This window comes from Enterobacter cloacae complex sp. SYL003, assembly GCF_049236925.1.
Lineage (GTDB): Bacteria > Pseudomonadota > Gammaproteobacteria > Enterobacterales > Enterobacteriaceae > Enterobacter > Enterobacter intestinihominis.
This window is the reverse complement of the sequence record NZ_JBMKJK010000009.1, coordinates 1-199,780: the sequence shown is the minus strand read 5'-3', so window position 1 is coordinate 199,780 and position 199,780 is coordinate 1. Positions and strand designations below refer to the sequence as shown.

181 protein-coding genes, 1 tRNA gene, 1 other RNA gene, 3 pseudogenes and 1 other annotated feature are annotated in these 199,780 nt (G+C 55.7%); of the genes and pseudogenes, 78 read left to right on the top strand and 108 right to left on the bottom strand.

What is annotated here, in order from left to right; all coding sequences use genetic code 11:
- Nucleotides 1-110 precede the first annotated feature (110 nt).
- The 5 genes from ACOT1A_RS13925 to budA all read right to left on the bottom strand — a co-directional run bounded on the left by ACOT1A_RS13925 (nucleotide 111) and on the right by budA (nucleotide 4,784).
- Entirely contained in the window at nucleotides 111-809 is a 699-nt protein-coding gene (locus ACOT1A_RS13925; protein WP_105323037.1) for a GNAT family N-acetyltransferase, read from the bottom strand.
- A gap of 107 nt (nucleotides 810-916) precedes the next feature.
- Nucleotides 917-1,390 (bottom strand): cold-shock protein, encoded by a 474-nt coding sequence (locus ACOT1A_RS13920; protein ID WP_022647360.1) that lies wholly within the window; start codon nucleotides 1,388-1,390, stop codon nucleotides 917-919.
- A 130-nt stretch (nucleotides 1,391-1,520) separates the two neighbouring features.
- Nucleotides 1,521-2,291, bottom strand: coding sequence for a (S)-acetoin forming diacetyl reductase (locus ACOT1A_RS13915; RefSeq protein ID WP_022647359.1), 771 nt, complete (start codon nucleotides 2,289-2,291; stop codon nucleotides 1,521-1,523).
- A gap of 20 nt (nucleotides 2,292-2,311) precedes the next feature.
- Nucleotides 2,312-4,033 carry an acetolactate synthase AlsS gene (alsS, locus tag ACOT1A_RS13910; protein WP_152811382.1) on the bottom strand — a complete coding sequence of 574 codons (1,722 nt, stop codon included), beginning with the start codon at nucleotides 4,031-4,033 and terminating at the stop codon, nucleotides 2,312-2,314.
- Nucleotides 4,005-4,784, bottom strand: a complete 780-nt coding sequence (gene budA / locus ACOT1A_RS13905; protein WP_088581799.1) for an acetolactate decarboxylase — start codon at nucleotides 4,782-4,784, stop codon at nucleotides 4,005-4,007. The genes alsS and budA overlap by 29 nt, the downstream gene beginning before the upstream one ends.
- A 105-nt stretch (nucleotides 4,785-4,889) precedes the next feature.
- On the opposite strand from budA, the gene ACOT1A_RS13900 reads away from it, so the two are divergent.
- Nucleotides 4,890-5,786 carry a LysR family transcriptional regulator gene (locus tag ACOT1A_RS13900; RefSeq protein WP_063163431.1) on the top strand — a complete coding sequence of 299 codons (897 nt, stop codon included), beginning with the start codon at nucleotides 4,890-4,892 and terminating at the stop codon, nucleotides 5,784-5,786.
- Nucleotides 5,787-6,012: 226 nt separating this feature from the next.
- Here ACOT1A_RS13900 and cspE read toward each other — a convergent pair whose 3' ends face one another.
- Nucleotides 6,013-6,225 (bottom strand): transcription antiterminator/RNA stability regulator CspE, encoded by a 213-nt coding sequence (cspE, locus tag ACOT1A_RS13895; RefSeq protein WP_022647355.1) that lies wholly within the window; start codon nucleotides 6,223-6,225, stop codon nucleotides 6,013-6,015.
- Between the two features lie 703 nt (nucleotides 6,226-6,928).
- Between cspE and ACOT1A_RS13890 the strand changes: the two genes are divergently transcribed.
- The 3 genes from ACOT1A_RS13890 (at nucleotide 6,929) to ACOT1A_RS13880 (ending at nucleotide 8,525) form a co-directional block, all read left to right on the top strand.
- Nucleotides 6,929-7,384 carry a hypothetical protein gene (locus tag ACOT1A_RS13890; protein ID WP_023299535.1) on the top strand — a complete coding sequence of 152 codons (456 nt, stop codon included), beginning with the start codon at nucleotides 6,929-6,931 and terminating at the stop codon, nucleotides 7,382-7,384.
- Between the two features lie 200 nt (nucleotides 7,385-7,584).
- The gene (locus ACOT1A_RS13885; protein WP_023299534.1) at nucleotides 7,585-7,995 is read left to right on the top strand and encodes an ASCH domain-containing protein; all 411 of its coding nucleotides are present in this window, start codon (nucleotides 7,585-7,587) and stop codon (nucleotides 7,993-7,995) included.
- A 200-nt stretch (nucleotides 7,996-8,195) separates the two neighbouring features.
- Complete coding sequence (locus ACOT1A_RS13880) at nucleotides 8,196-8,525, top strand: type II toxin-antitoxin system HigB family toxin (protein WP_032671566.1); 330 nt, start codon at nucleotides 8,196-8,198, stop codon at nucleotides 8,523-8,525.
- Nucleotides 8,526-8,608: 83 nt separating this feature from the next.
- Here the strand turns inward: ACOT1A_RS13880 and ACOT1A_RS13875 are convergent, their stop codons facing one another.
- The 14 genes and pseudogenes from ACOT1A_RS13875 to ACOT1A_RS13810 all read right to left on the bottom strand — a co-directional run bounded on the left by ACOT1A_RS13875 (nucleotide 8,609) and on the right by ACOT1A_RS13810 (nucleotide 22,356).
- Complete coding sequence (locus ACOT1A_RS13875; protein ID WP_023299532.1) at nucleotides 8,609-9,172, bottom strand: hypothetical protein; 564 nt, start codon at nucleotides 9,170-9,172, stop codon at nucleotides 8,609-8,611.
- 132 nt (nucleotides 9,173-9,304) lie between these two features.
- Nucleotides 9,305-9,643: a barstar family protein gene (locus tag ACOT1A_RS13870; RefSeq protein ID WP_105322529.1), complete on the bottom strand. Its 339-nt coding sequence runs from the start codon at nucleotides 9,641-9,643 to the stop codon at nucleotides 9,305-9,307.
- Between the two features lie 198 nt (nucleotides 9,644-9,841).
- Nucleotides 9,842-10,168, bottom strand: coding sequence for a hypothetical protein (locus ACOT1A_RS13865; RefSeq protein ID WP_105322528.1), 327 nt, complete (start codon nucleotides 10,166-10,168; stop codon nucleotides 9,842-9,844).
- Between the two features lie 223 nt (nucleotides 10,169-10,391).
- The gene (locus tag ACOT1A_RS13860) at nucleotides 10,392-10,859 is read right to left on the bottom strand and encodes a hypothetical protein (RefSeq protein WP_123906466.1); all 468 of its coding nucleotides are present in this window, start codon (nucleotides 10,857-10,859) and stop codon (nucleotides 10,392-10,394) included.
- Nucleotides 10,852-12,549: pseudogene (locus tag ACOT1A_RS13855) on the bottom strand (RHS repeat-associated core domain-containing protein); the annotation flags it as partial. The pseudogene ACOT1A_RS13855 and the gene ACOT1A_RS13860, both read right to left, overlap by 8 nt.
- A 498-nt stretch (nucleotides 12,550-13,047) precedes the next feature.
- Nucleotides 13,048-13,569: an SMI1/KNR4 family protein gene (locus ACOT1A_RS13850; RefSeq protein ID WP_105322526.1), complete on the bottom strand. Its 522-nt coding sequence runs from the start codon at nucleotides 13,567-13,569 to the stop codon at nucleotides 13,048-13,050.
- Between the two features lie 128 nt (nucleotides 13,570-13,697).
- Nucleotides 13,698-14,162 carry an SMI1/KNR4 family protein gene (locus ACOT1A_RS13845; protein WP_256145864.1) on the bottom strand — a complete coding sequence of 155 codons (465 nt, stop codon included), beginning with the start codon at nucleotides 14,160-14,162 and terminating at the stop codon, nucleotides 13,698-13,700.
- A 232-nt stretch (nucleotides 14,163-14,394) separates the two neighbouring features.
- Entirely contained in the window at nucleotides 14,395-14,955 is a 561-nt protein-coding gene (locus ACOT1A_RS13840) for an SMI1/KNR4 family protein (RefSeq protein WP_232934582.1), read from the bottom strand.
- A gap of 514 nt (nucleotides 14,956-15,469) precedes the next feature.
- Nucleotides 15,470-15,772: a hypothetical protein gene (locus ACOT1A_RS13835; RefSeq protein ID WP_063147972.1), complete on the bottom strand. Its 303-nt coding sequence runs from the start codon at nucleotides 15,770-15,772 to the stop codon at nucleotides 15,470-15,472.
- A gap of 7 nt (nucleotides 15,773-15,779) precedes the next feature.
- Nucleotides 15,780-16,146: pseudogene (locus tag ACOT1A_RS13830) on the bottom strand (hypothetical protein); the annotation flags it as partial.
- Between the two features lie 107 nt (nucleotides 16,147-16,253).
- On the bottom strand, nucleotides 16,254-16,685 hold the full coding sequence (locus tag ACOT1A_RS13825) for an SMI1/KNR4 family protein (RefSeq protein ID WP_023299524.1): 432 nt from the start codon (nucleotides 16,683-16,685) through the stop codon (nucleotides 16,254-16,256).
- Entirely contained in the window at nucleotides 16,682-20,893 is a 4,212-nt protein-coding gene (locus ACOT1A_RS13820; protein WP_105322524.1) for an RHS repeat-associated core domain-containing protein, read from the bottom strand. Before ACOT1A_RS13820 ends, ACOT1A_RS13825 begins: the two co-directional genes overlap by 4 nt.
- A 17-nt stretch (nucleotides 20,894-20,910) precedes the next feature.
- Nucleotides 20,911-21,348 (bottom strand): DcrB-related protein, encoded by a 438-nt coding sequence (locus ACOT1A_RS13815; RefSeq protein WP_038415594.1) that lies wholly within the window; start codon nucleotides 21,346-21,348, stop codon nucleotides 20,911-20,913.
- Nucleotides 21,349-21,465: 117 nt separating this feature from the next.
- Nucleotides 21,466-22,356 (bottom strand): oxidoreductase, encoded by an 891-nt coding sequence (locus ACOT1A_RS13810; protein WP_250116671.1) that lies wholly within the window; start codon nucleotides 22,354-22,356, stop codon nucleotides 21,466-21,468.
- 105 nt (nucleotides 22,357-22,461) lie between these two features.
- On the opposite strand from ACOT1A_RS13810, the gene ACOT1A_RS13805 reads away from it, so the two are divergent.
- Nucleotides 22,462-23,583, top strand: coding sequence for a YbdK family carboxylate-amine ligase (locus tag ACOT1A_RS13805; protein ID WP_022647338.1), 1,122 nt, complete (start codon nucleotides 22,462-22,464; stop codon nucleotides 23,581-23,583).
- On the opposite strand, the gene ACOT1A_RS13800 is transcribed toward ACOT1A_RS13805, so the two are convergent.
- From ACOT1A_RS13800 to ACOT1A_RS13790, 3 genes are all read right to left on the bottom strand, one after another.
- Nucleotides 23,513-26,668 (bottom strand): efflux RND transporter permease subunit, encoded by a 3,156-nt coding sequence (locus ACOT1A_RS13800; RefSeq protein ID WP_105322523.1) that lies wholly within the window; start codon nucleotides 26,666-26,668, stop codon nucleotides 23,513-23,515. The two genes, ACOT1A_RS13805 and ACOT1A_RS13800, sit on opposite strands and share 71 nt — an antisense overlap.
- A gap of 9 nt (nucleotides 26,669-26,677) precedes the next feature.
- A complete protein-coding gene (locus ACOT1A_RS13795) occupies nucleotides 26,678-27,742 on the bottom strand; it encodes an efflux RND transporter periplasmic adaptor subunit (protein ID WP_276170065.1) in 1,065 nt (354 codons plus the stop codon).
- 111 nt (nucleotides 27,743-27,853) lie between these two features.
- Nucleotides 27,854-30,562, bottom strand: a complete 2,709-nt coding sequence (locus tag ACOT1A_RS13790; protein WP_276170064.1) for a cation-transporting P-type ATPase — start codon at nucleotides 30,560-30,562, stop codon at nucleotides 27,854-27,856.
- A gap of 488 nt (nucleotides 30,563-31,050) precedes the next feature.
- On the opposite strand from ACOT1A_RS13790, the gene ACOT1A_RS13785 reads away from it, so the two are divergent.
- The gene (locus tag ACOT1A_RS13785) at nucleotides 31,051-31,299 is read left to right on the top strand and encodes a DUF1158 domain-containing protein (protein WP_003858875.1); all 249 of its coding nucleotides are present in this window, start codon (nucleotides 31,051-31,053) and stop codon (nucleotides 31,297-31,299) included.
- On the opposite strand, the gene ACOT1A_RS13780 is transcribed toward ACOT1A_RS13785, so the two are convergent.
- Nucleotides 31,285-32,853, bottom strand: a complete 1,569-nt coding sequence (locus tag ACOT1A_RS13780) for an alpha/beta hydrolase-fold protein (RefSeq protein WP_180243504.1) — start codon at nucleotides 32,851-32,853, stop codon at nucleotides 31,285-31,287. The genes ACOT1A_RS13785 and ACOT1A_RS13780 overlap by 15 nt on opposite strands.
- Before the next feature lie 123 nt (nucleotides 32,854-32,976).
- On the opposite strand from ACOT1A_RS13780, the gene ACOT1A_RS13775 reads away from it, so the two are divergent.
- The gene (locus ACOT1A_RS13775; protein WP_276170063.1) at nucleotides 32,977-35,121 is read left to right on the top strand and encodes a TonB-dependent siderophore receptor; all 2,145 of its coding nucleotides are present in this window, start codon (nucleotides 32,977-32,979) and stop codon (nucleotides 35,119-35,121) included.
- A gap of 106 nt (nucleotides 35,122-35,227) precedes the next feature.
- On the opposite strand, the gene ACOT1A_RS13770 is transcribed toward ACOT1A_RS13775, so the two are convergent.
- Both ACOT1A_RS13770 and ACOT1A_RS13765 read right to left on the bottom strand, forming a co-directional pair.
- Nucleotides 35,228-35,569, bottom strand: a complete 342-nt coding sequence (locus tag ACOT1A_RS13770) for a RamA family antibiotic efflux transcriptional regulator (RefSeq protein ID WP_017694370.1) — start codon at nucleotides 35,567-35,569, stop codon at nucleotides 35,228-35,230.
- 32 nt (nucleotides 35,570-35,601) lie between these two features.
- Nucleotides 35,602-36,705 (bottom strand): RomA family MBL fold metallo-hydrolase, encoded by a 1,104-nt coding sequence (locus ACOT1A_RS13765; protein WP_022647332.1) that lies wholly within the window; start codon nucleotides 36,703-36,705, stop codon nucleotides 35,602-35,604.
- A 192-nt stretch (nucleotides 36,706-36,897) separates the two neighbouring features.
- On the opposite strand from ACOT1A_RS13765, the gene ACOT1A_RS13760 reads away from it, so the two are divergent.
- The 3 genes from ACOT1A_RS13760 to nfsB all read left to right on the top strand — a co-directional run bounded on the left by ACOT1A_RS13760 (nucleotide 36,898) and on the right by nfsB (nucleotide 38,620).
- Nucleotides 36,898-37,488: a TetR/AcrR family transcriptional regulator gene (locus tag ACOT1A_RS13760; RefSeq protein WP_023299509.1), complete on the top strand. Its 591-nt coding sequence runs from the start codon at nucleotides 36,898-36,900 to the stop codon at nucleotides 37,486-37,488.
- On the top strand, nucleotides 37,478-37,846 hold the full coding sequence (locus ACOT1A_RS13755; RefSeq protein ID WP_022647330.1) for an MmcQ/YjbR family DNA-binding protein: 369 nt from the start codon (nucleotides 37,478-37,480) through the stop codon (nucleotides 37,844-37,846). The genes ACOT1A_RS13760 and ACOT1A_RS13755 overlap by 11 nt, the downstream gene beginning before the upstream one ends.
- Nucleotides 37,847-37,966: 120 nt before the next feature.
- Nucleotides 37,967-38,620 (top strand): oxygen-insensitive NAD(P)H nitroreductase, encoded by a 654-nt coding sequence (nfsB, locus tag ACOT1A_RS13750; RefSeq protein ID WP_003858884.1) that lies wholly within the window; start codon nucleotides 37,967-37,969, stop codon nucleotides 38,618-38,620.
- A 27-nt stretch (nucleotides 38,621-38,647) separates the two neighbouring features.
- On the opposite strand, the gene ACOT1A_RS13745 is transcribed toward nfsB, so the two are convergent.
- Both ACOT1A_RS13745 and ACOT1A_RS13740 read right to left on the bottom strand, forming a co-directional pair.
- Nucleotides 38,648-39,250, bottom strand: a complete 603-nt coding sequence (locus tag ACOT1A_RS13745; RefSeq protein ID WP_276170062.1) for a hypothetical protein — start codon at nucleotides 39,248-39,250, stop codon at nucleotides 38,648-38,650.
- Nucleotides 39,251-39,403: 153 nt separating this feature from the next.
- Nucleotides 39,404-40,273 (bottom strand): helix-turn-helix transcriptional regulator, encoded by an 870-nt coding sequence (locus tag ACOT1A_RS13740; protein WP_022647328.1) that lies wholly within the window; start codon nucleotides 40,271-40,273, stop codon nucleotides 39,404-39,406.
- Nucleotides 40,274-40,380: 107 nt separating this feature from the next.
- Between ACOT1A_RS13740 and ACOT1A_RS13735 the strand changes: the two genes are divergently transcribed.
- Nucleotides 40,381-41,817: an MFS transporter gene (locus ACOT1A_RS13735; RefSeq protein WP_276170061.1), complete on the top strand. Its 1,437-nt coding sequence runs from the start codon at nucleotides 40,381-40,383 to the stop codon at nucleotides 41,815-41,817.
- Nucleotides 41,818-41,884: 67 nt separating this feature from the next.
- Nucleotides 41,885-43,129 (top strand): mechanosensitive ion channel family protein, encoded by a 1,245-nt coding sequence (locus ACOT1A_RS13730; RefSeq protein ID WP_022647326.1) that lies wholly within the window; start codon nucleotides 41,885-41,887, stop codon nucleotides 43,127-43,129.
- Here ACOT1A_RS13730 and ACOT1A_RS13725 read toward each other — a convergent pair whose 3' ends face one another.
- The 10 genes from ACOT1A_RS13725 to ACOT1A_RS13680 form a co-directional block, all read right to left on the bottom strand.
- On the bottom strand, nucleotides 43,130-44,101 hold the full coding sequence (locus ACOT1A_RS13725) for a LacI family DNA-binding transcriptional regulator (RefSeq protein ID WP_023299504.1): 972 nt from the start codon (nucleotides 44,099-44,101) through the stop codon (nucleotides 43,130-43,132).
- Nucleotides 44,102-44,176: 75 nt separating this feature from the next.
- Nucleotides 44,177-45,319, bottom strand: a complete 1,143-nt coding sequence (locus ACOT1A_RS13720; RefSeq protein ID WP_276170060.1) for a Gfo/Idh/MocA family protein — start codon at nucleotides 45,317-45,319, stop codon at nucleotides 44,177-44,179.
- Nucleotides 45,312-46,337 (bottom strand): sugar phosphate isomerase/epimerase family protein, encoded by a 1,026-nt coding sequence (locus tag ACOT1A_RS13715; protein WP_126490113.1) that lies wholly within the window; start codon nucleotides 46,335-46,337, stop codon nucleotides 45,312-45,314. The genes ACOT1A_RS13720 and ACOT1A_RS13715 overlap by 8 nt, the downstream gene beginning before the upstream one ends.
- Before the next feature lie 15 nt (nucleotides 46,338-46,352).
- Nucleotides 46,353-47,588 (bottom strand): MFS transporter, encoded by a 1,236-nt coding sequence (locus ACOT1A_RS13710; RefSeq protein ID WP_023299501.1) that lies wholly within the window; start codon nucleotides 47,586-47,588, stop codon nucleotides 46,353-46,355.
- A gap of 302 nt (nucleotides 47,589-47,890) precedes the next feature.
- On the bottom strand, nucleotides 47,891-49,279 hold the full coding sequence (gene pheP, locus ACOT1A_RS13705) for a phenylalanine transporter (protein WP_276170059.1): 1,389 nt from the start codon (nucleotides 49,277-49,279) through the stop codon (nucleotides 47,891-47,893).
- 102 nt (nucleotides 49,280-49,381) lie between these two features.
- Nucleotides 49,382-51,355, bottom strand: coding sequence for a PhoX family protein (locus ACOT1A_RS13700; protein WP_276170058.1), 1,974 nt, complete (start codon nucleotides 51,353-51,355; stop codon nucleotides 49,382-49,384).
- A gap of 127 nt (nucleotides 51,356-51,482) precedes the next feature.
- Entirely contained in the window at nucleotides 51,483-53,666 is a 2,184-nt protein-coding gene (locus tag ACOT1A_RS13695) for a TonB-dependent receptor (protein ID WP_193543271.1), read from the bottom strand.
- 199 nt (nucleotides 53,667-53,865) lie between these two features.
- Nucleotides 53,866-54,141 (bottom strand): DUF1471 family periplasmic protein YahO, encoded by a 276-nt coding sequence (gene yahO, locus ACOT1A_RS13690; protein ID WP_022647318.1) that lies wholly within the window; start codon nucleotides 54,139-54,141, stop codon nucleotides 53,866-53,868.
- Nucleotides 54,142-54,290: 149 nt separating this feature from the next.
- Nucleotides 54,291-55,010 (bottom strand): lipopolysaccharide core heptose(II) kinase RfaY, encoded by a 720-nt coding sequence (locus ACOT1A_RS13685; RefSeq protein WP_368958442.1) that lies wholly within the window; start codon nucleotides 55,008-55,010, stop codon nucleotides 54,291-54,293.
- 10 nt (nucleotides 55,011-55,020) lie between these two features.
- Nucleotides 55,021-55,449, bottom strand: a complete 429-nt coding sequence (locus tag ACOT1A_RS13680) for a glycine zipper 2TM domain-containing protein (protein ID WP_045621279.1) — start codon at nucleotides 55,447-55,449, stop codon at nucleotides 55,021-55,023.
- A gap of 308 nt (nucleotides 55,450-55,757) precedes the next feature.
- Between ACOT1A_RS13680 and ACOT1A_RS13675 the strand changes: the two genes are divergently transcribed.
- Complete coding sequence (locus ACOT1A_RS13675; RefSeq protein ID WP_022647314.1) at nucleotides 55,758-56,048, top strand: hypothetical protein; 291 nt, start codon at nucleotides 55,758-55,760, stop codon at nucleotides 56,046-56,048.
- Nucleotides 56,049-56,177: 129 nt separating this feature from the next.
- Here ACOT1A_RS13675 and ACOT1A_RS13670 read toward each other — a convergent pair.
- Nucleotides 56,178-56,254, bottom strand: a tRNA-Arg gene (locus tag ACOT1A_RS13670).
- Nucleotides 56,255-56,557: 303 nt separating this feature from the next.
- On the opposite strand from ACOT1A_RS13670, the gene ACOT1A_RS13665 reads away from it, so the two are divergent.
- From ACOT1A_RS13665 to fimZ, 3 genes are all read left to right on the top strand, one after another.
- Nucleotides 56,558-57,220, top strand: coding sequence for an EAL domain-containing protein (locus ACOT1A_RS13665; protein ID WP_045621278.1), 663 nt, complete (start codon nucleotides 56,558-56,560; stop codon nucleotides 57,218-57,220).
- 24 nt (nucleotides 57,221-57,244) lie between these two features.
- Nucleotides 57,245-57,961, top strand: coding sequence for a response regulator transcription factor (locus tag ACOT1A_RS13660; protein ID WP_023299489.1), 717 nt, complete (start codon nucleotides 57,245-57,247; stop codon nucleotides 57,959-57,961).
- 806 nt (nucleotides 57,962-58,767) lie between these two features.
- Nucleotides 58,768-59,400 carry a fimbria biosynthesis transcriptional regulator FimZ gene (gene fimZ / locus ACOT1A_RS13655; RefSeq protein WP_022647311.1) on the top strand — a complete coding sequence of 211 codons (633 nt, stop codon included), beginning with the start codon at nucleotides 58,768-58,770 and terminating at the stop codon, nucleotides 59,398-59,400.
- A gap of 50 nt (nucleotides 59,401-59,450) precedes the next feature.
- On the opposite strand, the gene sfmF is transcribed toward fimZ, so the two are convergent.
- From sfmF to fimA, 6 genes are all read right to left on the bottom strand, one after another.
- Nucleotides 59,451-59,972, bottom strand: a complete 522-nt coding sequence (gene sfmF, locus ACOT1A_RS13650; protein WP_023299488.1) for a fimbria assembly protein — start codon at nucleotides 59,970-59,972, stop codon at nucleotides 59,451-59,453.
- Between the two features lie 9 nt (nucleotides 59,973-59,981).
- Nucleotides 59,982-60,989: a type 1 fimbria D-mannose specific adhesin FimH gene (fimH, locus tag ACOT1A_RS13645; protein ID WP_022647309.1), complete on the bottom strand. Its 1,008-nt coding sequence runs from the start codon at nucleotides 60,987-60,989 to the stop codon at nucleotides 59,982-59,984.
- Nucleotides 60,982-63,540, bottom strand: coding sequence for a fimbrial biogenesis usher protein (locus ACOT1A_RS13640; RefSeq protein ID WP_276170057.1), 2,559 nt, complete (start codon nucleotides 63,538-63,540; stop codon nucleotides 60,982-60,984). The genes fimH and ACOT1A_RS13640 overlap by 8 nt, the downstream gene beginning before the upstream one ends.
- A 14-nt stretch (nucleotides 63,541-63,554) precedes the next feature.
- Complete coding sequence (fimC, locus tag ACOT1A_RS13635; protein ID WP_022647307.1) at nucleotides 63,555-64,247, bottom strand: type 1 fimbria chaperone FimC; 693 nt, start codon at nucleotides 64,245-64,247, stop codon at nucleotides 63,555-63,557.
- A 34-nt stretch (nucleotides 64,248-64,281) separates the two neighbouring features.
- The gene (gene fimI / locus ACOT1A_RS13630; protein WP_023305613.1) at nucleotides 64,282-64,824 is read right to left on the bottom strand and encodes a type 1 fimbrial protein subunit FimI; all 543 of its coding nucleotides are present in this window, start codon (nucleotides 64,822-64,824) and stop codon (nucleotides 64,282-64,284) included.
- Nucleotides 64,825-64,893: 69 nt separating this feature from the next.
- The gene (fimA, locus tag ACOT1A_RS13625; protein WP_022647305.1) at nucleotides 64,894-65,457 is read right to left on the bottom strand and encodes a type 1 fimbrial major subunit FimA; all 564 of its coding nucleotides are present in this window, start codon (nucleotides 65,455-65,457) and stop codon (nucleotides 64,894-64,896) included.
- 310 nt (nucleotides 65,458-65,767) lie between these two features.
- On the opposite strand from fimA, the gene folD reads away from it, so the two are divergent.
- The 5 genes from folD to ACOT1A_RS13600 all read left to right on the top strand — a co-directional run bounded on the left by folD (nucleotide 65,768) and on the right by ACOT1A_RS13600 (nucleotide 70,329).
- The gene (folD, locus tag ACOT1A_RS13620; RefSeq protein WP_008499332.1) at nucleotides 65,768-66,634 is read left to right on the top strand and encodes a bifunctional methylenetetrahydrofolate dehydrogenase/methenyltetrahydrofolate cyclohydrolase FolD; all 867 of its coding nucleotides are present in this window, start codon (nucleotides 65,768-65,770) and stop codon (nucleotides 66,632-66,634) included.
- A 2-nt stretch (nucleotides 66,635-66,636) separates the two neighbouring features.
- Nucleotides 66,637-66,849 (top strand): ribosome-associated protein YbcJ, encoded by a 213-nt coding sequence (ybcJ, locus tag ACOT1A_RS13615; protein WP_017694378.1) that lies wholly within the window; start codon nucleotides 66,637-66,639, stop codon nucleotides 66,847-66,849.
- Nucleotides 66,850-67,131: 282 nt separating this feature from the next.
- Nucleotides 67,132-68,631 (top strand): PTS transporter subunit EIIC, encoded by a 1,500-nt coding sequence (locus ACOT1A_RS13610; RefSeq protein WP_003858916.1) that lies wholly within the window; start codon nucleotides 67,132-67,134, stop codon nucleotides 68,629-68,631.
- A gap of 83 nt (nucleotides 68,632-68,714) precedes the next feature.
- A complete protein-coding gene (gene malI / locus ACOT1A_RS13605; protein ID WP_023299483.1) occupies nucleotides 68,715-69,731 on the top strand; it encodes a Mal regulon transcriptional regulator MalI in 1,017 nt (338 codons plus the stop codon).
- 73 nt (nucleotides 69,732-69,804) lie between these two features.
- Nucleotides 69,805-70,329 carry a metal-dependent hydrolase gene (locus tag ACOT1A_RS13600; RefSeq protein WP_045307898.1) on the top strand — a complete coding sequence of 175 codons (525 nt, stop codon included), beginning with the start codon at nucleotides 69,805-69,807 and terminating at the stop codon, nucleotides 70,327-70,329.
- A gap of 85 nt (nucleotides 70,330-70,414) precedes the next feature.
- Here the strand turns inward: ACOT1A_RS13600 and cysS are convergent, their stop codons facing one another.
- Nucleotides 70,415-71,800 (bottom strand): cysteine--tRNA ligase, encoded by a 1,386-nt coding sequence (gene cysS / locus ACOT1A_RS13595; RefSeq protein ID WP_193132192.1) that lies wholly within the window; start codon nucleotides 71,798-71,800, stop codon nucleotides 70,415-70,417.
- Between the two features lie 175 nt (nucleotides 71,801-71,975).
- On the opposite strand from cysS, the gene ppiB reads away from it, so the two are divergent.
- The 6 genes from ppiB (at nucleotide 71,976) to ACOT1A_RS13565 (ending at nucleotide 76,185) form a co-directional block, all read left to right on the top strand.
- Nucleotides 71,976-72,470 (top strand): peptidylprolyl isomerase B, encoded by a 495-nt coding sequence (gene ppiB / locus ACOT1A_RS13590; protein ID WP_000256009.1) that lies wholly within the window; start codon nucleotides 71,976-71,978, stop codon nucleotides 72,468-72,470.
- A 3-nt stretch (nucleotides 72,471-72,473) separates the two neighbouring features.
- A complete protein-coding gene (lpxH, locus tag ACOT1A_RS13585; RefSeq protein ID WP_038415557.1) occupies nucleotides 72,474-73,196 on the top strand; it encodes a UDP-2,3-diacylglucosamine diphosphatase in 723 nt (240 codons plus the stop codon).
- 118 nt (nucleotides 73,197-73,314) lie between these two features.
- Nucleotides 73,315-73,824 carry a 5-(carboxyamino)imidazole ribonucleotide mutase gene (gene purE, locus ACOT1A_RS13580; RefSeq protein ID WP_023299481.1) on the top strand — a complete coding sequence of 170 codons (510 nt, stop codon included), beginning with the start codon at nucleotides 73,315-73,317 and terminating at the stop codon, nucleotides 73,822-73,824.
- Nucleotides 73,821-74,888 carry a 5-(carboxyamino)imidazole ribonucleotide synthase gene (gene purK / locus ACOT1A_RS13575; protein ID WP_105322514.1) on the top strand — a complete coding sequence of 356 codons (1,068 nt, stop codon included), beginning with the start codon at nucleotides 73,821-73,823 and terminating at the stop codon, nucleotides 74,886-74,888. The genes purE and purK overlap by 4 nt, the downstream gene beginning before the upstream one ends.
- 84 nt (nucleotides 74,889-74,972) lie before the next feature.
- Complete coding sequence (gene mnmH / locus ACOT1A_RS13570) at nucleotides 74,973-76,043, top strand: tRNA 2-selenouridine(34) synthase MnmH (RefSeq protein ID WP_022647297.1); 1,071 nt, start codon at nucleotides 74,973-74,975, stop codon at nucleotides 76,041-76,043.
- Nucleotides 76,033-76,185, top strand: a complete 153-nt coding sequence (locus ACOT1A_RS13565; RefSeq protein ID WP_154816810.1) for a hypothetical protein — start codon at nucleotides 76,033-76,035, stop codon at nucleotides 76,183-76,185. Before mnmH ends, ACOT1A_RS13565 begins: the two co-directional genes overlap by 11 nt.
- Nucleotides 76,186-76,272: 87 nt before the next feature.
- Here ACOT1A_RS13565 and ACOT1A_RS13560 read toward each other — a convergent pair whose 3' ends face one another.
- The 3 genes from ACOT1A_RS13560 to ybbA form a co-directional block, all read right to left on the bottom strand.
- Entirely contained in the window at nucleotides 76,273-77,418 is a 1,146-nt protein-coding gene (locus ACOT1A_RS13560) for a porin (RefSeq protein ID WP_105322513.1), read from the bottom strand.
- A 182-nt stretch (nucleotides 77,419-77,600) separates the two neighbouring features.
- Complete coding sequence (gene ybbP / locus ACOT1A_RS13555) at nucleotides 77,601-80,015, bottom strand: putative ABC transporter permease subunit YbbP (RefSeq protein WP_105322512.1); 2,415 nt, start codon at nucleotides 80,013-80,015, stop codon at nucleotides 77,601-77,603.
- On the bottom strand, nucleotides 80,012-80,698 hold the full coding sequence (gene ybbA, locus ACOT1A_RS13550) for a putative ABC transporter ATP-binding protein YbbA (protein WP_006809828.1): 687 nt from the start codon (nucleotides 80,696-80,698) through the stop codon (nucleotides 80,012-80,014). The genes ybbP and ybbA overlap by 4 nt, the downstream gene beginning before the upstream one ends.
- Between ybbA and tesA the strand changes: the two genes are divergently transcribed.
- The 3 genes from tesA to ACOT1A_RS13535 are packed head-to-tail and all read left to right on the top strand — an operon-like array spanning nucleotide 80,669 to nucleotide 83,004.
- Nucleotides 80,669-81,301 (top strand): multifunctional acyl-CoA thioesterase I/protease I/lysophospholipase L1, encoded by a 633-nt coding sequence (gene tesA / locus ACOT1A_RS13545; RefSeq protein ID WP_003858933.1) that lies wholly within the window; start codon nucleotides 80,669-80,671, stop codon nucleotides 81,299-81,301. The two genes, ybbA and tesA, sit on opposite strands and share 30 nt — an antisense overlap.
- Entirely contained in the window at nucleotides 81,282-82,091 is an 810-nt protein-coding gene (locus tag ACOT1A_RS13540; protein ID WP_096216772.1) for an SDR family oxidoreductase, read from the top strand. The genes tesA and ACOT1A_RS13540 overlap by 20 nt, the downstream gene beginning before the upstream one ends.
- A 58-nt stretch (nucleotides 82,092-82,149) precedes the next feature.
- A complete protein-coding gene (locus ACOT1A_RS13535; protein WP_276170056.1) occupies nucleotides 82,150-83,004 on the top strand; it encodes a co-chaperone YbbN in 855 nt (284 codons plus the stop codon).
- A gap of 49 nt (nucleotides 83,005-83,053) precedes the next feature.
- Here ACOT1A_RS13535 and fetB read toward each other — a convergent pair whose 3' ends face one another.
- The gene (gene fetB / locus ACOT1A_RS13530) at nucleotides 83,054-83,836 is read right to left on the bottom strand and encodes an iron efflux ABC transporter permease subunit FetB (RefSeq protein ID WP_022647290.1); all 783 of its coding nucleotides are present in this window, start codon (nucleotides 83,834-83,836) and stop codon (nucleotides 83,054-83,056) included.
- Nucleotides 83,829-84,500: an iron efflux ABC transporter ATP-binding subunit FetA gene (gene fetA, locus ACOT1A_RS13525; protein ID WP_023305606.1), complete on the bottom strand. Its 672-nt coding sequence runs from the start codon at nucleotides 84,498-84,500 to the stop codon at nucleotides 83,829-83,831. Before fetA ends, fetB begins: the two co-directional genes overlap by 8 nt.
- Before the next feature lie 142 nt (nucleotides 84,501-84,642).
- Between fetA and ACOT1A_RS13520 the strand changes: the two genes are divergently transcribed.
- From ACOT1A_RS13520 to ACOT1A_RS13510, 3 genes are all read left to right on the top strand, one after another.
- Nucleotides 84,643-85,497, top strand: coding sequence for a hypothetical protein (locus tag ACOT1A_RS13520; protein ID WP_063149176.1), 855 nt, complete (start codon nucleotides 84,643-84,645; stop codon nucleotides 85,495-85,497).
- Between the two features lie 154 nt (nucleotides 85,498-85,651).
- Nucleotides 85,652-86,566, top strand: coding sequence for an SPFH domain-containing protein (locus tag ACOT1A_RS13515; RefSeq protein WP_003858941.1), 915 nt, complete (start codon nucleotides 85,652-85,654; stop codon nucleotides 86,564-86,566).
- Complete coding sequence (locus tag ACOT1A_RS13510; protein ID WP_023305604.1) at nucleotides 86,563-87,015, top strand: NfeD family protein; 453 nt, start codon at nucleotides 86,563-86,565, stop codon at nucleotides 87,013-87,015. The genes ACOT1A_RS13515 and ACOT1A_RS13510 overlap by 4 nt, the downstream gene beginning before the upstream one ends.
- Here ACOT1A_RS13510 and cueR read toward each other — a convergent pair.
- Nucleotides 87,012-87,422 (bottom strand): Cu(I)-responsive transcriptional regulator, encoded by a 411-nt coding sequence (gene cueR, locus ACOT1A_RS13505; RefSeq protein ID WP_017383222.1) that lies wholly within the window; start codon nucleotides 87,420-87,422, stop codon nucleotides 87,012-87,014. The genes ACOT1A_RS13510 and cueR overlap by 4 nt on opposite strands.
- Before the next feature lie 108 nt (nucleotides 87,423-87,530).
- Here cueR and copA point away from each other — a divergent pair, with 108 nt between their 5' ends.
- The 3 genes from copA to ybaK all read left to right on the top strand — a co-directional run bounded on the left by copA (nucleotide 87,531) and on the right by ybaK (nucleotide 91,552).
- Nucleotides 87,531-90,029: a copper-exporting P-type ATPase CopA gene (gene copA, locus ACOT1A_RS13500; protein WP_105322510.1), complete on the top strand. Its 2,499-nt coding sequence runs from the start codon at nucleotides 87,531-87,533 to the stop codon at nucleotides 90,027-90,029.
- A gap of 50 nt (nucleotides 90,030-90,079) precedes the next feature.
- Complete coding sequence (locus tag ACOT1A_RS13495) at nucleotides 90,080-90,874, top strand: TraB/GumN family protein (protein WP_105322509.1); 795 nt, start codon at nucleotides 90,080-90,082, stop codon at nucleotides 90,872-90,874.
- A 198-nt stretch (nucleotides 90,875-91,072) separates the two neighbouring features.
- Nucleotides 91,073-91,552 (top strand): Cys-tRNA(Pro)/Cys-tRNA(Cys) deacylase YbaK, encoded by a 480-nt coding sequence (gene ybaK, locus ACOT1A_RS13490; RefSeq protein WP_010428207.1) that lies wholly within the window; start codon nucleotides 91,073-91,075, stop codon nucleotides 91,550-91,552.
- Nucleotides 91,553-91,673: 121 nt separating this feature from the next.
- Here the strand turns inward: ybaK and ushA are convergent, their stop codons facing one another.
- Nucleotides 91,674-93,326: a bifunctional UDP-sugar hydrolase/5'-nucleotidase UshA gene (gene ushA, locus ACOT1A_RS13485; RefSeq protein ID WP_105322508.1), complete on the bottom strand. Its 1,653-nt coding sequence runs from the start codon at nucleotides 93,324-93,326 to the stop codon at nucleotides 91,674-91,676.
- Between the two features lie 164 nt (nucleotides 93,327-93,490).
- Here ushA and ACOT1A_RS13480 point away from each other — a divergent pair, with 164 nt between their 5' ends.
- Nucleotides 93,491-94,711 (top strand): MFS transporter, encoded by a 1,221-nt coding sequence (locus ACOT1A_RS13480; protein ID WP_022647282.1) that lies wholly within the window; start codon nucleotides 93,491-93,493, stop codon nucleotides 94,709-94,711.
- A 232-nt stretch (nucleotides 94,712-94,943) separates the two neighbouring features.
- On the top strand, nucleotides 94,944-96,620 hold the full coding sequence (gene ybaL / locus ACOT1A_RS13475; protein ID WP_022647281.1) for a YbaL family putative K(+) efflux transporter: 1,677 nt from the start codon (nucleotides 94,944-94,946) through the stop codon (nucleotides 96,618-96,620).
- 106 nt (nucleotides 96,621-96,726) lie between these two features.
- Here the strand turns inward: ybaL and ACOT1A_RS13470 are convergent, their stop codons facing one another.
- From ACOT1A_RS13470 to ACOT1A_RS13430, 9 genes are all read right to left on the bottom strand, one after another.
- Nucleotides 96,727-98,031, bottom strand: a complete 1,305-nt coding sequence (locus ACOT1A_RS13470; RefSeq protein ID WP_022647280.1) for an inosine/guanosine kinase — start codon at nucleotides 98,029-98,031, stop codon at nucleotides 96,727-96,729.
- Between the two features lie 62 nt (nucleotides 98,032-98,093).
- A complete protein-coding gene (gene hemH, locus ACOT1A_RS13465) occupies nucleotides 98,094-99,056 on the bottom strand; it encodes a ferrochelatase (protein WP_017383216.1) in 963 nt (320 codons plus the stop codon).
- Nucleotides 99,057-99,180: 124 nt separating this feature from the next.
- Nucleotides 99,181-99,825 (bottom strand): adenylate kinase, encoded by a 645-nt coding sequence (gene adk / locus ACOT1A_RS13460; RefSeq protein WP_022647279.1) that lies wholly within the window; start codon nucleotides 99,823-99,825, stop codon nucleotides 99,181-99,183.
- Between the two features lie 229 nt (nucleotides 99,826-100,054).
- Nucleotides 100,055-101,929, bottom strand: a complete 1,875-nt coding sequence (htpG, locus tag ACOT1A_RS13455; RefSeq protein ID WP_015571245.1) for a molecular chaperone HtpG — start codon at nucleotides 101,927-101,929, stop codon at nucleotides 100,055-100,057.
- A 110-nt stretch (nucleotides 101,930-102,039) separates the two neighbouring features.
- Nucleotides 102,040-102,645 carry a recombination mediator RecR gene (gene recR, locus ACOT1A_RS13450; RefSeq protein WP_006809843.1) on the bottom strand — a complete coding sequence of 202 codons (606 nt, stop codon included), beginning with the start codon at nucleotides 102,643-102,645 and terminating at the stop codon, nucleotides 102,040-102,042.
- The gene (locus tag ACOT1A_RS13445) at nucleotides 102,645-102,977 is read right to left on the bottom strand and encodes a YbaB/EbfC family nucleoid-associated protein (RefSeq protein WP_003858972.1); all 333 of its coding nucleotides are present in this window, start codon (nucleotides 102,975-102,977) and stop codon (nucleotides 102,645-102,647) included. The genes recR and ACOT1A_RS13445 overlap by 1 nt, the downstream gene beginning before the upstream one ends.
- A gap of 53 nt (nucleotides 102,978-103,030) precedes the next feature.
- Nucleotides 103,031-104,959 (bottom strand): DNA polymerase III subunit gamma/tau, encoded by a 1,929-nt coding sequence (gene dnaX / locus ACOT1A_RS13440; RefSeq protein WP_023299467.1) that lies wholly within the window; start codon nucleotides 104,957-104,959, stop codon nucleotides 103,031-103,033.
- Nucleotides 103,637-103,701 (bottom strand) — a sequence feature (DnaX frameshifting element). (Overlaps the previous gene by 65 nt.)
- Before the next feature lie 88 nt (nucleotides 104,960-105,047).
- Nucleotides 105,048-105,599 carry an adenine phosphoribosyltransferase gene (gene apt, locus ACOT1A_RS13435; protein WP_000127359.1) on the bottom strand — a complete coding sequence of 184 codons (552 nt, stop codon included), beginning with the start codon at nucleotides 105,597-105,599 and terminating at the stop codon, nucleotides 105,048-105,050.
- 151 nt (nucleotides 105,600-105,750) lie between these two features.
- The gene (locus ACOT1A_RS13430; RefSeq protein WP_001189855.1) at nucleotides 105,751-106,128 is read right to left on the bottom strand and encodes a DUF454 family protein; all 378 of its coding nucleotides are present in this window, start codon (nucleotides 106,126-106,128) and stop codon (nucleotides 105,751-105,753) included.
- A 50-nt stretch (nucleotides 106,129-106,178) separates the two neighbouring features.
- On the opposite strand from ACOT1A_RS13430, the gene priC reads away from it, so the two are divergent.
- Together priC and rsmS are read left to right on the top strand one after the other, a co-directional pair.
- Entirely contained in the window at nucleotides 106,179-106,706 is a 528-nt protein-coding gene (priC, locus tag ACOT1A_RS13425; RefSeq protein ID WP_276170055.1) for a primosomal replication protein N'', read from the top strand.
- A 12-nt stretch (nucleotides 106,707-106,718) separates the two neighbouring features.
- Nucleotides 106,719-106,913: a pleiotropic regulatory protein RsmS gene (gene rsmS, locus ACOT1A_RS13420; RefSeq protein WP_022647275.1), complete on the top strand. Its 195-nt coding sequence runs from the start codon at nucleotides 106,719-106,721 to the stop codon at nucleotides 106,911-106,913.
- 33 nt (nucleotides 106,914-106,946) lie between these two features.
- Here rsmS and mscK read toward each other — a convergent pair whose 3' ends face one another.
- Entirely contained in the window at nucleotides 106,947-110,324 is a 3,378-nt protein-coding gene (mscK, locus tag ACOT1A_RS13415) for a mechanosensitive channel MscK (RefSeq protein WP_023305598.1), read from the bottom strand.
- A gap of 113 nt (nucleotides 110,325-110,437) precedes the next feature.
- Nucleotides 110,438-111,091, bottom strand: coding sequence for a multidrug efflux transporter transcriptional repressor AcrR (gene acrR / locus ACOT1A_RS13410; RefSeq protein WP_032621623.1), 654 nt, complete (start codon nucleotides 111,089-111,091; stop codon nucleotides 110,438-110,440).
- 141 nt (nucleotides 111,092-111,232) lie between these two features.
- Between acrR and acrA the strand changes: the two genes are divergently transcribed.
- From acrA to ACOT1A_RS13380, 6 genes are all read left to right on the top strand, one after another.
- Nucleotides 111,233-112,426, top strand: coding sequence for a multidrug efflux RND transporter periplasmic adaptor subunit AcrA (acrA, locus tag ACOT1A_RS13405; protein WP_022647272.1), 1,194 nt, complete (start codon nucleotides 111,233-111,235; stop codon nucleotides 112,424-112,426).
- A 22-nt stretch (nucleotides 112,427-112,448) separates the two neighbouring features.
- Nucleotides 112,449-115,595: a multidrug efflux RND transporter permease subunit AcrB gene (gene acrB / locus ACOT1A_RS13400; protein ID WP_368958441.1), complete on the top strand. Its 3,147-nt coding sequence runs from the start codon at nucleotides 112,449-112,451 to the stop codon at nucleotides 115,593-115,595.
- Between the two features lie 509 nt (nucleotides 115,596-116,104).
- The gene (tomB, locus tag ACOT1A_RS13395) at nucleotides 116,105-116,479 is read left to right on the top strand and encodes an Hha toxicity modulator TomB (RefSeq protein ID WP_006809850.1); all 375 of its coding nucleotides are present in this window, start codon (nucleotides 116,105-116,107) and stop codon (nucleotides 116,477-116,479) included.
- Between the two features lie 28 nt (nucleotides 116,480-116,507).
- Nucleotides 116,508-116,726 carry an HHA domain-containing protein gene (locus tag ACOT1A_RS13390; RefSeq protein ID WP_015571250.1) on the top strand — a complete coding sequence of 73 codons (219 nt, stop codon included), beginning with the start codon at nucleotides 116,508-116,510 and terminating at the stop codon, nucleotides 116,724-116,726.
- 263 nt (nucleotides 116,727-116,989) lie between these two features.
- Nucleotides 116,990-117,541 carry a maltose O-acetyltransferase gene (maa, locus tag ACOT1A_RS13385; RefSeq protein ID WP_023305596.1) on the top strand — a complete coding sequence of 184 codons (552 nt, stop codon included), beginning with the start codon at nucleotides 116,990-116,992 and terminating at the stop codon, nucleotides 117,539-117,541.
- A 116-nt stretch (nucleotides 117,542-117,657) separates the two neighbouring features.
- Nucleotides 117,658-118,125 carry a YlaC family protein gene (locus ACOT1A_RS13380; RefSeq protein ID WP_022647269.1) on the top strand — a complete coding sequence of 156 codons (468 nt, stop codon included), beginning with the start codon at nucleotides 117,658-117,660 and terminating at the stop codon, nucleotides 118,123-118,125.
- Here the strand turns inward: ACOT1A_RS13380 and ACOT1A_RS13375 are convergent.
- Nucleotides 118,097-119,557, bottom strand: coding sequence for a PLP-dependent aminotransferase family protein (locus ACOT1A_RS13375; RefSeq protein WP_276170053.1), 1,461 nt, complete (start codon nucleotides 119,555-119,557; stop codon nucleotides 118,097-118,099). The two genes, ACOT1A_RS13380 and ACOT1A_RS13375, sit on opposite strands and share 29 nt — an antisense overlap.
- Before the next feature lie 102 nt (nucleotides 119,558-119,659).
- On the opposite strand from ACOT1A_RS13375, the gene ACOT1A_RS13370 reads away from it, so the two are divergent.
- Nucleotides 119,660-120,370, top strand: a complete 711-nt coding sequence (locus ACOT1A_RS13370; protein WP_126291304.1) for a GNAT family N-acetyltransferase — start codon at nucleotides 119,660-119,662, stop codon at nucleotides 120,368-120,370.
- Here the strand turns inward: ACOT1A_RS13370 and ykgO are convergent.
- Nucleotides 120,367-120,507 carry a type B 50S ribosomal protein L36 gene (gene ykgO, locus ACOT1A_RS13365; protein WP_003859006.1) on the bottom strand — a complete coding sequence of 47 codons (141 nt, stop codon included), beginning with the start codon at nucleotides 120,505-120,507 and terminating at the stop codon, nucleotides 120,367-120,369. The two genes, ACOT1A_RS13370 and ykgO, sit on opposite strands and share 4 nt — an antisense overlap.
- 2 nt (nucleotides 120,508-120,509) lie before the next feature.
- Nucleotides 120,510-120,770, bottom strand: a complete 261-nt coding sequence (locus tag ACOT1A_RS13360; RefSeq protein WP_015571255.1) for a type B 50S ribosomal protein L31 — start codon at nucleotides 120,768-120,770, stop codon at nucleotides 120,510-120,512.
- A gap of 215 nt (nucleotides 120,771-120,985) precedes the next feature.
- Here ACOT1A_RS13360 and ACOT1A_RS13355 point away from each other — a divergent pair, with 215 nt between their 5' ends.
- A complete protein-coding gene (locus tag ACOT1A_RS13355) occupies nucleotides 120,986-122,545 on the top strand; it encodes an EAL domain-containing protein (protein ID WP_058676947.1) in 1,560 nt (519 codons plus the stop codon).
- 51 nt (nucleotides 122,546-122,596) lie between these two features.
- On the opposite strand, the gene ACOT1A_RS13350 is transcribed toward ACOT1A_RS13355, so the two are convergent.
- The 3 genes from ACOT1A_RS13350 to ACOT1A_RS13340 all read right to left on the bottom strand — a co-directional run bounded on the left by ACOT1A_RS13350 (nucleotide 122,597) and on the right by ACOT1A_RS13340 (nucleotide 127,547).
- Nucleotides 122,597-125,686, bottom strand: a complete 3,090-nt coding sequence (locus ACOT1A_RS13350; RefSeq protein ID WP_105322504.1) for a beta-galactosidase — start codon at nucleotides 125,684-125,686, stop codon at nucleotides 122,597-122,599.
- A gap of 103 nt (nucleotides 125,687-125,789) precedes the next feature.
- Nucleotides 125,790-126,860 (bottom strand): LacI family DNA-binding transcriptional regulator, encoded by a 1,071-nt coding sequence (locus ACOT1A_RS13345; RefSeq protein WP_045307885.1) that lies wholly within the window; start codon nucleotides 126,858-126,860, stop codon nucleotides 125,790-125,792.
- A 75-nt stretch (nucleotides 126,861-126,935) separates the two neighbouring features.
- Entirely contained in the window at nucleotides 126,936-127,547 is a 612-nt protein-coding gene (locus ACOT1A_RS13340; protein WP_022647263.1) for a YczE/YyaS/YitT family protein, read from the bottom strand.
- An 84-nt stretch (nucleotides 127,548-127,631) separates the two neighbouring features.
- Here ACOT1A_RS13340 and ACOT1A_RS13335 point away from each other — a divergent pair, with 84 nt between their 5' ends.
- The gene (locus ACOT1A_RS13335) at nucleotides 127,632-129,053 is read left to right on the top strand and encodes a PLP-dependent aminotransferase family protein (RefSeq protein ID WP_045622302.1); all 1,422 of its coding nucleotides are present in this window, start codon (nucleotides 127,632-127,634) and stop codon (nucleotides 129,051-129,053) included.
- A gap of 70 nt (nucleotides 129,054-129,123) precedes the next feature.
- On the opposite strand, the gene ACOT1A_RS13330 is transcribed toward ACOT1A_RS13335, so the two are convergent.
- The 3 genes from ACOT1A_RS13330 to ffs form a co-directional block, all read right to left on the bottom strand.
- Complete coding sequence (locus ACOT1A_RS13330) at nucleotides 129,124-129,339, bottom strand: hypothetical protein (protein WP_006809861.1); 216 nt, start codon at nucleotides 129,337-129,339, stop codon at nucleotides 129,124-129,126.
- Entirely contained in the window at nucleotides 129,336-129,587 is a 252-nt protein-coding gene (locus ACOT1A_RS13325) for a hypothetical protein (RefSeq protein WP_022647261.1), read from the bottom strand. Before ACOT1A_RS13325 ends, ACOT1A_RS13330 begins: the two co-directional genes overlap by 4 nt.
- Before the next feature lie 247 nt (nucleotides 129,588-129,834).
- Nucleotides 129,835-129,931, bottom strand: an RNA gene (gene ffs, locus ACOT1A_RS13320) — signal recognition particle sRNA small type.
- A 170-nt stretch (nucleotides 129,932-130,101) separates the two neighbouring features.
- Here ffs and ACOT1A_RS13315 point away from each other — a divergent pair.
- Nucleotides 130,102-130,413: an MGMT family protein gene (locus ACOT1A_RS13315; RefSeq protein WP_022647260.1), complete on the top strand. Its 312-nt coding sequence runs from the start codon at nucleotides 130,102-130,104 to the stop codon at nucleotides 130,411-130,413.
- Between the two features lie 37 nt (nucleotides 130,414-130,450).
- On the opposite strand, the gene ACOT1A_RS13310 is transcribed toward ACOT1A_RS13315, so the two are convergent.
- Nucleotides 130,451-130,978 carry a YbaY family lipoprotein gene (locus tag ACOT1A_RS13310; RefSeq protein ID WP_022647259.1) on the bottom strand — a complete coding sequence of 176 codons (528 nt, stop codon included), beginning with the start codon at nucleotides 130,976-130,978 and terminating at the stop codon, nucleotides 130,451-130,453.
- Nucleotides 130,979-131,181: 203 nt separating this feature from the next.
- On the opposite strand from ACOT1A_RS13310, the gene tesB reads away from it, so the two are divergent.
- Nucleotides 131,182-132,042 (top strand): acyl-CoA thioesterase II, encoded by an 861-nt coding sequence (gene tesB, locus ACOT1A_RS13305; protein ID WP_045307883.1) that lies wholly within the window; start codon nucleotides 131,182-131,184, stop codon nucleotides 132,040-132,042.
- A gap of 93 nt (nucleotides 132,043-132,135) precedes the next feature.
- Here the strand turns inward: tesB and amtB are convergent, their stop codons facing one another.
- From amtB to ACOT1A_RS13280, 5 genes are all read right to left on the bottom strand, one after another.
- Nucleotides 132,136-133,422, bottom strand: coding sequence for an ammonium transporter AmtB (amtB, locus tag ACOT1A_RS13300; protein ID WP_022647257.1), 1,287 nt, complete (start codon nucleotides 133,420-133,422; stop codon nucleotides 132,136-132,138).
- 35 nt (nucleotides 133,423-133,457) lie between these two features.
- Entirely contained in the window at nucleotides 133,458-133,796 is a 339-nt protein-coding gene (glnK, locus tag ACOT1A_RS13295; protein ID WP_006809867.1) for a P-II family nitrogen regulator, read from the bottom strand.
- Between the two features lie 211 nt (nucleotides 133,797-134,007).
- A complete protein-coding gene (locus ACOT1A_RS13290) occupies nucleotides 134,008-135,789 on the bottom strand; it encodes a SmdB family multidrug efflux ABC transporter permease/ATP-binding protein (RefSeq protein ID WP_232934557.1) in 1,782 nt (593 codons plus the stop codon).
- A complete protein-coding gene (locus ACOT1A_RS13285) occupies nucleotides 135,782-137,536 on the bottom strand; it encodes a SmdA family multidrug ABC transporter permease/ATP-binding protein (protein WP_045307882.1) in 1,755 nt (584 codons plus the stop codon). Before ACOT1A_RS13285 ends, ACOT1A_RS13290 begins: the two co-directional genes overlap by 8 nt.
- A gap of 30 nt (nucleotides 137,537-137,566) precedes the next feature.
- Nucleotides 137,567-138,025 (bottom strand): Lrp/AsnC family transcriptional regulator, encoded by a 459-nt coding sequence (locus tag ACOT1A_RS13280; protein WP_022647254.1) that lies wholly within the window; start codon nucleotides 138,023-138,025, stop codon nucleotides 137,567-137,569.
- 115 nt (nucleotides 138,026-138,140) lie between these two features.
- On the opposite strand from ACOT1A_RS13280, the gene ACOT1A_RS13275 reads away from it, so the two are divergent.
- Nucleotides 138,141-139,187: a PLP-dependent cysteine synthase family protein gene (locus ACOT1A_RS13275; RefSeq protein WP_023299455.1), complete on the top strand. Its 1,047-nt coding sequence runs from the start codon at nucleotides 138,141-138,143 to the stop codon at nucleotides 139,185-139,187.
- 41 nt (nucleotides 139,188-139,228) lie between these two features.
- Here ACOT1A_RS13275 and cof read toward each other — a convergent pair whose 3' ends face one another.
- A complete protein-coding gene (gene cof / locus ACOT1A_RS13270; protein WP_276170052.1) occupies nucleotides 139,229-140,047 on the bottom strand; it encodes an HMP-PP phosphatase in 819 nt (272 codons plus the stop codon).
- A gap of 101 nt (nucleotides 140,048-140,148) precedes the next feature.
- Here cof and ACOT1A_RS13265 point away from each other — a divergent pair, with 101 nt between their 5' ends.
- Nucleotides 140,149-141,849 carry an SgrR family transcriptional regulator gene (locus ACOT1A_RS13265; RefSeq protein WP_276170051.1) on the top strand — a complete coding sequence of 567 codons (1,701 nt, stop codon included), beginning with the start codon at nucleotides 140,149-140,151 and terminating at the stop codon, nucleotides 141,847-141,849.
- Between the two features lie 66 nt (nucleotides 141,850-141,915).
- The gene (queC, locus tag ACOT1A_RS13260; protein ID WP_022647250.1) at nucleotides 141,916-142,611 is read left to right on the top strand and encodes a 7-cyano-7-deazaguanine synthase QueC; all 696 of its coding nucleotides are present in this window, start codon (nucleotides 141,916-141,918) and stop codon (nucleotides 142,609-142,611) included.
- A gap of 62 nt (nucleotides 142,612-142,673) precedes the next feature.
- Here the strand turns inward: queC and ACOT1A_RS13255 are convergent, their stop codons facing one another.
- From ACOT1A_RS13255 to bolA, 9 genes are all read right to left on the bottom strand, one after another.
- Nucleotides 142,674-143,072 (bottom strand): YbgC/FadM family acyl-CoA thioesterase, encoded by a 399-nt coding sequence (locus tag ACOT1A_RS13255; protein WP_017694410.1) that lies wholly within the window; start codon nucleotides 143,070-143,072, stop codon nucleotides 142,674-142,676.
- Between the two features lie 97 nt (nucleotides 143,073-143,169).
- Nucleotides 143,170-143,550 (bottom strand): helix-hairpin-helix domain-containing protein, encoded by a 381-nt coding sequence (locus ACOT1A_RS13250; protein WP_022647249.1) that lies wholly within the window; start codon nucleotides 143,548-143,550, stop codon nucleotides 143,170-143,172.
- 148 nt (nucleotides 143,551-143,698) lie between these two features.
- Complete coding sequence (gene ppiD, locus ACOT1A_RS13245; RefSeq protein ID WP_032624745.1) at nucleotides 143,699-145,570, bottom strand: peptidylprolyl isomerase; 1,872 nt, start codon at nucleotides 145,568-145,570, stop codon at nucleotides 143,699-143,701.
- A gap of 212 nt (nucleotides 145,571-145,782) precedes the next feature.
- Nucleotides 145,783-146,055, bottom strand: coding sequence for a nucleoid-associated protein HU-beta (gene hupB / locus ACOT1A_RS13240; protein ID WP_002444653.1), 273 nt, complete (start codon nucleotides 146,053-146,055; stop codon nucleotides 145,783-145,785).
- A 210-nt stretch (nucleotides 146,056-146,265) separates the two neighbouring features.
- Nucleotides 146,266-148,620 carry an endopeptidase La gene (lon, locus tag ACOT1A_RS13235; RefSeq protein ID WP_006809878.1) on the bottom strand — a complete coding sequence of 785 codons (2,355 nt, stop codon included), beginning with the start codon at nucleotides 148,618-148,620 and terminating at the stop codon, nucleotides 146,266-146,268.
- A gap of 184 nt (nucleotides 148,621-148,804) precedes the next feature.
- Nucleotides 148,805-150,079: an ATP-dependent protease ATP-binding subunit ClpX gene (gene clpX / locus ACOT1A_RS13230; RefSeq protein ID WP_006809879.1), complete on the bottom strand. Its 1,275-nt coding sequence runs from the start codon at nucleotides 150,077-150,079 to the stop codon at nucleotides 148,805-148,807.
- A gap of 127 nt (nucleotides 150,080-150,206) precedes the next feature.
- Nucleotides 150,207-150,830, bottom strand: coding sequence for an ATP-dependent Clp endopeptidase proteolytic subunit ClpP (gene clpP, locus ACOT1A_RS13225; protein WP_006809880.1), 624 nt, complete (start codon nucleotides 150,828-150,830; stop codon nucleotides 150,207-150,209).
- A 260-nt stretch (nucleotides 150,831-151,090) separates the two neighbouring features.
- Nucleotides 151,091-152,389 (bottom strand): trigger factor, encoded by a 1,299-nt coding sequence (gene tig / locus ACOT1A_RS13220; RefSeq protein ID WP_006809881.1) that lies wholly within the window; start codon nucleotides 152,387-152,389, stop codon nucleotides 151,091-151,093.
- A gap of 331 nt (nucleotides 152,390-152,720) precedes the next feature.
- The gene (gene bolA, locus ACOT1A_RS13215) at nucleotides 152,721-153,038 is read right to left on the bottom strand and encodes a transcriptional regulator BolA (protein ID WP_003859051.1); all 318 of its coding nucleotides are present in this window, start codon (nucleotides 153,036-153,038) and stop codon (nucleotides 152,721-152,723) included.
- 303 nt (nucleotides 153,039-153,341) lie between these two features.
- Here bolA and ACOT1A_RS13210 point away from each other — a divergent pair, with 303 nt between their 5' ends.
- The 7 genes from ACOT1A_RS13210 (at nucleotide 153,342) to cyoE (ending at nucleotide 160,704) form a co-directional block, all read left to right on the top strand.
- A complete protein-coding gene (locus tag ACOT1A_RS13210) occupies nucleotides 153,342-153,920 on the top strand; it encodes a lipoprotein (protein WP_022647246.1) in 579 nt (192 codons plus the stop codon).
- A gap of 45 nt (nucleotides 153,921-153,965) precedes the next feature.
- Nucleotides 153,966-155,441 (top strand): muropeptide MFS transporter AmpG, encoded by a 1,476-nt coding sequence (gene ampG, locus ACOT1A_RS13205; protein WP_063147915.1) that lies wholly within the window; start codon nucleotides 153,966-153,968, stop codon nucleotides 155,439-155,441.
- Nucleotides 155,442-155,919: 478 nt separating this feature from the next.
- On the top strand, nucleotides 155,920-156,867 hold the full coding sequence (gene cyoA, locus ACOT1A_RS13200) for a cytochrome o ubiquinol oxidase subunit II (protein WP_006809886.1): 948 nt from the start codon (nucleotides 155,920-155,922) through the stop codon (nucleotides 156,865-156,867).
- A 16-nt stretch (nucleotides 156,868-156,883) separates the two neighbouring features.
- Entirely contained in the window at nucleotides 156,884-158,875 is a 1,992-nt protein-coding gene (cyoB, locus tag ACOT1A_RS13195; RefSeq protein ID WP_006809887.1) for a cytochrome o ubiquinol oxidase subunit I, read from the top strand.
- Nucleotides 158,865-159,479: a cytochrome o ubiquinol oxidase subunit III gene (locus ACOT1A_RS13190; protein WP_022647243.1), complete on the top strand. Its 615-nt coding sequence runs from the start codon at nucleotides 158,865-158,867 to the stop codon at nucleotides 159,477-159,479. Before cyoB ends, ACOT1A_RS13190 begins: the two co-directional genes overlap by 11 nt.
- Nucleotides 159,479-159,805, top strand: coding sequence for a cytochrome o ubiquinol oxidase subunit IV (locus ACOT1A_RS13185; RefSeq protein ID WP_006809888.1), 327 nt, complete (start codon nucleotides 159,479-159,481; stop codon nucleotides 159,803-159,805). Before ACOT1A_RS13190 ends, ACOT1A_RS13185 begins: the two co-directional genes overlap by 1 nt.
- A gap of 11 nt (nucleotides 159,806-159,816) precedes the next feature.
- On the top strand, nucleotides 159,817-160,704 hold the full coding sequence (cyoE, locus tag ACOT1A_RS13180) for a heme o synthase (RefSeq protein WP_022647242.1): 888 nt from the start codon (nucleotides 159,817-159,819) through the stop codon (nucleotides 160,702-160,704).
- Nucleotides 160,705-160,744: 40 nt separating this feature from the next.
- Here the strand turns inward: cyoE and fucU are convergent, their stop codons facing one another.
- From fucU to fucI, 3 genes are read right to left on the bottom strand one after another with little or no spacing between them, the layout of a single operon-like run.
- The gene (gene fucU, locus ACOT1A_RS13175; RefSeq protein ID WP_023299449.1) at nucleotides 160,745-161,173 is read right to left on the bottom strand and encodes an L-fucose mutarotase; all 429 of its coding nucleotides are present in this window, start codon (nucleotides 161,171-161,173) and stop codon (nucleotides 160,745-160,747) included.
- Nucleotides 161,166-162,569, bottom strand: a complete 1,404-nt coding sequence (gene fucK / locus ACOT1A_RS13170; RefSeq protein WP_276170050.1) for an L-fuculokinase — start codon at nucleotides 162,567-162,569, stop codon at nucleotides 161,166-161,168. The genes fucU and fucK overlap by 8 nt, the downstream gene beginning before the upstream one ends.
- 49 nt (nucleotides 162,570-162,618) lie before the next feature.
- Nucleotides 162,619-164,397 (bottom strand): L-fucose isomerase, encoded by a 1,779-nt coding sequence (gene fucI / locus ACOT1A_RS13165; RefSeq protein ID WP_038415501.1) that lies wholly within the window; start codon nucleotides 164,395-164,397, stop codon nucleotides 162,619-162,621.
- 407 nt (nucleotides 164,398-164,804) lie between these two features.
- On the opposite strand from fucI, the gene ACOT1A_RS13160 reads away from it, so the two are divergent.
- The 7 genes from ACOT1A_RS13160 (at nucleotide 164,805) to ACOT1A_RS13130 (ending at nucleotide 173,096) form a co-directional block, all read left to right on the top strand.
- Complete coding sequence (locus ACOT1A_RS13160) at nucleotides 164,805-166,304, top strand: sugar ABC transporter ATP-binding protein (RefSeq protein ID WP_276170049.1); 1,500 nt, start codon at nucleotides 164,805-164,807, stop codon at nucleotides 166,302-166,304.
- Nucleotides 166,305-166,306: 2 nt separating this feature from the next.
- Nucleotides 166,307-167,290, top strand: a complete 984-nt coding sequence (locus tag ACOT1A_RS13155) for an ABC transporter permease (RefSeq protein ID WP_022647237.1) — start codon at nucleotides 166,307-166,309, stop codon at nucleotides 167,288-167,290.
- A 46-nt stretch (nucleotides 167,291-167,336) separates the two neighbouring features.
- Complete coding sequence (locus ACOT1A_RS13150) at nucleotides 167,337-168,287, top strand: ABC transporter substrate-binding protein (protein ID WP_000858088.1); 951 nt, start codon at nucleotides 167,337-167,339, stop codon at nucleotides 168,285-168,287.
- A gap of 11 nt (nucleotides 168,288-168,298) precedes the next feature.
- Nucleotides 168,299-169,888 (top strand): FGGY-family carbohydrate kinase, encoded by a 1,590-nt coding sequence (locus tag ACOT1A_RS13145; RefSeq protein WP_032624754.1) that lies wholly within the window; start codon nucleotides 168,299-168,301, stop codon nucleotides 169,886-169,888.
- Between the two features lie 60 nt (nucleotides 169,889-169,948).
- Nucleotides 169,949-170,944, top strand: a complete 996-nt coding sequence (locus tag ACOT1A_RS13140; RefSeq protein WP_023299444.1) for a LacI family DNA-binding transcriptional regulator — start codon at nucleotides 169,949-169,951, stop codon at nucleotides 170,942-170,944.
- Between the two features lie 28 nt (nucleotides 170,945-170,972).
- Nucleotides 170,973-171,620, top strand: a complete 648-nt coding sequence (gene fucA, locus ACOT1A_RS13135; protein ID WP_017383181.1) for an L-fuculose-phosphate aldolase — start codon at nucleotides 170,973-170,975, stop codon at nucleotides 171,618-171,620.
- A gap of 114 nt (nucleotides 171,621-171,734) precedes the next feature.
- Nucleotides 171,735-173,096: an MFS transporter gene (locus ACOT1A_RS13130; protein ID WP_022647234.1), complete on the top strand. Its 1,362-nt coding sequence runs from the start codon at nucleotides 171,735-171,737 to the stop codon at nucleotides 173,094-173,096.
- 32 nt (nucleotides 173,097-173,128) lie between these two features.
- On the opposite strand, the gene ACOT1A_RS13125 is transcribed toward ACOT1A_RS13130, so the two are convergent.
- Nucleotides 173,129-173,620 carry a YajQ family cyclic di-GMP-binding protein gene (locus ACOT1A_RS13125; RefSeq protein ID WP_022647233.1) on the bottom strand — a complete coding sequence of 164 codons (492 nt, stop codon included), beginning with the start codon at nucleotides 173,618-173,620 and terminating at the stop codon, nucleotides 173,129-173,131.
- Between the two features lie 125 nt (nucleotides 173,621-173,745).
- Here ACOT1A_RS13125 and panE point away from each other — a divergent pair, with 125 nt between their 5' ends.
- Nucleotides 173,746-174,657: a 2-dehydropantoate 2-reductase gene (gene panE / locus ACOT1A_RS13120; protein ID WP_276170048.1), complete on the top strand. Its 912-nt coding sequence runs from the start codon at nucleotides 173,746-173,748 to the stop codon at nucleotides 174,655-174,657.
- Nucleotides 174,620-175,210: a protein deglycase YajL gene (gene yajL, locus ACOT1A_RS13115; protein ID WP_063163471.1), complete on the top strand. Its 591-nt coding sequence runs from the start codon at nucleotides 174,620-174,622 to the stop codon at nucleotides 175,208-175,210. Before panE ends, yajL begins: the two co-directional genes overlap by 38 nt.
- An 87-nt stretch (nucleotides 175,211-175,297) precedes the next feature.
- Here the strand turns inward: yajL and thiI are convergent, their stop codons facing one another.
- On the bottom strand, nucleotides 175,298-176,746 hold the full coding sequence (gene thiI, locus ACOT1A_RS13110) for a tRNA uracil 4-sulfurtransferase ThiI (RefSeq protein ID WP_022647230.1): 1,449 nt from the start codon (nucleotides 176,744-176,746) through the stop codon (nucleotides 175,298-175,300).
- 178 nt (nucleotides 176,747-176,924) lie between these two features.
- Between thiI and xseB the strand changes: the two genes are divergently transcribed.
- The 4 genes from xseB (at nucleotide 176,925) to ACOT1A_RS13090 (ending at nucleotide 180,991) form a co-directional block, all read left to right on the top strand.
- Nucleotides 176,925-177,167 carry an exodeoxyribonuclease VII small subunit gene (gene xseB, locus ACOT1A_RS13105; RefSeq protein ID WP_003859094.1) on the top strand — a complete coding sequence of 81 codons (243 nt, stop codon included), beginning with the start codon at nucleotides 176,925-176,927 and terminating at the stop codon, nucleotides 177,165-177,167.
- Nucleotides 177,168-178,067, top strand: a complete 900-nt coding sequence (ispA, locus tag ACOT1A_RS13100) for a (2E,6E)-farnesyl diphosphate synthase (protein WP_038415485.1) — start codon at nucleotides 177,168-177,170, stop codon at nucleotides 178,065-178,067.
- Between the two features lie 24 nt (nucleotides 178,068-178,091).
- On the top strand, nucleotides 178,092-179,954 hold the full coding sequence (gene dxs, locus ACOT1A_RS13095; protein ID WP_022647228.1) for a 1-deoxy-D-xylulose-5-phosphate synthase: 1,863 nt from the start codon (nucleotides 178,092-178,094) through the stop codon (nucleotides 179,952-179,954).
- 62 nt (nucleotides 179,955-180,016) lie between these two features.
- Nucleotides 180,017-180,991: an aldo/keto reductase gene (locus ACOT1A_RS13090; RefSeq protein WP_063199735.1), complete on the top strand. Its 975-nt coding sequence runs from the start codon at nucleotides 180,017-180,019 to the stop codon at nucleotides 180,989-180,991.
- A gap of 69 nt (nucleotides 180,992-181,060) precedes the next feature.
- Here the strand turns inward: ACOT1A_RS13090 and thiL are convergent, their stop codons facing one another.
- The 5 genes from thiL to nrdR all read right to left on the bottom strand — a co-directional run bounded on the left by thiL (nucleotide 181,061) and on the right by nrdR (nucleotide 184,666).
- The gene (gene thiL, locus ACOT1A_RS13085; RefSeq protein WP_022647226.1) at nucleotides 181,061-182,032 is read right to left on the bottom strand and encodes a thiamine-phosphate kinase; all 972 of its coding nucleotides are present in this window, start codon (nucleotides 182,030-182,032) and stop codon (nucleotides 181,061-181,063) included.
- A gap of 77 nt (nucleotides 182,033-182,109) precedes the next feature.
- Entirely contained in the window at nucleotides 182,110-182,529 is a 420-nt protein-coding gene (gene nusB / locus ACOT1A_RS13080) for a transcription antitermination factor NusB (RefSeq protein ID WP_006809908.1), read from the bottom strand.
- A 21-nt stretch (nucleotides 182,530-182,550) separates the two neighbouring features.
- Entirely contained in the window at nucleotides 182,551-183,021 is a 471-nt protein-coding gene (ribE, locus tag ACOT1A_RS13075; RefSeq protein ID WP_003859098.1) for a 6,7-dimethyl-8-ribityllumazine synthase, read from the bottom strand.
- A gap of 87 nt (nucleotides 183,022-183,108) precedes the next feature.
- Nucleotides 183,109-184,212 carry a bifunctional diaminohydroxyphosphoribosylaminopyrimidine deaminase/5-amino-6-(5-phosphoribosylamino)uracil reductase RibD gene (gene ribD / locus ACOT1A_RS13070; protein ID WP_276170047.1) on the bottom strand — a complete coding sequence of 368 codons (1,104 nt, stop codon included), beginning with the start codon at nucleotides 184,210-184,212 and terminating at the stop codon, nucleotides 183,109-183,111.
- A gap of 4 nt (nucleotides 184,213-184,216) precedes the next feature.
- Nucleotides 184,217-184,666 (bottom strand): transcriptional regulator NrdR, encoded by a 450-nt coding sequence (gene nrdR / locus ACOT1A_RS13065; protein WP_003859099.1) that lies wholly within the window; start codon nucleotides 184,664-184,666, stop codon nucleotides 184,217-184,219.
- A 152-nt stretch (nucleotides 184,667-184,818) separates the two neighbouring features.
- On the opposite strand from nrdR, the gene ACOT1A_RS13060 reads away from it, so the two are divergent.
- Together ACOT1A_RS13060 and ACOT1A_RS13055 are read left to right on the top strand one after the other, a co-directional pair.
- Entirely contained in the window at nucleotides 184,819-185,358 is a 540-nt protein-coding gene (locus tag ACOT1A_RS13060; protein ID WP_022647224.1) for a DUF3251 domain-containing protein, read from the top strand.
- 268 nt (nucleotides 185,359-185,626) lie between these two features.
- Nucleotides 185,627-186,511, top strand: a complete 885-nt coding sequence (locus ACOT1A_RS13055) for a nucleoside-specific channel-forming protein Tsx (RefSeq protein WP_032621817.1) — start codon at nucleotides 185,627-185,629, stop codon at nucleotides 186,509-186,511.
- Between the two features lie 88 nt (nucleotides 186,512-186,599).
- Here the strand turns inward: ACOT1A_RS13055 and ACOT1A_RS13050 are convergent.
- The 6 genes and pseudogenes from ACOT1A_RS13050 to queA form a co-directional block, all read right to left on the bottom strand.
- Nucleotides 186,600-186,710 (bottom strand): annotated as a pseudogene (locus ACOT1A_RS13050) (DNA-binding transcriptional regulator); the annotation flags it as partial.
- Nucleotides 186,711-186,780: 70 nt separating this feature from the next.
- Nucleotides 186,781-187,752 (bottom strand): protein translocase subunit SecF, encoded by a 972-nt coding sequence (gene secF, locus ACOT1A_RS13045; protein ID WP_003859105.1) that lies wholly within the window; start codon nucleotides 187,750-187,752, stop codon nucleotides 186,781-186,783.
- Between the two features lie 10 nt (nucleotides 187,753-187,762).
- A complete protein-coding gene (secD, locus tag ACOT1A_RS13040; RefSeq protein WP_032621613.1) occupies nucleotides 187,763-189,610 on the bottom strand; it encodes a protein translocase subunit SecD in 1,848 nt (615 codons plus the stop codon).
- Between the two features lie 27 nt (nucleotides 189,611-189,637).
- The gene (gene yajC, locus ACOT1A_RS13035; protein WP_003859109.1) at nucleotides 189,638-189,970 is read right to left on the bottom strand and encodes a preprotein translocase subunit YajC; all 333 of its coding nucleotides are present in this window, start codon (nucleotides 189,968-189,970) and stop codon (nucleotides 189,638-189,640) included.
- Between the two features lie 22 nt (nucleotides 189,971-189,992).
- A complete protein-coding gene (gene tgt / locus ACOT1A_RS13030) occupies nucleotides 189,993-191,120 on the bottom strand; it encodes a tRNA guanosine(34) transglycosylase Tgt (RefSeq protein ID WP_003859110.1) in 1,128 nt (375 codons plus the stop codon).
- 53 nt (nucleotides 191,121-191,173) lie between these two features.
- Nucleotides 191,174-192,244, bottom strand: a complete 1,071-nt coding sequence (queA, locus tag ACOT1A_RS13025) for a tRNA preQ1(34) S-adenosylmethionine ribosyltransferase-isomerase QueA (RefSeq protein WP_022647221.1) — start codon at nucleotides 192,242-192,244, stop codon at nucleotides 191,174-191,176.
- A 92-nt stretch (nucleotides 192,245-192,336) separates the two neighbouring features.
- On the opposite strand from queA, the gene acpH reads away from it, so the two are divergent.
- Entirely contained in the window at nucleotides 192,337-192,918 is a 582-nt protein-coding gene (gene acpH, locus ACOT1A_RS13020; RefSeq protein ID WP_022647220.1) for an ACP phosphodiesterase, read from the top strand.
- Between the two features lie 127 nt (nucleotides 192,919-193,045).
- Nucleotides 193,046-193,648, top strand: coding sequence for a peroxiredoxin C (locus ACOT1A_RS13015; RefSeq protein WP_003859113.1), 603 nt, complete (start codon nucleotides 193,046-193,048; stop codon nucleotides 193,646-193,648).
- Nucleotides 193,649-193,698: 50 nt separating this feature from the next.
- On the opposite strand, the gene ACOT1A_RS13010 is transcribed toward ACOT1A_RS13015, so the two are convergent.
- From ACOT1A_RS13010 to malZ, 3 genes are all read right to left on the bottom strand, one after another.
- Nucleotides 193,699-195,078: a DUF3999 domain-containing protein gene (locus tag ACOT1A_RS13010; protein ID WP_276170046.1), complete on the bottom strand. Its 1,380-nt coding sequence runs from the start codon at nucleotides 195,076-195,078 to the stop codon at nucleotides 193,699-193,701.
- The gene (locus ACOT1A_RS13005; RefSeq protein WP_155025678.1) at nucleotides 195,075-197,684 is read right to left on the bottom strand and encodes a DUF2339 domain-containing protein; all 2,610 of its coding nucleotides are present in this window, start codon (nucleotides 197,682-197,684) and stop codon (nucleotides 195,075-195,077) included. The genes ACOT1A_RS13010 and ACOT1A_RS13005 overlap by 4 nt, the downstream gene beginning before the upstream one ends.
- Nucleotides 197,685-197,774: 90 nt before the next feature.
- Nucleotides 197,775-199,592 (bottom strand): maltodextrin glucosidase, encoded by a 1,818-nt coding sequence (malZ, locus tag ACOT1A_RS13000; protein WP_276170045.1) that lies wholly within the window; start codon nucleotides 199,590-199,592, stop codon nucleotides 197,775-197,777.
- Nucleotides 199,593-199,780 lie beyond the last annotated feature (188 nt).

The following is a 199,780-nucleotide window of genomic DNA, read 5'->3' as shown; positions in this document are numbered from 1 at the left end:
GGGCATCGCTGACAGCCCTCAGTCATTTAGAAAGCAACTTTATTGCTTCTGCATAAAAAAATTACTGGGGATCCCTCAGCCCTTTGGGAGAGGGTTAGGGTGAGGGAAAATTATTTTCGAAATTTCTCTAACCGCCTGACCTGCCGCCCTTCCGCGTCAAAATTCTCCGCCGCCAGCCAGGCGCGCAACTCCGCGTCCCTTTCCGGCCACTCGCCGTCAATAATAGAGAGCATATCGCTGTCGCGGTTGCGTCCTTTGCGCACCAGCTTCTGGCGCAGGCGCCCTTCCCAGACAAACCCCAGCCGCTCCGCCGCATTGCGCGAGGCGGTGTTCATCGAATCGCACTTCCACTCCAGCCGACGATATTTATGCTCAAAGGCGTTTTTCAGCAGTAGCCACACCGCTTCGGTGCCAATGCGGGTGCCTTTCATCTTGCGCGACCAGGTGACGTGGCCAATTTCCACCGATCCCAGAAAGCGTTCAATCGCCATATAGCTCACCAGCCCTACCGCCTTTTCGGTGCGCAGATCGATAACGGCAAAGGGCACCAGGTCGTCATCCAGCACCTTTCCAAGCACCCAGTGCGCAGTAGCCTCAACGCTCACAGGCTGGGTGCTGGCAAGCCACGTCCAGTCGCTGTCATCGCCCAGTGCGTAAGCTTCAAACAGATCCGCCGCGTGGCGTTCTGCGTCCAACGGTTCCAGACGACAATACTGGCCGGTTAGCGGCGTGCGAGTTAGCGCTCGAGCACATTTCCAGTCGGGGACGATATCGTTAACGGTTTGACCATGTTGATTGATTTCGGGCACGGCGGTGACTCCCTGCAAGGTAAGGAGTTTGTTATAGCAGGTTAAAAAGCGGTCGAAAAGGAAGAACGTGCAGGCCGGGTAACGCGTAGCCGCCACCCGGCATAAAATTACTTCAGCAGCTTAACCGTCGCGTCGATGTCGATTTCATCTTCGGTGAAGATCATCGTCGTGTTCTGGAAGGTGGTGATCGCCAGCTTCTTCACCGTGCGCATCTCGCCCGGTTTTTTCTCACTTTTCGGCTTGATGCTGTTCATCAGTAGCCCCACCGACAGCACCGCGTTCTCTTTGTCGATTTTGGTCTCAACGGGCTCTTCTTCGCTGAACACCACGAAGGATTTGATCGAGGTGAGCTTCACGCGCTCGCCCGCGATATAAAGATGCTTGCTCTCCGGGATCACCTTCACCGCATACGCGGAAAGGCCTTTGGTGTTTGTGGTGGGTTCGAAGGTCACCGCCGCATCTTTCTTAATCAGATCAGGGTTGGCGACCTTAATCACGTGAAAATAGCGGTTGTCGCCGTTTTCATCTTTGATAAATCCGAAGCCTTTATCTTTAAACCACGTTGTGATTGTACCGTTCATCGCTGTTACCGCCTGTCAGATCTTAAGACTAAAGTTTTGCAGCGCGCAGTGTAATGCACAATGGCTGAGGAGACAAAAAAAAGCCCCTGCACGGGAGCAGGGGAAAGTTCATGTCAGAGCTTATTAGAATTTAGTTGAACACCATCCCACCATCAATCAGCAGCGACTGACCGGTCATGTAGTCGGAGTCTGGTCCGGCGAGGTAAGAGACGCAGGCGGCCACATCTTCCGGTTCGGACAAACGGCCAAGCGTGATGCGTTTGGCAAAGGTTTCCGTTCCGTAGCCGAGCGGTTTACCCGCCGCCTCGGAGACCTGACGGTCGATCTCCGCCCACATCGGCGTTTTGACGATGCCCGGGCAATAGGCGTTAACGGTGATCCCCAGCGGCGCGAGATCCCGCGCGGCGGTCTGGGTTAAGCCACGCACCGCGAACTTGCTGGAGCTGTACACCGCCAGTTCCGGGTTGCCGGTATGGCCCGCCTGGGAGCAGGCGTTGATGATTTTGCCGCCGTGCCCCTCTTTGCGGAACGCGTCAATCGCGGCCTGAATGCCCCAGATCACCCCTTTCACGTTGATGTTGTAGACCTTGTCGACAATTTCCGGCGTGATGGATTCGATTGGCGTGGACGGCGCCACCCCGGCGTTATTGACGATGACGTTGAAGCCGCCCAGCGCGGTGCGGGCTTTTTCCACCGCCGCAAACACCTGGTCGCGGTCAGAGACGTCCACCTTCACGGCGACGGCTTTCCCGCCGTTGCGGGTGATCTCATCCGCGACCGCTTTCGCCGTCTCTTCGTTGTAATCCGCAATAGCGACGGCAAAGCCGTCCTTCACCAGGCGAAGCGCGATCGCTTTGCCAATCCCCTGGCCGGAGCCGGTTACGAGAGCCACTTTTTGCATTTCTCTGTCCTTATATTGATTCACAAAATCTGGCTGAGATGGAGCTGGCCCATCAGCAGCGGGTTATCGCTGTAGTCGACGGGAATGGCCACCACGGCCGGGCCATCGACATCCATTGCGGCACGCAGCGTCGGTTCGAGCGCGTCGGCGCTCTCGACGGCAAAGCCTTTCGCACCGAAGGCGTCGGCATAGGCTTTAAAATCGACCGGGCCAAACTCCACGCCGGAGAGACGCTGGTATTTTTTCTCTTCCTGGATCGCCACCATGTTGTAGGCGTTATCCACCCAGATGATGTGCAGCACGTTGGCATTGAGGCGCACAGCGGTTTCCAGCTCCATGCTCGACTGCAAAAATCCGCCGTCCCCGGAGACCGACACCACCTTGCGCCCCGGGTTGACCAGCCACGCGCCAATCGCCCACGGCAGCGCCACGCCCATGGTCTGCTGACCGTTGGAGATCATCACCTGACGCGCGCGGAAGCTGTAGAGGTAGCGGGCGATCCAGATGTGGAAGCTGCCCATATCGACGGTGAGCGTTACGTCGTTATTCACGATGTCCTGCATGGCGCGCACGATGCGCAGCGGATGCAGGGCAAACTGGTTTAGCGATGCGCCGCGACGGTCGAGGAGGTCACGCTGATGCTGGCGATCGACAAGAATTTCCGAGGCGCGCTGGCTGAGTTCAAGTTTGTGCTCGATTCGGCTGGCAAGCAGATTCAGCGTGGCGGCAATATCCCCGACCAGTTCCAGATCGGGAACATACTTGCGCTCCTCATAGGCGGGCAGCACGTCAATGTGCACCAGCGTGGCATCGCCGCTGTTCCACATGGACGGCTCGTATTCCACCGGGCTGTAGCCGATGCAGATAATCAGATCCGCCAGATGCAGCAACCGATCTCCGGCCTGGTTGTTGAACAGGCCGACGCGCCCGGCGAAGCGGGTGAAGTGTTCCTGATTCACCGCCCCGGCGGCCTGATAAGTGCTGGTGACCGGAATGCGGCTTTTCTCCAGCAGCGTGCGCAGCGCGGCGCTGTTGGCGGGCTGGCTGGCCATCAGGCCGAGTAAAATGACCGGGTTTTTGGCGTTCTCGATAAGCTTCGCCACGTCGTTAATGGCGGACTCCGGTGCCGGGCCCATCAGCGCCGGGCCGCTGGCGGGTAAAATCGCTCCCGTGGTGGGCTGGTCGACAATATCCTGCGGCAGGCTGACAAACGCCCCGCCCGGCCTGCCCTGCTCGGCAGCGCGAAACGCGTTCGATACCACCTCAGCAATCGCGTCAGGCGAATTGACTTCGACGGCGTATTTGGTCACCGGGCTGAACATGGCGACAGTGTCCATGCTCTGGTGCACCAGCTTGGCTTTATCCGCCCGCTTCACCGCCCCGCCCAGCGCGACGACCGGGTCGCCTTCGCTGTTGGCGGTGGCGATGCCGGTGATCAGATTGGAGCAGCCCGGCCCGGAGGTGACCAGCGCGACTCCGGCCTTGCCGGTTAACCGCCCTACCGCTGCCGCCATAAACGCCGCGTTCGCCTCGTGACGCACCGGGATAATCTCGATGGAGGAGTCCAGCAGAGAGTCAAAGACCTTGTCGATTTTTGCGCCCGGGATCCCGAACACCTGCTTCACACCCTGCGCTTCCAGCTGGCCGACAACCATATCGGCGCCGTGCGCCCACTGACGTGACTGTTTCTCACTGTTCACGGTAGTTCTCCTGTTAGTTTTCGACGGCGCGGATAGCCGCATCAAGGTTGCTGGGGTGCAGGTTGGCCTGTAAAAACGCGCTGTCGGCGGGCAGGTCAATCATCAGCTTGTGGATTTCGCCGAAGGTGAGCACGCCGCTCTCCAGCTGATAGTCGAGCAGATGGCCGCCGCCCTGACGGTCGTCGGTGATAAAGTGCTCGTGATAGCCCGCCACGTTGATGCCCTGCATATGCTGCGGGGTGCGGAACCCGACCAGCACGCCCTCGCGCTGGTTAAAGCGGAACACCGGCTGGTCGTCCAGCACGTCGGTCATCGCCCGGTACGGCGGCGTCTGGCGCGGAACGGTGCGGGTATGCGCATGGCGGAAGTTGCCATCGATGCGCAGCGCGCAGAACAGGTTATCGGAGGGGATCTGCTGGTCGATCACGTCGTGGATCTGCTGACGGCTGACCGGACCGTTAAAGGTTTTGCGGTACTGCGGCTGGAACCAGGTCATCACCGCGAACGGCGTTTTTTGCTCCGGCTTAGCGGCGCGGGCGCTGCCGTCGGCGCGCAGCTGGTACACCTGGCTGCTGAAGGCAATCATTTCACCGTCCAGCTCGTTAAAGGTGCCGAGACCAAAATCACCGTGTGCCAGCAGGTCGGCGATCGTCGTCTCCCCTTCGTAGACGCCGCTTAGCAGGGCGCTCATTAGCGATGTCTGATAGATCACGCTGTCAGGATGCTGAGCCGAGAACCCACGCAGGGTCTCGCATAAACTCGCCTCACAGTCGCATGCAGATGAATGCATCATCATGCCCGTCCTCTTCAACTTTATTTATAAAGGTTAAATAAATGTTGACCCGATTCAGCAGAGAGTTCCAATATAGAATCCATGCTGGTTTGAGACGTTTTTGATATGGAACTTCGTTATCTGCGCTATTTTGTCGCGGTTGCACGCGAGCGACACTTCACCAGGGCGGCCAAAGCGCTGGGTATTTCACAGCCTCCACTGAGCCAGCAGATTAAACGGCTTGAGGAGGAAGTGGGCACACCGCTGTTCAGGCGCCTGACGCGGGGCGTGGAGCTGACCGAGGCGGGAGAAGCCTTCTATGAGGACGCCTGTAAGATCCTGGCGCTGAGCGACGCCGCGCTGGAGAAAGCCCGGGGCATCGCGCGCGGCCTGAACGGCAGCCTGTCGATTGGCATCACCAGCTCCGACGCCTTTCATCCCAAAATTTTCGCGCTGATTCGTCAGTTTCAGGTGCAGAACATGGCGGTGCAGGTTCACCAGGTGGAAGCCAATATGTCTTCGCTGACGACAATGCTGGCGGAGGGTGAACTGGATATCGCCTTTGTGCGCCTGCCGTGCGAAAGCAGCAAGGTGTTCGAGCTAAAAATCCTCGACCGGGAGCCGATGGTGGTGGCGCTGCATCGCGATCATCCTCTGGCTGCGTGCGATTCGCTGGCGTTAGAGCAGCTTCGGGAGACACCGGTGGTGCTGTTCCCCCAGGAGGTCGCGCCGGGGCTGTATGACCGCGTTTACGGCAGCTGCGAGCGGGCCGGAGTCGATATGCAACACACGCTGCAATCTTCACAACTTTCCTCTTCTCTGAGCATGGTCTCCGCTGGCGGCGGGTTCGCGCTGGTGCCGAAATCGATGGCCGCTATTTCTCCGCCGAATGTCACCTACCACGCGCTGAGCTCACCGGCGCTTTATACCGATATCGCGCTCTGCTGGCGGCGCTTTGAACGCTCACGGACGGTGAAACGGTTTCTGGCGATGATGAGCGAGGGGGAACGGGAGCAGGGATGAACCTTTTCAGAAACTGCGGACTGTATTGATGCTCAATTTATTGCGAAGCAGTTTTTGAGGCTGAATTTGAAGGGAGTATGGGCAGGCTGCCATATAAAACTCAGTACCATTACCCTTTAAAAATAAAAAACCCGCACAGGTGCGGGTTAATTTTTATCAGTACAGCTTAACTGCTCGGACTATTGTCTTCATCGCTATCGTACGCCGCACTGATATTTAGCGCGGGTTACAGTGGAGAAACGTTTCCAGCTGCTGGACCTTTTGCGCCATTCTCAATGGTAAAGGAAACTTTCTGACCTTCATCAAGCGTTTTGAAGTTGTCGCTCTGAATTGCAGAGAAGTGTACGAATACATCTTTGCTGCCGTCGTCAGGGGTGATAAAGCCGAAACCTTTATCTGCGTTGAACCATTTTACTAAACCAGTCATTTTATTAGACATAGATAAATCCTTAATTTATGAGCCACATAAGCGCGGCGATGATGGCCTGTATTTCGAGAGTTACTTATTTGGCACTTAGGAGGAGGCTCACGAAGAAGGAGTATCTACTGATAACACCTGAACTGAGGACTGCTTTACTAAAACTGCTTTCATAAGGTCTGTATTCCAAACCGATGACGCTATTAAGACACAGCGAAATTTATTGCGCAATGATTATTATTATTTATTTTAACCATTTAAACGCCCGGATGGCTGGTCGCGGTGCCAGACATCGTTCTGGCTTGAGGTCTACCATGTACTACAAAATGTCTACGCTTTCACTGTGCCGGGAGTTTGGGGTGTTTTGTTCACAGGCGGGAAAATCCTCCCGCGCCACGCAGACGTTATTAGAAGGGATGCTCAAAATGAAAAGGTCTGCGTAAGACGTAATCGCAGTGCAAACTGGGCCCGGCGGCGCTGCGCTTGCGCGGGCCTACGGGTCGTATCGCGGTGGTTTTGGAGGCCGGGTCGGGCGTAGCCGCCACGCGGCAATCCCCTTCTGGAAGCCGCCTCGCAAACCTGCAAGCAACCTTATGTAATTCAGGGTTATCCCTTTTCATCCCTTCTTCACGGTCGTAAAGTGCCTGCGTTGCGGAACATCCGTAACCGGGCGTAGGAACCCGTTAGCATAACATGACACTTTTCTGCACAACGAGGATGCTAAATGGCTACTACACCTAACTTTTCTTATGCGCTCTCTGAAGAAAGCGCTGTTCATCAGCTCATCAACGCTTCAATTTCCGATTTTGCGGATCTTTTCGAGCTGGCTGATACCTGCGCCGCGTATGTTAGCGTGCTGGTGGAAACTGACGACGCAGTGATGTTTGCCACGCTCTGCAAGCGATTGCTGGCCGCGCTGAAGCGGCTGCGTGAGTGCTGTGACTCAGAGCTTCCGTCGTATCTGGTTGAGCAATTGATTGCAGGTGAAAAGATTACTTCCTGCGTGCCGGACTGCTGGCAGGAAACGGTGTTGCAGGTGGATTATGCCGTGGCATTAACGCTGGCGGTGATGGGCGGGACACTGCCTGCGAGCGTGGCGAAAGAACTCACCGGGCTACTGCATGATATGGTCTGGCTGCTGGCAGAGTTTGTGAAGGAGCCGTATATAACGACGCACTGAGGCGGGTGATGGGAGGCCGGAGTTCTGCTGGGTAAGAAGCTGATCCCCGGCCTTACGCAAAATTTAATGTTGTTTTTGAATGTCTGGTAAGAGCGAAGAGCGGACAAAGTAGCAGAGGGAAAGCATCAATGTTAATGTCCGGAAAGTTCATGTTAAAACTCTGTATGACATTTTTCATCGACGATTAAAAAGGGCTCTTAATGGCTACTGTTGAGGTATTAAAAGTAAAGTATCCAGGCGCAGATGCCTGGCAAATGGGAGACAGCCCGGAACTGGCCAGCGAGCTTGCGGACCTGATTAAAAAAGGGATTAAAACGGCCTCCTGCGGATCCTTTGCCTCTTACCAGCAAGAAAAGTCTGCCCCGAGGATTGGAAGCTATAACATTATCCTTGATGGCCTGAATGCCCCGGTCTGCGTGACCCGGCTGGTTTCAATGCGACTGGTGCGTTTTTGTGATGTGACTGAGGAGTTTGCCCGCAAAGAAGGTGAAGGCGATTTAAGCCTTCAATACTGGCGAAATGAGCATCAGCGATTTTTTACCCGCGAAGGTCATTTTTCTAAAGATATGGAGTTGATCGCAGAAGAATTTGAAGTGGTTGAAGTGCTGTAAGACGAGAGAGTCCGGCTGGCGTCTGCTGCTATTAATAACAATGTCCGCTCCTGGCACAAAGTGGACATTTCTTTCACAGTCACCTCTTACAGTGTTCACACTCATTAAATGATCGCCTTTATCACGAGCAAATGAAAACTGCAATCCATGACAATTCCCACATTCTCAACCCGCCGACCACCACCTTAAATGTTTCCAATCTGGAAACAAGGGGCAAAAATGCCCGCAGTCTCAAGAGCGCTTTCGACGCGGCCACCAGACATTTTCCTATTCAAGAACTCGCTCTGGAAGATCTTTACTGGGTACTAAAAGGAGACCACTACCCATCACCAGACGACATGCGAAAGCGCTTCCCCAGCCGGGAGAGGATGAAATACCGGGAAAAATGGTGGGTCATTGACGTAGGTGGCGGGTATTTAAGAGTAATGTTATTTACTGATTTTGAGCGCGGAAAGCTCTTCATCAAACACACCAGCACTCACGCAGAGTATGACAAGCTCACGTACCTCTACCGGAGAACGAAAGAATGAACTTTGCAGCAGCCATCAAAGCGGCGAACAATCTGACAAGCGAGGCATATCCCATTCATTTATTTAAATAAAAAACATGTACCCTAGCCATAAAAATAATCATAGAATGCATTAAAACCTTCATTACCGATAAGAGGCGCAATTCTTTTCCGCAACTCATCAATAAAGTCACCTTTCACTTCGTCATTATCATCTGCTATATCAAAGATACCGTATTGACCATATACCAAATCAATAAGCTCAGCTAATGAAAATATAAATCCAGAGAGACTGCTAGCTATTTTAAATGGTTCAATTACATCATAACTAGCATAGACAGAGGTATTCCCTTCTTCGATAACCGCAATTAAAGGTTTACCTCCACCTAAATCATCACCAATAACAAGATAATTATCCGGTAAGTATTCATAACCACTTTGAGCCTTCGAGAGCTCACTGATAGAGTGAATTTTAATTGGCGTGAAGCCTGTTTCAATGTTTAATTTTTCCGGATTGTAATTTTTATATAAGTAATCAACATCTGTGGAACGAGGTAGGTTGGTTGGAAATGCATTGTCCAAGTCATTAACGGTATTGAAATTTCCGGATACCGAGTATTCATTACAAATAGCGGCTAGTTGCTTCAACGCCTCTTTAATCCCTCTCATCAGCCCTCCCTAAAGTATCTATGATTACACTCCACATAGTGAATGAAAAATATACTTTTCGCAACATACTTCCGTTCAGAATAATATCAATTAATAAAAAACAGGCGAATTTTTCTTTTCGCCCGCCATATTTCACTTATGTTGTGCACAAAGCAATAAAAAGATAGTTGGCTCCTCACCAAATAAAATACTTCTATTATTTACCTCTTGAATTGACAAAAGAAAATCATGCTTCAATCCCTCATTCAAATTGTTGATATTACTTATCTTAAGTAATAAAAACTCGTCTTGCTTTAAGTTTAAAGATGTCATCCCCTCTTCTGGGAATCGCAAACTAGTCAGGCAATCTATGAATGCATGGAAATTATTACCATAGAAATCAGGAAAGCCAAACAAGTGCTTAACCCTATCATGAAATTCTGTAACATCATTTATTTCTTTAAAGTCAATAGATAAAGTAATTACTTTCATTACTTCCATCCTCCCAGACCGATCTCTAGGAAAGTGTTGTAATGGTCGTGACTATATAATGCTTGACCTGTATTACCTAAGCTATACCTTTTCAACTGGGAAGTGGATAAGACTTTTAGCTTCATAAATATCACTCAGCAATAGCGATAGCATATTAATTAAAAAAAATCACCACTAAAAAATAATTTATTAAAATAACTACAAAATTGCCGGGAAGAATCCCGGCATATATTTACTCTTCTTCCAACTCAAAAGTAATTGCTTTATTGTTGAGAAATTCTCTATTACCGACATAATTTTCTTATAATTGCCGGAGTGAATTTGAATAAAAAATCCATCTTTTTTCTTTGCTATTTCGAAATCAGCCCCCCAATCAGATGAAGAATCTTTTATAGAAAACCCAAATGCATTATCTGAAGAATGACTCAAAATGTATGAATCACTCTTTTCGAAAACAACTTTAATTCCAAAGAAGATATCATCTTGGTGAGAGCTGTTTACAATCAAATGATATTCAATGCTCATAATTATCTATCACTCCCAGGAGGTCGACCTCTGACAACAGGGTAATCAGCTGGATTTCGGATACCCATATGGGTTAAATTAGGGTCCGTTGAAATATTACCCAAATCGTCTAACTGGCTTCATTCGGTCCATAATCCTGCCGCTCCCGCAGCAGGTGGTAGTCCTGCCACAGGATGTGGGTTAAGCTATTAACAAAATCAATAATCTATCTTTAAATATGTAACTAACTGACAGAGGAGATGCCCCCCGACTTTAAATCATTTTTTTTGTAATATATCCTTAAAGAATGCTCGTCATCACTGATAATAAAAACCCTGTCTGGATCTTTAAAAAGGAGACATATGTCATAAGTATCATTTATTTTAAAAAGGCCTGCTAAAAATAAACGAAAATCTTTCACATGGACACATACACTGGCAACACCCTCATAGATAAAGCAACAGGAACCCTCGTTATCCACATGTAATATATCTATCGTTTTTTCGACCAATTCCTTTACATTAACCGGTTGTTCAAAATGAAATCCTTCAATCTCATCTTTTATGGAGTTAACTCTTTTTAACTCTTCACGATGCCAAGTAAAACCCTTCTCATTCACTAATGAGATAGAGTAGGAGTCAATCCCATCGATACTTTTTGCAAATCCCTTTGCTCTATGTATGATTAATTTTTCTTCAATTCTACTAGTCATAATAAATATGATGATCATTGGTTGAAGGCACATTAATCTTTTGATACCTGGACTCTTTAAAATCATAGGTTCTAGGATCTGCGCCTGGTTTAGATTTTCCAGCATGTGTATGTGGACCTGGAGCCCTTGGATCGGCGGTATGCTCAACAACTACCTTTTTATGCCCCTGAGCATCTGTATATTCATAATATCTACCATGAGAACCAAGATCTTCTGAATATTGATAGTTAGTGCTTCCCCTTCTCCTCTTATCACTTCCAACAATCCATTGTCTCTCTGGCTGTTGAGAGCGTGGGATACCTGCGGTGTCTTTCGCTTTATTTAAAGCCTGTCGTCTGTTTGTACCAGTACATGAAAGACCCAGCGGATCAATCCACCCCAACGGGTTCGGCGCATACTGATAAAGGTTCCACCCGCCATTCAGCCCAATCGGATCCTGCACAATAAACCGCCCGACCTGCGGGTCGTAGTAGCGGAACAGGTTATAGTGCAGCCCCGTTTCACCGTCAGCGTACTGCCCGGCATAGCGAAGCGGCTGGTGTGCCATCGCCGTGCGATTCACCAACCGTGAGAACCCTTCGCTCTGATGGCGCACCTCGCCAAAGCTGCCGTACTGGCCGCTCCAGCGCACCGCGCCGCGCTCGTCTGTGACCTCCAGCGGAGCACCGTTCAGATCGGTATTGAACCAGTAAATCTCACCGCTGCTCTGGTCACGAAGGTGATCCACACGCGCCAGCGGGCTCCAGGCTTCATTCGGGTCGTATACATACGTGCTGCACAGCCCGCTCTCCTGCTGCTCCTGCAGCAGACGGTAGCCCTGCCACAGGAAGCGGGTGTCGGTAGTGCCGTGCGTCGTGGTGACGATTTTGCGCGTGCGGCGGCCCAGCGCGTCGTAGTGATAGCGCGCCTCAAACCGCCCTTCCGGCCCGGTTCCGCGGGCGGATACCAGCCGGTTCTCGGCGTCATACGCGTAATGCTGTTCATACAGCCCGTTGCGGCGGCTGACCAGGTTGCCCCAGTAGTCGTATTTCATAAACAGCGCCTGCCAGTGCTGCAGGCGGTTATCCGTAACCGGTACCACAGCGTCACTGGCGGCGAGGTTATCCGCAGCGTCATAGCTGAACTGCGCGCGGCTGTGCCCCTGTCGGGCCTCGTAGTGCTTCAGCAGGCGCCCTTCGGCGTCGTAGCCGTAGTCCACCTCACCGCGCAGTGTATCGCTGACGCCGGAAAGCTCACCGCGCGCGGTGTAGCGGTACAGGCGTTCCAGTAGCGCCTGCTCCGGCAGGGTCACGTCCGTGCTCAATTCGCTGCGCTGCAGGGTGCGTCTGCCGAGACTGTCATACTGACGGAGCTGCTCGCGCGCGCCCTGGGTGCGGCGCACTTCGCGATGCAGGCGGTCGCGGGTGAACTCGGTCACCAGCTGCTGCCCGAAGCGGATGGCGCTGACGTGGCCGGAGCCGTAGTGCAGCCAGGCCAGCTTTTGCTCGCCGGGCAGCGTCAGGCCGGTCAGGTTGCTCATCGCATCCCATTCATAGCCCACCTCGCCGTTAATGCCGGACTCGCTCAGCACGCGTCCGGCGGCGTCGTGGCGGTAAGCGATCTCATCGCTTTCGATACCCAGGGCAACGCCTTCGGCCGTCGGAGTGCGGCGGATGCGGGTAATCTGGCCGCTCGGGTCGCGGAAGTGGCGGTTTGCATGAAACAATCATGCTACCGCCATACCCTGATCAATTAAGCTATCTGCACGATAACTATTTTACTTTTTAAACAGCAGGTTAAACACAGAAACTTACTTACACATAGTACTGTTTTATGGTCGACTATATAGGTATCATCTATTCCAGCCGTAAAATCGAAGCCTGAGCCGGATATGCACAGAGTCCTTTTTCACATTACAAGATCTGGTAGCCAGAAACGACGAGATCGGGATTATCATCAACATTTTATTCATATTATTAGTATCATCACTGGTAATAAATAAGTAGAATCTATCATTATAAAAAGTCAAATGGTTTATTTTATAACGTACTTATTTAATTTTCCAAACCTAACAATGCTGTCGACTTTAATATGAAGATTTGAATACAAGCATACGTTATACTCTTATTTTACTATTTATCCATTTAATAACCTCTAAATTTAAAAACAAGCCATAATCATATTGTTAATATGACTTAATTTTGAAACATCATAAATCAACAGTTACATTCATTCCTGCATCAAGGGAAGTCTTACAAATTATCTTGTGAAATTCAGTAAAGCTATTAGTAATTTTATAGATATTGCCACACTCATTTTGCTCAGCGAACTCAAAATATTGGATATCATCATCTGCATGTAGATGTGTTCTGTCCCAATAATACACACCTTGGCTTTCACTACCATTTAATATAAGGTAAAAGTTACCTCCAGGATTACCGCCGATGATTAATTTATCATCAATAAAATCAAGTTCATTTAAAAAACACTTATTTTGACGAAAAATGTCGTGATTAGGATTTTTCATATTTATTCCAAAAAGGGCATAAAAAGCTATAACCCCTTCATCGACACCTTCGTACTCAAGTTCACAAAAATCTGGAGATTTTACAACAAAACCATTTTTAAACCTGAGGAATTCTTTATAATCTTCTGGCAAACCGAAATTAAATTTCGCCTCCAAAATTCTAAGTTCATCTTTTGTTTTGGGTTTACCGCATGAAATAGGCATAAGCTATCCTTAGTATATAATTCCTTGATCTTAGATAATCCACCTCAAAAAAAACAAACTACAATTAATTTTTACATACATAATTTATTGTAGTAATAAAGTCGGGAAAAATATCCCGAATTCTTATTTCAAATGCTTTCGAACTTGATAACAGATGGGGGAAAATCATCAGGGAATGATTTACATCTAATTTTGTTTTTTAATAATCCCTCAAGAAAATCAGTTAGCCCACTATCAAAATACTCAACTTCTGGTGATCGTGCTGCAATAATAGCAACGGTCCATAACTCACTATTATCTTTAGAATTTACCACCCAGAATAGATAATCCCCATTATCGGTAACTCCTAACGGAATCAATCCATTACCCTTGGGATACAATTGATAATTATAATAACCCTTATCTGACTCAATCAGATAATTAAGCTCTTCCAAAATTAATTTATACTGTTCAAAAAAATTGATACCTTCATTTTTACTAAATGGGTTAAAAATAACAATAAAGTCCGCGATACGACCTGAACCATACTCATTTATAAACTCAATATAATCAGAGGGGAAAGGTAAACCATCCTCAATCAGTGGCCATTTCATTCCCTTCCCCGAATCTGAAGGGGCGAAAGATACTGCTAATATTGTAACCAGTTTATTTATCAACATAGCATGCGTTCCAATATTGATATGAACAGAATTTAATCCGGCCTGAACGTCTATCAAAATAACTAATTTGGGAATTAATTTTCATTCCACAGAACTTTTATTAGTAGCACGCTGTTCATAAATAAAAACCGGGAAATATCCAAGAGATACTCCCCTTAAAAAGGGATTATATACTATTCCAAAAAGAAATATCATTTGGCCCTGTTGAATTTATAATTTCCGTTAGCGGGCATGCTTTTAAAAAATGCGAACCAACACCTCTGATAAATAGCTCAAAAGTATCAGCTATCGATTCCCATCCATCCATCGTTTGTTCACTTGTAATAGCATAAACTTTGCCATCGTGAGTATTAAGCAAGATAGTATAAGGATCTGATATTGCGATACATATCACACCATCTGGTCTATGCTCGCCAATCCACCAATGGTTAAACTCATCATTGTTAATCCTGACTATTTTCTCCAAATAATCATCACCATGACCGAAAGATATATTCCCCAAAGAGAAGTTATCAATATCATAATTATTGACAAACTCAATAAAATCCTTTGGGAAATTTACACCAAGTCTGTCCTCCGAATGCTTGATATTATTTACAGGCGCCATTCTTTTTTTCAAAATCAAATCATCCATCTCTCCATTAAAAGGAGAGAACTTCTCATGTAATTTAACTTCAATTTCATTTATTGTTAATAACACAATTATTACTCTCATTTCGTATGCCAAACATCGCCATTGCCAACATGAGTACATCCAGATGCGGGTATATCATATGTTACAAAATCGACATGTTAATGTATTATTGCATCTACTTTATAATTCACTTGCTCAGGAAATACTTTAATCTGGGTTTCATCTATTCTCGGTAACTGTCCCACTTCTTTTATTCTTTATAACTTGTTTTAACTTAAGGAACCCAATGCATATAAGATTATTGACTCCAAAATTCTGGGTATTCCCTTATATCGCAGTTGAAATAAGTATTCCTGATACTAATGTTCTGGTATCTATTTAGAATGCATGATGAGGTCTTCCGGGGTGATGAGGATCAACCCGCGTCTGGTATGGATTGTTACCTCTGACTTCATATCCCCTACATAACCCAATCGGATCCTGTTCAGTAAACCGCACAATCTGCGGGTCGTAGTAGAGGATGGATTATTAATTATATGTTTGTGGTTCAAGAAAGGATTATATCATATCAAAGCCGGGCGAATTTCTCACCCGGTCTTCATTCTTTTTAGCTTAAACAGTTTATTACTAGCGAGTCTAACTCTATCCATGCATCTTCTAATTTAAAAGCCAAATCTGGTTTGTTTTCCACTTTATCAAAACTAGCATATGCATTTCTTATCATTTGAGGTATTGTATATAAATACAAAGCTAATTCTTTATCTATGGAGTTATTATTTTTCAATAGGTTAGCAAGCTCATCTAAACTAGAAACCAAGTCATTATACTGTTCATCATTGAAAACCATATTAATTCTAACATTATTAACAAAATCATTATCAATTATTTTTTTCTTTACATCATTTAACATAAATCACCTATTTAAATATGATGGCTTCGTGAGGAATCTCACCAAAAATCAATACTTCCTGATGCGCCGCATCAGCATTTCGAGTAAACGGCGTTTGTAAATACTCTGCTGATGCCTGGCTTCTGGTGGAGGAAATCTAAGAGTCACGCGAATGCGGAGCACCTACAATATATGTTAGGCCGGCGTTATTTTATGCTAAAGTGTTGTTCTTATTGTTTTATCCGCTCATATACTCTCTCGTTTTCAGGCGTCACCGCTCTTATGACACTATTACCATTACATAACCTGCACGGAGCAAACCATCCCAGCGGATTCAGCGCATACTGATAAAGATTCCACCCACCATTCAACCCAATCGGATCCTGTACGATATACAGTCTATCCGAGGAGCGTAGTAGTTATATTAAACTTAATAGGTAAAACAAGCCGGAAATTAAAAAGTACTTCCCGGCGTTTTAGTTAGAACGGAAAAATACAGTTATTAAATGTATGCAAACAATCGTTTCTTGAGATACACAATAAAATTATCAGCATAGGGTTGAACATTCTCCCCTAATGATACATATATTTTTTCCATTTCATTTGCATCAAAAAAGAACTCTTCGCCAAAATCCGTATTCGATACAACAACTCTTCCTTTTTTCAAATTATCATTTGCTATAGTATTTTGATATACTATATCTCCACCTACCGCCTCATCAAAAGGCAGGCAGTAAATACTATAAATTTCCTCACCACAGATATCTCCGCCACCATAATTGTTTAAAAACCACTTATAGCTAGCAGGAAAAGTCACTGATAATGCTTTTTCTGCAGCATCGATCCAGTCACTTCCTGGAGAATCTTCAGACGTTCCCATGTTGATTAAATCAGAATGTTTATCAAAAAGCTCTACTAATTCTTCTCTGCTCATAGGAAATCACTCGCTCTGTTTGTCCAATATTGTTTACGCCATGTATCAAATACAGATCTATCTATACCAGATGGGATTGTGTTTGGATTTATGTGTATTATTCCATGGTTAGTTTTATGGAATGTTTGACTCATCTCCGCAATTGGGCCATCTTGAGTTTGTAACATATGATGTAAATTAACCGCATTTCCATCATATCCAACAGGTGCACGGCCTGTAGCCATTCGCTCTACGTTCGTTCCCCTGAAAACTTTTCCTTTTTCACGCCAAGTTGTCATCAATTCAGGATCAAATAAATCATCCCGCTGATAAACTTTATTTCCGTTAAATTCTATTGGTTCATTTTTCCAAAACTTCCTGTTTTGCCCAGAAGAATTACAAGCAGCAAGACCCAGCGGATCAATCCACCCCAACGGGTTCGGCGCATACTGATATAGGTTCCACCCGCCATTCAGCCCAATCGGATCCTGCACAATAAACCGCCCGACCTGCGGGTCGTAGTAGCGGAACAGGTTATAGTGCAGCCCCGTTTCACCGTCAGCGTACTGCCCGGCATAGCGAAGCGGCTGGTGTGCCATCGCCGTGCGGTTCACAAGCCGTGAGAACCCTTCGCTCTGATGGCGCACTTCGCCAAAGCTGCCGTACTGGCCGCTCCAGCGCACCGCGCCGCGCTCGTCGGTCACTTCCAGCGGCGCGCCGTTCAGATCGGTACTGAACCAGTAAATCTCACCGCTGCTCTGGTCACGAAGGTGATCCACCCGTGCCAGCGGGCTCCAGGCTTCATTCGGGTCGTATACATAGGTGCTGCGCAGCCCGCTCTCCTGCTGCTCCTGCAGCAGACGGTAGCCCTGCCACAGGAAGCGGGTGTCGGTGGTGCCGTGCGTCGTGGTGACGATTTTGCGCGTGCGGCGGCCCAGCGCGTCGTAGTGGTAGCGCGCCTCAAACCGCCCTTCCGGCCCGGTTCCGCGGGCGGATACCAGACGGTTCTCGGCGTCATACGCATAATGCTGTTCATACAGCCCGTTGCGGCGGCTGACCAGGTTGCCCCAGGAGTCGTATTTCATAAACAGCGCCTGCCAGTGCTGGAGGCGGTTATCCGTGACCGGTGCCGCAGCGTCACTGGCGGCGAGGTTATCCGCGGCGTCGTAGCTGAACTGCGCGCGGCTGTGTCCCTGTCGGGCCTCGTAGTGCTTCAGCAGACGCCCTTCGGCGTCGTAGCCGTAATCCACCTCACCGCGCAGGGTGTCGCTGACGCCGGAAAGCTCGCCGCGTGCGGTGTAGCGATACAGGCGTTCCAGTAGCGCCTGCTCCGGCAGGGTCACGTCCGTGCTCAGTTCGCTGCGCTGCAGGGTGCGTCTGCCGAGGCTATCATACTGGCGGAGCTGCTCGCGCGCGCCCTGAGTGCGGCGTACCTCACGGTGCAGGCGGTCGCGGGTGAACTCGGTCACCAGCTGCTGCCCGAAGCGGATGGCGCTGACGTGGCCGGAGCCGTAGTGCAGCCAGGCCAGCTTTTGCCCGCCGGGCAGCGTCAGGCCGGTCAGGTTGCTCAGGGCATCCCATTCGTAGCCCACCGCGCCGTTAATGCCGGACTCGCTCAGCACGCGCCCGGCGGCGTCGTGGCGGTAAGCGATCTCATCGCTTTCGATACCCAGGGCAACGCCTTCGGCCGTCGGCGTGCGGCGGATGCGGGTAATCTGGCCGCTCAGGTCGCGGAAGTAGCGGTACTCCGCGTGGCGCTGAGTGCGCCCGATCAGCAGCCCGCTGTCGTCATAGCTGAACTGCTGGACGCGACGGGCGATACCGCCGTCGGCGGCAGGCCGTCCGTTTTCTTCGAGCACGCAGAGGAACCCTCGCGCGTCCCATTCCATATGGCGCACGGTCTCATCCGGGCGCGTTTCGCTGAGCGGGCGGCCCACGGCGTCGTAGGTGAAGCGGTATTCCGCCCCGTTGCCGTTATCGAGCCGCAGCAGGTTACCGCGCGGGTCGTAGCGCCACTGGCGCACGCGGCCAATACGGTCGGTAAGGCTGACCGGGAGGCCGAGCGCGTTATAGGCCCAGCTCACCTCGCTTTCCAGCGGGTCGCGCCAGCCAGTGAGCTGGCCGCGTTCGTTCCACACCAGCGACTCGCGGCTGCCATCCGGATGGATCACGACGCTCAGCAGCCCGGCACGGCTCCACTCCCGCCGCGTGATATTCCCTTCTGCATCTTCGCTGGCAATCAGTTGCCCGAAGCGGTCGTAGGTGAAGCGGGTGACGCTGCCGGAGCAGTCGGTGCGCTGCGTCAGCAGCCCCTGGTGGTTCCAGACCAGGCGCACCACGCCGCCGATGGCGTCGGTGATGCTCTCCGGGAGGAATTCTTCATCATCGGGATAGCGATACGCGGTGGTGCTACCGGCCGGATCCGTCTCCGACAGCAGGCGACCGCGAAGGTCGTACATGGCCTGCGATGAGGTACCGTCCGGGTACACCGTGCGGGTGATGCGGTCGGTCAGGCGATGCCAGTGATACTCCGTGCGGCGGCCCGCCGGGTCCGTCTCGCTGGTCATGCGGCCGTATTTGTCCCACGTGCTGCGGCGCATCGCCCCGCCCGGCAGAATGACGTGGCAGAGCTCGCCGTCGCGGTAGACAAACGTCGTCTGGCGACCGTCGTAATCCGTGAAGCGCGCGACGTTGTCGTCGTCATCCACCAGCCAGTGCGCCTGCGCGCCGTCTTCGCGGGTCGCGCGGCGGGTGCCGTTCTCAAAATCGTATTCGAACGTCAGCCGTTCGCCGCCGCTATGGCGGAAGCCGACCACGCGCGGCAGGCCGTCAATCTCCCGCCAGCGGTATTCGCTCAGCAGGCCGTTGGCGTCCTCATGGGCGCTCATCAGCCCGTCCTGCCAGCTGAAGCGTCGGCGCACGCTACCGCCCCGGCCGGTCACGGAGACCAGCTGGCGCTGTTCATCATAAGCGTAACTGACCAGGCAGATCTCGTCATCCAGCCAGGCGCCAACGAGCCTGTCGCGGTCGTAGCGGCAGACCACGCGCTGGCCCGCGCTGTCGGTCAGGGCATGCAGGGTATTATCCGCATTCCACTCAAAGAGGATATCGTTGCCGCAGGGTTCGGAGAGGCGCTGGAGCAGCGACGGGGCATCATCCCGCAGCGGCGCATAGTGCCAGCGCTCGCCGCTAACGTCATACACCGACCAGCTGTCGTCCTGGTGATGTTCAAGCCAGTTTTTTTCGCTTTCGCAGTAGGAGCGCATCCCTTTCGGGACCTTCGGGAAGGCGACGTAATCGCCGGACGGTGCGCGCCACACCAGGCCGTCCTGATAAGGCTCCAGGCGGCTTTCCCAGAACAGGCTCCATCCGCGGCCCAACACGCTGTCGCCGGGATTGCCGCTGCGCCAGTAGCGCTGCCAGCGCAACGGAAGACGGGAAGGCAGGACGAAGTCCAGCTCATCATCCCCGCTGAGAAACTTCTGTCCGCTGACGATATCCACCGGGCGGGCGATGATCCCCGCGGCCGCCACGCCGGTCATCAGCGTGCCGGCGCGACAGGCGATACGGGCCAGCTTGTTGATGCCGGGGATTTTGCCCAGCAGCTTAGAGAGCGCCCCGACTTTGCCAGCGGCGCCGCCCCAGCCGCCGAGAAGCCCGGCGAACAGCAGGGTAAGATCGGAGACCTTGTAGAGCCACTCGGGCACTTCAGACTGAATGGGCAGGGTTTGCTGCGGATCGCCGCCGATAATGACGTTGTCCGAACCGGTCATCACCTTCGCGTCGCAGGTGGTGCGATCCCCGATGCGTGACGCAGGCTGGCTGTTAATGGAGACTCGCTTAGAGCCTTCGGCCATCTGCTGCGAGCCGTCGTCAGAACAGTCGACGGTGCTATCGGTGGCAAGCGCGGCGGGTTTACCGTTGATAAACACGTTGGGCGAGCCGGAGGTGATGACGCCTTTCTTCGTCATGCTGGATGCCCCGGCGTCGGCGATGCTGTCCCTGGCGGCAGTCGCCAGCTCCCCGGTGTAATATCCCACGGCCAGGCTGGCGCCGACGAGCAGGACGCCCACGCCAAGACAGGATGCGCCGAGACCGGCAATAAACATGGCCCCCGCCAGAATGCCCCCGGCGGCGGCAATCAGGCCACCGACAATCGTTCCGGCAATCATCCCGGCCAGCGCACCGGAGTGGCCGATATCATCACCAACGCGTGCTGCTTCAAACATAACAACGGTCCCTGAAGTTAATGGTGGAAGCGGAAGCTCCTGAGAAGATCGCCAAACAGCGCGCCGTCGGCATCGCCCGGCGCGCGGGTGCAGGTCATAGTGAACACCAGGATTTTATCGCCGTCGACGTTAAACACGGCCTGCTGCTGCCAGATGCGTTTCCCGTCGCGCAGGTAGCTGGCATGGACGGTTTCACCCTGTAAAAGGCTGTCGCCCAGCGTAGCGGCGCTGCGCTCACCCTGCTTCCAGCCCTTGATGTGCTTTGCCATCAGGGCGAGCTGGCGATCGATATACGCGGCAAGCGCTTCGCCGGGGTTGAGGGCATCGCGGGAAATGTTGAACGCGGGCGCATCCGCTGCAGGCGGCGCGAAGACATTGACGGTACGGTCCTGATAGCCCTCAGGAAAAGCAATCATTCCTTCATTAAACAGGCACTGCGAAGATGGTTCTGACATTGAGCGGGTCCCACCACATTTTTTCAGAAGCGGTAAGTTTCGCATATGTGTTTAAGGCTGACTATCCCCAGATTATTGCTCCACCGTCACGCTCGCCGAACGGAAAAACAGCGGCCGTTAGCCCGGCCCCTCGCTCCCCGCCGCCAGCAGCGGCACCACCACGTCGCTGATGGGCACCGCAATACCATGCCTGCGGCCATAGCGCTGGATCACACCGTTACGAATATCCCACTCCATCGGGCGTTCGGCCTGACGGTCGGCAAGGATCGAGGTGCCTAAATCCTCGGGCGCACGCTGGAAGTTCACCAGAATCTCCTCAGCCACCGCATCGTCCAGTTTCGCCCCCTCAGCGCGGGCGACGGCAAGCCCCTCGCGCAGGTAGGCCAGGGCCAGCTCGCTGATATCCTCGCGCCTGAACATCCCGGCGCGGCGATTGGCCAGCACCATCAGCCCGGCGACCGCGTTTTGCAGCAGCTTGCGCCAGGCGACGGTGGTGAAATCTGTCGAGAGCTCAACATCACAGCGCGTACCGCGAAGCGTCTCGACCACCCGCTGCGCCTGCGGCACATCCGGTAGTGTCAGACGCGGTTTTGCCCGCAGCCAGACGGAGGCGTCCGGCTCGCGCTGCGCCGGGAACCAGACCACCGACGGCAGCACCGTTGCGCCGTTGACCAAAGGCGCAAGCTGGGCTTTCTGCTCCACACCGTTTTGCAGCGCGCAGACCACGGTGTTTTCATCGCACAGGGCGCGCAGCCACCCGGCGCTGTCGGCATTTTGCGTCGTTTTTACCGCCACAAAAACGAGGTCTACGGGGCGGGTAATGACGGTGGGATCGGTGAGTACCGGACCGGGCACCACAGTTTCATCCTCATCGTGACGCAGGCGTAATACCGGATGCGCGGTGCGACCGCACAGCAGCGGCGTACGGCCCGCGTCATGCAGCACCGCGGCAATGGTGGTGCCAATCGCACCGGGACCAATCAGCGCAATGGTTGGATAGTCAGACATGGGTCACTCCCCTTTTGCTAAGCCTGCTATCAGTTATACCACCCTGAAAAGAGCGCGCCACGCCCATTGTCTATACTCAACACATAACAGACAACGGAGTGCGCCATGCCCTTACCCGATTTCAAGTCCTCTGAACCTTATACCCTCGGCATTGAGCTCGAACTCCAGGTGGTTAACCCGCCGGGTTACGATCTGAGCCAGGACTCCTCTGCCCTCATCGCCGCCGTCAAAGACGACATCAAAGGGGGCGAAGTCAAACACGACATCACCGAAAGCATGCTCGAAATCGCCACCGGCGTATGCCAGACCATCGACCAGGCGGCGGCCCAGTTCTCCGTGATGCAGCAGAGCATCCTGCGGGCGGCGTCGGAGCAGCACATCCAGATCTGTGGCGGCGGCACGCACCCGTTCCAGAAATGGCAGCGTCAGGAGGTATGTGACGACGAGCGCTATAACGTCACGCTGGAGCGCTTTGGCTATCTGATTTTGCAGGCGACGGTGTTCGGCCAGCACGTGCACGTGGGATGCCGAAACGGGGACGACGCGATTTACCTGCTGCACGGCCTGTCGCGCTTCGTGCCGCACTTTATCGCCCTCGCCGCGTCGTCGCCTTATATGCAGGGCACGGACACCAAGTTTTCCTCGTCGCGGCTCAACATATTTTCCGGGTTCCCGGATAACGGCCAGATGCCGTGGGTCAACAGCTGGCAGGAGTTCGAGGGGCTGTTCCGCCGCCTGAGTTCCACCAGCATGATCGACAGCATTAAGGATCTGCACTGGGACATCCGCCCCAGCCCGCACTTTGGCACCGTAGAGGTGCGGGTGATGGATACGCCGCTGACGCTCGGTCACGCCATTAACATCGCCGGGCTTATTCAGGCGACGTCGCACTGGCTGCTGACTGCGCGGCCCTATAAGCATCAGGAACGGGATTTTCTGCTATACCGCTTTAACCGTTTTCAGGCCTGTCGCTACGGGCTGGAAGGCATTCTGACCGACGTGCATACCGGCGAGCACAAAACCGTGGCGGAAGATATCGCCTGGCTGCTGGAGCAGGTTGCACCGTCGGCCGAGAAACTCGGCGCGACGAGCGCCATCAAGGAAATTGCCCTGCTGTTAAAGCAGGGCAAGAGCGAGGCGCAGCGCATGCGGGACTTTATCGCCGATGGCGGCTCGCTGATTTCTCTGGTGCAGAAGCACTGTGAGCTGTGGGCGACGAGTCCGTAAGGCCATGCCCCCACTCGCGAAGGCGCTGGAACAGCACGAACAGCGCCGGGATGAACACTATCCCCACCACGGTGGCTACCAGCATGCCGCTGAACACCGTGGTCCCGATAATGCGGCGGCTCTGGGCACCCGCCCCGGTCGCCAGCATCATCGGCAATACGCCGATGATGAACGACACGGCGGTCATCATTACCGCGCGGAAGCGGCGTGATGCCCCTTCCCGCGCGGCATCGACAATCGCCATTCCGTCCATACGACGGGCGCGGGCAAACTCCACGATAAGAATTGCGTTCTTGGCGGCGAGGGCTATCAATAGCACCAGACCAATCTGCACGTACACGTCGTTGGCATAGCCTGCCAGCCACAGCCAGACCAGCGCTCCGCCGATGGCGAACAGCACCGAGAGCATCACGCTCGCCGGCAGCGTCCAGCTCTCATACTGGGCGACGAGGAACAGCCACGCCATCACCACCGCCGCCAGCACAATCCATATCGCCTGATTCCCGGTCTGCTGCTCCTGATACGACATGCCGCTCCAGGCGTAGTCGTACCCGGCTGGCAGGTTTTCCGCCAGAATCTCGCCCATCGCCGCCATTGCGGTGCTGCTGCTCACCCCTTCCGCTGCCGAGCCGCTCACCGATACCGACGGGAACTGGTTGTACTGCTGAATAAATGGCGCGCCGACGGTCGGCGTGATGGTGACGAGGTTGCTCAGACGCACCCGCTCGCCGCTGTTGCTGCGCACGAACAGCTCGCTGATTTGCTCTGCGCGCTCGCGCCACTGCATCTCGTTCTGCATCACCACGTGATAGACGCGGTTGTTGACGCTGAAATCCCCGGCGCGCGTGCCGCCAAAGGCAGTTTGCAGGCTGCTGAAGATGCGCGACACCGGCACGTCGAGGCGGGCCGCGCGCTCACGGTCAACGGTGAGCGTCATCTGCGGCACGTTGCTGCTCCAGGTGGTGAACACGCGGCTCAGCTGCGGGTGCTGGTTGGCTTTCGCCAGCACCTCGCGAGTTACGCGCTCCAGCTCCGCCGGGCTTTGCCCCGCCTGTGCCTGAATGCGCAGATCGAAGCCGGAGGCGTTGCCCAGCCCCGGCAGCGTCGGCGGTGCAAAGGTCATGATGGTGGCTTCCGGCAGGGCCAGCAGCTGGCGCTGAAGGGTGCCCATCACCTCATCCAGCGGCGGACGCTCGCTCCAGTCTTTGAGCATGATGGAGATAAACCCGCCGTTCGATGCGCTGGTGCCGTTGAGGATGTTAAACCCGGAGACCTGAATCACGTCTTCCACCGCCGGGTTTTTAGCGATCAGCTCGCGCGCGGTGGTCATCACCGCTTCGGTGCGCTCCAGCGAGGCTGCCTCTGGCAGCTGGACGCTGGCGAAGAAGTAGCCCTGATCCTCCTGGGGCAGGAAGCCCTTTGGCATCGACATAAAGCTGAATACCACCACCGCCGCCGCGCCTGCGGTGGCCAGCAGCGCCAGCCACGGACGGAGGTTGAACACGCTCACGATCCGGGTGTAAAGCGTGCGCGTGGCGTCCAGCCCGCGGTTGAACCCGCGGAAAACGGCGGCGGGCTGTGCCGGACGCGGGCGCAGCAGCATCGCGCAGAGCGCGGGCGTCAGGGTCAGCGCCACGAGGCTTGAGAGCGTGACGGCGGTCGAGAGCGTCACCGCGAACTGGCGGTACAGCTCGCCCACGATCCCCGGCAGGAGCGCCACCGGTACAAACACCGCCAGCAGCACCAGCGTGGTGGCAATCACCGGCCCGGCAATCTGACGCAGCGCCAGCGCGGTCGCCGCCGTGCGGCTCTGCCCTTCCGCCATCAGCGTTTCGACACTCTCCACTACCACGATGGCGTCATCCACCACCATGGTCAGCGCCAGAATGATGGCGAACAGACTGAGCGTGTTCGCGGAGTAGCCGAGCGCGTAGAGCACCGCAAAGGTGCCCACCAGCGACACCGGAATGGCAAGGGCGACAATCAGCGTCGCGCGCCAGCTTTGCAGGAACAGGGACACCACGACCACCACCGCCAGCATCGTCAGCGCCAGCGAGACGCCAATCTCTTTGATGGTAGCGGCCACAAACGAGGTGGTGTCGAATTTGACTTCATAGACCAGATCGTCCGGGAAGCGCGTGGATAACCGTTCCAGCTCCGCGCGCACCGCATCGGCCACGCGCAGGGCGTTAGCGGACGGCGTCGGGTAGATGCCAAGGTAGGCAGAGTCATGCCCGTTCAGCTGCGCGCCCGAGCTGTAGCTGCGCGAGCCAAGCTCAATGGTGGCGACGTCCTTCAGGCGCACCAGCTGGCCCATCTCCCCGGTGCGGATAATGATGTTGGCAAAGTCGTCGGCCTGGTTTAAGCGCCCTAGCCCGTTGATGGTTAGCGTCTGCTGCTGGCCGTTAAACACCGGCGGCGTGCCGACCTGGCCTGCCGCCCCCTGCACGTTCTGCTCGCGCAGCGCCTGCGCCACGTCATCGCTGGTCACGTTCAGGGCATTCATGCGGTCCGGACGCAGCCAGATGCGCATGCTGTAGTCGCGCGCGCCAAACATCTGTACCTGCCCGACGCCCGGCAGTCGCGACAGCGCCTCGCGCACCTGGGTGCTGGCGTAGTTGCTGACGAACAGCGGCGTGTGGGTGTTATTTGGTGAGTAAAGGCTTACCCCCATCATCAGGTTGGTGGCGCGCTTGCGCACCTGCACGCCGTTTTGCTGCGCCTCGGTCGGCAGCTGCGCCACGGCCTGCGCCACGCGGTTCTGCACGTCGATGGCGGCGAGATCCGGATCGGTGCCCGCCGCAAAGGTGATGTTCAGGCTGTAAGAGCCCTCATCCGAACTGGTGGACTCCATATAGAGCATATGATCCACCCCGTTCAGCTGCGTCTCCAGCGGCGTGGCGATGGCCTCCGCCACGTCAGCCGAGCTGGCGCCCGGCCATGACGCTGACACATTCACGACCGGCGGTGTGATCTGCGGGTACTGCTCCACCGGAATAATCCTCAGCGCGATGGCCCCCAGCAGGGTGATGACCAGCGCAATCACCATCGCAAAGCGCGGGCGTTTGATGAAAAACGTCAGCATGATGGCTCCTTAATTCAGTATCTGAACGGCAGCGCCTGGCTGCACGCGCTGCGCACCGTCAGTAATTGCTCGCTCACCGGGCTTAACGCCGGAGGCAATCTGGAACTGCTGGCCCATCTGCCCGGCGACCTTAAGCGGACGCATTTCGGCTTTATCCTCGGCGTTAACCACCCAGGCGAAGAACCCGTCGCCATTCTGCTGTACCGCAGCGGCGGGCAGGGTCAGGACAGGCTGCTCGCTTGCCGGACGCAGGTAGACGTTCACATTGCCGCCGGGCAGCAGCTGATGGCGCGGGTTGGCGAACTCGGCGCGCAGCATCACGCTGGCGGTACGCGGGTCGATGCGGTTGTCCACGGAGGTGAGTTCCCCGCTGACGCGCTGGCCGTTGCTGTCAATCAGCGCCTGCCAGGCCTGCTTCATGGCGCTGATATCCGCATGCTGTCCGGCTTTGGTGGCAAACGCGCCCTCTTCCAGCGCAAAGGCGATGCGGATCGGATCGAGCTGCACCACCTCTACCAGCACACCGCTGGCAGGATCCACCAGGCTGCCGACGTGAAAGTTGCTGTGCCCCACGCGTCCGTCAATCGGTGAGGTAATGCGCGTGTAGTTGAGGGTGACGCTGCGGGTGTCGAGACGGGCTTTCGCCTGCTCCAGCGCGGCGCTCGCTACGTCGCGCTGCATGCGGGCGTTGTCCACATCGTGGCGGCTGATGGCGTTGCTGCTGCCCAGGCTTTCGAAGCGGGACAGCTGCTGCTGCGCCTGACGCAGCGTGGCTTCGGCGCTTTTCACTTCGGCCTGCGCCAGGCGCAGGGCGGCGCGCGGCTCGGCGTCGTCCAGCTCGAACAGCACGTCACCTTTTTTCACGTACTGGCCGTCGCGAAAGTGGATTTTGGTGATGACGCCTTCCGTACGCGCGCGCAGTTCAACGGTGTGAATCGCTTCAATGCGACCCGGGATCTGACGTTCGGCGGCGTGGGCGGTTTGCTCCACGGTGGCGACACGCACGGGAATGACTGCGGCGAATGCGGGCGGCAGGGTAGCGGCGAGGAGTATGAACAGGAGCGGGAGTTTCATGGGAGTACCTCAGTATTTTCCCCTCACCCTAACCCTCTCCCCAAAGGGGAGAGGGAACTTGAACACCCTCTCCCCTTTGGGGAGAGGGCAGGGTGAGGGGTAAGGTTTTAGTTATGCAGCCTTACGGAACCTGCGGGTCAGTCGCTTCTCGATTTCGACGACGAAGAACATCACCCCCGCCACCGCCAGCGTCACGAACCAGTAGCGCAGCGGCAGCGCTTCGGTGCCGAACAGCATCTGCATAAACGGCAGGTAGATGATCGCCGCCTGGAGCAGGAACAGTACGCCCGTTACCAGCCAGATCCCTTTGTTCGCCAGCAGGCCGCGGTTCAGGGAGAACCCTTCGGTGTTGCGGCAGTTAATCATGTACACCCACTGGGCGCAGACCAGCATCTGGAGCAGCACGGTGCGGATGAACTCCGCGCTGTGCCCGCGCGGGGCCAGCCAGGCTTCCAGCGCAAAGGCGGCGATGGCAATCATGGTGCCGACGAAAGCCACGCGCCATACGGCGTAGGCGTCCATCACGTGCTGCCCGGTCTGGCGCGGTGGGCGGCGCATGATGTTGCGCTCGGCGGCCTCGAAGGCCAGGCCGAAGGAGAGCGTGGCGGAGGTCGCCATGTTCATCCACAGGATCAACACCGGCGTCAGCGGAATGATGTTCCCCGCCAGCAGCGCAATCACAATCAGTAGCCCCTGCGCCAGGTTGGTCGGCATGATGAACAGAATGGTCTTCTTCAGGTTGTCGTAAACGCGACGCCCCTCTTTCACCGCGCTGGCGATGGTGGCGAAGTTATCGTCCGTCAGGACCATGTCCGCCGCCTCTTTGGTGACTTCCGTGCCTTTGATGCCCATCGCAATACCCACATCCGCCTGACGCAGCGCTGGCGCATCGTTCACGCCGTCACCGGTCATGCCGACGATTTCGCCTTTGTCCTGTAACGCTTTCACCAGGCGCAGCTTATGCTCCGGACTGGTACGGGCGAAGATGTCATACTTCACCGCCGCTTCGGCCAGCTCGGCGTCGTCCATCTTCTCCAGCTCATAGCCGGTGACCGCCTGCTCGCTGTTAGTGATCCCCAGCATCTGGCCTATGCTCATCGCCGTCTGCGGGTGATCCCCGGTGATCATCTTCACGCGGATCCCCGCCTGCTGACAGGCGTTAATCGCCTCAATCGCTTCCGGACGCGGCGGATCCATCATCCCGGCAATGCCGAGGAAGATCAGGCCGTGGCTCAGGTCGTCGTGAGTCAGTGTCTGCTCACCGTTCGCTGGCCTGAACGCCGCGGCGACCATGCGCAGCCCCTGACGCGCATAGCGCTCCATCTCCGTTTCCCAGTACGCGCGGTCAAAGGCTTGCGCACCGTTGCGGGTCTGCTGCTGCTCACACAGGGCGAAAATCACGTCCGGCGCGCCGGTGATCAATATCTGCTCCTCACCGCCAATCTGGTAGTGGGTGCTCATGTACTTGTACTGCGAGTCGAACGGGATCTTGTTGACCAGGGTGGTCTCGACCGGTGCGAGGTGGGCTTTTGCCGCCAGCACCTTCAGCGCGCCCTCGGTCGGGCCGCCGGTGATGCCCCACAGGCCGCGCTCGTCCTGAATCAGCTGGCTGTCGTTACACAGGTCGATGGTGCGCAGGTACTGCTCCAGCACGGTGCCCGGCTGGATCTGCACCGGCTCGTCGCTGCCTTCGAGGTAGAGGTTGCCCACCGGCTCGTAGCTGTTGCCGTCCACGCGATAGCACGTATCGGCGGTAATGATGGCTTTCACCGTCATCTCGTTCATAGTCAGGGTGCCGGTTTTATCCGAGCAGACCACGGTCATCGCGCCCAGGGTTTCAACCGTCGGCAGCTTGCGGATAATCGCCCGCTTACGCGCCATCGCCTGTACGCCCAGAGAGAGGATGATGGAGATAATCGCCGGCAGACCTTCCGGTACGGAGGCTACCGCCAGGCTAATCAGGGAGAGCAGCAGCTCGCCCATCGGGATCTCGCGGAACACCAGGCTGAAGACAAACAGCGCGGCCATCATCGCCAGAATGATGGCGAAAATCGCTTTGCCCAGCTTGTCCATCTGCACCAGCAGCGGGGTGCGGTGCTTTTCAATGCCCGCCATCATCTGGTTGATGTGGCCGAGCTCCGTATCCTTACCGGTCGCGGTGACCAGGCCAACGCCACCGCCCGCGCTTACGGTCGTCCCGGAGAAGACCATATTGGTGCGGTCGCCCAGCGGCAGTTCACCGCTCAGCGGATTAATGTGTTTATCCACCACGGTGGATTCGCCGGTCAGAATTGCCTCTTCCACGCGTAAATTATGCGCTTCAATTAAGCGCATATCCGCCGGAATACGATCTCCTGCGCGCAACACAATAATATCGCCCGGGACGATTTCCGTCGTCGGGATGGTTTCATGGTTACCATTACGAATTACGCGCGCCTCGCTGGAGAGCATATTGCGAATACTCTTCAGGGATTTTTCTGCGTTACTTTCCTGAATGTGGCCAATTAAGGCATTGATTACCGCCACACCCAGGATAACCAGCGTATCAACCCAGTGTCCCATTACAGCCGTTAATACGGCGGCCGCCAGCAGGACGTAAATCAGGACATCGTTAAAATGCGCGAGAAAACGCAGCCAGCCCGGCTTGCCTTTTTTCTCCGGCAGCGCGTTCGGGCCATGCTTCTGCAAACGTGCCTGCGCCTCGGTGCGGTCCAGTCCATTCGCCTGGCTCTGCGCCTGAGCAAGCACCTGCTCTACGGTCTGCTGGTACGCCTGCCCGCCTGCGGGTGGCATATTCTGCGAGAAATTTTTTTTGGTCATGGTATTTTTCCTTCAATATCCGGTGGACGGAAGCCGGAATTCCTTTCTGGCTTTAAATAATTCATTTTTAAGTCTTGCGGGTTAAATTGATCTACCGCAATATATTGACTACCCGGTTATTCAAAACTGATTAAAATTATTTCGACGCGTTGATTTTTACAAAATATTTCTAAACCAACACTAAACGAGGAGGAAGCATGTTTGGTATTTATCGCGGGCGGCGCCTGGCGTTATACATTGTCGCAGCCATTGTTATTGCGACGTTAATTGGATATAGCACCTATAGCTTTGTAAAATTATTTTCGTGAAAAAGACGTTTATTTACATTACGCGATATTAATTTAATCGCCCCGGAAATATTATCTATTTTCCGTTATTAACTCGCAGAATAATGGTGGCCTTTCACTCAATTTTGCCAGTGGGGATGATATTGCTTTACGTTTCAGGATGCCGGACAATGACATTTTTAACTCACGATTAACATTACGATGAAACACCCGTTAGAATCGCTGCTCACCGCAGGGGGCATTTTGCTGATGGCCCTGCTCTCCTGTCTGCTGTTACCTGCGCCGTCGCTGGGTCTGGTGCTGGCGCAGAAACTGGTTCAGACCTTTCATATGGTCGATCTGAATCAGCTGTACACCATTCTGTTCTGTCTGTGGTTTTTGGTGCTCGGCGCCATCGAATTCTTTATCCTGCGTTTCATCTGGCGCCGCTGGTTTTCACTGGCGTCGTAAGCCAGTGAGATCGCGCATCCCGTGGATCAGCGCTTCACACCAGGCCGCATAGTCGTGGCCGCTGGATGAGGGGTGGAAGCTGACGCGATAGCCTTTTTCCTTCAGCACCTGTTCAAAATCCTGCGTGGTGCGATAAATGCCGCCGCCCGGCCCCGTGGTTTCAAACTTTCCGGCCTGTAACCAGAAGCGCACCGGATACGGCGGCGACTGCTGGTACTGACGCGTCAGCCAGCCGGGGGCGTCACCTTTCGGCGCCCACCAGTAGGAGCCGGAAAGGCTCAGCACGTTGCCAAACAGACGCGGATAGCGCAGCGCCACCCATGACGAGGCAATTCCCCCGTAGCTCGACCCCGCCAGCACCGTTTTCTGCCGCTGCATGCCGATGCCCTGCCCGCGCAGCCACGGCAGCAGCTCGTGCGCCATAAAGTCAGCAAATTCCGGGTTCGGCGGCAGCTCGTTGCCGCGACGGGCGTGATCGAGGCTGTCGATAAACACCACGTTAATCGGTGGCAGGTGATGCCGGGCAATCAGACCGTCCAGCACGTTGGCAAAATGGTATTCGTCCTGATAAATCTGCCCGTCGAACAGAATTAACGTCCAGCGTGCGGGCTGTGCGCCGCGCGGTTTGTAGATCATCACGTCGCGGGCGTTGCCGAGGATGTGGCTGGAAAAACTCTGACGGCTCAACGTCCCGTGCACCAGCGGCTTTGCCGTGGCCTGAACGGAGCAGTAGCGCGCCGGGCTGAGATCGAGCAGCGAGTAACGGTTCCATCGATCCGCCTTCTGCTCCCCAAAGGTGTTCGGGTTAAGCGGATCGGCCTGTGCGCTCACCAGGATGGCGCGGCGTTGATCGCGGGCAGAGCCTTCAACGATCGGCACATCGGGGGCGAGCTTATATTGCATCACCGTATCAGCGGGGACCACGTAGCTGCGGAACCAAACGTCGCTGTTGCCCAGGCGGAACAGCGGATCGTGATCCCCCGCCGGAGAGCCGAGAATGAAGACGTTATCCCGCGCGCCGCGCCACAGAAAGGTCACGCGCTTATGGCTCGCATCTACCGGTTCCACCATTGGCGTTCCCTGTCGACGCTGCGCCTGCCAGAACGCCTCGGTACTTCCACCGGCAGAAAGGACGTTTGCCAGCGCCTTTAGCGTCGGGCTTACTGGCGCCAGCATCTGCACGCGTGGTAACGGAGAGGTCTCTTTCATCCGCCACTGAAAACGCCACGGCTTACCGGCTTCGCCGTGTAGCACCAGCGAGGTGTTCTGTTTCACCGGCAGGGCAAACAGCAGCGTGTGTTCCCCGTCCGCAGGACCGTTTTCGATCAGCGTGCGGATGCGGCGGTTTTGCCCATCCAGCAGGCGCGCATCCGTCACGCCATTCAGCGTGGCGGAAACGTAATTTTCACCCAGTTCAGGCAGGGAGAAGCAGACTTCGCCGCTGGCATCAAACTTTCCCTGAACATCGCCCTGCCGGGACGACTGCTCGCACGTTGCCGCCATGGCGGGCAGCGCGCCGATCCCCAACAGCAACCCACTCCATACCCTCTTCATTACCGCTTGTTCCCCAACGAAATTTGTTAACAACGCTAATGCAAATGGTAATAATTTGCAATATCATCAACGGCGATTTACCGGTGTTTTTATGGCGATAGCAACCAAGGACGTTCAATAAAAATGTTTAAAAATAATAAGATAATGCAGCTCTGGCTGCTGAGTCTGGCGACGACCAGCGTCGCGGCTCAGGCAGAAACGAAAGAAGAAACGATTACGGTGACGCAGGGCGTGAGTGAAGAGCCCACTGCGCCCGTAAAAGGCATTGTGGCGACGAAAACGCTCTCCGCCACCAAGACCAGCGCGGAGATTGTGAAGACGCCGCAGTCGGTATCGGTGATCACCCGCGATCAAATGAACATGCAGGACGTCACATCCGTTTCGCAGGCGCTGCGCTACTCGGCGGGCGTGTTTACCGAATACCGGGGCTCGTCTAACCGTAACGACGAGGTGTTTGTGCGCGGCTTTAGCTACGTGCCAAAATTCCTCGACGGCTTAAGCTTTGGCGCAACGGCCTCATCACAGACGGGCACAGTTGACCCGTGGCTGCTGGAGCGCGTGGAGCTGGTGCGCGGCCCGGCGTCGGTCCTGTTTGGTCAGGTGAATCCTGGCGGGTTAATCAGCATGACCAGCAAGCGCCCGACGGCGGAGGCCATTCACAACGTGCAGTTCCGCACCGGCAATAACGATCTCGCCGAAGGTGCGTTTGATTTCGGCGGCAGGCTGAGCGACGACGGCCGCGTACTGTATCGCGTGAACGGTATCGCCCGTACGCAGCATAATCAGGTGGACGATTATAAAGAGACGCGGATGGCGATCGCCCCGGCGATCACCTGGTATCCGAACGATCAGACCCGCTTTACGCTGCTGACCAGCTACCAGAAAGATCCCGATGCCGGATACCGCAACTTCCTGCCCGCGTATGGCACGGTGAAAAGCGTCGACGGGAAGTACATCCCACGCGACTTTAACGTCAGCGATCCGAATTACAATCAGTCCTGGCGCGAGCAGACGATGATTGGCTACGAGCTGGAACACCAATTCGCCGACAACCTCACCTTCCGCCAGAACGCCCGTTACGCCACCATCAAGCAGAAATACCGTTATCTGGTTTACGCCAACAGCGCGGCCAACAGCACGGTGTTGACCCGTCGCGCCCAGCGTGAAGAGCGCACGACCAATGAATTTGGCCTCGATAACCAGCTGGAATATCTGCTGGAGACCGGGAGCGTCAGCCATACCCTGCTCGGCGGGTTTGATTACAAGACAAGCAAGGATAAACAGCTGCTGGCGCGCGGGAGCGGCTCACAGTATGACCTCGACTGGACAACCCCGGTTTACGGCGTGAACGTGGATGAAAGCACCTTCAAAACGGCCTCCGACGAGCAGCAAAATCTCGACCAGATGGGGCTGTATCTTCAGGATCAGATGAGCTGGAACAACTGGGAGTGGCTGGTTTCCGGGCGCTACGACTGGAGCGAAGTGCGTACCAACGACTTCACCGATAATAGCTTTACGCAGCAGAACGACAGCAAATTTACCTGGCGCACTGGCCTGCTGTACGCGTTCGATTTTGGTCTCTCGCCGTACATCAGCTACAGCACGTCGTTTGAGCCGAACCTGCAAACCAACCGTGCGCCGGGCGTCGCGCCATTCAGGCCTACTACCGGGGAGCAGACCGAGATTGGCCTGAAATATCAGCCGGTCGACACCACGCTGATGACTCTCGCGCTGTACGATTTAACTCAGGACAACGTAGCGACCTATAACAGCGCTGAAGGCTGGTTCGAAAATGCGGGCAAGGTGCGTTCGAAAGGCGCTGAAGCGGAAATCCACGCCACGCTGATGGATAACATGAACCTGATTGGCTCCTACACTTACACCGATGCAAAAACCGAAAGCACCACGGTGGCGGGCACCGAGGGCAAGACCCCGGCGCGTATCCCGACGCATATGGCGTCTGCGTTTGCCAGCTATACCGTTCCGGGCGGGGCGCTCAAGAGCCTGACCGCTGGCGTGGGGATGCGCTACATCGGCACCAGCTACGGCGATGCGAAGAACACCTTTAAGGTGCCATCGGTGGATCTGTATGACGCGATGCTGCGCTATGATCTGGGCGAGATGAACCGCAGCCTGAAAGGGGCAAGCGTGCAGTTCAACGTCAATAACGTGGCGGACACGAAGTATGTGGCGTCATGCGCAAGCGATACGGCGTGCTTCTACGGGATTGGCCGGACGGTGACGGCGACGGTGAATTATCGGTGGTAAGTGATTTGTAGGCCCGGTAAGCGCAGCGCCACCGGGCAATTACGGGCACCGAGCCCACAAAAAAGCCGGGTGGCGGCTACGCCTTACCCGGCCTACACGCGACATGTTAATGTGTCTGGCTATGGTTCTCTTTGCGGTACGCCCCGGGCGGCTGGTTGAAGGTGCGGGTAAAGATGCGGGTAAACGTCTGCTGCGAGTCAAACCCGTAGCGCAGGCAGATATCGTACACGCGCTCGTCTGACTCACGCAGATCGCGCGCCGCCATCAGCAGCTTGCGTTCGCGGATGTAGCGCCCCAGACTTTCGCCTTTGTACTGCATAAACAGCCGCTGTAAATGCCATTTTGAGTAACCCGCATGGCGGGCAATCTCTTCGATGCGTAACGGCTGGTGTAGGTTGTCATCGATCCATTCGACAATCGTATCAATGACCTGAGCGGAAATCGTCATACTGCTCTCCCCCTCTGCTTCTCGCTTAAACATTATTCCCACCACTCGCGAAATTGTTGCGTGGTATCACTCACCCGCACGGGCTCGCCCAGCTCCGGTGTCAGCAGCCGGTAGTTTTTATCCTTACTGGCTTTCGCCAGCTGGATCAGTGGATCGTTCCAGGTATGTTTCGCCAGCACAAAACGCCCGTTATGTCCCGGTACGACCGCTCTGGCATTGAGATCTGCCGAGGCCTGCGCCGTTTCCGCCGGATGCATATGGATGTACTTCCAGTCCTGGTCGTACTGGCCGTTTTCCATAATGGCTAAGTCAACTCCGCCAAACTGCTCGCCAATCGCTTTGAAGTGCGGGCCATAACCGGAGTCTCCGCTGTAGTAGACCTTCTGCTCCGGAGAGACAAACATAAAGCTGCCCCACAGGGTCTGGTTACGCTTAATGCCGCGCCCGGAAAAATGGCGCGCCGGCAGAACATGTACCGTCAGCGCATCGCTGATACGTACCGACTGGTTCCAGTCCCGCTCGTCGATAATCTCAGGGTTCATCCCCCAGTAGCGCAGATGCGAACCCACGCCCAGCGGGGTGACCACGCGCTTAACCTTCGGCAGCAGCGCCTTGATGGTGGCGTAATCCAGATGGTCATAGTGATCGTGGGAGATAATCAGCAGGTCGATCTCCGGCATGCTCTCCGCACGCCACGGGTACTCCCCCGCAAAGGCTTTATTGAGGAAGGAGAACGGTGCGGCGTAGTTACTCAGAACCGGATCGATCAGGATTCGTTGCCCCGCCAGCTGCATATACCAGGAGGAGTGGCCGAGCCACACCAGCGTGTCCTGTTCAGGCGACAGGCTCGCCAGATCGGTTTTCACCAGCGGCAGCGGCTGCGCAGGACGGGCGTTTTCGGTTTTACGGGTAAGGAACTGCCACCACGCCACCAGCATATTTTGTTGCCCGGTAAAGCCCGGCGTAGGGAGCGTGTTATGGAATTGCCCGTCGCGATAGTGCGGAGAGGCCTCCACTTCAGAGAGCTGCGCACCCTGCGGTGGCTGGCCAAATCCGGCATTCAGTACAAACGGTAAACTGGCAGCTGAAGCAATAATCATAACTAACACCACGCAGATGAATAGAGGCTTTTTCATTATCCTGACCCGCCAACGCGCCCTGTCCGATAGTTTGCGCGGGTTGAACTTGATTATGAGTGAGTAAGCACTCATTATAGATGGGATGATTACGCCGTCAAGAAGGTTTTCGATCTTTGACATTCCGCGTTGCAGCGTGGCAAAGCACGTGTTTCAATCAGGGTTTTTACAAATGACGGGAGGAAAAATTTAGTGGCACGTCCGAAGAGTGAAGATAAAAAACAGGCCTTACTGGAAGCAGCAACGGCTGCGTTTGCGCAGTCAGGTATTGCCGCCTCAACGGCGTTAATTGCCCGTAATGCGGGCGTCGCTGAAGGGACACTGTTTCGCTACTTTGCTACCAAAGACGATCTGCTGAATGCCCTCTATCTGCATCTGAAGCAGGATCTTTGCCAGACCATGCTGGCAAACCTCGATCGCACCATCACCCAGCCAAAAGAGCATACCCGTAATATCTGGAATAGCTATGTGGACTGGGGCATTCGTAACCCCCTGGCGCATGCGGCTATCCGCCAGATTGGCGTCAGTGAAAAGCTGAACATTGAAACCGAGCAGGCGGTGAAAGACATGTTCCCGGAAATACACGAACTGTGTCACCGCTCGGTGCGCCCGGTGTTTATGTCTGACGAGTTTAAGACCTTCGGTGATGCAATATTCTTATCGCTGGCTGAAACCACCATGGAGTTTGCCGCGCGCGATCCGTCCCGTGCCGTCGATTTTAAAGCGCTGGGCTTTGAAGCCATGTGGCGCGGGCTTGCTGAGGAAGAGAGCCATGGACAGTAAAGCCTTGCAGGAACATGCCAGACGCGTCGCGCTGGAAATGCCTTTTACCGAACATTGCTGGCCGTTTGGCCCGGAGTATGACGTGTTTAAGGTGGGCGGGAAAATTTTTATGCTGATGGCGACCGCTCACGGTCGGGCCCACGTCAGCCTGAAATCCGATCCGGAAAAATCGCTGCTCAATCAGCAGATCTACCGTGGCGTGGAGCCTGGCTACCATCTGAATAAAAAACACTGGATCTCCCTTTATGGCACGGACGACATCACGCCTGAACTGGTCACCGACCTGATTACGGATTCGTGGAATCTGGTCGTTGATAAACTGCCGAAAAAAGATCAGAAGTGGATTCGGCCAGCCTGATTGTTCGTCTGAGACGAACAGAATAAGCGCTCGAATCGCACTTATCCTTTCCCGCTTCGCGCGGTAATCTGCTTTCCTTTCACGCCCGCCCGCGGGCGAATTTCATCACCAGGAGTTGTTATGGATATTATTTCTGTCGCCCTGAAACGCCATTCTACCAAGGCGTTCGACCCAGCCAAAAAACTGACCGCAGAAGAAGCGGAAAAAATCAAAACGCTGCTGCAATACAGCCCGTCCAGCACCAACTCCCAGCCGTGGCACTTTATTGTTGCCAGTACTGAAGAGGGTAAAGCGCGCGTGGCAAAATCCGCGGCGGGCACCTATGTGTTTAACGAACGCAAAATGCTGGATGCCTCTCACGTGGTGGTGTTCTGTGCGAAAACCGCGATGGACGATGCCTGGCTTGAGCGCGTCGTCGATCAGGAAGAGGCTGACGGCCGTTTCGCCACGCCAGAAGCAAAAGCCGCGAACCACAAAGGCCGCTGCTATTTTGCCGACATGCACCGCGTGGATCTGAAAGATGACGACCAGTGGATGGCGAAGCAGGTTTACCTGAACGTCGGCAACTTCCTGCTGGGCGTGGCCGCGATGGGCCTGGACGCAGTGCCGATTGAAGGCTTCGATGCCGCAATCCTCGACGAAGAGTTCGGCCTGAAAGAGAAAGGCTTCACCAGCCTGGTGGTGGTGCCTGTTGGGCATCACAGCGTTGAGGATTTCAATGCCACGCTGCCGAAGTCTCGCCTGCCGCTGAGCACGATTGTGACTGAATGCTAATGAAAATGGGCCGCTGCATGCGGCCCGTTACGCTTTACTGATGACAAGCCTGCGATGCGGATGGACCTCACGATCGTTTCCCCAGGCAAAAGCAATCCAGCGCTCTTCCAGCTCAGCGTAGGAATTTACGGGCGTTAACGTCCACGCTTCTCCCACCGTACCGTCCGCCACGCTAATGCGATAGTTCATGGTAAACGCCCAGTCGATCATGCGCAGCCAGAACCGTTGCCCGTCTCCCGTTTGTTCGCTGTCAGAGACAACGATGTCGTATTCGCTTAGCACCCACTGAAAAAAGAGTTGTGGCAACCCGCTTATCACGCGTTGATGAACGGCACGTGGCGTACGCCACACCATCACCTGCGTGGCGGCACCGTGGGGAAAGGTAATTTCTTTATGAAATTTAAGCTTTACGGCATACGCCGTATAAGGTTTGCCGTCATCGGTGGTCACGAGACGATATTCATCACCATAACGCGATTTCAGGAGCCGGTATCCCACAGGCAGCAGAAACCCCGGCAGATGAAATTCCGCCGTACCTCGTGCCAGGAACGCTTCGGTGTGTTCGACGTTTCGGGAGATAAGGCCGAGTTTTTGGCTGAAGTCTGCGGAATCAATCATCAGTGGCGACATTTGTTGTTTCTCATGGCGTGAGTATAGTCGACTTAATCCCTCATCGAAATGATGTCGATTCAGTCGGTTGATTTAAGTTAAACGCCACCTTATACCTGTCTCATCCGCTTAGCAGAGCCAGCTCTTATTCCCTGAAAGCCCCTCGCAAAAAACTTATTTCCCCTGCGCCTCCAGCCACGCCATCGCCCTCTCCCCCGCCTCGTCCACCGGTAAATAGACCAGCAGCCGCGATCCGTTTCGCGGCGCAGAGTACCAGTACATCTGCTGGAGATGAAAATCCCCCAGCTCGGGATGGGTGAACAGCTTGAGCTGGTTCTCCACGCCGCGCACGTCGTTGCGCTGGTGCCACAGGGTTTTGAACTCCTCGGACACCGCAAAAAAACGCGCCAGCTTCGCTTCCCAGAGCGGGTCGCCACGGTGCTCAGCCATTGCCGCGCGGAAGTAGGAGACGAAAATCGGCAGCACGTCGTCACGTTTGCCGAGCCGCGCGCGCCACGCCGGATGGGTGAGGAACAGGTAAATACAGTTGCGATCTTCCGGCGGGATAGCGTTGAAATCGACGCCCATCAGGTGTCCGAAGCTGTCGTTCCACGCCACGATATCGAAATTCGGTTTCTGAATACTGGCAGGCTTCGGCATCAGGGTATCCAGCAGGCGACGCGTGCCTTCGCTGATCCCCTCACAGCACACCGCCTGCGGGGCTTCGCCCGGCGGCAAACCGGCAAGCACAAAAAGATGCCGGGCTTCGGTCGGGGTGCATTGCAGCGCTTTTGCAATGGCGGCCATCACCGCGCTGGACGGATTGACGTCCCGGCCCTGTTCCAGCCAGGTGTACCAGGTCACACCGACATCCGCGAGCATCGCTACCTCCTCCCGGCGCAGGCCCGGCGTGCGGCGACGGCCGCTGCGCGGTAAGCCGAGCCGCTGCGGATCGAGGCTTTCGCGCCGGGCACGCAAAAACGCGCCCAGCTGCTTGCGGGTGTCATCCTGGAGAGAGGTGACAGGTTCAGACATCAGCGCCATAACATCTCCTGCATGGTAGTACCAGTACCAGTATAAGCAAGAACTGGTACCCGTTTATCAGATGGTTGATGCTACGACTCTACGCTGTTTGACGCAATGGAGTCACCATGAATACGTCAGTTGTTTCACCGGGTCGTGCGGGCCTGATATTGCTGTTAACCGGCCAGATGCTGCCGCTGATTGATACCTCGATCACCAACGTGGCGCTGGATTCCATCACCCATTCGTTACACGCCACCGCCACCGAACTGGAGCTGATCGTCGCCCTCTACGGCGTGGCCTTTGCCGTCTGTCTGGCCCCCGGCAGCAAGCTGGGCGATAACCTTGGCCGCCGTCGCTTGTTTATGTGGGGCGTGGCGAGTTTTGGCCTGGCCTCGCTGCTGTGCGGCATGGCGGGCAATATCGAACAGTTGCTTGCCGCGCGCATTATTCAGGGCGCGGGCGCCGCGCTGATCATGCCGCAAATTCTCGCGACGTTGCACGTGACGTTAAAAGGAACGGCACACGCCAAAGCGATCAGTCTGTTCGGCGGTATCGGCGGTATTGCGTTTATCGTCGGCCAGATGGGTGGCGGCTGGCTGGTGTCGGCGGACATCGCCGGGCTTGGCTGGCGTAACGCCTTCTTTATCAACGTGCCGATTTGTCTGGTGGTGCTGGCGTTGAGCCGTCGCTACGTGCCGGAAACTCGCCGCGACACGCCGTCGCGCATTGACTGGACCGGTACTGTCCTGCTGACGGCGATACTGTGCTGTCTGCTGTTCCCGATGGCGCTCGGCCCGCAGTGGCACTGGTCGTGGCCGCTGAAGGCCGCGCTGCTGGCGATTGTGCCGCTGGTCTTTTTGATGGTGTTAAACGCGCGTAAGAAAGAGCGAGAAGATGCCCACCCGCTCATCGCGCCGCGCCTGTTGCAGCTGCGCAGCATCCGTTTTGGCGTGCTGATCGGGATACTCTTTTTCAGCGTCTGGTCCGGGTTTATGTTCTGTATGGCGCTGACCATGCAAAGCGGTCTGGGGATGGCGCCGTGGCAGTCCGGGAACAGCTTTATCGCGCTCGGCGTCACCTATTTTATTTCCGCCTGGTTCGCCCCACGCCTGATTGCCCGCTACAGCACCAGCGCCATCCTGCTGACCGGGCTTGCGATTCAGCTTGTTGGCCTGGTGGCGCTGATCGCCACGTTCCGTCACTGGGGGATGCAGAATACCGCGCTGACGTTGGCCCCGGCCACCGGGCTGGTGGGATACGGGCAGGCGCTGATTGTAAACAGCTTCTACCGTATCGGGATGCGCGATATCCAGCCTGACGACGCGGGGGCCGCGAGCGCGATTTTAAGCACGCTGCAACAGGCTGCGCTGGGGCTTGGCCCGGCCATTTTCGGCGCGATTTTGCTGCACGGGCTGCAAAATCATCACGGAGATTACACCCAGGCAGTCAACGTCTTCCTGATGGTGGAAACGGCCATGATGGGGGTGCTGGCAGTGGCCACGCTGCGTATGCGCCATCGTCTGTGTTTGCCGGTCGTCAAGGCCTGTCCGGCGACAAAATAAAACTGCCTGAATTTGCATAATAGATCCGCAGCCGCCATTATGGGGCTGCATCAATACAGGAGACGTTATGCAGGAATTAATTGCTCAGGTTGAAGAGTTAGGGATTGAAATTAATCACACCACCTCTTTAGTGATTATCTTTGGTATTATTTTTCTTACAGCCATTATCGTTCATTTTATTCTGCACAAAGTGGTGCTGCGCGCCTTCGAAAAACGCGCGCAGGCCAGCAGCCATTTATGGTTGCAGATCATTACGCAGAACAAGTTATTTCACCGTCTGGCGTTTACCCTCCAGGGGATAATCGTCAACGTTCAGGCGGTTCTGTGGCTGCAAAAAGGCAGCGAAGCGGCGGAAATGCTCACCACCTGCGCAAAATTGTGGGTGATGGTCTATGCCCTGCTCTCCTTCTTCTCGCTGCTGGATGTGATTTTTAATCTGTCGCAGAAAATGGCCACCGCATCACAGCTGCCGCTGAAGGGGATATTCCAGGGCATCAAGCTGGTGAGCGCCATTCTGGTGGGAATATTAATTATCTCCCTTCTGATCGGTCAGTCACCCGCCATTCTGATAAGCGGCCTGGGTGCGATGGCTGCCGTTCTGATGCTGGTCTTTAAAGACCCGATACTGGGCTTAGTGGCCGGTATTCAGCTCTCCGCCAACGACATGCTGAAGCTCGGGGACTGGCTGGAGATGCCGAAATACGGGGCCAACGGCACGGTGACCGACATCGGCCTGACCACCGTTAAAGTGCGCAACTTCGATAACACCATCACCACCATCCCGACCTGGGCGCTGGTGTCCGACGCGTTCATCAACTGGAGCGGCATGTCAGCCTCCGGTGGTCGCCGCATCAAGCGTAGCCTGAATATCGATACCACCAGCATTCATTTCCTCGATGAGCAGGAGCAGCAGAAACTGATTCAGGCGAAACTACTGAAGCCGTATCTGGCCGCGCGTCATGAGGAAATTAACCTGTGGAATCAGCAGAACGGCGAAGGGGAATCGGTATTAAACCTGCGCAAGATGACCAATATCGGCACCTTCCGTGCCTATCTGAATGAATATCTGCGTAACCACCCGCGTATTCGTAAAGATATGACGCTGATGGTGCGCCAGCTCGCGCCAGATGCCAACGGGCTGCCGATTGAAATATATGCCTTTACCAACACGGTGATCTGGGCGGAATACGAAGATATTCAGGCCGACATCTTCGATCATATTTTCGCGGTGGTGGATGAATTTGGCCTGCGTATTCACCAGTCGCCAACCGGAAACGATATTCGCTCGCTGGCTGGCGTCATCGCCAGATAATCAGGTGCTGGCGCGGGAAATAAAGCGCCAGTCCATCATGACCCTTTCCGTGGGCGCATCCGGGTTGTCGATCTTATTTAACAGCAGATTGACCGCCTTGCGCCCGATATCCCGCGACGGTTGTTCAATGGTGGTGAGAGAAATCATCTCCGCCAGCTCGGTGCCGTCAAAACCCACCACCGCGATATCTTCTGGCACCCGCAGCCCTGCCTGCTGAATGGCGCGCAGCGCCCCCGCCGCCAGCGTATCGGAAACGGCAAACACCGCATCCGGCGGGTTTGCCTTTAACAGATTTTGCATCGCCGCCATGCCCGCACTGGAGCTGAGCTCACTGGCGTACTCCACCGCCTGATAGTCCAGATCCCGCAGGTGTATGACGCTCTTATAGCCGCGTTCGCGCAAACGGGCATATTTGTAGCTGAGGTCGTGGTTGATGAGCGCAATGCGTTTGCGGCCCCCGTCGGCAAGCTGGCTGACAACGTGCTGGGAGGCATCAACATCGTTAATCCCCACGCAGGAGACCGCGCCCGCATCGGCGTATTCGGCGCACTGCACCCACGGCGCGTTGCCAATCAGCGCGGCCAGCTCCGGCAGCTTCGAGAACGCATCCATGGTGATAATGCCGTCGACGATTTTGCCGGAGAGCAGGCTTAAGCCCGAGCGGGAGCGCTCAATATCCGAGCCGGAGTTGCACAGCAGGATGCGGTAGCCGTTCTTTTCCGCCTCGGCTTCGATGCCCTTCACCACTTCGGCACAGAACGGGTTGGCGATGTTCGAGACCATCACCAGGATCATATAGCTGCGGGCGGTGCGCAGCTGACGCGCCAGTAGATTGGGCTGGTAGTTACTCTCCTGGATCGCCTGCAAAACGCGCTCGCGGTTTTTTGCCTTCACGGTATCGCTGTTATTCAGTACGCGAGAGACCGTTGCCACGGATACCCCGGCCAGTTGAGCGATTTTCTGAATTGACATAGCGACGATACATCCTGCGGTTAGCGTTTTGTGCAGGCTACCATAAATTGGTTGCCCGGCGAACCGGGCAATGCGTCAGTATTCCACACGCACCCAGCGCTGCAGCTGATGGCTTTTCACAATCGCATCAAGGATATACATCACACTGGCGCCATCGTGGAAGGTGGCAAACTGCGGATTATCCGGCATCGCTCCCGCCTGCACGGCACGGTAAAATTGCGCCATCATATTTTTAAAAGCATCCGGCCAGCCTTCAATGTGTCCGCCGGGGAAATGGGCGCTGTCGGCCACATCACGGTTCATCAGACCCGGATCGTCGCTGAGCGTCTGGTTTGCCCGGGTGCGATGGCCGATCCACAGCTGCTGCGGGGTTTCCTGATCCCACGCCACCGACTGCTCGCTGCCGTTAATTTCAAAGGTCAGGCGGTTTTTTCGCCCCGCGCTCACCTGCGAGACGCTAAAGCTGCCCTTGCTGCCGTCGTCAAAACGCAACAGCACCGAGCCGAAGTCTTCGGTAGTGACCAGTTTATCTTCATAGTGAGCATGTTCGTCGTGCGTAAACGTCTGACTGCCCGCCACGTTAGCCTTGCGCGTCGGCCAGACGATGGATAAATCAGCCATCACCTCAGTAATGCGCCTGCCGGTGACATACTGCACCGTATCGCACCAGTGGGAGCCGATATCCGCCACCGCCCGCGATGCGCCGCCGAGCGCGGCATCCACCCTCCAGTTGTAGTCGGTTTCCAGCAGCATCCAGTCCTGCAAATAGCTGCCGTGCGAGGCGAACAGCCGCCCGAGGGTGCCCGCGCGCATCATGCTCGCCGCCTGGCGCACCATCGCAAACTGACGATAGACAAAGCTCACGCCATGCACCACGCCCGCCTGCTCTGCCAGCGCCACCAGCTCGCGCGCCTCGTCCGGCGTCATGCACAGCGGCTTTTCGGAAAACACGTGCTTGCCCGCGCGCAGGATCTGGCGGTTAATCTCCGCGTGCAGGTGGTTCGGCGTGCAGTTGTGCACCGCATGCAGATTGGGGTGCGCGAGCAGTTCTTCCACGCTGGCGTAAGCATGCGGCACATTTAGCTGGCGCGCCTTTTCCTGCGCCTTAACGAGCGAACCGTCGCAGAGCGCGACCACCTGCACAAACCCGAGACGCCTGAGCGCCTCGATGTGTGCCGGGCCAATAAACCCGCTACCGATAATCCCGACGTTAATCATGGCTGCCCCCTGCGGCGAAATCATCAAACGCCCGTCCGGAAACGGGAATAATGTGGCGGCGGATAAATTCGCTGCCTTCACTCGCGCCAGTATCGCCATCCTTCAGGCAGCACTCCCACTCCAGCACCGCCCAGCCGTCGTAGTCGTACTGAGTCAGCTTGCTGAAGATGCCCTTAAAGTCGATCTGCCCGTCACCCAGCGAGCGAAAACGTCCGGCGCGGTTGATCCACGGCTGGTAGCCGCCGTAGACGCCGCTGCGCCCGCTGGGGCGGAACTCCGCGTCCTTGACATGGAACGCTTTAATGCGCGCATGGTAGAGATCAATAAAGGTCAGGTAATCCATCTGCTGAAGCAGCATGTGGCTCGGGTCGTAGAGAATGTTGCAGCGCGGATGGTTATCCACCAGCGCCAGAAAACGCTCGAAGGTTACGCCGTCGTGCAGATCTTCCCCCGGATGCAGCTCAAAGCAGACGTCCACGCCCTGCTCGTCGAAGGTATCCAGTATCGGCCGCCAGCGGGTTGCCAGCGCCTCGAACGCCTCCTGAAAACGCTGCTCGTTGTGCGGCGGCCACGGATAGAAAAACGGCCAGGCCAGCGAGCCGGAGAAGGTGGCGTGCGCTTTCAGCCCTAATCGGGCCGAGGCGACCGCCGCCTGCTTCAGTTTTTCCGTCGCCCACGCCTGACGCGCCGCATCGTTACCGCGCACGGATGCGGGTGCGAAGTGGTCAAACGCCTCGCTGTAAACCGGGTTCACCGCCACAAGCTGCCCTTCCAGATGGGTCGACAGCTCGCTGATGACCAGCCCGTGCGCGGCCAGCTTTGCGGTGATGTCGTCGCAGTAGGCCTGACTCTCTGCGGCTTTCTCCACATCAAAGATATGCGGATGGTTGCAGGGGATTTGCACCGCTCTGTAACCCTTCGACGCCGCCCATTCTGCCAGCCCGTCGAGCGTGTTGAAGGGCGCTTCCCCGCCAATAAACTGCGACAGAAAAATACCCGGTCCTTTCATTGTCCTCATACCACCTCCAGAACATTACGCCTTGTCATCGTCATACTTAAACGTGAGAAGGAAAATCAGCGCGATCGCCGCGGCAGCCACCGCCGGGATCCACCAGAATGTAACCCACGCCTGCGGCACGGTCTGCCCTGCCACCAGGCGGTTGTAAAGCGCCCCTGAAATCTGCGAGCCGAGCAGCATGCCGATGCCGTAGGTGAACATCACGATCATGCTCTGCGCCTGACCTTTGACCTTTTCGCCCGCCACGCGGTCGGTATAGATGAAGCCGACGACAAAGAAGAAATCGTAGCAGACGCCGTGCAGCAGAATGCCCAGATACAGCAGAATGCGCCCCTCCTCGCTGACGCCCAGCGCGAACATGGCATAACGTACGAACCACGCCAGCATGCCGATCAGCAGCATATATTTCACGCCCAGGCGGCGGAACAGCAGCGGAATAACCAGCATGAAGACGATCTCAGACATCTGCCCGAAGGACATGGCGGTGCTGACGTCGGCAATGCCGGCATCCGCCAGATACGAGGCGGTGTAGGCGTAATAGGTGCCGAGCGGGACGGAGATCAGCATTGCGCAGACGGAGAAGACGAAGAAGTGGCGGGTTTTGAGCAGCGCGAAGGCGTCCGCGCAGAAGAGATCGCGCACCTTCACAGGCAGGCCTTTCGCCGGTGCAGGCGTGTGCGGCAGCGTCAGGCTATAGAGCGCCAGCAGCACGGAGCTGACCGCCGCCACCTGGAAGATGGTCACGCTGGACGCCACGCCGGTGACGCCAATAAAAATGCCCGCCACGATCCAGCCGATGGTGCCAAACACGCGCACCACCGGGAAGGTTTTATCCACGTTTGCCAGGCTGTGGAACGCGATGTTGTTGGTGAGCGCCAGCGTTGGCATGTAGCAGAGCGTGTAGCCAAACAGCAGGCCAATCAGCAGCGCGCCGTTCTCAGCAATCAGCGCCCCCGGCACGAACCAGAGGATCGCCGCGCCCGCGAGGTGCATCACCGCCATCACCTTCTGTGAAGCGAAGAAGCGGTCCACCAGCATCCCGAGCACGAACGGCGAAAGAATGGAGGCGATGGGCCCGGCTGAGAACGCGTCGCCAATCAGCAGTGACATGTTGTGCCGGGTCATCACCAGGCCAAGCGTGACCGACCAGCTACCCCAGATAAAAAATTGCAGAAACATCATCAGCGACAGACGCGGCACCAGCAGCCGGTGCTGCGTTATCGCCTTTTCACTACTCTCAGTTGACACCATGATAAGCCTCACCCGGAAAAAGTAATCGATTACAAATTAGTTCAAATGAAAAGTAATCGATTACAAAACAAAGATCCTGTGGATCGAAACAGAATTGGGAGAGGGGTCACGATAATGGTGAAGCGGAGGTGCCGGGTGGCGGCTTCGCCTTACCCGGCCTACTAAATAACGTCCCCGAACATGTAGGCCCGGTAAGCGCAGCGCCACCGGGCGTGAAGGCAGGCAGTGTGGTGCGGTCTGGTTTGGTGCGGTCTGGTGCCCTCACCCCGGCCCTCTCCCACAGGGAGAGGGAGAAAAGCGCGCTACTTTTTACGTGAGAGTTTAAAGGCAACAAACAGGAACACCACCCACACCGGCAGCAGCATCGCTGACAGGCGCATCTCATCCATGGTGCACATCAGCACCAGAATCAGGCCGAGGAAGGCGATACAGATGTAGTTCCCCGCCGGATAGAGCAGCGCCTTGAACTGCGTCTCGCGCCCCTTGCGGCGCATCGCCGCGCGAAAGCGCAGGTGCGCCAGGCAGATCATGATCCAGTTCAGCAGCAGCGTGGCGACAACCAGCGCCATCAGCAGGCCAAACGCCTCTTTCGGCAGCAGATAGTTGATCAGCACCACCAGCGAGGTGATAGCCCCGGAAAGGAACAGCGAATTGATCGGCACGCCGCGACGGCTGACGCGGGTAAGGAACTTCGGCGCGTTGCCCTGTACGGAGAGGCCAAACAGCATGCGGCTGTTGGAGTAAACCCCGCTGTTGTACACCGACAAAGACGCCACCAGAATGACGAAGTTCAGCGCGGAAGCCACCACGTTGCTGTTCAGGTCATGGAAGATCATCACGAACGGGCTGCTGTCAGATTTTACTTCCACCCACGGATAGAGCGCCAGCAGCACCACCAGCGAGCCGATATAGAACAACAGGATACGGTACACCACCTGGTTGACCGCTTTCGGTATGCTTTTGTGCGGATCGTGCGCTTCAGCAGCGGTGATGCCAATCAGCTCCAGACCGCCAAAGGAGAACATAATGACCGCCAGCGAGAGGATCAGCCCTTTCCAGCCGGTCGCCAGGAAGCCGCCGTGCTGCCACAGGTTGTCGATCGATGCACGCTCGCCGCCGTGGCCGGAGAACAGCAGCCACAGGCCAAAGCCGATCATGCCGATAATCGCCAGCACCTTGATCAGCGCAAACCAGAACTCGGTCTCACCATACAGGCGCACGTTCACAAGGTTAACGGCGTTAATAATGATGAAGAAGGCCGCCGCCCAGATCCACGTCGGGACATCCGGCAGCCAGTACTGCATATAGATGCCTGCGGCGGTCAGCTCCGCCATGCCCACCAGCACGAACATCACCCAGTAGTTCCAGCCGGAGAGGAAGCCTGCGAACGGACCCCAGTATTTATAGGCAAAATGCGCGAAGGAGCCGGACACCGGCTCTTCAACAACCATCTCGCCAAGCTGGCGCATGATCAGGAAGGCGATAATCCCTGCGAGAGCGTAACCCAGCAGAACCGCCGGGCCAGCCATTTGAATGGCGGGGCCGATGCCGAGAAACAGCCCGGTACCGATCGCGCCGCCAAGGGCAATTAACTGAATATGTCGATTTTGCAAACCACGTTGCAGCGTCGGACTCTGATCCGACGAAGCTTCAGCGCTACCATGGCCTGAAGCGGATGACGCGTCTTTCACGCCCTACCCCTGTCTCTTTTTTAGAAGGGGCACGTTTTAACACTTCATGCTGGTGGTAGCAAGCTTAACGCCGGGCCAGCGCATGCGCCCGGCTGATAAACGTCACGACCCGATGATCCCGCCGTCTGCTTTGACGATCACCACCGTTGACGATCGCGGACGCCCGTTCGGGCTCGCGTCTGGCCAGCTGGAAACAGCGCGAGGGTTGGCCGGGTCGGTAATATCATCCCCACCCTCCCCCGGATGCTGAATGTTGATAAACAGCGTCCGGTTGTCTGGCGTAAATGCAATACCGGTGATTTCGCACCCGCGCGGCCCGGTCAGGAATCGGCGATACTCGTTGGTGTCTGGAATGGTAGCCACCATCTGGTTATTGCCCATCCCCTCGTACGCTTTCTTATTGATGGTGCTGGAGGAGACATCGGTCTGGATCCACAGGACGCCCTGGTGGTCAAACGACAGGCCGTCCGGGCTGCCAAATTCCGCGCCCTGCATCGAGCCTTTGGCCTTCGGATCGTCGCCGTCGGTGCGCCCGGCCATGACCAGAATATCCCACTTAAAGCGTGCGGCGGCAGGATCGGCCCCCTCTTCGAGCCAGTGCATAATATGCCCGTACACGTTGTTGGCGCGCGGGTTAGCAGCATCGACCGGTGCCTTGCCCTCTTTCCCGCGATCGCTGTTGTTGGTGAGCGTACAGTAGACGCTGCCGCTGGCGTGCGGATCGACGGCTATCCACTCGGGGCGATCCATCTTCGTTGCCCCCACCACGTCGGCCGCCAGACGGGTTTTAATCAGCAGATCGCCCTGGCTTGCAAAACCGTTGCTTTTATCCAGGCCATTTTGCCCGAAGACAAGCGGCAGCCAGTCGCCGCTGCCGTTTTCGTTGAACCTGGCGACGTACAGCGTGCCGGACGTCAGCAGCTGCATATTGGCTTCGCGGTTCGCGGGATCGTATTTTTTATCCGAAACAAATTTATAGATGTACTCAAACTTTTGGTCGTCACCCATATAAACCACCACGCGATTATCGGCGGCGAGCGTGACGGCTGCCCCCTCATGCTTGAAGCGGCCCAGCGCGGTGTGCTTGCGCGGGGTGGAGGTCGGGTTGTAGGGATCGATTTCCACGACCCAGCCGAAACGGTTGGGTTCGTTAGGGGTTTTATCGACGCTGAACCGCTCATCCACCTCGTTCCAGCGGTACGATTCATCGCTGTCGCTAATGCCGTAGCGTTTTTCCAGCGGGTTGAGATCGGCTTTTTTCACAAATATGTCCGACCAGTTCTCCTCGCAGGTGAGATAGGTCCCCCACGGCGTGTGGCCGTTGGCGCAGTTCTGCATGGTGCCCAGAACGCGTTCCCCCTGCGGATCGGCGGCGGTTTTCATTAAGTCCTGATGCCGCGCCGGGCCGGTAAGCTGCATCGGCGTATTGACGGTAATACGGCGGGCGAACGAAGACGGACGCACCACCTCCCAGCCGCTGCCCGTTTTTTTCACTTCCACCACCGACACGCCCATCGCGTTCTGCCCCTTGCGGGCTTTGTCGAGGCTCCAGTTCGCCGTACCGTCCGTAAACAGCATTCCGTTATCGATGTATTCATGGTTCATCGCCAGCAGGCCATGCTCCGGGCTTTGCCCCCCCTGCGGCAGGCTAAACCACGCCATGCCATCGTGGTGCATACCCGCCTGCACAGCCTGTTCGTCTGTGGTATTGCTGGCGTCCGGCTTAAATGCCGGCATGTTGTCTTTGATTCCCGTCGGATCACCCCAGCGATAGAACGGGCGGGCAATATAGCCTTCTGGCACCCTGACCGTGTCTTCCGTGGAGACGTCGATGCTGGTAAAGCCCAGGGAAACCGCTTTTGCCAGCGCGGAAGGCTTCGATACCGCGGCAATGGCATTTTCGGGTGTGATCAGATACGGGAATGATACGGCGGCCCCCGCTACGGCCCCCATCTGGAGAAAACGGCGGCGGGAGAGGAACACCTCTGCAACCTCGGAGAATACCGGGTTAGCGCTGCGGTTACTGATATCGTCGCGATGTTCTTTTTTAAATACGGATTTGAGGGGTCTGCCCATAGCGGCTTCCTGTCATTGGCCAAGAGGTAAGGATGTGGCGACCAGTGTAAGAAGCTTTTATTACAATTTTATAACACGACAACGAAGGGATTGGGGCGTCCCTGCCCCGGATAACGAGGTGGAACGCTTAGAACTCGTAGCCAACCGAGACCTTAAAGGTACGCGGCTCGCCCTGAGTGATGTAAGTACCGGAATCGTCCACGCTTGACCAGTAGTTCTCGTTGGTCACGTTGTCGATGCCTGCCCGCACGGTCATCTGGTTTTCATTGTGGTTCACCGCGAAGCGATAGCGCATGCCCAGATCCAGCGTGGTGTAGCTGTCCAGCTTTTTGGTGTTCGCAAGATCGGCATACTGCGTGCCGGAGTGGTTAACGCGTGCGGTCGCCGTCAGGCCTTCAATCGGCTTGATATCGTACTCTGCGCCCAGCACGGCGTAGAAGCTCGGAATACCGATCGCATCGTTGCCCTGATTGACGCCGTTTTTGGTTTTGGTCAGCTCGGCCTGCAACCAGGTGGCGCTGGCATTCAGACGCATCCCAAGCATTGGCTCGCCGAAGACGTTCAGCTCCACGCCGCGGTTACGTTGTTCTGCATCCAGGCCGTAGTGACCGCTGTCGTCAAGGATCGCCGACGGCATTTTGATCTCAAACAGCGCCAGGGAGCCGCCCACGCGGCCAAAGTCCGCCTTTACGCCCACTTCGTTCTGCTTAGAGTGCACGATACCGGTGCTCTGGCCGTAGTTAGTAGCAGTGTTCGGCGCAGTTTCACCGGGCTGTAACGCCTCGGTGTGGTTGGCGTAGAGGGAAATTTCCTCCCACGGTTTATAGACCACGCCGTAGGTTGGCATCCAGCGGCTGCCGTCGAAACCGTCCGCGTCGTTTTCCGCGCCGGTGATTTTGTTGTACCCGCGGATCACTACCTTCTGATGACGTGCGCCTGCGGTGAACAGCAGCTTGTCATCCAGCACGCCCAGGGTATCGCTCAGCAGCCAGCCCTGCGTGCGGGTGCGCCCGCTGGTCAGCGGATCGCTGTATTTGCCGCCTGAGCCGCTGAAGTTGCTGCTGTCCGGCATAGCCACGCCGGTGTTGTGGTAGATATTGGTGGTCGGGTTATCCGCCGCGGCCGACATCTTCCACGCGATTTTTTCGTTTTTGGTCATCGCCGAATACCCGACGTTCACCTTATGCGAGACGAAGCCGGTAGTGAAGTTACCGCGAATACCCGCCATGCCGCTGACGGAATCGCTGATGCGGTTGGTATCAAGGCGGCTGACCGTCGCATTACCGCTCTTATCGAGGAGCTTCGGCGCGCTGTAGATCCCCTCTTCATGCGCGTGCTGTGCGCCGAGGCCGGTATAGGCCGTCCAGCTATCGGTGATGTCGTACTCGCTGCGCCACATGCCGAATTCGTTTTCGATATCGCTGTAGGCCCACTTCTGCGAGAAGTTGCGATCGTTCTTCGGTGGTTCAGGCACGAAGTCCACCGCCGAGATGTTGACGCTGGTCGGGCTGCCGTGGAAGGTTTTTTTCTGATAGCCCAGGTCCAGCGAGGTGCGGAAACGGTCACCTTTGTAATCCAGACCGGTGGAGAGCAGCGTGGTGCGGCGGCGGTCGTTCGGCACGCCGGTTTCGCCTTCACGATGCACAAGGTTCACCCGCGCGCCGAACTGGTCGTTATCGCCAAAGCGACGCCCCGCATCCAGCGTGGTGCCAATCTGGGAATCCGAGGTGTAGTCGACGCCCACTTTCGCCTGCGGGATGTCGCCCGCGTGTTTTGGCTCAAGGTTGATCATCCCGCCCACGCCCGAGCTGGCCGCGCCGTTCATCAGGGAGTTGGCCCCTTTGAAGATCTCGATGCGGTCAACCATCTGGGCATCCACCACCTGACGCGGCAGTACGCCGGACAATCCGCCAAAGGTCATATCGTCGCCGTCAAACTTCAGGCCGCGGATACGGAAGGTTTCCGCGCTGTTGCCGTACCCCTGAACGAACTGCACGCCCGCGTCGTTAGCGACCACGTCAGCAATGGTTTTCGCCTGCTGATCTTCCACCAGCTTCGAGGTGTAGCTAATGATGTTGAACGGCACGTCCATGGCGTTCTGCTGCCCGAGCATCCCCATACGTCCGCCGTTAGCCACCTGGCCGTCGAGGAAGGCCGGAAGCAGTTGGTCACCGCCGGGTTTGAAATCACTCCCCGCCGTGGACTGGACCACGATGGTGTCCTCTTTTTTCTCTTCCGCCGCAAAGGCGGAGTGTGTAACCGCGCCGATGGCAATCGCCAGCAGCGTTTTGTGCATTGTGGTGTTGTTCATAATGAGCTCTTAACGTGCGCGCAAAAATGGTCCGTTGTCGGGCCTTAGTATTTATCAAATGAAATGCAAATGAGAACTATACGCATTATGTATACGTAATCAAGCGTCAACGAGGAGCACTGCGCGAGAAGAGGTTAAAAACGATGTGGGGGAGAAGTACGGCGCACAACCACCCCAGAAAGGGGTGGTTGCTAAAGCGTTATTTTTTCTTGTAAATATCGGCGGTGCCGTGAATTTTGTTGTTTGTATTACCGGAAGTCAGCACCAGCACATCAGCACCTTCTTTATCGGCCTTTTCGACCAGCTCTTTTTTCGCATCGTCGACAGAGACTTCGTTAGCCGTGCTCACGGTACCGATTTTTTCGTACTGAGACTCAACTTTTTCGAATTCGTTTTTTGTCATCATTTCAGCCGCAAAGGCGTTGGTGGTAAACAGAAACGCGGTGCCCAACAAAATAGCAGTCGTTTTTTTCATAAACTTTTTCCTTAAGATTAATGAGCAACTACGAAAAGCCCCCACGCGAAACGGTGAGGTGTAATGAGCATGGTAGAGGATTGGCGAAAATGCCATATACCAGGGAAAATTCTTTTATAACAGGCTGTTGTCCTGCATGAATAAAGGGTTTAAGCGGTATTTGAACGCGCCAGATACTTCCTCTGGACGATTTTATGGTGTCGTCTGATTTTTTTTGCGATCAGGCGTTTTTCCCAACTCCGGTGGGATTCAATGGGAATACCAATGCGCAGGCTGGCCGTCACGTTGTCTTCAACAATCCTTTTCGCGTTACAACGCTTTCCGGACAGATCGATGATCCTTATTCCTTTTTCACTCAGGATGAAGTTCCCGCCGTGCGCATCCCCGGAAATGATTTTCAGATTGTGCATTGTCTGCATACTGTGTCGGATTTCACGCTTTATGTCCGGCGTGATCGCGGGAAGAACGCGTAACTCCGGACCGGGGACATACTCAAACAACATGAGCGAGATTTTTGCGAATCTGAAAATCCGGCGTTCAGCCAGGAGATAAAAATCATTCGGGAAGGTATGACCTTGCCTGCCGGCATAGTCGATCCGCTCAATCAAATTTTCGTTGGGGTTGGGCGTAAAAAACGATTTGAAAAATTTTTCTATCCTTTTTTTCCTGGGGGAGTAAATCTTTAATACAAACTGTCCGTAGGGGGTATTCAGTAAAGAGACGTGGGTATGCGGAAGGCTTTTAAATACCATCTGAACGCTGAGTCGTTTTACATTACAGGACAATATATCGCCCAGTATTTCCAGGTATCGTGTATCGTTATTTTTATAACAGACGTGAAAACCACGGTATTTCATTTTTGTAATCATAATAATGTGCTTAGTATGATTTTTCCACGGTGGTATTAGAACCCGTTGTGATGATACGAACTTTGTCGCCAGGGTTAAATGTCAAACCATTATTGTGCTGCACCACCTGAATAGTCTGCCCGGATTGAGTCTTGATAAGTAACTTCACTTCCTGTGCTGCCAATTCGTAAGACTGCCGGTTATGAGAAGCCGCCGCCCCGGCTGTTGCACCGGCCACCGTCATGGCGGTTTTCCCTTTGCCGTTACCGAACTGGTGACCCACTACGCCACCAATCGTGCCCGCGGTTAGGGTACGCAGCGGATGATACCCTTCTCGGGTATGCGTAATAATTTGGCTCTGCAGAACCGTGCCATCCTCCACCAGCGATCGGATGCCAGCGTAACTCGCCGGACTGGTTATAGCCAGAAAGCTCAACGCGATGAGTAAATATTTTTTCATTTTAAGCCTTTATTATTCATTGAAGGTGACACTATTCTGCCCGGCGAAAAATCATCTCCTTTAGCTAAATATGCTTTACCAGGCAAATAATTTATTTTTACACAAAACGACCATAAATTTAAAAATAAACAATTTAAAACTGGAAAGGTATATTGACTTCAATTATCAATAACGTGTTTTCCAGATACATTGTCAGAGTATTTGATTCAGACGAAGCAATATCCATTGCACAATTCTCAATAATTACCAATCATCGTTATTAAAATAATGGTCCCTGTCCATACAGGGAAAACATCAGGAGTTATATTATGAAAAAAGTCATTCTCGCTCTGGCTTTCACTGCGGCATCATTTTCTGCATTTGCAAATCATCCGGTAGCCCGTGCGACTGCCGTCGCCTCCGCCGATCATCCTGTTGCCGTTGCGGCGGCCACCGGTGAAGGTAACCATCCTGTCGCCCGCACCACGGCGGTGGTATCTGCCGATCACCCTGTCGCCGTCGCAGCTGCAACAGACGGTAGTTATCATCCCGTCGCCCGCGCGACCGTGGTCGCTAACGCTGACCATCCGGTCGCCGCCGCGGCCGTTACAGGGCACTAATGGCGCTCTCCCCCGGCAAGTAAGCTGGGGGAAAAGTCAATGTGTCGTATGACCCTGGAAGGCCAGTTATTAAAGGTAATGAAAACACGATTCAGGCTGGTCAGGAACGGCTGAGTGCCGGAGGGTTAATGGCACGCCCTGTAGGATTCGAACCTACGACCTACGGCTTAGAAGGCCGTTGCTCTATCCAACTGAGCTAAGGGCGCACGGAGAAGAGTGTACTTCGCGGTGGTGAAACGCCTGGAATTATACGGTCAATGCGTAGTGAGTCAATGCCTTTTCCACCTTCTCTGCCGTTAATGACTAGCTGATTGTAAATACGGCTGTTTTTTCAACATTTATCCCTCTTTTACGGGCTGCGAAAAGGCTTAGCCGCTTTTAAGTAACGCCTGCTGTTTTCCTGTTTACTTCCCCTTCACACTGTCCTGCGGTATCCCGGCCGCCTGGAGGCTGGAAATGAACAGGACGACGGAGTGACAGCGTCAGACCAGACAGGTTTCCCCTCGTGCGTGCAGCACATCTCACACGACATTACAGGCATCAAGCTTGAACCCATTGTCGCCCTCTCCTCTTCGCGCACGGTAGGGGCTGAAGTGCTCAGCGTGCTGTCACCGCATCAACAAAGCGAAGGCTTTTTTCACGACTGGTCCGCTGCTCGGGCGCTTATGCTGCTGGAAGCACAGATCGCTGCGTTAAAAAAACCCTTTCCCTGCGACAACCTTTTCATAAATTTGCCGATAACCGTTCTGACCATACCGGAAATGTTCCAGCGTTTACTGCAACTTAACAGCCCACCGCTGAACATTGAACTCGTGGAGCCTGCTTCCTTCTTTTCTCTCTCAGACCCGGCACGTCTGAGGGTGAGTTGTGCGCTTCAGCAGTTGACGGCGCAAGGACATCGGATCTGGTTGGATGACATTGATGAAGCGTCAGGGCGCGCGTTTTTGTCCTGCCGCATGCCGTTAAGCGGAATAAAAATCGATAAGATCGCTTTCTGGCGTTTACGTGCAACGCCAGCGCTGGCAAACCTGGTCACGCTTTGTTCAAAAATTGCTGAAAATATACTCATAGAAGGCATTGAAACAGAAACGGACCGTAAGTTTGCGCTTCAGGCTGGCGCGCGCTTCGGTCAGGGATATTATTGGCCATCCTGGAGATGGCAGGAGGACTGAACGGTCATCGCCAAGAGGGAAGCTATGCGAATGACAGTACGCCGTTACCGGCGTCGTCGGACAGGAAGTGATTCACCGGGTTCAACGCACTCGCCTTTTGCTCTCCCATTTTTTGATCGTCTCGAATATTTGAGCCAGTCAATCAACCAGACCCGCAAAACCGATGCTCCCTTTATCGTCCTGGTCACACAGGATAACTTTTTCCGTTCCGGTTTTCTGAGCGGGCACTCTCCCCTGAGCAATTGCTGTGACTATTCCACCCTGGAAGCCGCCCTCAGCGATCTGAATCAGTGGCCTTCATCACGTCTGGTGGTAGATGTAGAAAGCCGCGCCTCGCCGCTTATTGACCTGCTGGACCGATTACGACGCCACAGCCTGTTCGCCCCCTACCTGACACCCTACCTGCTCATCCGCGCCGATGATTACGATACACGCCTGTTTTGCAAAGCGGCTGGCCCTTTTCATGTGATTGAACGGCAACTTACGCCGCGGGCTTTGCAACAAACCTTGCTGGAAGCGCCGTCACCCGCCGGCCACCGGAAAGAGTGGTTTTCACGTGATGAATGGCCGATCCTGCAGGCGCTATCGCAGGGTAGCACCCTGCGACAGATTGCTCAGTTACAGAACCGCCCCTATAGCCGCATTATTTACCGTCTCAGCTGCATCCTGGCGAAACTTGGGCTGAATCATCGTCATGAGTTGCTACATCTTCTCAACAACCTTTCAGATTTCACGTATTAACGTATTCAGTAACCCCTTAATTCCTAAAGACCTTTAAGAAAATACTTAGGATATATGTTAATTTTTTGTGTTTTTTAACAAAACTTTCGATTTTATAACTATTCCTAATTCTTCATCTTAAACCATGCGAAATGCTGCCTGTACGCTAAACGAGAGTCGTTTTATCCATGCGTTAAGTTTCTGACGTTTCCGTTAACAGGATGATAATGGTGTAAAAACAAGCGATTTATCTGTAAATAAAAGCGATGAGAGGTGAAGAAAACAGCAGATAGTGCTGTTTTGACGAAGGGATCATCCTCCTGGCCTGAGGTGTTAGAAATGAGGCGATGACGCGCTAAAGAGCGGACATCAGAGGTAGCGGACAGGCGAAAAACACTTTGTCACGACCTGCGTATTGTTAACATTTGATCAACATACAGTAAGATCGTTTATTTTTTGTTATTACATAAAGATGAAACTGTGTGGTAAATGCAATATCAGGACATTTTTGCTAATTTTAAAAAGTTAGCGATTCAGATACAGAAGATAATAATCATCAATATATGGACATTAATTTACAGGCTTTTCGGACAATACTTAAACGGTATAATAAGACGTGTTTGACACGCGAATAAGAAAAATCATTTTGCCATAACAGCCTTATGAGATAACTGCGCTCAGGCATTGATATCACCACTACGTAAACAAGGATGCTTTCGCTCTTCCCAGGGATCTACCGTACAAGGATCTGCGTAATTATCCTTCCGGCTTTTCGAGAGTTTTAACAAAACTCAGCATAACGCTTTTAACAATCTGAGGCATAAAAAATGAAACCGGCATCCGTTATCATTATGGACGAACACCCTATCGTCAGAATGTCGATAGAAGTCCTGCTACAGAAAAATAAAAACATCCAGGTCAAACTGAAGTCAGGCGACAGCCACGAAGTGCTTGACTGTATACGCAACCACCCCATCGACCTGGTCATTCTCGATATCGAAATGACAGGCACGGACGGCTTCGTATTATTGAAAAGAATCAGAAACTTAAATAAAGATATTAAGATTCTCTTCCTCTCTTCGAAATCTGAAGCCTTCTACGCAGGGCGCGCCATCCGCGCCGGGGCAAATGGTTTTGTCAGTAAGCGGAAAGATCTGGGGGAAATTTATAACGCGGTGGAAATGATACTGACGGGCTATTCTTTTTTCCCGTCAGAAACATTGAGTTTTATAAACCATATAGGCTCCCGGACAGGCGCCGCTGTGGATATGCCATTATCGAATCGTGAAGTGACGGTTCTGCGATATCTGGCGAACGGATTATCTAATAAGGAGATTGCGGATCAATTATTACTTAGCAACAAAACAATTAGCGCCCATAAGTCTAATATCTTTTCCAAGCTGGGCGTACAAAGTATCGTTGAATTAATTGATTACGCGAAAGCGCACGAATTACTGTAATCCTTCCCTCTCCCTGCAACATATAACCGTTACAGGGAGAGGGGATACGATTAATTATAATTAATCATGAAAGTTGCATCGGCATCAGCCCGGCCCGGCTGCGGGTTATCCGCCGTGGCGATATAATTGGCATAAAACGACAGTTCGGCATTTCCCTGCGCATCCACCGACACCGTCTGGCTGGCCTGCTGCAACGCGAGGCGCGTTTTATCCCGGTCGAGGATCTCCACGGCCACGTTGCTGGCCGCGCTGGCATCATTCAGCGCCAGCAGGCTGTTATCATGCCCGTCCATCTTCCCCGTAAATGTGATCGAAGCCGCCCCCGGCGGGCATCCGGTCAGCTTCAGGGTGAACGGTACAGGCTGCGTCCGGCTTCCCGTTGTGCGGAGCTGTTTCGTGGGCCAGGTGCCGAGCGTGACGGTTTTATTGCTGTCGTCCCCCTCCGCCACGCAGGTAAAGTCCACTATATTGCCGTAAAGCTGAATGTTAATTTCCCCAAGCGCCGTCTCTGCGTGCGCAGGGGAGCAAAGCGCAAAGAGCGCGACGGCTAAATACCGCATTCCGTTTCGCATACCTGCTCCTTAGTCATAGTCGACGCGTAAATAGCCGCGAGAGGTAAAACGCCCCTCGGCAGGTTTTTTACCGGTCACGCTGACGGGCCACGCGCGGATCCCCACCTGTGCCTGTGCGCTATCGTCCAGACGGAACGGGATTTTGCTGGTCAGGTTGTTCGGCGTCAGCGGCACGCCATTACTGTTGGCAATCACAAAACCCACATCCGCGTTATCAGAGACCAGCGTACTGCCTGAAACCTTCTCCGCTTCAACACGCATTGTGAGCATGGCGTTCGCCTCAACGTTGGTGCATTTTATGCCGATGGTTTTGCTTTGCGCTGAGATCCCCTCCGGCTTATTTCCGATGCCCGCTTTACTGAACAAAGAGGCGCCGATGTCTCCGAAATCGAACTCCACCACATTCCCGGCATTAATCTCACAGCTCTGAGGCACCTGAATGGTCCCGCTGTAGCTGATGGTATAAACCGGCGTGGTGAGCGGATCCGTGGAGGTCGTGGTGACGTAAACCCGGAACATGATTGCCCGGGGGATCACCACCATATTGATAAAGCGTCGGGTCACCTTAAGCCGAAAGACGAGGCTGGAATCCTGTACTCCAAACGGTTTGTTTTTAGACACGTTCGGATGGCTCCCCATCTGAATGTACTTTCTGGGTGGATAGAACGTGCCAGCGTAGCTGTCGGTGATTTTCATCGCCCCGTCCAGATAGTCGTTTAGCTTCAGATACTGGTAGCCATCGCTGGTGCCTGTGACCGGGAATTCGGTCACATAGCTACGCTTGGTGGTGTTCCCGGACGTTCCCTTAGGGCAGACGGCGTTGACGCCCACCCACTGGGACTTCTCGCTGAGTGTAACAATCTGCCCCACCTGGTTATTGGAGCTGTTGAATTTATCCGTCAGGTCGTAATACACCTCCGTCGGCACGCCATTTTCATTGACGCAGACGGTGGCGAACGCCTCAGATAGCGGCAAAAATGCCAGAAGGGATAGCCCCAGATAATGGATTTTATTCACAGCGGATCCCCTTAAGTGTGATCGCCTGTTGCAGGCTCTGTTCTGGCAGGCTGTAGGGCGCACGACACTGGGACTGCTTCCCGTCTCCCCACTGAATCAGCAGTTCCCCTTCCAGCGGCAGCCCGCTCAGGTAAATCTGCCCGTCATCGCCCACCATGCTGGTTACGCCGCTCTGCGTCTCACGCACCACCGCCCCAAACGGCACAGGCTGGTTATCACGCTTCACGGTGAGCAACGCACGCACGCCGATGCGGGTGTCAAAACTGGCGCGCACCAGCGCACCGTTCGTCGGCACGACGCTGGAAACGTTATTTTCAATGTCGGTGTTGTTGCTCATGGTGTTAGTGTCGAGCGCCACGCGGTTGTAACGGTACACCGTGGCGTACGGCATCACCGCATAGCCACGCCAGTCTGTTTTGACGCCGGTCTGGTTTTCGACGCTCACGCCTGACGCGCCCGGCGCTTTGATCAAGACGTTGGTATCGCCCAGCGGCTGACTGAATGTGATGCCGTCTGAATGCCCTACCACGCCGCCGGAGAGCTGCCAGTTGAGGTCGTGCTGATCCCGCGTGTAGTTGTAGCCCACGCCCAGCGTACCGTACGTTGCCTGCCAGTTAGCGCTGGCGCTGCCGCTGGCACCGTTATTGCTGGTGTGACCCTGCGTGACGCTGTAGTTCAGGTTACGATCCTGGAGCAGCGTTCCGCTGATCCCGGTCTGCCAGCTGGTATCACCGTCGCTGTTGCGGCTGGCTGAGGCCGTGGCATAGGCCCGGTCGATCGCGTTATCGCGACGGTAGCCGTGACGGGTGAACAGGCTGAACGGGACGGAGACGTTAAACGAGGCGATCCGGTCAGTTCCTTCAATGCCGACGGCCTTGTTCCATGACCAGGATAAGGCGTAGCTGATCCCGTTCACCCCGCCGGCGTAGCCGAGCTGATACCAGACGTTGGACTCGCTGGTACCCCAGTAACTCTGCTGGCTGCCAGAGACGTACACCGAGCCGTAATCGCCAAGAGACTGGGAGATATTGAGCTGGAAACGTCCTTTTTTATTCAGCGTCAGGTTGTGATAGCTCTGCACGTCCGGCACGCCGTCATCGTCCTGATCGTCGCCATACTGGTAGCCTTCCATTGTGCGCCAGGCCACATCGTCGAGGGTGTAGAAGCCTTTGGTCGAGTAGCGATAGCCCAGCAGCTGGAAGTTGGTGCCGAATCCGTTAAGAGATTTTGCGTACAGGAACCGCAGGGACTGCCCTTCATGGCGGCTGTCATCGGCAAGCTGGCTGCGGGCATGGGTGAGGTCAAGTGACACCGCCCCCCAGTCACCGAGGTTTTTACCCGCGCCAATGGCGATGGCGGTATAGCGCGAGGCCAGCTGCGTTCCGCCGTACAGCGTGTAGCCGTCGGCAAGACCCGCAATCATCGTACCCTGAGTAAAGAACGGCGTGTCCTGCTCGCTGTTGCCGCTGCGATAGTCCCCTGCCACCAGATCGTATTTCCAGCGTCCTTCACGCTGAAGCAACGGAACGGTGGAATACGGGACGGTGTAGCGCTGCTGGCTGCCGTCCTTCTCTTCCACCGTCACCTCCAGGTCACCGCTTGAGGAGGTCGGGTTAAGGTCAGTTATCGCAAAAGCCCCCGGCTGCACATAGCTCTGGTAAATCACGTATCCGTTCTGGCGGATCACCACTTTGGCAGGGGTGCGGGCGATTCCGCGTACGGTAGGCGCGTAGCCTTGCAGGCTGTCCGGATACATGCTGTCGGACGAATAGAGCCGACCACCGCGAAAACCGACGCTGTCGAAGACATCGTTACCGGTGTTGCTGTCGCCGAGCACCAGCTCGCTTTTTAGCGGAATGACCGTACGCTGCGCCCAGGTGCCAATATTTTGCCAGCTGCTGTGCCGCTGGCCGTTGCTTTCGGTATAACGCCACGCGCCGTTATTGCGTAATCGCCAGGCGCCATAGTTCAACCCGCTTTGCAGGTTCAGATAGTAGCTGTCGTCGTCGCTGCCCCGGTTGCCGGTGAAGCTGTAGTTCAGCAGCGCGGCGGGGATGCCTTCATCCCACTGTTCAGGCGGAATATACCCGCGGGCGCTGTTTTGCATCGCCACCTGAGGCAGACTGACGTTAAGGCGCAACGAGGCGAAGTTGAACGCCGTTTCGCTGCCCGGAATAGCCGTGGTGAGCGGAACGCAGGTCTCGCCCTGCACGTTGCTCAGTTCCGGGAAGGCGGCGATATTGACGCCAAAGCGATCGAGCATCGCGCGCGTAATGCACGGCGACAAACCGCCCGCGACCGGCGGCGTGTTGTCGGCTTGCTCAAACCGTACGTCCTGGGTGCCGATAAACTCATCGTTACGCCAGATATCGACGCGATAGACGCCCGGTGCCTGCTGGTGGCCTTTCTCAAAACGCGACAAATCCGCCACGTTCGCCGCGTCATCGGAGAGAAACGCCGGGTTAAAGTAGCTTTCACCCCAGCCAGCGTGTGGCCAGAGCGTTGCCATCAGTGCCAGCGCAACCGGGCAGTAACGCCATTGAGTGTTCATCGCCCTGTCTCTGCTCACAGGCTGACGCTACGCGCCGGCGTAATGGCACCGTAGTCATTCACACTCTGCCAGGAGAGCGTGCCGCTCGCTGCGGCAGGCAGCACCTGCTGCGCCGAGCTTTTAGGGGCAACCATCAGGTTCTCCAGCGTCTGACCGCCGAGCTTCAGATTGACCAGCGTGACGTAATACGGCGAGGCATTGCTCACCTTAAGATGGTTGCCGACGCGCTCAAAACGCAGCTGTGAGAGCGCCTCTTCCGGCGGCATCGCCAGGTTAGCCGGGCGAACAAACAGCTTGATGCGTGACAGAATGGCCAGTTGCAGGACGTTGTTGCCGTCCTGATGTTTTTTGCTGACGGAGGGAATCGCTTTGACGTTCATGTAAAAGAGTGATTCGCGATCGGCAGGCAGCGCCGGGCCTGCGTAGATAATGCGCAGGGTGTTTTCGCTGGCCGGCTCGCTGACAAACAGCGGCGGCGTGACGGCAAAGGTTTTTTCCTTTTGCCCGTTGGCATTTTCTATCCACGCGTTAATTAAATAGCGCTCTTGTTTATTGCTGTTGGTGATCGCCAGCGACGTTTGTTTTGCATCGGCCGGATAAATAACGCGCGTCGCGCCCAGCGCAATTCCGCCGGATGCATTCGCGCTGGCAGAAACCATCATCAAAATAAAAGTTAAAAACAGTCCAGGTTTAATCAGGGTGTTCATCACAACCGTACCTTTAATAATTAGTTCGCAGGCGTCAGGGATAAATCAACGTAAACCAGACATTCGACTGAATAGTGCCTGGTACAAGGTGTTCGGAAATAGCCCGGTAGCGGGCGCTGAAATGAAATACCAGCTCGCGGGTGTTAATGGGTAACCAGCTCACTGCCGTCGCGTTCGGGATGATCTGACGTTGCTGTTCGTCAAAAAGCGCCAGTCCGACACCACTGCTGACCGCATTTTCCCCCGGCCGCGATGTCGCCAGGAAAACCTGCGGGTCTTCTGCCGGTGTCACTCCCTGGAACTGGATCCCCACGGTGCGGGAGACGTCCACGCTGCAATCCAGCAGACGTACGGTGAAAGGCACATTAACCGTGGAAAAGCTGCCGACGCCGGAAAAGGCGTTTGTGCGGTATTGCCCCATATCCACGCGCATATTCTGGCTGTCCGGGGCCACGGCGCAGCCGCCGTTAACCAGCTCTCCCCTGAGGTGTACTTTGCCGCCGTCTATGACAACGGTATGTGCGTTTACCGCTGAGGCAATCGCAAGGGCACACAGCAGTATCCCAGTCCTTGTCATCCTTCGCTCCCGGTATAGGCGATCAAAAGACCTCTTCCCTGAGGCCAGCCACATCCCTGTACTCAGGCATTACTCGTATTTCATTACGAATGTTGCGTCCGCGTTTGCCTGGCCTGGCGCGGTGGTCGCCGCCGTGGCTTTATAGCGCGCGGTGAAGTTCAGGGTGTTAGTCCCTTCAATCAGGTTCTGGGCCGCAGAGAAGGTTGCACCGTCCGGGGTCAGCGTGGAGGATTTGCTGTCGAGGATCTCAATGCCTACGCCCTTCGCGGAGTTGTCGTTGTTACCGGAGCTTACCGCCAGCAGCGTTTTGTCGGTGGCGTCGATTTGGCCGGTAAACGCGACAGCAGCGGTTTTCGCTACCGCAGGATCGCAGTCGTTCAGTTCGATGGTGAAGGGAATATTGGAGGTGGTGTCACCCACTTTAGTGAATTTCGCGGTACGGTACTGGCCGAGATTAACCGTCTGCTCTGAAGAGTCAGTATTCACTGAACACGCGGCATTCACTAATTCACCTTTAAAATGCACCGTACCACCGTTTACAGATACAGGTGCTACCGGATCTTCTGCGTGAGCGGCACCCGCGACCAGGGCCAGAGTTGCAATAACAGTAGAAGCAATGTTGCTGAGTTTCATGTCTATTCCTTTAAAATGTAAATAACCCTTCCCGCGCATATTCGGGAATAAGAAATACGTTCAATTAAAAAATTGAAGGCTTATTTCGGAGAGGACAAAGTAGCTCAGGAATCTATTTTGTAATATGTCAAAACGCTGCCATTTTGCCAGGTCACATCCTAATCGCCCCTAAGAAATTGACCACGCACTGAGAAGGGATTTTGCGGGCCATCGATGAAATCTCGTAAAGGGTGACTGACAGCGGCGCTCGCTTCTGACAAAATACAGGTAATCCCCCCTTTCTAACGTTACAGACGGAATCTTCTCTCTGATGGCAGCAAAGATTATTGACGGTAAAACGATTGCGCAGCAGGTGCGCTCTGAGGTTGCGGAAAAAGTGAAGGCGCGTAAAGCTGCCGGAAAACGCGCCCCAGGGCTGGCCGTTGTGCTGGTTGGCAGCAACCCGGCTTCGCAAATTTATGTCGGCAGCAAACGCAAAGCGTGTGAAGAGGTGGGGTTCGTCTCCCGCTCTTACGATCTGCCGGAAACCACCAGCGAAGCAGAACTGCTGGAACTGATTGACACCCTGAATGCCGATAAAGAGATTGACGGCATTCTGGTTCAGCTGCCGCTGCCTGCGGGCATCGACAACGTGAAGGTGCTGGAGCGTATCGCGCCGGACAAAGACGTTGACGGTTTCCATCCGTATAACGTGGGCCGCCTGTGCCAGCGCGCGCCGCGCCTGCGTCCGTGCACCCCGCGCGGCATCGTGACGCTGCTGGAGCGTTATAACATCGACACCTATGGCCTGAACGCCGTGGTGATTGGCGCCTCCAACATCGTGGGCCGCCCGATGAGCATGGAGCTGCTGCTGGCGGGCTGCACCACCACCGTCACCCACCGCTTCACCAAAAATCTGCGTCATCACGTCGAAAACGCCGATCTGCTGATCGTTGCGGTCGGCAAGCCGGGCTTTATTCCGGGCGAGTGGATCAAAGAGGGCGCAATCGTCGTGGACGTGGGTATTAACCGTCTGGAAAACGGCAAAGTGGTTGGCGACGTGGTGTATGAAGATGCCGCAGCCCGAGCCTCCTATATTACTCCGGTCCCGGGCGGCGTAGGCCCGATGACGGTAGCAACACTGATTCAGAATACCTTGCAGGCGTGCGAGGAGTATCACGACGTAGAGGACGCGTAATCATGGCAACTTTTTCTTTAGGTAAACATCCGCACGTTGAGCTGTGCGATCTGCTGAAGCTGGAAGGCTGGAGCGAAAGCGGTGCGCAGGCGAAAATCGTCATCGCCGACGGGCAGGTAAAAGTAGACGGCGCGGTGGAAACCCGCAAGCGCTGCAAAATTGTCGCGGGCCAGACCGTGAGCTTTGCAGGTCAGAGCGTGACCGTGACGGCCTGAGCTGTCTGATGCCCGGTGGCGCTGCGCTTACCGGGCCTACGTACTGTCTCCGTTTGTAGGCCGGGTAAGGCGAAGCCGCCACCCGGCAATTTCTCTCACAATCCCCTCACACCCATCACGGTTAATTATCGATCAACTTCAAATAATCACTATTCCCTCTGGCGAAACGTGAAAATTATGTTGCGCGATTTTCAGACTTTCCCCACGATAAGTAGAACGTTCTACTAAAACGTTCTACTTACAATAACAGCGCGAAAAAGCGCTACTCGGGGGGAAATCAGCATGAGTCTGATATCAGGGTTTGTTAAATCGCTGTCTAAGTTATCGATGATTGGTCGCGCCTTAATGCTGCCAATTTCACTGCTTCCCGCTGCGGGCCTGCTGCTGGCCTTCGGCGATAAGTTCCACCTGCCGCTGATGATGAACGCCGGCGGGGTTATCTTTGATAACCTGCCGATGCTGTTCGCCATCGGCTCTGCCGTCGGTCTGGCTTCGGAATCCGGCATTGCGGCACTCTCTGCGGCGGTCTCGGTGTTTGTCACCAACATAACCATCAGCACCGTGCTGAGCATTACGCCGGAAATGGCCTCCCAGGGCGGGAAATACGCCATGGTCGTCGGCATTCCGACGTTGCAGATGGGCGTCTTTGGCGGCCTGATCTGCGGTATTCTCGCGGCCTGGTGCTACAACCGCTTCCACACCATGCAGCTGCCGGAATTCCTCGGCTTCTTCTCCGGGAAGCGTTTTGTGGCGATTGCGACGGCATTTCTGTCGTTCCTGCTCGGCCTGCTGCTGCCGTACGTGTGGCAGCATATTCAGTCCGGGATCGACGCCCTGTCCGTGGTGGTGAACGGCGATAACCAGGCGGCCTCGACCTTTATCTTCGGGCTGGTGGAGCGCGCGTTGATCCCGCTCGGCCTGCACCACATCTGGTATCCCTCCTTCTGGTATTCGTTCGGGGATTACACTACCCAGGCGGGTCAGGTGATCCACGGCGACCAGACCATCTGGTTCAAGATGCTCGAAGAGGGGGTGAAATCCTTCAGCAGCGATACCTACCAGAACGCCGGGAAATTCATGCAGGGCGAGTTCCCGCTGATGCTGTTCGCGCTGCCTGCGGCGTGCCTTGCGATGTACCATGAAGCGCATACGAAGAATAAGAAAATTGCGGCCGGTATTCTCTTCTCCGCCGCCCTCACCTGCTTCCTGACGGGCATCACCGAGCCGGTAGAGTTCACCTTTATCTTCGTGGCGCCGATCCTTTACGTCTTCAACGCCATCATGGCGGGCCTGGCGTACATGACCATGTACCTGCTGCATGCGCACATCGCCAAGTCGTTCTCGGCGGGCTTTATCGACTACCTGTCGTTCGGGATCCTGCCGTCGTTTAACGGCTATCAGACCAACTTCCTGAGCGCCATTATCATCGGTATCCCAATGGCCCTGATTTACTATTTCACCTTCCGCTTCGTGATCCGCCGTTTCGACGTGAAAACGCCGGGCCGCACCGAAGTGACCGCCAGCGCAAATGACAAGTCCGATTCCGAACTTGCCACCGAAATCATCGGCCTGCTGGGCGGTGCGCAGAACATTGATTCTGTCGGCTCCTGCATCACGCGTTTGCGTCTGGAAGTGGCTAAGAGCGAAGCGGTGGACCGGGACGGGCTGAACGGGCTGGGCGCGCGCGGCGTGGTGTTTGTTGGCGACAACGGGATACAGGTGATTTTCGGGGCCAGAGCACAGTTTATCGCCCAGACCATGTCCACGATGATTGGCAAATAATAAGATGCCTGAAGGAGGCGTCTCCTGTACGCTGGGGTACGCCTCTTATCTGGCTGATAATCGGTAAATTTCAGGGAGCGGTTTTGAAGAAAGTCAGCATTATTGATGTTGCAAAGCATGCGGGCGTGTCGGTTTCTACCGTGTCGCTGGTGCTGCGCCAGAAAGGGAAAATCTCAGAGGCGACGATCGGGAAGGTCAATGCCGCCATCACAACGCTGGGCTATGTTCATAACGTCGCCGCTGCCAACCTTCGCGCCAACACCTCCAATTTAATCGGCCTGATCCTGCGGGACTTCAGCGACAGCTTTTCCATCAAAGTGATGGCGAGCATCGTTCAGGAGCTGGAGAAACAGGGTTATATGGTTTTTCTCGGTCAGCCGCTGAACGACGACGAACATCTTGAGCGTACCCTGCTCTCATTTAAGCAGCAGGGCGTGGCGGGCGTCATCTATCTGGCGTCGGACACCCGCGCCGCCTCTCTCCCGGAACACATTCGCCAATGCCCGCTGCCGCTTGTGGCGGTTTCGCAGTCGTTGCTGGAAGAGAAATGCAACCTGGTGATGCGCGATAACCGCCAGGCGGCGAACCTGGCCGCGCGTTATCTTATCGAGCGCGGGCACCGCACCATCGCCTACATTGGCGGGCGCGACGGGTGCCGTATTCGCGAGCAGCGCCTGCTCGGTTTTCGCAGCGCGATGACGCAGAACGGCCTAGTCTGGCGTGAGGAATATTCTCCCGCCTGCACCGATGATACGCAGGCGGCGGCCATGGCGACTCGCCAGCTGCTGGAGAAGAACAACACGATTACCGCCCTGCTCTGCCATTCGCCGGACGCGATGATCGGTTCGATCTCCGGCATTCACCAGGTGGGGCGCACGGTGGGCAAAGACGTGTTTTTAACCCAGCAGGTGGCGCTGATTGGTTTTGAAGATATGCTCCACGTTAATCTCACGTCGCCATCACTGACTTACGTTTCGTCTGCCAGTGAAGAGACCGGCCGCCAGGCGGCAGGGCTGATGATCCGCAGGCTGAAGGAGCCGGATCTGCAAACGCAGCGTATTACCCTCTCCGGCCAGCTTATCGCGCGGGAATCGGCGTAAATTCAGAATTTAGCATGGGTCTTATAGCGCGTGATGACTGCTATATTTCCATGATTTGCCATGGATAAATGCAATGCCTACCGTTATCACCCACGCTGCCGTACCTTTGTGTCTGGGCTTAGGGCTCGGAACCAAAGTCATCCCACCCCGCCTGCTGTTTGCCGGGATCGTCCTCGCCATGCTGCCTGACGCTGACGTACTGGCGTTTAAATTCGGTGTCGCCTACGGGAATATTTTCGGCCACCGCGGTTTCACTCATTCGCTGCTGTTTGCCTTGGTAGTGCCCATACTTTGCGTGCTGGCTGGGCGTCGATGGTTCCGGGCCAGCCTGTCGCGCTGCTGGCTGTTTTTAACCGTGTCGCTGCTGTCGCACAGCCTGCTGGATTCGATTACCACCGGCGGGAAAGGCGTCGGCTGGCTGTGGCCCTGGTCAGATGAGCGCTTCTTTGCACCGTGGCAGGTGATTAAGGTCGCGCCGTTTGCACTGTCGCGCTATACCACGCCGTACGGGCATCAGGTGATTATCTCGGAACTGCTGTGGGTGTGGCTGCCGGGAATCGTGCTGATGGGAGTATTATGGTGGAAGAAGAGAAGGTAAAAAAAGCCGGGTGGCGGCTACGCCTTACCCGGCCTACTTTCACCTGTAGGCCCGGTAAGCGTAAGCGCCACCGGGCATTACGGACTTACTTACGACGCCAGGTGGTGCCCTGGGGGCCATCTTCCAGAATAATACCCATCTCGGTCAGACGGTTACGCGCCGCATCCGCCGCCGCCCAGTCTTTCGCCTGACGCGCTTCCAGACGCGCTTTAATCAGTGCTTCAATTTCCGCTACTTCACCGTCGTCCGCCTGCGCGCCGCTTTGCAGGAACACGTCCGGCTCCTGCTCCAGCAGGCCGAGCACGGAAGAGAGCTTACGCAGATGCGACGCCAGCGCATTCGCCGCCACCATATCTTCTGACTTCAGGCGATTCACCTCACGCGCCATGTCGAACAGCACGGAGTAGGCCTCCGGCGTGTTGAAGTCGTCGTTCATGACCTCAACGAAGCGGGCTTCGAACGCCTCGCCGCCAGCGGCCGGAACAGACCTGTCGGTGCCGCGCAGTGCGGTATACAGACGCTCCAGCGCAGCGCGCGCCTGCTTCAGGTTCTCTTCGCTGTAGTTCAGCTGGCTGCGATAGTGGCCGGACATCAGGAAGTAGCGCACGGTTTCCGCGTCGTAATACTTCAGCACGTCGCGCACGGTGAAGAAGTTACCCAGCGATTTCGACATCTTCTCGCGGTCAACCATCACCATCCCGGAGTGCATCCAGTAGTTCACGTACTCGCCGCCGTGAGCACAGGTGGACTGCGCGATTTCATTTTCGTGGTGCGGGAACATCAGATCCGAACCGCCGCCGTGAATGTCGAAATGGTTGCCCAGCTGTTTGCAGTTCATTGCGGAACATTCAATGTGCCAGCCCGGACGCCCTTCGCCCCACGGGGACGGCCAGCTCGGTTCGCCCGCTTTGGACATCTTCCACAGCACGAAGTCCATCGGATTACGCTTCACGTCAACCACGTCCACGCGTGCACCGGCCTGGAGCTGGTCCAGATCCTGGCGGGAAAGCGCACCGTAGGTTGGGTCCGTCGGCACCGAGAACATCACGTCGCCGTTGTCTGCCACATAGGCGTGACCGCGCTCGATCAGCTTTTGGGTGATCTCAATGATTTCATGAATATGGTGGGTCGCACGCGGCTCGCTATCCGGGCGCAGAATATTCAAGGCATCAAAATCCTTGTGCATTTCGGCGATCATGCGATCCACCAGCGCGACAAAGCTTTCGCCATTTTCATTAGCACGTTTAATGATTTTGTCGTCGATGTCGGTGATGTTGCGCACATACTTCAGGTTATAGCCCAGGAAGCGCAGGTAGCGGGACACCACGTCGAACGCGACAAAGGTACGGCCATGGCCGATATGACAGAGATCGTAAACCGTAATACCACACACGTACATGCCGACTTCCCCGGCATGGATAGGTTTAAATTCCTCTTTTTGGCGCGTCATTGTATTAAAGATTTTTAACATCGAAGATTCCATGTAAACACGTGTGTGGATTGTTTGTTCCTTATAATACCCATAATTCGGAGCACGGTCAGCACACAATGCAAGGTGATCGTGTCCTGTGGTTATGCTATAACAAGCCCCTATATGTGACCCGAGCACGGGTCGACGCACCACAATAACGGAACAGGATGCAAAAATGGTTACTTTCCACACTAATCATGGCGATATCGTAATCAAAACCTTTGATGACAAAGCGCCTGAAACAGTTAAAAACTTCCTGGACTACTGCCGCGAAGGTTTCTACAACAACACTATTTTCCACCGTGTGATCAACGGCTTTATGATCCAGGGCGGCGGTTTCGAGCCTGGCATGCGCCAGAAAGAGACGAAAGAAGCGATCAAAAACGAAGCGAACAACGGCCTGAAAAACACCCGCGGTACGCTGGCAATGGCCCGTACTCAGGCCCCGCACTCTGCTACCGCACAGTTCTTCATTAACGTGGCGGACAACGACTTCCTGAACTTCTCTGGCGAAAGCCTGCAAGGCTGGGGCTACTGCGTATTCGCAGAAGTGGTTGAAGGCATGGACGTGGTCGACAAGATCAAAGCCGTTTCTACTGGCCGCAGCGGTATGCACCAGGACGTTCCTAAAGAAGACGTTGTGATCACAAGCGTGACCGTCAGCGAGTAATTCGTGGCGACACTCTTTATTGCGGATCTGCATCTGCAAACAGAAGAACCGGCGATAACCGCCGGTTTTCTGCGTTTTTTACGCGGTGAAGCGAAAAGCGCCGATGCGCTGTACATTCTGGGTGACCTGTTTGAGGCCTGGATAGGCGACGACGATCCGAACCCGCTGCACCGTGAGATGGCAGCGGCCATTAAAGCGCTGGTGGATTCCGGCGTCCCCTGCTATTTCATTCACGGCAACCGTGATTTCCTGATCGGCCAGCGCTACGCCCGCGAGAGCGGCATGACGCTGCTGCCGGAAGAGCAGGTGCTTGACCTCTATGGCCGCAATATTCTGATCATGCACGGCGACACGCTCTGCACTGACGATACCGGCTACCTGGCGTTTCGCGCCAAAGTTCATACCCCGTGGATCCAGAAAGTGTTCCTCGCCCTGCCGCTGTTTATTCGCAACCGCATCGCCGCCAGAATGCGCGCGGGCAGCAAGGCCGCCAATAGCAGCAAGTCGATGACCATCATGGACGTCAACCCGCAGGCGGTAGTGAAGGTGATGGAGAAGCATCGCGTTCAGTGGCTGATCCACGGCCATACCCATCGTCCCGATGTGCATTCCCTTATCGCCAACGGCGAGCCCGCCCATCGTGTGGTTTTAGGCGCCTGGCACAGCGAAGGATCGATGGTCAAAGTCACGCCGGAAGGTGTGGAATTGATCGCCTTCCCGTTCTAACCCTCCTCGTTTTTTCGCCCATTTCACGACCACGCAACCGTTTTCCTTGCCGGTATTACATGCTATTCTCTGTGCCCTCGAAAGCAGTGTGTTCCGCACCACAGGAGTTTTAAGACGCATGTCTTCCCGCAATAATCCGGCGCGTGTCGCCATCGTGATGGGGTCCAAAAGCGACTGGGCTACCATGCAATTCGCCGCCGAAATCTTTGAAATCCTGAATGTTCCGCACCACGTCGAAGTGGTTTCCGCGCACCGTACGCCGGATAAACTGTTCAGCTTCGCCGAAAGCGCCGAAGAGAACGGTTACGAGGTGATCATTGCCGGTGCGGGCGGCGCAGCACATCTGCCGGGCATGATTGCCGCCAAAACCCTGGTGCCGGTACTGGGCGTGCCGGTACAGAGCGCCGCGTTAAGCGGGGTTGATAGCCTGTACTCTATCGTCCAGATGCCGCGCGGTATCCCTGTCGGTACGCTGGCGATTGGTAAGGCGGGTGCCGCAAATGCCGCCCTGCTGGCCGCGCAGATCCTCGCGACGCATGATAATGACTTACATCAACGCCTGGCGGAGTGGCGTAAAGCCCAGACCGACGAGGTGCTGGATAACCCGGATCCGCGGGGTGCAGCATGAAGCAGGTTTGCGTTCTTGGTAATGGTCAGCTTGGCCGGATGCTGCGTCAGGCCGGTGAGCCGCTGGGTATTGCCGTCTGGCCCGTCGGGCTGGACGCCGAGCCGGAAGCCGTGCCGTTCCATCAGAGCGTGATCACCGCCGAAATTGAACGCTGGCCGGAAACCGCCCTGACCCGCGAGCTGGCGCGCCATAACGCCTTTGTGAACCGCGACGTCTTCCCGATCATCGCCGACCGTCTCACGCAAAAGCAGCTGTTCGACAAGCTCGGCCTTGCGACCGCGCCGTGGCAGCTGTTGTCCGACAAAAGCGAGTGGAATGACGTCTTCGCCATGCTGGGCGATCTGGCGATCGTGAAGCGTCGTGTCGGCGGCTACGACGGTCGCGGGCAGTGGCGCCTGCGCGCGAACGACACCGCCGAGCTGCCGGACGACTGCTACGGCGAGTGCATCGTTGAGCAGGGCATAAACTTCAGCGGTGAAGTGTCGCTGGTGGGCGCGCGCGGGCATGACGGGCACACCGTTTTTTACCCGCTAACGCATAACCTGCATCAGGACGGGATTCTGCGCACCAGCGTCGCCTTCCCGCAGGCCAATGCTGACCAGCAGGCGCAGGCGGAAGAGATGCTCTTTGCCATCATGCATGAGCTGGGCTATGTGGGCGTAATGGCGATGGAGTGTTTCGTCACGCCATCGGGTCTGCTGATCAACGAACTTGCGCCGCGCGTGCACAACAGCGGCCACTGGACGCAAAACGGTGCCTCCATCAGCCAGTTCGAGCTGCACCTGCGCGCCATCACTGACCTGCCGCTGCCGCAGCCGGTGGTGACCAGCCCGTCGGTGATGATCAACCTGATCGGCACCGATCTGAACTACGACTGGCTGAAGCTGCCGCTGGTGCACCTGCACTGGTACGACAAAGCGGTGCGCCCGGGTCGTAAGGTCGGCCACCTGAACCTGAACGATACCGACACGGACCGCCTGAGCGCCACGCTGGAAGCGATTGTTCCCCTGCTGCCGCCAGAATACGCGAGCGGGATTGTCTGGGCGCAGTCAAAACTGAAGTAAGTAACCCCCGCCGGGGAGTTGACCTTCCCCTTCCCCGGCGTACAATTCCCGCCCATTGCTGCTTAGCTTTCTTCTGGAACCACCATGAACGATGGAACGGACTATCGCGCGATCCTCGCGTCCGATACCCCTTTAATCGACGTTCGCGCGCCGATCGAATTTGTCCAGGGTGCGATGCCCGCCGCACTCAACCTGCCCTTAATGAACGACGACGAGCGTGCCGCCGTCGGCACCTGCTATAAACGCCAGGGTCCGGACGCCGCACTGACGCTCGGCCATAGCCTGGTCAACGGCGAGACGCGAGAGGCGCGCATCAACGCCTGGCGCGAAGCCAGCCTGGCCCATCCTGAGGGCTACCTTTGCTGCGCGCGCGGTGGCCAGCGCTCACATATCTCCCAGGCCTGGCTTAAAGAGGCGGGAATCGATTATCCGCTGATCCGCGGCGGCTATAAGGCCCTGCGCCAGACGGCAATTCAGGTGACGATTGAGCAGTCACAAAAACCGATGGTGCTTATCGGTGGCTGTACCGGAAACGGCAAAACGCTGCTGGTGAAGCAGCATGCGCAGGGCATCGATCTGGAAGGGCTGGCGCACCATCGCGGCTCGTCATTTGGCCGCACGCTCACCCCGCAACTTTCTCAGGCGAGCTTCGAGAATCACCTTGCCGTCGAGCTGCTAAAAAAAGATGCCGCGCGCTGGGTACTGGAGGATGAGGGCCGGATGATTGGCTCTAACCACCTGCCGGAGTGCCTGCGCGACCGCATGGCGGAAGCGCCTGTCGTGGTGGTCGAAGATCCGTTTGAGATCCGTCTTGAGCGCCTGCGCGAAGAGTATTTCGACCACATGTGGGCCGACTTTTCTGCCGCCTACGGTGAAGAAGCGGGCTGGAAAGCCTACAGCGAATACCTGCATCACGGCCTGTTCGCCATCCGCCGTCGTCTGGGGCTGCAACGATTCGCGGAATTTACCGCGCTATTAGATTCCGCGCTGCTGGAACAACAGCGCTCTGGAAGCACTGACGCGCACTTCAGCTGGCTTGTGCCGCTGCTGAAGGACTATTACGACCCGATGTACGGCTATCAGCTGGAGAAGAAAGCGGAGAAGATTGTTTTTCGCGGGACGTACGAAGAAATTGCCGAGTGGCTTGATCGCTGAAAAAAGCCGGGTGGCGGCTACGCCTTACCCGGCCTACGCGTGCTATTACGATCCGATGTACGGCTATCAGCTGGAGAAAAAGGCGGAGAAAATTGTATATCGCGGGACGTTTGAAGACATTGCCGAATGGCTTGATCGCTGAAAAAAGCCGGGTGGCGGCTACGCCTTACCCGGCCTACGCGTGCTTTTGTAGCCCCGGTAAGCGCAGCGCCACCGGGGAACAAACCACTTAGAAGTCGTAACGCAGACGCACCAGGTTCATGTCGCCCAGGTTGTCGGTGCTGGAGGTGAACACGTGTTCGTAATCCACGCGGAAACCGTAGTCCAGCTGGAAGCTGATACCCACGCCGTTGTCGATGCGCTGGTAGTTACGGCCGTTCACGTACTCAATGCGGTCGCCCATGAAGTAAGGCTGAATGGATTTCACCGCATACTGACCGACCGGGAATTTGTACCCTGCGAAGTATTCAATACCCCATGCATCACCGGCGAAGTAGTCGTTAACGGACACTTTTTTGGTGGTCATGAAGTTCTGATACCAGCCGCCGCCTGCGGAGAAGGTCCAGTTATCCGGCGTCCAGCTCAGTGCGGTGCCGAGAATGTTCTGGTCGTAGGATTTGCTGTCGCCGTTGTCCGGATTACGCATGTCCGCGCGGGTGTAGTTCCACGCTGCGCCCCAGGTCAGATCGGTGGTCAGGTGGTAATCGATACCCAGTGAACCGCCGCCTTTACGCTTGTAGCGCAGGCCGTTGCCCGGCAGGTATTCGCTGTCTTCAAACAGGTAAGAGGCGTAGATGTCAGCATCGCCCACGGTTTTCTTGTACTTCAGCATCTGGCGTGAACGGTAAGAGCCGTCGTAGTCGCCGTTGATCCCGTTACCCGACGCCTGACCAATCATGTCGTAGTCCCAGATATCGGTTTTCGCGCCCACCACGTCATAGTACACGCTGTTCTGCTGGCCGAAGGTCAGCGTACCCCAGGTGTCGCTCTTCAGACCGGTGTAGAGCATACGGCGTGAAGTATCGTGCGCGCCGTCGGCGTAGTGGTTATCCCAGTTAAACTGCGCCGGAATGTTCACACCCAGCTCGTAGTAGGTGATCCAGCTGATGTCATCGAACAGGTAGTAGTCTGCCGCGAAACGGAAACGGGTACCGCCGTCAAAGCCGTTACGCTTGTAGCCGTTTTTGCCGTCGTCACCGGTCATGTTCTGGAACTGAGGACGGATGCTGCCGCCAACGGTGAAGTTCAGACGGCTCAGCGGGTTTCCCGCCTGCGGATCCTGTTTCAGAAGGGTGATTTCCGCCTGAGATGCGAAAGAAGCCAATGCCACTGCTGCGCCGATCGTTGTCGCCAGCGCTGTTTTTCTTATAGTCATTCTTTTTCCTTGATAGACACGCTGCTAAATATTTAGCTGGTGAATATTAACCGGAAAAATTCGGGCTGTGTGGGCGGGTTTTTAATGTTTTGTGCTACTAAATGCATGGGCATTAACGATTTGTGCTATTAAGTGATGACACACCAGCAGAAATGCCGGTGCGTCATCATCACGCAAGTAAACTAGCTGACAAACTGGCGGAACAGCGCTTTACCTTTCAACAGCCGCGTCCCGAGCCAGCCACCGCACAGGGACAGCAGCACCGCGCCGCAGACAGGCAGCGTGAGCCACAGCCGCCAGTCAGGCTCCCATGGAAAATCAAAGACTTTCGTCTGAAGCACCGCCAGTGCGGTTTCCGCCCCGATGGCCGCCACCAGGCCCGCCACCAGCCCGAGCAGGGCAAATTCGCTCCACAGCGTGGCGCGCAGCAGCCGTTTACTGGCCCCCAGCGTGCGGTAGACCACCAGCTCCTGATGACGCTGACGCATGCCGACCTGCACCTGCGCCAGCAGCAGCAATAGGCCGCAGACGGTCACCAGCACCACCATCACCTCCAGGGCGCGGCTCACCTGTTCCAGCACCTGCCCGACCTGTTTGAGGATCGCGCCGATATCCAGCAGGCTCACCGTCGGGAACTCCCGGTTAAGCTGCGTCAGCATGCCGTTACCGTTTTCCCAGCGGAAGCTGGTCAGCCAGCTCTGGGGCTGTCCGTCCAGCGCGCCCGGCGGGAAGATGAAGAAGAAGTTTGGCCGCAGGCTTTCCCAGTCCACTTTGCGCAGGCTGGTGACTTTGGCGGTGAAATCCTGGGTATCACCGGTAAAGGTCACGCTATCGCCGAGCTTCACGTTCAGGCGTGTCGCCAGCCCCTCCTCCATCGACACTTCCCCCGCTTTCGGCGGCCAGGTGCCGGCAACGATCGGGTTATGGTCCGGACGTTTCGCCTGCCAGGTCAGGTTGAGTTCGCGGTTGAGCGATTCATCCTTATTTCCCTCCGTGGACTGGCCGTTGATCTGCGTCAGGCGGGCGCGCACGATCGGATAGAACGATTCCGGAATAATGTGATGCTCAGACAGGAACCCCTTCAGCGGCGTCACCTGTTCGGGAGCAATGTTGATCAGGAAATAGTTCGGGCTTTCCGGCGGAAGCTGCTGCTGCCAGCGATCCAGCAGATCCCCGCGCAGCACCAGCAGAAGCGCCAGCAGCATAAACGACAGCGAAAATGCCGAGAGCTGGCTGAGCGTGGACCACGGCTGGTGCAGCAGTCGGTTAACCGCCAGCCGCACCGGCAGCGATCTCACCGTCAGCTTTTTGAGAAGATTGAGCAATAGCCAGCCCACCACGCCGCACAGCAGCGCCAGCACCACCGCGCCCGCCAGCACCGCCCACAGCAGCGTACTGCCGCCCATCAGCCAGGCCAACAGCCCGACTGCCACCGCAATAATCACCGGCAGATAGAACTTCAGCGGCCAGACGCTGGCCACCACATCCCGGCGCAGCACGCGCAGCGGCTGGGTGGCGAGCAGCAGCCGGTAGGGGCGTAACCCTACCAACAGCGAAATCACCGTCATCGCGCCGATTGCCCATAGCCACGGCCAGAGGCTGGCGGGCGGCAGCGCGGCAGGGAGTACCGGTTTGAGCAGCACCATCAGCAGCTTTTCAAACAGCAGCCCTATCGCCCCGCCGGTCAGAGCCGACAGCGCCAGCACCATCAGCCACTGGCCGACAATCAGCTTGCGCAGCTGTGCCCGGCCCGCGCCGAGGGTTTTGAGTATCGCCACCAGATCGTAACGGCTGCGGCAGTAGTGCCCCATTGCCACGGCAACGGCCGCAATGGCCAGCAGCAGGGTTAACAGCGCCGACAGCAACAGAAACTGCTGAGAACGCTCGAGGGATTTGCCGAGCGCCCCGTCATCCTGCTCCAGCCCGTACCAGCGATGTTCCGCCTTGAGCTGAGGCAGGAGCCATTTTTCATACGCCTCCAGTTGAGCAGGCGTCCCGCCAAACTTATAGCGCCATGTGACGCGGCTACCCGGCTGGACGGCGTTGGTTTTCGCCACATCAGCGGTGTTCATCAGCAGGCGCGGCGCGAGCTGGAACGGATTAAATCCGGAGTCGGGTTCCTGCACCACTTCCCCGGCAATTTTGAGGGTCGCGTCGCCGACGTCGATACTGTCGCCGGGTTTCAGGTTCAGCAGCGCCATCAGACGCGAAGCCAGCAATACCGTACCGGAGGCCGGTTTTAGCCCCGGCGGACTGGTTTGTAAGTCACCATACATCGGGTAGATGTCATCCACGGCTTTTACGCTGGCAAGCTGTGGCGTGTCGCCCGCAAAGGTCATGGTCTGGAAGGTGATTTGCTCTCCCACCTTCAGCCCCTCTTTGCGCGCTTCCTCAATCCAGCCCGGCGGCACGGGGCGAGAACTTTGCAGAGCCCGGTCCCCCGCCATAAATTCCCGACTCTGCTGGCTAAGCCCTTTCTCCATACGATCGCTGACGCTGCCGAGCGCCAGCACGCAGGCCACCGCCAGGCTCAACGCCAGCCAGACAATCAGCAGCGAGGGCGAGCGCCATTCGCGCCAGAACCAGCGGGCAATCATGCTTCCTCCTGAAGAACACCGTTCACCAGCCGCAGGCGGCGGTCGCAGCGGGCGGCCAACTGCGGGTCGTGGGTAACCAGAATCAGCGTGGTGCCGTGTTCGCGGTTGAGTGAAAACAGCAGATCGGCAATTTTGTCCCCGGTTTTACGGTCGAGATTGCCCGTGGGCTCATCGGCAAACAGCACTTCCGGGCGCCCGTTAAACGCCCTGGCCAGCGCCACGCGCTGCTGCTCACCGCCGGAAAGCTGTGCCGGAAGGTGGTCGAGACGTTTTCCCAGCCCCAACTGTTCCAGCAACGCTTTGGCGTGATCGCGGCTTTCGCGGGTATTTTCACCGCGCAGCAGGCCGGGCAGCTCAACGTTTTCCAGCGCGTTGAGGGTTGGGATCAGCATGAATGACTGAAAGACAAACCCGATATGCCGGGCACGCAGCGCGGCGCGCGCCTCTTCATCAAGCGCGTGGAGGGGCTGGCCGACCAGGTTCACTTCCCCGCTGCTGCCATCGTCCAGCCCGGCGAGAATGGCCAGCAGCGTGGACTTACCGGAACCGGATTCGCCAATCAGGGCGATGGTTTCGGCACGTTTGACAACGAGTTCAACTCCGGTGAGGATGGAAAGCTCGTGTTCTCCCTGACCGACGGACTTCTTAAGACGATGAACTTCAACAATGTTTTCCGCTGGCATTTGCCCTTCCTGTTTTTGATGCTGATGACCTTCCGCGCGGCGGCTGCGGACACGTTATTGATTCTGGGAGATAGCCTGAGCGCGGGCTATCGTATGGCGGCCAGTGCGGCCTGGCCCGCCCTGCTCAATGATAAATGGCAGTCCCGGGCGTCTGTCGTTAACGGCAGCATCAGCGGCGATACGTCGCAGCAAGGCTTATCGCGCCTGCCTGCCCTGCTTAAGCAGCATCAACCGCGTTGGGTGCTGGTCGAACTGGGCGGTAATGATGGTTTGCGCGGCTTCCAGCCACAGCAAACGGAGCAAACGCTGCGGACTATTTTGCAGACCATTAAGGCCGCTAACGCCCAGCCGCTGCTGATGCAAATTCGCCTGCCCGCTAACTACGGCCGTCGGTATAATGAGGCGTTTAGCGCGATCTATCCTAAGCTTGCCAAAGAGTTTGATATTCCGCTGCTGCCATTTTTCATGGAAGAGGTCTATCTGAAACCCCAGTGGATGCAGGATGATGGCATTCACCCCAATCGCGATGCCCAGCCGTTCATTGCCGACTGGATGGCAACCCGGCTGGCTCCTTTAGTAAAACATGACTCGTCAAACAGCTGAGAACCTGACAGGTAAAGTTATGCAAAAATCGGTCTTAATAACAGGATGTTCCAGCGGAATTGGCCTTGAGAGCGCCCTTGAACTGAAACGTCAGGGGTTTTGGGTGCTGGCGGCCTGCCGCAAACCCGAGGATGTAGAACGCATGCGAGGGCTGGGATTTACCGGCATTCTGCTGGATCTCGATTCGCCAGAGAGCGTGGAGCAGGCCGCCGATGAGGTTATCGCCCTGACCAGCAACCGTCTTTACGGTCTGTTTAACAATGCGGGCTATGGCGTATACGGCCCGCTACAGACCCTCTCGCGGGAACAGCTGGAGCAGCAGTTCTCCGCAAACTTTTTTGGGGCGCATCAGCTCACCATGCGCCTTCTCCCCGCCATGCTGCCGCACGGCGAAGGGCGGATTGTCATGACCTCCTCGGTGATGGGCCTGATCTCCACGCCGGGACGCGGGGCTTACGCTGCCAGTAAATATGCGCTTGAAGCCTGGTCCGATGCGTTGCGCATGGAGCTGCGCCACAGCGGCATTAAGGTCAGCCTGATTGAACCGGGCCCCATCCGCACCCGCTTTACGGAAAACGTTAACCAGACGCAGGCGGACCAACCGGTCGAAAATCCCGGTATCGCGGCGCGTTTTACGCTTGGGCCAGAAGCCGTGGTTGCCAAAGTGCGCCACGCATTTGAGAGCGATACCCCTAAAATGCGCTATCCGGTGACGCTGGTGACCCATGCCGTCGGCTGGTTGAAACGCCTGCTGCCGGGGCGGATGATGGACAAAATTTTGCAGGGTTGAGTTGAAGCGACGACGCTTACCCCCATGTAAAGAGTAAACCGATAAAAGAGAATGCCGCATGTCCGTACAGAATATCGTCAACATAACTGAAGCTAACCTGCAACAGACACTCGAACAGTCAATGACTACACCGGTGCTGTTCTACTTCTGGTCTGAACGCAGCCAACACTGCCTGCAGCTGACGCCGGTCCTGGAAAGCCTTGCCGCGCAGTACAACGGTCAATTCATTCTGGCGAAGCTGGATTGTGACGCCGAACCGATGGTGGCTTCCCAGTTTGGCCTGCGTGCGATCCCAACCGTCTACCTGTTCCAGAACGGTCAGCCGGTGGATGGCTTCCAGGGGCCGCAGCCGGAAGAGGCGATCCGCGCCCTGCTGGATAAAGTCCTGCCGCGCGAAGAAGAGCTGAAAGCGCAGGAAGCCATGGCGCTGATGCAGGAAGGCAAGTACAACGAGGCGCTGCCTCTGTTAAAAGACGCGTGGCAGCTGTCGAACCAGAACAGCCAGATTGGTCTGCTGCTGGCAGAGACCCAGATTGCGCTGCACCGCCCCGAAGACGCGGAAGCCGTGCTGAAAACGGTGCCGATGCAGGATCAGGACACCCGCTATCAGGGCCTGGTGGCGCAGATTGACCTGCTGAAACAGGCGGCGGATACCCCTGAAATTCAGCAACTTCAGCAGCAGGTTGCGGACAACCCGGCGGATGCCGCGCTGGCAAGCCAGCTGGCGCTTCAGCTTCATCAGGTGGGGCGTAATGAAGAGGCGCTGGAGCTGCTGTTTAGCCACCTTCAGAAGGACCTGGGCGCCGCAGACGGTCAGGCGCGAAAGATGTTCCAGGAGATCCTGGCCGCGCTCGGCACCGGTGACGCGCTGGCGTCTAAGTATCGTCGTCAGCTGTACGCATTGCTTTACTAACAAAAATGCCCGGTGGCGCTAACGCTTGCCGGGTCTACAAAAGCCGATATTACCCCGTCTTTTTCAACTGCGTCACCACCAGCTGGTGGCGCGCGTTGTAAAACTTCCGATAGGTCAGATAGCAGGCAATAATCGTCGACAGGCTCGCCGTAGAGAGCAGCATAAACGTCACCATAATCTGGTATTTAATCGCTTTTACCGGATCGATACCGGCAAAAATCAGCCCCGACATCATGCCCGGCAGGCTCACCAGACCCACGGTTTTGGCGGAATCCACCGTTGGGATCAGCGAAGAACGAATGCTGTCGCGGATCAACCGCGCCGAGGCCACCTTCGGTGTCGCGCCCAGGCTTAGCTTCTCCTGAAGCTGTTGCTGTTCACTGCTGAAGCGTTGCCCCAGATTGTTGTAGCATAACCCGACCGCCACCATCGCATTGCCCGCAATCATCCCGGAAATGGGGATCACCTGCATCGGCGTAAATTCTATCGAGCCGGAGAGCACCAGTACCGCCAGCGTTAACGCGGTCCCGGTGGTGATGGCAATAAACGACGAGAGGAACGCTTTATCGATGTATTTACTGCGTTTCTGCGCGTTCCATGCCGCGTTAAAGCAGATAAACAGTACCATCAACAGGGTCAGCACGGCATGATTGACGTTGAAGATGTATTTCAGCACATAGCCGACGATGATGAGCTGAATGACCGCGCGAACGATACTCCACAGAATATCTTTTTCCAGCCCCAGCTTCTCCCGGTAGCTGACCACAATCGCCACCAGCACCAGGACCATCGACAGCGCCAGCGATTCGTTGGTTATGTTATGTTCACCCACGGTGAGCCTCCTCCATTTTCCCGCCCTGCGGCCTGAGCGTGATGACATCATCCGCATGGCTAATTTCGTTTGAATCGTGCGTCACCCACAGCACGGCAATATCCTGTTCACGGACGTAGCGATGAATAATCTCATTGACGTTGCGCTTGTTAGCGTCATCCAGCGCGCTGGTGATTTCATCCAGCAAAAGCACCTTCGGCAGGAATTGCAGGTTACGGATCAGCGAGACGCGCTGCTTTTCCCCGCCTGACAGTTCGGCAGTCGATTTGGTCAGCGTCTCCGGCGGAAGCCCAAAACGGGTCAGATCGTCCGCAAACTTTTTCGGATCGGGCGTTTGGTTGCGGATGTGCCAGGGGAAAACCAGATTGTCGTACACCGTGTCGCCAAACAGGGATGGCGTTTGCACGCAGTATGACACCTGCTGGCGATAGCTTTCCGGTGTAAGCGTGGCGATATCTTTCCCTTCAAACAGGATGGTTCCCTCCGTTGGACTCAGTAGCGAAGCCACGATTTTCAGGAGGGTGCTTTTGCCGCAGCCGGAGGGGCCGGTTATGAGTTTAAATTCGCCCGGAGAAAGACAAAAATCGACGTGCTGAAGGATGGTGTTATCACCCACACGAAAGCCAACATCCCTGATATCCAGAAGATTTTTTTTATTATTCATTCCGATTCCGTTAACCGCTGTGATAAGAACAGCCTTTAGCATAATCCTTTCCGCTACGCTGCGCGAATAGCCTTAACCTATCGCAAGTGTTAAACTTTTTGTTCGGTAATTGTCACCTCTATAACTACAGGAAGTCAGCAACATGACACATATCTTTTATGAGTTCTCTTCCCTGAAGCCTGGTGTTCCAGATGTGGAAACATTAATGGAAGTCATCAATTCTTCTGAACTCACGCGTTTTGTCATGGGTGCAGAGGTGGTCGATTTTGTTAAGAAGGCGCTCATCGTTAACACCACGATCGGAAGCTTTAAAAACTGCTATTTTGCTTTCGATGATGGGGCTTACTTTCTCGAGTTTGACGGCAAGGGTAAATCCAGACGCTTTACTGAGGTGCCGGACTGGTTCGTTTCCCCCGCGGAATTTGCCCGCTCGCAATGGCTGATTAACCATGACCTGGCCGATGTGAAGGCGACAGCGTTTATTGACGTGCTAATGTCCTACCCGCTTAAAGAGCGCCGGGCGCACTGCAATCTGCTGTTTGGTCTGGATCTGCATAAGGTCAATGTGGTTCCGGCGCCTACAGCCCCTGCCGGAAAAATGGGCAATAAAAACGGAAAAACCACCAAGCCTCGCGTCACGGATCTCGGCTCTTTTGAGCTTTTTACCGCGTTCTTTGCACGCATGAAAACCGCCGTCAATGCAAATGAGTTCCCCACCTTACAGGTGCTGACAGGCCAGAAGGATCTTGCAAAAGCGCCGCACAGCTTAAAGCAAGGGATCAGAACCTGGTTTAAGGGGATTACCGGCGATCTGCCGCCGAACAACAAACGTGTCGGAGCGGGCAATGCAGTACTGTTCTGCGCGCCCATTCGCGAGCAGATCCAGCAGATAGAGGCCATCGGCCTGGAAAAATACTATCAGGGCTTATCGAAAGCCATCGCTGACGCCGGGGATGGGTTTATCACCGACTTCAGCTATACCTGGTCTGAAGAGTAACGCTATGCGCCCCGCTCTCCTGGCGGGGCGTTTTAATTTTACCAGTCCGGTTCCCACCTCTTTACAGGGGCGAAATCCCGCCCGTTAACCGATATACTTACGTTCAACAAATACGCAATTTTTCTCGTTACGGCATGCAAAACAGGAGGTTTTTATGCTCATCGTTGTTCCTGTCCTTATTTTCGTTGCGCTGGTTATCGTGGGCGCAGGCGTCAAAATTGTTCCGCAGGGTTACCAGTGGACCGTCGAACGTTTCGGTCGCTACACCAATACCCTTCAGCCGGGTTTAAGCCTGATCGTCCCCTTCATGGACAGAATTGGGCGTAAAATCAACATGATGGAGCAGGTGCTGGATATTCCTTCCCAGGAAGTCATCTCCAAGGATAACGCCAACGTCACCATCGATGCGGTGTGCTTTATTCAGGTGATTGATGCGCCGAAAGCGGCCTATGAGGTGAGCAACCTGGAGCTGGCGATCGTCAACCTGACGATGACCAACATCCGTACCGTGCTTGGCTCGATGGAGCTGGACGAAATGCTCTCCCAGCGCGACAGCATTAATACCCGCCTGCTGCACATTGTTGATGAAGCCACCAATCCGTGGGGGATCAAAGTGACCCGCATTGAGATCCGCGACGTGCGCCCACCGGCAGAGCTGATTGCTTCCATGAACGCGCAGATGAAGGCCGAGCGTACCAAACGCGCCTATATTCTTGAAGCCGAAGGGGTGCGTCAGGCCGAGATCCTGAAAGCGGAAGGGGAAAAACAGTCGCAGATCCTGAAAGCCGAGGGCGACCGTCAGTCTGCCTTCCTCCAGGCAGAAGCGCGTGAACGTTCGGCAGAAGCGGAAGCCCGCGCGACGCAAATGGTTTCCGAGGCGATTGCCGCCGGGGATATCCAGGCTGTGAACTACTTCGTCGCGCAAAAATATACCGATGCGCTGAAGGAGATCGGCTCTGCGAACAACAGCAAAGTGGTGATGATGCCGCTGGATGCCAGCAGTCTGATGGGATCTATCGCCGGAATTGCCGAGTTGATCAAAGACGGCGGAAACGAGCGTAAAAAATGATTGAGCTCATCGTTGCACATCCTCATGCGTTCTGGCTAAGCCTTGGCGGCTTGCTGCTGGCCGCCGAGATGCTTGGCGGCAACGGTTATCTGCTGTGGAGCGGTGTTGCCGCTGTGATTACCGGGCTGGTCGTCTGGCTGCTGCCTGTCGGCTGGGAGTGGCAGGGCGCACTGTTTGCCGTGCTGACGCTGCTGGCCGCCTGGCTGTGGTGGCGCTGGCTGAACAAACGGGTGAAGGCGCAGAAGCCGGTCGACGCGCATCTCAATCAGCGTGGGCAGCAGATCGTGGGTAAACGTTTTACGCTTGATAACGCGCTGATCAACGGACGCGGTCATATGCGCGTGGGGGACAGTTCATGGCCGGTAGTGGCCGATGATGACCTCAGCGCCGGCACGCGGGTTGAGGTCATTGCGGTAGAAGGCATTACCCTGCGGGTTAAAGCCTGTTAGGCGTGGGTTTTACGGTGGCAGCAGCCGGAAAGATTGTCGATAATCGGGCACTCGGCGCTGTCATCTCCCGGGCAGGATTCTGCCAGCTGTAGCAGTTGCTCACGCATCGCCTGTAATTCGATGATATGGCGTTCGATCTCCGCCACTTTTTCCAGCGTACGTTTTTTCACGTCGGCACTGTGGCGTTTCGGATCGTTAAACAGGTTAACCAGCTCGCCGCACTCTTCAAGGTTAAATCCTACCTGTCTTGCCTGGCGCAGTAACGTCAGTTCATCAAGATGCAGCTGCGTATAGCTGCGGTAGCCGTTCTCACTGCGCAACGGTGGCGTCACCAGCCCTTTTTCCTCATAAAAGCGAATCGCTTTGCTGGTTAAGCCGGTTTTTTTCGCAACATCGCTGATATTCACATTTCCCCCTTGACCTTCCCCTTGATGGAAGGTTTAACCTTCATAACAGTTAGCGAAAAGCAGAGTGAAGGTCAACAATTGACCAGAACATTATACGGGAGTTTTGTTATGTCTCACACTATTGACCTGACACTGGACGGCCTCTCCTGCGGCCACTGTGTCAAACGTGTTAAAGAAAGCCTGGAGCAGCGTCCTGATGTGGAAAGCGCTGAGGTGACTATCGATCATGCCGCCGTGACCGGCAGCGCCAGCGCCGACGCGCTGATTGATACCATTAAACAGGCCGGTTACGGGGCGGAGTTAAGCCACCCAAAGGCTAAACCGCTGGCAGAGTCATCATCCCCGTCGGAAGCACTGACAGCGGCCACTCCTGAGCTTCCGGTAGCTGATGATATTGATGACAGCCAACAGCTGCTGATCAACGGCATGAGCTGCGCCAGCTGTGTCTCCCGGGTACAAAACGCCTTACAGGCGGTACCGGGCGTCGCACAGGCACGGGTAAACCTGGCGGAGCGTACTGCGCTGGTGATGGGCAGTGCCTCCGCCGCAGATTTAGTGCAGGCCGTGGAGAAAGCGGGCTACGGGGCGGAGGCCATCGAAGATGATGCCGAGCGCCGCGAGCGCCAGCAGGAAACGGCTGTCGCCACCATGAAGCGCTTCCGCTGGCAGGCGATCGTCGCCCTGCTGGTCGGTATTCCGGTGATGGTGTGGGGCATGATGGGTGACAACATGATGGTCACCGCAGACAACCGCACCCTGTGGCTAGTGATTGGTCTGATTACCCTTGCGGTGATGGTGTTTGCAGGCGGACATTTCTATACCAGCGCCTGGAAGAGCCTGAAAAACCGCACCGCGACGATGGACACGCTGGTCGCGCTCGGGACGGGCGCTGCGTGGCTGTATTCGATGAGCGTTAACGTCTGGCCGCAGTGGTTCCCGATGGAGGCGCGCCATCTCTATTATGAAGCGAGCGCGATGATTATAGGTCTGATTAACTTAGGCCATATGCTCGAAGCCCGCGCGCGTCAGCGCTCGTCGAAAGCGCTGGAGAGATTACTCGATTTAACCCCGCCGACGGCCCGCGTGGTCACCGACGATGGGGAAAAAAACGTTCCTCTCTCAGAGGTGCAACCCGGTATGACGCTGCGTCTCACCACCGGCGACCGCGTACCCGTCGACGGTGAAATCACCCAGGGCGATGCCTGGCTTGATGAAGCCATGCTAACCGGTGAGCCGATCCCCCAGCAGAAATCTCAGGGCGATGCGGTGCATGCGGGTACGGTGGTACAGGACGGCAGCGTGCTGTTCCGCGCCAGCGCCGTTGGCAGCCATACCACACTGTCACGCATCATTCGGATGGTCCGCCAGGCGCAGAGCAGTAAGCCGGAAATTGGTCAGCTTGCCGATAAAATCTCCGCCATTTTTGTGCCAGTGGTGGTCGGTATTGCCCTGCTGAGCGCGGCAATCTGGTATTTCTTCGGCCCGGCGCCGCAGATTGTCTACACCCTGGTGATCGCCACCACGGTACTGATCATCGCCTGCCCTTGTGCCCTTGGTCTGGCCACGCCGATGTCGATTATCTCTGGCGTCGGACGCGCCGCCGAATTTGGCGTACTGGTCCGTGATGCTGACGCCCTGCAACGGGCAAGCACGCTGGACACCCTCGTCTTTGACAAAACCGGCACGCTCACCGAGGGCAAACCGCAGGTAGTGGCCGTTAATACCATTGGCTGTACGGAGACGGATGCCCTGCGCCTGGCCGCCGCGCTGGAACAAGGCTCCAGTCACCCGCTGGCGCGCGCCATCCTTGAGAAAGCCGGTGATGCCCGCCTGCCGCAGGTAAGCAACTTCCGCACCCTGCGCGGTTTAGGTGTCAGCGGTGAAGCAGAAGGCCATACGCTGCTGCTGGGTAACCAGGCACTGCTAACTGAACACGGTGTCGATACGTCCGCGCTGGACGCTGAGCTGAACGCGCAGGCCTCTCAGGGCGCGACGCCGGTTCTGCTGGCGAGGGATGGTCAGGTGGCGGCGCTGCTGGCCGTACGCGATCCGTTACGCCAGGACAGCGTGGATGCCTTGCAACGCCTGCACCACGCGGGCTATCGCCTGGTGATGTTAACCGGTGATAACCCGACTACCGCTAACGCCATCGCCAGAGAAGCCGGGATTGATGAGGTGATAGCCGGCGTACTGCCAGATGGCAAAGCGGACGCCATCAGGAAATTGCAACGTGATGGTCGTCAGGTGGCGATGGTCGGCGACGGCATCAACGACGCCCCGGCGCTGGCGCAGGCTGACGTAGGTATTGCGATGGGCGGCGGGAGCGATGTCGCCATTGAAACCGCGGCAATCACCCTGATGCGCCACAGCCTGATGGGCGTGGCGGATGCGCTGGCGATTTCGAAAGCCACGTTGCGCAACATGAAGCAGAACCTGCTGGGGGCCTTCGTCTATAACTCGCTCGGCATTCCGATTGCCGCCGGGATTTTGTGGCCGCTGACCGGCACCCTGCTGAACCCGGTTGTTGCGGGTGCGGCGATGGCGCTCTCGTCAATTACCGTGGTGAGCAACGCTAACCGTCTGCTGCGGTTTAAACCGAAGGATTGAACCTTGTACCCGTACGCGCTAGCATGAACCTTTCCGATCATGGAGCGCGTATGGGTCTGTTTAATCGTCTAAAAACATCGTTTCGCGCCCTTTTTCCCCGCCGTTATGCCTGGCCCGGTATGGATATTTCGCTTCCGGGCGGGCAGCATCTGCACCTGGTGGGAAGCATTCATATGGGCACGCAGGACATGTCCCCCCTGCCCTCCGGCCTGATTAAACTACTGAAGCGCGCCGACGCGCTGATCGTCGAAGCCGACATCTCCGGCCATGAATCGCCGTTTGCCGGGCTGGAAAGCGACCGCCCCCTGGCTGAACGTCTTAACGAGACGCAGCTGGCTGAGCTTACCCGTCTTGCGGATGAGTCCGGCGTCTCGCTCTCAATGCTCGACACCCTGCCCCTGTGGCAAATTGCCATGGTGCTACAGGCAACCCAGGCGCAGCGCCTGGGGCTGCGCGGCGATTACGGTATCGATTATCAACTGCTGAATGCGGCACGGGCGTGCAACCTGTCCGTCATTGAACTGGAAGGCACGGACAGCCAGATTGCGCTTCTTCGCCAGCTTCCTGATGACGGTAAGATGCTACTGGATGATACCCTGACCCACTGGCACACCAACGCGCGTCTGCTGCAAACGATGATTGGCTGGTGGCTGGATGCGCCGCCCGCAGACGGTAAGCTGGCGTTACCGTCGACGTTCAGTGAATCGTTGTATGATGTGCTGATGAACGCGCGCAACCAGGCGTGGCGGGAGACGCTGTATGCCCTGCCTGCCGGTCGTTATGTTGTCGCGGTTGGCGCATTGCATTTGTACGGAGAAGGGAATTTGCCGTCGCTGCTGAAATAAAAAAATGGCCAATATTTCTATTGGCCCGTCAAAGAGGAATTTCATCGTTTTTATTATACCGAAGTGACCTTCGGCTACGCCGATTGTCGCTCAAAGTAACCATCACTGCCAATACTATTGCGCAAGATGGTGCTATTTTTTAGACAAACGTCAGGCGTATGCTGCTGGCATGAACCGTCTGTCGTAAGAAGGATAGCCATGACTCCCGCCGTTAAATTACTCGAAAAAAACAAAATTTCTTTCCGGATCCACACCTACGATCACGATCCGAACGAAACCAACTTTGGTGATGAAGTGGTGCGCAAGCTGGGGCTGAACGCGGACCAGGTTTACAAAACGCTGCTGGTCGCGGTGAATGGCGATATGAAGCACCTCGCCGTGGCAGTGACGCCCGTCGCCGGACAGCTTGATCTGAAGAAAGTGGCCAAAGCGCTGGGAGCGAAAAAGGTCGATATGGCAGACCCGATGGTTGCGCAACGCACTACGGGTTATCTGGTCGGCGGGATCAGCCCGCTCGGCCAGAAAAAGCGTCTGCCGACCCTGATCGATGCGCCTTCGCAGGAATTTGAGACGATCTATATTTCTGGCGGCAAACGCGGGCTGGATATCGAACTGGCCGCAGGCGATCTGGCGAAAATGCTGGACGCGAAATTTGCGGATATTGCGCGCAGGGATTGAGAAAATTGCCCGGTGGCGCTGCGAGGTAAAAGCAAAACGGTAACAGGCGTTACCGTTTTTTTGTGTTCGCGCCCTCTCCCGGTGGGAGAGGGTTGGGGTGAGGGCATCAGGCCGCACAACACTACTGCCAGCTCACCTCGCCCTTCGGCTCATACGCGTTCACGTCAATCGGTGAATTTTGCTGGATAAACTGCTTTAACACTTCCGCATCAATAAACCCGGTATTTACATAGCCCGGTTTGTTATCGATATGCGGATAGCCGTCGCCGCCGGTGGCGTTAAAGCTTAACGTTGCCAGGCGGTAGGTTTTCGCCGGATCAACAGGTTCGCCTTTGATTTTGAGATCGTTGAGCTTACCGTCCTTGGCGACGAAGCTGACGTTAGCAAACTGCGGATACGCTCCGGAGTCCGGCTTCATCTGCGCCACGGCGGTCAGGTATTCAATCACCTCTTTCCCGCTCATGTCCGCATACACCACCACGTTGCCAAACGGCTGCACTTTGAGCACGTCTTTATAGGTGATGTTTCCGCCTTCGATGGAATCACGAATACCGCCGCCGCTCATCACGCCGAAATCCGCATTCGTGCGCGCCATCTGCGCGGCCAGCACCAGACGCCCCATGTTGGTTTGTACGAAGCGGACTTTGCTGCGGTCCCCTTCCAGTCGTCCGTTAAGCGTGCCAATCTTCACGTCCAACTGCGCTTTCCCTTTGCTCTGGAACGGCGTCAGCAGGGAGAGCATCTGCTGGTTTTCAGCGATCTCTGGCGTGTAGAGTACCCGCTCGCTTTTGCCGTCCGGGTAGGTTACTTTCTTCTTCAGGTTGACCGGGATGAGCTGATAGTGCACCAGCTTCATCTCGCCGTTACGGAATTCGAAATCCGCACGGCCTACGTATTTACCCCACTCGTGGGCCTGTACAATCCAGATCCCGTTCTGACGATCCGGCGCGCACGGCGTGCCGGGCACATAATCTACCTGCTTTTTATTCTCAGAAGCCATGCAGACCGGATCCTGTGAGTGACCGCCCACAATCATCGCCAGCGAGCCCGCAGGAAGGCTGCGCGCCATCTCCACGTCGCCCGGCGCGTTAGAGCCGTGCTGACCGTTGTCGTAATGCCCCATGTGGGTGGTAGCGATAATCACATCCGGTTTTTCATTCTGCTGCAACTCCTGGATCACCAGCTTCGCTTCGTCCGCCGGTTTACGGAATTCGATGTCGGTGAAAAATTCAGGGTTGCCAATTTTGGCCGTATCGTCGGTGGTTAAGCCGATGACCGCGATCTTCAGATCCTGACGCTTAAACAGCGCCCACGGTTTAAACAGGCGCTCGCCGGTGCTTTTCTGATAAATATTGGCGGAAAGGAACGGAAATTTGGACCACTTTTCCTGCTGGCGCAATACGCTCAGCGGGTTATCAAACTCGTGGTTTCCGACCGCCATCGCGTCGTAACCAATTAAATTCATGCCGCGGAAATCAGGCTCGGCATCCTGCAAATCAGATTCCGGTACGCCGGTATTAATATCCCCGCCCGACAGCAACAGCACGCTGCCGCCCTGAGCCGAGACCTCTTTACGAATGCCGTCCACCAGCGTTTTTTGCGCCGCCAGGCCATATTCACCGTATTCGCTGCGCCAGAAATGGCCGTGATGATCGTTAGTATGCAGAATGGTAATTTTATAGGTTTTATCTTTTTCATACGCCTGCGCGGGCAGGCTTGTCAGCCCCCATGCGGCGATGAGCGCCAGCGCGACGCCACGCTTTATTAACTTCATCTTCTCTCTCCCTGACCCATAGACAAACGCAAAAATTACAGTGACTCACAAGAATAGACAAATAAGTTTTCAGAATTGCGACTTTCTTCAAATGTCACGGACGAGTATGTTAGTCGGATAATAATTACTCCCTGCATCTCTAATTACAAATTGACGTGGTATTTATGGCAATCAGTGAATCAACCCAGCCTGTTCAGGGCGTTCCGGCGTCGCCGCCGAAATCGCGCACTTCCTTCAAAGTATTAGGCGCAATCAGTCTCTCTCATCTGCTCAACGACATGATCCAGTCGCTGATTCTGGCGATCTACCCGCTGTTGCAGTCTGAGTTCTCATTAACCTTCGTGCAGATCGGGATGATTACCCTGACCTTCCAGCTGGCCTCTTCGCTGCTACAGCCGGTGGTGGGCTACTGGACGGACAAATACCCGATGCCATGGTCGCTGCCCATTGGGATGTGCTTCACCCTGAGCGGGCTGGTGCTGCTGGCCATGGCGGGCAGCTTTGAGGCGGTACTGGTTGCCGCGGCGCTGGTAGGAACCGGTTCATCGGTGTTCCATCCGGAATCGTCCCGCGTGGCGCGTATGGCCTCCGGCGGACGCCACGGGCTGGCGCAGTCTCTGTTCCAGGTGGGGGGGAACTTTGGTAGCTCCCTCGGTCCTCTGCTGGCGGCGGTAATTATCGCGCCTTACGGCAAAGGCAACGTGGCGTGGTTTGTGCTGGCCGCGCTGCTGGCGATTGTCGTCCTGGCGCAAATCAGCCGCTGGTATGCCGCGCAGCATCGCGTAAATAAGGGAAAACCTGTCGCGAAGATAACCAATCCCCTTCCGCGCAATAAGGTGATCCTTGCCGTCAGCGTGCTGCTGGTGCTGATTTTCTCGAAATATTTCTATATGGCGAGCATTAGCAGCTATTACACCTTCTATCTGATGCAAAAATTCGGATTATCGGTACAAAACGCCCAGTTCCATCTCTTTGCCTTCCTGTTTGCGGTGGCGGCAGGCACGGTGATTGGCGGCCCTGTGGGAGATAAAATCGGACGTAAATATGTGATTTGGGGCTCTATCCTCGGCGTTGCGCCGTTTACGCTTGTTTTACCGTACGCAACGCTGGAATGGACCGGAATATTGACAGTGATTATAGGTTTTATTCTCGCGTCGGCGTTTTCAGCCATTCTGGTCTATGCGCAGGAGCTGCTGCCGGGACGTATCGGTATGGTTTCCGGTCTCTTTTTCGGTTTTGCCTTTGGCATGGGCGGCCTTGGCGCCGCCGTGTTAGGGATGGTTGCAGACCACACCAGCATCTTCCTGGTCTATAAAATCTGCGCTTTCCTGCCACTTCTGGGGATGTTGACCATATTCCTGCCTGACAACCGTCATAAAGCGTAACTACACGGCTGCCAAAGTTAAACTTTGGCAGCCGGATAACCTGATGCCATAAGGCTTTCCTCTCCCTCCCCTCAGCAAATTTATCAAAATCTGCCTTTTTTCGTGCTTATTGCCTTTTTATTGTGATTTCAACAATTATTCATAAACATAAGCGTAAAAATTGTCATAAACTATTAATCGGCTTTTTGGTATTTGCACCAAAAATGGATCACCCATCGCGAAAGGAGACGGAATGCACCACGCCACACCGCTTATCACCACCATTGTTGGTGGACTTGTGCTCGCTTTTATCCTCGGCATGATTGCCAACAAACTGCGTATTTCGCCCCTGGTAGGCTATTTGTTAGCGGGCGTGCTGGCAGGACCCTTTACGCCGGGTTTTGTCGCAGATACCAAACTTGCACCGGAGCTGGCGGAACTGGGCGTTATCCTGCTGATGTTTGGCGTCGGACTGCATTTTTCCCTGAAGGATCTGATGGCGGTAAAGTCGATCGCCATACCGGGAGCGATCGCCCAGATAGGGGTGGCGACGCTGCTGGGCATGGCGCTTTCGGCGGTGCTGGGCTGGTCAATCATGACCGGTATCGTATTTGGGCTGTGTCTTTCAACCGCCAGTACCGTGGTGCTGCTGCGCGCGCTTGAAGAGAGGCAGCTGATAGACAGCCAGCGCGGGCAAATCGCGATTGGCTGGCTGATAGTTGAAGATCTGGTGATGGTGTTGACGCTGGTACTGCTGCCCGCCGTCGCCGGGATGATGGAGAAAGAGAATATCGGCTTCGCTTCGCTGGCGCTGGATATGAGCATTACCATCGGTAAGGTTGTGGCGTTTATTGCCATCATGATGCTGGTGGGCCGCCGTCTGGTGCCGTGGATCATGTCCCGCAGCGCCGCCACCGGCTCGCGTGAACTGTTCACGCTTTCGGTCCTTGCCCTGGCGCTGGGCATTGCCTTTGGCGCTGTCGAGCTGTTTGACGTCTCCTTTGCGCTGGGCGCGTTCTTCGCCGGGATGGTGCTGAACGAGTCCGAGCTGAGCCACCGTGCCGCGCACGATACTCTGCCACTACGTGATGCGTTCGCGGTGCTGTTCTTTGTCTCCGTCGGGATGCTGTTCGACCCGATGATCCTCATCCAGCAGCCGCTGGCCGTGCTGGGTACGCTGGCAATCATCATCTTTGGTAAGTCCGTTGCCGCCTTCTTCCTGGTGCGGATGTTCGGTCACTCGCCGCGCACGGCGCTGACCATCGCCGCCAGCCTGGCGCAGATTGGCGAGTTCGCCTTTATTCTGGCTGGTCTGGGAATGGCCCTGAATCTGCTGCCACAGGCTGGGCAAAATCTGGTGCTGGCGGGGGCGATCCTCTCCATCATGTTGAACCCGGTATTGTTTGCCCTGCTGGAGAAATATCTCGAGAAGACCGAAACCCTCGAAGAGCTGACGCTGGAAGAGGCGACAGAAGAAGAGAAACAGATCCCGGTGGATATCTGCAACCACGCGCTGCTGGTCGGTTTTGGCCGCGTCGGCAGCCTGCTGGGTGAAAAACTGATGGCTCAGGGCATTCCACTTGTAGTGATTGAAACGTCACGCACTCGCGTCGACGAGCTTCGCGAGCGCGGCATCCGCGCGGTGCTGGGCAACGCTGCTAACGAAGAGATTATGAATCTGGCGCATCTGGACTGCGCTCGCTGGCTGCTGCTCACTATCCCGAACGGTTACGAGGCTGGCGAGATTGTCGCCACAGCCCGTGAAAAATGCCCGCATATCGAAATCATAGCCCGCGCCCATTATGATGACGAAGTGGAGTACATTACCGAGCGCGGCGCGAATCAGGTGGTGATGGGTGAGCGTGAGATTGCGAATACGATGCTGACAATGCTGACGAAGCCGCCGGTTGAAGAGGCGGTGACGGGGTAAATTTTGTGCGGCCTGGTCCCCTCACCCCAGCCCTCTCCCCAAAGGGGAGAGGGTGTTCAAGTTCCCTCTCCCCTTTGGGGAGAGGGCCAGGGTGAGGGGTCTTCTTTTACCTGTCCCAATACGCCTCTTCGAGGCTGTCTTCCCGTTCCGGCAGCCCACGCGTTAAGCGCGGTGAATGCTGGTTCAGCACCTGATAACTCACGCGGTTCGCGTACTTGCACACCTGCGCCAGCGAGGAATAGGTCAGCCAGTTGAAGGTGTGTTTGCTGGAATTCGGCACATTGGTTTTGTGGTAGGCGTTAGCGGTGATGTCGTGCAGCAGCGCGGCCAGCGCGCCGTCGCCCGCGCCGTTGGTGTTCATGATCTTCTCGGGGCCACCCATATACGGTGCAATGTGGGAGAAGATACGCAGCGGGTTGATGCAGTCTTTATGACGCATGGCGCGGCTGAACTCGTACTGGTTAAATTCGGCGATAGCGCCCGGCAGCAGCGGGTGCTGGGTTTTCCGCTTGCTCTCTTCTTCCGTGAAGCCCGCCATGTACAGCCCGACCGGCCCTGCGGTGCAGAGCACCAGATCCACCCAGTCCAGCGCCTTATCAGACGCCAGCAGCGGATCGCTTTCGCCGGTCAGCGCTTCGGCTTCTTCTTCATTCATCGCCAGAATCGAGACGTGTTCTTTCAGGAAGGCCTGCCACCACTCCGGGTTGTCGGCAATCACGAATTTGGTGCCCAGCGTCAGAACCACAGGCACGTTGTATTTCTTCGCATACTCAATTGCCTTCATGGTTGCGTCCGGCATTGGTTCGCCCGGCTTGCAGCGCACCAGATAAGACGTCAACACCAGCGCAGACGCGCCCGCGATCACCTCTTCCGGAATACTTTCAGCGCGTAGCTTGTTCATATGGCCGGGGCTGATGGCAAAGGTACGCTCGCCGGAATCGCTTATCAGCGTAAAGCAACGACCAATCGGCCCGTCAACGCCCTGCAAATAGTTCAGATCGGTGCGGCTGGAGGTATTGCACAGGTAGCGGTAGGCGTAGCCACCGATTTCGATATTGCTGCACATCACGCCAAGCAGTACCGAGCGGTCGTCTGCCAGAACGGAGTAGTTGTGCATGGTGTTACCGATGGTGCCGCCAGCAAACTGGTGGGTGATAAGATTTTCGCGCATCAGTTCCTGATACAGCGCTTCGGCAACGTCATCCTCAATCACCAGCGAGTGCCCGGCGCTCAGACCGTAACGTGCGACAAACGCATCATCCACTTTGGCTTCAATGTCCACCAGCGTCTGATCGATACCGACCACCCAGGCAGCGCTGGTTTCGCTTTCCTGCTGAATTTGCTGTAACAGCGGATCGCGGGCATCGACGGGGAAATAGTGTTTGGACTTACGTTTACCGGGAAATTTCATGGTCTGAACTGTGCAAAGAATACGGGCCGGGAATGGTAGCACAAACCCGGCCCGTAACGCGATCAGCGGCGGGTGGTGACCAGTGACACCATCATATCGATGTGTTCAGGGGAGTCGTTAAGCGCAGGAATGTATTCGTATTTCGTTCCGCCGGCCTCCATGAAGAACTCTTTGTTCTGGACGGCAATCTCTTCCAGCGTTTCCAGACAATCCGCCGAGAAGCCCGGCGACATAACCTGAATGTGCTTCACGCCCTTCTCGCCCAGCATTTTTAGCGTTTCATCAGTATACGGGGTCAACCACGGTTCACGGCCGAAGCGCGACTGGAAGGTCATCATCACCTTCTCAGGCGGCAGGCCGAGGGCGGAGACCAGCTCGCGGGTGGTATCGCGGCAACGCTGGGGGTAATCGTCCCCTTCGTTCGCGAAACGCTGCGGAATACCGTGATAGGAGAGCAGCAGCAGATCCGGCTCGCCGTGTTTTTCAAACGACGCGCGCGCGCTGCTGGCAAGCGCCTGAATGTACAGCTCGTTATCGGCGTAGTCGCGGATAAAGGTGATGCCCGGTATACGGCGGCGGGTCGCCAGAATGCGTGCCAGTTCGTCCCAGACGGCAGCCACCGTGGAGCACGAATACTGCGGATAAAGGGCCAGCACCACAATGTGTTCAACGCCCTGCGCCAGCAGAGAGTCGACGGCGCTTTCCAGGGATGGCTTACCGTAGCTCATACCGAGCGCAACGGGCATGTCCGGCAGACGGGCGGCCAGCGCCTTCTCCTGACGACGGCTGTAGACCATCAGCGGCGAGCCTTCTTCCATCCACACGGACTGATAGAGCTTTGCTACACGCGGAGAACGAATCGGCAGAATGACACCACGCAGCAGTGGCCACCACAGCAGTCTTGGGGTATCCACGACGCGCGTGTCGCTTAAAAATTGTCGCAGGTAGCGTTTTACCGCCGCTGGAGTAGGTGCTTCTGGGGTGCCCAGATTGGCAAGCAGGATGCCGGTTTTCGCCTGACTCATTCACGCCTCTTAACCATTTGATAGGCTGTCAATTGTAGCGGAAATGCGTTTAAACGAAACCCATTGCTGTAATAGGTAAGATGAGAATTTTTCTCACCCGGGGCTCCGGGTGAGAGAGGTGCGCTTAGCCGAGGATTTTTTCCAGCTCTGCACGTACGTCAGCCACGGCTTTGGTGCCGTCAACTTTCGCGTATTTGGTGTTACCCGCCTGCGCCTCTTTGGAGTAGTAGCCGATCAGCGGTGCGGTCATCTGATGGTATTCCACCAGGCGTTTACGCACGGTTTCTTCCTGATCGTCTTTACGGGTGGTCAGCTCTTCGCCGGTCACGTCGTCTTTGCCTTCAACCTTAGGCGGGTTGAATTTGATGTGGTAAACGCGGCCAGAGGCAGCGTGCACGCGACGGCCAACGATACGGTCAACGATCAGTTCGTCCGGTACATCGAACTCCAGCACGTAATCCACGTTGATGCCAGCTTCTTTCATGGCGTCAGCCTGAGGAATGGTGCGCGGGAAGCCGTCCAGCAGGAAACCATTGCGGCAGTCTTCCTGAGCAATGCGCTCTTTTACCAGCGCGATAACCAGTTCGTCGGTCACCAGCTTGCCTGCGTCCATGATGTCTTTAGCTTGTTTGCCCAGCTCGGAGCCAGATTTAACAGCGGCACGCAGCATGTCACCAGTAGAGATTTGCGGAATACCGTATTTCTCCATGATGAACTGAGCCTGAGTTCCCTTACCCGCGCCCGGAGCGCCAAGCAGAATAATACGCATTGCGAAAATCCCCTCAAATGTCGATTCAATTTTTCAAAAGCGCTAAACAATACCACCAGAACGGGTATCGCTCAAGGAAGGCGGGGAGGCTGAAACGGTTAACGGGGGGAGATTATTTGGGTTAGTGCGAGAATGCCCCCTCACCCTAACCCTCTCCCCAAAGGGGAGAGGGGACGATTATACCCTCTCCCCTTTGGGGAGAGGGCCAGGGTGAGGGGTAGGTTTTGTATTACGCCAGCAGCAGCGCATTCACACGTTTAATGAACAGGTTAGGATCTTCCAGGGTGCCGCGCTCGGCCAGCAGGGACTGATCCAGCAGCAGTTCAACCCACTCCGCAAAGCGGGCGTCGTCCTGGGTATCCGCCGCGCGTTTCACCAGCGGATGATCCGGATTAAGCTCAAAGATATATTTCACTTCCGGCACGGCCTGGCCCGCCGCAGCGAACAGTTTCGCCATCTGGGTGCTCATTTCGTCCGCATCGGTGGTGACAATGGCTGGCGTATCGGTCAGACGGTGCGTGAAGCGCACCTCTTTCACGCGGTCGCCCAGCAGGGTTTTCACGCGCTCAACGAACGGCTCCAGCGCCTTCTCGGCTTCCTTCGCGCTGTCGTCCACTTCATCCGCCAGCTTATCGATAGACTCGTCGGCTTTAGCAACGGACTGGAAGGATTTACCGTCGAACTCGGTCAGGTAGTTCATCATCCACTCGTCGATGCGGTCAGACAGCAGCAGCACTTCGATGCCTTTCTTACGCAGCAGCTCCAGATGCGGGCTGCTCTTCGCTGCCGCATAGCTGTCGGCGGTGATGTAGTAGATCTTCTCCTGCCCTTCTTTCATTCGGGAGACGTACTCTTCCAGCGATACGGTCTGGGCGGAGGAGTCGTTGTGCGTAGAGGCGAAGCGCAGCAGTTTAGCGATAGCTTCCACGTTCGCGGTGTCTTCCGCCGGGCCTTCTTTCAGCACCAGGCCGAACTGTTTCCAGAAGGTCTGGTATTTTTCCGCATCGTCTTTCGCCAGTTTTTCCAGCATCTGCAACGCTCGCTTGGTCAGGGCGTTACGCAGGTTACGGGTGACGGTGCTGTCCTGGAGAATTTCACGGGAGACGTTCAGCGGCAGATCGTTGGAATCTATCAGGCCACGCACAAAGCGCAGGTAGTTCGGCATGAACTGCTCGGCGTCGTCCATGATGAAGACGCGCTGCACGTACAGCTTCAGGCCGTGCTTGTGATCGCGGTTCCACATGTCCCACGGCGCCTGCGCCGGAATGTACAGCAGGCTGGTGTACTCCTGCTTCCCTTCCACACGGTTGTGGCTCCAGGTCAGCGGGTCGGTAAAGTCGTGGGCGATGTGCTTGTAAAACTCGTTGTACTCGTCGTCTTTAATTTCAGCTTTGTTGCGCGTCCACAGCGCCTGCGCCTTGTTGATTTTCTCCCAGGAAACCACGGTTTCGCCGTCTTTCTCTTCCTGTTTTTCAATCTCCACCGGCAGCGCGATGTGGTCAGAATATTTGCTGATGATGGAGCGTACGCGCCAGTCGTTCAGGAAATCGTCTTCGCCTTCGCGCAGGTGCAGAGTGATTTCGGTGCCGCGATCCGCTTTGGTGATATCATCAACGGTGTATTCGCCTTCCCCTTTGGATTCCCACAGCACGCCGTTTTCGGCGCTGTCGCCCGCGGCGCGGGTGCGCACGGTGACTTTATCCGCCACGATGAATGCCGAGTAGAAGCCTACGCCGAACTGACCGATCAGCTGGCTGTCTTTCGCCTGGTCAGAGCCCATGGACTCGAGGAACGCTTTGGTGCCGGATTTAGCGATGGTGCCGAGATGGTCGATCACCTCGTCGCGGTTCATCCCGATGCCATTATCGGCAATCGTCAGGGTGCGGTTCTCTTTATTAAAAGAGACGCGCACGCGCAGTTCGCCATCGCCTTCGTACAGATCCGGGTTGGACAGCGCGCGGAAGCGCAACTTGTCCGCCGCATCGGAGGCGTTGGAAATCAGCTCACGCAGGAAGATTTCTTTGTTGGAATACAGGGAATGGATCATCAGGTGCAGAAGCTGTTTTACTTCTGACTGGAAACCACGGGTTTCTTGTCCTTTCATCTAAGTCGACCTCAACAATGCCATTTAATGGGGTTGTAAAACGTTGAGTGAGAGATGGGGATAAGGGGGGGAATTTTCAAGCGGAGGCCGCGCACGCAGCCTCCGTTTGGTCAGAAAATAATCTTGTGTCGTCCGGCCAGCGAGTGCGACAGCGTGGTGCCGTCGACCATCTCCAGCTCACCGCCGACCGGCACGCCGTGGGCGATGCGGCTGGCGTCAACGCCGTACTGCGCGCACAGCTCGGCGATGTAGTTGGCGGTTGCCTCCCCTTCCACCGTCGGGTTGGTGGCGAGGATCACCTCTTTGATCGTCTCGGACTCAAGACGCTGTTCAAGACGATCGAGACCGATATCATCCGGGCCGATGCCGTCCAGCGGGGAGAGATGCCCCATCAGCACGAAATAGCGGCCGGAAAACTGCCCGGTTTGTTCGATGGCGTAGATGTCCGCCGGACTCTCCACCACGCAAATCTGACCGTTTTCCTGACGACGCGGGTTCGTGCAGATGTTACAGACGTCCTGCTCGGTAAAGGTCCGGCAATCCGCACAGTGACCAATTTCTGACATGGCGCGGGTCAGAGCCTGCGCCAGGCGCATCCCGCCGCTGCGGTCGCGCTGCAATAGCGTAAACGCCATACGCTGCGCCGACTTCGGGCCAACGCCCGGCAGGCAGCGCAGTGCTTCCATTAACTGCGTGAGCAGCGGACTGGTTTGCATCAGAATGGCATCTTAAAGCCCGGCGGCAGTTGCATACCGCTGGAAACAGAGGCCATTTTCTCTTTCTGGGTTTCGTCGATACGGCGAGCGGCATCGTTAAACGCGGCTGCAACCAGATCTTCCAGCATCTCTTTGTCGTCTTCGAGCAGGCTCGGGTCGATTTCAACGCGACGGCAGTTGTGCGCACCGTTGATGGTCACCTTGACCAGACCGGCACCCGATTCACCCGTGACTTCCAGCTGAGCGATCTCTTCCTGCATCTTCTGCATTTTTTCCTGCATCTGCTGAGCCTGCTTCATCAGGCCACCCAGACCGCCTTTTCCACCAAACATAGGCTTCTCTCTTCTTTCACGTTAAGGATTACAACCGTAAGTCAGACTCACGATCAAAGGGGGCGAATACTCTCTTCATCCAGATCGGCGTCGAAGAACCGGCGCAGGGTCTGGATGTTGTTATCCGCGATAATCGACTCGCGCGCCTGCGCGAGCTTCTCTTCATAAATCGCCTGTCGCCACTCGAGCGGCGTTTTCACCGCCGGATTATCATCTTCAATGATAGTCAATTCAACCGGCACACCCTGTAATGCGGTAAGCGCCTCGGCCAGCGCCTTTTGCGCGCCTGGGGAGTTGAGGTGCCGCTGGCCAGGGCGCAGGTGCAGACGCACCTGATTGCCTTCCTGCTCTTTCCAGGCATTCAGCGCGACCTGCTCCACCAGCTTCGGCAGCTGAAGTTTGCTGACCTCAGCGGCCCAGGCGTCGCGCTCGATGGACTCTTCCGCGAGCTTCGCGGACAGCTCCGGCGTTTTTTCATGCTCAAGCGCCTTTTTCAGCGCTTTTGGCGTGGCGACCACTTCCTTGACCGTTTCAACAACGGTAGTCGCCTTCCAGCGGTATGCCTCTTCTTTCGCCGGGGCTTTTTGCTCGAGCGCGGACGGTGCCGGACGCGACTGCACGCGCTCTGTTACCGAGGCCAGTCGTTCAAGCGCGGCGTTGTTCACCGGCCGCGCTCTTGCAGGCGCTGCCGGTTCACTCTTTTTTGGTTTGGTTGCTCCCTGCGCGCGTTGCAACTGGCTTCGTGCGGCAAGCACCGAACTGGTGGCATCCGACAGCGGCACGTTCTGCGGCGGCGGCGATGCCGGTTGCGGTGGCACCTGCTGCGGTGACATTACCGCGGTCGGCGCAACCGGCGCAAAGGACTGCCGGGGCGTTTCCGGCTCCGGCAATGGCTTGCGCGGATGGAAGGCCAGCGCGCGCAGCAGCGTCATTTCAACGCCCATCCGGCGATCCGGTGCAAACGGCAGCTCTTTGCGGCCAATCAGCAGGGTTTGATAATAAAGCTGCACGTCAGCCGGCGGCACGGTGCGCGCAAGTTCACGCATCCGCTGTTCAATGGTCGCCATGTCCGCGCCAATGGCCGACGGAGACAATTGCAGCATCGCCACGCGATGCAGCAGGCTGAGCATCTCGACCAGCAGCGCTTCCCATTCAATGCCACGGGCGGCGGCATCGTTGACGAGGGTCATTACCCGCTCACCGTTGGCGGCGATCATCGCTTCGATAAGCGACAGCGCCTGATCGTCATCCAGCGTGCCGAGCATGGTGCTGACCGCGTCAGTGGAAAGCTTACCGTCACCGCTGGCAATTGCCTGGTCAGTCAGGCTCAGCGCATCACGCAGGCTGCCGTCCGCCGCGCGGGCCAGCAGCTGCAGGGCGCGCGGCTCGTGAACGATCTTTTCTTCATCAAGAATGTGTTCAAGCTGTGCGCGGATCTGCTCAACGTCCAGCGCCTTCAGATGGAATTGCAGGCAGCGCGACAGGATCGTGACCGGCAGCTTTTGCGGATCGGTGGTCGCCAGCAGGAATTTGACATGCGCAGGCGGCTCTTCCAGCGTTTTCAGCAGGGCGTTGAAGCTGTGGCGCGACAGCATGTGCACTTCATCGATCAGATAGACCTTGAAGCGGCCGCGCGCCGGGGCGTACTGCACGTTGTCGAGCAGATCGCGAGTGTCTTCCACCTTGGTGCGCGAGGCGGCGTCGATCTCGATCAGATCGACAAAACGCCCCTGCTCGATCTCGCGGCAGTTGTCACATACGCCGCACGGGGTGGCGGTGATCCCGGTTTCGCAGTTCAGACCTTTTGCCAGCAGACGGGCAATAGAGGTTTTACCGACGCCGCGGGTGCCGGAGAAAAGATAGGCGTGATGGATGCGACCTAGCGACAAGCCGTTCGCCAGGGCCGTCAGCACATGTTCCTGACCGACAACGTCAGCAAAGGTTTGTGGTCGCCATTTACGGGCTAACACCTGATAACTCATGGGCAGGCTCTGCAACGCTGGAAGGTGAATTAATGGAGGGGAATGCTATCACAACCTCACCCATTGAGCGAGGTTGTGAGATACGGGATTAATGTCCCGGGAAAGGCACCAGGCTGTAGCTGGTAATACCCTGTTTTTCCAGGCGCTGCTCGCCGCCGAGATCGAACAGGTTGATGATGAAGGCCGCGTCGGTCACTTCCCCGCCCAGACGACGGATCAGCTTCACGGTCGCTTCGATGGTGCCGCCGGTTGCCAGCAGATCGTCCACCACCAGCACTTTGTCGCCTGGCTTGATGGCATCAACGTGAATTTCCAGCTGATCGGTGCCGTATTCCAGCTCATAGCTCTCAGCAATGGTTTCACGCGGCAGTTTGCGCGGCTTACGCACCGGCACAAAACCCACGCCCATCGCCAGCGCAACCGGTGCGCCGAACAGGAAGCCACGGGCTTCGGTACCTACTACTTTAGTGATCCCGGCGTTTTTATAACGCTCAACCAGCAGTTCAATGCTGAGGGCGTACGCTTTCGGGTCTTCCAGCAAGCTGGTGACATCACGGAAAAGAATGCCAGGCTTTGGATAATCCTGGATACTTTTGATGCTATTTTTCAGATATTCAAGCTGCTGTGCAGTTGCGGTCATCGGTTTGTGCCTAAATGAAACAGTGTTACTCACGGCGCGCGACGAGTCGGTCAAAGTAACAGTTGTTTAACCTTTGACCAGGCGCACCTGTGCTCGAAAACGGTCGAATTTACTGGCTGTGCGCCATAATTGCAACCGCCATGATGAGGCTTCAGTGCTTTTGTTGCTTTTCATCAACCACGGGGATCCGCCACATGAAGATCAGCAGGCAGGCCAGGATTGCCAGCAGCAGAATGCGCACCCACATCATTTTCACCAGCCATAACGAGACGGCGAAGGTGATCAGGATGAAGGCAATGGCGCGCGGCTTGGCCCCGGGCGGCATGGCCCGGTGTTTTTGCCAGTGCCGCAGGTAGCCGCCAAACCACGAACGGTACAGGAGCCAGTGGTGAAAACGCGGCGACGAGCGGGCGAAGCACCAGGCGGCCAACAGGATGAACGGGGTGGTCGGCAGCAAGGGCAATACGATGCCCAGCGTACCCAGCACTACCGCGAGCCAGCCAATGATGATTAAAATAGTACGCTGCATAATGCGAATCGTTATCAAACTGAACGGCTACTTTACCACTGGAGAGCGCATTGAAAACAGCACTGCTTCTTGAGAGGCTGCAAAATCAGCTGATCGCGCTGCGGGCGCAGGCCACACCGCTGATGGGACATGCTACGCTGAAACCGCGCTTTGACCGGCAGCTCTTCCGCACCCGCAGTACCGTCATTCAGGATTACCTTGCTGAGATGCAGACCAACCTCGACGAGCTTCGCCACGCGGTTGAGAGTGAACAGCAGGAACAGGTGGTGTGGCTTGCGGAGCATCTTACTGAGCAGATCACCGCCCTGCACTGCGAAATCGCCGCCTGGCCGCTACGGGCGTGGGACAGCGCCTCGCCTGGGCTCGGAAAATGGCAGCGCAAGCGGCTGGAGAACCAGGAGTTTGAGCGGCGTCTGTTTGAGATGAAGTGTGAGCGCGAAGCCCGCCTGACCACCAGCGAAACGCTGCAAGAGCAGCAGTTATTAATGCGTGAAATCAGCGCGCTGGAAGGCCGCATCGTCCGCTGCCGTCAGGCGCTGGATGAGATTGAACGCGTCATTGAACGCCTGACCCGTTAACAGGAGCCACTAATGTCACTGGAAAATGCCCCCGACGAGGTCAAGCTGGCCGTCGATTTAATTATGCTGCTGGAGAATCACGAGATCCCGGCGGAGACGGTGCTGAAAGCGCTGGAGATTGTGCGGCGGGATTTTGAGGGAAAGGTGAAGGCCGGTTGCCCTCACCCTCACCCTAGCCCTCTCCCTGGAGGGAGAGGGGACCGTTAGGTGCGGTTTGAAAGATCTGCCCTGATTCGCTTTTTACCCTCTCCCCTCTGGGGAGAGGGCAGGGTGAGGGGCGGAGTTTTCGTCACCCTTAATCTCGCGCTTCACTTCCGTATGTTCGTCACCTTTCTCGTTACGCAGGTGAACCTCAAGCTGATTGAAGGCGATATTAATGTTGTTTTCACGGCACAGACGGTCAATGGTGCGGTTCAGCTCATCGACGGTGTAGCTGCGATCGCGTAGTTCGCGTACGTACAGGCGCAGCTCATGATCCAGCGTGCTTGGCCCGAAGGTGGTGAAGAACACGTCAGGCGCAGGATCGTGCATCACTTTAGGATGTGATTTCGCGGCTTCCAGCAGGACCTCTTTCACTTTATCCAGATCTGAACCATAGGCCACCCCGAGTCGGACCACCACGCGCGTCGTAGTATCCGAAAGCGACCAGTTGATCAGTCGCTCGGTCACGAAGGCTTTGTTCGGGATGATCACCTCTTTACGATCGAAGTCAGTGATGGTGGTCGCACGAATACGGATCTTGCTGACGGTCCCGGAGAAGGTGCCGATGGTGACGGTATCGCCGATACGCACCGGACGTTCGAACAGGATTATCAGGCCAGAAACAAAGTTACCGAAGATCTCCTGCAAGCCGAAGCCCAGACCTACCGACAGCGCCGCCGCCAGCCACTGGAGTTTATCCCACGAGACGCCCAGCGAGCCGAATACCGTCATCGCCCCGACAATAATAATGACGTAGTTCAGGATGGTGGTAATGGCATATGACGCCCCCTGACGCAGGTTCAGCCTTGAGAGCACCAGCACTTCCAGCAGACCAGGCAGGTTGCGGATCAACGCCCAGGCCACCACCGACGACACCAGCGCAAAGAGCAGGCTGCCCATGGTGACGCTTTTCATTACCGCAGCGCCCGCTTCGGTACCGTTGTATTGCCAGAGGGTGATACTGTCGAGGTAGGCGAAGACGGTAATTAAATCAGACCAGATGGCCCAGAACATCACCGCAAACAGCGCAATCATCACCAGCATGGTAATACGCATCGTTTGCTGGTTGACCTGCTCCAGGGCAATGGTCGGCTCTTCCTGCGGCTCAGCCCCTTCAGCCCCCTCTTTAACCTGATGCTGTCGACGGGCAACAGCGCGACGATACGCAATGCGGCGCGCCGCCACGCTCAAACCGCGCAGCACGGTCTGGAACAGCAGGTTCCACAGGATCACCAGATACACGGTTTCAATCCAGCGTCCTGACAGACGAAGCGTGGTATAGAAGTAACCCGTTGCCGTCAGCACCATCAGCGCCAGCGGAATGATCGCCAGCACCGTTACGGTGACCAGACGAAGATTGTGGGACTCTTTATCACGCCAGCTGTCGCGGCACATCGGCCACATCAGGACGGCTATCAGCAGCAGGTTCAGCATAATTACCAGCTGTCCCAGCACGTCATCCATCAGATGCAGCGGCGAAAGCTCGGCCACAACGGACCAGAAGTGCAGCGGCAACAGCGCGAGGCTGATACGTACAATCTGGCGACGCCAGTGGCTGGTGAGTTTCTCCGGCATGTTGAAGTGTCGGACCGCGACGCCATCTTTTTCCAGCACTTTCCAGCACAGACCAAACACCAGCCAGAACAGCGCCAGCTTTTTGCTGAACGCCCACAGCAGGTCGCTGATATTGAGCTGCATGGTCAACAGGATCAGGCCGACGGCGAGGATCAGCAGGCAGACCGGCAGAGCACGGATCAGATCGATCAGGATCGCTTTCGGGGTGTGCAGCTGGCTGTCGTTACGCAGTTGCCCCACTTCCGAGGCCAGCTTCGCCTGGTACTGCTTCAGCCATTTCAAACGCCAGCGTATTACTCCGGCGATGAGCAGCAAAGGCAGACCCGCAAGGAAGGCAATCATTACCGCAGGCCAGGCTTTCTCCCAGTTCACGGTAATTTTCATGCTTTTGATCTGGGATTTCAGCGTTTCAGGGAAAGATTTAAACCAGTCCCAGTCCATGGGTTTGTTGCTGTTCACCCAGAAAATCTGCTGGGTCAGGATCTCCTGGAGGCTTTTAGACACGCTCACCAGCTGCTGCTGGTTGATTTGCAGGTTAATCGCCATCATCAGCTGGTTGCCCAGCTGCTTATTAAGCTGATCGAGCAGTTCGCGGCGCATATCCACAACCTGCAACAGCGCGTCGTGAACTTCACCGTTTACTTCACTTGAATGGCCTTCTTCCACTTTGGCAACAAACGTATCGCTCTGGAACAGGGCATCGCGCTGCTGGTTAACGTCAAACTGTTCAAGACGCAAATCCGCAATGCGGTTGGTCATGTCTTCCAGCTCGTCGGCGGACGGCAGCGTCTGCTGCTGCTGGTAAAGAATGCGCGACAGCAGCAGGCTTCCCTTCAGGACGGCAATCTGCTCTTTGACATTGCGCTCAGCCTGCAAAGCGCGATCCAGCCAGTTTTTGACTTTAATATTCTGCTGCACCAGCGCGCTGCCGCTTTCAGTCGCCTGAATCAGGCGCTCGCTCAGCTGATGGTTAATCTCCAGCTCCTGCTTCACCAGCGGATTGGCCTGGATACGCGCCGTTTCGTCTGGTGAGACCGCTTCCTGCGCCGTTTTTTCGGTCAGCGTCAGGCGCTTGCTGTTCACCGCCTCCTGCAACAGCTGAAGCTGATGCTCGAGCCGGTTGATATTCGCGTTCACGTAGTCACGCTGTTTTTGCAGCGCATCCTGCAACACCGTGTTGCCTTCCAGACTCTTACGCTGCTGTTCAATCTCCGCGTTCAGCAGCGTCTGCTGGATGTTCAGCAGCGTTTGCTGGGTCGGTCGAAGCGCCCCTTCCCCCACGGTAATGCCATTCAGACGGTTACGTATCTGCTGTAGCTGTTGCGATGCAGAATACATGGCGTTCTGCACGCGCTCAGGCTGGGTTTGCAGCGAAACCAGCTGGCTGTTATAGGTCGAGAGATCGGACTGCGCCGTTTGCAGATCGTCCAGCAGCTGCGCCACGCGCGACTCGAGCTGGCGCAACGAAAGCGTGGCAAGCGTTTTTCGGGTTTCATCGTCGTTATCAACGTCGCTAAGCGCGTTCAGGGCCTCCGTTGCTTTACGCATGTTCTCCGGCGCCTGAGCGACCTTCTGCCGCAGCTGGGCCGTTTCGGCTTTGATGCGATCGATCTTATCCAGCGTATCCAGGGTTTCCGTCAGGTCCTGCTGAACGAGCTTTTCCTGGGCGGAGAGATCTTTTTGTTTATTCAGGGTGTCGAGTTGCGACTGAACCTCGGCACGCGTCGGGACGTCACTGCCGTTGTCTGCACGGGCCCAGGAATGCGGTGCGGCTGCAAAGAAAAACAGCAGGATCAAAAAAACGGCCAGAACAGAATGTGTCGAGCGATAGGTGTGCAGCATAGTCGTGAATGTGATCTGAGAAATGACCGAAAATAGTCGGGCGTGAAGAATATCACGCCCGGCTAAAGCAGAATAGCGGGAAGGTAATCCTCTAAGACATTTCCTGGAAAGATTCAGGCAGTAAGCGGCGATCCCTCGCTGCGGAGGGTTGGGCAAAGCTGGCACATCTCCAGGAAAATCGCGACGTAGCTGCGCGCCTCTGATTTCAGATCGAACGATTGCGGGGCGAAAAGCCAGTTTTCCATCAGGCCGGAAATATAGCTGCGCATCAGGATCGCCGCCCGGCGCGTTAACAGCGTAGCGGGAAGCATGTCGGCCTGCATACATTCCTTAAGAACTTGCTCGATGCGATCGTAGCTTTCCAGACACAGGTCGCGCTGCGCCTGCTGAACCACCGCCATTTCGCCAACAAACTCACATTTATGGAAGATGATTTCCATCATCAGACGTCGGCGTTCTTCCACAACAGTCGCTTCAAGGATATATACTAATATTTCTCTTAATACTGAGAGTGGATCGTGAGGGAATTTTGCCCGATACTCACTCTCAAGATCGCTGATGCTGGACTCTGAAAGCTCCCAGATTTCACCAAACAGATCTGACTTGTCTTTAAAATGCCAGTAAATCGCTCCCCGCGTGACGCCCGCGGCCTGAGCAATCTGCGCCAGCGAGGTTGCCGAAACACCCTGCTGTGAGAACAAACGCATTGCCACATCCAGAATGTGTTGTCGGGTTTCCAGCGCTTGTTGTTTGGTTTTTCGTGCCATACGTTGATGAATTTACAGGAGTCAGATTTACATACATTTATGAATGTATGTACCATAGCATGACGATAATATAAACGCAGCAATGGGTTTTTAGACTCAGGACCCTTGATCAATTTGAAATCGGACACTCGAGGTTTACATATGAACAAAAACAGAGGGTTAACGCCTCTGGCGGTCGTTCTGATGCTCTCAGGCAGCTTAGCGCTTACAGGATGTGACGACAAAGAGGCTCAACAAGGAGCTCAGCAGGTGCCAGAAGTTGGCGTCGTGACGCTCAAATCCGAACCTCTCCAGATGACAACAGAACTACCGGGCCGCACCAGCGCCTATCGCATTGCAGAAGTACGTCCGCAGGTGAGCGGTATCATCCTGAAACGTAACTTCACCGAAGGCGGTGATGTGAAAGCAGGTGAGTCTCTTTATCAGATTGATCCAGCAACCTATCAGGCGTCTTATGAGAGCGCTAAAGGCGATCTGGCGAAAGCAGAAGCGGCAGCCAAAATTTCGCAACTGACGTTGAATCGTTACAAGAAACTGCTCGGCACGCAGTACATCAGCCAACAGGATTACGATTCTGCCCTGGCCGATGCACAGCAAGCCAATGCAGCCGTTGTGGCGGCGAAAGCGGCGGTAGAAACCGCGCGTATTAACCTCGCCTACACCAAAGTGACCTCCCCTATCAGCGGTCGTATTGGTAAATCAGCCGTCACCGAAGGTGCGCTGGTGCAGAACGGTCAAACCAACGCGCTGGCCACCGTGCAGCAGCTTGACCCGATCTACGTTGACGTTACACAGTCCAGCAACGATTTCCTGCGTCTCAAACAGGAGCTTGCCAGCGGACAACTGAAACAGGAAAACGGTAAAGCCAAAGTTGAACTGGTTACCAACGACGGTATCAAGTTCTCACAGACAGGCACACTGGAATTTTCTGATGTGACCGTCGATCAGACCACCGGCTCTATCACCATCCGGGCTATTTTCCCGAATCCGGATAAAACCCTGCTGCCGGGTATGTTCGTACGCGCCCGTCTTGAAGAAGGGACTAACCCAAGCGCCATTCTGGTTCCGCAGCAAGGCGTGACCCGTACGCCACGCGGCGATGCGAGCGCGCTGGTTGTGGGTGCCGATAACAAAGTCGAAACACGCAATATCACTGCAACGCAGGCGATTGGCGACAAGTGGCTGGTAACGGAAGGTCTGAAAGATGGCGATCGCGTGATTATTACTGGTTTGCAAAAAGTTCGTCCTGGCGCGCAGGTCAAAGCTCAGGAAGTGAAATCTGACGACAAACAACAAGCGTCGGCCGCTGGCCAGTCAGAACAAACCAAGTCTTAACTTAAACAGGAGCCGTTAAGACATGCCTAATTTCTTTATCGATCGCCCCATATTTGCGTGGGTGATCGCCATTATCATCATGCTGGCCGGGGGACTTGCGATCCTGAAGCTGCCTGTTGCGCAATATCCAACGATTGCGCCGCCGGCAGTGACGATCTCCGCAACCTACCCGGGCGCTGATGCCAAAACGGTGCAGGACACCGTTACGCAGGTTATCGAACAGAACATGAACGGTATCGATAACCTGATGTACATGTCCTCAAACAGTGACTCAACCGGTACAGTTCAGATTACCCTGACCTTTGAATCCGGTACGGATGCGGACATTGCGCAGGTTCAGGTGCAGAACAAACTGCAGTTGGCGATGCCCCTGCTGCCGCAGGAAGTGCAACAACAGGGTGTGAGCGTCGAGAAATCGTCCAGTAGCTTCCTGATGGTTGTCGGCGTGATTAACACCGATGGCACCATGACGCAGGAAGATATTTCCGACTACGTGGGCGCCAACATGAAGGACGCCATCAGCCGTACGTCTGGTGTGGGTGACGTTCAGCTGTTCGGTTCACAGTACGCGATGCGTATCTGGATGGATCCGAATAAGCTGAACAACTTCCAGCTGACCCCGGTTGACGTGATCAGCGCAATTAAAGCGCAAAACGCCCAGGTTGCAGCCGGTCAGTTAGGCGGCACGCCGCCGGTGAAAGGCCAGCAGCTTAACGCGTCTATCATCGCGCAAACGCGTCTGACCTCGGCGGATGAGTTCAGTAAAATTCTGCTGAAGGTGAATCAGGACGGTTCGCAGGTTCGCCTGCGTGACGTGGCGAAAGTGGAGCTGGGTGGCGAGAACTACGACGTTATTGCGAAGTTCAACGGTAAACCGGCTTCCGGTTTAGGTATCAAACTGGCGACTGGTGCGAACGCCCTGGACACCGCGACGGCTATCCGTGCAGAACTGAAGAAGATGGAACCTTTCTTCCCGTCAGGTCTGAAAATTGTTTACCCGTATGACACCACGCCGTTCGTTAAAATTTCGATTCACGAAGTGGTTAAAACCCTGGTTGAGGCGATCATCCTCGTCTTCCTGGTAATGTACCTGTTCCTGCAAAACTTCCGCGCAACGCTGATCCCAACCATCGCCGTGCCGGTTGTACTGCTCGGCACCTTCGCGGTTCTGGCGATATTTGGCTATTCGATAAACACCCTGACGATGTTCGGGATGGTGCTCGCCATCGGCCTGCTGGTGGATGACGCCATCGTAGTGGTCGAAAACGTTGAGCGTGTGATGGCGGAAGAAGGCCTGCCGCCGAAGGAAGCAACCCGTAAATCAATGGGCCAGATCCAGGGCGCGCTGGTCGGTATCGCGATGGTTCTGTCTGCGGTATTTATCCCGATGGCCTTCTTCGGTGGTTCAACCGGTGCGATTTACCGTCAGTTCTCTATTACCATCGTTTCCGCGATGGCGCTGTCGGTGCTGGTAGCCCTGATTCTGACGCCAGCCCTGTGTGCGACCATGCTGAAGCCGATTAAGAAAGGTGGCCACGGCGAGCACAAAGGGTTCTTCGGCTGGTTTAACCGCATGTTTGATAAGAGTACGCACCACTACACCGACAGCGTGGGGAACATCCTGCGCAGCACCGGTCGTTATCTGCTGCTCTATATCATCATCGTGGTGGGCATGGCTTTCCTGTTTGTTCGTCTGCCAAGCTCGTTCCTGCCAGATGAAGACCAGGGCGTGTTCCTGAGCATGGCTCAGCTTCCGGCGGGTGCGACGCAAGAACGTACGCAAAAAGTGCTGGATGAGATGACCGACTACTTCCTGACCAAAGAGAAAGACAACGTCGAATCCGTGTTTGCGGTTAACGGCTTTGGCTTCGCGGGTCGTGGTCAGAACACCGGTATTGCCTTCGTTTCTCTGAAAGACTGGTCCGAACGCCCGGGTGATGAGAACAAAGTTGAAGCCATTACCAACCGGGCCATGGGTACCTTCTCACAGATTAAAGATGCGATGGTCTTCGCCTTTAACCTGCCAGCGATTGTTGAACTGGGTACGGCGACCGGCTTCGACTTCCAGCTGATTGACCAGGGCGGTCTGGGCCACGAAAAACTGACTCAGGCGCGTAACCAGCTATTTGGCGAGGTGGCTAAACACCCTGACCTGCTGGTGGGCGTGCGTCCTAACGGTCTGGAAGATACGCCGCAGTACAAGATCGATATCGACCAGGAAAAAGCACAGGCGCTGGGTGTGTCCATCAGTGACATCAATACCACGCTGGGTGCAGCCTGGGGTGGCAGCTACGTCAACGACTTCATCGACCGTGGTCGCGTGAAGAAAGTGTACGTCATGTCCGAAGCGCAATACCGTATGCTGCCGAACGATATCAACAACTGGTACGTTCGCGGCAGCGATGGCCAGATGGTGCCGTTCTCCGCCTTCTCAACTTCGCGCTGGGAATACGGTTCGCCGCGTCTGGAGCGTTATAACGGCTTGCCATCGATGGAGATCCTCGGTCAGGCGGCGCCGGGCCGAAGCACCGGTGAAGCCATGAACCTGATGGAAGAGTTGGCCAGCAAACTGCCTGCGGGTATTGGCTACGACTGGACCGGTATGTCCTATCAGGAACGTCTGTCCGGTAACCAGGCCCCTACCCTGTACGCTATTTCACTGATTGTGGTGTTCCTGTGTCTGGCGGCATTGTATGAGAGCTGGTCGATTCCGTTCTCCGTTATGCTCGTGGTTCCGCTGGGGGTTATCGGTGCGCTGCTTGCCGCAACCTTCCGTGGGCTGACTAACGACGTTTACTTCCAGGTGGGCCTGCTGACAACCATTGGCTTGTCGGCGAAGAACGCGATACTTATCGTCGAATTCGCCAAAGATCTGATGGAGAAAGAAGGTAAAGGCCTGATTGAAGCAACGCTTGAAGCCGTTCGTATGCGTCTGCGTCCAATCCTGATGACGTCCCTGGCGTTTATCCTCGGCGTTATGCCGCTGGTTATCAGCTCAGGCGCAGGCTCCGGCGCACAGAACGCGGTAGGTACCGGTGTAATGGGTGGTATGGTCACTGCGACCGTTCTCGCCATCTTCTTTGTACCGGTGTTCTTCGTGGTGGTACGTCGCCGCTTTAGCCGCAAAAATGAAGATGTGGAGCACAATCATTCGGTAGAACATCACTGATACCGGTTTCACATGATAAAAAGGCCGCATTTGCGGCCTTTTTCATTTTCAGAAAAATTCATAAAATAGTCTTATTGTCGTTTTATTTATTTTCACCCGTCCTGATAAGACTTATCATAATAATCCGATAAGCTAATCGTAGAATTCAGCATTCTTTTAATATCAATTCATCGTCTAAAATATTCGGACAAATCCTAAATCATCGTAAATGCCGAAGACATCTGAATCCGGACTTCAAATGAAACATTGCGCTAACTCAATGAATCTTAAGGAACGGATTAAAAAAAGGGTTTCTCTCGATAAAAGTGTTCGCGTCTGAGGTCACATTTGCGTAAGCGCTCGCAAGGAAACGTTTTAATTGTAATTTTTCGTAATAGCGCGGTGAAATCCTGATCAGAGTGGCTTATAGTTAGAGTTATCAGGAACACAGCTCCCGTGTGGCTAAGCAAGTTGTATCCATCCCGACATGATGTTCGGTGAGTAAAAAATCACTCAGAAGGGGATGCGCTATGGACGAGTACTCGCCAAAAAGGCATGATATCGCGCAGTTGAAATTTCTCTGCGAATCCTTGTACCATGACTGCCTTGCCAATCTTGAAGAAAGTAACCATGGCTGGGTGAACGATCCAACGTCTGCTATCAATTTACAGCTTAATGAGCTGATCGAGCATATCGCAACCTTCGCACTTAATTATAAAATTAAGTACAATGAAGATAATAAGTTGATAGAGCAAATTGATGAATACCTGGACGACACCTTTATGTTGTTCAGCAGCTACGGCATTAACGCACAGGATTTGCAGAAATGGCGTAAATCAGGAAACCGTCTATTTCGCTGCTTCACGAATGTCAGCAGAGCTAATCCGGTTAGTCTTTCCTGTTAAAATTATTACAAATACTAAGGTGAATTTTATGTCTGATAAACCATTAACTAAAGTCGATTATTTGATGCGCCTGCGACGCTGTCAGTCAATTGACACGCTCGAACGTGTTATTGAGAAAAATAAATACGAGCTGTCTGATAATGAACTGGCGGTATTTTATTCAGCTGCCGACCATCGTCTTGCTGAACTGACCATGAATAAACTCTATGACAAGATCCCCTCTTCGGTATGGAAATTTGTTCGTTAGTCGTTGAAGAGAGACTTTAAGGCACTACGCCCTGAAGAGAGACTTTAAGGCACTACGCCCTGAAGAGAGACTTTAAGGCACTACGCCCGTTGTTAAGCTGAATTTACCTTTCGTATTACGCTTCAAGTGCAAACGCCAGGTCCCCGTATAAAACGTATTTATACGCAAGAATGTTGTGACTCCCGTCACAGCCACTTTTAGGGAACGTTCCCTTTCTGGCTAATCCTCTTTACGCTACGTAAAACGATTCCAGAGAGGTTCCCATGAGTGAAGAAAAACAGAAGATGATTGCCGGTGAATATTATCGCCCCGGCGATGACACGCTGAGGGCTGACCGTTTACGCGCTCGTCATATTGTTCACCGCTATAACCATACCGCACCCGATGAGAAGGCCGAACGTCGCGCCTTATTATCTGACCTGCTGGGTCAAAGCGAAGGCGCTTATATTGAGCCGAGTTTCCGCTGCGACTACGGCTATAACATCTATCTGGGCAACAATTTTTACGCCAACTTCGACTGCGTCATGCTGGACGTCTGCCCTATCCGCATTGGCGATAACTGTATGCTCGCACCGGGGGTGCACATTTATACGGCCACGCATCCTCTGGACGCGACCGAACGTAACAGCGGGCTGGAGTACGGTAAATCGGTCACCATAGGCCATAACGTCTGGATCGGCGGACGCGCGGTGATTAATCCGGGCGTGACCATTGGCGATAATGCGGTTATCGCTTCCGGCGCGGTAGTGACCAAAGACGTGCCGGCCAATGCGGTAGTGGGCGGGAATCCGGCGAAAATCATTAAAATGATCTAAGCGCATCCTGAGTAACTGTTATGCTTTTTCCTGGCATAACTGTTACTTTCATCGCATAAACCCCTCTCATAAAATAGGCAGATCACCTGTATTTTTAACAATCATAAAGGCAAAAAATGACAGAGATACAGCGCCTGCTTACCGCCACCATCGACGAGCTCAATACCCGCGAAAAGCGCGACAATCGTCCGCGCTTTAGCATCAGCTTTATTCGCAAACATCCCGGATTGTTCGTCGCCATGTACGCCGCCTGGCTGGCAACGCTTATCGTCATGCTGAAGTCTGAAACGCTGGTCGATTCCGTCTGGCTGCTGGTTGTGCTGTTCGTGGTGTTTAACGCGTTTTTCTTTTTCGACGTCAATCCGCGTTACCGGTATGAAGATATCGACGTACTCGATTTCCGCGTCTGCTACAACGGGGAGTGGTACAACACGCGTTACGTGCCGAAGGAGCTGATCGACAGCATCCTGCACTCGCCGGCTGTCGAAGCCGGGCAAAAAGAGAAGTTGCAGAAAATGGTCATCACCAAGGGCCAGCTCTCTTTTTATGATGTCTTTACCCTTTCCCGCCCCGCTGCTGTGTAATGAGCGCCTGAAGACGTCGAATACCCGGCGCAAACTGCGAAGCAGAGGTATTGCCGTAACCTAAAACCAGACCGGTTTGCCCCTGCGTCGTCTCAAGGTAGTACCCGCTCAGTGCAGCGGGTGCCAGCTGAAACGCTCTTGCCTGCTCCACCAGCCGCTGGTCGTCGATACCGTCAATTGCCAGCGCCAGGTGCATCCCTCCTTCTCCGGCAAGAACACGGTGCGGCGTATGAAGCTCTGCGCTTAGCACCTCCCGCAGCTGGCGGTATCGCTTACGATAAAGTCGGCGCATGGCGGCAAGATGTCGCGCATAGTGGCCTTCCTCAATAAATAGCGCCAGGGTGCGCTGTTCAGCGCGATGCCCGCCGCGCAGCAGCGAGCCGATGGCCGGACGCGCCGCCTTCGCCAGCGCTGGCGGTAATACCATGAACCCCATTCTGAGCGACGGAAACAGCGTTTTGCTGAACGTCCCCAGATACACAACGGGCGCATTGTTGACCATTCCCAGCATCGCCGGTACTGGCTCACCGGCATAACGGAATTCGCTGTCGTAATCGTCCTCAATGATCCACGCGCTGTGCTGCCGGGCCAGTTCCAGCAGCGCCAGACGCCGCCGCGCGCTGAGCACGCTTCCGTAAGGGAACTGATGCGATGGCGAGGTAAAAATCAGCGTGGGTGAAGGCGCACACAACCCTTCCCAGCACATCCCCTCGTCATCAACCGGTATGCCGCTCATCGCCAGGCCGGTTTTGACGAAAGCGCTTATAGCGCCGCTATAGCCGGGATTTTCAACCCAGGCGACATCCCCCGGCTCGCTTAACAGCATCGTGCACAGATTGACGCCCTCCAGTGCCCCTTCGGTTATCACAATCTGGCTGGCATCGCAGTCAATGCCGCGGGAGAGCGCAAGATGGCGGGCAATGGCGGCCCGTAGCGTCGGCTCGCCGGCTGGGTCACCATACCCTAACAGGGCGCTTCCCTCCTCGCGCAGGACGCGATCGTACAACCGCCGCCACAGCGGCAAGGGGAAATAGTTGATGGCAGGCGTTCCCGGCGTAAACGCCATCACCGGAGTGTCGCGCGGCACAGGCGCGGGCAGTAGCGCGACACGTTTTGTCAGCCTGACGTCCGGGTCCGGTAATGTCCGGGCAAGCGTCCGAGGAGTGAATTGCCCCACCCGCGTACCCTGGCGGCTACGCAGCAAATAACCTTCGAGCGTGAGCTGGTCCAGCGCCGCATTAACGGTGTTTCGGGACACCGAGATCTGCTGCGCCAGCGTTCGCGAGCCGGGCAAATGACTGCCGGACCGAAGCCTTCCGCACAGTATGGCCTCCCGCAAAGCAAGGTAGAGCGCGCGCTGGAGCGTTTCTTCCCCACGTTTTTTCAGCGCAGCATGGAGCAGGGTGTATAGCTCATCACCCGGTATATTCATCTTTACCTCCTCGTGGTACCAGAAAAACATAGCCTGGTGGTTCTTTTTAAGGAACCAGTAATTCACTAATCTGGAGATCTTTTCAACATCGTGGAAATAAAGATGAGTATATTCAATGAGTTTGGACAACCTGTAGGGGAAAGCCTTACCGACTGGCAGCCTCGCCCGCACCCGTCCCGGGTGGTACTTCAGGGTCGCTATTGTCGGCTTGAGCCGCTGCGCGTGGAGCATGCCCACGCGTTGTTCTCTGCGTATTCCCTGGCCGGAGATACCCGAAGCTGGACGTGGCTGCTGCGTGAACCCGATGCCACCGCAGAAGAGTTTGCCGAATGGGTGGCGAGCGTGAGCAAATTATCCGATCCCATCCACTTTAGCGTTATCGATAACCAGACCCAATCTCCTGTCGGGACGCTGTCCCTTATGCGGATCGATCCTAAAAACGGCGTTGTAGAAGTGGGACATGTTCACTTCTCGTCACTGTTAAGCCGCACGCCCATGTCGACAGAAGCGCAGTATCTACTGATGCGGTACGTGTTCGATACCCTGGGCTACCGACGTTATGAATGGAAGTGCAACAGCCTGAACGAACCCTCCCGCAAAGCGGCCCTGCGTCTTGGGTTTCAGTTTGAAGGGCGTTTTCGCCAGGCGCTGGTCATTAAAGGCCGAAACCGGGACACCGACTGGTTTTCAATTCTCGACAAAGAGTGGTCAGCGCTGGCGAGCGCGTTTGAAAGCTGGCTTGCCACCGACAATTTTACCGTCGATGGCAAACAGAAAAGATCCCTGGAAAGCTGGCGAGAAATGCGCGTCTAGCGTCTTTTTTTACGCCCCTGCACCGCCTTAAAGCGCGGGTTAGATTTGCAAATCACGTATAAGCGTCCCTTGCGTTTGACTATCTGGCAATCCGGGTGACGCTGTTTTGCACTGCGCAATGAGTTAAGCACCTGCATGATTAGCCTCGCTTCGCATCAAGAAAGCCACCAAAACGCTTGCGGAAGCGTGCCGCGCTGCCATCCGTCGAGAAGGTCTTCTGCTTCCCGGTATAAAACGGATGTGATTTAGAGGAGACATCAAGAGTAACGTAGGGATACGTTTTCCCCTCAAGCTCAATTTCACGGTCTGTCTTAATCGTTGAGCCAACTTTAAAATATTCATTAGCCGTGGTGTCGTGAAACACAACGGTGCGATAGGTTGGATGGATATTCGGTTTCATCTCTGGCCTTCATGTATTGTTATAACATAACAAAATACTATCTGAGCTTTGCTGCAAAAACAACCCCTGTGACGCACAGCCTGTTTTTGAAAGGTTTTTTCAAATACTGCCAGAGACTGTTACATGCTATAACTATATCATTTAGCGATAAAAAATTTTTCATCTGGCGCGCAAACTCCATGCCCTGGTCGGGCATATGGAAAGGATACAGCAGCATGCGAACCCGACATCTGGTCAGCCTGGTGACAGGCGTACTGATCTTCTCTGTGCTGGTCCCTGTGTGCCTCAGTATCTGGCTGGCGCATCGTCAGGCAGAGGCGAAATTTGTGGATGCACTGGACAGATATGCCTCGCGCGCCCTGATCCGTACCGACAGAGTCGTTGCGCAGGCAAAACAGGCGCTCACGCACCTACAGTTGTTCAACGCCCCGCCCTGCACTCCTCCGCACTTACGCGAAATGCGTCGTGTCGCGTTCTCATGGCGCTATATTCAGGAAGTGATGTATATCGATAACCTGAAGCCGCTCTGCTCCTCTCTGGAACAATCCAGTAATACGGCGATCTTACCGCCCCCGATGCGGATCACCGCAGACGGATATAGCGCGTGGCTCACCTCGCAAAACGACCTCGGCATTCACCGTTATATGGCCGTTCTGGGGAAAGGACATTATCTGGTAATGGTCGATCCGGAGTCGCTTGTGGATGTTGTCCCGTTCGGTGACATTTCGATGGATGCCGCCCTGGTGGGAAGCGAAACCCATCGGATATTTGCCAGAAGCAATATTCTCGACCCGTATATTCTTTCTGTCGTTAAGGAGCAGCAGGACGTTAAGCGCGTGCAATACAACGGCTCGATGTACGTGTTGAAACCGGTGCCAGAACTGGGGCTTACGGTTATTGCCTGGGCATCGTTAAAACCGCTCGCGGCATCCTGGCATCAGCAGCTGATCATCTGGCTACCGGCAGGCATACTGATAAGCCTGGTTGCAGCCCTTATTGTGCTTCGCATCCTCCGCCGTTTGCTTTCCCCGCGTAACCGGCTGATCGACGCGATCAACAACCGGGAGATCGAGGTTCACTATCAGCCCATTGTGGCGCTATGCAGTGGAAAACTGGTGGGTGCAGAAGCGCTGATGCGCTGGCCGCAGCCAGATGGCAGTGACCTGTCGCCTAATCTCTTTGTTCCCCTGGCGGAGCAGACGGGGCTTATTTCAACGCTGACACAGCTGGTGGTGAATAAGGTGTTTGAGGATTTAGGTGCCTGGCTGCATCATCACCCGGAACTGCACATTTCTGTCAACCTTTCGCCAGCCGATTTAACGTCCCCCGAGCTGCCTCGCCTGCTGAGTCAATTGCTCAACAAATGGGGCGTCCACCCGCGCCAGATCGCCCTTGAATTGACCGAGCGCGGCTTTGCCGATCCTGCCGTCAGCGCCCCTGCCATCGCTGCGTTTCGGCGCTCCGGGCATGCCATCTACATTGATGATTTTGGTACGGGTTACTCCAGCCTGAGCTATTTGCAGGATCTTGATGTCGATACCCTGAAGATTGATAAATCCTTTGTGGACGCGCTGGAGTATAAGAACGTGACTCCCCACATCATCGAAATGGCCAAATCGCTTAAGCTGGCGATGGTCGCAGAAGGCATTGAAACTGAAGGGCAGCTCGAATGGTTGCATCGCCACGGCGTGCAGTACGGACAGGGCTGGTATTTCAGCAAGGCGCTGCCTAAAGAAGATTTCATTCGCTGGGCCGAGCACAACCTCAGGAAATAAACCCATTACGCGGTGTTACGTGCGGCCACGGCAGTGGCCGCACGTATCGGCTCAGCCGTTCTGCTGCCAGCAAAACGTGTAGCGCAGCCGACGGTTTTGCAGAATGAAGGCGGGAGCTACGCTCGGGCTCCATGAGTCGTCCCCCCCCACGCCCATGTGGAAGGCATCAAGATTCAACCAGCAGCCAGCCTCTTCCCGCAGCAAGTGCTGATGCGTTGTCGTATGCAGTTGCTGCTGGCTGTAACGGCTCAGGGAGAAATGGAACTGTCCCTGGAAGTGATGTGAGCCAAACGTCAGCTCACGGGTGTCGCAGCGTAAACCGTTCTCCGTCGGGAAGATATACGGCGTCTGCATGGCGTCCAGCGGTAACGCCCAGCGCCCCTGCTGCGCCGCCAGTTTTCTGTCCGGATAATTCTCCAGCGGGCCCAGCCCCAGCCAGCGCACCGTTTGCGGGATATCCGCCAGCATAACGCTCAGGCCCACGCGAGCGGGCTCAGGAATGTCAGACGCCACCGTCACCTGCACATCACCGTGCAGTAACCCGTGGTCATCAATCCGCCAGACCTTGTAGCTGATAAACAGCGCTTTACCCTGATGCTCCCAGACGTGCTGCGTGGTCACCACCACCTCACGGGCATGCTGTTCCGCTTCACACTGGATAAGGCGCGAGGATATCTCATACATCCCTGCCGCTTTCCAGCGTTCCACCCACGCGTTCGGATCGATGCGGGTCGCCTCGCTGACGCCAATGTCATTATCCAGCGGCGCCCGGGTAAAGTTATCCGTTAGCGGGGAACGGAGCGTTTCAGCGCCCGCGTTCCACCACTGGGTCAGGTTGCCGGTGAGACGGCTAAACTGCCAGCGCTGCTGCTGATGAGTGATGTCCAGCACCTCTTCCTGCACCGTTAACTGTGGTGGGGTTCCGTCTGCTTTCGGTGGCGTAAGGTACAGCGGAGCCGGGAGCGGCCACTGATCCCAGGCACAACGGTGGCCGGACGGCGACCACGGCGTGGCCTGCGGCTGAACGATCTCCACGTTGAGCCAGACCTCGCCCGGCTCAGCGACAAGTTCAGGCTGCGGGATCTCCACGCGCTGTGTCCCCTGGGGCGCAACAGAAAGGGTTATTTCGCCGGAAGCCAACACCACACCGTCACGCGCCACCGACCATCGCAGACTCTCGTTGTCAGTATGACGGAACAGATAATCGCTCTGGATATCGACGACCAGCGGAGCGGTGCTCACCAGCGTAAAGGTAAAGAACTGCTGGGCACGCTGTGCCTCGTAAAGGGCGGGATGCGGGGTGCGATCGGGAAACACCAGCCCGTTGAGGCAGAACTGACGATCGTTGGGCTTATCGCCAAAATCGCCGCCGTAGGCCCAGAATGCCGTGCCGTCTTCCGCTTTTTTCGTCAGCGCCTGATCGACCCAGTCCCAGACAAAGCCGCCCTGCAACCGGGGATGGCTGCGGAATGCCTGCCAGTAGCTGGCAAAGCCGCCAAAGCTGTTACCCATCGCGTGGGCATACTCGCACAGGATCAGCGGACGGGTTTCGTCCGGCATACCAATCCACTTTTTAATCGACCACTTTGGCACCGCCGGGAACGGCTGATCCTGATCGACGCGGGCATACATCGGGCAAATAATATCGGTTGCCGCCGTACTGCCCCCCCCGCCTTCGTACTGCACCGGCCGCGTGGGATCGGTGGTTTTCAGCCAGCGGTACAGCGCATCGTGATTCGCCCCATGCCCGGACTCATTCCCCAGGGACCAGATGATGATGGACGGATGATTCCGGTCCCGCTGCACCATACGCGTGACGCGTTCGCTCATGGCAGGCAGCCAGCGCGGATCGTCCGCCAGGCGGCTCATCGGCACCATGCCATGGGTTTCAATATTCGCCTCATCGACCACGTACAGGCCGTAGCGATCGCAAAGCGTGTACCACAGAGGGTGATTCGGATAATGCGAGCAGCGCACGGCATTGAAGTTATGCTGCTTCATCAGTTCGATGTCGCGGCGCATGGTCGCCTCATCCATCACCTGCCCCTTCTCAGGATGATGTTCATGACGGTTCACGCCGCGGATCAGCAGCGGTTTGCCGTTAAGCTTCAGCAGGCCGTTGCTGATTTCGACGCGTCTGAAACCGACATCGCAGGCTTCAGTCTCCAGCATGTTGCCCTGCACATCCCGAAGCGACATGGTCAAACGATAGCGTTCCGGTGTTTCAGCGCTCCACAGCGCGGGATTGTTCACGGGTATCGCCACCGTGAGCCGCTCCGCCCAACTGCCGCGTTCGTCCACGATGGCCGATCCGGGCTGTTGCGTGATTTGCGCGCAGGCTTCGCCGTTACGCCACAGGGTAAACGCCACCTCGCATTCGGCATAGCGTAAGCCTTCCAGCGCAACGTCAACCCGGAGCAGCGCCCGATCGCATTCGGCATTCAGATCGGTCACGATCTGATAATCGGCAATCTGCGTTTCCGGCTTGTGCAGCAGCGAGACGTCACGGAAAATGCCGCTCATCCGCCACATGTCCTGATCTTCCAGGTAGCTTCCGTCGCACCAGCGTAACACCATCACCGCCAGGCGGTTCTGTCCCGGTCGCAGCACCGCGCTGAGGTCGAACTCCGCAGGCAGACGGCTGTCCTGGGAATAGCCCATCCACTGGCCGTTACACCACAGATGAAAAGCTGAATTCACCCCATCAAAGATAATGCGGGTTTGCCCGCTGAGCAGCCAGGCATCATCCATGTCAAATGTGAGCGAGTAACAACCGGTTGGGTTTTCAGCCGGTACATAGGGCGGGTTCACATTTATCGGATAGGTGACGTTGGTGTAGATGGGGGTATCGAATCCCTCCATCTGCCAGTTCGACGGCACGGGCATCTCAACGGCATCAGACAGATCGCCCGTTACCCATGCCTCGGGCACCTGCTCTGGTGCCGGGAAAAAGCTGAATCGCCAGATGCCGTTAAGCAGACGCTCGCTCAGCGAAGGCTTATCCTCCCGGGCGAGGGTTTCATCGCGCCAGCTATGAAAAGGCGCGTGTGCGGCCAGACGATTCCACTGCGTCACGCCCGGGTTTTCCCAGTCACGACGAGCCAGAATTGCGCTGAGGGTCAGCGGCAATGTGGAAGACATATCAACCTCTTTGCGAAGCGCTCACAATTTTAGTCAACATGCCATGGTAAACGGTGGCGGTAAAGACTTTGATCGTCACCAGGCGAGCACGATCACAAAAGCGCTAGCTGCGCGCCAGTTTCTCCGCCAGCAGCGCCAGCGTTCTTAGCTGTTGCGCCAGCTCTTCACGATCGGCCTGTTGTACGGCGCGCGGCGCGGTGGAATGACGAACGATCAACGTAACGGGAAGTTGTTGTTGCCAGGGTTCGGCGTGACGGGCTGTTGCCAGGAGCCACTCCACGCTGCGTTCACCGGCCTCGCGGAACGCCTGCCGAACGGTGGTCAGCGGAGGGGAAAACCACGCGCTGTCAGCCGTATCATCAAACCCGACAACCGAGATCTGCCCCGGTACCGCAACGCCTTTTTCCGCACAGGCGCGTAAAACGCCAAGCGCCATCTGATCGTTCGCCACAAGGATCGCTTCCGGCAGCTGTGCGCCCGCCAGAAGCTGATGCCCTTTCTCGTAGCCCGAGGCCGCGCTCCAGTCGCCCTGCGCCACCGCAAACGCCTCAACGCCAGCCTGAGCCAGCGTAGTTTTCCATCCCGCCAGACGAGCCCGGGCAGAGACAGAACTTTCCGGCCCGGCGAGCAGCGCAATTCGCCGGTGCCCCAGCGAAAGCAGATGCTCCGTCCCCAGGGCAGCGCCCTGTTCAGCATTGAAAACGAGGCTGTTAACCCGAGCTGTGGGGGAAACATCAAGAAAAAGAACCGGGGTCGGCGAGGCCATTTCCTGAAGCATTTCTGCCTGAGCATCTTCCAGCGGAACGTTCACCAGCAGCGCCTCCACGCGCTGCGCCAGTAACTCCTGCAAAGCAGCCTGACACTGCGCGGGCTGCTCCACCATAGAGATGAGCACGCCAGCCCCCTGCTCCACTGCCCGGGATTTTACAGCTGAGGCGATTTGCGACGGCGCATGCAGCGCCAGATCGCTGGTCATCAGCCCCAGCGTGCGGGTGCGTTTTCCGGCCAGCTGCTGCGCGCCACGGTTAGGTACATAGTGTAGCGCCGCCATGGCCTGTCGGACCTTTTCCCGCGTACGGGCAGAAACGTGTTCCGCGTCGTTAATCACCCGGGAAACGGTCTGATAAGAAACGCCCGCCACGCGGGCAACGTCATAAAGAGTGATCGCTTTCATAGATTCTGGCGTCGTAAAAGGTAGTCACTATTCTGACACAGTTACGCCATTATAGCCTGTGAGCGCTTCGCAAAATTAAGCAATCCGCTCCGGCTGCGCGGCTTTCTGCATGCGCGGTCTCTGGCGAAACCACGGCAAACAAAGCTGGATCAGCGGGCCGATGGTTAACGCATACAGCACGGTTCCGACGCCAAACGCTCCCCCGAGGAGATAGCCGACGATCAACACGGTCACCTCGATTGCGGTACGCACGCTGCGGATCGACCAGCCCAGCCGGGCGTGTATGCCGGTCATCAGACCGTCGCGCGGGCCTGCGCCAAAACCCGCGCCGATATACATTCCGGTGGCAAGGGCGTTAACCACAATGCCGGAAACCAGCAGGGTGATGCGCACGGGCAGCGAGGTGAGTTCCGGGATCAATGCCATTGATGCATCTGCCGCCAGGCCAATACAAATCACGTTACTGACCGTACCCAGCCCCGGAAGCTGACGCAGCGGGATCCATAGCAGCAGCACCGCAGCCCCGGTTAAAATCATCACCGTGCCGATGCTCATTCCGGCCTGGATGGCGACGCCAAGGTGAAAAACATTCCAGGGATCAACACCCAGATCCGAACGAATAAACATCGCGGTTGAAAGTCCGTAAAGGGCTAAACCGACATAAAGTTGTACCAGACGACGCACCATTTTCTCTTCTCCGAAGAACCAGCTTCCATCTTCGCTGAAAATGGCACTATGATTAATGTCCAGTTTTCAAATAGTGGACTGCACATGTCATCACGTCGTTTTGGAAGCCAGTCTCTGGTTCGCCTGTTAGGGCACTGGCAACAAACCTCTTCCCGCACCCCGCGGTGGCGCCAGCTGGCTGACGCGTTACGCCTATTAATTCTGGATGGCAGGCTGGCGCTAAACACTCGCCTGCCCGGAGAGCGGGAACTGGCCGCCGCACTGGACGTCAGCCGCACCACCATCAGCAGCGCGCTGGCGCATCTGCGTGAAGAGGGTTTTCTGGAGAGCCGTCACGGCAGCGGTTCCCGGGCGATCCTGCCAGACAGCCGGGCCGTGCCCACGCTTTCCACTGCCAGCGCGGCGCTGGATCTCTCAACCGCCGCGCTCAACGCGGGGCCAGAGATCCATCAGGCCTACACCCACGCGCTGACGACCATTACGCCGAATCTGGCGCTGACCGGGTACGATCAGCTTGGGCTTCCAGCGCTGCGTGAAGCTATCGCCGCCCGCTATACCGCACGCGGTCTGCCCACCCGGGCAGACGAAGTGATGGTGGTGAACGGTGCCGTCAGCGGCTTCGCCCTAATCTTAAGAATGATGACCGGGCCCGGGGATCGCGTGGTGGTGGATCATCCCACCTACCCGCTGGCGATAGCCGCGATTCAGGGGGCGCAATGTCGGCCCGTGGGCGTCTCGCTGCCAGAAACGGGCTGGGATACCGATGGTTTTGCCGCAACGCTTGCCCAGACAGCCCCGCGTCTGGCCTATCTAATGCCGGATTTTCATAATCCGACCGGGCGCTGCATGGATGCCGCGACGCGTCAGAGCATAACCGACATCGCCGCGCAAACCCGCACCACGCTGGTGGTGGATGAAACCATGGTCGATCTCTGGTTCGATGCTCCCCCGCCGCCGCCGCTGGCCGCCTTTAACCCGGAGGCCGCGGTGATTACGCTGGGTTCCGCAGGCAAAAGCTTCTGGGGTGGGCTTCGTCTCGGCTGGATCCGCGCCTCGTCCCGCACTATCGCCACGCTCGCACAGACGCGCGACACGCTGGATCTGGGCTCTCCGGTGCTGGAACAGCTGGCCACGCTGTGGCTTATCGAAAACAGTGAAACCTTCCTGCCTGCCCGGCGGGAAATGCTGGCAGAACGGCGTGACCGCTGCGGCCAGATGTTACGGGAGCATTTCCCCGAATGGCGGTTTCAGGAAGCGGAGGGAGGACTTTCATACTGGATTGAACTACCCGGCATGCTGGCGACTCAACTGGCGGCACGTGCGGAAACGACAGGCATCATTATGGGCACCGGCACGCGCTTTGGGCTTTCAGGCGCGTTTGACCGCTACCTGCGTATGCCCTTCTCACTCAATTCGCCAGAACTTGAAGAGGCATTACTGCGTATCAAACCGCTGTGGCTTGCCTTAAATAAAAGTACACCGCCAGTAAAACGGAGCCTGGTGTAAATTATTCGCCAGAAACAATAAAAACAGCTGACTGTAACGCATGCAGTCAGCTGTTTTCATGAAGAACAACTTAATGTTGAGGAGGAATCGGGAAGCCTTTCAGCGAAATAATGAAATTTTCACCTTCTTTCTTTATTTTCGCACCGGTATCACACCAGTCAGACGCAATTCGAAAGAACTCATCGCTTCCGACATTCCAGCCAAGACGAACATGTTTCACATAGCCCGAACGTAACAGATTGCAGGCCTCGTTGTAATCGCTGGCAGTCGATAGTTGTTGTTTCATTTTCTCTTCTTCAGAAGTTTACGTAGTGCTTTGATTTCTTTAGGAGTAAATGGATTTACGCTCTCTTCTTCCGTATGCTGATTATCAACATCCTCTTCCGATACTCCCGCCTCTTCTACTGCTTCAAATGCCAGCAGCAGCAGTTTCTCTGTGGTCACGCTTAAATTCTCATTATTGTCTTCCGCATAGTGGCGGAGTCTTTCTTTTAGCGCTTCATCAATTTTAACGTTTAAAACCGCAGTTACCATGATTGTCACATCCTTTCGGAACACGTGTTTAATTTAATACACGAAGATAAGTTTGTTATCCAGATATATATTTTTTTGCTTATGACAACAAAAAGACGCCCGATAATAAAATGACAGTCTATTATTACAGGTTTATGACATTATTATTTCAGTTCAATGAAGGAGATATTGCACGAACAAAATAGGCACATAATTGAGAAGGTTTATATAGGGGGAAACTTCAGAGAAGAACACAAATGGGTGGGGGCCCTGCCAGCTACATCCCGGCACCCACGTCGTCTGCCCTGGCTGCTTCCTTCCGGACCTGACCTGGTGAACAGAGTAGCGTTGCGGGAGAACCAACAGAGCCCCCATTGAGAGCGTTGATAACCAACGCGCTGGCGCATTATCCCTGTGGAGCACCTCAATTGCAAGCCGCTGGCAACTGGATGCTGGATTATTGCGCAAACTGACCCGACAATCTTCTTTATCTTCGTATAACATTACCCTTCGCTGAATTCCCGCTGGAGAAACAATGGACGAACACGACTCTTTCCCACAGCGAGTGTGGCAAATCGTGGCCTCGATTCCGGAAGGCTGTGTTACGACCTATGGGGAAGTCGCCCGACTGGCGGGCTCTCCGCGCGCAGCGCGTCAGGTTGGCGGCGTGCTAAGAAGGCTTCCGGAGGGAAGTACGTTACCATGGCACCGGGTCGTTAATCGCCATGGTGCCATTTCCCTCACCGGGCCAGACTTGCAGCGCCAGCGTCAGGCATTACTCTCAGAAGGGGTGCAGGTGTCCGGGACGGGACAGATAGATATGCAGAAGTATCGCTGGGAATACTGACGCCCTCTCCCGTCAAGATGAAGAGGGCGAAAGAAAGTTACAACTGTGTTGGCGGTGTAGGCAAGGTCGGCTGATTGGTCTGCGTTGCCACAGGCACTTCAGTCTGCTGCACCGGGACCAGGGTCAGGTCGATTTTGGTGCCCCCTTTGTTGACCGCTTCCTGCACGGTATCGGTGATAAAGACCAGCTTATCGTTGATCGTTACCGCCGCGCTCAGGAGGATACGCGCGTTAGGCTGAACGTCAGACGGGTTGTACGGCAGCACAAAGCTGAACGGCGCCTGTTTACCCTCTGTACGAACTGCACGCTGTGCAAGGACTTTAGACGGTGCATCCGCCAGAGACGCATCGGATAACGTGACCGTTAAAACCGCGTCCGGCGGCAGAGCGACTTTCTGTTTGATCCAGATGGTACCGGACACGTTAGGCTGTCGAATAGCTTGCTGTGAAAGGGTGTTAATCCCGTTTGGGGTCGCCGTTGGCACCGCTACATCGGCACTCTTATCCGCACAGGCGGACAACGCCACCGCCATTGCAACACCGCTTAACATAGGCACGAGTTTCATTGAAGTCTCCTTATCATCAATGCACCGGCGGGATCGATCCCATCCGATGTCGTTTTATTCACATAACGTAAACAAGTGTGGCACAAATCACGGATTTATGCCTAATTTTGCCCAGGTATTAAGATAATTCTACCCATCGGACCACTATCGTTTCTGCGTTATACTCAGCGTATCTTTCGCCACGGCGTTTATTGAGGACCACTATGAGTCAGGCACTGAACAATCTGCTGACATTGCTGAACCTGGAAAAAATAGAAGAAGGGCTTTTTCGCGGACAGAGCGAAGATTTAGGCTTACGCCAGGTTTTTGGGGGCCAGGTCGTGGGGCAAGCGCTATATGCCGCTAAGGAGACCGTTCCGGCAGACCGTCTGGTGCACTCATTCCACAGCTACTTTTTACGCCCCGGTGACAGCGCTAAACCGATTGTGTACGACGTGGAAGTTCTGCGTGACGGCCAAAGCTTCAGCGCTCGCCGTGTGGCGGCCATCCAGCATGGGAAACCCATCTTCTACATGACCGCCTCCTTCCAGGCGCCAGAGCCGGGCTATGAGCATCAAAAACAGATGCCGTCTGCCCCATCGCCGGACGATCTGAAATCGGAAACCGAAATTGCCCGTACACTCGCACATCTGCTGCCGCCGCAGGTAAAAGAGAAGTTTCTGTGCGATAAACCGCTGGAGATCCGCCCGGTCGAATTTCATAACCCAATGAAGGGGCATACTGCTGAGCCCACCCGCCAGGTGTGGATCCGCGCCAACGGCAGCGTACCGGCAGACTTGCGCGTGCATCAGTATCTGCTGGGTTATGCGTCGGATTTCAACTTCCTGCCGGTTGCGCTACAGCCGCACGGCGTGGGATTCCTGGAAAAAGGGATGCAGGTCGCCACGATTGACCATTCCATGTGGTTCCATCGTCCTTTCGACATGAACGAGTGGCTGCTTTACAGCGTAGAAAGTACCTCTGCGTCCAGCGCACGCGGTTTTGTTCGCGGGGAGTTTTACACCCAGGATGGTGTGCTGGTGGCTTCTACCGTGCAGGAAGGTGTGATGCGTAATCGCGGGTGAGGTAAAAAGCCCGGTCGCTACGCTTACCGGGCCTGCAAATTTCACTTTTTCAGGCCGGGTAAGGCGAAGCCACCACCCGGCAAGGCACTCAAATTATGCGTTGTACGCATTCTCGCCGTGGCTGTTGACGTCCAGACCTTCGCGCTCCTGCTCTTCCGGTACGCGCAGCCCCACGGTCATATCGGCCAGCTTGTAGCCGATAAAGGCCACAACGCCCGACCAGACAACCGTAATCGCGATACTTTCAAGCTGGACCAGCACCTGATGCATCATGGTCACGCCTTCAGCATAACCCACGCCGCCCAAAGATTGTGCAGCAAAGATGCCGGTCATGATACAACCGATAATGCCGCACACACCGTGTACGCCGAATACATCACACGGATCGTCAACGCGCAGAATACGTTTCAGTGCGGTAACGCCCCACAGCCCCGCCAGACCCGCGACGATACCGATCAGCAATGCGCCGCCCACGCCCACGTAACCGCAAGCTGGCGTAATACCTACCAGACCGGCAATCGCCCCAGAACAGGCACCCAGCAGGGATGGCTTGCCGCGAACGGCCCACTCGCCAAATACCCATGAGAGGATGGCCCCGGCAGTTGCCACCACGGTATTCACGAAGGCCAGCGCGGCGATTTCGTTAGCGGCGCTGGCTGAACCTGCGTTGAAGCCGAACCAGCCAAAGTAGAGGATGGCGGTGCCGGTAAAGACCATCGGCAGGTTGTGCGGCTTAAATGCTTCTTTCCCAAAGCCCACGCGCTTGCCAATCAGGTATGCGCCTACCAGGCCGGCTACGGCGGCGTTGATGTGAACAACGGTGCCGCCCGCAAAGTCCAGAGCGCCATGGGAAGCCAACAGACCACCGCCCCAGACCATATGCGCAATCGGGACATAGGAGAGCGTCAGCCAGACCACCACGAAAATCAGTACCGCAGAGAAGCGGATACGCTCAGCCAGCGCGCCCACAATCAGCCCCACGGTGATGCACGCGAATGAGCCCTGGAACGCGACATGAATATACTGATAGAAGCTGCCCATTACCGCGGTCAGTTCGATATTTTTCAGCATCGCCCAGTTAACGTTGCCGAAGAAGGCGTTGCCCTCCCCGAAGGCCAGCGAGTAACCGTAAACCACCCACAGCACGCACACCAGCGCGAACGTGACGGCAACCTGCGTCAGCATGGAGAGTACGTTCTTGCCGCGGATCAGGCCGCCGTAAAACAGCGCGATCCCCGGAATCGTCATGAACAGCACCAGCGCGGTGCAAATCATCATAAAGGCATTATCGGCTTTGTCTGCCACAGCAGGTGCAGCCATTGCCAGGCCCGGCAGCAGTGCCAGCGAACCCAGACCTGTTTTCATTGTTGCTTTCATCATTTTCTCGATCCCTATCACTGTGTGCCAGGAGTTACTTACAACGCCGCTTCGTCAGATTCGCCGGTACGGATGCGAATGACGCGCTGTAGTTCGGCAACGAAAATTTTGCCGTCGCCAATTTTTCCGGTGTAGGCCGCTTTGCTGACGACATCAATCACCTCATCAAGCTGATCGTCGGCAATCGCCACATCAATCTTCACTTTTGGCAGGAAGTTAACGCTGTATTCCGCCCCGCGATAAAGCTCGGCATGACCTTTCTGACGCCCAAAGCCTTTCACTTCGGTGACAGTCAGTCCCTGAATACCCATGGAAGACAGCGCTTCACGCACGTCTTCGAGTTTGAATGGTTTGATTACCACCGTAACCAGCTTCATATATCCCCTCCAGTCAGAATTCGGTAATGGCCGCAGCTAACACGAGAGGGATATTGCAAAGGGTGTGCCAGAAGTGAAATGTGAGGAGGAAAGCGCCGCGGCGCGCATGCGCAGCTAAGGGGTGAAAAAAAACGCACCATGGCAGTGCAGGGTGCGTTTCAGTTTTGCACCAACGGTTAAGACTGTTAGCGCATTGCCTTGTTATGGTGCATCAGGCGCTGAGTGACTCTTCCTCGCGCACGCTGGCGGCCAGCTCGTCGCCTGCCAGCTGCAACTGATACATCTGCCAGTAGCGTCCTTTTGCCTCGAGCAGCGCTTTGTGCGTACCCCGTTCAACGGCCTGGCCACGGTGCAGCACCAGAATGGTATCGGCATCGACGACCGTTGAGAGGCGGTGAGCGATCACCACCAGCGTAGTGCGATCCCGCACGGCAGCCAGCGCCAGCTGGATCGCCTGTTCGGTACCGGAGTCGATGCTTGCGGTCGCTTCATCCAGAATCAACACCTGCGGCGTCTCAATCAGCACGCGCGCCAGCGCCAGGAGCTGCTTTTGCCCGACAGAGAGGTTATTGCCTTGCTCGCCCAGCCGGGTATTGATCCCCTCGCTTAACCCGCGCGCCAGATCTGCCAGCTGCACCGTTTCCAGCACCTCCCATACCTGCTCAGGCGTGAAAGATCGTCCCAGCGTCACGTTGGCATAAAAGGTATCCGCCAGCACTACCGGATCCTGCTGCACCATCGCGACGCCTTTACGCAACGCGTTGTGGCTAAGCGCGGAAAGAGGCCGTCCATCCAGACGGATCTCCCCCTGCGTCAACGGATAGTAGCCCATCAGCAAACTGGCGAGCGTGCTTTTGCCGCTGCCGGTATGCCCAACCAGGGCGACAAAACCGCGCGACGGTACCTCGAGGTTGATATCCTGCAAGACAAGCTGATCGTCGCGGTAGGCAAACGAGACATGATCAAACGCTATGGATCCACTTTCCAGCGGACGTTCATCATCGCCATAGGTCTGACGCGGCCTGTCCATCAGCTCAAACACACGCTCACCCGCGACTACCGCCTGTTGCAGCATCGATTGCTGCGTAGTGAGTTCAATCAGCGGTTCGTTAAGACGGCCAAGGTAACTGATAAACGCGTACAGCACTCCCACCTCAATGGTTCCGCGCGTCGTCAGGCCAAACAGCATCAACATCCCGCACAGCACCAGCGCAGAGAAGAGGCTCAGCAGCGGGCGTAACAGGAAGCCGTCCAGACGTAACGTCTGCATCCGCGCCATATAGTGCGAGCGACTGGCTTCTCCCATCCGCTCGCCAAAACGCGCCTGCTGGCGAAACTGCTGGATAACGCTCATGCCGTTGATCACTTCGTTGAAGCCATCATTGATGTCTGCAAGGTAAGCGCGCACGCGACGAACAATCGGCGTGCTGTAGCGCTGGTAAATTACCATCACAATCAGCACCGCCGGGAAAATAGCGATCGCCACCAGCGCCATCCGCCAGTCCAGACTGAACATCGCCACCAGCATCGCGCCAATCAATGCGGCACTGCGCAGAACCGTTGCGACAACGGTCACATAAAGGTCGCGGATCACCTCGGTGTCATTGGTGACGCGCGAAATAACCTGCCCGACCGGCTGGGTATCAAACTCGCTCAGCGGCTGGCGCAGCGCGGCATCCATCACATCCGTGCGTAGCTGCTGGACCACGCCCACGGCGGCCCGGTTAAACAGCAGCGACTGCGCATAGTGCAGCCCCGCCGCCGTCAGCTGTAGCCCGACATACGCCACACCCAGCCCCGCCACCAGCCCCAGCGGCAGATAGCTTTTCGCCACCATGTTATCGATAAAATAGCTGATAAGCAGCGGACCGGTCACCTCCGCAATCGCGGCGATCCACAGTAACAGCACGGCGATGGAAAGCGGTTTGCGCCACGGTGAGCCATAGGCGAGCAGCCGTTTTAACGTCGGCCACATCTGTCCAAACTTACGCATCGGTGACCTCCTCATCCAGCGCAGCTTCAAGCTGTTGATAGCGGTACATATCCCGATACCAGCCGGCCTGCCCGGCGAGCTGTTCATGCTGACCACGTTGGGCAATATGCCCGTGCTGAAGCACCAGAATTTCACTGGCTTCGGTAAGGGCCGACAGACGGTGCGCGCTGATGATGACCGTGCGCCCCTCCCCCCACTGGCGAAGGTTATGCAGAATTTGATGCTCGGTACGCCCGTCAACCGCGGACAGCGCATCATCCAGAATCAGGATCTCAGCGTCCAGCAGCAGCGCGCGGGCAATAGAGATACGCTGTTTTTGTCCACCGGAGAGCATAACGCCCCGCTCACCCACTTCTGTGTCGTAGCCCTGCGGCAGGCGCAGAATATCCTCATGTACGCTGGCTAAGCGCGCCACATGCTCGATCTGGTCCTGTGTCGCCGTCGGGCACCCGAGCGCGATATTGTTGGCTATGGTGTCTGAAAACAAAAACGGCGTCTGGCTGACGACCGCCAGGCGGCTGCGCCAGTCATCCAGCAGCAGACGTGGCAGGGGGACGTCATGGAAACGGATATCGCCTTCGCTCACGTCAAAATGGCGCTGAATCAGTGACAGAATGGTGCTTTTACCGGAGCCCGTCGGGCCGCAGATGCCCAGCATCTGACCAGGACGCAGCGTGAAACTGACGTTTTCAAGCACCGGATGTTCCGTTTGCGGGTAGATAAAGACGCGGATATCAGCCTTCAGAACACCCGGACCTTCCGGTACCGGCTCGCTGCCATCGTTCACTACCGGCACTTCCGCCAGCATGGCGCGGATACGGCTGTAGGCGGCGCTCCCACGTTCAACGATGTTAAACATCCAGGCCAGCGCCAGCATCGGCCAAATCATCAGCCCGAGGTACATCGCAAAGCTGGTTAACTGCCCGAGGGTCATGGTGCCTCGCACCACCATCCAGCTGCCGCCGCCCACCGCCAGCAGGTTCGCCATGCCAATCGCAATATAAATTGTCGGATCAAAGCGGGCGTCTATACGCGCCACGCGCATGTTTTTCGCACCGGTATCGGCGGCGTCGGCCGCAAACAGCGCGGACTGCCTGTCTTCCAGACCAAACGCTTTGATCATGCGGATGCTGGTCATGCTCTCCTGGGTGCGATCGTTTAACGACGAGAACGCCGCCTGCGCCAGCTTAAAGCGTTCATGGAGCTGTTCGCCGTAGCGGTTAATCGCCAGCGCCATCAGCGGCATCGGCAGCAACGCCAGCAGCGTGAGCTCCCAGCTAATTTGCGTAGACATCACAATCAGTACCGCACAGCCCATCACCAGGGAATCCACCAGCGTTAACACCCCTTCACCGGCGGCAAACACCACACGGTCCACATCGTTAGTGGCGCGGGCGATGAGATCCCCGGTACGGTGACGCAGATAAAACTCAGGGTGCTGGCGGCTCAGTTGGCGGTAAAAGTCCTCGCGCAGCTCAACGGCAAGCTGATAGGACGCGCCGAACAGCAGCACGCGCCAGACATAACGCAGCAGGTAAACCACCACGGCCGTCAACACCAGCGTACCGACCCACATCATCACCCGTGCGGCGGTGTAATGTTGTTCCGTAACACCATCCACGACGTATCCCACCACTTTGGGCGGGATTAGTTGCAAAATGGCAATGATAATAAGCAGGGCCACCGCGCCGAGGTAGCGTTGCCACTCCCGACGAAAGTACCAGCTTAATTGGGCAAATAATCGCACGCGGTCTTTTCCTGAAGATATTTTATGAAGTTATTCAATGGGTAACGCTGTGGTGTATTTAATCTGTTCCATGGCGAAACTGGAGGTGACATCGGACAAGCCCGGTACGCTATTGACCAGCCGCTTGTAAAAATCATCGTAGCGCTTCATGTCTGCCACCTGAACACGCATCAGATAGTCGTATTCCCCCGCCATGCGCCAGAAGCCGAGCACCTCGGGCATGTCGGAAACCTGGGTGACGAAGCGGCTGTACCATTCGCTGCTGTGATGCTGCGTTTTTATCAGGACGAAGGCGGTCAGTCCAAGCCCCAGTTTTTCGGGGTCCAGCAGCGCCACACGTCCCAGCAGAATGCCATCGTCTTCCAGCTTCTTGAGGCGCTTCCAGCACGGTGTGGTGGTCAGATTAACGGCATCTGCCAGCGCCTGCAAAGAGAGGGTGCAGTCGCTTTGCAGCAAAGAAAGCAGCTTGCGGTCAATTTTATCTAGCATATCCACCTCCCAGAGAAAATTATTCTCCTTACATTCTATTTTAAAGGCCAGATAGCAACAATTTTTTCTGTGCTTTTCGCTATGCTGGGCACAAAATGACAAACGGATAACTACGATGAATAGCACCTGGGTTAAACATGCCATCAGCGAAATAAATGCCGACTATCAGCGCTCGGCAGACACCCATTTGATCCGCCTGCCTTTGCCTGGATTTCCCGGCATTCAGCTTTACCTGAAGGATGAAAGTACCCATCCTACCGGCAGCCTGAAGCATCGCCTGGCGCGTTCACTCTTTTTATACGGTTTATGTAACGGCTGGATTAAAGAAGGCACCACGATTATTGAATCGTCGTCCGGATCAACTGCCGTCTCAGAGGCCTACTTTGCCCGCCTGCTGGGCCTGCCGTTTATCGCTGTGATGCCCTCCTGCACGGCGAAACGTAAAGTTGAACAGATCGAATTTTACGGCGGACGCTGCCACTTTGTGGAAAGCGCCTGCGAAATCTATGCGGCCTCCGAAATGCTGGCCCGCGAACTAAATGGTCACTATATGGACCAGTTCACCTTCGCCGAGCGCGCCACCGACTGGCGCGGCAATAATAACATTGCGGACAGCATTTTCCGCCAGATGACCCACGAGCCACATCCCGTCCCCTCTTACATTGTCATGAGCGCGGGCACGGGCGGAACCTCCGCCACCATCGGACGTTATATCCGCTGTCAGGGTTATGATACGCAGCTGATGGTGGTTGACCCTCAGAACTCGGTGTTCCTTGATTACTGGCAATCTCGCGATGCCAGCCTGCGCAGCCCTGTGGGGAGCAAGATCGAAGGAATTGGTCGCCCGCGCGTCGAACCCTCGTTCATTCCGGACGTTGTGGATGAGATGCTCCGCGTGCCGGACGCCGCCAGCGTCGCGACGGCGCACTGGCTGGAGACACAGCTTGGCCGTAAGGTCGGAGCCTCTACCGGCACCAATATGTGGGGGGCGCTACAACTGGCCGCGAGAATGCGTGAAGAAGGCCTTAGCGGCTCTGTCGTCACGCTGCTGTGCGACAGCGGGGAACGCTACCTGGACACCTATTACAACGCAGAATGGGTACAGGCCAATATTGGCGATGTTGAACCGTGGAAAGCGCAGATTTTGCATCTGGTGAAATAAAAAAAAGCCAGGCTTTAGCCTGGCTTGCTGGAAGGATCTCGCTATTCGGGGGAATATGGGAGGTTATTTTTGTCCAGCCAATGCGTCAAAAAATGGGACACCGCTTCGTTACGACAGTGTCCGATAACCGGTAAATGCGGGAGCGCGGCGATAAGTTGCGGCATCGCGTTCCCCATAATCAGCCCACGACCTACGCTGCTCAGCATCTCGTGGTCGTTCATGGCGTCACCAAAGGCCATACAGTCCTGCATCGTCAGCCCCAGACGATCGCTCAGCACCGCCAGCGCAGATCCTTTGTTACAGCCCACCGGCAACACTTCAAGACAGTCCACCGCCGAGAAGGTCAGGTGCGCCCGGTCACCCAGCACCTCGTTAAGCTGAATACGCAGGCGGCAGAGATCGTCGTGATCGCCGCAGAAGCAGATCTTGGTTACCTTGTGTGCCGGAATGCGGCGCAAATCGATGAGCTGATATTTAAAGCCACTGTAAACGTGAGCGTGCAGCAAGGCCGGGATCTCACGCCCGGTAAACCAGCCTTCATCGTTAAAAACATGCACGCTGGCCTGCGTATCCCAAGTGCTGTGCAGGACGATGTCCGCCACTTCCGGATCAAGATCCTGACGGTGCAGCACATCGCCCTCGACGGAGTGAATGCGCGTCCCGTTGCCGGTGATCAGGAACGCATCGAGGGCAAATGTTCCCAGCAGATGGCGCATCTCCAGCACATGACGACCAGTGGCAAACGTCAGGGTGACTTCACGCTCGCGCAGGCGCTTAAGTGTGTTCAGGGTTTTCTCCCCTAAACGGTGATCCGGCATTAACAGCGTGCCGTCCATATCAAATGCAGCGAGCCGAGCCATAATTACTCCCGAAATGTGATGCGGTTAACTTGTGCATCAGTATTACGTGAGATATACGGAAGTAATAGTGAATAGATGATAATTATTGTTCCGGGTTTTTCATGCGCCAGCTTAACCGTCTTAACCAGTATCAGCGTCTGTGGCACCCCTCCGCCGGCGCAACGCAGCAGGTGACCATCAGTGAACTTGCCAGCCGCTGCTTTTGCAGCGAGCGACATGTACGCACCCTGCTGCGCCAGGCGCAGGAGGCGGGCTGGCTAAGCTGGCACGCCCGCTCCGGACGAGGAAAGCGTGGGGAATTACGCTTTCACGTCACCCCGGATTCGTTGCGTAATACGATGATGGAAGAGGCCCTGAAAAGTGGACAGCAGCACAACGCGCTGGAGCTGGCCCAGCTCGCGCCTGAAGATTTGCGATCGCTGCTGCATCCGTTTATGGGCGGGCAATGGCAGAACGATACGCCGACGCTGCGTATTCCCTACTATCGCTCGCTGGAGCCGCTTCAGCCGGGGTTTCTCCCTGGCCGGGCGGAGCAGCATCTGGCGGGACAGGTATTCTCTGGTTTGATGCGTTTTAATGGTAACAGCAGTGAACCCACGGGCGATCTGGCGCATCACTGGGAAGTCTCTGCTGACGGCCTGCGTTGGCATTTCTACATACGCTCCACCCTGCACTGGCATAACGGCGATAAAATAGAGACGGCACAGCTCAGGCAAAGCCTGACGGCGCTGCTATCGCAGCCCGGCATGGACACGCTTTTCCGCAGCGTCTTACGTATCGAAACCACGCATCCGCAAAGCCTGACGTTTATTCTGCATCAACCTGACTATTGGCTGGCGCACAGGCTGGCAACCTACTGTAGCCGTCTGGCGCATCCTGATTACCCCGTGGTGGGCAGCGGTCCCTTTCGGCTGAGCGTTTTTGAGCCTGAACTGGTGCGTCTGGAAAGCCACGAGCAGTATCATCTTGGCCATCCGTTGCTTAAGGCTATCGAGTACTGGATCACGCCCCAGCTTTTTGACTACAGTCTGGGCACCAGCTGTCGCCACCCGGTGCAAATCGCCATTGGCGAGGCCGACGAGCTGGCCAGCCTGCGGCTGGTGAGTAACAGCACCAGTCTGGGCTTCTGCTACCTCACGCTGAAACAAAGTCCGCGTCTGAGCGAACTTCAGGCAAAGCGGCTGATTAATATCATTCATCTCTCAACGCTGCTGCACACGCTTCCCCTGAACGAAGGGCTCATCACTCCTACCGAGGAACTGCTTCCCGGCTGGGCGATCCCCCAGTGGACTGATTTAACCGACGTTGTGCTGCCAGAGGCATTGACGCTTGTCTACCACCTGCCGGTTGAGCTTCACACCATGGCCAGTCAGTTAAAAGCATACCTTGCGCGGCAGGGGTGTGAACTGACCGTCATCTTTCACGACGCCAAGACGTGGGACGGTTGCCAGCAGCTTGCCGATGCAGACATCATGATGGGAGACAGACTGATTGGCGAAGCGCCAGCGTACACCCTTGAGCAATGGCTCCGCTGCGATGCGCTCTGGCCGCATCTGTTGAGCGCACCGGCATACGCCCATTTGCAGGCCACGCTGGATGCGGTGCAGACGCAGGCCGACGAACGTGACCGACACGCAGGACTTCAGGCTATCTTCAGCCGATTAATGGAGACAGCCGTCCTGACACCGCTCTTTAACTACCAGTATCAAATCAGCGCTCCTCCGGGCGTCAACGGAATACGCCTTAACACTCGCGGCTGGTTTGACTTCACCGAAGCCTGGCTTCCTCCACCAAACGCGTGAAGAAGCTGGTCGCCGCTTTAGCCAGGCGTTAACATGACGCTTTTACCGTAACTGTCGAGATGATCTATGAAACGTGCCGTCGTCGTGTTCAGCGGAGGACAAGATTCCACAACCTGCCTGATTCAGGCACTTCACCAGTATGATGAAGTGCATTGCGTCACTTTTGATTATGGTCAGCGTCATCGCGCTGAAATCGATGTCGCTCGTGAACTGGCCCTCAAACTGGGCGCCCGCGCTCATAAAGTGCTGGACGTGACGCTGTTAAATGAACTGGCCGTCAGCAGCCTCACCCGCGACAGCATTCCGGTTCCTGATTACGAACCGGATGCCAGCGGCATTCCGAATACTTTCGTACCTGGGCGTAATATTCTCTTCCTGACCCTGACGGCAATCTATGCCTACCAGGTGAAAGCCGAAGCGGTGATCACGGGCGTATGTGAGACCGACTTCTCTGGCTACCCGGACTGTCGGGATGAATTCGTGAAAGCACTCAATCACGCCGTCGATCTGGGTATGGCAAAAGAGACCCGCTTCGAAACGCCGCTGATGTGGCTGGATAAAGCCGAAACCTGGGCGCTGGCCGACTACTGGGGCAAGCTGGATATCGTTCGCAACGAGACCCTGACCTGCTACAACGGCATTAAAGGGGACGGCTGCGGGCAGTGTGCCGCCTGTAACCTGCGCGCGAACGGTCTGAATCATTATCTTGCGGATAAAGCGGGCGTGATGGCCGCGATGCAGAAAAAGACCGGTCTGAAATAAGGGCTAACTGTCCGCGCTGTCGTACAACAGGAGTCGACAGCGCGGGCATTCCTGAATATTACTTATGCGATCATCAGCTCCAGCTTTTCGCGCAACTCCCCTTCCAGCGGCAACGCTTTCTGGGTTTTGAGATCGATACAGACAAAGGTGATCAGCGCATCGGCCACCACCTGCCCTTCTGGCTCAAGCGTGACGACCTGGCTCAATACACCACTTTTGCCATTCAGTTGTTGGACCTCACTGGTCACGGTGAGCACATCCCCAAGCACAGCCGGGCGGCGGTAGTTAATGTTGATGTTGACGACCACAAACGCGATGTTGTGTGCGGTCAGCCACTGGAAGCTTTCGCTGTTCTCCAGGCCATCCCAGCGCGCCTCTTCAAGAAATTCAAGGTAGCGGGCGTTATTGACGTGCTGGTAAACATCGAGGTGATAACCACGGACTTTGATTTGTGTCTGCATAGCGCAATAGCCTTTCGTTGTTATAGGTTCAGAGGTCATAACTGGTATGACCTCTTTATCCTGGCAAATTTTTGCCGCAGTGCAAGTGATTACGCGATTACAGCGTCAGGTGTGCGAGATTGCGCTCAACCAGCGCGCTGCCCATACCCGGCACCTGCTTGAGATCGTCAAGGGTTTTAAAAGGACCGTACTCCTCGCGGTAGCTAACAATGGCCTGGGCTTTTTTAAGTCCCACACCGTTCATCACGCGCGCGAGCTCTTCTGCCGATGCCGAATTGATGCTGACTCGCGTACCGTCATCCTCTGCACTTTTACCGGCCTCAGTCGCTTTTGATTGCGTATGAGCCTGCGCAGCTGAGTCTGTTTTGGTCTGTGCAGCCTGCGCTTTAGCCGAGGGCGACGCCGCCAGCGCTCCCGCACTCATCCCGGAAGTGGCAATAGCCAGTGTAATTAACAGTGCTTTGATTCCACATTTCATGCTGTTTTCTCCTTGTTTGTTGACAGCCACGCCACGATAGCCGTACGAGAAAACAGGGACAAACAGCAGATTGCATAAATGGAAAAGGCCGCGAAAGCGGCCTTTAGTTTTTGCAGAGCGTTACGAAAATCTGCGAGCAGGTACGTAATTATTGCTCCTGAGTGACCACATCACCCAGCTTGATTTTGGCTTCTTTACGCAGGTTGCTCATCAACGCTTCGAAAGCAATCTGGGCATTGTTCTGGGTAATTCCCTGAACCATGGCCTTCTTCTGCGCGTCTGGCAGCGTGCCGGCTTTCACTTCATCCAGCGCCAGAACCACCACGTTACCCTGCATATCGGTCGTGGTGCCAAAGACAGGTTTGTCTTTCGCCGGCAGGCTCAGACCAAACGCCGCCTGGCTGACAGGATCCTGACCGGTACGGCTCAGCGTTTTGGCTTCGCCAAAGCTCAGGCCAGCCGCTTTCAGCGCATCGTTCTTACCGGCTTTCAGGTCGGCCAGAATTTTCTCTGCATCCAGTTTTGCCTGCTGTGCCGCTTTGTTGTGTTTCACCAGCGCCACCACCTGATCTTTCACTTCCTCCAGGGGCTTCACTGCCTCGGCTTTGTGCTCGCTGACGCGCAGTACGAACGCACGGTCACCGTCAACGGTAATGATGTCTGAGTTGCTGCCCGGCGTACCGTTCTCACCTACCAGACCACCATTGAAAATGGCATCTGAAACCGGTTTGAAGTTCAGTTCTTCCGGCAGATTTTCATGGCTGAACCAGCCCGTCTCAACCGCTTTCACGCCAGCAGCCTGCTCAGCGCCCGCCAGTGATTCGTTGTCGTTGCTTGCGGCATCGCTCACTTTCTGTTGCAGAGCATAGAAGGCGTCCAGCGCTTTCTCCTGCTTCACTTTCGCAGCGATATCATCACGAACGTCAGCCAGCGGCTTGGTTTTCGCCGCCACGACATCGTCCAGACGCGCCACCAGGAAGCCAACGGAGGATTTGATTACACCAGACAGTTGGCCTTTCTCTTTAAGACCCGCATTTTTCAGCTCGTCCGGGGTAGTGGAATCTTCCAGCCAGCCCATATCACCACCGTTTTTGGCAGAAATAATGTCGGTGGATTTTGCTTTCGCCACGGTCGCGAAATCAGCGCCTTTGTTCAGCTCGTCCAGCACGGCTTTTGCTTCTGCTTCCGTTTTGGTCTGGATCACGCTGTAACGGTTACGCTGCGGCTGAGTGAACTGATCCTGATGCTGGTCGTAATAAGACTGGATCTCGGCGTCAGTCGCGTTTTTCTGCATCGCAGCTGCATCCAGCTTGATATAGCTTACGCGGAACTGTTCAGGAGAGATGAAGTTGTTCTTGTTTTGCTCATAGTAAGCATTAACTTCAGCGTCGCTAACCTGCTGTTTCGCCGCCAGTGCATTGACATCAATCGTCGCTTCACGCACCACGCGTTGCTGAGCCACCAGTGCCGCCAGCGCTTCAGTTTCGCCTTTCAGCATGAAATCGGTGCCCACCACCGCGTTGATCAGCTGTTGCGTGGTCAACTGGTTACGCAGCGCCTGTGCGTACTGGTCAGCCGTCATCCCCATCTGGTTAACAATGCTGTTGTAACGCGCGTTGTCGAACTTCCCATTAGACTGGAAAGCCTGCGTCGAGAAGATGGCTTTTTTAACCTGCTCATCGCTGATGCCCAGACCGAGGCTTTTCGCGTACTGGTCCAGCAGCGCTTCGTCGATAAGGCGGTTCAGCGTCTGCTGACGCAGGTTTTTCATATAGCCTTCGTTGGCTGCAAGTTCAGAGTATTGGTCGCCCAGCTGTTGCTGCATGCGGTTACGTTCACCAGCAAAAGCGTTCTCGAACTGCCCACGGCTAATTTCCTGGCCATTCACTTTTGCGGCGTAGTTCGCGCCACCGCCGATGAGGTAACTACTCACACCGGTCAATATGAACGACACGATAATGATACCGAAAATAATCTTGAGCACGAGACTGTTAGCAGCCGTGCGTAAGCTGTCCATCATGGTGTAACAACACTCCGCTGTAGGTGACTGGTTACCTGACGCTGACGGAAAATCCTGACCGTCGCGCGTAAAGGCGTATTGTGACAAGAAAACAGGGCAATTGTCAGCCCACAACTCGCATAAACTCGCACAAATCAGGTCTGGACAAACAAAAAAGGCACATCAAACGATGCGCCCTTGTACTTTTCAGCTTCCCTGGAGCGGGAAAGCAATCAATTTACTGCGTCTTTCAGCGCCTTACCTGCACGGAAACCCGGCACTTTAGCGGCAGCAATGGTGATCTCTTTACCGGTCTGCGGGTTGCGGCCAGTACGGGCAGCACGCTCTTTAACCGCAAAAGTACCGAAGCCTACCAGTGCAACGTCGTCCCCAGCTTGCAGAGATTCAGTAACAGAAGCAATTAAAGCATCTAAAGCACGTCCAGCTGCAGCTTTAGAAATATCAGCACCCGCAGCAATTTTGTCAATCAGTTGAGATTTATTCACTGTTCTCTTCCTCTCTTTATAATTTATATCGCACCTGAATCCTTCACAGCGCGACCGCGCAGCAGTTATATCAGTCCTGCTATGACCTTACAACACCCGTTGTTGATGGCTAACCCAATCAGCAATCTAAATTAGCTATACAAAAAAAGGCTGGCAAGTACGAAATGACTTACCAGCCTTGTTTTTATTAGCGCTCTTTGCGCGAGGTCACTATTTTGCGGTTACAACCTGCATTCCGGACGGTTCATTTTGCAGTGCGAGAGTCAGAACTTCCTCAATGCGTTTCACCGGATGGATCTGCAAATCGGCAATAACGTTGTCCGGAATCTCTTCCAGATCGCGTTTATTCTCGTAAGGAATCAATACGGTTTTGATCCCACCACGGTGTGCCGCCAGCAGTTTTTCTTTTAACCCGCCGATGGGCAGTACCTGACCACGCAGGGTAATTTCACCAGTCATGGCCACATCAGCACGGACCGGGTTCCCCGTCAGGCAGGAAACCAGCGCCGTACACATAGCAATACCCGCGCTTGGGCCATCTTTCGGCGTCGCCCCTTCCGGAACGTGAACGTGAATGTCGCGTTTTTCGTAGAAATCCGGGTTGATACCCAGTTTTTCCGCGCGCGCACGCACCACGGTCAACGCTGCCTGGATGGACTCCTGCATCACTTCACCGAGCGAGCCAGTGTAGGTCAGCTTGCCTTTACCCGGTACACAGGCGGTTTCAATGGTCAGCAGATCGCCACCCACTTCCGTCCACGCCAGTCCAGTCACCTGACCAACGCGGTTTTCGTTGTCCGCACGGCCATAGTCGAAGCGCTGAACGCCGAGGTAAGCATGCAGATTGTCGCCGTTAATCACGATGTGCTTCAGGCTCTTATCCAGCAGCAGCTGCTTAACCGCCTTACGGCACAGTTTAGAGATCTCACGCTCAAGGCTACGCACGCCCGCTTCACGGGTGTAGTAACGAATAATGCCGACAATAGCGCTGTCCTCAACGGTCAGCTCGTTAGCTTTCAGCGCGTTACGTTCAATCTGCTTCGGCAGCAGGTGCTGCTTAGCAATGTTCAGCTTCTCGTCTTCGGTATAACCGGACAGACGGATCACTTCCATACGGTCCAGCAGCGGTGCCGGAATGTTCATGGAATTCGACGTCGCCACGAACATCACATCGCTCAGGTCGTAGTCGACTTCCAGATAGTGATCGCTGAACGCCACGTTCTGCTCTGGATCAAGCACTTCAAGCAGCGCCGACGCCGGATCGCCACGCATGTCCGAAGACATTTTGTCGATCTCGTCGAGGAGGAACAGCGGGTTTTTGACGCCCACTTTCGCCATCTTCTGGATCAGCTTGCCCGGCATAGAACCGATATAGGTACGGCGGTGACCGCGGATTTCCGCTTCATCACGCACGCCGCCCAGCGCCATACGGATGTACTTACGTCCGGTCGCTTTGGCGATGGACTGGCCCAGAGAGGTTTTACCCACCCCTGGAGGCCCTACCAGGCACAAGATTGGACCTTTGATTTTGTTCACACGGCTCTGTACCGCGAGGTACTCAAGAATGCGGTCTTTCACACGTTCCAGGCCATAGTGGTCGGTATCAAGGATTTCCTGTGCCTGACGCAGGTCTTTTTTGACCTTGCTGCGGGCATTCCATGGAACCTGAACCATCCACTCAATGTAGCCGCGTACAACGGTCGCTTCCGCCGACATCGGAGACATCATTTTCAGCTTCTGCAACTCAGCTTCGGCTTTCTCTTTCGCCTCTTTCGGCATCTTCGCCGCGTCGATCTTACGCTTCAGCGCTTCGTTTTCATCCGGCGCATCGTCCATCTCGCCGAGCTCTTTCTGAATGGCTTTCATTTGCTCGTTCAGATAGTACTCACGCTGCGATTTTTCCATCTGCTTTTTGACGCGGTTGCGAATGCGCTTCTCAACCTGGAGCAGATCGATCTCAGACTCCATCATCGCCATCAGGTATTCCAGACGTTCGTTAACGTCGGACATTTCCAGCACGGACTGTTTGTCAGCCAGCTTCAGCGGCATGTGCGCAGCGATGGTATCCGCCAGACGTGCAGGATCGTCGATGCTGTTCAGCGACGTCAGCACTTCAGGTGGGATTTTCTTGTTCAGCTTGATGTAGCCTTCAAACTGGCTGATCGCGGTGCGTACCAGCACTTCCTGCTCGCGCTCATCAAGTTCCGGTGAATCAAGGTACTCTGCCTTCGCAGAGAAGTGCTCGCCATCGTCTGACAGAGTGGTAATACGCGCGCGCTGTAAGCCTTCCACCAGCACCTTCACGGTGCCATCTGGCAGCTTCAGCATCTGCAAAATAGAGGCCACGGTCCCGACGGTGAAAAGATCGTTTACACCCGGCTCATCCGTTGATGCTTCCTTCTGCGCAACCAACATGATTTTTTTATCATGATCCATGGCGGCTTCGAGGCAACGGATAGATTTTTCCCGCCCTACAAATAAGGGTATGACCATGTGCGGATAAACCACCACATCGCGCAACGGCAATACGGGGATTTCAATGCGTTCAGAACGCTCAGGATTCATAGAGCTCTCTCTTAGTTTAGTGTCCGCCAGGTAAACTGGTCATGTAACTGTGCTTCACACAACCATTAACATGTAATCCAGTATATGGGGATGTTTCCCATACATTCAACGCCATGAATACGGAAAAAGTAAAGGGGAGATAAAATCCCCCCTTTTTGATTAACTGATTGTATGAAATGGTGAATTATTCGCCAGATGCCTGCTGCGCTTCCGGTTTACCGTAAATCAGTAACGGCTTGGTCTGGCCACCAATGACGGACTCGTCGATCACGACTTTTTCGACATCTTCCATAGAAGGGAGATCGTACATCGTGTCGAGCAATGCTGCTTCCACGATAGAACGCAGGCCACGGGCACCGGTTTTACGCGCCATCGCTTTCTTGGCAATCGCGTCCAGTGCTTCGTCACGGAATTCCAGCTCAACGCCTTCCAGATTAAACAGCGCCTGATACTGCTTGGTCAGCGCGTTTTTCGGCTCTTTCAGGATCTGAATCAGCGCGTCTTCGCTCAGTTCGTTCAGGGTCGCCACAACCGGCAGACGGCCGATAAATTCCGGAATCAAACCAAATTTGATCAGATCTTCCGGTTCAACCTGCGCCAGCAGCTGGCCTTCGTTTGGTTTTTCAGACGTAGCTTTCACCGTTGCGCCAAAACCAATGCCGGAGCCGGTTTCCACACGGTGTGAGATCACTTTATCCAGGCCTGCAAACGCACCACCACAGATAAACAGGATCTTGGAGGTATCAACCTGCAAGAATTCCTGCTGCGGATGTTTACGCCCACCCTGCGGTGGAACAGCCGCAACCGTACCTTCAATCAGCTTCAGGAGCGCCTGCTGCACGCCTTCGCCCGAGACGTCACGGGTGATGGATGGGTTGTCTGATTTACGGGAGATTTTGTCAATCTCATCGATATAGACGATCCCGCGCTGGGCTTTCTGTACGTCGTAATCGCACTTCTGGAGCAGCTTCTGGATAATATTTTCAACGTCTTCGCCCACATAACCGGCTTCGGTCAGGGTGGTGGCATCCGCCATGGTGAACGGAACATCCAGCAGGCGCGCCAGCGTTTCCGCCAGCAACGTTTTACCGGAACCCGTAGGCCCGATCAGCAGAATGTTACTTTTGCCCAGTTCCACGCCATTGCTGGTATCGCCGTTACGCAGACGCTTGTAGTGGTTGTATACCGCCACCGCCAGCACTTTTTTCGCCTGCTCCTGACCAATGACATAGTCGTCCAGGTGGTGGCGAATCTCGTGTGGCGTTGGTAACGCGCTGCGCTCACGGTGCGGCGCGACTTCTTTAATCTCTTCGCGAATGATGTCGTTACATAAATCGACGCATTCGTCGCAGATATACACGGACGGCCCGGCAATCAGTTTACGCACTTCATGCTGGCTTTTGCCGCAAAAAGAGCAGTACAGCAGTTTGCCCGAACCATCTTTGCGTTTATCTGTCATGAGTCCAAACCTCTTTTTAAGTTCTATGTGCCGCACATGACGACGCAAATGCCATACTCAGACGCAAGCTGCTTACAGGCAACGTGCCGCCCTAAATTAGTATAGCGGCACACTCGCGTCGCGGGCATCAATTACGATGGGTCAAAATGGAGTCGACTAAGCCGTACTCAACTGCCTCAGGTGCAGACAGGAAGCGATCGCGCTCGGTATCGCGCTCGATCTGCTCGAGTGGTTGACCCGTATGCTGCGCCATAAGTTCATTCATGCGCGCTTTTACTTTCAGAATTTCTCGGGCGTGGATTTCAATATCCGTCGCCTGGCCCTGGTAACCACCCAGCGGCTGGTGAATCATCACGCGGGAGTTAGGCAGGCAGAAACGCTTACCTTTCGCCCCTGCGGTTAACAGGAAAGCCCCCATGGACGCCGCCTGTCCCATACAGATGGTGCTGACATCCGGCTTGATGAATTGCATGGTGTCATAAATAGACATGCCCGCCGTAATCACACCGCCCGGCGAGTTGATGTACAGGTAAATGTCTTTTTCCGGGTTTTCCGCTTCCAGGAACAGCATCTGCGCCACGATCAGGTTAGCCATATGGTCTTCCACCTGGCCGGTCAGAAAGATAACGCGTTCCTTGAGCAGACGGGAATAGATATCGAAAGATCGCTCACCGCGTGAGGTCTGTTCAATAACCATTGGCACCAGCGCCATATGGGGTGCAAAGTTATCTCGTTCGCCACTGTATGACATTTCCGTCTCCTGGTTCAAAATTGAAAACACCTGCTGTACTGATTGTAACCTTATGGACGGATTATCAGCCAGTCTCAATCATCGTGATTACATACTAATGGGGGTCGCCATGCCCTATTTCAAGCATAACAACGTTTTGTTGTAACGCTAACACTGAAAGGGCGTTTTAGCACCCTTCCAGGACTAAAGCTGTGATAAAAAAAACCCGTCGCCGGAGGGCAACGGGTTTTTTGTTCAAACTTTAAACCGTTGGGGCGAAATTACGCCTGCTGGTTCATCAGTTCGGTGAAAGAGGTCTCTTTTTCGGTTACTTTCGCTTTCGCCAGTACCGCTTCAACAGCCTGCTCTTCCAGTGCAACGTTGCGCATGTTGTCCATCAGCTCTTTGTTCTTACCGTAGAACTCGATCACTTCTGATGGATCTTCGTATGCAGAAGCCATCTCTTCGATCAGGCCTTTCACACGCTCTTCGTCAGCTTTCAGCTCGTGGGTACGAATCACTTCACCCAGCAGCAGGCCAACAACAACGCGACGTTTCGCTTGCTCTTCGAACAGCTCGCGTGGCAGTTCCATCGCTTGCTGCTGGTTGCCACCGAAGCGCTGTGCAGCCTGACGGCGCAGAACGTCGATTTCGCTGTCGATCAGGGCAGCAGGAACGTCGATGTCGTTCGCTTTCACCAGACCTTCAATCGCCTGAGACTTCACGCGGTTACGTACAGCGCCGTTCAGCTCGCGCTCCATGTTTTTACGCACTTCAGCACGCAGACCCGCAACAGAACCATCTTCCACGCCGAAACGCTTGATGAATTCTTCAGTCAGTTCTGGCAGTTCGCGCTCTTCAACTTTCTTCAGGTTGATGACGAACTTCGCTGCTTTACCTTTCAGATTTTCAGCGTGGTATTCTTCAGGGAAGGTCACGTCGATGGTGAACTCTTCGCCTGCTTTGTGGCCTTTGATACCGTCTTCGAAGCCTGGGATCATACGACCCTGACCCATCGCCAGTACGAAATCAGACGCTTTACCGCCTTCGAACTCTTCGCCGTCTACTGAACCGGTGAAGTCGATGGTTACGCGGTCTTCCGCGTCAACAGCGCCTTCTTTCTCTTTCCAGTTCGCCTGCTGCTTACGCAGGGTATCCAGCATGCCGTCAACGTCTTCGTCAGTCACGGAAACGATCGGTTTTTCAACTTCGATTGATTCCAGACCTTTCAGCTCAACTTCCGGGTACACTTCGAACTCTACGGAATAGGTGAAGTCTTCGCCCTGCTTGTATTCACCTGGAACGTAGTTTGGCGCGCCGGCTGGATTGATTTTTTCTTTGATGATCGCGTCGATAAAGTTGCGGCTCATCAGTTCACCCAGCACATCCTGACGCACGGAAGCGCCATAACGCTGAGCAACAACATTCATTGGTACTTTGCCCTTGCGGAAGCCGTCAATACGTACTTTTTTTGCTACGTTGACCAGCTCGCTTTTCACAGCAGTTTCGATGCTGTCAGCAGCGATAGTAATCGTTACACGGCGGCCAAGGCCTTGAGTGGTTTCAACTGAAACTTGCATCTTGTTACCTCAAAAAAATCACAGTGCTCGGTCAACTCTGAATCTGTCTGTTATACCGGGATGCTCTCTTATGTGCAGATTCACATTCCCTGTCGCCAGAATCATCCCGAAGACATTCAATAAGACGCGGCATTATAGCGGCATCACTTAGGTGAGTCGAGAACGGTTGGAGCATGTTGCTGCGGCTTTTTTCACACTTTAAGGCTATTTTTAGCCTTAAAAACGCGCCATCCGCTCAAAACTCAGACAAAACAAAACGGCCCGAAGGCCGTTTTGACGAAATCTGTAAGCAACATACTGGAAAAACTCCGGCGGTTGCAAATCCGATTTATCAGGCGATGGTGCCTGCACCCCGACAAGGCGGTGATGCGAATACCGTATCCTGCAGCCCTTCCCATTCCTTAATGGTGTAGGTATGCAGCGCCAGCGCATGTACGGTTGTGGAGAGTTCTTCCGTCAAGGTGCTGTAGATCAAGCGGTGTCGGTTCAGGAAACGTTCTCCCGTGAAGCGATCGCTGACCAGAACCACTTTGAAGTGGCTTTCAGAACCTGCCGGCACGTTATGACGATAGCTTTCGTCGACAACTTCGAGAAACACAGGGTTGAACGCTGCCCTTAATTTTTCTTCTATCTGTTCACGTATCATCATGAAATCACTCCTCCGACAACGCTAAGATGTCACCCATCCCTTTAAATATTAGCCGCTTTTACCGGTTCCATTACACCGTGACAACAAATATTTAGCTTTCGTCTGATTTTCTCATCCAAACGGATGAAGTTCACTATGAGGTTCATACGTTTTGTCACTTACAGGCAGAGAAAAGCGGAAAGGTGGTCAGTTTTCGGACAAGGCGATGAATTTACATGCGTTGACCACTTCCCCTGGCCGTTGGCGATGTTATGATGGCGGCAATTTTTCTCTCTTTGCTTACGATTCGTTGAGAACCCGAAAATGTTAAAAAAAATCTTCTTTCCGTTGGTAGCACTCTTTATGCTCGCCGGTTGCGCAACCCCGCCGACGACCATTGACGTTTCACCAAAAATTACCCTGCCTCAGCAGGATCCAAGCCTGATGGGCGTGACGGTCAGCATTAATGGTGCCGATCAGCGTCAGGACCAGGCGCTGGCGAAAGTGACTCGCGACAACCAGCAGGTTACGCTGACCGCTTCCCGCGACCTGCGCTTCCTGTTGCAGGAAGTACTGGAAAAACAGATGACCTCCCGTGGCTACATGATTGGCCCAAGCGGCGCGGTTGATCTGCAAATCATCGTGAACAACCTGTACGCTGACGTCTCCCAGGGTAACGTTCGCTACAACATTGCGACCAAAGCCGATATCTCCATCATCGCTACCGCGAAGAACGGCAACAAGATGAACAAAAACTACCGTGCAAGCTATTCCGTTGAAGGCGCATTCCAGGCCTCCAACAAAAATATCGCTAACGCGGTTAACAGCGTGCTGACTGACACCATTGCCGACATGGCACAGGACACCAGCATTCACGACTTCATCAAGCAGAACGCACGTTAATCCTGCTGACTGACCCGGTGCTTCACCGGGTCAGTTCATAAGAACATGTCCAGTCACTACTTACGCATTTTCCAGCAACCGAAATCAGCTATTCTGCTGATCCTGGGTTTCGCCTCCGGTTTACCCCTTGCGCTCACCTCCGGCACGTTACAGGCGTGGATGACGGTTGAGAACATCGATCTTAAAACCATTGGTTTCTTCTCACTCGTCGGCCAGGCTTACGTCTTTAAGTTCCTGTGGTCGCCAGTGATGGATCGCTATACCCCACCGTTCCTCGGGCGCCGTCGCGGCTGGTTAGTGATGACGCAGGTGCTGCTGTTGCTGGCCATTGCCGCAATGGGTTTCCTTGAACCGTCAACGCAGCTGCGCTGGATGGCCGCGCTTGCGGTGGTCATCGCCTTCTGCTCCGCCTCGCAGGACATTGTTTTTGACGCCTGGAAAACGGACGTCCTGCCAGCGGAAGAGCGTGGCGCCGGTGCGGCAATCAGCGTGCTCGGCTACCGCCTGGGTATGCTGGTTTCCGGCGGACTCGCACTGTGGCTTGCTGACCGCTATCTCGGCTGGCAGGGCATGTACTGGCTGATGGCCGCACTGCTGATCCCCTGCATTATTGCCACCCTGTTCGCGCCTGAACCGAGCGATGTGATCCCGGTTCCACGCTCGCTGGAGCAGGCCGTCGCCGCACCGCTGCGCGACTTCTTTGGTCGCAATAATGCCTGGCTGATCCTGCTGCTTATTGTCCTTTATAAGCTTGGCGACGCTTTCGCCATGAGTCTGACCACTACCTTCCTGATCCGCGGCGTCGGGTTTGATGCGGGCGAGGTCGGCGTGGTGAACAAAACCCTGGGGCTGTTTGCCACGATTGTCGGCGCGCTGTACGGCGGCGTATTGATGCAGCGCCTGACGCTGTTCCGCGCTCTGCTGATATTTGGCATCCTTCAGGGCGCATCGAATGCCGGTTACTGGCTGCTGTCGATCACCGACAAGAATATGATCAGTATGGGGACGGCGGTATTCTTTGAGAACCTGTGCGGCGGTATGGGCACTGCGGCATTTGTCGCCCTGCTGATGACGCTGTGCAATAAGTCATTTTCCGCTACCCAGTTTGCGCTGCTCTCTGCCCTTTCCGCCGTCGGGCGCGTATACGTTGGCCCCGTCGCGGGCTGGTTTGTTGAAGCCTACGGTTGGCCGACCTTTTATCTCTTCTCGGTGGTGGCGGCCGTGCCGGGGATTTTATTGCTGCTGGTCTGTCGCCAGACGCTGGAATATACCCAGCGGACGGAACACTTCATGCCGCGCACGGAATATCACGCTGCCTATCGGTTTGCCCTGCGTCTGCTAATGGCAGGTTGTCTTGCCCTGGTAGGGTGGCTCACGGTGCTCATCATGAATGCGACTACCGACTTTTCACTTCCTTTTGAAACCCTTCTGCTTGATGCAGGTGTGTTTCTCGCCCTGGCGGGGATCCTGACGGGTGGGATGCTGGATTTCATGTCATTACGAAAAACGCAGATGACATGAAGTAAAAAGCGAAAGGTTATTTCCCGTTGTAATAACAGCCCGAAATTATAACGGTGAAATAACCGCCATCGACAAAAAAAATATTTGTTGTTTTGTGCGGGATAGCATTCGGAAATTATTGGAGCTTATTTCGCTACGCTATTTTTCATTAAACGATTCAGCATTCGAAACATTGAATTTTCGTTTTTTAGTTGTCTTTTTATTGATAATTAATTGTTAACTAATTGTGTGTTTTTCGCAATGGTTATACCAATTGTCCCTTTTGCGGTATGCTGGGGCACCCTTTCGTTATAACGCCCACTCCGTGCGGCTTCCGTCTGGAAACGCGACATAATCTGCAACACTTGTGACATGTGCGGCAGAACCCAGTAACACCTTCCTGACACAGGGCTAATGATGTTTACAGTAATGTAACCTTCCCGTAAAATGCCCCCACACTTTAAACGCCACCAGACTCCCGTGGAATTGAGGTCGTTAAATGAGACTCAGGAAATACAATAAAAGTTTGGGATGGTTGTCATTATTCGCAGGCACTGTATTACTCAGTGGCTGCGATTCTGCACTACTAGACCCCAAAGGACAGATTGGACTGGAACAACGTTCATTGATACTGACGGCTTTTGGCCTGATGTTGATTGTGGTTATTCCTGCCATCTTGATGGCTGTTGGTTTCGCCTGGAAGTATCGTGCGAGCAATAAAGATGCGAAGTATAGCCCTAACTGGTCACACTCCAATAAAGTGGAAGCTGTGGTCTGGACGGTACCTATTCTGATCATCCTGTTCCTTGCTGTACTGACCTGGAAAACCACTCACGCACTTGAGCCGAGCAAACCGCTGGTTCACGATGAAAAACCCATTACCATTGAAGTGGTCTCCATGGACTGGAAATGGTTCTTCATCTATCCAGAACAGGGCATTGCTACCGTGAATGAAATCGCCTTCCCGGCGAACACTCCGGTTCAGTTCAAAGTGACCTCCAACTCCGTAATGAACTCCTTCTTCATCCCACGTCTGGGCAGCCAGATTTACGCGATGGCCGGTATGCAGACTAACCTGCATCTGATTGCGAATGAAGCAGGCACCTACGACGGTATCTCCGCCAGCTATAGTGGCCCGGGCTTCTCGGGTATGAAGTTCAAAGCTATCGCTACGCCAGACCGCGCGACTTTCGACCAGTGGGTTGCAAAAGCGAAGCAGTCTCCAAACACCATGTCTGACATGGCGGCGTTCGAAAAAGTGGCTGCACCTAGCGAATACAACAAGGTGGAGTACTTCTCTAACGTGAAACCGAATCTGTTCAAAGATGTTATTGGCAAATTTATGGATCACGGCATGAGCATGGACATGACCCAGCCTGAAGGCGAGCACAACACGCACCAGGGTATGGAAGGCATGGACATGAGCCACGCGGAAACCGCTCACTAAGGGGCCGAGGAAGAAAATGTTCGGAAAATTGACATTGGATGCGGTGCCGTACCATGAACCCATTATCATGGTTACGATTGCTGCAATTATCATTGGTGGCGCGGCCTTAGTTGGCCTGATCACTTACTTCGGTAAGTGGAGCTACCTGTGGAACGAGTGGCTGACTTCGGTTGACCACAAAAAACTCGGCATCATGTACTGCATCGTCGGTATCGTCATGTTAATTCGTGGCTTTGCGGATGCAATCATGATGCGTAGCCAGCAGGCGCTTGCGTCTGCGGGCGAAGCCGGATTCCTGCCACCGCACCACTACGATCAGATCTTTACCGCTCACGGCGTTATCATGATCTTCTTCGTGGCGATGCCGCTGGTAATCGGTCTGATGAACGTTGTCGTTCCGCTGCAAATCGGCGCGCGCGACGTTGCGTTCCCGTTCCTGAACAACCTGAGCTTCTGGTTCACCGTTGTCGGCGTTATCCTGGTTAACCTGTCACTGGGTGTGGGCGAATTTGCTCAGACCGGCTGGCTGGCCTACCCGCCACTTTCGGGAATTGAGTACAGTCCGGGCGTGGGCGTTGACTACTGGATTTGGGCGCTTCAGCTCTCCGGTGTCGGTACCACCCTGACCGGTATTAACTTCTTCGTGACCATCCTGAAGATGCGTGCACCAGGTATGACGATGTTCAAGATGCCAGTATTTACCTGGGCATCTCTGTGCGCCAACGTCCTGATTATCGCGTCGTTCCCAATTCTGACCGTCACCATCGCGCTGCTGACCCTGGATCGCTATCTGGGTACCCATTTCTTCACGAATGATATGGGTGGCAACATGATGATGTACATCAACCTGATTTGGGCCTGGGGTCACCCGGAAGTGTACATCCTGGTTCTGCCGGTGTTCGGTGTGTTCTCCGAAATCGCGGCAACCTTCTCGCGTAAACGTCTGTTTGGTTACACCTCTCTGGTGTGGGCAACCGTGTGTATTACCGTCCTGTCGTTCATCGTCTGGCTGCACCACTTCTTCACCATGGGTGCGGGCGCCAACGTAAACGCCTTCTTCGGTATTACCACTATGATTATCGCGATCCCGACCGGGGTTAAGATCTTCAACTGGCTGTTCACCATGTACCAGGGCCGTATCCAGTTCCACTCAGCGATGCTGTGGACCATCGGCTTCATCGTGACCTTCTCCGTAGGTGGGATGACCGGCGTGCTGCTGGCGGTTCCGGGCGCTGACTTTGTCCTGCACAACAGTCTGTTCCTGATTGCGCACTTCCATAACGTTATCATCGGCGGCGTCGTCTTCGGCTGCTTCGCAGGTGTGACCTACTGGTGGCCAAAAGCGTTCGGTTTCACCCTGAACGAAAAATGGGGCAAACGCGCGTTCTGGTTCTGGATCATCGGCTTCTTCGTGGCGTTTATGCCGCTGTACGTGCTGGGCTTCATGGGGATGACCCGTCGTCTGAGCCAGCAGATCGATCCGCAGTTCCATCCGATGCTGATGATTGCAGCGGGCGGCGCCGCGCTGATTGCCTGCGGTATCCTGTGCCAGCTGATTCAGTACTACGTGTCTATCCGTGACCGTAACCTGAACCGCGACCTGACCGGTGACCCGTGGGGTGGCCGTACGCTGGAGTGGTCTACCTCTTCTCCACCTCCGTTCTATAACTTTGCCGTAGTGCCGCACATTCATGAGCGTGACGCATTCTGGGAAATGAAAGAAAAAGGTGAAGCGTACAAGCAACCTGAACATTACGAAGAGATCCATATGCCGAAAAACAGCGGTGCGGGCATCGTGATTGCCGCCTTCGCAACGGTATTTGGTTTCGCAATGATCTGGCACATCTGGTGGATGGCGATTGTTGGCTTCGCTGGCATCGTAATCAGCTGGATTGTGAAGAGCTTTGACGAGGACGTGGACTACTACGTACCAGTCCGTGAAGTTGAAAAGCTGGAAAACCAGCATTTTGACGAGATTTCTAAAGCGGGGCTGAAAAATGGCAACTGATACTCTGGCGCACTCGACTGCCCACGCGCATGAACATGCGCACCATGATACAGGACCGACGAAAGTCTTCGGTTTCTGGATCTACCTGATGAGCGACTGCATCCTGTTCTGCTGTCTGTTCGCAACCTATGCCGTTCTGGTGAACGGCACAGCGGGCGGCCCGACCGGTAAGGACATCTTTGAGCTGCCGTTCGTTCTGGTTGAAACCGCACTGCTGTTATTCAGCTCCATCACCTACGGCATGGCGGCTATCGCCATGTACAAAAACAACAAAAGCCAGGTTGTTTCCTGGCTGGCGTTGACCTGGTTGTTTGGTGCTGGCTTTATCGGGATGGAAATCTATGAATTCCATCACCTGATTGCGGAAGGCTTTGGTCCGGATCGCAGTGGCTTCCTGTCAGCGTTCTTCGCGCTGGTCGGCACCCACGGTCTGCACGTGACCTCTGGTCTGATCTGGATGGCAGTGCTGATGTTCCAGATCTCCCGTCGCGGCCTGACCAGTACTAACCGTACCCGTATCATGTGCCTGAGCCTGTTCTGGCACTTCCTGGACGTGGTATGGATCTGTGTGTTCTCTGTTGTCTATCTGATGGGGGCGATGTAATGAGTCATTCTAACGATCATGGCGCTTCCCACGGCAGCGTAAAAACCTACATGACAGGTTTCATCCTGTCGATCATCCTGACGGTGATCCCGTTCTGGATGGTGATGAACGGTTCTGCATCTAAGCCGGTTATCCTGGGCGCAATCCTGGTGACCGCGGTGATTCAGATTCTGGTGCATCTGGTTTGCTTCCTGCACATGAACACCAAGTCCGATGAAGGCTGGAACATGACGGCCTTTATCTTTACCGTGATTATCATCGCTATCCTGGTAGTCGGTTCCATCTGGATTATGTGGAACCTTAACTACAACATGATGGTTCACTAAGAGCGGCGAGTATGTTTAAGCAATACCTGCAAGTCACGAAACCAGGCATCATCTTTGGCAACCTGATCTCCGTAATCGGAGGGTTCCTGCTGGCCTCTAAAGGCAGCATTGATTACACCCTCTTTATTTACACGCTGGTCGGTGTGTCACTGGTGGTTGCGTCCGGTTGTGTATTTAACAACTACATCGACATGGATATCGACAAGAAGATGGAAAGGACCAAAAATCGGGTGCTGGTTAAAGGCCTGATTGCTCCTTCCGTCTCGCTGGTGTACGCCACCTTGCTGGGTATTGCTGGCTTTATGCTGCTGTGGTTTGGTGCTAACCCGCTGGCCTGCTGGCTGGGGGTGATGGGGTTCGTGGTGTATGTAGGCGTCTACAGCCTGTATATGAAACGCCACTCCGTCTACGGCACGCTGATTGGTTCTCTCTCCGGCGCTGCGCCGCCGGTGATTGGCTACTGCGCCGTCACGAACGAGTTCGACAGCGGTGCGCTGATCCTGCTGGCTATCTTTAGCCTGTGGCAGATGCCGCACTCCTACGCCATCGCGATTTTCCGCTTTAAGGATTATCAGGCAGCGAACATTCCGGTTCTGCCGGTCGTGAAAGGCATCTCAGTTGCCAAAAACCACATCACGCTGTACATCATCGCTTTTGCCGTGGCAACGCTGATGCTCTCTCTGGGCGGTTACGCCGGATATAAATATCTGGTGGTAGCAGCTGCGGTGAGCGTCTGGTGGCTCGGCATGGCTCTGCGCGGTTACAAAGTGGAAGATGACAAGGTCTGGGCACGCAAGCTGTTTGTGTTCTCGATTGTCGCCATCACCTCCCTGTCCGTGATGATGTCCGTAGACTTCATGGTGCCAGATTCACAAAGCCTGCTGACGTACGTCTGGTAAGAAGACTGAAGTAAAAACGCCGGGTTAAACCCGGCGTTTTTTATTGGTACGGCGTAACCCCTTTCTTTAACAGTATATTGCCGTATTTCGCTGTCTCGCCTGTCACCACAATGGCGTACGCTTTCTGTGCCCGCGCATAAAACGCATAACGGTCAATACGCATAATCCCCTCCCCTTCCGCCTCACCAAAGAGTGCGTTGCGATAGCGTGCTTCTACCTGTATATCGAGCGTATCCCCGTCGACAGGGGCCATCATCACCAGCGGTGGCGCATAGCTGTCGAGTTCAAACAGCGGTATCACCGCGGCCAGCAAATCGCTGATGAGCAGGCCATCTGCGCGGATCGTCTTTGGCCCCAGGCTGTGCGCGGGAAAGTGAGCGTCTGCAAAAATAATCTCGTCACCATGGCCCATCTCTGCCAGCGTTTTCAGCAGCTCGGGTGAAATCAGTGGGGATATCGTTTTAAGCACGGCTTTGCTCCTCAGGATAGAAATAACGGTAACGATAGTGGACCCGATCGCGAGCAGCCTCAGCGCTGGCCGTTTCTCCGACGCCCCACCATCCGTACAAAGACGCTCCCAGCACGGTCGTATCTGCATCTTCAAGAACCTTCACCGGGATCCCAAGCGCATTGGACTTGAGCTGATTCCACAGCATATTGCGGCTACCTCCCCCCACCAGCAGGAGTTCACGCGCCTTAAATTGCGCGATCGCCTCCAGCGCCTGGAGTTTTTCTTGCAGATGCACCGTGAGTCCTTCCAGGGCTGCGCGGTAAAAATGGGCTGGCGTGGTGGTGAGCGTAACGCCCTGCCAGCCGGCGAGCGGAGAATCGAGCAACTGGGTATTCATCGTGACGCCATCCGCCCCGTACGGAATTGCCGCCGCCTGAGCCAGAATAGTGTCCCAGTTGACATCAGGCGACCAGAACAGCGCGCGGATCCACTCCAGTACGCCAGACGCCAGATATTGCATTCCCGGATTATAGAGCCCTGTCCGGCTATCCAGTTCGCAGGTCGCGCCCGGGTATTGCCCCAGTAAAGCGGTATCAACCTGCGAGGTGCGCGCCATTAAAATCTCCCAGGTTCCCGAAGAGAGAACCGGCTCATTAATTCCCGCACCGGCGCCAAAAAGGGCAAACTGCGTATCGTGCCCGGCGGAGATCACCGGCACACCGCAAGGCAATCCGAGTCTGGATGCAGCGTCGGGCTGCAGTTCACCCATCATCTCCCCGGGGGAAACCAGCGGCGGGAAAAGGGAATGAGGCACGCCGATCTTGCTTAAGATCGTTTCGCTGAAGCACCGCTGATGCAGATCGAACATCTGACTGGTACCGGCCATCGTGAGATCGGTCGTCATTTTTCCGGTCAGGCGATGGTTGATTAGCGAGGAGATAAAAAGCCAGGCGTGAGCACGCTGTAACAGATCGGGATGGTTGTCCTGAAGCCAGCCTAGCTTATACAACGTGTTGAAACTAAACTGCCCAACGCCGGTGATCTGCTGTAGTTCAGCCGGGGAGCACAAACGGGCAACCGCTTCCATCACCGGCACGGTCCGTGGACATTTCCAGCTGATGATCGGGTAAAGCAGTTCTCCCCGCTCATCTACCAGCGCGCCATCCACGCCAAAGGTCGTCACACTCATTCCGCACAGTTGATGCTTGCTCAGCACTGCGCTGATTTTCTGACAACAGACGGCAAAACGTTGCATGATGGCGTCGAGCGACCACTGGTGCCAGGCCGGATTTTCAGCGACACTTTCGCTTTCGTTCGCCACCGAGGCTCGCGCCACAATATTCCCTTCAGGATCCAGCGCAATGGCGCGCACGTTCGTCGCGCCACAATCGAGAACCAGAAAACATTTTTTCATTGCGGTCCCCACAGGCTGCCAGTCCGCCGGAGCAGGCTGGCAAACCGGCTTATTGTTTGTATAACGGTCCGTAATTTTCACAGGCGCGGTAATCCTGCCCTTCCGGATCCATACCGTGAGCGCCCCAGGCCGTCGGCCGATAAATCAGCGCCTCCGGTACGTTATGCATGCACACGGGAATGCGCAGCATGGACGCCATGGTGATGAAATCAGCACCGACGTGCCCGACGGTTAATACTCCGTGGTTAGCGCCCCAGTTCGCCATCACTGAATAGACGTCACTGAACGGGCCTTTACCGGTCAGACGTGGGGCAAACCAGGTGGTGGGCCAGGTTGAATCGGTGCGCTTATTCAGAATGTCATGTACTTGTTCCGGCAGCTCAACACTCCAGCCTTCCGCTATCTGTAATACCGGGCCCACCCCCTTGATGAGGTTTACGCGGGTCATGGTAAATGGCACGCCACCTCGGGTGAGGAAGTTTGATGAGAAACCGCCCCCGCGAAAGTATTCATGCACCGCCGGACACCAGTGGGTTGCGGCCAGGCACGCGTTGGCTTCCTGCTCAGTAATGTCCCAGTGTGGTTTCAGGGTCGGTTTCCCCTCGGCGTCTTTCTGCTCCGCTGTACCGTCCAGTGCCGCCGAGCCGGAGTTGATCAGATGAATAATGCCCTGCTCAGCCCGTCCAGTGAGTTTCTGGCCGGTAACACGCTCAACCGACTCTGGCGACCAGTAGGTGCGCACGTCGGCAAAGATTTGCGCTGTACCGGTCATCAGATGTCCAAACAGCATTGCTACCCCGTTCAGGCTGTCATTTTCCGTCGCCACCACCAACGGCTGGCGAATACCGTTCCAGTCAAAGGAGCTGTTCAGCAGCGCCTCTGCGGTATCGCCATTTGGATACTGATCCGTCCAGTGGCGCTGTCCCTGGAACCCGGACGCGATGGCGTTATAGCCCAGAGATTCCTCCACGCGGCCCATCGCAGCGAGTTTTGGGTTACCCTGCATCATGTCGCGGATGCACATCGCCATCAGCAGACTCTCCCGCAGGATCGCGGCATTCTCCTGTTCATTGCGACGATACTGCTCCGCGTTTTTATCCTCGCCGAAACGGAAATGTGCTTGCGCCCAGTCCAGGGCCAGCTCAAGTTCTTGCTCGTCGTAAATCTTATGATCGATGCGGCGACGCAGTTCGGTCATATCCACCGCCTGCACCTTCATCCCCAGCCAGGATTCAAAGAAGTTGTGATCGACAATCGAGCCCGCAATCCCCATCGAGACCCCGCCCACCGACAGATAACTTTTCCCCTTCATGCTGGCGACCGCCAGGCCCGCGCGGGCGAAGCGCAACAATTTTTCTTCGACGTCTGCCGGGATGGTCTCGTCGCCCGCATCCTGTACATCGTGGCCATATATGGAAAACGCCGGGATCCCTTTCTGGTTATGCGCCGCCAGTGCCGCCGCGAGATATACTGCCCCCGGACGCTCGGTGCCGTTAAAGCCCCAGATCGCTTTCGGACGCAGCGGATCCATATCAATGGTTTCACTCCCGTAACACCAGCAGGGGGTGACGGTGATCGTCAGACCAACGTGGCACGTGCTGAACTTCTCTTCGCAAGCAGCGGCCTCCGCCATTCCGGCAATGCAGCTATCGGCAATTACGCACTCAACGGGCGTACCGCAGGGGTGGCGTAATTTTTCACTGAGTAGCGCCGCCGTGGCTTTCGCCATGTTCATGGTCTGCTCTTCCAGAGACTCGCGTACGCCCATTCGGCGGCCATCAATAACAGGTCGAATGCCAATACGGGGTAACGCTTTTATCGTTTTCATAGCCCTTCCTCACGTTGGTTAACCTATCCGTCTCAGGGGCATAGCCGTGAAAAAGCGCCCAGGCAGCGCCGTGAACGGAAAGTGGTGAAATTTGCTAACTCGAATTAGCTTAGGGTTCACACTAAAAATGAGACAAGATAAATGTGCAGGATCTGTGAGCAGTTTCACGATGAGAGGTCAAAATTCGATCAGTGTCAGGTATTACGATTCAGCAAAAACTAAACATATCGTTTAAATTCAATCAAATAACAAAATACCTTTGCACGACGTCACAATTTGAATACAAATGATTTGGCTAAATTATAACCCTAAAATAGCTTTTAAGGACGAAAGCTAAGTCGAGTTAGCTTATTAACTAAATCACTGTGGCTTGTGATTCATTGCCTTTCCAACACAGGAATTTTGCAATGTCAGAGACTCTTATTCAGATGACGTGCATTACCAAACGCTTTCCCGGCGTGCTGGCGCTGAATCAGGTTGATTTCGATTTACGCTGCGGCGAAGTTCATGCCCTCTTAGGTGAAAACGGTGCCGGCAAATCGACGCTGATGAAAATATTATCCGGTGTTTACCAACCTGATGCCGGTGAAATTCGCTTTGAAGGGCAATCCGTATCATTCAGCGATCCGCTAAGTGCTCAGCATGCAGGTATTACGATTATCCATCAGGAATTTAATCTCTTCCCCGATTTAACCGTGGAAGAGAATATCTTTATTGGCCGTGAATTCTGCAAAAATAGTCGCTGGCAGTTAGATAAACGCGCCCAGCGACAGGCGGTTGAGAAAATACTGCACATGCTGAATTTAAAAATCGCCCCGGACGCCCGCGTCAGTGAATTAACCGTAGCCCAGCAGCAGATGGTGGAAATTGCCAAAGCGATTTCGGTCAATGCCAAAGTGCTAATCATGGATGAACCCACCGCCGCGCTGACCGAAAGTGAAATCGAGAGTTTGTTTGACGTCACGCGGATGCTCAAGGCTCAGGGCACGGGGATTGTCTACATCTCGCACCGTCTGGAAGAGCTGGCGCTGATCGCCGATCGCGCGACCGTCATGCGCGACGGACAATACATCGCCACCGTAGATTATGAAACGGTTCAGATCGGCGAGCTTATCGCCATGATGGTTGGCCGCAATCTCGATAACATCTACCCAAAACGCCCGCCGCATCAGCGCAGAGAAAAAGTGCTGGAGGTGAACGGCCTGACGCGTAATGGTGTACTGCATGACATCAACTTTACCCTCTGGCGCGGTGAGATCCTCGGTCTCGCTGGCTTAATGGGCGCAGGCCGAACTGAACTGGGCCGGGCCCTGTTTGGCGCCGATGCGATCGACGCTGGCACCCTGACGCTGAACGGCACCCCCACACGTATTAAAGACGTGGCTGACGCCATTGAGAAAGGCATCAGCTATTTAACAGAAGACCGCAAAAAAGAGGGACTCGCCCTGGGCCTTTCTGTTGAGATGAACATTATGCTCGGCAATTACCCGGACTACGCTGGCGCCGCGGGTAATGTTGATGAAAAACGCTGCCGGGAGTCCAGCCAGAAACTGGTGGATACGCTGCGAATAAAAACGCCACATCTGGAACAGGCGGCACTGAATTTAAGCGGCGGTAATCAACAGAAGATTATTATTGCCCGCTGGGTCTGCAAAGACACCGATATTTTAATTTTTGATGAGCCAACCCGGGGAATTGACGTTGGTGCCAAGCTGGAAATCTACGAATTAATGAATCGCCTTGTCGCTAAAGGTAAATCGATCATCATGATTTCATCCGAACTGCCGGAAGTATTAGGAATGTGCGACCGCATACTCGTGATGCGCAGCGGCCGCATTGCCGGCGAAATAGCGGCTGAGCACGCCACCCAGGAAAAAATCATGCAATACGCCACGCTGGAGGATTAATCATGTCCGTTACCGTTCCATCGCCGCAAAGCGGAAGTCATACGATGAAAATAAATAAAGCGCTCCTGATGCGTCTGGCGCCTCTTTTTAGCCTGGTATTGCTGGTTCTGTTTTTCAGCTTCAGCTCTCCGTTCTTCTTTAATACAGAAAATATCATGACTATCGCCCTGCAAACGGCGGTGATTGGCATCATGGCCATTGGCGTGACCTTTGTGATTATTACCGCCGGGATCGACCTGTCACTCGGATCGGTGGTGGCGTTCTCAGGGGTTGCGGTGGGCATCGCCGCCGGGTTTGGTATGCCGTTGCCGGTCTGTATTCTGGCAGGCGTGCTCGCAGGCGGACTTTGCGGCTATGTGAACGCGTTTCTGGTCACCAAAATGACCATACCACCGTTTATTGCCACCCTCGGCTTAATGATGTCGGTACGCGGCATCAATATGGTGATGACCGATGGCCGCGCGATTTATTTTTCTGACTACCCGCAGTTCAAGCTGCTAGCACAGGGTCGCCTGTTCGACGTTCTGCCTTATCCGGTGTTCTACCTGGTCATCGTGGCACTGATCGCCATGTGGATCCTGAAGAAAACGGTGATGGGCCGCTATATCTACGCTGTCGGCAGCAATGAAACGGCGGCACACCTTTCCGGGATCAAAGTCCAGCGAGTGAAAATTTTCGTTTACGCCTTCTGCGGCCTGTTAACCGGCGTGGCCGGGGTGATCCTCGCCTCTCGTCTCAACTCAGGCCAGCCAACCGTGGGCGTGGGTTATGAGCTGGAAGCCATTGCGGCGGTAGTGATCGGCGGTACCAGTCTGATGGGCGGCGTGGGCACGATTGGCGGCACCATCATAGGCGCGTTCATTATGAGCGTGCTGAAAAACGGCCTCAATCTCATGGGCGTGTCCCAGTTCTGGCAGATGGTGGCGATGGGCGTGGTCGTCGTTGCCGCCGTCTACCTGGACACGTTACGTAAAAGAATGCGTTAGGTTCTCGATACAACAAGCCCTGCCAACCCTACAACGGAGCAAAATAATGAAAACCAGCCATATCCTGAGCGCCCTGTCGCTCGTTGCCATCCTGTCCAGCAGCGCGCTGGCAAAAGATTTAAACCTGCCGGTGGTCAGTAAAGGTTACCAGCACGAATTCTGGCAGACGGTCAAAATGGGAACGGAAGCTGCCGCAAAAGAGTTGGGTGACAAAACCAGCTACGTTGGCCCTGCCGATGAAACGCAAATCGCCGAACAGATCCAGTTAGTCGAAAACACCATGGCACAAAAGCCAAACGGCCTGTTGCTGGCCGCACTTGATGCAAACGCCCTTGCCCCGCTGGTCGAAACCGCAAACAGCCGGGGGATCAAAGTGGTGACCTTCGACTCGGGCGTGAACTCGGATATCCCGGCCAGCTTTGTCGCCACCAATAACCGTAAGGCGGGCGCACAGGCTGCGGATGCGCTGGCGGAGCAGGTAGGCCAGAAGGGGAAAGTGGGTATTATCGCCCACGTAGCCGGGACGACGTCCGCCATTGAGCGCTCTGAAGGGTTCAGCGAGCGGATGAAAGAGAAGTACCCGAATATTCAGGTACTGCCGGTGCAATACAGCGATGGCGACCCGCAAAAAGCGATGGATAAAACCATTGATATGGTTCAGGCCAACCCGGATATCGCCGGTATTTATGCCACCAACGAAGGCTCAACCCTGGGCGTTGCGAACGCTATCGACAGCCAGAATCTGAAGGGCAAAGTAAAAGTCATCGGTTTTGACAGCACCGAAGCCATCATTAACTTCCTTAAAAACGGTGTGATTCAGGGCTTCGTGGTGCAGGACGCCTATCAGATTGGTTATCAGGGCATAAAAGCGCTGAACGCGGTGATTTCCGGACAGACGGTGGCCAAAGAAATTGATATTCCAGTGAAATATGTCAATGCGCAGAATATCAACACGCCTGAAATTGATAAACTGCTGCATCCGTTTGGTAAAAAATAAGGAAGTTCATGATGAGTGACGGCTATTTCCTCGGGGTAGATGTAGGTTCAGCCAGCGTTCGTGCAGGGCTTTACTCTGCGCAAGGCGAGCGTTTGAGCTTCGCGACCCGTCCGATTTCGCAGTTTCACGCCAGCAATGCGCGCGTGGAACAATCCTCTGTGGAAATCTGGCAGCAGGTTTGTGCGGTGGTGCGGGAAGCCGTCGACTCCTCTGGGATTTCACCTGACGCCATTCGTTCGATTGGCTTCGACGCCACGTGCTCGCTGGTCGCGCTGGATGCTGACGGTAACGGCCTGAGCGTCTCCCCGGACAGTCCGGCATCGCAGGACATCATTATGTGGATGGATCATCGTGCTCACGAAGAAACCGTTCACATCAATGCCACACGCGATCCGGCCCTGTGCTACGTGGGCGGCGAGGTCAGCATCGAGATGGAGTTGCCAAAACTGCTGTGGTTGCAGCGGCATCATCCTGAAACCTGGAATCAGGCCTGGCGCTTTTACGACCTTGCCGATTTTCTGGTCTGGAAAGCGACGGGCCAGGACGTCGCCAGCCTGTGCACCCTCACCTGCAAATGGAACTACCTTGCGCATGAGGCGCAGTTCAGCGAATCGCTGCTCAGAGCGGTGGGGCTGGAAAACTTACTGACAAAAATTCCCGGCACTATTCTGGACGTCGCTGAATGCGTCGGGAAACTTAGCCCGCAGGCAGCGCAAGCTCTGGGTTTGTCCGAAGAAGTGGTTGTGGCAAGCGGCATGATCGATGCCCACGCGGGTGGCGTGGCGCTGACGGGCTCACACCCGGAAGGCACGCTGGCGCTCATCAGCGGAACCTCGAACTGCCATATGCTTGCCAGTCAGACGGAGATCCATACGCCCGGCGTCTGGGGACCTTACTGGAGCGCCATGCTGCCGGGCTACTGGCTGACGGAAGGCGGGCAAAGTGCTGCCGGGGCGCTGGTCGACTGGACGTTGCGCGAGCACGGAGTCAGCGCAGAGCTGTTTGCAAAAGCAGAAGCGGCGCAATGCCATCCGGTGGCATTACTCAACGACTGGGTAGCCGCGCTTGAACAGGAAGAAAAATATCCCACCCGCAACCTGCACATTCTGGCCGATCACCACGGCAACCGCTCGCCGCGTTCGCGTCCTGATGCCCGGGGCAGCGTTGTCGGTCTGACATTAGAGACCGGTGAGCGCGCGCTGGCGAGGCTCTATCTGGCCACGCTACAGGCCATTGCCTACGGCACACGACACATTATGGATACTCTGAAACATCATGGGCACACCTTGTCGCGCATTGTCATTTGTGGTGGAGCTACTCATAACCGGCTCTGGCTGCGGGAGTATGCCGATGCCACAGGCTGCGATATTCACCTTTTAGCCGAAGAAGATGCGGTCACTCTCGGCGCGGCCATTTGCGGCGCTGTGGCGAGCGGTGCATGGGCAACGCTTACCGACGCCACCCGGGAAATGGTCAAAGCCGGCGATATCATCACCTGTCGGCCGGAAACCGCGGCCTTCCACCGGCAAAAATATGAGGCGTACCTGATGCTGTGGACCCAGCAACAGGCGCTTAATCTCCTGATGCAGCAGGAAATGTAATGGCAGGATGCGTATGCTTTATCAGCAGTTTTTACGTACGTTAAGGATTGAGGCGTAGCGATGGCCAAAACAGTTGAACAGATAGCGAAGGATCTGAATTTATCCGTCACCACCGTGCGGCTGGTACTGAGCGGGAAAGCCGAACAGTATCGGATCAGTGTGAAAACACAGTCCCGAATTAATGAACACGTCGAGCGCTTCGGCTATACCCTCAACCATTCGGCGCGCAGTCTGAAGTTAAACAAAACCGAGACGCTGGGGCTCATCGTGCCCAACATCTCAAACGTGTTCTTTGCAACGCTCGCCGAGAAACTCGAACTGCGCTGCCGCCGTTCGGGTTACCAGCTGATGATCAGCTGTACTTACAACGATGTGGATTACGAAAACAAGCTGGTAAAAGCTCTGATGGCGCGCAACGTGGACGGCTTATTTATCGTTCCCTCGACGCTGGAAAATCAGCAGCATCATTTGCGGCAGATCCAAAAGCCACTGGTGCTCCTTGACCGGGATTTTGGCTTTACTGACAACGCGCTGGTAGAGAGTCATAACGAGGCTGGGGGGGATGAACTGGCCCGCAATATGCTGGAAGAGTGCAAAACGCCGCTCTGGTTCCTTGTGGGCGATACCGCACTGCCCAGCATTACGGACCGTCTGAACGGCTATTTGCAGGCCCTGAAAACAGCCGGTATTCACCATCGCGAGTGGGTCATCGAAGGGCCGGACAATACGCCGGAGGGGGGATATGCCCTGATGGATTCGCTTATCGACAGCCAGGGTGTTCCGCAGGCGTTCATCGCCTCATCGTTACCCGTCCTGGAAGGGGCAATCGAAGCCCTGCGGACGCGTACCGGTACCGTGCCTCAACACATCAATATTGGCACCTTCGATGAGCACCCCATGCTGGGGTTCCTGCCTAACAGCGTCTGGTCCATGCAGCAGGATGAAGATACCTGGGCGGAAAAAGCGTTTGAACTGATGCAGCGAGCCATCGACGGCGAAGCGGTCAACGAGACGGCGAAAGTCGATATGAAGCTGGTCAAACGTTCCCGCCAGTAAAAATAAAACTGTACCCGGAGAATAAAAAATGGAACGAGCCCGATTAGCCAGAGACATTATCGACACCTGCCTTGAGATGACCCGCATGGGATTAAATCAGGGCACCGCCGGGAATATCAGCGTTCGCTATCGCGACGGTATGCTGATTACGCCGACCGGAATTCCCTACGAGCATCTGACCGAAGAGAGTATCGTCTATGTCGATGCACAGGGGCGACACGAAGAGGATAAACTGCCCTCCAGCGAATGGCGTTTTCATCAGGTTGTGTATCAGACCCGCCCGGATGCTAACGCCGTCGTCCATAACCATGCGGTTAACTGTACCGCCGTCTCGATACTCAACCGCCCCATTCCTGCTATTCACTATATGATTGCCGCCGCCGGGGGAAACTCCATTCCCTGCGCGCCTTACGCGACCTTCGGGACGCGCGCGCTGTCAGAGCATGTCGCGGTCGCGTTACGCGATCGCAAAGCGACGCTATTACAGCACCACGGCCTGATCACCTGCGAAGAAAATCTTGAGAAGGCACTGTGGCTGGCGCAGGAGGTAGAGGTGCTGGCAAAACTCTACCTGGCCACGCTGGCGATCGTGGATCCCGTTCCGGTACTCAGTGACGATGAAATTGCCATTGTTCTTGAGAAATTTAAAAGCTACGGGTTGCGCGTCGAGGCGTAATTTTTTATCCGGGGGTGCTTTTATCACACCCTCGTAATATCTCTTAAACAAACACCTATTTACCGCACTTATCACCCCGCCTAAACTATGGCCTGCTTTTTGGTAGAGGTGGTAATGAACGATTATAAAATGACGCCAGGTGAACTGCGTGCGACCTGGGGTTTAGGGACTGTTTTCTCGCTGCGGATGCTTGGCATGTTTATGGTCCTGCCCGTTCTGACCACATATGGCATGGCGTTACAGGGTGCCAGCGAAGCGCTGATTGGTCTGGCGATCGGTATCTACGGCCTGGCGCAGGCGATATTCCAGATCCCCTTTGGCCTGCTCTCCGACCGCGTGGGTCGCAAACCGCTGATTGTCGGCGGGCTGCTGGTGTTTGTACTTGGCAGCATCATCGCTGCCCTCTCCCACTCCATCTGGGGAATTATTCTTGGCCGCGCCCTGCAAGGTTCCGGGGCGATTGCCGCCGCCGTGATGGCGCTGCTGTCAGATTTAACCCGCGAGCAAAACCGCACCAAAGCCATGGCGTTTATTGGCGTCAGCTTCGGCGTTACGTTTGCCATTGCCATGGTGCTGGGGCCGATTATTACCCATTCACTCGGCCTGCACGCCCTGTTCTGGATGATAGCCGTGCTGGCAACCATCGGGATCGCACTCACGCTGTGGGTTGTGCCGGACAGTAAAAACCATGTCCTGAACCGTGAATCCGGGATGGTCAAAGGCTGCTTCAGCAAAGTCATCGCCGAGCCGCGCCTGCTTAAGCTGAACTTCGGCATTATGTGCCTGCACATTCTGCTGATGTCCACCTTTGTCGCCCTGCCCGGTCAACTTGCCGCAGCAGGTTTCCCGGCGGCAGAGCACTGGAAAATTTATCTGGTCACAATGCTGATCTCGTTTGTCTCCGTTGTGCCCTTCATTATTTACGCCGAAGTGAAGCGCAAAATGAAACGCGTCTTCGTGGGCTGCGTGGCGTTACTGTTGATTGCCGAGATTGTGCTGTGGGGCGCCGGCCCACATTTCTGGGAGCTGATCGCAGGCGTACAGCTGTTCTTCCTGGCGTTTAATCTGATGGAAGCCCTGCTGCCGTCGCTTATAAGCAAAGAGTCTCCGGCAGGATACAAAGGCACCGCGATGGGCATTTACTCCACCAGCCAGTTTCTCGGCGTGGCGATCGGCGGGTCCCTCGGCGGCTGGGTGGACGGCCTTTTTGATTCTCAGACCGTGTTCCTCGCCGGTGCGCTACTGGCGATGCTCTGGCTGTTTGTTGCCAGCACCATGAAAGAGCCGCGCTATGTGAGTAGCCTGCGGGTAGAAATTCCCGATGACGTGGCAATCGGTGACGCGTTACAACAGCGTCTGGAAGCGACAGAGGGCGTGAGCGAAGTGCTGATTGTCCCGGAAGAGCGCAGTGCGTATGTCAAAATTGACAGCAAAGTGACTAACCGCTTTGAGGTAGAGCAGGCGCTGAAGGCCTGAAAAAATGCCCGGTTTAGCCGGGCATAATTGTCTTAATCGCGGAAGTTTTTAAACTGGAATGGCTGACCGAGATCGCCGCCACGCACCAGCGCCATCACGGATTGCAGGTCATCACGGGATTTTCCGGTCACGCGGATCTCTTCCCCCTGGATCTGCGCCTGCACTTTCAGCTTGCTGTCTTTGATAAGCTTAACGATTTTTTTCTGTACCGCGCTTTCAATCCCCTGCTTCAGCTTCGCTTCTACAAACCAGGTTTTGCCGCTGTGAACAAAATCTTCCGGTACATCAAGTGAGGTCCCTTCAATGCCGCGCTTGAGCAGCTTGGCGCGCAGGATATCCAGCAGTTGGTTGACCTGGAAATCAGACTCACTCAGGACTTTGATTGTCTTGTTCGCGTCGTTCAGTTCAATGGTCGCCTCAACGCCACGAAAATCGAAACGTGACTCCACTTCACGAATAGCATTATCTACGCCGTTACGCGCTTCCTGCAGATCAACTTCAGAAACAATATCGAAAGATGGCATCTTTTCTTCTCCCTTCATTTTTGTTGCGTTGCATAATACCTGCAACGAGGCATAACGAGAAGCTTAGCTGATGGCGCTATACTTAGCGTCTTAGCACCTGGCGCAGTTGCAGGTGAGGAGGAACAATGAAAGTAACAGTGCTTGGATGCGGCGCCCTTGGTCAACTCTGGCTTAGCGCGCTATGCAAACAGGGACACGACGTTCAGGGCTGGCTGCGAATTCCCCAACCCTATTGCAGTGTGAATGTGATAGGTACAGACGGTTCAATTTTTAACGAGTCTTTGACGGCAAACGATCCGGAATTTCTCGCGAGCAGCGATCTGCTGCTGGTCACGCTGAAGGCCTGGCAGGTCTCCGATGCGGTGAAAAGCCTGGCCGCCCAATTACCTGAAAGCACGCCAGTCCTGCTGATTCACAACGGTATGGGTACCATTGAAGAGCTAAAGTCTGTCCGGCAACCGCTGCTGATGGGAACAACCACCCACGCGGCACGCCGCGACGGTAACGTCATTATTCATGTTGCCAGTGGCATCACCCATATCGGCCCGGCGCGTGAACAGCCCGGCGATTACAGCTATCTTGCGGATACCCTGCAAAGCACGCTGCCTGACGTCGCCTGGCACAATAACATTCGCGCAGAACTGTGGCGCAAACTGGCGGTCAACTGCGCGATCAATCCGCTGACTGCCCTGCTGGATTGCCCTAACGGTGATCTGCGCCAGCATCCCGATCGGTTAGCGCTGATTTGCCGGGAAGTTGCCGCCGTCATTGAACGCGAAGGCTACCACACCTCAGAAACCGATTTACGTTATTATGTCGACCAGGTCATTGAGAGTACGGCAGAAAATATCTCTTCAATGTTGCAGGATGTCCGGGCGATGCGGCATACCGAAATTGATTACATTACCGGTTATCTGTTAAAACGCGCCCGGGCACACGGCATTACCGTTGCCGAAAACAGCCGTCTGTTTGAGTCAGTAAAACGAAAGGAGAGTGAGTATGAGCGCATCGGCACTGGTATGCCTCGCCCCTGGTAGCGAAGAGACAGAAGCGGTCACCACCATTGATTTGATGGTACGTGGTGGTATTAAGGTTACCACCGCCAGCGTCGCCAGCGACGGAAGTCTGGCGATTACCTGCTCGCGTGGGGTCAAGATCCTGGCAGATGCACCGCTTGTACAGGTGGCGGACGGTGATTACGACATTATCGTGCTGCCGGGCGGTCTGAAGGGCGCGGAGTGTTTCCGCGACAGCCCGCTGCTGGTTGAAACCGTTCGTCAGTTTCATCTTTCCGGGCGTATCGTCGCGGCAATCTGTGCGGCCGCAGGTACGGTACTGGTTCCGCACGACATTTTCCCCATCGGCAATATGACCGGCTTCCCAGGCCTGAAGGATACGATTCCGGCAGACCAGTGGGTGGATAAACGCGTGGTCTGGGATCCGCGCGTTAACCTGCTCACCAGCCAGGGGCCGGGTACCGCCATTGATTTTGGCCTGAAGATTATTGACCTGCTGGTCGGGCGCGAAAAAGCGTACGAAGTGGCGTCATCGCTGGTGATGGCGGCAGGGATTTATAACTACTACGAGTAAAAAAAGCCGGGTGGCGGCTACGCCTTACCGGGCCTACAAGTGTACGGTACCGTAGGCCCGGTAAGCGAAGCGCCACCGGGCAATAGGCTACGGGCGATACACCTTCACGTTCGCGAAGCCCTGCTCGCGCAGGTACAGCGCCTGTAAACGGCTCATGACCCCACGTTCGCACCACAGCAGATACGTTTTGCTCTGGTCGAGATCGCCAAACTGGGTGCTCAGCTTGTAGAACGGCAGCGAAACCACCTCCACGCCTTCCACCTGCAACGGCTTGTCATCCTGCTCATCAACAGAACGTATATCCAGAATCGTATCGTTAGCACCGAAGCCGCTGACCGTCTCCACCTCAACCACGTCCTGCTCGGTCTGCTGGGCGATTTCACGGATATCGATGTTGGACGCTTCCGCCACCACTTTTTCCAGGATGCTGAAATCGAAGTTCTCTTCTTCCGCTTCGATCTTCGCCTTCACCGCTTTAATGGTTGGACTTTTTGAGATCACGCCGCAATATTCCGGCATGGTGCGGGCAAAATCTTCAGTACCGATTTTACGCGCCAGATCGATGATGTGCTCTTTATCGTGAGAGATCAACGGACGCAGGATCAGCGTATCAGACACGTTGTCGATAAGACGCAGGTTGGTCAGCGTCTGGCTGGAGACCTGCCCCAGTGCTTCACCGGTGACCAGCGCCTGCACGCCGTAGCGCTCAGCCACTTTGGACGCCGCACGCACCATCATACGTTTCAGGACCACGCCCATCTGGCCGTCATCCACTTTCTCAAGAATTTCGCCGACCACCGGCTCAAAGTTGATCGCCACGAAACGCACGCGGTGAGAGCTGCCGAAGCGGTTCCACAGGTAATGCGCCACCTGACGTACGCCGATTTCGTGCGCCGCGCCGCCCAGATTAAAGAAGCAGTAGTGCACGCGGCAGCCGCGACGCATCAGCATATAGCTGGAAACGCCGGAGTCGAACCCGCCGGAGATCAGCGACAGCACATCTTCTTGCGTGCCGATCGGGAAGCCGCCAATACCTTCATAACGGCCCTTAACCAGCAGCAGGCGATCGTTTTCGATCTCAAGATTAACGGTAACGTCCGGATTAGTCAGGCGCACGCGCGCCGTCTCAACGTGCTGGTTCAGACCGCCGCCGACATAGCGCTCAACGTCAATGGAGCTAAACTCATGCTTACCACGGCGCTTCACGCGTACGCAGAACGTTTTCCCTTCGATCTGATCGCGGTACTGTACCAGCGCCTTTTCGAAGATATCGTGCATATCGGTGAAGGGAACGTCTTCCACTTCCAGAATATGGTGAATACCCGGGATACGGGTCAGCGCGTCGCGAATATCAAGACGTTTGTTTTCGTCTTTCGCGCGGACTTCAACGTGGTCCCAGTGACGCACCACGGCGAGCGTTTCGTCGTAGTGTTTTAATACGTTACGAATGTTCCCGGTGAGAATTTTAATAAAGCGCAAACGCACGGATTGGCTTTTGATGGTGATTTCAGGGAACAATTTAATGATAAACTTCATGGCGGCAATGTTTCTTAGGCAAGCTTATAAAGGCTTGTAGTGGAAAATGATACAGCAGCCCACACCCGTGGCTGCATCCAGGCGCGCAAGTATACCACCATCGCGCCACTCGCGTTATTTGATAATTGCCCTGAGTCCGTTACCATGTCAGGGCGAAAAATTTAAGAGTCAATTCACTATGCCGAAGAAAAACGACGCACCGGCCAGTTTCGAAACTGCGCTGAGTGAACTGGAGCAGATCGTTACCCGTCTTGAGAGCGGCGATCTCCCGCTGGAAGACGCGCTCAACGAATTTGAACGCGGCGTGCAGCTCGCGCGCCAGGGGCAGGTAAAACTCCAGCAGGCCGAGCAGCGTGTGCAGATCCTGCTTTCCGACAGCGAAGACGCTAAAACCACGCCATTCACACCGGACGCCGAGTAAATGGATTTTTCCAACGCGCTTCAGGCGCGCGTCATCCGCGCCAACGACGCGCTGCGCCGTTTCATTGAGCCGCAGCCTTTTCAGAACACTCCTCTGGTTGAAGCCATGCACTATGGCGCACTCTTGGGGGGTAAACGCCTGCGCCCGTTCCTGGTGTATGCCACGGGCAACATGTTCGGTATCAGCGATAACACGCTGGACGCCCCGGCAGCCGCCGTGGAGTGTATCCACGCCTATTCGCTGATCCACGATGATTTGCCGGCCATGGACGATGACGATCTGCGTCGCGGTCAGCCGACCTGCCACATTAAGTTCGGCGAAGCGAATGCCATTCTGGCGGGTGATGCGCTGCAAACCCTGGCGTTCTCTATTCTGAGCGATGCGCCGATGGTTGAAGTGAGCGATCGCGATCGTCTGGCAATGGTGTCCGAACTGGCAATGGCCAGCGGCGTCGCCGGGATGTGCGGCGGCCAGGCGCTGGATTTAGAGGCTGAAGGTCGTCAAGTAACTCTGGAACAGCTGGAACGCATCCACCGTCACAAAACGGGCGCCCTGATTCGGGCAGCCGTTCGTCTGGGCGCGCTGAGCGCGGGTGAACGCGGGCGTAAAGCCCTGCCGGTTCTGGACAGATACGCAGAAAGTATCGGTCTGGCATTCCAGGTTCAGGATGACATTCTGGATGTGGTGGGCGATACTGCAACATTGGGAAAACGTCAGGGTGCGGATCAGCAGCTTGGCAAAAGTACCTACCCCGCCCTGTTGGGCCTTGAGCATGCCCAACGTAAAGCCCGGGATCTGATAGACGATGCCCGCCGGTCACTGAATGAGCTGGCCGCGCAATCGCTGGATACCTCGGCACTGGAAGCGCTAGCGGACTACATAATCCAGCGTAATAAATAAACTATATATCTCGATGAGCCTTTGATGAGTTTTGATATTGCCAAATACCCGACACTGGCGTTAGTTGACTCCACTCAGGAGTTACGTCTGTTGCCGAAAGAGAGTCTGCCGAAGCTGTGTGACGAGCTGCGTCGCTACCTGCTCGACAGCGTTAGCCGCTCCAGCGGCCACTTCGCCTCCGGACTTGGCACGGTTGAGCTGACCGTGGCGTTGCATTACGTCTATAACACGCCGTTCGATCAGCTGATCTGGGATGTTGGCCACCAGGCCTATCCGCACAAAATTCTGACCGGACGTCGCGATAAGATTGGCACCATTCGCCAGAAAGGCGGCCTGCATCCGTTCCCGTGGCGCGGCGAGAGCGAGTTTGACGTGTTAAGCGTCGGCCACTCTTCCACCTCCATTTCTGCGGGCATTGGTATTGCCGTTGCCGCCGAAAAAGAGAATAAGCAACGCCGTACCGTCTGCGTGATTGGTGACGGGGCGATCACCGCCGGGATGGCTTTTGAGGCCATGAACCACGCGGGCGATATCAAACCGGACATGCTGGTGATCCTCAACGATAACGAAATGTCGATCTCCGAGAACGTCGGCGCGCTGAATAACCATCTGGCGCAGCTGCTGTCCGGTAAGCTTTACTCGTCACTGCGCGAAGGCGGGAAAAAAGTCTTCTCCGGCGTACCGCCGATCAAAGAGCTGCTTAAGCGTACCGAAGAACATATCAAAGGCATGGTCGTGCCGGGTACGCTGTTTGAAGAGCTGGGCTTTAACTATATTGGCCCGGTGGACGGCCACGATGTGTTAGGTCTGGTGACGACGCTTAAAAACATGCGCGACCTGAAAGGCCCGCAGTTCCTGCATATCATGACCAAAAAAGGGCGTGGTTACGAACCGGCGGAAAAAGATCCGATCACCTTCCACGCGGTGCCCAAGTTCGACCATACCAGCGGTTGTCTGCCGAAAAGCAGCGGCGGAATGCCGAGCTACTCAAAAATCTTTGGCGACTGGCTGTGCGAAACGGCGGCGAAAGACAACACGCTGATGGCGGTGACGCCTGCCATGCGTGAAGGCTCCGGCATGGTCGAGTTTTCCAAAAAATACCCGGACCAGTATTTCGACGTCGCCATTGCCGAGCAGCACGCGGTGACCTTCGCAGCGGGCCTGGCGATTGGCGGCTACAAGCCGGTGGTAGCGATTTACTCTACCTTCCTGCAACGCGCCTACGATCAGGTGATCCATGACGTTGCCATCCAGAAGCTGCCGGTGCTGTTTGCTATCGACCGTGCGGGCATCGTGGGGGCTGACGGCCAGACGCACCAGGGCGCATTTGACCTCTCCTTCCTGCGCTGCATCCCGGACATGGTGATCATGACGCCAAGCGACGAAAACGAGTGTCGTCAGATGCTGTATACCGGTTACCACTATCAGGACGGTCCCTGTGCGGTACGTTATCCACGCGGCAATGCCCTTGGCGTTGAATTACGGCCGCTGGAAAAACTGGATATCGGTAAAGGTCTGGTGAAACGTCGCGGTGAAAAAGTGGCGATCCTGAACTTTGGTACGCTGATGCCGGAAGCGGCAAAAGTCGCTGAAACCCTGAATGCGACGCTCGTCGATATGCGATTTGTGAAGCCGCTCGATGAATCTCTGATTCTGAGCATGGCGGAAAGCCATGAGGTGCTGGTCACGCTGGAAGAGAACGCCATCATGGGTGGCGCGGGTAGCGGTGTGAACGAAGTGCTGATGGCGAACCGTAAAGTCGTTCCGGTGCTTAATCTCGGCCTGCCGGACCACTTCATCCCGCAAGGCACTCAGGACGAGGCGCGCGCCGACATTGGCCTGGACGCCGTCGGTATCGAAGCTAAAATCCGCACCTGGCTGGCCTGATCCCTCCCCTTTTCTGCTCCTGCTATGCTTAAACGTATTGTTTAAACAGCAGGAGCGGAACCATGCAATACACGACATTAGGAAAAACAGACCTCAAGGTGTCCCGGCTTTGCCTGGGCTGCATGACGTTTGGCGAGCCTGACCGGGGAAATCACGCCTGGACGCTGCCGGAAGAGAGCAGCCGCCCTATCATTAAGCGCGCCATTGACGGCGGCATCAACTTCTTCGATACCGCCAACAGCTACTCCGACGGCAGCAGCGAAGAGATTGTGGGCCGCGCCCTGCGAGATTTTGCCCGTCGGGATGAGATTGTGGTCGCCACCAAGGTGTATTACCCGTCAGGCGATCTGGCGGAAGGCCTTTCTCGCGCACAGATCCTGCGCTCCATTGATGACAGCCTCAGACGCCTGAACATGGATTACGTCGACCTGCTGCAAATTCACCGCTGGGATTACAACACGCCGATCGAAGAGACGCTTGAAGCGTTGAACGACGTCGTGAAAACCGGTAAAGCGCGCTACATCGGCGCATCGTCCATGCATGCCTCACAGTTTGCTCAGGCGCTCGATCTCCAGGCGCAGAACGGCTGGGCGCGCTTTGTCACTATGCAGGATCACTACAACCTGATCTACCGGGAAGAAGAACGCGAGATGCTGCCGCTCTGCTACCAGGAAGGCGTGGCGGTGATCCCGTGGAGCCCGCTGGCGCGCGGAAGGTTAACCCGTCCGTGGGGTGAAACTACCGCCCGGCTGGTATCGGATGAAGTAGGTAAAAATCTGTATGACGATACAGAAGCCAGCGATGCGTTAATTGCCGAACGATTAGCCGGGATCGCCGACGATATCGGTGCAACGCGCGCGCAGGTAGCGCTGGCGTGGCTGCTGAGCAAGCGCGGTGTCGCCGCGCCGATTGTGGGCACATCGCGGGAAGAACAGCTGGACGAGTTGTTGAGTGCGGTGGACTTATCGTTGACGCCGGAGCAGATTGCCGAGCTGGAGACGCCGTATCAGCAACATCCGGTGGTAGGGTTTAAATAAACAATTCAGGGAACAAAATCCGTAGGCCGGGTAAGCGCAGCGCCACCCGGCAATACAGAGCGCACAAAATTACGCGAAGTGATCGTACCCTTTCCAGTCAAGCGTAACCGGGGCACCGTCGCGGACAAACAGCAGCCCTTCACTTTCCGGCATCACCTGCCCGATGCAGGTAAATTTCGCCCCCAGATGCGCTAACGCCACATCCAGCGTCCCGCGATTCAGCTCGGGAACGGTAAAGCACAGCTCATAATCTTCCCCACCGGATAGTGCCCAGCGCAGCGCCTGTTCAGGATCGGCATGGCGACGCAACGGCTCTGACAGTGGGAACAGATCCAGATCGATCCGTGCGCCCACGCCACTGGCCTTCAGGATATGGCCGAGATCGGAGATCAGCCCGTCAGAGAGATCGATAGCAGAACTGGCCCGCTCGCGCAGCGCCTGACCGTGCAAAATACGCGGTGTGGGCCGCAGGTGGCGCTTCACCAGGTACGCCGCATCGTCAGCATCTTCAACTGCTAAACGGTTCTGAAGGATCGCCAGCCCGGCCGCGCTATCCCCCGGCGTACCGGTCACGTAGATCCAGTCGCCCGGTTTTGCGCCCGAACGCTTCAGCGCGCGCCCCGCTGGCACATAGCCGTGGATTGCCAGGGTCATCGACAGCGGCCCGGCGGTGGTATCACCGCCAATCAGCTGCATATCGTAATAATTCAGCTGTTCAAACAGGGCATCGCTGAAGGCTTCAAGCCAGGCTTCATCCACCTCCGGCAGGGTCAGAGCCAGCGTCAGCCAGGCCGGGTCGGCGCCCATTGCCGCCAGATCGCTAACGTTTACCGCCAGCGCCTTATACGCCAGGTCGGCAGGATCGATATCGGGCAGGAAGTGACGCCCACATACTAAGGTGTCGGTGCTGATTGCCAGCGTCTGTTTTTCGGGAATATTGAGAAGTGCGCAGTCATCGCCAATGCCGGTTTCAACATCAAGACGAGAGGTTCTGACACGGTCGAAATAACGGGCAATCAGGGAGAATTCGCCGCATGCCATACGTTATGCCTCAGCAAATAAAAGAAAAAACCGGAGCCGCACTGCCAAAAAGGCAATGCAAGACTCCGGTTTGCGGATCACTTTTTGTGGGGACGGATCGCAGGTGCGGCTTTATCCAGCACGCCGTTTACAAACTTGTGGCTGTCTTCAGCGCCGAAGGTTTTTGCCAGTTCGATCGCTTCGTTGATGGCCACTTTGTACGGCACATCATCACGTTTAGACAGCTCAAACAGCGCGATACGCAACACTGCTTTTTCGACCTGGCCCAGCTCTTCGAGCAGACGGGACAGGTATGGCTTCATCAGACCATCGAGATACGCGCTATTAGTCGCCACTCCCGACAGCAGTTCACGGAAGTACAGAACGTCAACGTCTTTCACGTCCTGTTCTGACAGGAACTGGTATTCAACATCAGCGATGTCGTTCTGGGACAACTGCCAGGAGTAAAGTGCCTGGACGGCACATTCACGGGCGCGGCGACGAGCAGCAGGTTTCACGGAATTCCCCTTACAAAAAAATCAGGCCTTGATGGCTTTCAATACATTGATCATTTCAAGCGCGGTCAGTGCAGCTTCTGCACCTTTGTTACCGGCTTTAGTGCCAGCACGTTCGATGGCTTGTTCAATACTTTCGGTGGTCAGCACGCCGAACGCGACAGGAATTTCAGCATCCTGTGCAACGTGTGCCAGACCGTTGCTTGCACCGCCCGCAACGTATTCGAAGTGCGCAGTGCCGCCACGAATAACGGTACCCAGCGCAATCACCGCGTCGTATTTACCGGTTTTCGCCAGTGCGCCCGCTGCCAGTGGCAGTTCGTAAGCACCTGGTACCCAAACGACGGTAATGTTGTCATCTTTAACCTGGCCGATACGTTTCAGGGCGTCAACCGCACCTTCCAGCAGGCTATCGTTGATGAAGTTGTTGAAACGCGCAATGGTGATGGCGACGCGAGCGTCCGGGGTAGCTACAGCAGCTTCAATAATGTTCATACTCTTCCTTTACGGGTTCATTTGGCCCCGCAGGGGGGCGGATTTTATCATAATACTTTGCGCACTGCTTCCCTATTTCAGGAGCAATTACGCTGTCGTTAAATGGAGGCAGACATCCGGACCTACCGGACGAATCTCGCTGAATGAGAGTTGCGGCGCATCGGCCAGTTTTTCAAGGCCGGGCAGCACAAACAGGCCGCGCGCGTCATTACCTAACAGTTTAGGCGCAACGTAGACCAGAAGCTCATCCACCAGCCCCGCCTGAAGCAGTGCGCCGGCGAGCGTCGGACCGGCTTCAACCCAGATGCTGTTGACCTGCTGTTTGCCGAGCAACATCATCAGCACCACGAGATCGAGATGCCCGTTATGTTCCGGCACCATAATGCTGCGCACGCCTTGCGGCCACTCGCGCGTATCTTCTTTGGTGCGGGCAATCCAGGTTTCCCCCGGCTGCTGCACGATGCGGTGTTCCGGCGTCACGCGGTTCTGGCTATCAATAATAATGCGCAGCGGCTGACGCAGGTTCTCCTGCGGATAGAGCGCCTGGGTATCGGCATTCAGCTCATCCCAGCGCACGGTCAGGACCGGATCGTCAGCCAGCACCGTTTCACTGCTGGTGAGAATAGCATGGCTTTGTGCGCGCAGACGTTGCACATCGCGCCTTGCCTGTGGCGAGGTGATCCACTGGCTCTCGCCGTTCGCCATCGCCGTGCGGCCATCCAGTGACGCGCCAAGCTTAAGCTGGATAAACGGGAAGCCGGTGCGCATACGCTTCAGGAAGCCTTTGTTGATGGCTTCGGCATCCTGCATCATCAGGCCGTGACTGACGTCGATCCCTTCCTGTTGCAGACGATACAGCCCGCGGCCCGCCACCTGCGGGTTAGGATCCTGCATGGCGGCGACAACGCGCGAGACTCCCGCCGCAATCAGTGCTTCGCAGCACGGAGGCGTGCGCCCGTGATGACTGCATGGCTCCAGCGTCACGTAAGCCGTCGCGCCACGCGCCCTCTCCCCCGCCATGCGCAGGGCATGCACTTCAGCGTGCGGCTCGCCTGCGCGGTAGTGAAAACCTTCACCCACGATCTCGCCATCTTTAACAATGACGCACCCGACATTAGGGTTAGGGTGAGTGGTAAACCGACCGCGCTGCGCCAGCTTAATGGCTCTCGCCATGTACATCTCGTCCTGCATAGGCTTAATCCTGTAAGCGGGCGATCTCTTCGCCAAACTCTTTAATGTCTTCGAAGCTGCGGTAAACGGAGGCGAAGCGAATATAGGCGACTTTATCGAGCTTTTTCAGCTGTTCCATCACCAGGTTACCGATCATTTTGCTCGGCACTTCGCGCTCACCTAGCCCCCGCAGATAAGATTTAATATGATTTAACGCCATTTCGACGTCATCGGAGCTGACGGGCCGTTTTTCCAGCGCCTTGAGCATCCCGCTACGCAGTTTTTCTTCATTGAACGGTTCGCGCACATCGTTACTTTTTACCACGCGCGGCATTACCAGCTCTGCCACCTCGAAGGTGGTAAAACGCTCGTTGCACACCAGACACTGCCGACGACGACGCACGGAAGACCCTTCGCCTACAAGACGTGAGTCGATGACTTTGGTATCCACAGCGGAGCAAAATGGGCAATGCATACGATGTCCCTGTTATCTGGTTAACTGATTTCTATTTTACCCTGAACTGGCCCGACAACAAAGGAAGAGCTTTTTGAGACAAAGGATCTATGCCTGACGCCACTATCCTGTCTACCATTGCAGCTATGTGTGATTTCAAGGAATTAAACGCAATGACAAGACGTTACCTGAAAATAGTGCTGGTTGGGAGCCTGTTCACGCTCAGCGCCTGCGCACAGCAAAGTGAAGTTCGCGAGATGAAACAAAGCGTGAATACGCTCAATGTGGCGATGGACAAACTTAATAAAGAAACCGTAAAGATCACCCAGCAGAACGCGCTGAATGCCAAATCCAGCAATGGCGTTTATTTATTGCCGGGCGCAAACACGCCCGCGCGTCTGAACAGCCAGATTGGCACGCTAAGGATGTCTCTGGTGAATGTTGCAGCGAATGCTGATGGTACGCGCGCAACATTACGCATTCAGGGTGAATCCAACGATCCGCTTCCCGCCTTCAGCGGCACCGTAGAGTGGGGCCAGATTCAGGGCACCACCGAGAGCTATCAGGAGGTGAATGTGAAGAATCAGCTCTTCACCGCCCCCGCCAGCACGCTGGCACCGAGCGATGTTGATATCCCGCTCCAGCTGAGCGGACTGACGCCAGAACAGTTGGGCTTTATCCGCATTCACGACATTCAACCTGCCGCGCAATAACCCGCCCTTTTAGCGGAGTGAAATGTCACTCCGCTAACATTTACATTTCGTATGGATTGGCAACATAAATGATTGCCGCTACAATCCCGGCCGTTTAAAGTACGCAAACGTGAACGCAATCGATTACGTATGTGAGAGATATGTGAAACAACACATATTTTTGTGAGCAAGGATTCCTATAATAGGCTCCGCAGAAACACGAAATATTTAGAAACGCAATTCGCGCATTTTTCACTCCCGGAAGGGAATTTCAATCAGTGGCATGATTATGAAAAAAACATTACTCGCAGCTGGCGCCGTGCTGGCACTGTCCTCCTCTTTCACTGTTAACGCAGCGGAAAACGACAAACCACAATACCTCTCCGACTGGTGGCACCAGAGCGTTAACGTGGTAGGCAGCTACCACACCCGTTTCGGGCCGCAGATCCGCAACGATACCTACCTGGAATACGAAGCGTTTGCCAAGAAAGACTGGTTTGATTTCTACGGCTACGTCGATCTGCCGGTATTCTTCGGCGGTAACTCCGATGCGAAAGGTATCTGGAACAATGGCTCCCCGCTGTTCATGGAAATCGAACCGCGTTTCTCTATCGACAAACTGACCGGCACCAGCCTGGCGTTTGGTCCGTTCAAAGAGTGGTACTTCGCGAACAACTACATCTATGACATGGGTCGCAACGATTCTCAGGAACAGAGCACCTGGTATATGGGTCTGGGTACTGACATCGAAACCGGCCTGCCAATGAGCCTGTCACTGAACGTGTATGCGAAATACCAGTGGCAGAACTATGGCGCATCAAATGAGAACGAGTGGGATGGCTACCGTTTCAAAGTGAAATACTTTGTGCCAATCACTCAACTGTGGGGCGGTAACCTGAGCTATATCGGCTTCACCAACTTTGACTGGGGTTCAGACCTGGGCGACGATAACTTCTATGACAACAACGGGAAGCATGCTCGTACCAGTAACTCCATCGCCTCCAGCCACATTCTGGCGCTGAACTACGATCACTGGCACTACTCTGTTGTTGCGCGTTACTGGCACAATGGTGGCCAGTGGAACGACGACGCCAGCCTGAACTTCGGCAACGGCGACTTCAGCGTTCGCTCTACCGGTTGGGGTGGTTACCTGGTCGTGGGTTACAACTTCTAACCTGTGCGGACTTCGCCCGGTGGCGCTGCGCTTGCCGGGCCTACGATCCGAATGTAGGCCGGGTAAGGCGTAGACGCCACCCGGCTTTTTACTGCTTCACCTTCCGCAAAAAATTTGCCAGAGCTCTGTCCGCACTTTCGCTAAAACGTCTCTCCGTCTGCACAATATTGAGGCACCTGTCGAACCGGAAGCCGCGGTATGCATACTGTCAGGAATAGACAAAAAAAATCCCGGCCAGCAGGCCGGGATTTCAATACCGCATAAGACTCTTACGGCAGAATGGACGGCTGATCCGCCCCTTCTTTCTCGACTTTCTGCTGGATCAGATGCTCGCGCTTCATGCCCAGCTTCAGCGCCAGCGCGGACGCGACGTAGATAGACGAGGCCGTACCGATAGACACACCGATCAGCATGGTCAGCGAGAAGCCTTCCAGCACCGGGCCACCGAACAGGAACAGCATCAGGATCACCATCAGGGTGGTGCCGGAGGTGATCAACGTACGGTGCAGCGTCTGGGTCAACGACACGTTAAAGATTTCGTACGGCGTGCCGCGACGGATCTTACGGAAGTTTTCACGAATACGGTCAGATACCACGATACTGTCGTTCAGTGAGTAACCGATAACGGACATCAGGGATGCCACAATCGTCAGGTCAATCTCAATGTGGAAGAGAGACAGTATGCCCATGGTGATCACCACGTCGTGCGCCAGAGCGATAACCACGCCTGCCGCCAGTCGCCACTCAAAGCGGAAACCGACGTAAATCAGAATCGAGATCAGCGCCACCAGTAGCGCCATCGCACCGGTCTGTGCCAGGTCAGCACCAACGCTCGGGCCGACAAACTCAATACGCTTGACCGTTGCATCCTGGCTGGTCGTTTCGTTAATAACCTGAACGACCTTGCTGCCCAGCTCCTGGCTGCCGTTGGCATCGTGTACCGGCGGCATACGCACCATGATGTCGCGGCTGCTGCCGAAGTTCTGTAGCAACGGCTCTTCAAAGCCCGCTTTTTGCAGAGACTCACGCATCTGGTCCATATCGACCGGTTTTTCCAGGGTAATTTCGATCACCGTACCACCGGTGAAATCCAGACCCCAGTTAAAGCCTTTCACGCCCATAATGACGATGGACAAGATCAGCAGAAAACCTGAAATGCCGAAGGCCCAGTAGTCCCAGCGCATAAAGTCCCAGACTTTACGGCCGTGGTTCAATTGTTCAACAGTATATTCCTGTGCCACAACGCACTCCTCAGATAGACAGCTTTTTGACGCGCTTGCCGCCGTACAGCAGGTTCACGATGGCACGGGTGCCGACAATAGCGGTAAACATCGACGTTGCGACACCGATACCGGTAGTAATCGCAAAGCCTTTGATCGCGCCAGTACCCACTGCATACAGGATAAGAACCTTAATCAGTGTTGTTACGTTCGCATCGAAGATGGAGCTGAACGCCCCTTTGTAGCCTTCTTCAATCGCCTGCTGTACAGAACGACCGTTGCTCAGCTCTTCTTTAATACGTTCGTTTATCAGTACGTTGGCGTCGACCGCCACCGCAAGGGTTAGAACGATACCCGCGATACCCGGCATGGTTAGCGTCGCCCCCGGCAGCAGGGACATGATACCGATGATCAGCACCAGGTTGGCAATCAGCGCGGAGGTCGCAATCAGGCCGAACTTCTTATAGAAGAAGATCATGAAGATGATGGACACCGCCAGACCGGCCAGACACGCTTCCAGACCCTGCTTGATGTTCTGCATACCCAGGGTTGGACCGATGGTACGCTCTTCAACAATCTGAATTGGCGCAATCAGCGCACCGGCACGCAGCAGCAGAGAGAGCTGACGCGCTTCGTTCGGGTTGCTGATACCGGTAATACGGAAGCTGTTACCCAGACGAGACTGGATGTTGGCGATGTTAATCACCTCTTCCTCTTTCACCAGCACGGCACGGCCATTGGCATCTTTCTTACCGCTGTCTTTGTACTCCACGAACAGGGTCGCCATCGGCTTGCCGATGTTGTCCTTGGTGAAGTTAGACATGATGTTGCCACCTGCGCTGTCCAGCGAGATGTTAACCTGCGGCTGGTTGTACTCATCCTGGCTTGAAGTGGAGTCGGTGATATGGTCACCCGTCAGGATCACGCGTTTGTACAGCACAACCGGCTGGCCTTCGCGGGTCTGTTTCACTTCGGAATCGCCCGGCACACGGCCTGAAGCCGCAGCAGCCTGGTCAACGTTGGCGTTAACCAGACGGAACTCCAGAGTCGCCGTCGCGCCCAGAATCTCTTTCGCACGGGCGGTATCCTGGATACCTGGCAGTTCGACCACGATACGGTCAGCACCCTGACGCTGTACCAGTGGCTCAGCCACGCCCAGCTGGTTTACACGGTTACGCAGAATGTTAATGTTCTGCTGAACGGCGTACTCACGTGCTTCACTCAGACGCGCGTCGGTCATTACCGCACGCAGCTGGTTGCTGCCCTGAGAGGTGATCACCAGATCGCGGTGACGCTGAGACAGATAGGTCACAGCCTGATCGCGTGCCGCGCTGTCGCGGAACGTGATGCTCATGCCGTAGTTATCTTCTTTACGTACGGTGGTGTACGGAATGCCTTTATCGCGCAGATCGCTGCGCAGGCTGTCGATATTCTGTTCCTGTAGCTTGCCGAGCGCGGTATCCATATCCACTTCCATCAGGAAGTGAACGCCGCCACGCAGGTCAAGACCCAGTTTCATTGGCTCTGCGTTCAGCGCAGCCAGCCAGCGTGGGGTTGCAGGAGCAAGGTTAAGCGCCACGACATATTTATCACCCAGCACGCCCATCAGCGCTTCACGTGCGCGGAGCTGCGTGTCGGTGGTGTCGAAGCGAGCAAGAATTGCGCCCTCTTCCAGTGCCACAGACTTAGCGGTAATTTTTTCTTCTTGTAACGTTTTCTGGACCTGGATCAGCGTTTGCTCACTGGCGGCGACACCGCGCGCGCCAGTGATTTGAACGGCCGGATCCTCACCATACAGGTTGGGAAGCGCGTACAGCAGGCCGACGATAATCACGACGACCAGCATGATGTACTTCCACAAAGGATAACGGTTTAACACGGCAGTTCCCTTTGGGAAAAGTTGGGATTACAGCGCCTTCATGGTGCCTTTCGGCAGAACGGCAGCTACGAAGTCACGTTTGATAACCACTTCAGTGGTGTCGTTCAGGGCGATAGCAATGTAGCCGTTTTCCGCTACTTTGGTTACGCGACCCACCAGGCCACCATTGGTCAGGACTTCATCGCCCTTCGCGATGGAGTTCATCAGGTTTTTGTGCTCTTTAGTACGCTTCTGCTGTGGACGCAGGATCATGAAGTAGAAGATCAGACCGAACACAACCAGCATCAGAATCAGAGACATCGGGCTGCCCTGCGCTGGTGCACCCGTTGCTGCTACCGCATCAGAAATAAAAAAGCTCATTCAAATTCCCTCATTATTAAAATTAATCAACGTTCAACGGTGGAACATCCCGCCCCTGACGTTGGTAGAAATCGGTCACGAAGCTCTCTAATTTACCCTCTTCGATAGCCTTACGTAAACCAGCCATTAAGCGCTGATAATAACGAAGATTATGAATGGTATTGAGACGCGCCCCCAAAATCTCGTTGCAACGATCGAGATGATGCAGATACGCGCGAGAATAATTGCGACAGGTATAGCAATCGCACTCGGAATCGAGCGGGCTGGTGTCACTCTTATGCTTCGCGTTACGGATTTTCACCACGCCATCGGTAACGAACAGATGACCGTTACGTGCGTTTCGGGTTGGCATAACGCAGTCGAACATATCAATGCCGCGACGTACGCCTTCCACCAGATCTTCTGGTTTACCCACACCCATCAGGTATCGTGGTTTATCCGCCGGGATTTGCGGGCAGACATGCTCCAGAATACGGTGCATATCTTCCTTCGGCTCACCCACAGCCAAACCGCCGACAGCGTAGCCATCAAAGCCTATCTCTACCAGACCTTTAACCGAGATATCGCGTAAATCTTCGTAAACGCTGCCCTGGATAATGCCGAACAGCGCATTTTTGTTTTGCAGGGAGTCAAAACGGTCGCGGCTACGCTTCGCCCAACGCAGGGACATCTCCATGGAACGTTTGGCATAGTCCCAGTCCGCCGGGTATGGCGTACATTCGTCGAAGATCATCACGATATCGGAGCCGAGATCGTACTGAATCTCCATAGACTTTTCCGGATCGAGGAAGATTGGATCGCCGTTGATCGGGTTACGGAAGTGTACGCCCTGCTCGGTGATCTTACGGATATCGCCCAGGCTGAAGACCTGGAAACCGCCGGAGTCGGTGAGGATGGGGCCTTTCCACTGCATGAAGTCGTGCAGGTCGCCGTGGAGCTTCATGATCTCCTGGCCTGGACGCAGCCACAGGTGGAAGGTGTTGCCGAGAATAATCTGTGCGCCAGTGGCTTCAACTTCTTCCGGCGTCATTCCTTTTACGGTGCCGTACGTGCCCACAGGCATAAACGCGGGGGTTTCTACCACGCCGCGATCAAACACCAGGCGACCGCGACGCGCGCGGCCATCGGTGGTATCGAGTTCAAATTTCATTTTTTCTCCGACGTCAGAAAAACAGTCCAACGTTGTAACACGGTGCCGCGGACTTATTCCCCGACACGCTCATTCAAAGCCTGCGGATTGTACGTGATAAACATCGCGTCACCGTAGCTAAAAAAGCGATATTTTTGTTCTACCGCAGACTTGTAGGCGTTCATCGTATGCTGATACCCCGCAAACGCGGAGACCAGCATAATCAGCGTCGATTCAGGCAGATGGAAGTTGGTCACCAGCGCATCAATGACTTTGTACTGATAGCCCGGGTAGATAAAGATCTGCGTATCGCCAAAGAAGGGCTCAATCAGCTCTTTTTTCGCGGCCTGCGCAGCGCTCTCAAGGGAACGTACCGACGTTGTACCGACGGCCACGACGCGGCTACCGCGCGCTTTCGCCGCCAGCACCGCATCAACCACCTCCTGCGGCACTTCGGCATACTCAGAGTGCATGATGTGGTCTTCGATGCTGTCCACGCGCACCGGCTGGAACGTCCCCGCGCCGACGTGCAGCGTCACGAAGGCCATCTCAATACCCTTGGCGCGCAACTTTTCCAGCAGCGGTTCATCAAAGTGCAGGCCCGCCGTTGGCGCCGCCACTGCGCCAGGCTTCTGGCTGTAGACGGTCTGATACAGCTCGCGGTCGGCTTCTTCATCCGGGCGTTCAATGTACGGCGGCAGCGGCATGTGGCCGATGGCGTTGAGGATATCAAGCACCGTGCGCTCGTCGTTAAACTCCACCTCGAACAGCGCGTCGTGACGCGCGGTCATGGTCGCTTTGATGCTCTCGTCATCACCCAGCAGCAGTTCAGCGCCCGGCTTCGGCGCTTTGGATGCGCGAATATGTGCCAGAATACGTTTATCATCGAGCATACGTTCGACCAGCACCTCAATCTTGCCGCCGCTGGCTTTACGGCCAAACAGACGCGCTGGGATCACGCGGGTATTGTTAAAGACCAGCAGATCGCCAGGGTTGAGCTTGTCGAGCAGATCGGTGAAAGTACCGTGCGTCAGCGCGCCCGTTGGCCCGTCCAGTGACAGCAAGCGACAGCTGCTACGCTCAGGCATGGGGTAGTGAGCAATCAGGGATTCAGGTAGTTCAAAGGAGAAATCGGCGACGCGCATGACGTATACTCGTGACTTAAAAACAGGCGGCATAGTCTAGTGCTCACACCCATTTGCTGCAACAACTAGCCGCCACCGGACAAATAAAACGCATGAATTTTCTCGCTCACCTGCATCTCGCTCACCTCGCGGACAGCTCCCTCTCCGGCAATTTGCTGGCCGATTTCGTACGCGGCAACCCCGCGGAAGATTATTCCCCCGAGGTTATCGACGGGATTTTTATGCACCGCCGCATCGACGTGCTGACCGATAACCTGCCGGAAGTGACGGAAGCCAAAGCCTGGTTCCGCCCCGAAACGCGACGCGTGGCGCCGATCACGCTCGACGTCATGTGGGATCATTTCCTGTCGCGCCACTGGTCCCAGCTGTCGCCTGATATGTCGCTGCCTGAGTTTGTGCGCTACGCCCACGCGCAGGTGTCGATCATTTTGCCGGACTCCCCACCGCGCTTTGTGAATCTGAATAACTATCTGTGGTCTGAACGCTGGCTGGAGCGTTACCGCGAGATGGATTTCATTCAGAACGTGCTCAACGGCATGGCCAGCCGTCGACCGCGTCTGGACGCGCTGCGCGACTCCTGGCACGACCTGGACAAACATTATGACGCGCTGGAAACGCGCTTCTGGCAGTTCTACCCGCGCATGATGGCGCAGGCGAAAAATAAAGAACTGTGATGCCGGTTCGATTGATAGGTAAAAGCTGGTGTAACGATTGTTACCACCTCTTTGTCTTATTCCCGCGCTGCCTCTATACTGGCCCGCGTTGCGTTCCAAATAACCTTAGTATCTACAGGAGAATCATATGGTTCTGGTAACTCGTCCGGCTCCGGATTTTACAGCTGCCGCCGTTCTGGGCAACGGTGAAATCGTTGAAAACTTCAACTTCAAACAGCACACCAACGGTAAAGCGACCGTTCTGTTCTTCTGGCCAATGGACTTCACTTTCGTTTGCCCGTCTGAGCTGATCGCGTTCGACAAACGTTACGAAGAATTCCAGAAGCGTGGCGTGGAAGTGGTTGGCGTCTCCTTCGACTCTGAATTTGTACACAACGCATGGCGTAACACCCCTGTCGAAAACGGCGGCATCGGTGCGGTGAAATACGCGATGGTTGCGGACATCAAACGCGAAATCCAGCAGGCTTACGGTATCGAACATCCGGACGCTGGCGTTGCGCTGCGTGGTTCTTTCCTGATCGACGCGAACGGCATCGTTCGTCACCAGGTTGTGAACGATCTGCCGCTGGGTCGTAACATTGACGAAATGCTGCGCATGGTTGACGCGCTCCAGTTCCACGAAGAGCACGGTGAAGTGTGCCCGGCTCAGTGGGAAAAAGGTAAAGAAGGTATGGCGGCTTCCCCAGACGGCGTAGCTAAATACCTGTCTGAGAACGTATCCAGCCTGTAATCGGCACGGTTTACGAAAAAAACCCGCGACTACGCGGGTTTTTTTATGGCTTATGCTGCGCCGTCTTTTTTTACCTCGCGCCAGATGCGCCATGCCATACCCGCAAGCACCATCACCCCGACGATCAGTACGCCCCAGACCATCAGCGTTTTCATTCTGCTTTCCTGCTCAGCCGCAGACGTCGCGGTTAAACGCGCCTCGCCGCCCAGCGGGACAGGTTCCAGCGTATCCGCCATCGGCAGGGCTGCCAGATCGTAGGTTTTACGCAGTTCGGTCGGGATCAGCATATCCGTCTCCACGCTTGCCGGTTTCGCAGCCCCGTTCCCCCACGCAAGCAGATACGGCCCCTTCCCCTGCGCGTTGAACACCAGATCATAGCGCACGCGTTGCCCGATCACGCCCGGCAGGTTCTCTGGCAAACGCGCATTGAAGGTCTTGATTTTTACCGCCTCGACCAGCCCGCCCGGGAGCGGAACAGGTTCAGACGTTTTGCCGCCGAGCTGGTAGATCACCTCTTTTTTCAGCGTATGCCACCGATCCTTGTCAGCCCCCCGCCAGGCTATTTCTGCCGGGAGAACGCCGTCACCATTCAGCATGAAGGCGATCGCACTCAGAGGCTGCGGATGCGTCCAGCGCCACACGGCTTCGCTTTCGGATAGCCGCTCCCCCTCTCCCGCCAGGCTAATGTGCTCTGATTCCGGCTGCGCAGGAGCGTTAATCGCGTTGACGCCGGTTAACGTCAGGGCTGAACGCCCCGTGTTCAGCACCAGCAGCAGATAGCGATTCGCCTCAGGAGATAACACCAGATCGGTATCGATGCGGTCGAGCTTCAGGCGATCCTGTCCACTCATCACGTCCAGCAGGGGCATCTCTTCGCGCAGGGTATACCAGTTTTTTAGATCCTCGCTGTAATAGACCGATGCCGTCCCCTGCCACGAGCCCTGCGGCGTGTCCCAGAAAAGCTGGAGCTGAGAGAGCGGAACCTCCGTCGCGTTTTCCGGCAGGGTCAGCAGATAATGCTGTCCGGCAGCCGCCGCGTGTTGCCCTTCCAGCACAATCTCCACGCCGTTTCTGGCACGTAACATAATTTTATCGCCACTGCCCTCTTCCCCGCCCGTCGAGGCGTTAAGCGCAAAGAGGCGCAGCGCCGTGGTGGTCGGTGCTGGCTGCGGACGCGTCGTGGTAACCAGGCTGAACGGTACCGGCTCGCCCGACTGATTAAACACGCGCACGTCGCGCAGATCGGGCGATGTGCTCTGCTGATAAACCGCCAGCGGCAGCATGACCCGATACCACGGCGAAGAGGCAGAGGTATCAAGGGACAGGCCATAGGCATAATCCCGCGGGGATTCCACCGGCGCGCCCTCGCTGAATGCCGGACCGGCGACGGCCAGCAGTGCCGCACAAACAACCGATTTCATCCATTTCATTTTTCTTCTCCTGCTTTAGGCGGTAGCGGCGAGAAATAGCCCACAATCAGGACCAGGATCGCCACGCCAATAAACGCGACAGCACGCGCCAGGCCGCCACCGCCCGCGCTGTCCACCAGCATCAGTTTGAGCATGACCACCCCCAGCAGCACCGCACCGGCAAGCCACTGCTGACGGGAGGCCTGACGGGTGGCGCGGATCATGACCACCAGCGCGCAGAACATCCAGAACAGGGCAAAGGTGGTCTGGATAAGCCGCGAATGCCACAACGACTCCATATTCCAGGCCACCTCGCCGTACCACGCCAGCGCGCGCAGCAGCGCGCCGTTTAGCCACCAGAAGCCAAGCGCCATCAGCACAACGGCGGACCACGGTCGGGACTGCGCAAGCGATGCCGGATAGTGGCGATCCACTGCCCGATAAAACACCACCAGCCCCAGCAGCGCGAACGACGCCCCTTCCTCAAGCGGGTTCACCAGCGGCAGCCAGGTCTGTCGATAGACTACCCCGTCCTGGAAATTAGTCACGACCAGCAATACCACCAGCGCCACAACCACAGGGATCACGGCAAGGCAGGCGTAGAGCGCAGGCCATACCCGGAACGGCCACCCGCGACGCCGTACGGCCGCGGAGAGCGCCATAATCACCCCACCGCCGACAGCCATCGCAATGCCGCTTCCCCAGGCCGCCATGCCCCATGGCAGGGAGCGGGCAAACCAGTAAAGCTCGGCGGCCATGGCGAGTAAAATCATCCACAACAGCGACAGATGCAGCCCCATTGCGATGCGCGGAAGAAGTTTATCTTCGTCGCGCCGCAACAGCATCAGGGCGGCAGGCAGCGCAATAGCCCAGGCCAGATTTGCCCAGCCGGCTGCCAGGATCTGCTGTTGCCAGACCTGATAAAGCACCATCAGCAGCATCACCGGCCACAGCAGCCATTTGCTGGCATCCAGCTCCCGCCATGCCAGACGAGCAGCAGCCTGCCGCCATCCCCAGGCCGACGCCGCCGTCAGCGCCAGCACGCCCGCCAGAACCGATAATTCTGTCTTGAGGATCAGTTGCGACGCACCCAGTTGCGCCACTAACCAGAACAGCAGCCCACCGACCAGCAGCGCCCAACTACCCGGCAGAGAGATTTTTCGCCACAGCCAGGCCGCAGCCACCCAGCAAAGACTGAGCACTGCGAAAATAAGCAGCAGGCTCAGGGAGGTGACGCCGTCCATCTGCGCCCATATCGCGCTGCCGAGCGCCAGCACCAGCAGCGCCGTCCCGCTATAGCTCATACGCCGCTGCTGCTGTTGCACGCCCAGCCAGAGGATACCCAGCCCCTCCAGCGCCCAGGCCATCGCCGTCCAGCGCGCCGAAAGCGCCAGCGGAATGGCAAGCGTGGCAAACCCGCCGCCAATCGCCAGCGCCGCCATAATCAGTGGTCGCCCAATGGAGGGGTAACGTCGCAGCGCGAGGAACGCCAGTGAGAGATAAAACGCACCATAACCCAGCGCGCTGAGCGCCGGGCCGTACGTCCAGTGCGACGTCATGCCGTACTGCATCCCAAAACCAATCAGCGGCGGTGCAAACAGCAGTACGCCGTCAATAATCTGTTTGCCTTTTTCCTGCGCCCGCAGCGACAGCGCTACGCTAAACACGCCAAAAATAAGCGTATTGGCAATCAGGAACAGCTGACAGATAACATAGTTTTCAGGCTGGTAGTTGCTCAGCCCCCACACTCCGCCAACGCCAAACGTGAAGAGCAGCCCGAGCAGGTTGAGCTCGCGCCAGTGCTGCCAGATGCTGATGACGAGAATGCCGATGGAGAGCAGAAGATAGAAGGAGAACAGCGCCACAAAGCTACCGCCCCCGGTAGACAGGAGCAGCGGCGCAAGATATCCGCCCAGGCTCGCCAGCATGGCAAGGCTCAGCGCCTTTTGCAGCACGGCCAGCCCGACGCTCGCCGCACAAATCACCACCAGCAGCGCAAACGCCAGCGTCATCGGCAGCATCTGCCACAGCCGGAATGCGCCAAAGACGGTCAGGTAAAGCACGCCGGTCGCCCCGCCCTGGAGGATCAGCGCGTAGATCCGCTGCCTGTGCCGCAGCCGCCATCCAACGGCCAGCAGAACCATGGCAAACAGCGCCGTGGCGGCAAGACGCAGCTCAAGCGGAAACAGTGAATGTTCAACGGTATAGCGCAGCAGGAAAGAGAGGCCGAGGAAGAGCAGTACAATCCCCAGTTTTGCCAGCGGATTGCCCTGCATAAACCAGCGCGTCAGCGAGGACAGGATGCCGCCAAAGGCGGAAGGCCGTTTTGCCGCCGGGACAGGCGCAGGTTCTGCTTCAGTGACGGGCGGTTCGGGACGCCAGGGATCGACAGGTGCGTTAACGGCCTCTGGCACCGGCGCTGGTGTTTCCACTGGCGCGGCGGTCTGCACCGGCTCCGGCGCTTTCTCAGCTACACCGTGCTGCTCAAGCGCCTCAATGCGCTGGCGAAGCCGGGCGATCTCCTGCCGCGCCGCCGTGCTTCGATTAAAGCCTATCACCGCAAGCACGGGGGCCACGACCAGCGCAAAAACCAGGAACAAACAGCCAAGGATGTAAAGCTCGTCCATGTTTCCACCTTCACCGTAAAAGATCCGTTAAGATTGACACAAATAGTTGCATTTGCGCCATCTAAAAGGTGAAAACCATGCTGCCTGCGCTTAGCTGCCGAACCAGACCGTAGCGGAGATCGCCGGCAGCGTGAGCACGCTCTCCTGTAACGTCGCTTTCCCCTCTTTGCTCTTCCACGTTTTACCGGCCAGCAGCGGTGAATCTTCCAGCACCACTTCACACGCCTCGCCCCGGTTGATCGCCACCAGCACACGCTGCTGGTTGTAGACGCGGACAAATACCACCACATTATCTTGTGCGTACATCACCTGACAGCCCCCGTAGCGCAGGGCCTGGCTCTGCTTGCGTAGTGTCGCCATACGCTGGTACAGGCTGAACAGATCCTGATCCTGCTTTTCAGGCTCCCATGGGAAGGTTTTGCGGCAGAACGGATCGTTGTTACCGTCCAGCCCCACTTCATCTCCGTAATAGATGCACGGCACGCCCGGCCAGGTGAAAAGCCAGGTCACCGCCAGCGGCAGACGCGCCACATCTTTACCCAGCAGCGATTTAAAGCGCGCGGTATCGTGGCTGTCGAGCTGGTTAAACATCCGAAGCTGCTGCTGATGAGACAGGCCAGCGCGATAGTTCTCCATCCACGCCATGCAGGTTTCAGCGTCAATATTCTGTGGATCGTAAGAGATATCGGTGTTAGCGAGGAAGCCCCACAGCGGGAAGGTGAAGCCGCGATAATTCATCGACGCGTCTTCTGCATCTGCCTGCAACCACTGACGCGCGTCGCCAAAGTGCTCCCCGAAGACGAATGCTTCCGACCGGGCCGCTTTTGCCGACCGGGTAATGGCGGCGACATGCTGAAGGTTATTCCGCGCCCCGCCTGCTTCACCCAGCATATGCACCACGTCCAGCCGCCAGCCGTCCATATTCCACGGCGCTTTCAGCCAGTGGCGCACGATGCTGTCTTCGCCGCCGTAGATTTCATTCACAAGCGTTGACGACTGGAAATCGAGCTTCGGCAGACTCGGGTAGCCCAGCCAGTCCAGGGCGCGGCCATTCTCGTCAAAACTGTACCAGTCACGCTGGGGGGAGTCCGGATTATGGCATGCGCCGCCCATCGACTGATTGTGACGGTCGAACCACGCATGAGAATCACCGCTGTGATTGAACACGCCATCAAGGATCAGGCGCATACCCTCTTTTTGCGTGTTGTGGCGCAGCCGCAGCAGCGCCTCGTCACCGCCAAACTGCTCGTCAACGTGGCGGTAGTCCTGCGTATCGTATTTGTGAACGCTTGGCGCTTTAAACACCGGGTTCAGGTACAGCGCCGTCACGCCGAGCTTTTTCAGGTATGGCAGTTTTTCGCTGATACCGTCGAGATCGCCGCCGTAAAAGGTCGATCCCCCCGCCTGGGCGGTCAGCGGCTCGTCCCATTTTTTCAGAATGATGTCGTGACCGACCGCATGATGGTAATAAACCTTGTCCTGATCGGCGGTGCGCTTTTCACTGCGCGCAAAGCGGTCCGGGAAAATCTGGTAAAAGACCTGATCGTTAACCCACTGCGGGCCGTTATCCGGGTGATCCACGGCAAACTGCTCCAGCCTGGCCGGAGGGAAACGGCTGAAGCCCTGCGGAGTAAACCACAGCTGGCGGTTGTTCCACAGCAGCTTGAAGCCGTAGCGGCGACGCGGCTGTCCGCTGCGCAAATCGATATTCGCCCGCCACGCCGTAATACCCGGCTGAGGCTGGCTGCGCACCTTGTGCATTTTCAGCGATGTCTCTTCGTTATCCACTTCGGCGCGCAGGGTCACACGTTCAGGCTGATTTTCCCCTGCCAGCCAGAGCGTAATCACAAGGTTGTCTTTGTTTTGCTTAACAAATGGGGCAACCGGAAGGTGCCAGGCGTTTAACATCACGAATCCCCTTTGATGAAATTGACGTCACCTTGCCACAGGGTTGTTAAGGATAGCTCACCATGATGGGATTTATTGGGGGAGGAGGACGGGGGAGGAGGCATCAGTGCGGCCTGATGCCCTCACCCTAACCCTCTCCCACGGGGCTGAGGGATCCCCAGTAATTTTTTTATGCAGAAGCAATAAAG

Excerpts from the sequence above, each read along its gene's own strand:
- clpP (WP_006809880.1), bottom strand. The coding sequence starts at position 150,830 with ATGTCATACAGTGGCGAACGAGATAACTTTGCACCCCATATGGCGCTG.
- purE (WP_023299481.1), top strand. The coding sequence starts at position 73,315 with ATGTCTTCCCGCAATAATCCGGCGCGTGTCGCCATCGTGATGGGGTCC.
- budA (WP_088581799.1), bottom strand. The coding sequence starts at position 4,784 with ATGATGCATTCATCTGCATGCGACTGTGAGGCGAGTTTATGCGAGACC.
- queC (WP_022647250.1), top strand. The coding sequence starts at position 141,916 with ATGAAACGTGCCGTCGTCGTGTTCAGCGGAGGACAAGATTCCACAACC.
- ACOT1A_RS13380 (WP_022647269.1), top strand. The coding sequence starts at position 117,658 with ATGACAGAGATACAGCGCCTGCTTACCGCCACCATCGACGAGCTCAAT.
- ACOT1A_RS13255 (WP_017694410.1), bottom strand. The coding sequence starts at position 143,072 with ATGCAGACACAAATCAAAGTCCGTGGTTATCACCTCGATGTTTACCAG.
- ACOT1A_RS13800 (WP_105322523.1), bottom strand. The coding sequence starts at position 26,668 with ATGCTGACGTTTTTCATCAAACGCCCGCGCTTTGCGATGGTGATTGCG.
- tgt (WP_003859110.1), bottom strand. The coding sequence starts at position 191,120 with ATGAAATTTGAACTCGATACCACCGATGGCCGCGCGCGTCGCGGTCGC.
- htpG (WP_015571245.1), bottom strand. The coding sequence starts at position 101,929 with ATGAAAGGACAAGAAACCCGTGGTTTCCAGTCAGAAGTAAAACAGCTT.
- ACOT1A_RS13755 (WP_022647330.1), top strand. The coding sequence starts at position 37,478 with ATGGACAGTAAAGCCTTGCAGGAACATGCCAGACGCGTCGCGCTGGAA.
- yajC (WP_003859109.1), bottom strand. The coding sequence starts at position 189,970 with ATGAGCTTTTTTATTTCTGATGCGGTAGCAGCAACGGGTGCACCAGCG.
- ACOT1A_RS13330 (WP_006809861.1), bottom strand. The coding sequence starts at position 129,339 with ATGAAACAACAACTATCGACTGCCAGCGATTACAACGAGGCCTGCAAT.
- thiL (WP_022647226.1), bottom strand. The coding sequence starts at position 182,032 with ATGGCATGCGGCGAATTCTCCCTGATTGCCCGTTATTTCGACCGTGTC.
- ACOT1A_RS13685 (WP_368958442.1), bottom strand. The coding sequence starts at position 55,010 with ATGATTACAAAAATGAAATACCGTGGTTTTCACGTCTGTTATAAAAAT.
- ybbP (WP_105322512.1), bottom strand. The coding sequence starts at position 80,015 with ATGATTGCCCGCTGGTTCTGGCGCGAATGGCGCTCGCCCTCGCTGCTG.
- ACOT1A_RS13710 (WP_023299501.1), bottom strand. The coding sequence starts at position 47,588 with ATGGTGTCAACTGAGAGTAGTGAAAAGGCGATAACGCAGCACCGGCTG.
- ACOT1A_RS13445 (WP_003858972.1), bottom strand. The coding sequence starts at position 102,977 with ATGTTTGGTGGAAAAGGCGGTCTGGGTGGCCTGATGAAGCAGGCTCAG.
- ACOT1A_RS13190 (WP_022647243.1), top strand. The coding sequence starts at position 158,865 with ATGGCAACTGATACTCTGGCGCACTCGACTGCCCACGCGCATGAACAT.
- ribD (WP_276170047.1), bottom strand. The coding sequence starts at position 184,212 with ATGCAGGACGAGATGTACATGGCGAGAGCCATTAAGCTGGCGCAGCGC.
- ACOT1A_RS13720 (WP_276170060.1), bottom strand. The coding sequence starts at position 45,319 with ATGATTAACGTCGGGATTATCGGTAGCGGGTTTATTGGCCCGGCACAC.
- ACOT1A_RS13005 (WP_155025678.1), bottom strand. The coding sequence starts at position 197,684 with ATGGACGAGCTTTACATCCTTGGCTGTTTGTTCCTGGTTTTTGCGCTG.
- ACOT1A_RS13785 (WP_003858875.1), top strand. The coding sequence starts at position 31,051 with ATGAAACACCCGTTAGAATCGCTGCTCACCGCAGGGGGCATTTTGCTG.
- ACOT1A_RS13145 (WP_032624754.1), top strand. The coding sequence starts at position 168,299 with ATGAGTGACGGCTATTTCCTCGGGGTAGATGTAGGTTCAGCCAGCGTT.
- ACOT1A_RS13510 (WP_023305604.1), top strand. The coding sequence starts at position 86,563 with ATGATTGAGCTCATCGTTGCACATCCTCATGCGTTCTGGCTAAGCCTT.
- nfsB (WP_003858884.1), top strand. The coding sequence starts at position 37,967 with ATGGATATTATTTCTGTCGCCCTGAAACGCCATTCTACCAAGGCGTTC.
- ACOT1A_RS13290 (WP_232934557.1), bottom strand. The coding sequence starts at position 135,789 with ATGCGTAAGTTTGGACAGATGTGGCCGACGTTAAAACGGCTGCTCGCC.
- cyoB (WP_006809887.1), top strand. The coding sequence starts at position 156,884 with ATGTTCGGAAAATTGACATTGGATGCGGTGCCGTACCATGAACCCATT.
- ispA (WP_038415485.1), top strand. The coding sequence starts at position 177,168 with ATGGATTTTTCCAACGCGCTTCAGGCGCGCGTCATCCGCGCCAACGAC.
- fimC (WP_022647307.1), bottom strand. The coding sequence starts at position 64,247 with ATGAACACCCTGATTAAACCTGGACTGTTTTTAACTTTTATTTTGATG.
- recR (WP_006809843.1), bottom strand. The coding sequence starts at position 102,645 with ATGCAAACCAGTCCGCTGCTCACGCAGTTAATGGAAGCACTGCGCTGC.
- ACOT1A_RS13680 (WP_045621279.1), bottom strand. The coding sequence starts at position 55,449 with ATGAAAAAATATTTACTCATCGCGTTGAGCTTTCTGGCTATAACCAGT.
- xseB (WP_003859094.1), top strand. The coding sequence starts at position 176,925 with ATGCCGAAGAAAAACGACGCACCGGCCAGTTTCGAAACTGCGCTGAGT.
- ACOT1A_RS13310 (WP_022647259.1), bottom strand. The coding sequence starts at position 130,978 with ATGAAACTCGTGCCTATGTTAAGCGGTGTTGCAATGGCGGTGGCGTTG.
- tesB (WP_045307883.1), top strand. The coding sequence starts at position 131,182 with ATGAGTCAGGCACTGAACAATCTGCTGACATTGCTGAACCTGGAAAAA.
- ACOT1A_RS13775 (WP_276170063.1), top strand. The coding sequence starts at position 32,977 with ATGTTTAAAAATAATAAGATAATGCAGCTCTGGCTGCTGAGTCTGGCG.
- acrR (WP_032621623.1), bottom strand. The coding sequence starts at position 111,091 with ATGGCACGAAAAACCAAACAACAAGCGCTGGAAACCCGACAACACATT.
- copA (WP_105322510.1), top strand. The coding sequence starts at position 87,531 with ATGTCTCACACTATTGACCTGACACTGGACGGCCTCTCCTGCGGCCAC.
- sfmF (WP_023299488.1), bottom strand. The coding sequence starts at position 59,972 with ATGCGAAACGGAATGCGGTATTTAGCCGTCGCGCTCTTTGCGCTTTGC.
- lon (WP_006809878.1), bottom strand. The coding sequence starts at position 148,620 with ATGAATCCTGAGCGTTCTGAACGCATTGAAATCCCCGTATTGCCGTTG.
- ACOT1A_RS13470 (WP_022647280.1), bottom strand. The coding sequence starts at position 98,031 with ATGAAATTTCCCGGTAAACGTAAGTCCAAACACTATTTCCCCGTCGAT.
- ACOT1A_RS13860 (WP_123906466.1), bottom strand. The coding sequence starts at position 10,859 with ATGACTAGTAGAATTGAAGAAAAATTAATCATACATAGAGCAAAGGGA.
- ACOT1A_RS13495 (WP_105322509.1), top strand. The coding sequence starts at position 90,080 with ATGGGTCTGTTTAATCGTCTAAAAACATCGTTTCGCGCCCTTTTTCCC.
- ACOT1A_RS13870 (WP_105322529.1), bottom strand. The coding sequence starts at position 9,643 with ATGAAAGTAATTACTTTATCTATTGACTTTAAAGAAATAAATGATGTT.
- ACOT1A_RS13780 (WP_180243504.1), bottom strand. The coding sequence starts at position 32,853 with ATGAAGAGGGTATGGAGTGGGTTGCTGTTGGGGATCGGCGCGCTGCCC.
- acpH (WP_022647220.1), top strand. The coding sequence starts at position 192,337 with ATGAATTTTCTCGCTCACCTGCATCTCGCTCACCTCGCGGACAGCTCC.
- nrdR (WP_003859099.1), bottom strand. The coding sequence starts at position 184,666 with ATGCATTGCCCATTTTGCTCCGCTGTGGATACCAAAGTCATCGACTCA.
- ACOT1A_RS13140 (WP_023299444.1), top strand. The coding sequence starts at position 169,949 with ATGGCCAAAACAGTTGAACAGATAGCGAAGGATCTGAATTTATCCGTC.
- cspE (WP_022647355.1), bottom strand. The coding sequence starts at position 6,225 with ATGTCTAATAAAATGACTGGTTTAGTAAAATGGTTCAACGCAGATAAA.
- ACOT1A_RS13520 (WP_063149176.1), top strand. The coding sequence starts at position 84,643 with ATGACACATATCTTTTATGAGTTCTCTTCCCTGAAGCCTGGTGTTCCA.
- ACOT1A_RS13390 (WP_015571250.1), top strand. The coding sequence starts at position 116,508 with ATGTCTGATAAACCATTAACTAAAGTCGATTATTTGATGCGCCTGCGA.
- ACOT1A_RS13345 (WP_045307885.1), bottom strand. The coding sequence starts at position 126,860 with ATGAAAGCGATCACTCTTTATGACGTTGCCCGCGTGGCGGGCGTTTCT.
- ykgO (WP_003859006.1), bottom strand. The coding sequence starts at position 120,507 with ATGCAGGTGCTTAACTCATTGCGCAGTGCAAAACAGCGTCACCCGGAT.
- fetA (WP_023305606.1), bottom strand. The coding sequence starts at position 84,500 with ATGAATAATAAAAAAAATCTTCTGGATATCAGGGATGTTGGCTTTCGT.
- bolA (WP_003859051.1), bottom strand. The coding sequence starts at position 153,038 with ATGATGATACGTGAACAGATAGAAGAAAAATTAAGGGCAGCGTTCAAC.
- ACOT1A_RS13515 (WP_003858941.1), top strand. The coding sequence starts at position 85,652 with ATGCTCATCGTTGTTCCTGTCCTTATTTTCGTTGCGCTGGTTATCGTG.
- ACOT1A_RS13155 (WP_022647237.1), top strand. The coding sequence starts at position 166,307 with ATGTCCGTTACCGTTCCATCGCCGCAAAGCGGAAGTCATACGATGAAA.
- ACOT1A_RS13765 (WP_022647332.1), bottom strand. The coding sequence starts at position 36,705 with ATGAAAAAGCCTCTATTCATCTGCGTGGTGTTAGTTATGATTATTGCT.
- ACOT1A_RS13125 (WP_022647233.1), bottom strand. The coding sequence starts at position 173,620 with ATGCCATCTTTCGATATTGTTTCTGAAGTTGATCTGCAGGAAGCGCGT.
- ACOT1A_RS13725 (WP_023299504.1), bottom strand. The coding sequence starts at position 44,101 with ATGTCAATTCAGAAAATCGCTCAACTGGCCGGGGTATCCGTGGCAACG.
- ACOT1A_RS13090 (WP_063199735.1), top strand. The coding sequence starts at position 180,017 with ATGCAATACACGACATTAGGAAAAACAGACCTCAAGGTGTCCCGGCTT.
- ACOT1A_RS13185 (WP_006809888.1), top strand. The coding sequence starts at position 159,479 with ATGAGTCATTCTAACGATCATGGCGCTTCCCACGGCAGCGTAAAAACC.
- tesA (WP_003858933.1), top strand. The coding sequence starts at position 80,669 with ATGAACTTCAACAATGTTTTCCGCTGGCATTTGCCCTTCCTGTTTTTG.
- ACOT1A_RS13560 (WP_105322513.1), bottom strand. The coding sequence starts at position 77,418 with ATGACTATAAGAAAAACAGCGCTGGCGACAACGATCGGCGCAGCAGTG.
- ACOT1A_RS13060 (WP_022647224.1), top strand. The coding sequence starts at position 184,819 with ATGACAAGACGTTACCTGAAAATAGTGCTGGTTGGGAGCCTGTTCACG.
- ACOT1A_RS13275 (WP_023299455.1), top strand. The coding sequence starts at position 138,141 with ATGAATAGCACCTGGGTTAAACATGCCATCAGCGAAATAAATGCCGAC.
- ACOT1A_RS13325 (WP_022647261.1), bottom strand. The coding sequence starts at position 129,587 with ATGGTAACTGCGGTTTTAAACGTTAAAATTGATGAAGCGCTAAAAGAA.
- ACOT1A_RS13535 (WP_276170056.1), top strand. The coding sequence starts at position 82,150 with ATGTCCGTACAGAATATCGTCAACATAACTGAAGCTAACCTGCAACAG.
- ACOT1A_RS13610 (WP_003858916.1), top strand. The coding sequence starts at position 67,132 with ATGAGTCTGATATCAGGGTTTGTTAAATCGCTGTCTAAGTTATCGATG.
- ACOT1A_RS13795 (WP_276170065.1), bottom strand. The coding sequence starts at position 27,742 with ATGAAACTCCCGCTCCTGTTCATACTCCTCGCCGCTACCCTGCCGCCC.
- ybaL (WP_022647281.1), top strand. The coding sequence starts at position 94,944 with ATGCACCACGCCACACCGCTTATCACCACCATTGTTGGTGGACTTGTG.
- ACOT1A_RS13360 (WP_015571255.1), bottom strand. The coding sequence starts at position 120,770 with ATGAAACCGAATATCCATCCAACCTATCGCACCGTTGTGTTTCACGAC.
- ACOT1A_RS13820 (WP_105322524.1), bottom strand. The coding sequence starts at position 20,893 with ATGTTTGAAGCAGCACGCGTTGGTGATGATATCGGCCACTCCGGTGCG.
- yahO (WP_022647318.1), bottom strand. The coding sequence starts at position 54,141 with ATGAAAAAAACGACTGCTATTTTGTTGGGCACCGCGTTTCTGTTTACC.
- ACOT1A_RS13660 (WP_023299489.1), top strand. The coding sequence starts at position 57,245 with ATGCGAATGACAGTACGCCGTTACCGGCGTCGTCGGACAGGAAGTGAT.
- ACOT1A_RS13315 (WP_022647260.1), top strand. The coding sequence starts at position 130,102 with ATGGACGAACACGACTCTTTCCCACAGCGAGTGTGGCAAATCGTGGCC.
- ACOT1A_RS13920 (WP_022647360.1), bottom strand. The coding sequence starts at position 1,390 with ATGAACGGTACAATCACAACGTGGTTTAAAGATAAAGGCTTCGGATTT.
- ushA (WP_105322508.1), bottom strand. The coding sequence starts at position 93,326 with ATGAAGTTAATAAAGCGTGGCGTCGCGCTGGCGCTCATCGCCGCATGG.
- ACOT1A_RS13600 (WP_045307898.1), top strand. The coding sequence starts at position 69,805 with ATGCCTACCGTTATCACCCACGCTGCCGTACCTTTGTGTCTGGGCTTA.
- panE (WP_276170048.1), top strand. The coding sequence starts at position 173,746 with ATGAAAGTAACAGTGCTTGGATGCGGCGCCCTTGGTCAACTCTGGCTT.
- ACOT1A_RS13700 (WP_276170058.1), bottom strand. The coding sequence starts at position 51,355 with ATGGGCAGACCCCTCAAATCCGTATTTAAAAAAGAACATCGCGACGAT.
- ACOT1A_RS13480 (WP_022647282.1), top strand. The coding sequence starts at position 93,491 with ATGGCAATCAGTGAATCAACCCAGCCTGTTCAGGGCGTTCCGGCGTCG.
- ACOT1A_RS13355 (WP_058676947.1), top strand. The coding sequence starts at position 120,986 with ATGCGAACCCGACATCTGGTCAGCCTGGTGACAGGCGTACTGATCTTC.
- ACOT1A_RS13890 (WP_023299535.1), top strand. The coding sequence starts at position 6,929 with ATGGCTACTACACCTAACTTTTCTTATGCGCTCTCTGAAGAAAGCGCT.
- ACOT1A_RS13845 (WP_256145864.1), bottom strand. The coding sequence starts at position 14,162 with ATGAAATGGCCACTGATTGAGGATGGTTTACCTTTCCCCTCTGATTAT.
- ACOT1A_RS13010 (WP_276170046.1), bottom strand. The coding sequence starts at position 195,078 with ATGAAATGGATGAAATCGGTTGTTTGTGCGGCACTGCTGGCCGTCGCC.
- amtB (WP_022647257.1), bottom strand. The coding sequence starts at position 133,422 with ATGATGAAAGCAACAATGAAAACAGGTCTGGGTTCGCTGGCACTGCTG.
- thiI (WP_022647230.1), bottom strand. The coding sequence starts at position 176,746 with ATGAAGTTTATCATTAAATTGTTCCCTGAAATCACCATCAAAAGCCAA.
- ACOT1A_RS13540 (WP_096216772.1), top strand. The coding sequence starts at position 81,282 with ATGACTCGTCAAACAGCTGAGAACCTGACAGGTAAAGTTATGCAAAAA.
- ACOT1A_RS13375 (WP_276170053.1), bottom strand. The coding sequence starts at position 119,557 with ATGAATATACCGGGTGATGAGCTATACACCCTGCTCCATGCTGCGCTG.
- ACOT1A_RS13730 (WP_022647326.1), top strand. The coding sequence starts at position 41,885 with ATGCAGGAATTAATTGCTCAGGTTGAAGAGTTAGGGATTGAAATTAAT.
- ACOT1A_RS13915 (WP_022647359.1), bottom strand. The coding sequence starts at position 2,291 with ATGCAAAAAGTGGCTCTCGTAACCGGCTCCGGCCAGGGGATTGGCAAA.
- ACOT1A_RS13810 (WP_250116671.1), bottom strand. The coding sequence starts at position 22,356 with ATGTCTGACTATCCAACCATTGCGCTGATTGGTCCCGGTGCGATTGGC.
- ppiB (WP_000256009.1), top strand. The coding sequence starts at position 71,976 with ATGGTTACTTTCCACACTAATCATGGCGATATCGTAATCAAAACCTTT.
- folD (WP_008499332.1), top strand. The coding sequence starts at position 65,768 with ATGGCAGCAAAGATTATTGACGGTAAAACGATTGCGCAGCAGGTGCGC.
- ACOT1A_RS13055 (WP_032621817.1), top strand. The coding sequence starts at position 185,627 with ATGAAAAAAACATTACTCGCAGCTGGCGCCGTGCTGGCACTGTCCTCC.
- adk (WP_022647279.1), bottom strand. The coding sequence starts at position 99,825 with ATGCGTATTATTCTGCTTGGCGCTCCGGGCGCGGGTAAGGGAACTCAG.
- ACOT1A_RS13675 (WP_022647314.1), top strand. The coding sequence starts at position 55,758 with ATGAAAAAAGTCATTCTCGCTCTGGCTTTCACTGCGGCATCATTTTCT.
- ACOT1A_RS13885 (WP_023299534.1), top strand. The coding sequence starts at position 7,585 with ATGGCTACTGTTGAGGTATTAAAAGTAAAGTATCCAGGCGCAGATGCC.
- ACOT1A_RS13790 (WP_276170064.1), bottom strand. The coding sequence starts at position 30,562 with ATGACCAAAAAAAATTTCTCGCAGAATATGCCACCCGCAGGCGGGCAG.
- ACOT1A_RS13850 (WP_105322526.1), bottom strand. The coding sequence starts at position 13,569 with ATGCCTATTTCATGCGGTAAACCCAAAACAAAAGATGAACTTAGAATT.
- ybbA (WP_006809828.1), bottom strand. The coding sequence starts at position 80,698 with ATGCCAGCGGAAAACATTGTTGAAGTTCATCGTCTTAAGAAGTCCGTC.
- fimA (WP_022647305.1), bottom strand. The coding sequence starts at position 65,457 with ATGAAACTCAGCAACATTGCTTCTACTGTTATTGCAACTCTGGCCCTG.
- maa (WP_023305596.1), top strand. The coding sequence starts at position 116,990 with ATGAGTGAAGAAAAACAGAAGATGATTGCCGGTGAATATTATCGCCCC.
- alsS (WP_152811382.1), bottom strand. The coding sequence starts at position 4,033 with ATGCGGCTATCCGCGCCGTCGAAAACTAACAGGAGAACTACCGTGAAC.
- ACOT1A_RS13770 (WP_017694370.1), bottom strand. The coding sequence starts at position 35,569 with ATGACGATTTCCGCTCAGGTCATTGATACGATTGTCGAATGGATCGAT.
- ACOT1A_RS13250 (WP_022647249.1), bottom strand. The coding sequence starts at position 143,550 with ATGAAATGTGGAATCAAAGCACTGTTAATTACACTGGCTATTGCCACT.
- fucA (WP_017383181.1), top strand. The coding sequence starts at position 170,973 with ATGGAACGAGCCCGATTAGCCAGAGACATTATCGACACCTGCCTTGAG.
- tig (WP_006809881.1), bottom strand. The coding sequence starts at position 152,389 with ATGCAAGTTTCAGTTGAAACCACTCAAGGCCTTGGCCGCCGTGTAACG.
- acrA (WP_022647272.1), top strand. The coding sequence starts at position 111,233 with ATGAACAAAAACAGAGGGTTAACGCCTCTGGCGGTCGTTCTGATGCTC.
- queA (WP_022647221.1), bottom strand. The coding sequence starts at position 192,244 with ATGCGCGTCGCCGATTTCTCCTTTGAACTACCTGAATCCCTGATTGCT.
- ppiD (WP_032624745.1), bottom strand. The coding sequence starts at position 145,570 with ATGATGGACAGCTTACGCACGGCTGCTAACAGTCTCGTGCTCAAGATT.
- ybaK (WP_010428207.1), top strand. The coding sequence starts at position 91,073 with ATGACTCCCGCCGTTAAATTACTCGAAAAAAACAAAATTTCTTTCCGG.
- ACOT1A_RS13735 (WP_276170061.1), top strand. The coding sequence starts at position 40,381 with ATGAATACGTCAGTTGTTTCACCGGGTCGTGCGGGCCTGATATTGCTG.
- ribE (WP_003859098.1), bottom strand. The coding sequence starts at position 183,021 with ATGAACATTATTGAAGCTGCTGTAGCTACCCCGGACGCTCGCGTCGCC.
- ACOT1A_RS13350 (WP_105322504.1), bottom strand. The coding sequence starts at position 125,686 with ATGTCTTCCACATTGCCGCTGACCCTCAGCGCAATTCTGGCTCGTCGT.
- cyoA (WP_006809886.1), top strand. The coding sequence starts at position 155,920 with ATGAGACTCAGGAAATACAATAAAAGTTTGGGATGGTTGTCATTATTC.
- hemH (WP_017383216.1), bottom strand. The coding sequence starts at position 99,056 with ATGAGTCAGGCGAAAACCGGCATCCTGCTTGCCAATCTGGGCACCCCA.
- ACOT1A_RS13740 (WP_022647328.1), bottom strand. The coding sequence starts at position 40,273 with ATGGCGCTGATGTCTGAACCTGTCACCTCTCTCCAGGATGACACCCGC.
- ACOT1A_RS13865 (WP_105322528.1), bottom strand. The coding sequence starts at position 10,168 with ATGAGCATTGAATATCATTTGATTGTAAACAGCTCTCACCAAGATGAT.
- ACOT1A_RS13340 (WP_022647263.1), bottom strand. The coding sequence starts at position 127,547 with ATGGTGCGTCGTCTGGTACAACTTTATGTCGGTTTAGCCCTTTACGGA.
- ACOT1A_RS13210 (WP_022647246.1), top strand. The coding sequence starts at position 153,342 with ATGTTAAAAAAAATCTTCTTTCCGTTGGTAGCACTCTTTATGCTCGCC.
- fucK (WP_276170050.1), bottom strand. The coding sequence starts at position 162,569 with ATGAAAAAATGTTTTCTGGTTCTCGATTGTGGCGCGACGAACGTGCGC.
- ACOT1A_RS13370 (WP_126291304.1), top strand. The coding sequence starts at position 119,660 with ATGAGTATATTCAATGAGTTTGGACAACCTGTAGGGGAAAGCCTTACC.
- ACOT1A_RS13150 (WP_000858088.1), top strand. The coding sequence starts at position 167,337 with ATGAAAACCAGCCATATCCTGAGCGCCCTGTCGCTCGTTGCCATCCTG.
- dxs (WP_022647228.1), top strand. The coding sequence starts at position 178,092 with ATGAGTTTTGATATTGCCAAATACCCGACACTGGCGTTAGTTGACTCC.
- ampG (WP_063147915.1), top strand. The coding sequence starts at position 153,966 with ATGTCCAGTCACTACTTACGCATTTTCCAGCAACCGAAATCAGCTATT.
- cysS (WP_193132192.1), bottom strand. The coding sequence starts at position 71,800 with ATGTTAAAAATCTTTAATACAATGACGCGCCAAAAAGAGGAATTTAAA.
- clpX (WP_006809879.1), bottom strand. The coding sequence starts at position 150,079 with ATGACAGATAAACGCAAAGATGGTTCGGGCAAACTGCTGTACTGCTCT.
- ACOT1A_RS13130 (WP_022647234.1), top strand. The coding sequence starts at position 171,735 with ATGAACGATTATAAAATGACGCCAGGTGAACTGCGTGCGACCTGGGGT.
- glnK (WP_006809867.1), bottom strand. The coding sequence starts at position 133,796 with ATGAAGCTGGTTACGGTGGTAATCAAACCATTCAAACTCGAAGACGTG.
- yajL (WP_063163471.1), top strand. The coding sequence starts at position 174,620 with ATGAGCGCATCGGCACTGGTATGCCTCGCCCCTGGTAGCGAAGAGACA.
- ACOT1A_RS13430 (WP_001189855.1), bottom strand. The coding sequence starts at position 106,128 with ATGCAGCGTACTATTTTAATCATCATTGGCTGGCTCGCGGTAGTGCTG.
- apt (WP_000127359.1), bottom strand. The coding sequence starts at position 105,599 with ATGACCGCAACTGCACAGCAGCTTGAATATCTGAAAAATAGCATCAAA.
- dnaX (WP_023299467.1), bottom strand. The coding sequence starts at position 104,959 with ATGAGTTATCAGGTGTTAGCCCGTAAATGGCGACCACAAACCTTTGCT.
- ACOT1A_RS13160 (WP_276170049.1), top strand. The coding sequence starts at position 164,805 with ATGTCAGAGACTCTTATTCAGATGACGTGCATTACCAAACGCTTTCCC.
- ACOT1A_RS13335 (WP_045622302.1), top strand. The coding sequence starts at position 127,632 with ATGTCATCACGTCGTTTTGGAAGCCAGTCTCTGGTTCGCCTGTTAGGG.
- ACOT1A_RS13695 (WP_193543271.1), bottom strand. The coding sequence starts at position 53,666 with ATGAACAACACCACAATGCACAAAACGCTGCTGGCGATTGCCATCGGC.
- malZ (WP_276170045.1), bottom strand. The coding sequence starts at position 199,592 with ATGTTAAACGCCTGGCACCTTCCGGTTGCCCCATTTGTTAAGCAAAAC.
- cyoE (WP_022647242.1), top strand. The coding sequence starts at position 159,817 with ATGTTTAAGCAATACCTGCAAGTCACGAAACCAGGCATCATCTTTGGC.
- ACOT1A_RS13265 (WP_276170051.1), top strand. The coding sequence starts at position 140,149 with ATGCGCCAGCTTAACCGTCTTAACCAGTATCAGCGTCTGTGGCACCCC.
- ACOT1A_RS13640 (WP_276170057.1), bottom strand. The coding sequence starts at position 63,540 with ATGAACACTCAATGGCGTTACTGCCCGGTTGCGCTGGCACTGATGGCA.
- purK (WP_105322514.1), top strand. The coding sequence starts at position 73,821 with ATGAAGCAGGTTTGCGTTCTTGGTAATGGTCAGCTTGGCCGGATGCTG.
- mnmH (WP_022647297.1), top strand. The coding sequence starts at position 74,973 with ATGAACGATGGAACGGACTATCGCGCGATCCTCGCGTCCGATACCCCT.
- ACOT1A_RS13280 (WP_022647254.1), bottom strand. The coding sequence starts at position 138,025 with ATGCTAGATAAAATTGACCGCAAGCTGCTTTCTTTGCTGCAAAGCGAC.
- ACOT1A_RS13835 (WP_063147972.1), bottom strand. The coding sequence starts at position 15,772 with ATGTTAAATGATGTAAAGAAAAAAATAATTGATAATGATTTTGTTAAT.
- ACOT1A_RS13815 (WP_038415594.1), bottom strand. The coding sequence starts at position 21,348 with ATGTCAGAACCATCTTCGCAGTGCCTGTTTAATGAAGGAATGATTGCT.
- ACOT1A_RS13015 (WP_003859113.1), top strand. The coding sequence starts at position 193,046 with ATGGTTCTGGTAACTCGTCCGGCTCCGGATTTTACAGCTGCCGCCGTT.
- rsmS (WP_022647275.1), top strand. The coding sequence starts at position 106,719 with ATGTCACTGGAAAATGCCCCCGACGAGGTCAAGCTGGCCGTCGATTTA.
- ACOT1A_RS13825 (WP_023299524.1), bottom strand. The coding sequence starts at position 16,685 with ATGAGCAGAGAAGAATTAGTAGAGCTTTTTGATAAACATTCTGATTTA.
- tomB (WP_006809850.1), top strand. The coding sequence starts at position 116,105 with ATGGACGAGTACTCGCCAAAAAGGCATGATATCGCGCAGTTGAAATTT.
- fimI (WP_023305613.1), bottom strand. The coding sequence starts at position 64,824 with ATGACAAGGACTGGGATACTGCTGTGTGCCCTTGCGATTGCCTCAGCG.
- ACOT1A_RS13875 (WP_023299532.1), bottom strand. The coding sequence starts at position 9,172 with ATGAGAGGGATTAAAGAGGCGTTGAAGCAACTAGCCGCTATTTGTAAT.
- ACOT1A_RS13900 (WP_063163431.1), top strand. The coding sequence starts at position 4,890 with ATGGAACTTCGTTATCTGCGCTATTTTGTCGCGGTTGCACGCGAGCGA.
- acrB (WP_368958441.1), top strand. The coding sequence starts at position 112,449 with ATGCCTAATTTCTTTATCGATCGCCCCATATTTGCGTGGGTGATCGCC.
- fucI (WP_038415501.1), bottom strand. The coding sequence starts at position 164,397 with ATGAAAACGATAAAAGCGTTACCCCGTATTGGCATTCGACCTGTTATT.
- ACOT1A_RS13715 (WP_126490113.1), bottom strand. The coding sequence starts at position 46,337 with ATGAGGACAATGAAAGGACCGGGTATTTTTCTGTCGCAGTTTATTGGC.
- mscK (WP_023305598.1), bottom strand. The coding sequence starts at position 110,324 with ATGCTGCACACCTATCGCTCGACACATTCTGTTCTGGCCGTTTTTTTG.
- fimZ (WP_022647311.1), top strand. The coding sequence starts at position 58,768 with ATGAAACCGGCATCCGTTATCATTATGGACGAACACCCTATCGTCAGA.
- cof (WP_276170052.1), bottom strand. The coding sequence starts at position 140,047 with ATGGCTCGGCTCGCTGCATTTGATATGGACGGCACGCTGTTAATGCCG.
- ybcJ (WP_017694378.1), top strand. The coding sequence starts at position 66,637 with ATGGCAACTTTTTCTTTAGGTAAACATCCGCACGTTGAGCTGTGCGAT.
- ACOT1A_RS13745 (WP_276170062.1), bottom strand. The coding sequence starts at position 39,250 with ATGTCGCCACTGATGATTGATTCCGCAGACTTCAGCCAAAAACTCGGC.
- ACOT1A_RS13805 (WP_022647338.1), top strand. The coding sequence starts at position 22,462 with ATGCCCTTACCCGATTTCAAGTCCTCTGAACCTTATACCCTCGGCATT.